The sequence below is a fragment of the Isoptericola halotolerans genome (assembly GCF_003003075.1).
Taxonomy (GTDB): domain Bacteria; phylum Actinomycetota; class Actinomycetes; order Actinomycetales; family Cellulomonadaceae; genus Isoptericola; species Isoptericola halotolerans_A.
Genome location: NZ_PVTX01000005.1, coordinates 1 through 228,796, shown reverse-complemented (window position 1 = coordinate 228,796; position 228,796 = coordinate 1). Strand labels below are relative to the sequence as shown.

Sequence of the window (228,796 nt, the reverse complement as noted above, 5' to 3'; positions counted from 1 at the left end):
CGCTGGTCTGGCACGGCGAGACCGCGCTCGGCGAGAAGTACGAGATCGAGGACATCCCGGCCGACCTCCAGGAGAAGGCCGAGGAGTACCGCAGCGAGCTCATCGAGGCCGTCGCGGAGACGGACGAGGAGCTGCTCGAGAAGTACCTCGGCGGTGAAGAGCTCACGATCGACGAGATCAAGGGCGGCATCCGCAAGCTCGTCGTCAACTCCGAGGCGTTCCCGGTCCTGTGCGGTTCGGCGTTCAAGAACAAGGGCGTGCAGCCCATGCTCGACGCCGTGATCGACTACCTGCCGTCGCCGCTGGACGTCCCCGCCGTCCAGGGCCACGACGCCAAGGACGAGGAGAAGATCATCGAGCGTCACTCCGACGCCTCGGAGCCCTTCTCGGCGCTGGCCTTCAAGGTCGCCTCGCACCCGTTCTTCGGCAAGCTCACCTACGTCCGGGTGTACTCGGGCAAGGTGGAGCAGGGCGCCCAGGTCTACAACACGACCAAGGGCAAGAAGGAGCGCATCGGGAAGCTCTTCCAGATGCACTCCAACAAGGAGAACCCGGTCCCCGAGGCCCAGGCCGGCCACATCTACGCGTTCATCGGGCTCAAGGACACCACCACCGGTGACACCCTGAGCGCGCCGGACTCCCAGGTCATCCTCGAGTCGATGACCTTCCCGGAGCCCGTGATCGACGTGGCCATCGAGCCGAAGACCAAGGCGGACCAGGAGAAGCTCTCCACGGCGATCCAGAAGCTCGCCGAGGAGGACCCGACGTTCCGCGTGAAGCTGGACGAGGAGACCGGCCAGACCGTCATCGGCGGTATGGGCGAGCTCCACCTCGACATCCTGGTCGACCGCATGAAGCGGGAGTTCAAGGTCGAGGCCAACGTCGGCAAGCCGCAGGTCGCGTACCGCGAGACGATCCGTCGCAAGGCGGAGAAGATCGACTACACGCACAAGAAGCAGACCGGTGGGTCGGGTCAGTTCGCGAAGGTCCAGGTGACCTTCGAGCCGCTGGAGACCACGGAGGGCGAGCTCTACGAGTTCGACAACGCGGTCACCGGTGGTCGGATCCCGCGCGAGTACATCCCGTCGGTGGACGCCGGTATCCAGGCGGCCATGCAGCAGGGTGTGCTGGCCGGCTTCCCGGTGGTCGGCGTCAAGGCCACGCTCATCGACGGGGCGTACCACGACGTCGACTCCTCGGAGATGGCGTTCAAGATCGCCGGCTCCATGGTGTTCAAGGAGGGTGTCCGCCGCGCCGACCCGGTGCTGCTGGAGCCCCTCATGGCCGTCGAGGTGCGCACGCCCGAGGAGTACATGGGCGACGTCATCGGCGACATCAACTCGCGTCGTGGACTGATCCAGTCCATGGAGGATGCCACGGGCGTCAAGGTCGTGCGCGCCCAGGTACCGTTGAGCGAGATGTTCGGGTACATCGGGGACCTGCGTTCCAAGACGCAGGGCCGCGCCGTGTACTCGATGCAGTTCGACAGCTACGGCGAGGTTCCCAAGGCCGTGGCTGAGGAGATCATCAAGAAGACCCGGGGCGAGTGAGTCCCCACAGGTCGAACACCTGCACAACCATCAACCTGTAGGAAACCGCAACGCCCCGAGGGTTAGGCTTGATCGGCCGACACTCGCAACGTTCGGAACATCTACCCAAGTCCCAGGAGGACCCCAGTGGCTAAGGCCAAGTTCGAGCGGACCAAGCCGCACGTCAACGTCGGCACCATCGGTCACGTCGACCACGGTAAGACGACGCTGACGGCCGCGATCTCGAAGACGCTCGCCGAGACGTACCCCGACCTCCCGTCGAACACCCTGAAGAACTTCGACGAGATCGACGCCGCGCCGGAGGAGAAGCAGCGCGGCATCACGATCAACATCGCCCACATCGAGTACGAGACGCCGAACCGTCACTACGCTCACGTGGACGCGCCGGGGCACGCCGACTACATCAAGAACATGATCACGGGTGCGGCGCAGATGGACGGCGCCATCCTCGTGGTCGCCGCGACGGACGGCCCGATGGCCCAGACGCGCGAGCACGTCCTCCTGGCCCGCCAGGTGGGCGTCCCCTACCTGCTCGTGGCGCTGAACAAGTCCGACATGGTCGAGGACGAGGAGCTCCTCGAGCTCGTCGAGATGGAGGTCCGCGAGCTGCTGTCGTCGCAGGAGTTCGACGGCGACAACGCTCCGGTCGTGCGCGTCTCCGGTCTGAAGGCCCTCGAGGGTGACCCCGAGTGGACCAAGAAGATCCTGGAGCTCATGGAGGCCGTGGACGAGAACGTCCCCGAGCCCGTCCGCGAGCTCGACAAGCCGTTCCTCATGCCGATCGAGGACGTCTTCACGATCACCGGCCGTGGCACGGTCGTCACCGGCAAGGTGGCGCGTGGCACGCTCGACATCAACTCCGAGGTCGAGATCGTCGGCATCCGCTCCCCGCAGAAGACGACGGTCACCGGTATCGAGACCTTCCACAAGCAGATGGACCAGGCGCAGGCCGGCGACAACACCGGTCTCCTCCTGCGTGGTCTCAAGCGTGAGGACGTCGAGCGCGGCCAGGTCGTCGTGAAGCCGGGTTCGATCACCCCGCACACGAACTTCGAGGCGCAGGTCTACATCCTGGGCAAGGACGAGGGTGGCCGTCACAACCCGTTCTACTCGAACTACCGTCCGCAGTTCTACTTCCGGACCACCGACGTCACCGGTGTCATCACGCTGCCCGAGGGCACCGAGATGGTCATGCCGGGCGACAACACCGACATGTCGGTCGAGCTGATCCAGCCGATCGCCATGGAGGAGGGCCTCGGCTTCGCCATCCGTGAGGGTGGCCGCACGGTCGGTTCCGGCCGTGTCACCAAGATCATCAAGTGATCTCCTGATCACTCGGTGACCTCGGGGAGCTGAGCTCCACCGGTCCGTCCGAGGCCCGGGCCCCCTTCGCGGGGCCCGGGCCTCGGGTGCGTCCGGCGTCACACCCCTGAGGACTTGGTCTCCCGGGTCCTCGTATGGCAAGATGGTCAAGTTGCCTGTCACGGGCGCGTTCTTTCTCGTGTCGAACAGTGTGTAGCACCGCGGTGCACGCCACGGCCTCCAGGCCGGTGGTGTCACCAGGAGCGGTCACCCTCCTCGGAGGGGGTCGTGGGGATGCCTGCTGTCGATACGCGGAACGCCCCACGCACACACGTGTTTCGACAGGCTGGACATACGTCGTGGTCCGCGCAGCGGTCCACAATCAACGGCCCCAACGCCGGACAGGCGTGCGCCCGAGCGTCTCGCACTATGCGACACGCCCGAGCGCGGGGGTCGGACATTAGCGGTTCGAGAGAGAGAGTCAGACGACGCCATGGCGGGACAGAAGATCCGCATCCGGCTCAAGTCCTACGACCACGAGGTCATCGACAGCTCGGCGCGCAAGATCGTCGACACGGTGACACGCGCTGGTGCGACGGTCGTGGGTCCGGTGCCGCTGCCGACGGAGAAGAACGTCTTCACCGTCATCCGGTCGCCTCACAAGTACAAGGACAGCCGTGAGCACTTCGAGATGCGCACGCACAAGCGCCTGATCGACATCATCGATCCCACGCCGAAGGCGGTCGACTCGCTGATGCGCATCGATCTGCCGGCTGACGTGAACATCGAGATCAAGCTCTGAGGCTGGAGATCATGACCAACCAGCAGAAGAACATGACCGCGGTGCTCGGCACCAAGCTCGGCATGACGCAGACGTGGGACGACGCGGGCAAGCTCGTGCCGGTCACCGTCGTCGCCGTCCCCACCAACGTGGTGACGCAGGTCCGCGACGCGGAGGCCGACGGCTACGCCGCCGTCCAGCTCGCTGCCGGGCAGATCGACCCCCGCAAGGTCACCAAGCCGCTCAAGGGCCACTTCGAGAAGGCCGGCGTCACGCCGCGCCGTCACGTCGTCGAGGTCCGTACCGACAACGCCGGTGAGTACACCACCGGCCAGGAGATCACCGCCGAGGCCTTCGAGGCCGGGGCCGTGGTCGACGTCGTCGGAACCACCAAGGGCAAGGGCACCGCCGGCGTCATGAAGCGTCACGGCTTCTCCGGCGTGGGCGCCTCGCACGGTGCGCACCGCAACCACCGCAAGCCGGGTTCGATCGGCGGCGCCTCCACGCCCTCGCGCGTGTTCAAGGGCATGCGGATGGCCGGTCGCATGGGCCACGCCCGCAAGACCGTCCAGAACCTGACCGTCCACGCGGTCGACGCGGAGAAGGGTCTGCTGCTCGTCAAGGGCGCGGTCCCGGGTCCGAAGGGCGGCATCGTCCTCGTCCGTACCGCCGCGAAGGGAGCCTGAGACAGATGGCTAACCTGAACGTCGACGTGCTCGACGCCACCGGCAAGAAGTCCGGCACCGCCGAGCTCCCCGCCGAGGTCTTCGACGTCGCCACGAACGTCCCGCTGATCCACCAGGTGGTCGTCGCCCAGCGCGCTGCGTCGCGTCAGGGCACGGCGTCCACCAAGACCCGCGGCGAGGTCCGCGGCGGTGGTCGCAAGCCGTACAAGCAGAAGGGCACCGGCCGCGCCCGTCAGGGTTCGACCCGCGCCCCGCAGTTCGCCGGCGGTGGCACCGTCCACGGCCCGCAGCCGCGCAAGTACGACCAGCGCACGCCGAAGAAGATGAAGGCGGCCGCCCTGCGCGGTGCCCTCTCGGACCGCGCTCGCGCGGGTCGCGTGCACGTGGTGTCGGGCTTCGGCATCGACGGTGTCCCGTCGACCAAGACCGCGCTCAGCACGATCGCGAAGCTGACGGACCGCAAGCACGTGCTGGTCGTCACGGAGCGCTCGGACGAGCTGACCATCAAGTCGCTCCGCAACGTCGAGCAGGTCCACCTGCTGACGGCGGACCAGCTGAACACCTACGACGTGCTCGTCTCCGACGACGTCGTCTTCACCCAGGGCGCGCTCGACGCGTTCGTGGCGGGCCCGACCACGGGCAAGTCGGTGAAGGCGGTCGCGACGGAGGCAGAGGCCGAGGTCGAGGCAGCATCCGAGAAGGAGGCCACCAAGTGACCGCCGTGACGAAGGACCCGCGCGACATCCTGATCGCGCCGGTCGTCTCCGAGAAGTCCTACAACCTCCTCGACGAGGGCAAGTACACCTTCGTCGTGGACCCGGACGCCAACAAGACCGAGATCAAGATCGCGGTCGAGCAGGTCTTCGGTGTCAAGGTCGCCTCGGTGAACACGATCAACCGCAAGGGCAAGACGCGTCGTACGCGTTACGGCCTGGGCAAGCGCAAGGACACGAAGCGTGCGATCGTCACCCTCCGCGAGGGTTCGATCGACATCTTCGGTGGTCCGGTCGGCTGAGCCGGACGAGAGCAGATCGAGGACAACTTCCATGGGAATCCGTAAGCACAAGCCGACGACGCCCGGCCGCCGCGGCTCGAGCGTTGCCGACTTCGTCGAGATCACGCGCTCTGAGCCGGAGAAGTCGCTGGTTCGTCCGCTGTCGAAGACCGGCGGTCGCAACAACTCCGGTCGGATCACGACCCGCCACAAGGGTGGTGGCCACAAGCGCGCCTACCGCGTGATCGACTTCCGTCGTCACGACAAGGACGGCGTGCCGGCCAAGGTCGCGCACATCGAGTACGACCCGAACCGCACGGCGCGCATCGCGCTGCTGCACTACGCGGACGGCACCAAGCGCTACATCGTGGCGCCGAACAAGCTGTCGCAGGGTGACACCGTCGAGGCCGGTCCCGGCGCCGACATCAAGCCCGGCAACAACCTGCCGCTGCGCAACATCCCGACGGGTACCGTCCTGCACGCCGTCGAGCTCCGCCCCGGTGGCGGCGCGAAGATCGCCCGCTCCGCGGGTGCCTCCGTGCAGCTCGTCGCGAAGGACGGCCCCTACGCCCAGCTGCGCATGCCGTCCGGCGAGATCCGCAACGTCGACCTGCGCTGCCGCGCGACGGTCGGCGAGGTCGGGAACGCCGAGCAGTCGAACATCAACTGGGGCAAGGCCGGCCGCAACCGCTGGAAGGGCATCCGCCCGACCGTCCGCGGTGTCGTCATGAACCCCGTCGACCACCCGCACGGTGGTGGTGAGGGCAAGACCTCCGGTGGTCGCCACCCGGTCAGCCCCTGGGGACAGCCCGAGGGCCGGACCCGCCGTCCGAACAAGTCGAGCGACAAGATGATCGTCCGCCGTCGCCGCACCGGCAAGAAGCGCTGATAGGAGCCTGACAGATGCCTCGTAGCCTGAAGAAGGGCCCCTTCGTCGACGACCACCTGCAGAAGAAGGTGGACGTCCAGAACGAGAAGGGGACCAAGAACGTCATCAAGACCTGGTCCCGTCGGTCGGTCATCACGCCCGACTTCCTCGGTCACACCTTCGCCGTGCACGACGGTCGTAAGCACACCCCGGTCTTCGTGACCGAGGCGATGGTCGGCCACAAGCTCGGCGAGTTCGCTCCCACGCGGACCTTCCGCGGCCACGTGAAGGACGACAAGAAGGGCCGCCGCCGCTGAGCGGGGCGACCCTGACGGTCTGAGAAAAGGAAGCAGGACAGCAATGGAAGCCAAGGCGCAGGCGCGGTTCGTCCGTGTCACGCCCCAGAAGGCCCGGCGCGTCGTGGACCTCATCCGTGGCAAGCAGGCCGTCGAGGCCGTCGCGGTGCTCAAGTTCGCGCCGCAGGCCGCGAGCGAGCCGGTCCGCAAGGTCGTCGAGTCCGCTGTGGCGAATGCCCGGGTCAAGGCCGACCGCGCGAGCGAGCGCTTCGACGAGACCGAGTACGTGGTCTCCGAGGTGTACGTGGACGAGGGCCCGACTCTCAAGCGGTTCCGACCGCGGGCCCAGGGGCGTGCGAGCCAGATCCTCAAGCGCACCAGCCACATCACCGTGGTCGTCGCACCGCGTGAGCAGAAGGAAGGGGCCCGATAGTGGGGCAGAAGATTCACCCGCACGGGTACCGCCTCGGCATCACCACCGACCACCGGTCGCGCTGGTTCGCCGACAGCACCAAGCCTGGGCAGCGGTACCGCGACTACGTCCGTGAGGACGTCGAGATCCGGAAGCTCATGAGCACCGGTCTCGAACGGGCCGGCATCTCCAAGGTCGAGATCGAGCGCACCCGCGACCGCGTCCGCGTGGACATCCACACGGCGCGTCCGGGCATCGTCATCGGCCGTCGTGGTGCTGAGGCCGACCGCATCCGCGGTGAGCTCGAGAAGCTCACCGGCAAGCAGGTGCAGCTGAACATCCTCGAGGTCAAGAACGCGGAGATCGACGCCCAGCTCGTCGCGCAGGGCATCGCCGAGCAGCTGGCGAGCCGTGTCTCGTTCCGCCGTGCCATGCGCAAGGGCATCCAGTCCGCGCAGCGTGCCGGCGCGAAGGGTATCCGCGTGCAGGTCGCCGGCCGTCTCGGCGGCGCCGAGATGAGCCGTTCGGAGTTCTACCGCGAGGGCCGCGTGCCCCTGCACACCCTCCGCGCGAACATCGACTACGGCTTCTTCGAGGCCCGCACGACCTTCGGCCGCATCGGCGTGAAGGTCTGGGTCTACAAGGGCGACATGACCGAGAAGGAGTTCGCCGCGCAGCAGGCCGCCGCCGGTCCCCGCCAGGGCCGTGGTGGCCGTGGTGGCCCCGAGCGTCGTGGTGGCCCGCGCCGCAACGACCGCAACGAGCGTCCGTCGCAGCCGAAGCAGCAGTCCGCTGCCGAGGGCACCGCAGCGTCCGACGCGCCGGCCCCGGCCGAGCAGGCCGCGGCCCCCGAGTCCGGAACGGAGGCCTGAGTCATGCTGATCCCGCGCAGGCTCAAGCACCGCAAGCAGCACCACCCGAAGCGCTCCGGCATGGCCAAGGGTGGCACCACGATCTCGTTCGGCGACTACGGCATCCAGGCTCTCGAGCCGGCCTACGTCACCAACCGTCAGATCGAGGCTGCTCGTATCGCGATGACCCGCCACATCAAGCGTGGCGGCAAGGTCTGGATCAACATCTACCCGGACCGGCCGCTCACCAAGAAGCCTGCCGAGACCCGCATGGGTTCCGGTAAGGGTTCGCCCGAGTGGTGGGTCGCCAACGTCAAGCCCGGCCGTATCGTCTTCGAGCTGGCCGGAGTCCCTGAGGAGCTTGCTCGTGAGGCCCTGCGCCGTGCGATGCACAAGCTCCCGATGAAGTGCCGTTTCGTGGTGCGCGAAGGTGGTGCGAACTGATGGCTATCGGTACCCAGGGGCTTGCCCCGGCCGACCTCGACGGCTTCGACGACGAGACCCTCGTCGCGAAGCTCAAGGAGCAGAAGCAGGAGCTCTTCAACCTGCGCTTTCAGGCCGCCACCGGCCAGCTCGAGTCGCACGGCCGCCTCAAGGCGGTCAAGCGTGACATCGCGCGGATCTACACGGTCCTGCGCGAGCGCGAGCTCGGCATCCGTACGGCCCCGAGCGTGAGTGAGTGAGGCACTGATGAGCGAGAACACCGAGACGGTGACCACCGAGGAGCGGGCAACCCGCAAGGTGCGTCGCGGATACGTCGTCAGCGACAAGATGGCCAAGACCATCGTCGTCGAGGTCGAGGACCGCGTGAAGCACCCGCTCTACGGCAAGGTCATGCGCCGTACCAACAAGGTCAAGGCGCACGACGAGCAGAACAGCGCCGGCATCGGCGACCTGGTCGTCATCATGGAGACCCGCCCGCTGTCCGCGACCAAGCGGTGGCGACTGGTGGAGATCCTCGAGAAGGCCAAGTAAGACTGTCCTTCCCGGTGGGGGCGCGGTGTGACACACGTATGCGTCGGGTCCCCACCACAGCAACTATCCGTTCGGCAAGGCTCGCCCGGGAAAGCCCGGGCCGAGAACCGGCTCGACGACAGGAGATCAATCGATGATCCAGCAGGAGTCGCGACTGCGGGTCGCCGACAACACGGGTGCCAAGGAGATTCTCTGCATCCGCGTTCTCGGTGGGTCCGGACGTCGCTACGCCGGTATCGGCGACACCATCGTCGCCACCGTCAAGGACGCGATCCCGGGCGGCAACGTGAAGAAGGGCGACGTGGTCAAGGCCGTCATCGTCCGGACCGTCAAGGAGCGCCGTCGTCCCGACGGTTCCTACATCAAGTTCGACGAGAACGCCGCCGTGATCCTCAAGACCGACGGCGAGCCGCGCGGTACGCGCATCTTCGGCCCCGTGGGTCGCGAGCTGCGCGACAAGCGGTTCATGAAGATCATCTCGTTGGCCCCGGAGGTGCTCTGACCATGGCGAAGATCAAGAAGGGCGACCAGGTCCAGGTGATCTCTGGTCGCGACAAGGGCCAGACGGGCCGTGTGCTCGAGGTGCTCACCGACAGCGACCGTGTCGTCGTCGAGGGCATCCAGCGCGTGACCAAGCACGTGAAGGCCGGCCAGACGTCGCGTGGCACCCGCACGGGTGGCATCGAGACCGTCGAGGCGCCGATCCACGTCTCCAACGTGATGCTGGTCGACCCCGAGACCAAGAAGCCGACCCGCGTCGGGTTCCGCCTCGAGGAGGTCGAGCAGGACGGTCGCACCCGTACCGTGCGCGTCCGCTACGCCAAGCGTTCCGGGAAGGACATCTGATGACCGAGACGACTGTCGAGGCCCCGGCCCTGCCGCGCCTCAAGCAGAAGTACCGCGAGGAGATCCTGTCCGCGCTCCAGGAGGAGTTCGGTCACTCGAACCTCCACCAGGTCGCCGGTCTGACGAAGATCGTCGTCAACATGGGTGTCGGTGACGCGGCCAAGGACTCGAAGCTCATTGAGGGCGCGATCCGCGACCTGACCGCGATCACCGGTCAGAAGCCGCAGATCAACCGCGCGAAGAAGTCCATCGCGCAGTTCAAGCTGCGTGAGGGCATGCCGATCGGCGCGCACGTCACGCTGCGCGGCGACCGCATGTGGGAGTTCCTCGACCGGCTGCTGTCGGTCGCGTTGCCGCGAATCCGCGACTTCCGCGGTCTGAGCCCGAAGCAGTTCGACGGGCACGGCAACTACACGTTCGGTCTCACGGAGCAGTCGATGTTCCACGAGATCGACCAGGACAAGATCGACCGGGTCCGTGGTATGGACATCACGGTCGTGACCACGGCGACGACCGACGACGAGGGCCGCTCCCTGCTGCGCCGTCTCGGTTTCCCCTTCAAGGAGAACTGACATGGCGAAGAAGGCCCTGATCAACAAGGCGAACGCCAAGCCGAAGTTCGCCGTGCGCGCCTACACCCGGTGCCAGCGGTGCGGTCGTCCGCACTCGGTCTACCGCAAGTTCGGCCTGTGCCGGATCTGCCTGCGGGAGATGGCCCACCGTGGTGAGCTCCCCGGCGTCACCAAGAGCAGCTGGTAAAACAACTACGCCGTAGGTCCGTGCGGTGCTCCTCCGAGCACCGCACGGATACCCCGGCGAGGAAGGGCTGGAGCCCGATATGACTATGACCGACCCGATCGCAGACATGCTGACGCGTCTGCGCAACGCGAACTCGGCGCACCACGACACGGTCACGATGCCGTTCTCGAAGCTGAAGTCGCGGATCGCGGAGATCCTGCAGGCCGAGGGTTACATCACCGGCTGGTCCGTCGAGGACGCGACGGTGGGGCAGAACCTCACCATCGACCTCAAGTACGGCCCGAGCCGCGAGCGCGCCCTCACCGGCGTGCGCCGTGTGTCCAAGCCTGGTCTGCGTGTCTACGCGAAGTCCACCAATCTGCCCAAGGTCCTCGGCGGCCTCGGCGTGGCCATCCTGTCCACCTCCTCCGGCCTTCTGACTGACCGTCAGGCGCAGGACAAGGGTGTGGGCGGCGAAGTCCTCGCCTACGTCTGGTAATCGGAAAGGAGAGACGCCAATGTCTCGAATCGGCAAGCTCCCCGTTCCGGTCCCGGCCGGCGTGGACGTCACCATCAGCGGCGCGCTCGTGACTGTGAAGGGCCCCAAGGGGTCCCTCGAGCACACGGTGCCCGCCCCCATCACGGTCGAGCAGGAGGACGGCACCCTCAGGGTCGCCCGTCCCGACGAAGAGCGTGAGTCCCGTGCCCTGCACGGCCTCACCCGCACCCTGCTGGCCAACATGATCACCGGCGTGACCAACGGCTACGAGAAGAAGCTCGAGATCGTCGGCACCGGTTACCGCGTGACCGCCAAGGGCAGCGACCTCGAGTTCGCCCTCGGCTTCTCGCACCCGGTGAAGGTCACCGCCCCCGATGGCATCACCTTCGCGGTGGAGAGCCCGACGAAGTTCTCGGTGTCCGGCATCGACAAGCAGCAGGTGGGCGAGGTCTCGGCGAACATCCGCAAGATCCGCAAGCCCGAGCCGTACAAGGGCAAGGGTGTGCGCTACGCCGACGAGGTCGTCCGTCGCAAGGTCGGAAAGGCTGGTAAGTGATGGCTCTCAAGGTTCTGGGCAAGGGCAAGAGCGTCGCTCGTCAGCGCCGTCACCTTCGCCTGCGCAAGAAGATCAAGGGCACCGCGGAGCGTCCCCGCCTCGTCGTGACCCGCTCCTCGCGCCACATGGTGGCGCAGGTCGTCGACGACACGCTCGGCAAGACCGTGGCGTCCGCCTCGACGCTCGAGGCCGACATGCGCGCCTCCGGCGACGACAAGACCGCCAAGGCCCGCAAGGTCGGCGAGCTCGTCGCCGAGCGCGCCAAGGCCGCCGGGATCGACGCCGTGGTCTTCGACCGCGGCGGCAACAAGTACCACGGTCGGGTGGCTGCGGTCGCCGACGGCGCCCGCGAAGGCGGTCTGGCGCTGTGATGACGACCACTTTCGCACGGAAGATGAGGATCCTCTGATGGCTGCAGGGCAGCGCAACACCGGCGCCCCCCAGGGCGCCAACGAGTCCAAGAACGACGGTCGCCGCTCCAAGCGCGACGACCGCCGCAACAACCCCCGCGACGACAAGAACGCCTTCGTCGAGCGCGTGGTCACGATCAACCGCGTCTCCAAGGTCGTCAAGGGTGGTCGTCGCTTCAGCTTCACCGCCCTGGTCGTCGTGGGTGACGCCGACGGGACCGTCGGCGTCGGCTACGGCAAGGCCAAGGAGGTGCCCTCGGCGATCGCCAAGGGTGTCGAGGAGGCGAAGAAGAACTTCTTCCGCGTCCCGCGCATCCAGGGCACCATCCCGCACCCCATCCAGGGTGAGGAGGCCGCCGGCGTCGTGTTCCTGCGTCCGGCCTCCCCGGGTACCGGTGTGATCGCCGGTGGTCCGGTGCGTGCCGTGCTGGAGTGCGCCGGTATCCACGACGTGCTGAGCAAGTCGCTCGGTTCGTCGAACGCGATCAACATCGTCCACGCCACCGTCGCGGCCCTCAAGGGCCTCGAGGAGCCGGCCGCCGTGGCCGCGCGTCGTGGTCTGCCGCTCGAGCACGTGGCCCCGGCCGCGCTCCTGCGGGCCCAGGCCGCCGGTCTCGCCGCCAAGAGCGAGAAGAAGGCCGACGAGAAGGTGGGTGCGTGATGGCTCGCCTCAAGGTCACCCAGGTCAAGTCCGCCATCGGCGGCAAGCAGAACCAGCGTGACACGCTGCGGACCCTCGGCCTCAAGCGGATCGGCGACACCGCCGTGAAGGAGGACCGCCCGGAGATCCGTGGCATGGTCACCACGGTGGCGCATCTCGTCACCGTCGAGGAGGTCGAGTGATCATGGCCGACAGCACCGACAAGAAGGCGGCCCAGCCGCTGAAGGTCCACCACCTGCGTCCGGCCGCCGGCGCCAAGAAGGCCAAGACCCGTGTGGGTCGTGGTGAGGCGTCGAAGGGTAAGACGGCGGGCCGCGGTACCAAGGGTACGAAGGCTCGTTACCAGGTCCCCGCGGGCTTCGAGGGCGGGCAGGTCCCCCTGCACATGCGCCTGCCGAAGCTCCGTGGCTTCAAGAACCCGTTCCGCGTCGAGTACCAGGTCGTGAACCTGGACAAGCTCGCCGCGCTGTACCCGGAGGGTGGCTCCGTCACCGTCGAGGGCCTCGTCGCCAAGGGCGCGGTCCGCTCCGGTCAGCCGGTGAAGGTGCTCGGCACGGGCGAGGTCACCGTGAAGCTGGAGATCGCGGTCGACGCGGTCTCGGCGTCCGCCAAGGAGAAGATCCTGGCGGCCGGTGGCTCCGTCTCGGAGGACTGAGAACTGACAGAGGGCCGGTGGCGCGCGTGCGCCGCCGGCCCTCCGTGCTGTCCCGGGACGGGTGACGACCGGCTCGGGACGGCCTCGGGGAACGACCGAGATCGGCCGATCTGCTACTTTCGTTCGACGCACGTGGCCCAGGTCACTTCCCGAGGCACGTAGAATCCGTCACGGTCCGATCTGTTCGCGACGTTCGCGACGCGAGCGGTGATCGTCGGGGATCCCGGCCGGACCACGACCGAGTCGGTGCGCCGACGCCGCGGCCACGGCCGCGACGGGGCGCACCACACCTCGCCGGACTCCGGCGACACGACACCCCGCCGCGGCGGGTCAGGAGGATAGGTGCTCAGCGCATTCGGCCGGGCTTTCCGGACACCGGACCTGCGGCGCAAGCTGCTGTTCACGATCGCCATCATGGCGTTGTTCCGCGTGGGGTCGTTCATCCCGACGCCGGGCGTCGACTACGCCAACGTCCAGCAGTGCGTGGCGACGATCGAGAGCGAGACCTCGCTGCTCGGCCTCGTCAACACCTTCAGTGGTGGCGCGCTCCTGCAGCTGTCCGTCTTCGCCCTCGGCATCATGCCGTACATCACGGCGAGCATCATCACGCAGCTCCTGCGCGTGGTCATCCCTCGCTTCGAGGCGCTCCACAAGGAGGGGCAGTCGGGCCAGGCGAAGCTGACGCAGTACACGCGCTACCTGACGATCGCCCTGGCGATCCTGCAGTCGACGACGATCATCACGACGGCGCGCACCGGCCTGCTCTTCCCGGGCTGCGGCCTCGACGTGGTCGTCGACGACCGCTTCGTGACGGCGGCGCTCATGGTCGTGACCATGACGGCAGGCACCGGCCTGGTCATGTGGATGGGCGAGCTCATCACCGAGAAGGGCATCGGCAACGGCATGTCGCTGCTGATCTTCACCTCGATCGTGGCGAGCTTCCCGACGGCCCTGTGGTCGATCGCCGGCGGCGCCAACGGCCCGCTGAACTTCATCATCATGATCCTGGTCATCATCCTGGTCATCGGCATGGTCGTGTTCGTCGAGCAGTCGCAGCGCCGGATCCCCGTGCAGTACGCCAAGCGCATGGTGGGGCGCCGCATGTACGGCGGGACGAGCACCTACATCCCGATCAAGATCAACATGGCCGGCGTCATCCCGGTGATCTTCGCCGCGTCGATCCTCGCCATCCCTGCTCTCCTCGCCCAGTTCGGCGACCAGACGGCGGACTGGGTCATCTGGATCTCGAACAACATCGCTCAGCAGAACCAGCCGCTGTACATCGCCCTGTACGTCCTGATGATCATCTTCTTCGCGTTCTTCTACACGTCGATCACGTTCAACCCGGACGAGGTCGCGGACAACATGAAGAAGTACGGGGGCTTCATCCCCGGTATCCGCGCCGGCCGGCCCACGGCCGAGTACCTCGACTTCGTGATCACCCGCATCACGTCGGCAGGCGCGCTCTATCTCGCCATCGTCGCGCTCATCCCGACGCTGGTGCTGGTCCTCCTCGGTATCACGACGAACATCCCGTTCGGTGGCACGTCGATCCTCATCATCGTCGGCGTCGGCCTCGAGTTCGTGAAGCAGGTCAACTCCCAGCTCCAGCAGCGACACTACGAAGGGTTCCTCCGTTGACCGAGACGAACACCCCGACCACCCGCCGCGAGCTCCACGGTGCCCCCAGCGCCGAGGGACGCGTCACGCGTCTGGTGATCATGGGCCCGCAGGGGGCCGGCAAGGGCACCCAGGCGGCCCGCCTCGCGGAGATCTTCGAGATCCCCGCGATCTCCACCGGAGACATCTTCCGTGCCAACATCGCGGGCGGCACGGAGCTGGGCAAGCTCGCGCAGGAGTACTCGGCCAAGGGTGAGCTGGTCCCCGACGAGGTCACCGACTCGATGGTCCGCGACCGGCTGGCGGAGGACGACGTCCACGCAGGTTTCCTGCTGGACGGCTATCCCCGCAACGCCCACCAGGTCGAGGCGCTCGACGCCATCCTCGGTGACCTCGGCTGGGAGCTCGACGGCGTCATCGAGCTGACGGCGGCGCGCGACGAGCTGCTCGAGCGCATCGCCAAGCGCGCGGAGGTCGAGGGCCGGGAGGACGACACCCCCGCGGCCATCGAGCGTCGGCTGGACATCTACGACGCGGAGACGGCACCGCTCACGGCGGCCTACGCCGAGCGTGGCATCCTCGCCCAGGTCGACGGCCTCGGCGAGATCTCCGAGGTCACGGACCGCATCGTCGCCGCGCTCGCTCAGCAGCTCGGCTGAGCCGGCGTGTTCCGTTCGCGCCCGCGGATCGAGCTCAAGAGCCTCGACCAGGTACGCCTCATGCGACGTGCCGGGCTGGTTGTGGCGGACGCGCTCGCCGCGGTGCGGGCAGCCGCTCGCCCGGGGATGACGACGGGCGACCTGGACGTCGTCGCCGCCGGTGCGATCGCCGAGGCCGGCGCGGAGCCGTCCTTCCTGGGCTACCACGGGTTCCCGGCGTCGATCTGCACGTCGGTGAACGAGGAGGTCGTCCACGGCATCCCGGGCCGGCGGGTGCTCGCCGCCGGCGACCTGGTCTCCGTCGACTGCGGTGCGGTCGTGGAGGGCTGGCACGGTGACTCCGCGCTCTCCTTCCTCCTGGGGGAGCACGGAGCGGTCGACGACGACGCGCCCGGCGTCGCGGACGCGGAGGGGCAGGGCCTCGTGCGGACCACCCGGACCGCGATGTGGGCCGGGATCGCCGCGCTCGCCGAGGGCCGGCGCGTCGGTGACGTCGGCGTGGCCGTCGAGGCCTCCGTCGAGCTGTCCGCCGAGCTCCTCGGGGCCGAGTACGGTCTGGTCGAGGAGTACACAGGCCACGGGATCGGAACGGCCATGCACCAGCCGCCCGACGTGCTCAACTTCGCCGCCACCGACCGCGGGCCGCGGTTGCGTCCGGGGATGTGCCTGGCCGTGGAGCCGATGGTCACGCTCGGCGGCCCGAGGACCGACGTGCTGCCGGACGGCTGGACCGTGGTCACCACCGACGGTTCGCGGGCCGCGCACTGGGAGCACACGGTGGCCGTCGTGGACGGCGGGGTGGCCGTGCTGACGGCGCACGACCTGGGCGCAGCAGGGCTCGAACCCTTCGGCGTCCGGCCGGTGCCCCTGTGACCGAGGTCAAGGTTGCCGTCCGCCCCGGATGGAGTAGGATGGCCTGTCGGGTGTAGTCCGTCGTGCGTGCCGACCCGAGCTCGCGGAGTCGACCGAGTCGTTCCGCCGGGCAGAGGATGTCGGCGTGTCGCGCGGAAGCACGCGATCCACGTTCCCGACGTCCTGTCCTGGTGCCGCCACGGCCGGCCGGAGGCGCGTGGCAGCAGTCCGTCGAGAGACACAGACGAGAGTTAGCGGAGGACATGGCAAAGAAGGACGGTGTCATCGAGATCGAGGGCAGCGTGGTCGAGGCCCTGCCGAACGCGATGTTCCGCGTGGAGCTGGCCAACGGGCACAAGGTTCTCGCGCACATCTCGGGCAAGATGCGGCAGCACTACATCCGGATCCTCCCCGAGGACCGGGTCGTCGTGGAGCTCAGCCCGTACGACCTGTCCCGTGGCCGGATCGTCTACCGCTACAAGTAGTCGTCATCCCCCCACCCGATCTACATCGCCGCCTGTGCGGCCCGGCCTCACGGCTCGGCCAGGGAGGCGGCGGAGGAACACTGATGAAGGTCAAGCCGAGCGTCAAGAAGATCTGCGACAAGTGCAAGGTGATTCGCCGGCACGGTCGCGTCATGGTGATCTGCGAGAACCAGCGCCACAAGCAGCGCCAGGGCTGATCGCAGCAGCATGACTTCGTGGCCGTCCTGATCCAGGACGCCACGCACAGCGCACCAGCACGAACCCGACCGCCCTCCGAGGCGGCGGGGGAACCTCCGGTCCAGGGGCCGGGGCCCGCGGTCCTCGCGGGATGCCGGTGCGGGAGACCTCTGGAGAGCAGTACAGGAGCCGAGAGGCACATGGCACGTCTTGTCGGCGTCGACCTCCCCCGCGAGAAGCGGATCGTGGTCGCGCTCACCTACATCTACGGCGTCGGTCGTACCCGCGCCGAGCAGACCGTCGCGGCGACGGGGATCTCCCCGGACGCGCGCGTGAAGGAGCTCGGCGACACCGAGCTCGTCGCGCTGCGCGACTACCTCGAGGGGAACTACCAGCTCGAGGGTGACCTCCGTCGCGAGGTCGCTGCCGACATCCGCCGCAAGGTGGAGATCGGTACCTACCAGGGTCTGCGTCACCGTCGCGGACTGCCGGTGCGCGGTCAGCGCACCAAGACCAACGCGCGTACCCGCAAGGGCAAGAAGCGCACCGTCGCGGGCAAGAAGAAGGCCCGCTGACGTCAGCAGTCCGTGGAGCGCGTCAGCCTGGCTGACGTCCGCCCCGGTCCGACGACCTCAGACCAGGAGTATTTGCAGATATGCCTCCCAAGACCCGCGCAGGCGCTGCGCGCAAGCCCCGCCGCAAGGACAAGAAGAACGTCCCGCTCGGCCAGGCGCACATCAAGAGCACCTTCAACAACACCATCGTGTCGATCACGGACCCGTCGGGTGCCGTCATCTCGTGGGCGTCCGCCGGCCACGTCGGCTTCAAGGGCTCCCGCAAGTCGACCCCGTACGCCGCGCAGCTCGCCGCGGAGTCGGCCGCCCGCCGCGCCCAGGAGCACGGCGTCAAGAAGGTCGACGTCTTCGTCAAGGGCCCGGGTTCCGGTCGTGAGACCGCCATCCGCTCCCTGCAGGCGACCGGCCTCGAGGTCGGCTCGATCCAGGACGTGACGCCCCAGGCGCACAACGGCTGCCGCCCCCCGAAGCGTCGCCGCGTCTGATCATCCGGACTGCCGGCCGGGCCTGCTGACACGCAGGCTCGGCCGGCACTCCGCCCGGACGGGTGGACCGAGTCCCGCCCGGGACCGCGCGAGACCGCGGATCCGTGATGCGTCATATAGCGGACGCACACTGAAAGGACCAACACAGTGCTCATCGCACAGCGCCCGACACTGACCGAAGAGGTCATCTCGGAGTACCGTTCGCGCTTCTCCATCGAGCCGCTCGAGCCTGGCTTCGGCTACACGCTCGGCAACTCCCTGCGCCGCACGCTGCTGTCGTCCATCCCGGGCGCGGCGGTCACCTCCATCCGCATCGACGGTGTGCTCCACGAGTTCACCACCGTGCCGGGTGCGAAGGAAGACGTCACCGAGATCATCCTCAACATCAAGAACCTCGTCGTCTCCTCGGAGAACGACGAGCCGGTCGTGATGTACCTGCGCAAGCAGGGCGCCGGTGCGGCGACCGCGGCGGACATCGTGCCGCCCGCGGGCGTCGAGGTGCACAACCCCGACCTGCACATCGCCACGCTCAACGACGAGGGCAAGCTCGAGATCGAGCTCACCGTCGAGCGTGGACGTGGCTACGTGTCCGCCGCGCAGAACAAGGCCATGGACGCCGAGATCGGTCGCATCCCCGTCGACTCGATCTACTCGCCCGTCCTCAAGGTCACCTACAAGGTCGAGGCGACCCGTGTCGAGCAGCGCACGGACTTCGACAAGCTGATCGTCGACGTCGAGACCAAGCAGGCCATCGCACCGCGTGACGCGCTCGCGTCGGCCGGCAAGACGCTCGTCGAGCTGTTCGGCCTCGCCCGGGAGCTCAACGTCGAGGCCGAGGGCATCGAGATCGGCCCGTCGCCGACGGACACCGCGCTGGCCGCGGACCTGGCGCTGCCGATCGAGGAGCTCAACCTCACCATCCGGTCGTACAACTGCCTCAAGCGTGAGGGCATCCACCAGGTCGGTGAGCTCGTCGCACGCAGCGAGGCCGACCTGCTGGACATCCGTAACTTCGGTGCGAAGTCGATCAACGAGGTCAAGGAGAAGCTGGCCGAGCTCGGCCTGGCCCTCAAGGACTCGCCCCTCGACTTCGACGGCTCCGGCGCGCAGTACTTCAGCGGCGGGGACGACGAGGCCTCGTACACCGACGAGCAGACGTACTGACGCACCGCGCCCGCAGCGGCCCCGCTCGACATGACGGGGCCGCGCGGCGCGGAACCACCCTCAAGGAGAACCAGAAATGCCTACCCCCACCAAGGGTCCGCGGCTCGGTGGCAGCCCGGCTCACGAGCGCCTGATCCTCGCGAACCTGGCGACGGCGCTCTTCGAGCACGGCCGCATCACCACGACCGAGACGAAGGCCAAGCGCCTGCGTCCGACCGCCGAGCGTCTCATCACGCTCGCCAAGCGCGGCGACCTGCACGCCCGCCGTCGGGTCCTGACCATCGTGCGTGACAAGTCCGTCGTGCACACGCTGTTCACCGAGATCGCCCCGGCCATGGCCGAGCGCAACGGTGGCTACACGCGCATCACGAAGGTCGGCAACCGTAAGGGCGACAACGCCCCCATGGCGGTCATCGAGCTCGTGACGGAGCCGGTCAGCCCGAAGCAGGCCGTCGTCGCCGAGGCCACGAAGGCCACCGAGAAGTCGGCGAAGGACGAGAAGCCGGCCAAGGACGAGAAGGCCGCCGAGACCCCGGTCGAGTCGACCGAGTCCGAGGCCCCGGCCGAGGAGAAGAAGGAGGACTGAGTCCTTCCTCCGCCTGATCCTCGAGGGCCCCGCACCACCTGAGGTGGTGCGGGGCCCTCGTCGTCCCTACCGTGGGGGCATGCTCCCGGTGGTGCTGCTGCACGGCTCTCGGACCTCGTGCACCATGTGGCGCCGTCAGGTCGGGGTGCTGCGGGACGCCGGCATCCCGACGACCGCGCCGGACCTTCCGGGCCATGGCACGCGACGCGGCGAACGGTTCCGCCTGGACGAGGCGGTGGGCACGGTGCACGACGCGGTGGCCGACGCCGGCGGCCGGGCACTGGTGGTCGGCCTGTCCCTCGGCGGATACATCGCGATCGAGCACCGTGCCCGGTTCCCCGAGCAGTCGGCAGGACTCGTGGCCGCGTCCTGCAGCACCAGCACGGACGTGCCCCTGCGCCGGGGCTGGCTGCGGCTCGCCCGCTGGATCGAGCGGTGGCCGGACTCCGGCGCGCGGCTCAACGAGGCCTTCGTCCGGGGGCTGCTGGACGCCGAGTCCGGTCAGGACCTGGCGGCGGGTGGCTTCGCGCTGGAGGTCATGGCGGACGTCCTGGCCGAGGTGGGCCGGATCGACACCCGCGCGGCGCTGCGAGCCGCGGACAGCCCGGTGCGGCTCGTCAACGGGCAGTGGGACCACTTCCGGGGCCAGGAGCGCTCACTGCTCGCCGCGGCCCGCGCCGGGGGAGCGCAGGCACGTCTCGTCGTGGTGCCGCACGCCCGCCACCTCGTGAGCCTCGATCAGCCGGTGGCGTTCAGCCGTGCGGTCCTCGAGGCGCACGCGGACATGGACGCCGAGGAGCGGACGCGCGACGCCGTCGGGCGGCAGGGCCTCAGTCCACGAGCAGGTCCCACGCCCGCGCACCGCCCACCAGCGCGGCCGAGTTCGGCACCACCACCACGTCGTCCCCGAGCCGTTCGAGGGCCGACGGCGTGATCCGGCGTGCGTTGCCGCCGCCCAGGTAGAGCCGGTCCCACCAGAACACCGGACGGAGCCCCTCGACGACGGCCACCACGCGGCGGGACCAGAGGCCGTCCCCGAGGCGACGCCGTTCCGGCTCCCCGACGTAGGCGTCGTACGTGGTGCTGCGGCGTACCGGTGCCCGGGACCACTCGAGGTGCGGGGCGAGCCGGCCGCCGTCGAACAGCGCGGAACCGAGACCGGTGCCGAGGGTGAGCACCAGCTCGACCCCCGACGACGAGATCACCCCGGCGCCGTGCACCTCGGCGTCGTTCAGCACCAGCGCGGGCAGACCCAGCCTGGCGCCCAGCGCGGCGCGCACGTCGAAGCTGCTCCAGGCCGTCACGAGCTCGGGCAGGACGCGGGAGCGGGGACCGGAGCGCGTGACGTAGTGCGGGGTGTGCACCACCACGCCGTGCCGGACCATGCCCGGCATGCCGAGGGTCAGCCGGTCGGCGCGCGGCAGGCCCGCGGCGATCTCCGCCACGGTGTCGACGAGCAGCGCGGGCGGGAGCGGGTACGGCGTCGGGACGCGGACGGGTGCGGCATGAGCGGTGCCGGCGGAGTCGAGCACGTTCGCCTTGATGCCGCCGCCGCCGCAGTCCACCGCGAGGGTCATGAGATCGGCCACCGCCCCATCATCCGGTCAGAATGGTCCGGTGAGCACCCCGACACCCGCCGACGCCTCCGGCCCCTCGACCCCCGCACCGGCTCCGGCGCCCGACGGCGGCACGGTCCGGGTGCGACTCGACCTCGCCTACGCGGGGACGCACTTCGCCGGCTGGGCGACCCAGCCGCGGCTGCGCACGGTGCAGGGCGTGCTCGAGGACGCCCTGGCGACCATCGTCCGCACCGAGCCGCTCGGACTGCCGCGCCCCCGCCTGACGGTCGCGGGCCGGACCGACGCGGGCGTGCACGCGCGCGGACAGGTGGCGCACGTCGACCTGCCCGTCGAACGGTGGGAGGCCATGCCCGGCCGGTCGGACCGGTCGCCGGGCCGTGCGCTGGTCGACCGCCTGGCCGGTGTGCTGCCACCCGACGTCGTCGTGCACCGGGCGGCCCCCGCCCCCGAGGGGTTCGACGCGCGGTTCTCGGCCACGGGGCGGACGTACCGGTACCGCATCGCCGACGACCACGGGCTGCGCGACCCGCTGACGCGCGAGTGGGTGCTGTGGCACCGGCGCGAGCTCGATGTCGCGGCCATGCACGCCGCCGCGCAGCCGCTCGTCGGCCTGCACGACTTCGCGGCCTACTGCAGGCCGCGGGAGGGCGCGACGACGATCCGCGAGCTGACCCGGTTCGACTGGTCACGTCCCCGGAGCGGTCCGGACGCCGGGCTCGTCGTCGCCGTGGTCGAGGCGGACGCCTTCTGCCACTCGATGGTGCGCGCCCTCGTGGGGATGTCGCTCGCCGTGGGCGAGGGTCGACGGCGCCCGGACGACCCGGCCCAGGTGCTGGCCGGCCGGAGCCGCTCGGCAGCGGCCGCGGTGGCACCGGCACGGGGGCTCACGCTCGAGCGCGTGGACTACCCGCCGGACGCCGAGCTGGGGGAGCGGGCGGCCCGCATCCGGGCCCGCCGGTCCGAGGACGAGCTGCGGTAGCCGGCGGGCGCCGGCCTCGTTCCTCGGCCGCCACCCTGCGCGACGCTCCGGCTCACGGCTCCTCGACCCAGTGGACGGCGGCCTCCTCGGCGGTCGCACCCGCGCCGTCGATCCCGGCGTCCGTCCCGTACACGTCGTTGTCGCGCGCGCCGTCGGCGTTGGGGTCGGCGTCGTCGTCCTCGACGAGGCGGCCGGCCCGGGCGGTGTCGGGCCGGTCCAGCGGGTCCCGTTCCCACACGTCGGGCTCCTCCTCGGCGAGGCGCTGGTCCAGGGGTTCACCGTGGGTCTCCTCCCAGGACGTCTCGCCCCAGTGGTTCCGGCGGGGACGCTCCGGCGGCGAGTAGCCCTCGTCGAGCGCGTCCTGGGTGCCACGGTCGAGGAGCGTGTCCTCCGTGGAGAGCTGGTTGCCGTCGCCCTCGGCCGCGAGCTCGGGGTCAGATCGTGTCCCTGGCGTGTCTTCGGTCATGACCCCACGGTGCACCTGGACGGCCCAGTCCGCAGCCCGGCGCCGGGGCTGCGGAGCTCCCGGAGGCCGTGACGCAGGTCGCTTTGACCGGCACGACGGCGTGCCGCTAGACTGACCAGTCGTTGTGCTATGCCCCGGCGTCCCGTGCCGTCGACGTTCCCACCGTTCGACGGCACAAGGCCAGGACGCCGACCTGGGGCCCCGCGCACAACATCTGACTCATCGGGCGCCGCTTCTCGCCCGACGACACCGACCACGAAAAAGGTTACGAACCGTGCGTACGTACACCCCGAAGCCCGGCGACATCCAGCGCGACTGGTACGTCGTCGACGCGACCGACGTCGTCCTGGGCCGCCTGGCCAGCCAGGTCGCCACGCTCCTGCGCGGGAAGCACAAGCCGACCTTCGCGCCGCACGTCGACGGCGGTGACTTCGTCATCGTGATCAACGCGGACAAGGTCGCCCTCTCCGGCAACAAGCGCGAGGACAAGCTCGCCTACCGCCACTCCGGTTACCCGGGCGGCCTCCGTTCCGTCAAGTACGGCGACCTCCTCGAGAACAACCCCGAGGAAGCCGTGGAGAAGGCCGTGCGCGGCATGCTCCCCAAGAACACGCTCGGGCGCGAGCAGCTCATGAAGCTGAAGGTCTACCGCGGTGCGGAGCACCCGCACGCGGCCCAGACGCCCCAGCCGTTCGAGATCACCCAGCTTTCGCAGCAGGCCTGAGCCGCTGCCCGATGCCGAGCGAAGGAAACACCGTGGCTGACACCACTGTCGACACCGAGCTGGACGAGAACACGCCCAGCAACTACACCACCGAGACCGCCGCCCCCGTGGCCAACGGCGGTCAGTCCATCACTGCCCCGGGCCAGGCCCTGGGTCGCCGCAAGGAGGCCGTGGCGCGCGTGCGCCTCGTCCCCGGCACCGGCCAGTGGAAGATCAACGGCCGTACCCTCGAGGACTACTTCCCGAACAAGGTGCACCAGCAGCTGGTCAACGACCCGCTGAAGCTGGTCGAGGTCGAGGGGCGTTTCGACGTCGTCGCCCGCATCACGGGTGGTGGCCCCTCCGGCCAGGCCGGCGCGCTGCGCCTGGGCATCTCGCGTGCGCTCAACGAGATCGACCGTGACGCGAACCGTGCCGCTCTGAAGAAGGCCGGCTTCCTCACCCGCGACCCGCGTGCCGTGGAGAGCAAGAAGGCTGGTCTCAAGAAGGCCCGCAAGGCCCCGCAGTACTCGAAGCGCTGATCTGTCGCTTCCGCGCACGGCCCCGTCGGTACACCGGCGGGGCCGTCCGCATGTCCGGACGCACTACGATCGTCCGAGCGCCCACCCGAGAGGACGACAACTGATGGCACGACTCTTCGGCACCGACGGTGTCCGTGGCCTCGCCAACCGCGACGTGACGGTCGAGCTCGCGCTCGACCTCGGCAGCGCCGCAGCCCACGTGCTGGGCTCCCGCTCCATGCCCGGCCACCGGCCGAAGGCGGTCGTCGGGCGTGACCCGCGCGCCTCGGGCGAGTTCCTGTCCGCCGCGGTCTCGGCGGGCCTGGCGGCCTCCGGCGTCGACGTCGTCGACCTCGGCGTGGTGCCGACGCCGGCGCTCGCCTACCTGGTCAGCGCGATGCACGCGGACCTCGGGGTGATGGTCTCCGCCTCGCACAACGCCATGCCGGACAACGGCATCAAGTTCTTCGCCCGCGGCGGCCTGAAGCTCGACGACAGCGTCGAGGACGAGATCGAGGCGGTGCTCGGCAACGGCTGGGAGCGCCCGATCGGTGCGGACGTCGGGCGGATGCGCGTCGACACCGGCATCGCGGCCGAGCAGTACGTCGAGCACCTGACGGCCAGCATCGGGACGACGCCGGACCACCGGCCGCTCGAGGGCCTGCGGATCGCGGTGGACGCCGCCAACGGCGCGGCGAGCCAGGTCGGGCCGGACGCGCTGCGCGCCGCGGGTGCCGACGTCGTCGTGATCAACGCCAGCCCGGACGGGCGCAACATCAACGAGAAGGCCGGCTCCACCCACCCCGAGCAGCTCCAGGCGGTCGTGGTGGCCGCCGAGGCCGACTTCGGCGTGGCCTTCGACGGGGACGCCGACCGCTGCCTCGCCGTGGACCACGGCGGTGTCCTCGTGGACGGCGACCAGATCCTCGGCATCCTCGCCAAGGCGCTGAAGGACGAGGGCCGGCTGCCGGGGGAGACGCTCGTCGTCACCGTCATGAGCAACCTGGGCCTGCTGCTGGCCATGCGGGACGCCGGGGTCCGGACCGTCCAGACCGGGGTGGGCGACCGCTACGTCCTGGAGGAGATGCGGGCGCACGGCTACGGCCTCGGCGGCGAGCAGTCGGGCCACATCATCCTGGCCGAGCACGCCACCACCGGCGACGGCGTCCTCACGGCGCTGCACCTCGCCGCCCGGATCAAGGCGACGGGCAAGCGGCTGGCGGACCTCGCCACCGAGATCCCGCGCCTGCCGCAGACGCTCGTCAACGTCAAGGGCGTCGACAAGGCGCGGACCGACTCGGACGAGGACCTCCGCATCGCGGTCGAGAACGCCGAGTCGCTGCTCGGGGAGACCGGCCGCGTGCTGCTGCGCCCGTCGGGGACCGAGCCCGTCGTGCGGGTCATGGTGGAGGCGGCGACCCAGACGCAGGCCGAGGGCGTCGCGGAGACGCTCGCCGCCGTCGTGCGGGAACGTCTCAGCCTGTGAGCCCGTGGTCGGGCGAGGTCGTGCCGGCGCTGGCGGACGCCGTCGCCGACGTGCTCGACGTCGCGTTCGGTCGGCCGGAGGCGCCCGGGGTGCTCCCGATCGTGCAGGCGGGCGACCCGGTGCTGCGCGCGTCCGCGGCGCCGTACACGGGCCAGCTCGGCGACGAGCTCCCGCGTCTCCTGGAGGCCATGCGGCGCACGATGCGGGCGGCGCCCGGCGTCGGCCTGGCGGCGCCCCAGGTCGGCATCGGCCTGGCCCTCGCGGTCTGCGAGGACGCGGGGATGCCGGGCGACGACCGGGAGCGGACGCCGCTGCCCTACCGCGTGCTCGTCAACCCGCGCTACGAGGCCGTGGCCGAGGACGGCACGCCGGGCGAGCGCGTCGCGTTCTACGAGGGGTGCCTGTCGGTGGACGGCTGGCAGGCCGTCGTCGCGCGGCCGCGCCAGGTGCGCCTCACCGGCCAGGACGAGACCGGGGCCGCGCTCGACGAGGTGCTCACCGGCTGGCCGGCGCGGATCGTGCAGCACGAGACGGACCACCTGCGCGGTGAGCTCTACCTCGACCGCGCCGAGTCCCGGTCGCTCACGTCGAACGCCAATCTCGCACGGTTCTGGTCCGCCTCGCCCGACCCGGCGCCGGCCGCCGCGGCCCTCGGTTTCACCCTGCCCTGACCCGCCGGCGGCGGACGCTGGACAGATGCTGTGAAACCCGCGTGAACGTTCCTGGCTCAGGGTCGGACGGGGGGCATCCCTGATGTCTCGGGCCGCGCGGGGGCCCTACGCTGGTGTCCGTCGCGCCGTACGGTGCCGATGCCGCCGCCGGCCGGGCCGGCTGACGAACGAGGGACCGCGTGCCGGGAATCACCATGATGCTGAGCCAGGTGGAGGCCTGGATCCTCGAGATCGCCGCCTCCGTCTGGATCTATCCCGCGATGTTCGCCTCGGCCTTCATCGACGGCTTCTTCCCGCCGGTCCCCAGCGAGTCCGTCCTCGTCACCCTCGTGATCTCCGCCCAGGCCACCGGGGTCCCGTGGCTGTGGCTCATCATCCCCGTCGCGGGCGCCGGGGCCTGGCTGGGCGACCAGGTCGCCTACGTCCTGGGCCGCCGGTACGGCACCGAACGGCTCACCGGGATGCGCAGCGCACGGGGTCGCAAGACGGTGGCCTGGGCGCGCCGGGCGCTGGCCCGACGCGGCGCCGTCTTCATCATCGCCGCCCGCTACATCCCCGTCGGCCGGGTGGCCGTGAACATGACCGCCGGGGCGCTCGCCTACCCGCAGCGGCGGTTCATGACGTTCTCCGGCGTCGCCGCGGTGCTCTGGGCGGCCTACTCGACGCTGATCGGCATCGCCGCCGCCGAGGTGCTGGGTCACGACCCGTTGCTGGCGATGGTGGTGGGCGTGGTGGGCGGCGGGCTGCTCGGTCTCGTCGTCGACCGGGTGGTGCAGGCGTTCACCCCGCGCGAGGAGGTCCTGGAGGAGATGCGCAACCAGGTCCCGGTCGCGGTGCCGGACGCCGACGAACCCTCAGAGCTTGCGTAGGCGCACCCGCTGGACCGAGTGGTCGGAGCCCTTGGTCATCACGAGCGTGGCCCGGCCCCGGGTGGGCAGGACGTTCTGCTCGAGGTTCGGGGCGTTGATCGACTCCCAGATGCTCAGCGCCCGCGCGGTGGCCTCGGCGTCGGACAGGTCGGCGTAGCGGCGGAAGTAGGACTCGGGCCGGCTGAACGCCGTCCGGCGCAGCTTGAGGAACCGGTCCACGTACCACTGGCGGATGTTGCGGGTGCGGGCGTCGACGTAGATGGAGAAGTCGAAGAAGTCGCTGACCGCCACCGTCGGCTCGGTGGCCGAGAGCGAGCGTGCCGGTTGCAGCACGTTGAGGCCCTCGACGATGAGGACGTCGGGCCGGTGCACCACCGCCTCCTCTCCCGGGACGATGTCGTAGACCACGTGCGAGTACACCGGGGCGTACACCTCCGGCTGGCCCGCCTTGACGCGTGACAGGAAGCGGATGAGCGCGCGGCGGTCGTACGACTCGGGGAAGCCCTTGCGTTCCAGCAGGCCGCGCCGCTCCAGCTCGGCGTTGGGGTAGAGGAAGCCGTCGGTGGTGATCAGCTCGACGTTCGGCGTCTCCGGCCAGCGGGCCATCATCTCGCGCAGCACGCGCGCCGTCGTCGACTTGCCGACCGCGACCGAACCGGCGACGCCGATGACGTACGGGGTGCGGGGCGGCTCCTCGCCGAGGAACGTCGACGTGGCACGGTGCAGGCCCGCGGTCGCCGTGACGTACAGGTTGAGCAGCCGCGACAGGGGCCGGTAGACGGCGTCGACCTCCGCGAGGTCGATGGGGTCGCCCAGGCCGCGCAGGCGGGCCACGTCCTCGTCGGTGAGGGGCAGCGGCGTCTGCTCCGACAGGCCGCTCCAGGCGGTCCGGTCGAAGTCGACGTAGGGGGAGGCCGGCGCCAGCCGGGGGAGGTGCTCCGACAAGGGAGGGAGCGACGTCGGATCACCGTTGCCGGGGACGGACGTCGCGGACGAGGAGGTCACCTGGTCGATTCTGCCCGAGGCACCCACCGGCGACGCAAACCGTGACCGGCTGCGCTCGGCGGACGACCGGCCCCGCGCGGGCCTGGGTAGACTCCCGCGCATGTGTGGCATCGTCGGATATGCGGGCCTGGGGCCGTCGGAGAATCGCGTCGAGCAGGCTTCGGCCGCCCGGGATGGGGCGTCGGACCGCCCGCTCGAGGTGGTGCTCGAGGGCTTGCGGCGCCTCGAGTACCGCGGGTACGACTCCGCGGGCGTCGCGCTCGTCGGGCCGGGCTCCGCCGAGGTGACCTCGGCCAAGAAGGCCGGCAAGCTGGCCAACCTGCTGGCGGAGCTCGCCGAGCGTCCGCTCCCGGCCGCCACCGCCGCCGTCGGGCACACGCGGTGGGCGACGCACGGCGGACCGACCGACGGCAACGCCCACCCGCACGTGGCTGACGACGGGAGGCTCGCCGTTATCCACAACGGAATCATCGAGAATTTCAGCGAGCTGCGCGAGATGCTCGCCGCCGAGGGCGCGACCTTCCTGTCCCAGACGGACACCGAGGTGGCTGCCCACCTGCTGGCCCGCGAGTACCGCGCCGCCGGCGACCTGACCGCCGCGATGGCGGCCACCGCGCGGCGCCTGCACGGCACGTTCACGCTGCTGGCCGTCCACGCCGACGCGCCGGACACCGTCGTCGGTGCCCGGCACGACTCGCCGCTGGTGGTCGGCCTCGGCGAGGGGGAGAACTTCCTCGGGTCCGACGTCGCGGCCTTCGTCGCGCAGACCAAGGAGGCGCTGGAGCTCGGCCAGGACCAGGTCGTGACCATCACGCCGACGACGGTCGAGGTGACCGACTTCGACGGCGCGCCCGCCGAGGGCAAGCGGTTCACCGTGGACTGGGACGCCGCCGCCGCCGAGAAGGGCGGCTTCGAGTCCTTCATGGACAAGGAGATCCACGACCAGCCGCACGCGGTGGCCGACACCCTGCTGGGGCGGACGGACGCCTCCGGGCGGATCGTGCTGGACGACCTGCGGATCGACGAGTCCCTGCTGCGGGCGGTCGACAAGATCATCGTCGTGGCCTGCGGGACGGCCGCCTACGCCGGGCACGTGGCGAAGTACGCCATCGAGCACTGGTGCCGGATCCCGGTGGAGGTCGAGCTGGCGCACGAGTTCCGCTACCGCGACCCGATCGTGGACGCCGGGACCCTCGTGGTCGCGATCTCGCAGTCGGGCGAGACGATGGACACCCTGATGGCCGTGCGCCACGCCCGCGAGCAGGGCGCCAAGGTGATCGCCGTCGTCAACACCAACGGGTCGACGATCCCGCGGGAGTCGGACGCGGTGCTGTACACGCACGCCGGACCGGAGATCGCCGTCGCCTCGACCAAGGCGTTCCTGGCGCAGATCACGGCGGCCTACGTGCTCGGCCTGTACCTGGCGCAGCTGCGCGGCAACAAGTTCCCCGACGAGATCGCGGCCACGTTCGACGAGCTGCGCGACATGTCCCGCAAGGTGCAGACCGTCATCGAGCGCGGCGAGTACGTGCGGGCCACGGCGCGGTCCATGGCCGACGCGGACAAGGTGCTGTTCCTCGGGCGGCACGTCGGCTACCCGGTGGCGATGGAGGGTGCGCTGAAGCTCAAGGAGCTCGCGTACATCCACGCCGAGGGGTTCGCGGCCGGAGAGCTCAAGCACGGCCCGATCGCGCTGATCGACGAGGGCCAGCCGGTGTTCGTCGTCGTTCCCTCGCCGCGCGGCCGCGACCAGCTGCACTCCAAGGTGGTCTCCAACATCCAGGAGATCCGGGCCCGTGGGGCGCGCACCCTCGTCATCGCCGAGGACGGGGACGACGAGGTGCGCAAGTACGCCGACGAGGTCTTCTGGATCCCGAAGGCCCCCACGCTCCTGCAGCCGCTGCTCGCCGTGGTGCCCCTGCAGATCTTCGCGATGGCGCTCGCGACGGCCAAGGGGCTTGACGTCGACCAGCCGCGCAACCTCGCCAAGTCCGTCACCGTCGAGTGACCCGGAGGCGTCGCGGAGGGTGGAGCCCGACGGAGGAGGGATCCGCCTGGAGCAGAGCGGCAGGGTCGCTCGACGACGAGAACGAGTGATCCGCAGGGCATGATCGACACCATGGATGACGCGCAGGACGGCCCCGCGGGCGGCCCGACCACGCTCGGGGCCCTGGCCGACGAGGTCGAGATCATCTCGCGCGTCTACGAGCGCCGGTTCGGCGTCCCCCGGTCCGACGACTGGCTCGTGCTCAAGCTGCACGAGGAGGTCGGCGAGCTGACGCAGGCCTACCTGGCGCGTTCGGGGCGCTCGCGGGACCGCGGCGCGGGAGCAGGTGCCGTGGACGCCGCGTTCCGGTCCGAGCTCGCCGACGTCCTCGCGCAGCTGCTGCTGGTCGCCCGCCGGTTCGACGTCGACCTGGAGGCCGAGCTCGAGCGCAAGTGGTTCCGGTTCCGCCATCTCGTGGAGCCGCAGGACGAGGACGGGGTGCGCCGGTGATCGTCGGGGTGGGGATCGACGTCGTCGACGTCGCACGGTTCATGGCCACGCTGGAGCGCACCCCACGGCTCCGGGAGAAGCTCTTCACCGAGGCGGAGCGGGACCTGCCGGCGTCGTCGTTGGCGGCGCGGTTCGCCGCGAAGGAGGCGATCGCCAAGGCGCTCGGGGCGCCGGGCACCCTGCACTGGCACGACGCCACGGTGCATCGCGTGGTGGGCGGGCCGCCGGAGGTGGAGCTGCGCGGCACGGTCCAGGCGCGTGCCGACGAGCTCGGGGTGCGGCACTGGCACCTGTCGATCTCGCACGACGCGGGGATCTCCTCGGCCATGGTGGTCGCCGAGGGGTGACCGGGTTGATGCCGACCATGCCGTGACGCCCGTCCGTGGAGACAGACGGGCCGCCACGGCAGGGTCGGCACCCGGCGTGGGTCAGCCCTGGAGCTCGGGGATGACCTTCCGCTGGAACAGCTCGATCTGCTCCCGGTCGCCCGCCGCGTTCGCGAAGTAGGTGATCGCGTAGGTCATGCCGAGGTTCTGGAGCTCCTGGAGCTTCTCGACGATCTGCTCCGGGGTGCCCACCATGAGGCCGTGGCGCCAGAGCGAGCTCTCCCGGTGGCCCTGGTCGCCCGGCGCGTACTGGGCGAAGTGGGCGTCGATCCACGCGAGCTTGTCGTCGATCTCGGCCTGGTTCTCGCCGATGACCATGTTGTAGTTCGCCGACCGGGTGATCTCGCCGAAGTCCCGGCCGATGTCGCGGCAGTGCTGCTCCAGCACCTGGGACTTGTGCTGGAACTCCTCGGGGCTGCCCGAGAAGTTCGTGTACTGGGCGTGCTCCGCGGCGATGCGCAGCGTCTTCTTCTCGCCGCCACCGGCGATCCACAGCGGGATGCTCGGGACCTGCGCGCCGCCGTCGCCGACCGGCAGCTGCTGGAGCGGCTGGGGGTAGGACAGTGCGCCGTCGACCTGGTAGAACTGGCCGTCGAACGTCCCGGACGAGCCGGTGCGCCACATGCGCTCCATGATCTGCACGCCCTCGTCCAGGGCCCGGAGCCGGTCGCCGGCGCTCGGGAACCCGTAGCCGTAGGCGCGCCACTCGTGCTCGTACCAGCCGGCGCCGATGCCCATCTCGGTGCGTCCGCCCGAGATCGCGTCCACGGTGGACGCGACCTTCGCCAGGTACGCGGGGTTGCGGTAGGCCATGCACGTGCACATCTGGCCGAGGCGCACGCGCTGGGACGCTGCGGCGAACGCGGCCATGAGGGCCCACGCCTCGTGCGTCGCCTCGGTGCTCGGCACGGGGACGGTGTGGAAGTGGTCGTACACCCACACCGACTCCCAGGCGAACTCGCCGCCCGGGACGGCCTCGCCGGCGGCCGCGTTGTCCGCGTAGTGAAGGAGGGACAGCATGGTCTCCCAGTGCTGCTCCGGGGGCACGTCGGTGAGCGACATGCGCCAGCCCTGCGGGATGAAGAGTCCGAATCGCATGGTCCTGAGCCTATGCGGTCCGGCCGCGCCGCGTATGTTCGGACCATGATCGAGGCATGGAACGCTGCCGACGTCCGCGCTGCCGAGGCGCCCCTGCTGGAGGCCGGCGAACCATTGATGGAACGGGCGTCGTTCGCGCTCGCGATGCAGGTCCTGGCGGACCTCCGGGCCCGACGCCGGCACCTGCGCGGCGCTCGCGTCGTGCTCCTGGTAGGAGCCGGCAACAACGGGGGCGATGCGCTGCACGCCGGTGGCGTGCTGGCGCGCCGGGGCCTGGCCGTCACGGCAGTGCTGGTCTCGGAGCGGGCGCACACCGGTGGGCTGGCCGCCCTGCGCTCGGCCGGCGGCCGCGTCGTCGAGCTGTTCGCCGACCCGGCCCGCACCGCGGCGGTGGCCGCCGACGCGGCGAGCGCCGACGTCGTGCTCGACGGGATGGTCGGGATCGGCGCCCGCGGGGCGCTGCGCGGACCGGCCGCCGACCTCGTCACCGCCCTCACCGACGCCAGGGGTGGGAGACGCGGCTCGGGCGCACGGGTGGTCGCCGTCGACCTCCCCTCGGGGATCGGGGCCGACGACGGCACGGTCGACGGCCCCGTCCTGCCCGCGGACCGCACGGTCACCTTCGGCGCGGCCAAGCCCGGACTGCTGCTGCCGCCCGCCGCCCACCTGGTCGGCGAGCTCACGGTGGTCGACATCGGGCTGTCGCTCGAGGGCGCACCGGCGCTCCGCCGGCTCGAGGCGGTCGACGTCGGCCGGGCCTGGCCCGTGCCCGGACCGACGGACCAGAAGTACAGCCGCGGCGTCGTCGGCCTGGTCGCCGGGACGTCGACGTACCCGGGGGCCGCCGTGCTCTCGGCGTCGGCGGCGGTGCGGGCGGGCGCCGGGATGGTGCGCTACCGCGGGCCGGGTGCTGTCGGGCACGCGGTGCTGGCCGCCCGCCCGGAGGTGGTCGCCGCGCCCGGCCGCGTGCAGTCGTGGGTGGTCGGTCCGGGGGTGCCGCCGTCGGACGAGGACGACGGGCAGCACGGCCGGGGCGGTGGCGGGCTCGCCGCGGCGCGGGGAGACCTCGGGGGGATGTCGCAGGGAGCCACGCCCGCCGTGGTCGACGCCGGCGGGCTGTCCCTGCTGGAGCCTCCGTGCCCGCCCTGGTTCGTCCTGACGCCGCACGCCGGCGAGCTGGAGACGTTGCTGCGGCGGCACGGCGAGGACGTGCACCGCCGCGACGTCGAGGCCGCACCCCTGCGGTGGGCGCGCCGGGCGCACGAGCTGACCGGTGCGACGGTGCTGCTCAAGGGTGGGGTGACGGTCGTCGTCGGGCCGTCGGGGGCGTACGCCCAGGCCGACGCGCCCGCCTGGCTGTCCACGGCTGGCGCTGGCGACGTGCTGGCGGGGCTGCTGGGCGCGATGCTCGCGGCTCGCTCGGCCGAGGTGGTCGAGCGGCCCGGGCTCGCGGCCGAGATCGCGGCGGCCGCGGCGCTGGTCCACGGGCGCGCGGCGGAGCGGGCGAACCCCGGTGGTCCGGTCGCCGCGCTCGACGTGGCCGACGCCCTGCCCGCGACCGTCGCGTCGCTGGTCGCGCAGGCGTAGCGCGACGGTCGCCACGTCATGGGAGCTTTCGCAGAGTTCGCACCGCACCGGCACGGCACGCCGGCCGCGGTGGCGGTCCGGGTCGCGACCGTGGACGACCTCCCGGCGGTCGAGCGGGTGCAGGACGCGGCGGGGCAGACGTTGCTCCTCGACGGCATCCGCGCGGCGATCCTCGACAGCGGGCGGCAGGTGCTGGTCGCCGAGACCGGTGCGGCCGGTGACGACGAGCGTGCCGCCGTCGTCGGCTGGGCCAAGACGCACCTGCACCCGCGGTCCGACGGCGTCGCCCCGGCCGGGCACTATCTCGGTGGGGTGACGGTGCACCCGGCGTGGCGGCGGTGCGGTGTCGCGACGGCGCTGACCGAGGCGCGGATGGGATGGATCGCAGGCCGTGCGGCCCGGGCGTTCTACGTGGTCAACGCCCGCAACACCGCCTCGATCGCGCTGCACGAGCGCTGGGGGTTCCGGGAGGTCGCGCGAGCCGCGTCGTTCCACGGCGTCACGTTCGCCGGCGGGGCAGGGCTGCTCCTGGCGGCCGACCTCAACGCGTCGTGAACGCGCCGCCGTCCACGTGCAGGGTCTGGCCGGTGAGGTGTCGCGCCCCGGGGGACGCGAGGAACGCGACGAGGGCGGCGACGTCGTCGGGGGTTCCGGCGCGCTTGTCGTGGGTGGCGGCGACGAGGCGCTCGCGGCGCTGGTCGGTGAGTCGACCGCGGAAGTAGTCGGTCCCCTCGATGTATCCCGGTGCGACGCAGTTCGCGGTGATGCCGCGCGGTCCCACCTGCGCCGAGAGCCCGGCGGTCCATGCCTGGACCGCGGCCTTCGCGACCCCGTACGAGCCACCGGCGTACTCGGCGCCGATCGATCCCACGGTGACGATCGTGCCGCCCGGGCCCATGGTGCGCAGGGCGGCCGTGACGGTCAGGACGGTGCTCACGAGGTTGGCGTCGAGGTTGGCGCGCCAGGCCGCAGCGACGTCGGCGAGCGTCGGGTCGGTCGAGGCGGCGTCGGACGGCCGGTCGAAGTCCGTGTTGCCGCCCGCCATGGCGACGACGATCTCGAGGGGCGCGTCGAGCCCGCTGACGAGGGCGTCGACGGCGGAGGGGTCGGCGGCGTCGCACACGACCGCCCGCGCACCGGTCTCCGCGGCGGCCGCGTCGAGCGGCCCGGGCCGGCGCCCGGTGATGACGACGTCGTCCCCGGCGTCGACGAAGTGGCGGGCGATCGCGCGGCCGATGCCGCCCGAGCCCCCGGTGATCAGTACCTGACGGCCCACGTGCTCCTCCTTCATCGGCTATGTTTAGATCTAAACATAGAGGAGGACGAGATGTCTGACTACCCCCTCGACGCGACGGCGGCCCTGCCGGCGGGCGAGATCGCCGCAGCGTGGGACCGCGAGCTGCCCGGGGTGCCGACGTCGTCGATCGGCGTCATCACGCCGCTGTGGCGAGCCGCCAAGCGCCTGGCCGACGAACGTCGTCGGACGCTGGCCCGGCTCGGCGTCGACGGCGCGACGCTCGACCTGCTCAGCACGCTGCGTCGTTCCGGTGAGCCCTGGACCCTCACCACGCGTGAGCTCACGACCCAGACCCTGGTCACCGCCGGGGCGGTCTCGCAGCGGGTCGCGCGCGCAGAGCGCGACGGGCTGGTCGCGCGGGCGCCGTCCGACGCCGGACGCCGGGCGGTCGCGGTGACGCTGACAGGGGAGGGGCACGCCGTCGTCGAACGGGTGGTGCGCGAGCTGCTCGAGCACGAGGAGCGGCTCCTCGGCGTCCTCGGAGCCGACGAGCGGGACGCGCTCGGGCGCCTCCTCGGAGCCCTGCTGGACTCGCTGCCGGGGCGCGACGGCGTGGGCTGACGTGCCCACTACCTCGGCCGGGCCGGTACTACCTCGGCAGGTGGGCCTCGATCGCCTCGATGATCTCGGGGGCGTCGGGGACCGTCTTGGGGGAGTAGCGGCGCACCTCGCCGCCGGGCAGCACGAGGAACTTCTCGAAGTTCCAGCGGATGCGCCCGTCGTGCCCGCCCGCGTCGGGGGTCTTGGTCAGCTCGGCGTACAGCGGGTGCGCGTTCCTGCCGTTGACCTTGACCTTCGACACCACCGGGAAGGTGACCCCGTAGGTGGTGGAGCAGAACTCCGCGATCTTCTCGTCGCTCGACAGCTCCTGCAGGAACTGGTTGCTCGGGAACCCGACGACGGTGAAGCCGCGGTCCGCGTACTTCTGCTGCAGCTGCTCGAGGGTGTCGTACTGGGGCGTCAGACCGCAGCGCGAGGCGACGTTGACCACCATGACCACGTCGTCACGGTGCTCGGCGAGCGTGGCGGACGTGCCGTCCATGCGGTCGAAGGGGATGTCGTAGAGGCTCATGCGTCCATCTTCGCCCGCCGACGGCGGTGCCACCACGCCCCGAGCCCCGTGGCGACGACCAGGGTCACCAGCAGCCCGACCCACCCGACGCCCTGAGCGGCCTCGGCGAGCCAGCGCTGGACCGACGCCGCGGCCTCGACGACCGGGTCCGCGCCGGCGCCGCCGGCCAGCACCCGCAGCTCCCAGAACCCGTACCAGGCCACGTAGAGGCCGGCGACCAGCAGGATCGCCCCGCCGATGCGGGCGAGCACGGGCCCGGCGCTACGGGCGCGTCCGACGACGCCGGCCCCGGCGGTCGCGACGACGACGGCGGCCGTCCCGACGAGCAGCGCCATCCCGGCGGCATAGGTGGCGAACAGGGCGACGCCCTGCGCGACGGACCCGGCGCGGAACGCGGTGACCACGACGGCGAGGAACGGCGCGATCGTGCACGTCAGCGAGGCCAGCGCGTACGAGGCGCCAAACCCGACGACCGACCACCAGCGGTCCGTCAGCGGCTTGCCGCTGCCGGTACGCAGCAGCCGCAGCCCGGGCAGCTCGCGACCGGCCATCACCCAGACGCCGGCGGCCGCGAGGACGACCCCCAGCACCAGCGTGAAGGCGGGCAGCCAGCGCTGCACCGAGCTCGCCACGGGGGCGACCACCAGGCCGAACACCCCGAAGACCGCCACGAAGCCGAGCGTCAGGGCCGCCGTCGAGCGCAGCGCGCGCCCGACGGCGGAGGCGCGGCCGTCGTCGGGGCGTACCAGCGTGGCCAGGTAGGCGGGCAGCAGGGCGAACCCGCAGGGGTTCACGGCCGCCACCAGGCCGGCACCCAGGGCGAGCGCGAACGCGCCGTCGTCGAGCACCGGCTCAGCCGGCGAGGTCGGCGACGGCGGACTCGAGCTCGGGCTCGGTGAGCACGCCCTCGGCGACGATCTCGCCGTCGGCGTCCAGGACCACGAACGTCGACTGCTGGGTCATGCCGAAGTGCTGCCAGACCTCCCCGGCGTCGTCGACGAGGTGGGTGATCCCGTCAATGTTCTCCTCGGCCATCTCGCTGATGGCCGAGGCGTCGTCGAGCCCGCCCACGCCGACGACCGCGACGTCGTCGCCGTACTCCTCGGCGAGGCCGGTGACGGCCGGGATCTGCATGATGCAGGTGGGGCACCACGGGGCCCAGAACCACAGCACGGCCGGGGAACCGGCGAGCGACGCCCCGTCGAACTCCTCGCCGTCGAGGGTGGTCGCGGCGAAGTCGTAGACCGCGGGCACCGCCTCGTCGGCCATGGTGTCCTGCTCCGACATGTCCTCGTCGGCCATGGTGTCCTGCTCCGACATGTCCTCGTCGGCCATGTCCTCGGTGTCGCTCGTCATCTCGTCCGCGGTCGCGGTGCCGGCTGCGGGCGCCGGGTCGTCGGCGGCGCACCCGGACAGGGCGAGCGCGGTGGCCAGGGCCAGGGCGGCGGGAAGAGGTCGGCGCGTCATGCACCCAGTCTTGCCCGGCAAGGTGCTCCGCGGGACCCCCGGACGTCTTACGGGATGGTGACGGCGCGGGAGAATGGCCGCATGCCCCGCGTGCCGCCACCCCCGGACTCGCCACCTCCCGGCTCGCTACCTCCCGGCTCGCCGCCCCCCGACCCGCCGCCGCGTCGCGGACCCCGCAAGCACGTCCCCCCGCTGCCGGTGCGGGACGGGCTCAACCCGACGCGTCTCGTCCTGCCGCACGACGCCGCCACGGTCGCGCGGCACCGCACGGCGTTCGACTACCTGCTCGCCAGGTTCCCCGACGACGCCGTCCGACTGCGCGAGAAGGTGGCGGCCGGCGAGGTCGTCACCGGCGGCGGCACGGTCGTCACCCCGAGCACGCCCTACGAGCCGCGCGGCTTCCTCTACCTGTACCGCGACCCGCCGTCGGGCGAACCGGAGGCGCCCGGTCTGGCCGAGATCGAGGTGCTGCACCGCGACGAGGACCTGCTCGTGGTCGACAAGCCGCACCTGGTGGCGACGATGCCCCGCGGACGCTGGGTCACCCGCACGGTGCTCACCCACCTGCGCCGCTCGCTCGACCTGCCCGACCTCGTCCCGGCGCACCGCCTCGACCGCCCCACGGCCGGCGTGCTCGTCCTCACCGTGCGTCCCGCGGTGCGCGGCCCCTACCAGCTCGTCTTCCAGGAACGCCGGGCGGAGAAGGTCTACGAGGCGGTCGCGCCGCTCCCGCCGGCCGACGGCGGCGCGCACGACGGCGGGCACGACGGCGAGCAGGGCTTCCCCCGCACGGTGCGGTCATGCATCGTCAAGCGCCGCGGGGTGGTCCGGGCCGAGGAGGTGCCCGGCGAGCCGAACGCCGAGTCGTGGATCGACCTGGTGGCCCGCGACGACGGGCGAGGCCTGGGGCTGTACCGGCTCCGGCCCCGCACCGGCAAGTCCCATCAGCTCCGGCTGCACATGGCCTCGCTCGGCCTGCCGCTGCTGCACGACCCGTTCTGGCCCGAGCTACGACCGGACGCCCCGGACGACCCGGAGCGCCCGCTGCAGCTCCTGGCACGGTCCCTGGCCTTCGACGACCCGCTCACCGGCGAGCCGCGGCTGTTCACGTCCCGGCGGGCGCTGTCCGAGTGGTGAGAGAATCGCCGTCGTGAACCTCCCGCCCCTCGACGACGGCACGCCGGCACAGGCGGTCGTCGACCTCGACGCGATCAGCGACAACCTGCGCGCCCTGCGGGGCCACGCGCCGTCGTCGGACGTCATGGCGGTCGTCAAGGCCGACGGGTACGGGCACGGGATGCTGCCCGCGGCGCGGGCGGCGCTCGCGGGCGGGGCCACCTGGCTCGGCGTCGCCACGGCCGCCGAGGCGTTGGCGCTGCGTGCCGGGCTCTCGGGTGCCGACGTGCGCGTCCTGGTGTGGCTGCTGACCCCGGGTGCGCCGTTCGCCGACCTGGTCCGCGCGGACGTCGACGTCACCGTGGCGGCGCCGTGGGCGCTCGACGAGGTGGCCGCCGGCGCCCGGGCGGCGGGCCGGGCGGCACGCGTGCACCTCAAGGTGGACACGGGGCTGTCCCGGGGCGGCGTGGCCGCCGGCGACCTGCCGGAGGTGGCGCGGCGCGCCGCGGCCCTGGAGGCCTCCGGCGAGCTGAGCGTCGTCGGGGTCTTCTCCCACCTGGCGTGCGCCGACGAGCCGGGACATCCCTCGATCGCGCGGCAGGCGACCGCCTTCGACGCGGCGCTGGCCGTGACGGGCGACGCGGGTCTGCGACCCGAGGTGCGCCACCTGGCGAACTCCGCCGCGACGCTCACCCTCCCCGAGCTTCACTACGACCTCGTGCGGCCCGGCATCGCGGTGTACGGGTTCGCACCCAGCCCTGCGCTCGGCGTGCCGGGCGACCACGGGCTCCGGCCCGCGATGACGTTCCGGTCCCGCCTGGCGAACGTCAAGCAGGTCGCGGCGGGGGAGGGCGTCTCCTACGGGCACCTGTACACCACGTCGCAGGACACCACCGTCGGGCTCGTGCCGGTCGGCTACGGCGACGGCGTGCCGCGCCATGCCTCGGGCGGCTCGGCCGGTCCGGGCGGACCTGTCGCCGTCGGGCAGGGGCCGGGCGCTCGCGTGCTCCGCGTGGCGGGCCGCGTGTGCATGGACCAGCTCGTCCTGGACCTCGGGCCGGACGCCGCGGAACGTGCCGGGGACGTGGTCACCCTGTTCGGCTCGTCCGACGGCGTCGCGCACGGCGCCGACGTCCCCAACGCCCAGGACTGGGCCGACGCCGCCGGCACCATCAGCTACGAGATCGTCACCCGCCTCGGTGCGCGCGTGCCGAGGGTCTACGTGTCAGAAGGAGATGTGCACCAGTGAGCGACGTCGTCGTGCAGACCGAGACCGACCTCCCGGACGCCGCGACCACGCGGGCGCTCGGCGCGGCGCTGGCCGGGGTGCTGCGGGCCGGGGACCTGGTGATCCTCACCGGTGACCTCGGTGCGGGCAAGACCACGCTGACCCAGGGGCTCGGTGCCGCGCTGGGGGTGCGGGGGCAGGTGGCCTCCCCGACGTTCATCGTGGCGCGCGAGCACCCGCCGCTGCCGGGGTCGACGGGCTCCGACGGAGCCCCGGGGCCTGCCCTGGTGCACGTGGACGCCTACCGGCTCGGCGACCTGTCGGAGCTCGACGCGCTCGATCTCGACTCGTCGCTCGACGAGTCGGTGACCGTGGTGGAGTGGGGCCGCGGGCTGGCGGAGGCGCTCACCGACGAGCGGCTCGAGATCGACCTCGAGCGCCCCCGGGGTGGTGTGGGCGACGACCTCGAGGTGGACGCGGAGGCCGGCACACGGCACGCGGTGCTGCGCGGGATCGGCGCGCGGTGGGAGGGCGTCGACCTCGCCGCGGTGGTGCGCTCCGCGCTGCTACCTCGGCCGTAGCGGTACTACCTCGGCCGTCAGTAGGCTGGGGGCGTGGCAGTTCTCGCTCTCGACACCTCCGCGGCCGTGGCCGTCGCACTCGTGGACGACGACGGCGCACGCCTCGCCGCGCGCACGTCCACCGAGCGCCGCCGGCACGCCGAGTCGCTCGCACCCCTGATCGCCGAGGTCCTGGCCGAGGCCGGCCTCGAACGCACGGACCTGACCGCCGTCGTCGGCGGGACCGGACCGGCTCCCTTCACCGGGCTGCGCGTCGGGCTGGTGACGGCCCGCACGCTGGCGCTCAGCCTCGGCATCGACGTCCTCGGCGTGCCCAGCATCGACGCCCTGGCGGTGCAGACGGTCGCGGACCTCGGCCTGCGGCCGGGGGACGAGGTCCTCGCCGCGACCGACGCCCGCCGCAAGGAGGTCTACTGGGCGCGCTACCGCGTCGTCGCGCACGAGGGACCGCACGGGGTGCCCGTCCTGGAGACGCTCCACGGACCGGAGGTGCAGAAGGCGGCCGAGGTGGCCGCGGCACAGCTCGACGTCCCTGCCGAAGCAGGCGCGCGGCTCGCCGTCGTCGGCGAGGGCGCAGCGCTCTACCCCGAGGACCTGCCGCCCGCCGACGACGCCCCGCTGGTCCCGGACGCGACGGTGCTGGCGCGGGTCGCGCTCGCCCGGCGCGCGGCCGGCGCGGACCTGCCGACCGAGCCGCTGTACCTGCGCCGCCCCGACGTGCAGGAGCCGGCCGGGGCCAAGCGGGTGCAGTCCGCCGCCGGAGGCGCGGCATGACCCAGAACGCGCTGGAGGTCCGGCTGCGACCCCTGGAGAGCGCCGACTTCGACCGCGTTCTCGAGCTGGAGCGCGAGCTCTTCGGGGCGGGCGCGTGGACGTACGGGATGCTCGCCGACGAGCTCGCGGGCCTCGGCCGGTGGTACGTCGTGGCCGAGCCCGCCGACGCCGCGGAGCGCTACGGACTCGGGCGGCGACCCGTGATCGGGTACGCGGGCCTGTGGTTCGACGGCGAGGTGGCGCAGGTGATGACCCTCGGCACCGCGCGGAGGTACCAGAGCCGCGGGGTGGGGCGGCTGCTGCTGCAGGCGCTGGTCGACCGGTCCCGCGAGCTGCGCGCCCGGGCGCTGTTCCTGGAGGTCGCGGTGGACAACGCCCACGCGATCGCCCTGTACGAGCAGTTCGGGTTCGAGCGCCTCGGGGTGCGCAAGCGCTACTACCAGCCCGAGGACAAGGACGCCTTCACGATGCGGATGAACCTGGCGCAGTCGCAGACGGGTTCGACGGCGCCCGGGGACGCCGCGTGAGCGGAGGGCCCGCGGCGCGCGAGCAGGTCCTGGTCGACGTCGCCACGCTGGCGGCGGACCTCCAGCTCGGAGGGCTGGAGGACCCGGCCGGAGGCGCGCCGGTGCTGCTCGACGTGCGCTGGGAGCTCGGCCGGAGCGACGGCCGCGAGCAGTACGAGGCCGGGCATCTGCCGGGTGCGGTGTTCGTCGACCTCGAGACCGGTCTGGCCGCGCCGCCGTCGCCGGCCGAGGGACGCCACCCGTTGCCGTCGGCGACCGCCTTCCAGGAGGCAGCACGGAGCTGGGGGATCGGGACGGGCTCGCGCGTCGTCGTGTACGACGCCGTCGGCGGCACGTCCGCCGCGCGAGCCTGGTGGCTCCTGCGCTGGTTCGGGCACCGGCAGGTGCAGATCCTCGACGGCGGGCTGGCCGCCTGGGTGCGGGCCGGCCACCCGCTCGAGGCGGGCTCCGTCGAGCGCGAGCGCGGCGACGTCGTCGTGCGCCCCGGCGGGATGCCCGTGCTGGACGTCGACGAGGCGGCGGAGCTCGCGAGGAACGGTGTCCTGCTCGACGCGCGGGCGGCCGAGCGGTACCGCGGCGAGGTCGAGCCGGTGGACCCCCGGGCGGGCCACGTCCCGGGTGCCGTCTCGGCCCCCACCGCCGGCAACCTGGCCGACGACGGGACGTTCCGCCCGGCGGCGGAGCTCACGGAACGGTTCGCCACGCTCGGCGCGACGGCGGACCGATCGGTGGGCGTCTACTGCGGGTCCGGCGTGACGGCGGCGCACGAGGTGGCCGCGCTGGCCTCCGTGGGTGTCACGGCCGCCCTGTACCCGGGGTCGTGGTCCCAGTGGTCGAACGACCCGGCCCGCCCGGTCGCCACCGCCTGACCCCCCGAGGGGCCAGGCGGGGGAGGGTCAGAGGACCTCGGCGACCTGGTCGAACGCGAGGCGCGGGTTGCGCGGGTACGGGGACCCCTCGCCCTCGGCGACGCCGACGTTCACGACCATGAAGGACTTCCAGCCGGTCCCGGCGAAGAACTCGCCGTCGACCCCGTCGAAGTCCATCCCGTCCATCGGCCCGGCAGCCAGACCGACCGCACGCAGCGCGACGACGAGGTAGCCGGCCTGCAGCAGCGCGTTCTTGCGGGCCATGCCCTCCCGCACCTCGGTCGCGGGCGCGAGCTGCTCGCGGATGCCGGGGTAGACCGGGAAGAGCTCGTCCAGGTGCTCGTGGAACGCCGGGTCCGCGGCGAGGACCAGGGAGACCGGAGCGGCCTCGACCTTGGGCCTGTTCCCCTCGGCCATGTGCGGCACCAGCCGCTGCCGGGCCTCGGCGGAGCGGACCACCAGCAGGCGCAGGGGCAGGGTGTTCATCGCCGTCGGGCCGAGCTTGGCGAGGTCCCAGGCAGCCTGGAGCTGGGCGTCGGTGACCTCGGCGTCGGTCCACTGCGAGGTGGTGCGGGCCTGGCGGAAGATGCGGTCGGCCGCGGTCTCGTCGATGGCGAGGGGAGCGGTCTCGAGAAGGGTGTCGGTCATGCCCCGAGCAACGTGTTCATGCTTGCGGATGATTCCTGCCGCAGCGGTGACGTGCGACACGGTCGGCGGGCCTCAGAGCTCGGTGAGCAGCTCGAAGTCGACCCCGTCGGCGCGTGCCAGGTAGAGGCGCTGGGCGGCGTGGTTGCCGCTGAACTGCATCGGTCCGCGAGGCCCCTCGTAGACGAGCCCGTCCACCGACCGGTCCGTGGCGGCGACGGCGGGGCTCCCGGCCCGCTGCACGATCGAGCGCAGGGCGAAGATCCCCTCGTAGCACGCCTCCGCCGCCGCTCCCACGGCCGGCGCGTGGAGCCCGTGGTGGGCCGTGTACCGCCCGATGAGGTCGAGGGCCTCGCCCGTGGCGAGGCTGCGGAACCAGCCGCCCGCCGAGTAGAGGTCCGTCGTGGCGCCGGCACCGCTGCCGAGCAGCATGTTCTCCTCCATGAGCGTGCTGAGCCGCAGCATCCGCTCGTGCAGGCCACGGCGGGCGAAGGCGCGGTTGAACCGCACTCCGTTCTGCCCGACCATCAGCAGCAGCACACCGTCCGCCCGGGCCGCCTCCACCGCGTCCAGGGTGGCCGCCAGGACGGGCGCGCTCGCGCCGGCCGCCGGCAGGAACCGCGCGCCGGCGAACTGCGCGTCGAGCCCGGCGATCTGGCGCGTGAGCACCCGGAACGTCCCGCGCGGCCAGGCGTAGTCGTCCCCCACCACGTACCAGCGCCGGACGCCGCGGGTGGCCCGGAGGCGCCGGATCGCCGGGAAGAGCTGCGCCGAGGGCACCTCGCCGGTCACGTACAGCCCGGACCTGCGTTCCGCGCCCTCGTAGGCGGCGGGGTAGACGTACGGCACCCGCTGCTGCACCACCGGCACGACGGCGTTGCGCACGGCGGACGTGTGCCAACCGGTCAGCGCGTCGAGGCGACCGGCGTCGAGGGCGGCGCCCAGCTCGCGCCGCAGGACCGGCGGCGGCTGACCGGCGTCGAACAGCTCGGCCCGCACCGGTCTGCCGAGGACACCACCGGTCGCGTTGATCTCCGCGACCGCGAGCTCGGTGACCGCCTGGCACGACGGGCCGTAGATCCCGCCGGGCCCCTGGAAGTGCAGCAGGACGCCGACGACGAAGTCAGACATGACGCCCCGTCCCCGCGGGGGACCCGCGGGCCCCGGCCTGTGTTGGCGGGTATTCTACGAGCACCGAGAAGGAGAGATCAGGATGCGGACACCACCTGGGACGGTCGGCCGGCGCCGCACCGACGTCGAGTCGGCCATGGCCGCCGCCGTCCTGCGCGAGTCGGTGCTGGGCGCCCGCCGGTCCTCGCGCCGCGCGGGCGACGTCCTGCGCACGGAGGGGTTCACCCTGGACGAGTGGCTCGTGCTCGGCACCCTGGAGGACGCGGACGGCCTGACGATGAGCGAGCTGCGCGAGGCCACCGTCACGGACAAGGCGACCCTCGGGCGCCGGGTCGACTCCCTGGTCACCCGTGCCCTGGTCTACCGCGAGGTCGACGGGCTCGACCGCCGGGTGATCCGGGTGTTCCTCTCCGCCCGCGGCCGTGACGTCCTGTCACGCCTCACGACGCTGCTGGCGCAGGACTAGCACCCCGGCGCCCCACGCCACGACCAGCACCACGGTCAGCGCGACGCCGTAGGGGGCGAGGTCGACGGACGCTCCCGGGACGGCCGCTGCGCTGGGAACGTGCTCGGCGAGGGTCTGGACCAGGGTGACCACCGCGATCCCCAGCGCGGCGGCCGCGGAGACCCCCGTGACCAGCACGTCGTAGCGCATCCGTCGGCGCCCCGTGGGCCGCGCGCCTGCCGTGACGTAGACCCGCCGGGCCACGGCACCCTGGGCCGAGTCGAGCAGGGACATCCCCGCGGCGAAGAGCAGCGCGAGCGGCAGGGCGGCGTACCAGCTGCTCTGGTCGAGGGTGGCGGCGCCGGCCACCGCCAGCAGGCCGATCGAGGTGGCGGTGTCGAAGCCGAGACCGAACAGCAGCCCCACGCCGTACATCCGGGCAGGTCGGTCGGTGGCCCACTCGAAGCGGCGCAGGAGCCAGGAGACGGGACCGCCGCCCACGCCGTCCGGGGCCGTGGTGGGGGAGCGCAGCGCGCGGCGCAGCAGGACGACGTTCACGGCGCCGATCACGAGCAGGAACGTGCTGGCGACCAGCGGCCCCCACACCCCGGTGACGCGGCGCAGCAGCGAGGAGTCGTCGTCCAGCATCGGCGCCAGCGCCTGCACGCCGAGGGTGAGGAGCGCGGCGGCCACGACCACGACGGTCGAGTGACCGAGGGAGAACCACAGGCCGACGCCGCGGGCGTCACGCTCGGTGCGGACGAGTCGTCGGGTGGTGTTGTCGATCGTGGCGATGTGGTCCGGGTCGAACGCGTGCCGCAGGCCGAGGCCGTACGCGGTGAGACCGAGGGTGAGCAGCACGGCGGTGCCGCCGTCCTGCAGGACCACGACGGCGGCGAGGCCGGCGAGGCCGACGACGTGCAGCGCCGCGACAACCGGCACCGTCAGGTGCCGGCGTGCGGTGCGGGCCGGCAGGCGGGTGGGCACGTGGGTGGGCACGTGGGTGGGCCGGTGGGTGGGCATCCTGGTCATCCGTCTTCTCCGGGTTTCGGTCGGTGGTGGGCGAGCGCGCGCTCGACCGGGCTGAGGTGCGTCGCCGCCCCCAGCCAGCGGGTGACGGTCCCGCCGCGGTCGAGCCGCAGGGTGGTCGCGCCGGGGACCGGCCCCGGCAGGTCCGACTCCTCCAGGGCCTCGAGCTCGTCGGTCGCGTGCACGTCGGTGAGGGTGTCGAGCACGCGGTACGGACCGAGCACGCCCGGGACGGGGGCCGTGCCGGAGGCGACGACCTCCTCGACGAGCACGGGCCCGACGTCGTCGGCCACGTCGCTGCGGACGACGACGCGGCCGCCGTGCTCGCCGTCGCGGCCCAGCACGACGGTCTCGCGCAGGACCAGGCGCGCGCCCGCGCCGAGGCGGACGGTGGTCGCCCGGACCACGTTGGCGCCGCCGGCGACGACGAGCGGCATCCCGGCCCAGTCCAGCCGGGCGCCGCGCCCCAGGCGGACCTCGACGTCCCAGCGGCAGGCCGCGCCCTCGCCGTCGTAGGCGACCGTCCCCCCGACGTCGGTGATCCGCAGCGCGCAGCCGTCGGCCACGTCGACCCGTACGACGACGTGGTCGCCGCCGAGCAGCACGGCGCCCGTGGCGACCAGCGCGACCTCCGCCCGGACCGCGCCGCGGGAGACGGTCCGCACGGCGAGCAGCCCGTCGGTCGCGTCCACCCGCACCGGCGAGCCGGGAACGGTGCCGCGGCTCAGGCGGACGGCGGTCGTCGCCCGGGTGTCAGCGAGCGACGACGTCGTGGTCATCGGCGTGCGAGTGCGCGTGATCGCCGTCGGCGTGGCTGTGGAGCACGCCGCCGTCCTCGTCGGCGTGGAAGTGCGGTGCCATCGGGCCGGGGTCCTGGGCCACGTGCGCCCCGGAACGGTAGGCGGCGAGCACGTCGAGCACCCACGCGCGCAGCGCCGCCACGGAGCTCTCGTCGGTGCGGGACAGGGCGATCACCGCGCGACCCTCCCGTGCCGCGGAGGCGTCGGCCACCATCCGTTCGACGTCGACGCCGACGTGCGGGGCCAGGTCGGTCTTGTTGACGACCAGCAGGTCCGCCCGGCCGATGCCGGGGCCGCCCTTGCGGGCGACGTCGCCGCCACCGGCGACGTCGAGGACGAAGATCTGCGCGTCGACCAGCGCCGGGGAGAAGGTGGCGGTGAGGTTGTCGCCGCCGGACTCGATGACGACGAGGTCGAGCGGTGCGAAGTCCGCCGCGAGGTCCTCGGCCGCGAGAAGGTTCGCGGTGACGTCGTCGCGGATCGCGGTGTGCGGGCAGGCGCCCGTCTCCACGGCGCGGATCCGCTCCGGTTCCAGCACGCCGGCGGACCGCAGGAACCGGGCGTCCTCGTCGGTGTAGATGTCGTTGGTGATGACACCGATCTCGAGCTCGGTGGCCAGGGCGCGGCACACGGTCGCGATGAGCGACGACTTGCCGACGCCCACGGGGCCGGCGACGCCGAGGCGCAGCGGCCGGGCCGTCGTGGTCGGTGCGGTCTCGGGGAGCGGGTTCTCAGGCACGGAACAACCTCTGCTGGGTCAGGGCGTGGGCCTCGGCCCAGCCTTCGGTCAGGGGAGCGCCGGACGACGGGATGTCGTCCGGGGTGGTGCACGCCGCGACCCGGGCCACGTGGGGCTCGGCGGCGGCGCAGGCGTCGAGGACCCATCGGGCCGGGACGAGCGGGTCCAGGGGCTCGAGCTTGAGCAGGGCCGACGCCGCCGTCTGGGCGTCGTCGTACACCGTCAGCCGGACGAGGTCGGCGGGACCGAGCCCGCAGGCGGCGGCGACCGCCCCGAGCACGACGGCGCGAGGCACGCTGCCGTGCCGGACGGCCAGCCCGGCGGCGGCAGCGACGGCGTGGTGGTCGGCCCACAGGGTCCGGGCCACGCGCAGGTAGCCCCGTCCCAGCAGGCGGGCGGCGTCGCGCAGCGCGCCCGAGGGCGTCCGGGCCGCCCACGCGCGGGCGACGGCGTCGAGCCCGTGCGCGCCGCCGGTCGTGAGGACATGGGCGGTGACGACGGCCGTGCCCGCCTCGACGAGGCTGACCGTCGTGGCGCGGCCGGCCATCCAGGCCGGGACGTCGTCGACGGGGAGTCCGCCGAGCAGGGCCGGCTCGAGGCTCGCGGAGTGCGCGTGACCGCCGCCCGGCAGGCGGGCGTCGGCCAGCAGCAGGGCGACCGTGCCCGGGGCCGGGGCAGTGCGCTCGGCGGATCGGGTGGTGGCGGGAGGAGGTGTCGGCACGGGTCAGAACATCGAGTAGAGCTGCGCCAGGGGCAGCTGGACGGCCGGTGCGGGCTCGACGCGGTCGCCGTCGATGCGGATCTCGAACGTGTCGGGTCGGATGTCGATGCGGGGCAGCGCGTCGTTGTTGCGCATGGCGGACTTGCCCACGCCGCGGGTCGAGGCGATCGGCGCGAGCCGGCGGCGCAGCCCGAGCCGGTCGGCCAACCCGTCGTCGATCGCGGCAGGTGCCACGAAGGCGAGCGAGGTGTCGGCCGCGAGCGCGTCGCCGAACGCGGGCCGCTGCAGCACGGGCTGCGGGGTGGGGATGGAGGCGTTCGGGTCGCCGAGCGCCGCCCAGGCGATGACGCCGCCCTTGATCACCAGCTCGGGCCGGAACCCGAAGAACCGCGGGTCCCACAGCACCAGGTCCGCGAGCTTGCCCGGCTCCACCGAGCCGATCTCGGAGTCGACGCCGTGGGCGATCGCCGGGTTGATCGTGTACTTGGCGACGTAGCGCCGGGCGCGCTCGTTGTCGGCCGGCTCGCTGCTGCCGAGCGGGCCGCGGCGATGCTTCATGACGTGCGCCACCTGCCAGGTCCGGCAGATCACCTCGCCGATGCGGCCCATGGCCTGGGCGTCGGAGGAGGTGATCGAGATCGCGCCCATGTCGTGCAGCACGTCCTCGGCGGCGATGGTGGTCGCCCGGATGCGCGACTCGGCGAACGCGAGGTCCTCGGGCACGGCGGGGTTGAGGTGGTGGCAGACCATGAGCATGTCGAGGTGCTCGGCCACCGTGTTGACGGTGTGGGGCAGCGTCGGGTTGGTCGAGCCGGGGATCACGTGCTCGAGCCCGGCGATCTCCAGGATGTCCGGGGCGTGCCCGCCGCCCGCGCCCTCCACGTGGTACGCGTGGATGCCGCGGCCCGCGATGGCGTCGATCGTGGACTGCACGTACCCGGTCTCGTTCAGCGAGTCCGAGTGCAGCGCGACCTGCAGGCCCCACTCGTCGGCGGCACGCAGCGCGGCGTCGATCGCGGCCGGGGTGGAGCCCCAGTCCTCGTGGACCTTGTAGCTGCCCGCCCCCGCGAGCGCCTGCTCGGCCAGGGCCGCCGCGCTGACGGTGTTGCCCTTGCCGAGCAGCAGGACGTTGAGAGGGATCGGGTCGAGGGCACGCAGCACCTGTCGCAGGTGCCAGGCGCCCGGGGTCACCGTGGTGGCCTTGGACCCCTCCGAGGGTCCGGTGCCGCCGCCGGCGACGGTCGTGAGGCCGGTGGCGAGCGCCTCGTGCAGCGCGGACGGCGAGAGCAGGTGCACGTGCGGGTCGAACCCGCCGGCCGTGAGGATCCGCCCCTCGCCGGAGATCACGTCCGTGGACGGCCCGATCACGAGGTCCGGATGCACGCCGTCGGCGACGTCGGGGTTGCCGGAGCGCCCGAGCGCGACGATCCGGCCGTCGCGCAGGCCCACGTCGGCGCGGACCACGCCCCACCAGTCGAGCACGACGGCGTTGGTGATCACCGTGTCCAGGGCACCCTCGGCCCGGGTCCGGGTGGACTGCGCCATCGACTCCCGGATCGTCTTGCCGCCGCCGAACACCGCCTCCTCGCCGCCGACCGTGCGGTCCTCGGTGACCTCGATCCACAGGTCGGTGTCCCCGAGGCGGACCTGGTCGCCCACGGTGGGGCCGTAGAGGGCGGCGTAGCGCTCGCGGTACACCCAGACCATCAGCGCACCGTCCCGGCGTCGGCCGTGGTGCTGCCGTGGGAGGCCACGGCAGTGGGGTCGACGGCGCCCAGGCGGCCGCCGTCGACCTTGTCCCGCTGCAGGCCGGGCACCCGGCGGGCACCGCGGACGGCGACGGCGTCGACCTCGCGGCTCACCCCGGGCTCGAACCGCTGCGAGGTGCCGGCGGGGACGTCGAGGCGGAAGCCGTGCGCGGCGGCGCGGTCGAGGCGCAGGGCCGGGTTGGCGTCCGGCAGGTGGACGTGCGAGCCGACCTGCACGGGACGGTCGCCGGTGTTGGTCACGACGAGCCGCAGACGCTCGGCGGGGGTGCGGTCGGCGTTGAGCTCGATCCGGCCCGGAACGACGCGGATCGCGCCGGGGCCGGTGGTGCTGTGGGCGCTCACGGTGCTCCTACGGGATCGGGTGGTGGAGGGTGACGAGCTTGCGGCCGTCGGGGAACGTGGCCTCGACCTGGACGTCGGTGAGCATCTCGGGCACACCGTCCATGACCTGGTCGCGCGCGAGCACGCTGCTGCCGTCACGCATGAGGGTGGCGACGTCGGCGCCCTCGCGGGCACGCTCCAGCACCCAGCAGGACAGCAGGGCGACCGCCTCGGGGTGGTTGAGCCGGACGCCGCGGCCCAGACGGTCGCGGGCGACCATGCCGGCGACGGCGAGCAGCAGCTTCTCGGTGTCGGCGGGGGTCAGGTGCACGGTGCCTCCGGCGTCCGACGGGCGGGGTGGCCGGTCACAGCGCCATCGCCTCCCGGGCGTCGTGCACCGCCGCGGCCCCGCCGGGCGCACGGTGCGTGATCCGGCCGGACGTCATGACGAGGTACTCCCCGGCGTGCTCCACCGCGTAGCCGATGTGCTGCTCGACGAGCAGCACGGACAGCTCGCCACCGCTCGACAGGTCGGTGATCGCGTCGTAGATCTCGCGCACCACGTTGGGCTGGATGCCCTCGGTCGGTTCGTCCAGGACGAGCAGCCGCGGCCCGGTCACCAGGGCGCGGGCGATGGCGAGCTGCTGGCGCTGCCCCCCCGAGAGGAGTCCCGCCTGCCGGCCGAGCAGCGGCCCCAGGGCGGGGAAGAGGTTCAGGGCCTCGTCGGTCCGACGGCGGCCCGCGGCGCCGTACGCGTCGGCCACCACCTGCAGGTTCTCCCGGGCGGTGAGCTGGCCGAACGACTGCTGGCCCTGCGGGACGTAGGCGATACCGCGACGCACGCGGCGGTGCGGCGGCCAGCCGGTCACGTCCGTGCCGGCGAGGCGGACCGTGCCGGCCCGGGCGGGCAGGAGCCCGAGGACCGCGCGCAGCAGGGTCGTCTTGCCGGCCCCGTTGTGGCCGAGGACGGCGGTCAGGCCGCCGTCCGGCACGGTGAGGTCGACGCCGTGCACCACCGTGGTGCGTCCGTAGCCGGTGCTCAGGCCGGTGAGCTCGAGCGTCATGCGTCCTCCTGGGTGGTCAGGGGTCCGGCGGCCTGGGTGGTCGGGGGCTCGGTCGAGACCGGGCTGCCGAGGTAGACCTCGACGACGGCGGGGTCGTTCTGCACCTCCGCGACCGTGCCCTCGGCGAGGACCTGGCCCTGGTGCATGACGGTGACCGAGTCGGCGAACGACCGCAGGAAGTCCATGTCGTGCTCGACGACGACCACCACGCGCTGGGACCCGATGCGCCGCAGCAGCTCGCCGGTGGCCTCCCGTTCCGCGTGGGTCATGCCCGCCACGGGCTCGTCGAGCAGCAGCAGGTGGGCGTCCTGGACCAGCAGCATCCCGATCTCGAGCCACTGCTTCTGGCCGTGGGCGAGCACGCCGGCGGCAGTGTCCCGCAGAGCCGTCAGCCCTACGAGCTCGAGCGCCTGCTCGACGGCCTCGGGTACCGCGCCGCGGCGGCGCAGCATGGTCAGCGGTCCACGGCGGGCGCCGGCCGCGATGTCCAGGTTCTGCAGCACGGTCAGCTCCTCGAAGACGCTGGCCGTCTGGAACGTGCGGCCGACGCCGTCCCGGGCGATCCGGTGCGTGCCCCGCCCGAGCAGCTCCTTGCCGCCGAACCGGGCCGAGCCCGTGGCGCTCGCCAGCCCGGTCACCGCGTCGATCAGCGTCGTCTTGCCGGCGCCGTTGGGTCCGATGAGGAACCGGAGGTCGCCCTGGGTCACCGTCAGGTCGACGTCGCGGACGGCGACGAAGCCACCGAAGGCGACACGCAGCCCGCGCACCTCCAGGTAGTCGTGCCGGAACCGTGTGGAGTCGGTCCCGAGCAGGGCCTCCGCGGCGGTGCCGGTGGGCTCGGCGCCGGCCGCGGTCTCGGCGGTGGGGACGTGGGTCATGGGGTGCTCCCCTCGGTCTGCGTGACAGGTGCGGGCGGGGCGCTCCGGGCGGCGCTCCTGCGCCGTCGGCGGCGCACGAGGGAGGCGAGGCCGCCCGGCAGGAACGCGACGACGCCGATGAACAGGGCGCCCTGGAAGTAGATCCAGCCGGAGGGGAACTGCTCCGAGATGGAGGTCTGCGCCCAGCTGACGGCGATCGAGCCCAGCACCGGGCCGAGCAGGGTGGCCCGACCGCCGATGGCGACGCCGACGAGGAACCCGATCGAGGGCACCACCCCGACGTCGGCGGGGGAGATGATGCCGACGACCGGCACGAAGAGCGCCCCGCCGACGGCCGCCATCACGGCGGCGACGACGTACGCCACCGTCTTGACCAGGGCCGGGTCGTACCCGAGGAACCGGACGCGGTCCTCGCCGTCGCGCACGGCGACGAGCAGCTCGCCGAACCGCGAGACCATGAGCTGGCGGGCGACCAGGACCATGGCCAGCAGCGCACCGGCCGCGACGAGGTAGAGCATCCGCTGGTTGACGGGGTCGGTGAGGTCGTAGCCGAAGAAGGCACGGAACCCGTTGAGCCCGTTGGTCCCGCCGGTGGTCTGCTGCTGGCCGATCAGCAGGATCGCGAACGCGGCAGCGAGCGCCTGGGAGAGGATCGCGAAGTAGGCGCCGCGGACCCGCCGGGTGAAGACGGCCCAGCCGAGCAGCCCGGCCAGCAGCGCGGGCACCAGCGCGATGAGCAGGATCGTGGCCACGGGCGACCGCAGGGGTTCCCACCACCACGGGACCTCTCCGGTGCCGTACAGGCTCATGAAGTCCGGCACCCCGCCGGGTCCGGCGTCGGCCAGCTTGAGGTGCATCGCCATGAGGTAGGCGCCGAGGCCGAAGTACACGCCCTGGCCGAGGGTCAGCAGGCCGCCACGTCCCCAGGCGAGACCGATGCCGACCGCGACCATCGCCAGGCACAGGAACTTGGCGAGCAGGCTGAGCCGGAACGGGCTGAGCAGCAGCGGTGCCACGGCGAAGAGGACGACGGCGGCGAGCGCGAAGCCGGCCAGGGCCCGGGAGCGGCCGGGGCGCAGCAGGGCGGCGAGCCGGTCGGTGGTGCGGTGCGTGGTGGTCATACCAGGCTCCTCGTCCGCACGGTGACCAGCCCCTGGGGCCGCACCTGCAGGAACGCGACGATCACGACGAAGACGAGCACCTTGGCCACCGAGGCCGTCGTGGAGTACTCGAAGAACGACTGCATCAGGCCGAGGGCCGTCGCCGCGATGACGGTGCCCTTGATCTGACCGATACCGCCGGCCACCACCACGAGGAAGGCGTCGACGATGTAGCTGGTCCCGAGGGTCGGGCCGATCGAGCCCAGCAGGGTGAGGGCGACGCCGGCGATCCCCGCCATCCCGGACCCGATGAAGAAGGTCAGCCGGTCGGTGCCCCGGGACGAGATGCCGGACGCCTCCGCCAGGTCGCGGTGCTGGACCACGGCGCGGATCCGTCGGCCGAGCGGGGTGGCCTGCAGGACGAGGGCGAGCGTGGCGACGCAGACGACGGCGACCGCGAGGATGAACAGGCGGGTCTTCGGCAGGGCGACACCGCCGACGGTGACCGCGCCGGAGAGCCACTCCGGCGCGGTCACGTCGACGTTGGGCGCACCGAACACGTCGCGCGCCACCTGCTGGAGGACCAGCGCGACGCCCCACGTGACGAGCAACGTGTCCAGCGGCCGGTGGTACATCCGGTGGATGAGGGTCGCCTCGAGCACCAGCCCCAGGACGCCACCGACCAGGAAGCCGAGGGGCAGCGCGACCAGCAGGCTCACACCGGCGCTCCCGACGACGCCCTGCACCACGAAGGCCGTGTAGGCGCCGGCCATCATGAACTCTCCGTGGGCCATGTTGATCACCCCCATCTGGCCGAACGTCAGCGCGAGGCCGAGCGCGGCGAGGAGGAGGACCGAGCCGAGGCTCAGGCCCGCGAAGAGCTGGTTCAGGATGTCCATGGTCGATGTCCCGTCGTCGTCGGCGTCCGGACCGGGTCAGGAGAGGCCGTCGGCCCAGTCGTAGCCCTCGAGGAACGGGTCGGGCTCGATGGGGCCGTCCGAGCTCCACTCGGTGTGGATCAGGCCGTCGGCGCCGATCCGGCCGATGAGCGCGGTCTTGGCGATGTGGTGGTTGTCGCCGTCGACGGTGACCGTGCCCTCCGGGGCGTCGAAGCTGACGCCGTCGGCCGCCTCCTGGACGTCCGCGACGGCGAACGACCCGGCCTTCTCGACCATGCCCTTCCAGAGGTGGAGGGAGTCGTAGGCGGCCTCCATCGGGTCCGAGGTGACGCGGTCCTCGCCGTACTCGGCCTTGAACGCCTCGACGAAGGCGGCGTTCTCCGGGGTGTCCACCGTCTGGTAGTAGTTCCAGGCGGTGAGCTGGCCCTCGACGTTCTCGACGCCGATGCCGCCGATCTCCTCCTCGGCGATCGACACCGACAGGACGGGCATCTCGTCGGCGGCGAGTCCCGCGTTGGAGTACTCCTTGAAGAACGCGACGTTGGAGTCGCCGTTGAGCGTGTTGAACACGGCGTCGGCGTCCGCCGACCGCACCTTGTTGACGATCGTGGAGAAGTCGGTGTGGCCCAGCGGCGCGTACTCCTCGCCGAGGACCTCGATGCCGTGCGCCTCGGCGTAGGCGTTGATGATCTTGTTCGCGGTGCGGGGGAAGACGTAGTCGGACCCGACGAGGAACAGCGACTCGACGCCCTGCTCGGCCAGGTAGTCCAGGGCCGGGACGATCTGCTGGTTCGTCGTGGCGCCGGTGTAGAAGATGTTGGGCGAGGCCTCCAGGCCCTCGTACTGCACCGGGTAGAACAGCAGCGAGTCGTTCGACTCGAAGACGGGGAGCATCGCCTTGCGCGAGGCCGACGTCCACCCGCCGAAGACCGCGGCGACGCAGTCGCTGGTGATGAGCTTGGTCGCCTTCTCGGCGAACACCGTGGGCTCGGACTGCCCGTCCTCGGTGACGACCTCGAGCTGCTTGCCCAGGACGCCGCCGTCGGCGTTGATCTCCGCCGCGGCGAGCTGGAGCGAGTCGTGCACCGTCTGCTCGGAGATGGCCATGGTGCCGGACAGCGAGTTGAGGAAGCCGATCCGCACGGTGTCGCCCGAGGTGTCGACGCAGCTGTCCGCGGTGCCGGCCGACGGGTCGGCGCCCGCGGCGTCGACCTGTGCCCCGCAGGCCGTCAGGGCCGTGACGGCCAGTGCTGCGATGGAGAGGACGCCGAGACTTCTCGTGCCGGCGTGTGTCCGTAGACGCATGACGTGCTCCGTTCGTGGCGGGGTTCCGGGTGGCTCCGGGACCGGGACTTAGGTTCAGATGAACCTAAGTACGCCGAGGTGTCCGGTCTGTCAGCCCCGCGTAACTTTCGTGTTTCCACCCACGGGCCGACCTGACCTGCCTCGACGTCGGGCCGCCCCGCGCGCGATGCGATCATGGGTGCCATGACTGACCAGACCGGTGGCGAGCCCCTGGTGCTCGGGATCGAGACCTCCTGCGACGAGACCGGCGTCGCGCTGGTGCGTGGCGACACGCTGCTCTTCGACGCCGTCGCGAGCTCCATGGACGAGCACGCCCGCTACGGCGGCATCATCCCGGAGGTGGCCAGCCGCGCCCACCTCGAGGCGATGGTCCCGACGATCCGGCGCGCGCTGGGCGAGGCCGACGTCGACCTGTCCGAGGTCGACGCGATCGCCGTGACCGCCGGGCCGGGGCTGGTCGGGCCGCTGACCATCGGTGCGAGCGCCGCCAAGGCGCTGTCGATCGGTCTCGGCAAGCCGCTCTACGGCGTCAACCACGTCATCGGGCACGCGGCGGTCAACCAGCTCGTCGACGGCCCCTTCACCGGGCGCTCGATGGCGCTGGTCGTCTCCGGCGGCCACAGCTCGCTGCTCCTGGTCGACGACATCGCGACCGACGTCACCGAGCTCGGGTCCACGCTCGACGACGCGGCGGGCGAGGCCTTCGACAAGGTGGGTCGCCTGCTCGGCCTGCCCTACCCGGGCGGTCCGCACATCGACCGGCTCGCCCGCGAGGGTGACCCCGAGGCGATCCGGTTCCCGCGCGGGCTCACGGCGCGCAAGGACCAGGAGAAGCACGCCTACGACTTCAGCTTCTCCGGGCTCAAGACGGCCGTGGCCCGGTGGGTCGAGTCGTGCCAGGACGCCGGCCGCGAGGTGCCGGTGGCCGACGTCGCGGCCTCCTTCGCCGCCGCGGTCGTCGACGTGCTGACGGCCAAGACGATCGCGGCGTGCCGGGCGCACGACGTGGACACCCTGGTGATCGGCGGCGGGTTCTCCGCGAACAGCCAGCTGCGCGACATGGCGGCCGAGCGCTGCGCCGAGGCGGGCATCGACCTGCGCATCCCGCCGATCCGCTACTGCACCGACAACGGGGCGATGATCGCGGCGCTGGGCTCCGCCGTCGTGCGGGCCGGGGTGGCGCCGTCGGACCTCGACATCGGGGTCGACTCCTCGATGCCGCTGACCGCGATCACGGTCTGACCGCGTGCGGGCGCTGTACGTCGAGGTGACGGTCCGCACCACGATGGACCGGATCTGGGAGCTCACCCAGGACCCCGAGCAGCACGCGCGCTGGGACCTGCGGTTCAGCCGGATCGTGCCCACCGGCACCACGGCCACGGGTGCCACCCGGTTCCGCTACGAGCGAGCGCTCGGACCGCACACGATCCGCGGCACCGGCACCTCTCTGGGGGAGCGCCACGGCCCCGACGGCACCCGTACCTCCGCGCTGCGCTTCGGCACCGACGACCGCACCTCGCCGTTGCGGGACGGGCGTGGGTACTGGAGGTACACCCCGGTCGAGGGCGGGGTCCGCTTCGTCACCGGGTACGACTACACCCCGGGGTTCGGCCGCGCGGCCGACCGTGTGCTGCGTCCGCTCGTGCTGTGGATGACGGCGTGGAGCTTCGACCGGCTGCGGATCTGGGCCGAGACGGGCGTCCCGCCCGAGCGGTGGCCGCTCGCCTCGGTGCTGGCCCTCTGGCGCCGGGACCGCCCGCGAGCGTCCCGCTGCGTCACCCGGCGCCCGGGGCGGGACCCGATGCGCGACGCCCCGCGCTCCCTCGACACCCTGGAGGCACCGTGACCGGGACACCGCACGAGACGCCGGCCGCGACCCCGGCCGAGGCCGGTGCGAGCATCTTCCGCCGGGCCCTGGGCGCGGACTTCGACCGGCTGCACCCCGAGCTCCGGCGACGCTTCGGGGTGTCGACCGACGGCGGGTACGCGTGCGTGGGGCGTGGCGTCATGCGCCGCATCCGCCGCGGCCCCTGGTGGACGGTGCCGTTCCTGCAGATCGGCCGGCTGCGCAACATCCTCGTCGCGGACGTCGGCGAGGACGTGCCCTTCACCGTGGAGAACTACCCGTACCAGGACCCGTACGGGCGCGAGACCGTCACGTTCGTCCGCGAGTACCGGGTCCCGGGGCGGCGGCGGCCGAGCCGCTTCGACGCGACGATGGTCCTCGACGCGGGCCGCGGCACGATCGTCGACTACCTCGGCACGCACCAGCACCTGGCGGTCGACCTGGACCTGCGGGTGGAGCCGGACGGGTCGCTGCTCCTGCGCTCGGGCGCCCAGCGCTTCTACGAGGGTGTGCTCGGGTTCCGCTTCCCGATGCTGTTCTCGGGCCGGGCGACGCTGCGCGAGCGCTTCGACGACGAGGCCGGCGTCTTCCGCATCGACCTGGAGGTCCACCACCGGCTGTTCGGCTTCCTCTTCGGCTACGACGGCACCTTCACCTGCGAGTACCCGGAGGCGTCGACGGCGCCCCAGCGGCTCCGGCCCGTCCGGCACGAGCGCCGGCTCTGACGCGGCTCCGCGCGACGCTGCGCGGCCCCGGCCAGGCCCGGTGGGCCCCGATGTGCGGGCATCGGCCGGCTGGCGTGTCCTGGACGCGAACGTGCCGCCAGCCCGGGGAGTGCCATGAAGGTCAAGGGTTCCGTCGCCGTCGTCACCGGTGCGTCGTCGGGCATCGGCCGCGCCACCGCGCTGCGGCTCGCGAGGTCCGGCGCCGACGTCGTCCTCGCCGCCCGCCGCCCGGGCGCGCTCGAGTCGGCGGCCGCGGAGTGCCGGCGCCACGGTGTCCGCGCGCTGGCCGTCCCCACCGACGTCTCGGACGCCGACGCGGTCGAGCGCCTGGCCCGGCATGCCGCGGCGCGGTTCGGCCGTATCGACGTCTGGGTGAACGACGCCGCCGTCAGCCTCTTCGGACGCGTCACCGACGTCCCGCTGGAGGACTTCCGCCGGCTGGTCGACGTCAACGTCATGGGGACCGTGCACGGGGTCCGTGCCGCGCTGGCCCACATGCGGCCCCAGGGGCGGGGCGTGATCGTCAACATCGCCTCGATCCTGGGCGAGGTCCCGCAGCCGTACACCGCGGCCTACTGCCTGTCGAAGGCCGCGGTCCGCTCGCTGTCGGTCTCCGTGCGCTCCGAGCTGGCGCTGGACGGGCTCACCGGCATCGAGGTCACCACCGTGCTGCCGCCCACGATCGACACGCCGCTGTTCGACCAGGTGGCCAACGACAGCGGCCGCGCGGTCAGAGCGATGCCGCCGGTGTACTCCCCGGAGCGGGTGGCCCGGGCCGTCGTCGGTGCCGTCCGGTCGCCCCGGCGGGAGGTGGTCGTGAGCACCGCCGGGCGGCTGATGGCGTGGCAGCACCGGCTCTCGCCGCGAGCGGTCGAGGCGACGATGGCCGCGCAGACGGACCTGCTGCAGCTGTCCCGCCGGCAGGCCGCCGAGGCCACCTCCGGCAACCTCTTCGAGCCCGGTCCCGAGTCCGCCGGGGCGGTCCACGGTGGCTGGGGCGGGCGGCGACGGACGGCACAGCGCCGGCTGCTCACGGTCGGTGTCGTCGTCGGCGGGGCGGTCCTGGCGCGAGGCGCGCAACGACGTCGGCGAGCGTGAGGTGCGCGCCCGGGACCGGCTGCGTGGCGGTCGTCAGCCCACGGGCAGGGGGCGTCCGGCCCGGAGCTCGGCCACCAGGGACCGCACGACGGCCTCGAGGCCGGGCTGCCCGCCGCCGTGCGCGGCGGCGACGGCGCGCTGGCGCTGGTAGGAGGCGCCGGCCCGCACGATCTCGTGGACCCCCTCCAGCTCGGCGGTGCACCCCAGCCGTGCGGCGACCGGCGCCAGCTCGTCCAGCAGGCGCGGCAGCGCGTCGGTGATCAGCTCCTCGTTGCCGTCGGCGTCGAGGATGATGATGGCGTCCATGCCGTAGCGGGCGGCGCGCCACTTGTTCTCGTGGACGAACCAGCGCGGCATGGCGGGCAGCTCCCGTCCCTCGTCGAGCAGGGTGGAGAAGTGCTCGACGAGGCAGTGCACGAGCGCACCGAGAGCAGCCAGCTCCAGCACGTTCGAGGTGCCGTCGCAGACCCGCACCTCCACCGTGCCGAAGTGGGGCGCCGGTCGCACGTCCCAGCGGACCTCGGTGAAGTCGTCGATGACGCCGGTCTTGAGCATGTCGTCCACGTACTGCTCGAGCTGCCCCCATTCGGCGAACTGGTACGGGAGCCCGGCCGTGGGCAGCTGCTGGAAGATCAGCGCACGCATGGAGGCGTAGCCGGTGTCGTCGGCGCCCCAGTAGGGCGACGACGCCGACAACGCCTGCAGGTGGGCGACGTAGACCAGCAGGGACCGTACGATCGGCAGCACCTTGGCGCGGTCCTCGATCCCGACGTGCACGTGCACGCCGTAGACGACCTGCTGGCGTCCCCACACCTGGGTGCGGTCCACGACCGTGGCGTACCGCTGCTTGTCGGTGACCTGCTGCTGCGACCAGTGCGCGAACGGATGGGTGCCGGCGCCCATGATCTCCGCCCGCATCGGCTCGATGACGTCCCGGATCGCCGCGATGCCGGCCTCCAGGTCGCGGACCGCGGACCCGACCGTGTCGCACACGTCCGAGACGACCTCGAGGGTGTTGCGCAGGAACTCCGGCTTCACGTACCGGGCCCGCTCGTCCGCGGCGAGCGCGTCCATCACGGCGGGCGCCACCTGCCGGAGGTTGCCGGAGTCGGCGTCGACGAGCGCGAGCTCCCACTCGAGGCCGACGCTCGAGCGAGGGGACGGCGCGAAGTCCAGCGGCATGGGGCCATGGTTCCACGCCGCGGGGGTGGCCGCTGCCTCCTAGCGGCCGCCGGCGAGCGGCTCGACGACGAGCACGTGCTGGCGGCCGGCCACCCGGGTGAGGACGAGGGTGGCCGCCGCGTCGCCCTTGAGGGCGAGCTGGGCGCGGAGCTGCTCCGGGGTCACGGCCGTGCCGCGCTTCTTGACCGTGAGCCGCCCGACGCCGCGCTCGCGCAGATAGGCCTTCAGCTTCTTCAGGTTGAACGGCATGACGTCCAGCACCCGGTACCCGGTCGCGATCGCCGCGGTGCCCGACGGCGGCGCGGGGGCAGGCGCGTCGGTGGTGACGTAGGCGATGGTGCGGTCCACGAGCCGGCCCCCGAGCTCGTCGGCCGCGTGCGCCACCAGCCCCGCCCGCACGACGGCGCCGTCCGGCTCGTACAGGTAGGCGCCGACCTGCCCGACGTCGGGCACCAGGTCGGCGTCCTGCGGTCCGGTGCGCAGGGTGCGGGTGATCGTGCCGGAGCTCTCGGCGCCGTCGTGTGCGCCGCCGTCGGCCGGTACGGCGACGGCGCGCAGGACGTGCGCGGAGCGGCCAGGGCCGTCGGGTGCGAGGGGACCGAACCAGAGCCCGGCCTCGACGACGTCGCCGTCGACGGAGACCCACTGGGTCTCGGCGTCCGCGGGCAGGCCGTGGTGCGGGATGCCGGGGCCGACCTTGATGCCGAGGGCCGGCACCTGATCGCGCAGCGCCCACACGGCGTCGAGCGGCGGCGCGTAGGCCGCCGGGTCGAAGATGCGCCGCCCGCCCCGGGTCCGGCGGGCCGGGTCGGCGTAGACGCCGTCGACGCCCTCCGCGACGAGGTCGAGACCGAGTCCGTCGGCGTGCCGGACCGACGCCTCGGGGAAGGCGCGCAGGTTGACCGTGGCCAGCGCGGCGGTGACCTCGTCGAGGTCGGTGGCCAGCACGTCGAGGCCGACGCCGGCGAAGGCGAGGGAGTCGGCGCCGATGCCGCAGGTGAGGTCGGCGACCCGGGTGACGCCCGCGGCGAGGTAGCGGCGGGCGTGCTGCGCGGCGACGACGAGGCGGGTGGCCTGCTCCAGGCCGTCGGGGGTGAGGAGCATCCCCTCGGCGAACGCTCCGAGCTTGCCACGGGCCTTGGCGCGCAACCGTGACTGGGTCAGGGCGGCGGCGGCGAGGTCAGGATCGACCCCCTCGGCACGGAGCCGCGTGGCCAGCACCATCGCCTGCTGGTCGTCGTACGGTGGCAGGGCGTTGAGCAGCGCCCAGCCCTCGGGGCTGAGCAGCTTGCTGAGGGAGGCCGCGTCCATGGCGACATCGTCTCAGGCGTGGCGGCAGGGGTGCGCCGATGACGCCCGCAGAGGAATCCTGGCACTCGACTTGTCAGAGTGCTAACGGCTGCCTAGATTTGGTCCCAGCGCTCACGCTGAGCCGGCACCCGCGACGACGGCCAGCGACAGGGTGCGTCCCAGTCCAGCTAGTCATCGCGAACAAGGAGGTCCGACGTGTCGGTCCCCATCAAGCCGCTCGAGGACCGGATCGTCGTCAAGGCCGTCGAGGCCGAGACCACGACCGCTTCCGGCCTGGTCATCCCGGACACCGCCAAGGAGAAGCCCCAGGAGGGCGAGGTCCTGGCGGTCGGCGACGGCCGTTTCGACGACCAGGGCAACCGTGTCCCGGTCGACGTCAAGGTCGGCGACAAGGTCATCTACAGCAAGTACGGCGGCACCGAGGTCAAGTACGCGGGCGAGGAGTACCTGGTGCTCTCCGCGCGCGACATCCTCGCCGTCGTCGTGAGCTGATCCCAGCTCTCGACGCTGACGCACGAGGCCCCGCATCATCCGTGATGCGGGGCCTCGTCATGTCTCCGGGGGACTCCCGGCTCAGCCGACCTTGCGGTCGCGACCGACGAGCGCGGCGCTGCGCTCGTCCTCGCTGAGCCCGCCCCAGACGCCGTACGGCTCGCGGACCCGCAGCGACTGCTCGCGGCACTGCATCATCACCGGGCACGAGTGGCAGATGGCCTTCGCGGCCTCGGCCCGTCGTCGTCGCGTGGACCCGCGCTCGCCCTCGGGGTGGAAGAACAGGGTGTCGTCCGCGTCGCGGCACGCGCCCTGGTACTGCCACTCCCACAGCTCCATGACCGGTCCGGGCAGTCTTGAGATCTCCGTCATGGCGAACAACCTACAAGTTGTGCAGAGGTTGTTCAAGGGGGTAGCGCAAGTTGGCCACCATGAGGAGCGGCGACAGGGTTGACCAGGTCATGAACCGGTTTCGTCGGACCGATGACCTGCTTTGAGACGGGATCCCGTCTCGGATCGTGACGCGCCGGGGGCCGCAGTGGCGGTCGGGCGCAGCCCTGGCAGAATCGAGGCATGACCTCCTCGCGACCGGCCCAGGACTCGGGCGGGTCACGCCCGTCGGGCCCCGGCCTGGCAGTCGCGGCGGTCGCACGCCGCCTCGGGGTGGCCCCGGCGACCCTGCGGACCTGGGACCGGCGGTACGGGCTCGGGCCCTCCGACCGCACGGCCGGCTCGCACCGGCGGTACACCCCCGACGACGTGGCCCGGCTGCTGGTCATGCGCCGTCTCACGCTCGAGGGCGTCGCGCCCGTCGACGCCGCGCAGGCGGCGCTGGACGCCGACGTCGACGAGCTCGAGGAGGCGCAGCGGTCCGGCCCGCCCGCGCCCCCGGAGGCGGCCGAGCCGGAGGCCGAGCCGGCTCCGGCCGGCGACGACGGCGGGGCGCGTCCCGGCCGTGCCCACCTGCGCGCGATCCCCGGCGGCGGGCAGGGTGCGCAGACCGCACCCGGCCACGGCGGGCCCGGGCAGAACGCCTCGGGCAAGGTGTCGGCGGTCGTCGACGCCGCCCTCGCCTACGACCAGGCCCGCTGCGACGACCTCCTGCGGATCCCCGCCCAGGGGGACCCTGCCGTCTGGTGGGCGCACCTCCTGGAGCCGGCCTGGAACCGCGTCGCCGAGCGCACCGTGCTCGCCGGGCCCGGGGCCGTCCCCGAGGTCGTGCTCGCCACCGCCGCGCTGCACGCGCTGCGCTCGTTCACGGAGGCCTTCGAGCAGGCGGTGGTGCAGAACGGCGGGCCGCCGGCCAACCACCCGAGCCGCATGCGCAACATCGTGCTGATCTTCGCCGCGCCCGACGAGGTCGTGCCGCTCTCCGCGCACGCGCTCGCCGCCGCCCTGACGGCGAAGGGCAAGACGGCGCGGATCGTCACCGGCCCGGCGAGCACACGCCGCTCCCTCGAGCTCGTGACGATGGTGCGCCCCGCAGCCCTCGTGCTGGCGACGACGCAGCGGCGGCCCGATCTCGACGTGGTGCACGCGGTGCACGAGGGCTTCCCCGACCTGCCGATCTTCGTCGGCCTGCGGCGTGACGACGCCGCGAGCGAGATCCCCCTGGCCGCCCAGGTGCAGCGCGTGCGCTCCTTCACGGGGCTGCTGCACGAGGTGCTCGCCGTCGTCTCCTCCTGAGCGGCGGACGGGGCGCCCGCCGTCCCGCGCGGGGGAGCGTCCGGCGTGACGGACGGCACCCCGGAGGCCTCGGCGCGCGCCGTAGACTCGGGACATGACGGAGACGACCTCGCCTGCGCACGACCCGTTCGGGTTCCTCGGCCTCACGTACGACGACGTCCTGCTGCTGCCGGGGTACTCGGACCTCGCCCCCACGGACATCGACACGACCTCTCGCCTGACGCGGGAGATCTCGCTGAAGGTCCCGCTCGTGTCAGCCGCGATGGACACCGTCACCGAGTCCCGGATGGCGATCGCCATGGCCCGCCAGGGCGGCCTCGGCGTGCTGCACCGGAACCTGTCGATCGCCGACCAGGCGTACCAGGTGGACCTCGTCAAGCGCACGCAGACGGGCATCATCTCCAACCCCGTGACGATCGGCCCCGACGCCACGCTCGAGCAGCTCGACGAGCGCGCGGGCCAGTACCGCGTCTCCGGCTTCCCCGTCCTCGACGCCGCCGGTCTGCTCGTCGGCATCGTGACCAACCGCGACCTGCGGTTCACCCCGGTGGCCGAGTGGGCCACCACCACCGTCTCGGAGGTCATGACGCCCCAGCCGTTGATCACCGGCCGCGCCGGGATCTCGCGGGAGGACGCCACCGCGCTGCTGCGCAAGCACAAGCTCGAGCGGCTCCCGCTCGTCGACGACGAGGGTCGCCTCGCCGGGCTCATCACCGTCAAGGACTTCGTCAAGTCGGAGCAGTTCCCGGACGCGTCGAAGGACGGACAGGGCCGCCTCATGGTCGGCGCCGCCATCGGCTACTTCGGCGACGCCTGGGAGCGGGCGACCACGCTCATCGACGCCGGCGTCGACGTGCTGGTCGCGGACACCGCGCACGGCAACGTGCGGATGCTCATCGACATGGTCCGCCGGCTCAAGTCGGACCCGGCCACCAAGGACGTCCAGGTCATCGGCGGCAACGTCGCGACCAAGGAGGGGGCGCAGTCGTTCGTCGACGCGGGCGCGGACGGCATCAAGGTCGGCGTGGGCCCGGGATCCATCTGCACCACCCGCGTCGTGACCGGCGTCGGCGTCCCGCAGATCACCGCCGTCTACGAGGCCTCGCTCGCGGCGCGCGCGGCCGGCGTGCCGGTCATCGCCGACGGCGGCATGCGGCACTCGGGCGAGATCGGCAAGGCCATCGTCGCCGGGGCCGAGGCCGTCATGCTCGGCTCCATGCTCGCCGGGACCGAAGAGGCGCCGGGCGACCAGATCCTCGTCAACGGCAAGCAGTTCAAGGCCTACCGCGGCATGGGCTCGATGGGCGCGATGTCCTCGCGCGGCAAGAAGTCCTACTCCAAGGACCGCTACTTCCAGGCCGAGGTCGCCAGCGACGACATGATCGTGCCCGAGGGCGTCGAGGGGCAGGTGCCCTACAAGGGGACGCTCGCCACGGTGGCGCACCAGCTCGTGGGCGGGCTGCACCAGACCATGTTCTACGTCGGCGCGCGCACCGTCCCCGAGCTGCAGGCCAACGGGCGGTTCGTGCGGATCACCTCGGCCTCCCTCAAGGAGTCCCACCCGCACGACATCATGATGACCGTCGAGGCACCCAACTACACCGTCTCCTGACGACACGGTGTCCTGACCGGGCTCAGCCCGCCACGGGCGGCTCGACCGGCCACGCCGTCGACGCCCCCGGCCCGTCGAGGCCCTTCGTGCGGCGCCACTCGTTGAAGCTCGTCGCCCAGCGGTGGTGGGCCTCCTGCTGGGCGGAGTGCAGGGCGTCCAGCGCGACGGCCCGCAGGTCCGGGTAGCGGTGGAGCTGCGCGTCGAGCACGTCGAGCGTCGCCAGGACGTCCACGTCGGCGCTGTGCAGCTCGCCCTCCCCGGTGATCCCGTACAGCTCGACCAGGTCACCCAGCCGCCGCTTGCCCCGGCGGTAGCGGTCCTGCCACCGGTCGATCACCAGCGGGTCGAGCACCGGCGACACGGGCCGCCCGAGGCGCTCCGGCAGCGTGGCGAGCCCGTGGCGGACCAGCTCGGCGTCGAGGAGAGTGAGGTCGAACGCCGCGTTGTACGCCACGACCGGTACCCCGGCGCGCGTGTGCTCGGCGAGGACCGCCGCGATCTCGGCCAGCGCCTGCCGCGGAGGGATGCCGTGGGCGCGGGCGTGCTCCGTCGTCACGCCGTGGATGGCCGCGGCCTCGGCGGGGATCTCCACGCCCGGGTCGACCAGCCAGGTGCGCACGTCCGTCGTGGTCGCCGTGCGCAGCACGACGGCCGCGGTGACGATGCGGTCGGTGTGCACGTCCACCCCGGTGGTCTCGGTGTCGAAACCGAGCAGCGGGCCACCCGCCCAGGCGGTGTCGTCCATGTCGGACTCCTTCCTCGTGTCCTCGCCCGTGACGATGCCACCAGCCACCGACAGCGCCCCTGCGGTCCCGGGTCCGGCCTGCCCGGTACGCTTGCGGGGTGAGCAACGAGATCGAGATCGGACGTGGCAAGCGCGGTCGCCGTGCGTACTCCTTCGACGACGTCGCGGTGGTGCCGTCGCGCCGCACCCGCGACCCGAAGGACGTCTCCACCGAGTGGCAGATCGACGCCTACCACTTCGACCTGCCGATCATGGCGGCGCCGATGGACTCGGTGATGAGCCCGGACACGGCGGTCGCGCTGGGCAACCACGGCGGTCTCGGCGTGCTGGACCTCGAGGGCCTGTGGACCCGCTACGAGTCCCCGGAGCCGCTGCTCGCCGAGATCCGCGAGCTGCCGGCCGACCAGGCGACGCGCCGCATGCAGGAGATCTACGCCGAGCCGATCAAGCCCGAGCTCATCACGCAACGCATCAAGGAGGTCCGCGCGGCCGGCGTCACGGTCGCCGGCGCGCTCACCCCGCAGCGGACCCAGGAGCACTACCAGACGGTCGTGGACGCCGGGGTGGACCTGTTCGTCATCCGCGGCACCACCGTCTCGGCGGAGCACGTCTCCGGGAACGCCGAGCCGCTGAACCTCAAGCGGTTCATCTACGAGCTCGACGTCCCCGTCGTCGTCGGCGGGGCCTCGACCTACACCGCGGCCCTGCACCTCATGCGCACCGGTGCCGCGGGCGTGCTCGTCGGCTTCGGCGGCGGGGCCGCCCACACCACCCGCGTCAGCCTCGGCATCCACGCCCCCATGGCGACCGCCGTCTCCGACGTCGCGGCCGCGCGCCGTGACTACCTCGACGAGTCCGGGGGCCGCTACGTGCACGTCATCGCCGACGGCGGCGTGGGCCACTCGGGCGACATCGTCAAGGCCGTGGCCTGCGGCGCCGACGCCGTCATGCTCGGCGCCGCGCTGGCCCGCGCCTCCGAGGCGCCCGGGCAGGGCTGGCACTGGGGGCCCGAGGCGCACCACTCGCAGCTCCCGCGCGGCGAGCGGGTCTCGGTGGGCACCGGCGGCACCCTCGAGGAGATCCTCTTCGGGCCGGGCCGCCAGGCGGACGGCACCACGAACCTGGTCGGTGCGCTGCGCCGGGCGATGGCCACGACCGGCTACTCCGACCTCAAGGAGTTCCAGCGGGTCGAGGTCGTCATGTCGCCCTACCAGCCGCGGTGACCCCGGAGCCCGCACCGCAGGTCCTGGCCGGCACGCTCCTGCGGGAGATCACGGACGGCGACGTCGAGCAGGTCGTCGCCCTGTGGCGCGAGTGCGACCTCACGCGTCCGTGGAACGACCCCCACCGCGACATCGCCGACGCGCGGCGCAACCCCACGTCCACGGTGCTCGTCGCGCTCGACGCGACCTCCGGCGTCGTCGGCTCGGTGATGGCCGGGTACGAGGGCCACCGCGGGTGGCTCTACTACGTGGCCGTGGCCCCCTCGCTCCAGAGGTCAGGGCTCGGGCGGCGGCTCGTCGAGGCCGCGGAGGACTGGTTGCGGGGCGCCGGGACCAGCAAGGTCATGCTCATGGTGCGCACGGCGAACGAGCACGTGCATGACTTCTACGGGAGTCTGGGTTACACCGCCCAAGATGTCGCCGTCCTCGGTCGATGGATGGACGAGTCCCGCTGAGAGCGAACGACACGGAGATCTGACGCCTCGTTCACCGGGCCGTCACCGGCGCCGCATAGAGTGTCGCCCATGGCAACCGCGCACGAGAGCGACGGCGCTCTGGGCGATCTCATCGATCCCGAGCTTCCCTCGTCCACCTACGTCCTCGAACCCGAGGTCGTGTCCCCGCTGGTCAAGAGGGTCGTGACTTCGCACGACGCCGGCACCCACCGCAGCACGTCGCCGTTCACCGGCGCACCGCTCGCCGCGGTGCCGCTCTCGAGCACCGACGACGTCGCCGACGCCGTGGAGCGCGCCCGGGTCGCCCAGCACGACTGGGCCGCGACACCTCTCGCCGAGCGCGCCCGGGTCCTCGACCGGCTGGGCACGCTGGTGCTCGACCGTCAGTCGGAGATCCTCGACCTCATCCAGATGGAGTCCGGCAAGTCGCGGCGCAGCGCGTTCGAGGAGGTCGCCGACATCGCCCAGGCCTGCCGCCACTACGTGGTGCGCGGGCCGCGCTACCTGGCGGACCGTCGCGTGCCGGGTGCCCTGTCGGTCCTGACCGGCGCCCGCGTCCACCGGCGCCCGGTCGGGGTGGTGGGCGTGATCTCCCCCTGGAACTACCCCCTCACGCTCGCGCTCTGCGAGGCGATCCCCGCGCTGCTGGCGGGCAACGCCGTCGTGCTCAAGCCCGACCCGCAGACCACGCTGTCCGCGCTGTGGGCCGCCGAGCTGCTCGCGGAGGCCGGGCTGCCCGACGACCTGTTCTCGGTCGTCGCCGGGGGCGGTGAGATCGGGGCGGCGCTGGTGGACCACGTCGACCACATCGCGTTCACCGGGTCCACGGCCGTGGGCCGCACGGTGGCGGCGCGCGCGGGCGAGCGGCTCATCGGCGCGACGCTCGAGCTGGGCGGCAAGAACCCGTTGTACGTCGCGGCCGACGCCGACCTCGACGCCGCCGTGCCGGGCGTGGTCCGCGCCTGCTTCTCCAACGCCGGGCAGCTCTGCATGTCGATCGAGCGTCTCGTGCTGCACGAGCGCATCGCCGACGCGTTCCTCGAGCGGTTCGTGCCCGCGGTGCGCGAGCTCGCGCTCGGCGCCGGGCTCGACTACACCGCGGACATCGGGTCGCTGGTCTCGGCCGACCAGCTCGAGAGGGTGGCCGCGCACGTCGACGACGCCCTGGCCAAGGGCGCGCGGGCCCTGACCGGCGGCGTGCACCGTGCCGACGTGGGTCCGTACTTCTACGCACCCACGGTGCTCGACGACCTCCCCGAGGACGCGGTCTGCCTGCGCGAGGAGACGTTCGGGCCCGTCGTGGCGGTCTCGCGCGTCGCGAGCGACGACGAGGCGGTCCGGGTCATGAACGACACCGAGTTCGGGCTCAACGCGTCCATCTGGTCGCGCGACGTCGTGCGCGCCCGCCAGGTCGCGGCGCGGGTCGAGGCCGGCACCGTGGTCATCAACGACGGCTACCTCCAGGCCTGGGGTTCCGCGAGCGCGCCGATGGGGGGCATGAAGGCCTCCGGCCTCGGACGGCGCCACGGCCGCGAGGCGATCGAGGCGGTCACGGAGGTGCAGAGCGTCGTCGCGCAGCGCGGGCTCAGCGCGGGACTGTCCCTGGACACGCTCTACGCGCTCGGCGGGGACGTGCCCAGCCGGGCGCTCACCCAGGCGTTGCGGGGGATGCGGCGGCTGCGCCTGCCCTGATCACCGCAGCGCGGCGAGCTCGGCGCGCAGGTTCCGCTCGGCCTGGTCGGCCCAGCGGTGCCGGGCGGCCGGCGTGCGGAACAGACCGGGACCGGTGTGCAGGGTGAGCAGCTGGTCGAGCACCGCGCCGCGCCCGGCCCGGAAGTCGGCGTCGGGCACCTGGCCGTACTCGGCGCGCACCTGGGCCACGTAGCGCGCGTAGCGGCCGGCGTCGCCGCCGAGGACGGCGAGGTCGGCGTCGCTGACCAGACATCCCGCCAGATCCTCGGGAGCCGGGTCGTGCCCGGCCGTCACGAGCACGAGACGTCCGATCTCCGCCACGTCCCCGGCCGAGAGCACCCGGCGTCGCTCGAGCGGTGCCAGAAGGACGCCGACCAGCGCGGCGGAGCGTTCCTCGTCGTCCGGGGTGGCGCCGTCGTGCACCGCGTCGTGGAACCACAGCGCCACCTCGGCGCGCCATGCCTCCCGGGCGGGTGCGCCGGTCTCGCGCGCGAGAGGGCCGATCGCGTCGAGGACGTCGGCCAGGTGGAGGCGGCCGTGGTAGACCCGGTGCGGCTCGCGCCACCGGTCGACGACGTCCTCGCCGACCGCGGTGATCCCGCCGGCGTCGTGCGCCGCCGGGTCAGCGCCCGCGGCCCAGAGCGCGGCCCATCGTGCCAGGAGGGCCGGGCGCTTCGCCCGTCGTCGTTCGTGGCCCGGGACCCGCAGGGGAGTGGCGGCGAGCCGCCGGGCCAGCTCACGGCCGTCCACCGGCGTCGCCCCGGCGGCGACGAGTTCGTCGTACCGCTCGTCCGGGACGTCGTAGTGGTCGAGGTCGAAGGCTCGGTCGGGGATGCCGGCCGCGCGCGCGAACGTCCGCAGCTCGTGCAGCGACGCGTCCGAGACGAGGTGCGACCAGAGGCGGTCGTGCGCCGGCCAGGCCGGCGGGTCGACGAGGACGGTCACGGCGTCTCCTCGGCGGGCGTCGCGGTGTCGAGGGCACGGCGGACCTCGCCGACCAGTGCGGCCATGGCGGCCTCGGCGGCCGGCGCGTCGCCGGCGGCCACCGCGTGCGCGACGGCCTCGTGCTGGTCGAGCGCCTCCGGCACGGGGGAGGCCGGCATCAGGCCGAGATGCGTGCGGCCGGCCAGCACCTCGGCGACCACGACGGCGAGCGCGCCGAACATCTCGTTGCCGCTCGCGCGCAGCAGGAGCTCGTGCATCCGGACGTCGAGCGCGAGGAAGTCGGTGAGGTCGCCGCGGGAACCCAGCACGCGCATGCGGGCGGCGAGGTCGACGAGCTCGGCGCGCTCGGCGGCGGAGGCGTGCCGGGCGGCGCCCGCGGCGGCCAGCGGCTCGACGGCGTGACGCAGCTCGGTGAGGGTGCGGAGCTGCTCGTCGCGGCCCGGGCCGGCGAGGCGCCACCGGATCACCCGCGGGTCGAGCACGTTCCACTCCTCCCGGGGCAGCACGACGAGACCGACCCGTCGGCGTGAGCGGACCAGCCCGAGGCCTTCGAGCATCCGCATGACCTCCCGGGCGACGGTGCGAGAAACGTGGTGCTGTGTTCCGATCGACTCGAGGGTCAGCGGGGTGCCGGGTGCCACGTCGCCGCTGGTGATGGCTCGCCCCACGGCGTCGAGGACGGCGTTGTGCAGGGCGGGGGGTGGCATGGGGGGAGCCTACCGAGACCGGCACGGGCCGCAATTGGTCACACCAATGGCTTGCCAAAGGTGCTACCAATCATGCATCCTCGTGGAACTGACCCGCCGACACGGAAGTCGAACCGATGGACACCGACGTCACACCTGCCGAACCCGGCCCCGCGCAGGACCTCCGCGACGAGGCGGCCGACGCCGTCACGCACGTCGTCGTCATGGGGGTCGCCGGCTCGGGCAAGACCACCGTCGCCCGGATGCTGGCCGACCGGATCGGCGTCGAGTACGCCGAGGCCGACCAGTTCCACTCCGAGGCGAACATCGCCAAGATGAGCGCGGGCACCCCGCTGACCGACGAGGACAGGGCGCCGTGGCTGGCCGCGATCCGCGACTGGCTCAGCACCGAGGCCGACGCCGGACGCACCGCCGTCGTGACCTGCTCCGCCCTCAAGCGTTCGTACCGCGACGTGCTGCGTGCAGCGCGGGGCCGCGTGTGGTTCCTGCACCTGCACGGGTCGCCCGAGCTGCTGGCCGAACGGATGACGGGGCGGTCCGGCCACTTCATGCCCACCTCGCTGCTCCCGTCGCAGCTCGCCACCCTCGAACCCCTCGACGACGACGAGGACGGGCTCACCGCCGACGTCGCCGCACCGCCCGAGGAGATCGTGGACGACGTCGTCGCCCGATGCTCCGCCCCGACCTCCGGGAGGACCACCCATGACGCCTGACGACTGGACCCAGACCCTCACCGCGGGGCCGCTGCTCGCCATCGCGGCGGCCGCCGTCGCCCTGCTGCTCGTCCTCATCATCAAGGTCCACCTGCACGCGTTCGTCGCCTTGATCCTCGTCAGCCTGCTGACCGCCGTGGCAGCCGGCCTGCCGAGCGGGAGCGTCGTCGACGTCCTGCTCGACGGCTTCGGGTCCACGCTGGCGGCGGTCGCGCTGCTCGTCGGGCTCGGCGCGATGCTCGGCCGGCTCGTCGAGACCAGCGGCGGGGCGAAGGTGCTCACCGACGTGCTCGTCGACCGGTTCGGCGAGCGTCGGGCCCCGCTCGCGCTGGGCGTCGCCTCGCTGCTGTTCGGGTTCCCGATCTTCTTCGACGCCGGCCTCGTGGTCATGCTGCCCATCGTGTTCGCCGTCGCGCGGCGGCTCGGCGGGTCCGTGCTGCTGTACGGCCTGCCCGTCGCCGGCGCGTTCTCCGTGATGCACATCTACGTGCCCCCGCACCCGGGGCCGGTGGCCGCCTCGGAGTTCCTCGGGGCGGACGTCGCGACCGTGCTGCTCGTCGGCCTCGTGGCCGCGCTGCCGACCTGGTACGTCACCGCCTACCTCTTCGGTCGATGGGCCGGCCGTCGCTTCGAGCTGCCCGTGCCGGAGATCCTCGGCCGCGCCGACGACGCACAGACCGCGAACCCGCCACGCTTCGGGACCGTCGTCGGCATCCTGCTGCTGCCGCTGGTGCTGATCTTCGCCAACACCGGGCTGGAGACGGCGGCATCGGCCGGCTGGGTCGACGGGGACTCGACGGTCGTGGCGGTCGCCGGCCTGGTCGGCGCGACCCCGGTCGCCCTGCTCGTCACGGTGCTGGTGGCCGCGTGGGTGCTCGGGCGTCGCCGGGGGATCGAGGGCACCGCGCTGGAGAAGACGCTGGACTCCGCGCTCGGCCCGGTCGCGTCGGTCATCCTCATCACCGGTGCCGGCGGCATGTTCGGCGGGGTGCTGCGGGCCACCGGCATCGGCGACGCCCTGGCGGAGGTCCTCGGCGACCTCGGCCTGCCCGTCATCGTGGCCGGCTTCCTCATCGCCGCGGTGCTACGCGTCGCCCAGGGCTCCGCGACGGTCGCGCTGACCACCGCGGCAGGGCTCATCGCCCCGGCCGTGGCCGCCGGCGGCTACGGAGCGGTCGAGCTGGCGGCGATCGTCGTCGCCGTCGCCGCCGGGTCCGTCGTGCTCAGCCACGTCAACGACTCCGGCTTCTGGCTCGTGGGCCGGTTCTTCGACATGGACGTGCGGACGACGCTGCGCACGTGGACCGTCATGGAGACGGGCATCGGTGTGATGGGCTTCGCGATCGCGGGCCTGGTCTTCGCGGTGGCCTGACGCGAGGCGTGGGGGCCCGGCGGTGCGTCGGGCCCCCGCACCGTCGCCTGCCCGGCGAGGGGATCAGCGCGCAAGCGTCACCCGGTGGTGACCGCCGCCGTCGGCTCCCGGCCGTCGACGGCCTCCACGCACTGGCGGGCGATCGCCAGCTCCTCCATGGTCGGGACCACCATGACGAGGGTCTTCGCCCAGTCCGGGGAGATGATGCGCTCGCCACCGCGCGCCGCGTTGCGGTCGGCGTCGACGGCGATCCCGAAGTTCTCCAGGCCCGCGCAGACGGCGGCGCGCACCGCCGCGTCGTTCTCCCCGACGCCCGCGGTGAAGGCGATGACGTCCACCCGCCCGAGCAGCGCCGCGTAGGCGCCGACGTACTTCGTGAGCCGGTGGACGTAGACGTCGAACGCGAGCGCCGCGTCATCGTCGCCGTCGTCGATGAGCTGGCGCAGCTCGCGGAAGTCGTTGACGCCCGAGAGCCCCAGCATGCCCGAGCGCTTGTTGAGCAGCGTGTCGAGCTCGTCGATGCTCATCCCGGCGTTGCGCGCGAGGTGGAACACGACGGCCGGGTCGATGTCGCCGGACCGCGTGCCCATGACCAGTCCCTCGAGCGGCGTCATGCCCATGGACGTGTCGACGGGGACGCCGCCGCGCACGGCCGACGCCGAGGCCCCGTTGCCGAGGTGCAGCACGATCGTGTTGAGGTCCTGCACGCGCCGGCCCAGGACGCGGGCCACCTTGCCCGCCACGTACTGGTGGCTGGTGCCGTGGAACCCGTAGCGGCGGACGTCGTGCTCGCGGGCGATCTCCCGGTCGATGGCGTAGGTGTAGGCCTCGGCGGGCAGCGCCTGGAAGAACGCCGTGTCGAACACGGCGACGTGCGGCACGTCACCGAGCAGCTCGCGAGCCACGCGGATGCCCTGGACGTTCGCCGGGTTGTGCAGCGGAGCGAGCGGCACGAGCGCCTCGATGCGGTCCACGACGTCGTCGTCCACCACCACCGGCCCGGAGAACTCCGCGCCGCCGTGCACCACGCGGTGCCCGACGGCGTAGATGCCGGCGTCGGCGAGGCGGGGCCCGATCTCGTCGAACATGCCGAGGGCCAGCCGCAACGCCTCGCCGTGGTCGGGCACCTCGAGCTCGCGCCGGGTGCGGTTGCCGGCGAAGGTGTGCGTCACGATGCCGGTCGAGCTGCCCGACTCGCCGATCCGTTCCACCGTGCCGGCGGCGATCGCCTCGCCCCCGACGGGGTTCACGAGCTGGTACTTCAACGATGACGAGCCCGAGTTGAGCACCAGCACCGAGCCGTGCGCCCCGTACGCGCTGTACGGGTTGGGCCGGTCGGACTCGGGGACGATGCTCATGCTCGGGCTCCGTTCGAGGGGGCGGACTGCGCCTGGATCGCGGTGATCGCCACGGTGTTGACGATGTCCGGCACCAGCGCGCCGCGGGACAGGTCGTTGACCGGCTTGTTGAGGCCCTGCAGCACCGGCCCGATCGCCACGGCGCCGGCCGACCGCTGCACCGCCTTGTAGGTGTTGTTACCCGTGTTGAGGTCCGGGAAGATGAACACGCTGGCCCGTCCGGCCACCGACGACTCGGGCAGCTTCGAGGCCGCGACCGAGACGTCCACGGCGGCGTCGTACTGGATCGGGCCCTCGACGCTCAGCTCCGGGTGCCGCTCGCGCACCAGGTCGGTCGCGGCGCGCACCTTGTCGACGTCGGCGCCCGTGCCGGAGGTGCCGGTCGAGTAGGACAGCATGGCGACCTGCGGCTGCACACCGAACTGGTCGGCCGTGGCCGCCGAGGACGCGGCGATGTCGGCGAGCTGCTCCGCCGTCGGGTCCGGGTTGACCGCGCAGTCGCCGTAGACGAGCACCCGGTCGGGCAGGCACATGAGGAACACCGACGACACCACGGACACGCCCGGCTTCGTCCTGATGATCTCGAAGGACGGCCGGATCGTGTGCGCGGTCGTGTGCGCGGCGCCGGAGACCATGCCGTCGGCCAGGCCGAGGTGGACCATCATCGTGCCGAAGTAGGACACGTCCGTGACGATCTCCCGCGCCCGCTCCACGGTCATGCCCTTGTGCGCGCGCAACCGGGTGTACTCGGCGGCGAACCGCTCGACGTGCTCCGCGTCGGTGGGCGCGATCACCTGGGCGGCGTCGATGTCGAGGCCGAGCTCGGTGGCCCGTCCCCGGATCGCCGTCTCGTCGCCGAGGATCACCAGGTCGGCGATGCCGCGGGCCAGCACCGTGGAGGCGGCGCGCAGGATGCGGTCGTCGTCGCCCTCGGGCAGCACCACACGACGGCGGTCACCGCGGGCGCGCTCGATCAGCTCGTGCTCGAACATGAGGGGCGTGACCACGGGGGTGCGCTCGACGGCGAGCCGGGCCAGCAGCTCGGCACCGTCCACCCGCTGCTCGAACATCGCCCGGGCGACGTCGTGCTTGCGCTGCGCCGTCGCCGTCATGGCGCCGCGGGTCCGTGCCGCGACCCCTGCGACCTCGTAGGTGTCCATGGTGGTGGCGATGATCGGCACGTGCGGTTCGAGCGCCGCGGCGAGCTGGCCCGACCGGCCCGACGGCCGGTACCCACCGGTGAGGATCAGGCCGGCGAGCGACGGGAAGCGTTGTGCGGCCTGCACCGACAGCAGCCCGAGCAGCACGTCCGTGCGGTCGCCGGGCGTGATGACCACGGTGCCGTCCGCGAGGTGGCCGAGCATGTGCTCGAACGTCATGGCGCCGACGATGACGTCGAGCGCCTCCCGCGCGAGGAGGTCGCGGTCACCGAGCAGCAGCGTGCCGTCGACCGCGTCGGCGAGCTGGGCCACCGTCGGTGCGCCGAGGAACGGCTCCTCCGGGATGACCCAGGTGGGCAGGTCCTCACCGGAGATGCCGGCCCGCACGGCCGCGGGCGCGTCCGTCACGGCCTCTTCGGCCCGGTTCACGACGACGGCGATCGGCTGGGCGTGGCTCGCGCGCAGCTCCGCCACGCTCAGCCGGGTCAGGGTCGAGACGTCCTCGAGCCCCCGGCCGCGCCCGGAGACCACGAGCAGCACGGGGGCGTCGAGGTTGGCCGCCACCCGTGCGTTGAACGCGAGCTCCGTCGCGCCCGACACGTCCGTGTAGTCCGTGCCGAGCACCACGACGGCGTCGGACCGGGCGGCGACCGCGTGGTACCGCGCGACGATCCGCGCGAGCGCCTCGTCCGGGTCGGCGTGGACGTCGTCGTACGTGACCCCGACGGCGTCCGCGTAGTCCAGGTCGACGCCGTCGTGCGCGAGCATCATCTCCAGGACGTGGTCCCGGACGCCCGTCCCGCCGTCGGCCGCGGGGCGTTCCGGGACCCGGGAGACCGCCCGGAAGACGCCCACCCGCTGGACCTGGCGGACCAGGAGGTCGAGCACGCCGAGCGCGACCGTCGACTTGCCGGTGTCCCCCTCGGGGGACGCGATGTAGATGCTGCGTGTGCTCACTGCCTGCCTGTTCGCTCGCGTCGGGCGGTGGTCACGTCCATTCCACCGCATGCACGACGGCGGCGCACCGGTACCGCGGCGTCGGCTTGGTCACTCCCGGCGGGTCACTCGTTGTCACCGCCGGTCGCCGTGGCGGCGTCGTACATCGGGCCGGCGTCGTCCGTGGCCGTCTGTCCGGCGTCGGGCCACACCCAGTCGCGCACCTCGGGGATGTCCTCGCCGTGCTCGCGGGTGTACTGCCGTGCCGCGAGGCGCGCGTCCACCATCCGCTGGCGCAGGCCGGCGACCTTCGAACCCAGCCCCGGCACCCGGTCGATGACGTCGAGGACCAGGTGGTACCGGTCGATGTCGTTCAGCATCGCCATGTCGAACGGCGTGGTGGTGGTGCCCTCCTCCTTGTAGCCGCGCACGTGGATGTTCGGGTGGTTGCGGCGGCGGTAGGTGAGCCGGTGGATGAGCCACGGGTAGCCGTGGTAGTTGAAGATGACCGGCCGGTCGGGGGTGAACAACCCGTCGAAGTCCTTGTCCGACAGGCCGTGCGGGTGCTCCCGCTCGTCCTGCAGGCGCATGAGGTCCACCACGTTGATGACCCGGACCTTCAGGTCCGGCAGCTCCTCGCGCAGGATGTGCGCGGCGGCCAGCGTCTCGAGGGTGGGAACGTCGCCCGCGCAGCCGAGCACGACGTCGGGGTCCTGCCCGGGAACCTCCGTGCCGGCCCACTCCCAGATGCCGAGCCCCCGCGTGCAGTGCGCGATCGCGTCGTCCATCGGCAGGAACTGCGGTGCGGGCTGCTTGCCGGCCACGACCACGTTCACGTACTGCCGGCTGCGCAGGCAGTGGTCGTACGTGCTGAGGAGGGTGTTGGCGTCCGGCGGCAGGTAGACCCGGACGATCTCCGCCTTCTTGTTGACCACGTGGTCGATGAACCCCGGGTCCTGGTGGGAGAACCCGTTGTGGTCCTGCCGCCACACGTGGCTGGACAGCAGGTAGTTGAGGGACGCGATCGGCCGGCGCCACGGGATGTGGTTCGTGACCTTGAGCCACTTGGCGTGCTGGTTGAACATCGAGTCGACGATGTGGATGAACGCCTCGTAGCTGGTGAACAGGCCGTGGCGTCCCGTCAGGAGGTAGCCCTCCAGCCAGCCCTGGCACTGGTGCTCGCTGAGCATCTCCATGACGCGACCGGCGCGGGCGAGGTGCTCGTCGACGTCGGGCCCGTGGAAGTCCGCGTTCCACTGCTTGTCCGTGACGTCGTAGACGGCCTGGAGGCGGTTCGAGGCGACCTCGTCCGGCCCGAAGATCCGGAAGGTGTCCGGGTTGCGGCGGATGACCTCCGTCAGCCAGGTGCCCAGAACCCGGGTGGACTCCGCCATGGCGCCGGCCGGCTGGGGGACGTCGACGGCGAAGTCGCGGAAGTCCGGCAGCCGCAGGTCCTGGAGCAGCAGCCCGCCGTTGGCGTGCGGGTTGGCCCCCATGCGCAGCTCGCCCTCCGGGGCCTGCGCGGCGATCTCGTCGCGCAGCCGGCCGGCGTCGTCGAACAGCTCGTGCGGCCGGTACGACTGCAGCCAGCCGCGCAGCACGTCCAGGTGCTCGGGGGTGTCGCGCGCGCTGGCGAGCGGGACCTGGTGGGCCCGCCAGGAGCCCTCCGTCCGGTGCCCGTCGATCTCCGGCGGGCAGGTCCAGCCCTTGGGGGTGCGGAAGACGATCATCGGCCAGGCGGGCCGCTCCTGCTCGTCCGCCGGCGAGTCCTGGGCCGCCGCCTTGATGCGGGCGATGTGGTCCATCACCTCGTCGAGCAGCTGCGCGAACCGGCGGTGGACCGCAGCGTGGTCCTCGCCGTCGAACCCGCCGGTGAAGAAGTAGGGCGTGTGCCCGTAGCCGACCATCAGGTCGCGCAGCTCGTCGTCGCTGATGCGGGCGAGCACCGTCGGGTTGGCGATCTTGTAGCCGTTCAGGTGCAGGATCGGCAGCACGACGCCGTCCGTGCGGGGGTTGACGAACTTGTTCGAGTGCCAGCTCGTGGCCAGCGGGCCGGTCTCGGCCTCGCCGTCGCCGACGACGGCCGCCACCAGCAGGTCGGGGTTGTCGAACGCGGCGCCGTAGGCGTGCGACAGCGCGTAGCCGAGCTCGCCGCCCTCGTGGATCGAGCCGGGGGTCTCCGGCGCCACGTGCGACGGGATGCCGCCGGGGAAGGAGAACTGCTTGAACAGCCGCTGCATCCCCTCGTCGTCCTGGGTCACGTCGGTGTAGATCTCGGAGTACGTGCCCTCGAGGTACGTGCTGGCCACCAGGCCGGGACCGCCGTGGCCCGGGCCGGCGACGTAGACCGTCGACTGCCGGCGCTCGCGGATGATGCGGTTGAGGTGCGTGTAGAGGAAGTTCAAGCCAGGGGTGGTGCCCCAGTGCCCGAGCAGGCGGGGCTTGACGTCCTCGCGCTCCAGCGTGCGCCGCAGCATCGGGTTGTCGAGCAGGTAGATCTGGCCGATCGACAGGTAGTTGGCGGCACGCCACCACTGGTCGAGGCGTTCGACGTCCGTGTCCGAGAGCTCCGCGACGCCCGTCGCGGGCCAGGTCGGGGAGTCGGCGGTCGAGGTGCTCATCTGACGCTCCTACGGGGAGAGGGACGATCGTGCTCGCTGCTCATTCCATCGCACGCCGCGTCCCGGCGCAGCATGACGCGCGGGACCGGCGGCGGCGACGGACGCGCGTGAGGTTCGCCACGGGATTCCTGGTCGGCCTCCGCGCGCGGATACCGTGGTGCCCGTGCCGAACCCGCCTGTGCGCCGATCCTTCGGGGCGGTCGCCCGCCAGCCGCGGATGATCGCGATCCTGCTGGTCTTCCTCGCCGCGGCGGCCGTGTGCGGGCGGCTGGGTGTGTGGCAGATCGACCGGGCCTACGAGCGGGCCAACCTCGCTGCGCAGCAGGAGGCGGCGGAGGCGGCCGCGGCGGCGCCCGTCGACCTCGGCGAGGTGCTCGCGCCGCAGTCGTCGTTCCCGGGAGATCTGGTCGGGCGCGAGGTGGCGGTGACGGGCTCGTACGAGCCGGAGGGGCAGATGCTCGTCGCCGGCCGTTCCCTGGACGGGGTCGACGGCTACCTGGTCCTCACCCCGCTGCGCGTGTCCGACGACGGCACCGACGGCGCGTCGTGGGCGTCGCTGTCCGGTCCGCCCGTGCTGCCGGTGGTGCGGGGCTGGGTCGACTCGGCGACGCCCGGGGACGCCGCCCTCGAGGTTCCGGCGGGCCAGGTGACGCTGGACGGCTGGCTGCAGGCCTCGGAGTCCACCGCTCGCACCGGCGTCGTGCCGGAGAACCCGGGCGGCCCGCCCCTGACGCAGGACATCGCCTCGAGCGCGCTGGCGAACACCTGGGAGGGCCCGATCTACACCGCCTACGTGGTGCTCACCGACTCCACCCCGGAGCAGACGCCCGCTGCCGCCGGTGGTCCGGCACCCCTGCCCCGACCGGTGCTCGAGGGCGGCGCGGACGTCAACCTGCAGAACTTCTTCTACGCCCTGCAGTGGTGGGTCTTCGGCCTGTTCGCCGTGGCCCTCTGGGTCCGGCTGGTGCGGGACGAGATGGCCGGCGGCGTGCGCGAGCGCCGGTCCCGTCGCGGCGGTCGCGGCCGGGGCGGCGATGCGGGCGACCCGGTGGGCACCGGCATCGCGGGCCTGCCCGCCGGGTAGGTGCCAGGCTGGGCCCCGTGGCGTCCATCGACCTGAAGAAGTCGTACCCCGACTACCGCGCGACGACGACGCCGTCCCGGGTGACCGTGCCGTCGCGTCCCTACCTGCTCGCCGACGGGGAGGGCGACCCGAACACCGCGGGCGTCTACCGTGCGTGCGTCCAGTCGCTGTACCCGCTGGCCTACGCGGTGCGGGCCGCGGTGAAGGAGGCCACGGGTGACGCGTACACCGTGATGCCGCTCGAGGGCCTCTGGTGGGCGGACGACATGAGCCGGTTCAGCGTCGAGGCCAAGGACGACTGGCGGTGGACGCTGATGATCTGCCTGCCCGACGCCGTCGCCTCCGTCGACGTCCCCGACGTCCTGGCCCGCACGACGGCGACGAAGGCGCTGCCCGCCGGCGACCGCGTCCGCTACGAGCACTTCGGCGACGGGGACACGGCGCAGGTACTGCACGTGGGGCCGTATGCCGCGGAGGCCCCGACCGTCGCCGGGCTGCACGAGTTCGTCGCGGCCGAGGGCCTCGTGCTGGCCGGCACCCACCACGAGATCTACCTGTCGGACCCGCGCCGGGCCGCGCCGGAGAGGATGCGGACGATCATCCGCCAGCCGGTCCAGCCCCCTCCGCCGCTGTGGGTGCACGACGCGCCGCTGGCCTGAATGATCCGACGGCGTGTCGTGCACCCACAGCGCTGGGGGGGAGGGGGCTGGGCCGCTAGCCGGCGAGGCGCTCGCGCAGCGCGCGGGCGGCCCGCTCCGGGTCCGGCGCCTCGGTGATCGCCCGGACGACGACGACGCGGCGCGCCCCGGCGTCGAGCACCGCGTCCAGCCGGGCCCCGTCGACGCCCCCGATCGCGAACCACGGGGTGGCCGGCTCCGACGCGGCGACCTGGCGCAGCAGGTCGAGCCCGACGGCGGTGCGCCCCGGCTTGGTGGGGGTGGCCCACAGCGGGCCCACGCAGAAGTAGTCGACGCCCGGGTCGGCGTCGGCGGCCGCGGCCTGCTCCGCGGAGTGCGTGGAGCGCCCGAGCACGGGGCCCGCCCCGAGCAGGCGCCGCACCCCGCCGGTCGGCAGGTCGCCCTGACCCATGTGGACCACCGGCGCCCCGGTCAGCGAGGCGACGTCCGCCCGGTCGTTGACGGCCCACAGGGCTCCGTGGCTCCCCGCGACGCGCGCCACCAGGTCCTGCAGCTCCAGCTCGCGCGCGACGTCCAGCGTCTTGTCCCGCAGCTGGACCACGTCGACGCCGCCGCGCAGGGCCGCGTGCAGGAAGTCCTCGAGGTCGGCGGCCGACGAGCGGGCGTCGGTGCACAGGTACAGGCGGGCGTCGGCGAGGCGGGCGCGGGGGTCGGCGGGCGCCGTGGCAGGTGTGGGCACGGCGGCCAGCGTAGCCACGCGGCAGTAGGGTGGGCGCAGCACGGGAGCCCTGAGCCAGGGCTGAGAGGGCGAGGTCCGCCGACCGTCGAACCTGATCTGGGTCATGCCAGCGAAGGGAGCACGCATGAGGACGTCGGGCACGTCGCCGGACGTGGTGGTCGTGGGCGCCGGCATCGTCGGCGCGGCCGTGGCCTGGCGCGCCGTCGGCGCCGGCCTGACCGTCACCCTGCTCGACCCGCGCCCCGGTGACGGGGCCACCCACGCCGCCGCCGGGATGCTGGCGCCGGTGAGCGAGTCCTGGTTCGGTGAGTCCGCGCTCGCCCGCCTCGGCATGGCCGGGCTCGCCGCGTGGCCACGGTTCGCGGCGGACCTCCGGCGCGCGACCGGCCTCGACACCGGCCTGCGCGAGGCGGGCACGCTGGTGGCCGCCTACGACGCCGACGACGTCGCGCACCTGCGGCGCTGGTTGGCGCTGCACGCCGAGCTCGGCCTGGAACCCACGGAGCTGACCGGCACCTCGGCGCGCCGCCGCGAACCCCTGCTCGGGCACCGGGTCGCCGGTGCCGCCTGGGTCCCGGGCGACCACGTCGCCGACCCCCGCGCGACCTGCGCCGCGCTCGACGTCGCCCTGCACGCGCACCCCGGGGCCGCCGTCGTGCGCCACGCCGCCGTCCGCCTCGAACGCGACCGGGGCACCGTCGTCGGTGTCCACGACGACGCGGGGACGCTGCACCGGGCCGGTGCCGTCGTGCTGGCCGCCGGGTGGCGGTCCGCCGGCCTCGCCGACGTCCCCGTCCGTCCGGTGCGGGGGCAGACCCTGCGGCTCGACGCCCCGCCCGGGACGGCTCCCGAGCACGTGGTGCGCGGCCGGGTGCAGGGCCGCCCGGTGTACGTGGTGCCGCGGCCCCTCGGGACGGGCAGCGGTCCGGGGACGACGCCGGAGCACCGGGAGGTCGTGATCGGTGCCACGAGCGAGGAGGGTCCGGACGACCGCCGTCCGTCGGCCGGGGGAGTGTTCGCGCTCCTGCGTGACGCCCGCGCCCTCGTGCCCGCCCTCGACGAGGCCGCGTTCGTCGAGGCGACGCTGCGCGCGCGGCCCGCGACCCCCGACAACCTCCCGCTCGTCGGGCCGTCGGCCACCCCGGGCCTGCACCTGGCGACGGGCCACCACCGCGGCGGCGTGCTGCTCGCGCCGCTGACGGCGGACGCCGTCGTCGCGGGCCTCACCGGTGCCGCCCTGCCGGCGGCGCTCGCCGACGCCGCCCCTGACCGATTCGCCCCGTCCTCGAAGGAGCCTGAGACATGGCCGAGACCCTGCCCGCCCCGCACGCCCTCGTGAACGGCGAGCCGTTCCCGCTGGACGCGCCGGTGCCCCTGACCGACCTCGTCGCCCGGCTGGTGCCGGGCTGCGTCGTCGACGGCGTGCCGCAGGGCGTCGCCGTCGCGCTCGACGACGCCGTGGTGCCGCGCGGTGCGTGGGGGGCCACCACCGTGGGCCCGGGCGCCCGCGTGGAGGTCGTCACCGCGGTGCAGGGCGGGTGAGGGGGATGCTGACGATCGCCGGCGTGGAGCTCGGCTCGCGCCTCGTGATGGGCACCGGCGGCGCGCCCAGCCTGCTCGCGCTGGAGAACGCGCTGGTGGCGTCCGGCACCGAGCTCACCACCGTCGCGATGCGGCGGGTGGCGCCGCCGGGGCCGGGCGCGGCGGCCGGGGACACCTCGATGTGGGGGCTGCTGGAGCGGCTGGGGATCCGCGCGCTGCCCAACACCGCGGGCTGCTTCTCGGTCCGCGAGGCGGTGCTCACCGCGCAGCTCGCCCGCGAGGCCTGCGGCACCGACTGGGTCAAGCTCGAGGTGATCGCCGACGACGTCACGCTCCTGCCGGAGCCGCTCGGCCTCGTGGAGGCCGCCGAGGAGCTGGTGCGCGACGGCTTCACGGTGCTGCCCTACTGCGGGGACGACCCGATCGTCGCCCGGCGCCTGGAGGACGTCGGTTGTGCCGCCGTCATGCCGCTGGGAGCGCCGATCGGGTCGGGGCTCGGCATCCTCAACCCGCGCAACATCGAGGCGATCGCGGCGGCGGCGTCCGTCCCGGTCATCCTCGACGCGGGGATCGGGACGGCCTCGGACGCCGCGCTCGCGATGGAGCTCGGCTGCGACGGGGTGCTGCTGGCCACCGCGGTCACGCGGGCGGCGGACCCGGAGCGGATGGCCCGGGCCATGCGGCTGGCGGTGGAGGCCGGGCACGCGGCGGCCGGGGCGGGCCGGATCCCGCGGCGGGAGCGTGCGCTGGCCTCGTCGTCGCCGGAGGGCCGGCTCGACCTGGCCCTCTGACGTCGCCCTGTTCGGCAGTTCCTGCTCGGTTCGGCACCTTGAACTGCCGAACAAGGCTGGAACTGCCGAACGAAGCCCCGGTCAGTACGCCGGCACGGACGGGTCGACGTCGCGCGACCACGCGAGGATGCCGCCCGCGATGACGCGGGCGGGCAGCCCCTCCTCCCGGAGCACGGCGGCCGCCTGCGCGGCGCGACCGCCCATCTTGCACAGGACGTGCACCGGGCGGCCCTGGGCACGCTCGGCCACCCGCAGGACGGCGCCGTCCCGGTCCGGGCCGAGGAGCTCGCCCAGCCCCACGAGGTCCGCGCCGGCGACGGCGGCGAGCTCCACCTCCCACGGTTCGCGCACGTCGAGGACGTACGGCTCGACGCCGTCACCCTCGGCAGCCGCCGCGCGCAGGGCGGCCACCGCCGCGGGGCTGACAGATTCGTCCTCCATGGTGGCGGGCCCGACCGGACCGAGCCCGCAGAACGTGGCGTACGCGGCGTCGTCGGGCAGGGCGGTCACCGGTTCCCGCGACGGGTCGGGCCGGACGTCGAGGTGGCGCCACGTGAGGTCGAGCGCGTCGTAGACGGCGAGCCGCCCGAGCAGGGTCCGGCCGGCACCCGTGATCAGCTTGATCGCCTCGGTCGCCATGACCGACCCGACGGTGCCGCACAGCGCACCGAGCACCCCACCGGTGGCGCAGTCGGGAGCCAGCGCGGCCGGCGGCGGCTCGGGGAACACGTCGCGGTACGTCACGCCCTGCGGTTCGCCGTCGGCCCCGGCCGGGGGCGCCGCCCAGAACGTCGCCACCTGCCCCTGGTACCGGTAGAGCCCGCCCCACACCACAGGGACGCCGGCGATCTCCGCCGCGTCGGAGACCAGGTACCGCGTCGCGAAGTTGTCCGCCCCGTCCAGCACGAGGTCGTAGCCGCGCAGCACCTCGAGCGCGTTGGCCGCGGTCAGACGCTCGCGGTGCTCGACGACGGTCACCGCCGGGGCGACGTCGGCCACGGCGTCGCGCGCGGAGGCGGTCTTGGCGCGCCCGACGTCGGCCGTGCCGTGCAGCACCTGGCGCTGCAGGTTCGAGGCGTCCACGACGTCGTCGTCCACGACGCCCAGCGTGCCGACGCCCGCCGCGGCGAGGTAGAGCAGCGCCGGGCTGCCGAGCCCGCCGGCGCCGACCACCAGCACCCGCGCCGCCGCGAGGCGCCGCTGGCCCTCGACGCCGATGCCGGGCAGGGACAGGTGCCGGGCGAACCGGCCGACCTGCTCGACGGTCAGCTCGGGACCCGGCGCGACCAGCGGCGGGAGGGACGGGGCGGTCGGGAGGGCGCTGCGCACACGCCGAGCCTACGAGGTGCCGCCGCCCTCGTGCTGCCAGCTGTGCCACAGCCGGGCGTAGTCGCCGCCCGCGGCCACCAGCTCCTCGTGCGGGCCGATCTCCGCGATCCGGCCGGCGTCGACGACGGCGACCCGGTCGGCGTCGTGCGCGGTGTGCAGCCGGTGCGCGATCGCGACGACGGTCCGGCCGGTGAGCACGGCGTTGAGCGAGCGCTCGAGGTGCCGGGCCGCGCGGGGGTCGAGCAACGAGGTGGCCTCGTCGAGCACCAGCGTGTGCGGGTCGAGCAGCACGAGCCGGGCCAGCGCGACCTGCTGCGCCTGGGCCGCGCTCAGCGGGTGCCCGCCGGACCCGACCTCGGTGGCGAGCCCCGCCGGCAGGTCGTCCGCCCAGGCGCGCGCGTCGACCGCCTCGAGGGCTTGCCGCAGCGCGTCGTCGGAGGCGGCCGGGTCCGCCAGCCGCAGGTTCTCCGCGAGCGTGCCCACGAACACGTGGTGCTCCTGGGTGACCAGGGCGACGTGGCCGCGCAGGTCCTCCAGCGGCAGGTCGACCAGAGGGACGTCCCCGACCGTGACGGAGCCGCCGGTGGGCGGGTGGATGCCGGCGAGCATCCGGCCGAGCGTCGACTTGCCCGCGCCGGACGGGCCGACGACGGCGAGCCGCTCGCCGGGCCGCAGGTCCACCGAGACCCCGTGGAGCACGTCGTGCCCCTCCCGGTAGGCGTACCGCACCTCGCGGGCGTGCACCTCCTCGGAGGTCGGGACGGCACCCGAGGTCACGCGGTCCGGCCCGACCAGGCCGACACCGACGACGCGGGCGAGCGCGACGGCGGCGACCTGGAGCTCGTCGAGCCAGAAGACGAGGTCGAAGACGGGTCCGCCCATCTGGTGCGCGTACAGCGCGATGGTCGCGACGGTGCCGACGCTCGCGAGGTCCTGCGAGGCGAGCCAGGCGCCCCAGAGCACGACGGCGATCGGCGCGATCGCCACGGCGGTGTCCAGCGACGGGATGAGGCGCAGCCGCAGCCCGAGCGTGTAGCTCTCGGCGGCGAACGCCTCGGACAGGTCACGGCGCAGCCGCCGGCGCACCCGTGACCCGAGCCAGAGCAGGTCCGTGGTGCGCGCACCCTCCACGGCCTCGGTGATGGTGCCGTTGAGCGTGGCGTAGGCGGCGGACTCGCGCAGGTAGCCGGGAGTGGCCCGCCGCAGGTACCACCGGGTGGCCGCCCAGATGATCGGCACGCCGACGAGCAGCCCGAGCGCCACCAGCGGGTCGGTCAGGAACGACGCGACGAGGGTGAGCCCGATGGTGACGACGCACACCAGCACCCGGGGCACGCCGAAGCGCACCGCGTGCTGCAGCTTGTTGACGTCGTTGGTGGTGCGGGCCACGAGGTCGCCCGTGCCGGCCTTCTCCACCGTGGACAGCGGCAGGCGGGTGACGGTGTCCATGAACTCCTCGCGGAGCTCGGCGAACACCCGCTCGCCGAAGACCATGGACAGGCGCTGCGCGAACCGGGTCACCACGGCCTGGACGACCACGGCGGCGACCAGGACCAGGGCGAGCGTGTCGACCCGCTCCGTCGTGGTGCCGCCCGCGACCTCGTCGATGAACCGGCCGAGCAGGAACGGCCCGGCGAGACCGGCGACCGCCGCGACGGTGTGCAGGACGGCGACGCCGCCGAGCTCCCCGCGGTGGCGACGGAAGAGACGCCCGACGGTGCGCCGGACCTCGCTGCTGTCGGCGATGGGCAGGCGGCGCGGGTCGGCCGCGGACGGCGGTGCGGTGGTGGCGCTCATCGCGCGGCTCCTTCCAGGGTGGGGTCACGGTCGTCGCCGGCGGCAGCCGCGGCGTCAGGGTCGGGCTCCTCGGCCATGCTGCGGCCGACGACGGACCGGTAGGCGGCGCCGTCCGCGTCCGGGCGGGCGAGCAGCTCGCCGTGGTGGCCGGAGGTGACGACGGTCCCCGCGGCGGACAGCAGCACGACCTCGTCGACGTGGTCGAGGACGAGGGGGCTCGCCGTGACGACGAGGGTGGTCCGTCCGCGCCGGGCCGCCGCCACCCGCTCGGCGATCCGCGCCTCGGTGTGCGCGTCCACGGCGCTGGTGGGTTCGACGAGCACCAGGATCTCGGGATCGGTGAGCAGGGCGCGGGCCAGGGCGACCCGTTGACGCTGGCCGCCCGACAGGGACCGGCCCTTCTCGGGCAGCTCGCCGGCCAGCGCGCCGGGCACGGAGTCGAGCACGTCGCGGGCGTCGGCGACCAGGACGGCCGCCATGAGCTCGGCCTCCGTCGCGCGCCCGCGCGCGTCGAGCTCCTCGCCCAGGATCCCGGAGAACAGGTGCGGCGTGGCCTCGGCGACGACGAGGCGCTGCCGCAGCGCCGCCTTGTCCAGCGCGGCGAGCCGCACCCCGCCGAGGGTCACGGGCGTGGCGGCCTCGGCGTCGTCGTCGACCCTCGCGAGCCGCGTCGCGAGCCGTGCCGAGACGTCGGGGTCGGCGCAGACCAGCCCGACGACGCGGCCGGGGCGCAGCACCAGTCCGCTGGTCTCGTCCACCAGCTCGCTGCCCGACGGCGGCGCCGGCGCCGGGGCGGCGGGCTGCGGCGTCGCCTCGGTCACCCGCAGGACGTCGAGGATCTTGCGGCCCGAGACCACCGCGTTGGTCGTCATCTGCAGCATCTGGGTGGCCATCTGCACCGGCCAGGCGAGGAACGCGGCGTAGCCGTAGAACGTGACGAGCTGACCGCTCGTGAGGTCACCGCGCACCACGGCGCGGGCCCCGAGCCACAGCACGAGCGCGACCAGCAGGCCGGGCAGCAGCACCTGCAGCCCGTCCAGCACGGACTGCACGGCGGCGACCCGCACGCCACGACGCCGGACCTCCTGCGACTGCCGGGCGTAGCGGCCGGCGAAGACCTCCTCGCCGCCGATACCGCGCAGGATCCGGAGCCCGGAGACGGTGTCGGCACCGAGCGCCGTGAGGCGCCCGGTGGACTCGCGGTGCACGCGCTGGCGTGCCTGCAGCGGACGGACCAGGAGGGCGAGGACCGCCGCGACGACGGGGATGCCGAGCGCGAGGACGAGCCCGAGCCCGAGGTCCTGGGACAGCATGTAGGCCGCCACCACCAGGTAGGTGACGACGCCGCCCGTGAAGCGTCCCGCCATCGCGAACATGTCGCCCACGCGCAGCGCGTCGTTGGCGACGGCGGCGACGACCTCGCCGGTGGGCAGGCGCCGGGTGATGGCGTGGCCGGCGCGGGAGGCCTTGTCCCCGACCAGGCCCGAGAACGAGAACGCGGCCCGCAGCCAGCTCTCCACGTCCGCGCTGTGGCTGAAGACGCCCGAGACGACGATGGCGGCGGCGGCGACGAGCATCCACCCGCACCACATCAACAGCTCGGGCCCGAACCCGGAGGCGAGACCCGAGTCGACGGCCTCGCCGAGCAGCAGCGGCGCGCTGCCGGCGGCGAGCATCGAGACGGTGCCCACGGCCATCGACCGGAGCAGGACGTCGCGCTGCCGCCACGCCTGCCAGGTGAGCAGCCGTGACGCGGACGTCAGGGGAGGGGTGCCCGGGTCGGGCAGGGGGAGGGGTCGCACAGTTCTCGAGCGTAGGTCGCGCGACCGACATCGGGCACCGCATTTTCCCGCCTACCATCGGGGGGTGACTGCCGCCCCCGAGCCCGCCGCCCCCACACCGACCTCCGAGCAGGCCGCCACCGCGATCCGCAAGGCCCGCGGATCCCTGGCGCGCTACCGCTGGCTGGCGCTGGTGACCGGCACGATGCTCCTGGTGCTCTGCGTCGAGCTGACCATCAAGTACGGCGTCGGCTCCTTCGTGGACGTCGACGGCGTCATGGCCTACCTCGAGTGGGTGCCGTTCGCGCACGGCTGGGTCTACGTCGTCTACCTCGTCACGGTGCTCGACCTGTGGGCCAAGATGCGCTGGGGCTACGGCCGCCTGGTCACGATGGTGATCGCCGGCGTCGTCCCGGTCATGTCGTTCGTCCTGGAGAAGAAGGTGCACGCCGAGGCCGAGACGAAGCTGGCGGCGCTCGCCGAGCGGTACGGCGTCCGCTGACCGCCGGGCCGCCGTCTCACGCACCGGGCGACCGCGTCGGACGCGGACGGGCGTGGCACGATCCCGACCACCTGCCCGACCGACCCGAGGAGCCCCATGACGTCCCGTGCCCGTCTCGCCGTACCGCTGTTCGCCGCCGTGGTCGCCCTCGCGGGGTGCACCGCGGACGACCCGACGTCCGCCGGCGCGACCGAGGGGTCGCAGGCGGCCGCCGACGGCGGCTCCGAGGCCGTGGTGACCGACCCCGGCACCGCGTCGGTCGCGGACCAGGTCATGGGCGAGCAGACCATCGCCACACCGCACGGCGGCGGGGACTCGTGGGGCGGTGAGGTCACGGTCACCCTGCGCTCCGTGGAGGTGGGCGGCGAGAACATGACCGTGCGCTGGGCGCTGCGGTGGGACGACGACGAGGCGCCCGCCGACGCCGGGGCCAGCTACTACGACATGGGTGTCGTCCCGACGACGACCGTGACCGACCGTGACGCCCTCAAGGCCTACAAGCCGTACTGCACCGAAGGTGCCTGGCAGGCGGACACGACGAGCGCCACCGACGCGAGCCTGGAGCGGTTGAGGTGTTCCGAGTCGATGCTCGTGTCGCCGCTCGAGAACATCGGCTTCAAGTTCCCCAACCACGGCACGATCGAGGCCTGGGCGGTCCTGCCCGCCCCGGAGGGCGAGCCCGCGACGCTCGACGTCGCGCCGGCGGAAGGGCTCCCGCTGTTCACCGACGCCACGGTGACCTACCTCGACGGCTCCCAGGAGTGACGGTGCGACGTCCCCGGAGCGCGGCGGTCGTGGCCGTCGCCCTGGTCGTCACCGGTCCCGCGGCGGCCGCGGCGGGTACGGGTACCGACCCGAGCTCGTCGCCGTCGCCCGGCGCGTCGACGCCGGACCCGGCGCTCGTCGAGGAGGCGGCCGAGCACCTCGCCGCGGACCGTGAGCGCATCGAGAGCACCGAGGTCACGGACGCGATGCGTGCCGCCGCCGTCGTCGACCTCGCCGCCGACGACGCGACGCACCTCCTGCGCGCTGACGACTCGACGTTCCCGCTGAGCCCGGACGACGCGACCACCACGCTGGAATCGACCGTCGAGGAGGAGGGCGACACCGTCACCACCCTCACCTCCGACCTGCTGTTCGCGTTCGGCTCGGCCGAGCTGACCGGTCCCGCCCGGGCCGCCGTCGCCGAGCTCGCGGCGCAGATCCCCGACGGTGCCGAGGTCGGCGTCGACGGGCACACCGACTCCATTGGCTCGGCGGCCGACAACGACGAGCTGTCCGAGCGGCGCGCGAAGGCGGTCGCCTCGGTGCTGCGCGACGAGCGGGACGACCTCTCGTTCACCGTGCGCGGCCACGGCGAGGACGACCCGGTCGCGGAGAACGAGGTCGACGGCGCCGACAACCCGGCGGGCCGCGCGTTGAACCGTCGCGTCGAGGTGACCTACCCGACGTCCTGACGCGCGGACGGGCGTCCGAGGCCCGGCGTCGGGCCACTATCCTGGTGCGGTGACGTCTCCCGCCGCCATCTCCGAGTCCACGCCCCGGCCCGTTCTCGTGGTCGACTTCGGCGCCCAGTACGCCCAGCTCATCGCGCGGCGCGTGCGCGAGGCGAAGGTCTACTCCGAGATCGTGCCGCACACGTTCACCACGGAGCAGATGCTCGCCAAGGATCCGGCCGCGATCATCCTGTCGGGCGGACCGTCGTCCGTCTACGCGACGGGAGCCCCGTTCGTGGACCCGGAGCTGTTCGAGGCGGGCGTGCCGGTGCTGGGCATCTGCTACGGCTTCCAGGCGATGGCGCAGGCGCTCGGCGGGAAGGTGGCGCAGACCGGTGCCCGGGAGTACGGCGGCACGGAGGTCGAGGTCTGCTCGGCCGGCGTGCTCCTGGCGGACACCCCGGAGCACCAGACGACCTGGATGAGCCACGGCGACTCCGTGCACGCGGCACCCGAGGGCTTCGAGGTGCTCGCGACGTCGTCCGGCTCGCCCGTGGCGGCCTTCGAGGACGCCGGCCGCCGGCTCTACGGCGTGCAGTGGCACCCGGAGGTCAAGCACTCGGCGCACGGGCAGACGGTGCTGGAGCACTTCCTCTACGACGGAGCCGGGCTCAAGCCCGACTGGACGCCGGACAACGTCATCGCCGACCAGGTCGCCGCGATCCGTGCGCAGGTGGGCGACGCCCGCGTCATCTGCGGGCTCTCCGGCGGCGTCGACTCCTCGGTGGCCGCCGCGCTGGTGCAGCAGGCGGTGGGCGACCAGCTCACCTGCGTGTTCGTGGACCACGGTCTGCTGCGCGAGGGCGAGGTCGAGCAGGTGGAGCGCGACTTCGTGGCGGCGACCGGCGTCAACCTCGTGGTGCGTGACGAGCGTCAGCGGTTCCTCGACGCCCTGGCCGGGCACAGCGACCCGGAGACCAAGCGCAAGATCATCGGTCGCGAGTTCATCCGCGTGTTCGAGGACGCCGCCCGCGACATCGTCGCCGAGAGCCACGAGCACGCCGTGCACGGTGCCGGGAGCGAGGTGAAGTTCCTCGTGCAGGGCACGCTCTACCCCGACGTCGTGGAGTCCGGCGGCGGCGAGGGCGCGGCCAACATCAAGAGCCACCACAACGTGGGCGGCCTGCCCGACGACCTGCAGTTCGACCTGGTGGAGCCGCTGCGCACCCTGTTCAAGGACGAGGTGCGTGCCGTCGGTCGCGAGCTCGGGGTGCCCGAGGAGATCGTCGCCCGCCAGCCGTTCCCGGGGCCCGGCCTCGGCATCCGCATCGTCGGCGAGATCACGGCGGACCGCTTGGAGACGCTGCGCAGGGCGGACGCCATCGCCCGCGAGGAGCTGACGAAGGCCGGCCTGGACGACGACATCTGGCAGTGCCCGGTCGTGCTGCTCGCGGACGTCCGCTCGGTGGGCGTGCAGGGTGACGGCCGCACCTACGGCCACCCCGTCGTGCTGCGCCCGGTCTCGTCCGAGGACGCCATGACGGCGGACTGGACACGCCTGCCGTACGACGTCCTCTCGGTGATCTCGACCCGCATCACGAACGAGGTGAGCGAGGTCAACCGGGTGGTGCTCGACGTGACGAGCAAGCCGCCGGGCACCATCGAGTGGGAGTGAGGACGGCGGGCTCCGGGTGTCCTGACCTGGTCCCCTGACCTGGGGCCCTGCCCGTGCCGGTCCGTGCCGGGAGCGCTATGTTGGCGGTGATCCGCATCACACCCACTGCGTGACCGACGGAAGGCACCGCCATGTCGAGCACTGTCACGGTCCGACCCGCCAAGGGAGTTCGCGGGATCGGCATGTTCTCCATCATCGCCGGCATCGTCCTCGTCCTGGCCGGCATCGCGGTCTGGATCGTCGTCTCGATGACGCTCTCCGACGAGCAGATCGTCGTCTCGGACGATGCGAACATGTTCGCGGGCCAGCAGGTCGCCGGCCCGTTCACGGCCTACGCCCAGGCGGAGGTCATCGACATGCACGCGCTGGAGATGGCCGACGGCCAGACCTACGCCGAGCTGGACCAGGACGACCCCGTTCGGGCGACGGTCATGAACGCGTCGTTCCTGCGGGCGTCGCTGTTCACGTCGGTCGTGGCGTTCGGCGTCTGCGCGCTGGTGATCGGCCTGGGGCTGCTGTTCATCCTCATCGGTGCCGCGCTGCGCAAGCTCGCCGGGGGACCGGCGGTCGCGGTGGAGACGCCGGGCAGCACGTCCCAGGGTGATCTCTCCGCCCCGCCCCGGCACGCCGAGTCGTCGGCCGGCACCGCCGCGCCGCCGGAGCGGCACACCACCCGGCCCGACGCCGCGCCGCCGTCGGGCCGGACGGACCCGCCGCGCACCTGAGGTCTCCGTAGCGCGGGACGCACGAGGCGCGGGGCCCCACCGGTCGGTGGGGCCCCGCGCCGTGTTCGGTGCAGCGGCCGGCTCAGGCCGCGGTCGTGCGCCGGCGGCGTCGGACGCCACCGGCCACCGAACCGACCACGAGCAGCAGGCCGGCCGCGCCCAGCAGCAGGATCGCCGCGAGCTCGACGTCGATCGTCGCACCGGCGCTGCGGGCCAGCAGGCCGACGCCGATCGCGACGACGACGAGCCCCCACACGATGGTGGTGGTCCGCGGTCCGGAGCGCACCAGCGGCGGCGAGCCGGCCGGCACGTCCGTGGCGGGTGCCGGGTCAGCGGAACGCGCCGGCTCGTCGAAGACGGCGAGCGGGTCCTCCGACGCGCGAGCCGAGGAGCGCGGGGACGCGGTCGTCGGCACCTCTCCGGACGGGAGCTGCTGCGTGGCGGGCACCTCTCCGGACGGGAGCTGCTGGGTGGCCGGCACCTCTCCGGACGGGAGCTGCTGCGTGGCGGGCACCTCGCCGTCGGTGATGCGCTCGTCGTGTTCGGGGCCGTCGGGTCGGGGCTGGGGGTCGGTGCTCATCGTTCCTCCTTGATGACGATCTCGCCGGCACGGGCGTCGATGTCGAGCTGCAGCACGGCGCCGCCGAGCTCGGCGACCTCGTCGGTCTGGTAGTCGGCGGGGCCGCCGGTGAAGCCGGACGTCACCGCGCGCTGGTCGTCCACGTCGATCACGAGGTTGCCGGCGTTGACGTCGGCGGAGATCTCGACGGCCGTGTCGGCGGGGATCTCCACCACGGTGCGGCCCGCGGTCATGTCGATGGGGACCTCGACCGGGTCGCCCGGGGTGACGCCGGACAGGTCGAGCTGCGTGAGGTCGATGTCCGCCTCGCCGAACTGCACGCGGATGCCGTCCTCGGCCGCGGCGACCGACCGTGGCGTGACGGTGCCCTGGCTGATCACGGTCCCGGACATCGTGGTGACCTGGGGCTCGTCCCAGGGCCACGGGTCGTCCTCGGACGCGAACGACCACGCGGTGGCCGCCGTGACGATGCCGAACCACGCCAGGACGGTCAGCCAACCGCCGCGCAGCCCACGCAGGCCGCCGATGACGATGCCCACGCCGACGACGACGACGGCGGTGCCGACCCAGACGGGCCACAGCGGCAGGGTGACGTCGAGGACGCGGTCCGCCACGAGCAGGGCGGCACCGGCCAGGAGCACGAGACCGACGACGGCGCCGACGGTGCCACCGCCGACCGTGCGGCGTGGCCGCGGGGCGGGTGGGGCCGGCGGCACGGAGGGTGCCGGCGGAGCGGGCGGTGCCGCGTACTGCGGGACGCCCGGCCGCACGGGCGGGGTCGGCGGAGCCGCGTACGCGGTCGAGGAGGTCGCGCCGACGCCACCGGCCGGCGGCGCGGCCGGCACGTAGGAGGCGCGGGGCGCGGGGGTGAAGGGCTCGGACGGGCTCATGCCGGTCTCCTGCGGGAAGGGTGCCGACGGCGGGGCGCCCGTCGGGTAGCCGGGTGCGGCGGACGACGGCACCGGGCGGGGGGACTGGCTGCGCGAACGCACCAGCTTGACGATCAGCCACACGACCGCGACCCAGAACGCGATCCACAGCAGCACGGAGACCCACTCGGCCGGTCCGCCCCACCACGGCCAGAAGCCGCCGCCCCAGATCAGGCCCAGCAGGGTGGTGATGCCCGCGCCGACCATGGCGACGTCGAACGTGCCGCGGATGGCCTCCTGGAGGTGGATCCGCCCGTCGGACCGCTCGGGCAGCAGCGCCCAGGCGACGCCGTACAGGACGAGTCCCGCACCCGCGACGAAGAAGCTGAGGATCAGCAGGCCGCGCACGAGGAGCGGGTCGAGGCGGAACCGGTCCGCGATGCCGGCGGCGACGCCACCGACCCAGCGGTCGTCGGAGCGGGTGACGCCGATGCGGCGCACGGAGTCGAAGAACCCGTCGCCGGCCGGTCGGGACGGCGGCGCAGGGGGTGGCGGCGCGGCGGCGCCGTCCGTGCCGCCGGGTCCGGCGGCACCGCCCGGGGTGTCCGGGCCGGGGGTGTCGTTCGTGGTCATGTCTCCATGCTGGCCCCCCGGTGCCCGCGGAACCATGGGGTGTACCCCTGAACCGACCCTGAGACCACCGCTACGAACCCCGGATCTCGCACCGCGGACGTCCCTGACGTGCCACGATCAGGGGGTGACGACGATCCCGACGCCCGTGCGGCTGCCGCTGCGCCGTCCCCGGCAGGGGCGGTGGATCGGTGGCGTGTGCGCCGGGGTCGCGGCGCACCTGGGCGTCTCCGTCCGGCTGGTCCGCCTGGTCATGGTGGTGCTGCTCCTGCTCGGTGGCATGGGCCTGGCGCTCTACGTGTTCTGGTGGCTCACCGTGCCCGCGGGCGACCCGCGCGACGTGGCGCAGGAGGCTCGGCCGGCAGCGCTGGCCCGGCTCGCACCGCGGCTGCGGCGCGGCGGACCGGTCGCCGGGCTCTCGCGGCGCGACGTCGGCATCGGGGTGGCGCTGCTCGTCGTGGCGGCGCTCCTGGTCGCCCTGCGTTCGGGCTGGGACCTGCCGACGATGTGGCTGCCGCTGCTCGTCGTCGCGGGTGGCGCGGGCCTGGCGTGGAGCCAGCTCGACGCCGTGCAGCGCTCCCGCGAGACGGGCGCGTCGCCGTCGCGCTCCAGCACGCTGCTGCGGCTGATCGGCGGACTGGTCCTCGTCACGGCGGGCGTGCTGCTGCTGTTCGTGCAGGGCACGCCCCCGGCCGAGCTGCTCACCGTGACGCTGGCGTCGCTGGCCGTGCTGGTCGGCGTCGCGCTGGTGCTGGCGCCCTGGTGGCTGCGCCTGGTGCGCGAGCTCGGCGACGAGCGCGCCGCACGCGAGCGGGAGGCCGAGCGCGCCGACATCGCCGCGCACCTGCACGACTCCGTGCTGCAGACCCTCGCCCTCATCCGGGCTCGCGCGCACGACGCGGACGAGGTCGCGCGCATGGCCCGCGCCCAGGAGCGCGAGCTGCGCGAGTGGCTCTACGACGACCGGCAGGCGCCGGGCACCTCGTTGGCGACGGACCTGCGCGACCTCGTCGCCGAGGTGGAGGACGGCCGGGCGGTCGAGATCGAGCTGGTCGCCGTCGGGGACTGCCCGCCGACCGCCACGACCCACGCGCTGCTGCAGGCCACGCGCGAGGCCCTCGTCAACGCCGTCGTGCACGGTGCCCCGCCGGTGACCGTCTACCTCGAGGTGACGGACGCGGCCGCGGACGTGTTCGTGCGCGACCGGGGCGACGGGTTCGACCTCGACGACATCGCCCCGGACCGGTTCGGGGTGCGCGAGTCCATCTGCGGGCGGGTGCGCCGTCGTGGCGGCACCGCCGAGGTGGTCAGCCGGCCCGGGTGGGGGACCGAGGTACGGCTGTCCGTGCCGCGGGACGCGGGCCGGGAGCACAGCGCCGGGACCCCGGACGCGCCGCCGGCTGCCGGCGCGGCGGACACCCACGACACCACAGCCGACGAAGGAGCCCACCCGTGAGCGAGAACCCTGTCCCCGTCGTCCTGGTGGACGACCACCACATGTTCCGCACGGGAGTGCGGGCGAGCCTCGACGGCCGGGTGCGCGTGGTGGGGGAGGCCGCCGACGTCGACGAGGCGGTCGCCGTCGTGCACGCGGAGAAGCCGCCCGTCGTCCTGCTCGACGTGCACCTCCCCGGGGGCAGCGGGGGCGGTGGTGCCGAGGTGGTGCGGCGGTGCGCCGACCTGCTGGCCGGGACCCGGTTCCTCGCGCTGTCGGTCTCCGACGCCGCGGAGGACGTCGTCTCCGTCATCCGCGCCGGCGCGCGCGGCTACGTCACGAAGAACATCTCGGCGTCGGACCTGTCCGGCGCGGTCGTGCGGGTGGCCGCGGGGGACGCGGTGTTCTCGCCACGGCTCGCCGGGTTCGTGCTGGACGCGTTCGGCACCGCCGCGGGGGACGTCGCGGTGGCCGACGACGAGCTCGACCGCCTCTCCAAGCGCGAGCAGGAGGTGATGCGGCTCATCGCCCGCGGGTACACCTACCGGGAGGTGGCGGGCGACCTGTTCATCTCGGTCAAGACGGTCGAGACCCACGTCTCGGCGGTGCTGCGCAAGCTCCAGCTGTCGAACCGCAACGAGCTGACGCGGTGGGCCGCGGCGCGCCGCCTGCTCTGAGCCGCTAGGCCGGGCGGGTCGCGCGGTAGCGCTCGATCACGATGTCGACCATCTCCTCGGGCGCCTCGCCGTCGGCCGGCAGCAGCGGGTCGGTGGTGACGTCCCCACCGGCCTTCTCGGCCAGCGTCTGGAAGTACCCCGGCGCCATGAGGTAGCTCGCCGTGACCACGCGTGCGCCGGGGTGCTCCGCCCGCACCGACGCGACGACGTCCGGCACACGGGGGGTGGCGTTGGCGATGTAGCCCACGCTCACCGGGTGCCCGGTGCGGTCGGCGAGCAGCTCTCCCGTGCGCTCGCAGTCGGTCACGGCCCGGGCGTCCGAGGAGCCGGCGGCGGCGAGCACGACGACGTCGCCGGCGGCCAGGCCGGCCTCGGTCAGCCGGCGTTCGAGCAGGTCGATCAGCCGGCGGTCCGGGCCGAGGGCACCGGCGAGGCGCACGTCGATGCCGGCACCGACGGCGTCGTCGATCTCGTGGCGCAGGTCGACGTGCACGTGGAAGCCCGCGGAGAGCAGCAGCGGCACGATCACGGTGCTCTCCTGGCGCAGCCCGTCGAGGCAGGTCGCCACGTCGGGCTGCTGGACGTCGACGAACCCGGCGTGCACGGGCGCCTCGTCGGCCAGCCGTGCGGCGACGGCGTCGACGAGGGTGGCCACGGCGCCGGCGCCGACGGGCGACGAGGTGCCGTGGGAGATGGCGAGGAGTGTCGGTGCGGCCATGCCCGCCACGCTACGCGCCGGATCGAACACCGGGGTGACGTCCGCGTGACCGTGTGTCACGAGGTGCTCACGGACCGGTCGTCGGCGGTGTGAGCGGCCCAGCCCGGCGCGAGGCGCACGACGTCGCCCACCACGGTGACGGCCGGCGGCTGCACCCCGGCGTCCGCGGCGCGCCCGGCGATGTCCGCCAGGGTCCCGAAGGTGGCCCGCTGGCGGGGGCCGTAGCCGTCCTCCACGACGGCTACCGGGGTGGACGCCGGCCGTCCGGCGGCGACGAGCGCCTCCGCCGTCCGGGCCAGGCGGGTGACACCCATGAGGAGCACGAGCGTGTGGTCGGCCCCTCCGGGGACGTGGGCCACCGCCTCGTGCGCCGTGAGCACGCTGAACCCGCCGGCGACGCCGCGGTGCGTCACCGGGATGCCGACGGCGGCGGGCACCGAGACGGCCGACGTCACCCCGGGCACCACCTCGACGTCGATCCCCGCCGCGCGGCAGACGGCCAGCTCCTCGCCGCCGCGCCCGAACACGTAGGGGTCGCCGCCCTTGAGGCGCACGACGTCGCGCCCGGCCAGCGCGTGCTCCACGAGGAGCTCGTTGATGCGCTCCTGCGGCACGGGGTGGTTGCCCGCGGTCTTGCCCACGTCGATCACCTCGACGTCGTCGGAGAGCGTCCCGAGCAGCGACCGCGGCCCGAGCCGGTCCACGACGACGACGTCGGCACTCGCCAGGAGGCGGCGCCCGCGGCCGGTGACCAGCCCCGGCGCGCCGGGCCCGCCGCCCACGAGGGCCACCCGCCCGGGGTGAGCCGGCGTGGCGCCGGGTCCGTCCGCACCGCGCGGACGGACCCGGCGCAGCGGCAGCTCGCCCGCCTCGAGCGCGGCCGCGATCCCGTCGCGGAGCCGCACGGCGCGGCGAGGGTCGCGGCCGGCGTGCACCGCGACGACGACCTGCTCCTCGGCCAGCGTGGCGGACGCCGGGATCCAGGCGGAGGCGGCCGCGGCGTCGGCGGCGACGACGCAGAACGTGCGGAGGCCCTCGGCGTCGTCGGCCACGGCGGCGTCCACGGCCGGGACGCCGGTCGCGGTGTGGACGAGCCACGCGCCGTCGAGGTCGCCGGGGGCGTACTCGCGTGCGCGGTGCTCGACGGCGTCGGCCGCCGCGAGCTCGGCGAGGTCACCGGCGAGCGCGGGCGCGACGACGCGCACCCGGGCACCGACGTCGAGGAGGCCGCGCACCCGGCGCGCGGCGACCGGCCCGCCGCCGACGACGACGACGAGCCGGCCGCGCACGCGCAGGCCGAGGGGGTAGAGGTCGCTCACAGCGCTGATCCTCGCAGCCTCAGATGTGCAGGCCGCACTCGGACTTGTCCACGCCGGACCAGCGGCCGGCGCGGACGTCCTCGCCCGGGGCGACCCGGCGGGTGCAGGGCTCGCAGCCGATCGACGGGTACCCGTCGTTCAGGAGCGGGTTGACGGTGAGCCCGTTGGCCAGCGCGTAGCCGACCAGCTCGTCGTCCGACCAGGCGGCGATCGGGTTGATCTTCACCAGGTTGTTCGACGCGTCCCAGGAGACGAGCTCGGCCGAGGCGCGCGAGCCGGAGTCCGCGCGGCGGACGCCGGTGGCCCAGGCCTCGTAGCCCGTGAGGATGTCCCGCATGGGCTCGACCTTGCGGATGCGGCAGCACGCCTCGGGGTCGCGGGCGAACAGGTCGGGACCGTAGGCCTCGGCCTGCTCCGCGACGCTGAGGCGCGGGCGCACGTCCACGACCGTCACGTCGAGCTGGTGCGCGACCGCGTCGCGGGTGCCCAGCGTCTCGGCGAAGTGGTAGCCCGTGTCGCCGAACAGGACGTCGACCCACGGCAGCTGCTCGCTGACCAGCGCGGCCAGGACCGAGTCGGTCATGGAGGACGCGACGGCGAGGGAGTCGCCGAACTGCTCGACGGCCCACGCGATGACCTCGTGCGCCGAGGCCTCGTCCGCCGAGCCGATCCCCGAGCCGCCGAGCTCGCGGCGTCCTCGGGCGGCGATCTGGCTCAGCTCGGAGTCCGAGCGGCGGCGACGCTCGCGCCCGTCGACGCGTGCGCGGCGTCGGGCGCGGGACTGCTCCCGCTCCGCGGCACGGCGCTTGGCCGCCGCGGCGGCACCGGCCAGCGAGGAGCTGGCCGGCGCGGGTGCGCCGCTGGCGTTCGGGCCGACCCCGAGGGCGACGGAGACGGCGGTCACTGCAGGGCCTCCTCGTCCGCCCGGTGCGCCCACTGGGCGAACGTCTCGGTGCCGTCCCGGTCGGACTCGTAGCGGCGCACGACGCGCTCGACGTAGTCGGCGACCTCCGTGGCCGGGACCTTGAGCCCGCGCACGGTGCGGCCGAGCTCGCCCGCCTCGCGGCCCTCGTCGACGAGCCCGCCGCCCAGGTGCACCTGGAAGCCGGGCACCTGCTCGCCGTCGACGGTGATGATCTGGCCCTTGAGGCCGACGTCCGCCGTCTGGATCCGGGCGCAGGAGTTGGGGCAGCCGTTGACGTTCAGCTCGATGGGCTTGCCGAGGCGGTCCTCGATGTCGCCGAGCCGCTCCTCCAGCTCACCGATCACGCGCGTGGCGGTGTCCTTGGTGTCGACGATGGCCAGCTTGCAGTACTCGATGCCGGTGCAGGCGATGGTCGAGCGGCGGAACAGGCTGGGCCGCGCCGTCAGGCCGAGGGGCTCCAGGCCGGCGACCAGGTCGTCCACCCGGTCGGCGGGCACCCCGAGGATCACGACCTTCTGGTGCGCGGTGAGCCGGGCGGACTCCGCGCCCACGGACTCGATGAGGTCGGCGAGACCGGTGAGCGTGCCGCCCCCGACCCGTCCCACGACGGGCGCCGCGCCCACGTAGAACCGACCGTCCTTCTGCTCGTGGACGCCCACGTGGTCGCCGGGCCGCGTGGCCGGTGCGGGCGGGGGACCGTCGGGGAGCGCGTAGCCGAGGTACTCGTCCTCCAGGACCTGGCGGAACTTCTGGGTGCCCCAGTCCTTGAGCAGGAACTTCAGACGAGCCTTGTTGCGCAGACGGCGGTAGCCGTAGTCCCGGAAGATCCGGATGACGCCGTGCCAGACGTCGGGCGCCTGCTCGGCCGTGACGAACACGCCGAGCCGCTCGCCGAGCCGCGGGTTGGTGGACAACCCGCCGCCGACCCACAGGTCGTAGCCCGCGCCGAGCTCGGGGTGGCGCACCCCGACGAGCGAGATGTCGTTGATCTCGTGGACCACGTCGAGGCTCGGGTGCCCGGTGATCGCCGTCTTGAACTTGCGCGGCAGGTTCGCCAGCTCCGGGTCGCCGATGTAGCGCTTCTTGATCTCGAGGATCACCGGGGTGGGGTCGATGATCTCGTCCGCCGCGACGCCCGCGACCGGGCTCCCGAGGAACGCGCGGGGCGAGTCGCCGCAGGCGGTCGTCGTCTCCAGGCCCACGGTGTCGAGGCGGCGCCAGATGTCCGGCATGCTCTCGACCTCGATCCAGTGGTACTGGATGTTCTGCCGGTCGGTGATGTCGGCGCTGCCGCGGCCGTAGTCGGCCGAGATGCCGCCGAGCACGCGCAGCGCGGCCGGGTCGAGTGCCTGGCCGTCGGTGCGCACGCGGAGCATGAAGTAGCGGTCCTCGAGCTCGTGCGGCTCGAGCGTCGCGGTCCGGCCGCCGTCGATGCCGGGCTTGCGCTGGGTGTACAGGCCCCACCAGCGGAAACGACCGTGCAGGTCGTCGTCGGCGATGGAGTCGAAGCCCTCGTGGGCGTAGATGTTCTCGATCCGCTCGCGCACGGCGAGGGAGTCGGACTCCTGCTTGAACTCCTCGTTGTGGTTCAGCGGGGTCGTGCCGTCGATCTTCCACTGGCCGTTCGGCCGCGCGGCGCGGGCCGGACGAGCGGGGCGCGCGGGTGCGTCGGCGGGGTCCTGCGTGGCGGGGGTGGTCTGCGTCGTCATCTCTGGGGGTTCCTCGGGTCCTCGGGGGCGGGACGCGCGACGACGAAGGCTCAGCAGGGGTGGGCCGAGACCGACGGCGCGCGCCGGTGCTCAGGTCCGCGGGTGCGGGTGGGGCTGAGGTGGGGCGCGATCAGCGACAGCAGCACTGACAGCTGCACATGCGCATGCGCAGGCAGGGGCGCGCCGACATCCCACGACGGGTGGTCGTGAGGGAGCGGGGCGCGGCCGTGGTCATGCCGAGGAATCTAACCCGGGATGCCCACCTCGCGAAACCCCGGGTCCGCATGCTGGGACGAACGCCACAGGGTGAGACGAGCCGGGCCTCGGCGCCCGGCGCCGGCGTCCCCTGACGACGGACGGGGCGGTCTCGGCACGGACCACCCCGCGGATAGGCTGTCGCCCATGGAATTCCTCTACAACGTCTTCACCGTGCTGCACTTCGTCGGGTGGGCGATCGTCCTCGGCGGCTACCTCGCCTCGATGCGCAGCCCCGGGCTCTACCGCGGGGTCTTCCACGGTGCGGCGACGGCGCTGGTCGCGGGCATCCTCATGGTCGGCACCGCGGAGATGAGCGGGATGTGGGACGACGGCGGTCCCTCGATGGCGAAGATCGGCGTCAAGCTGACCGTCGCCCTGATCATCACGGTCCTGGCGTTCGTCGCCAAGCGGCAGGGGAGCAAGGCGGACAACGGGACGGGCGCCGTCAGCCCCGCCCTCAAGCACACGATCGGTGCCCTGACGCTCGTCAACATCGTCGTCGCCGTCTTCTGGTGACCGGCCCCGGCACGACGCCGGCCCCCGCCCCGGGCGGACGCGCCCGATGAGCATGCTCGGAGAGGTCCTCGTCGGCCTGGCGATCGCCGTCGGGCTGGTCGGCATCGTCGTCCAGGTCCTGCCGGGCAACGCCCTGGTGCTCGGCGCGGTGCTGGTGTGGGCCTGGGCCACCGGCGGTACCGCAGCCTGGGTCTGCTTCGCCGTCGCGGCGCTGCTGATCGTCGTCGCGGAGGCCGCCCAGTGGCTGCTGGCGGGACGCCACATGCGCCGCGCCGAGGTGCCGTGGTCGACCCTCGCGGTCGGGGGCCTGGCCGGCATCGTCGGGTTCTTCGTCGTCCCCGTGGTGGGGCTGTTCCTGTTCTTCACGCTCGCGGTGCTGGTGATGGAGTACCTGCGTCGCCGGGACGCCCGGGCCGCCTGGCGCGCCACCGTCGCCGCGCTGCAGGCCACCGCCATCACCATCGGCGTGCAGCTGCTCGGCGGGCTGCTGGCGACCGGGGTATGGGTCGTCGGCCTCGTCGTCACCTGACCAGGGCACCCGGCGCGCGTGTGATCATGGCGCCGTGCACACCCTGACCCAGGCCTTCGAGGCGCTCGACCCCCGCACCGCCTACGGCGTCTGGCGGCTGCGCCAGGACGTGTTCGTCGTCGAGCAGGACTGCCCCTACCCGGACCTCGACGGCCGGGACCTCGAGGCCGACACCCGGCACGTGGTCCTGCTGGACGACGACCGGGTGGTCGGCACCGCCCGGGTCCTCGACGACGGCGAGGTCCAGCGCATCGGCCGCGTCGTGTGCCACCCGGACGTGCGGGGGACCGGCGCGTCGGGCGAGCTGATGCGCGCGGCGCTCGCCGCGGCGTCGGCCGCCGCCCCCGAGGCGGACGTGGTGCTGGGCGCGCAGGCCCCGCTGGCCGGCTGGTACGGGACGTTCGGGTTCGCCGTCGACGGCCCGGAGTACCTGGAGGACGACATCCCGCACGTCCCCATGCGCCTGCGGCGGCGAGCGGCGTGAGCGGTGCCGGCCGCCCGGTTCAGCCGGACGCCGGCAGGCGCTGCGTCACCACGGGGGTGACGGCGACCTCGACGGCGTAGCTGCCGTCCAGCGCGTCGTCGAGGGCCGACTGCAGCTCCTCGAGCGGCGGCAGGTCGTCCGCGGACCCCGCCAGCCCGACCGTCACGGTGGCGTCGGTGACGGCCACGTCGGTCGTGCTGAGCGCGGGGTCGTCGCCGAGCCAGTCGCTCACGGCGGTCTGCGCCGCCCGCTCGTCCGCCGACGTGGAGAGCAGGCCGTCGGTGGTCAGCAGCAGCGGGAAGAGGATCAGCAGGGCCGCCGCGACGAACGGCGTGAGGGTGAGCAGCACCCGCCGGGCGTCACGGCGCAGGCGGTGGGCGTTCGTCAGGCCCGCGAGGACGAACACCACCGAGGCGGACAGCACGATCGACACGAAGTTGGTCGAGAACAGCAGCAGGGCGCCGGCGGCGTCCCCCGGCCGTCCCGCGCTCAGCGCGACCCCCACCACGGACAGCGGTGGCACCAGGGCGACGGCGATCGCGACCCCCGCGATCGACGGCGCGACGCGGCGGTCGACGGTGGCGAACGCCCCGGCCGCACCGGCCGCCACCGCCACGAGCATGTCGAGGAGCGTCGGGTCCACGCGCGAGCTGATCTGGCTGTTCGTGTCGAACGGCACCACGGCCGGCACCCACGACGCGATGACGAACGCGATGACCACGGCGACCGTCGCGCCCGCCACGATGAGCACCAGGGAGCCGATCGCCCGGCGTGGCCAGCCGCTGACCACGGCAGCGGCGAGCCCGAGGATCGGCGTCATCAGCGGTGCGACGAGCATCGCGCCGATGACGACGGCGGTGGAGTCCTGGAGCACGGCGAGGGTGGCGATGCACACGCTCAGCACGAGCATGGTCCACCACGCCACCTGCTTCGCCGCCCGTTCAGGCCGCTCGAGGTAGAGCTGCTCGGCCAGCAGGGTGCGCCGCTGGGTCCCGACGTCGACGTGCTCCACCCAGGACCACAGGATCTCGGTGAGCGACGGGTACATGCCCTCGGGCGCGGGCACGAGGCCGGCCGCGACGCGGTACCCGTAGGCGAGCGTCACGGCTCCGCCGCACAGTGCCGTCAGGCCCAGCGTGACGGTGAACCAGTCCACGATGACTTCCGGCGCGGCGATCACGAGCGCACCGAGCACCAGCCCGATCCCGCCGCTCGCGTACCGCGGCGCGCGGCGGTCCCGGTCCCGGCTGAAGAGGGCCAGCAGGAGCGTGACGAGACTGCGGAACAGCAGGTAGGCGCCGCCGAGCAGCAGGGTCGCGGTGAGCGCGTCGCGTCCGGAGAGCAGGAAGACCCCGGCCAGCACCAGCGACGCGAGGCCACGCAGCAGAGCGGCGGCGCGGGCCGTCGCACGGGCCTGACGGCGCCGCCCGACGTTCCACCAGTCGTTCACCCCCGCGACGAGCAGGCCGAGGCCCACGACGGTCTCGGTCAGCCCGACGGAGATGGCCGGGACCAGCACGAGCACGAGGCCGACGGCGACGGCGACCGCGCCACCGACCGTGGCCGGGTTGACCAGGTGCGAGGGGCTCCGCAGCAGGTCGGGGCCGCGGACCACGGGATCCATGGCGCGACAGTAGCGGAGGGCGGCTCCGTCGTCCTGCGCAGGTCCCGCGATGTCGGCGCCGGCACCTACGCTTGGTCCACGATGACCTCTCTCTTCGACAGCCTCTCGCTGCCCGGCTTCGACGCTCCGCCGTCCGACGACACCGCCCGCCTGCCCCGGACCGCGCCGCGGTGGGACGACGACGGCGCCCCGGACTGGGCGCAGCCGGTCGGGTCGGAGCGGCAGGGCCGGCGCGAGACGGCGGAGAACGCGGCGGCGGACGCCCTGCTGGAGGGCCTCAACCCGAACCAGCGTGCCGCCGTCGTGCACGCGGGTTCGCCGCTGCTCATCGTGGCGGGGGCCGGGTCCGGCAAGACACGGGTGCTGACCCACCGCATCGCCCACCTGCTCGCCACGCGACGCGCCCACCCGGGCCAGATCCTGGCGATCACGTTCACCAACAAGGCCGCGGCGGAGATGCGCGAGCGCGTGGCGCAGCTCGTCGGCCCGGCGGCGAGCCGCATGTGGGTCTCGACGTTCCACTCCGCGTGCGTGCGGATCCTGCGCCGCGAGGCCACGACCCTCGGGCTGCGGTCGAGCTTCTCGATCTACGACGCCGCGGACTCCCAGCGGCTCATCACGCTCGTGTGCCGCGAGCTGGACCTGGACACCAAGAAGTACCCGGCCCGCTCGCTCGCGCACCGGATCAGCGACCTGAAGAACGAGCTGATCGATCCCGACACCTACGCCCAGCAGGCGGGCGGCGACGTCACGCCCGACGGCTGGCGGGAGCGCGCGCTGGCCGGCGGTGGCCTCGCCGACGCCGGGGCGGTCGAGTTCGACGCGGTGCTCGCCGACGTCTACCGTCGCTACCAGGCGCGGCTGGCGCAGGCGAACGCGCTGGACTTCGACGACATCATCGCCACGACGGTCCACCTGCTGCAGGCCTTCCCCGCCGTGGCGGAGCACTACCGCCGCCGGTTCCGGCACGTCATGGTGGACGAGTACCAGGACACGAACCACGCGCAGTACGTGCTGGTGCGGGAGCTCACCGGCGTCCCCGCGAGGAGCGAGCCGGGGAGCGCCGCGGGCGGGGCGCCCGACGGCACCGGTGGTCCGGACGACGTGGCCGGGCTGGACCCGGCCGAGCTCACCGTCGTGGGTGACGCGGACCAGTCGATCTACGCCTTCCGCGGCGCCACGATCCGCAACATCGTGGAGTTCGAGGAGGACTACCCGGACGCCACGACGATCCTGCTCGAGCAGAACTACCGGTCCACGCAGAACATCCTGTCGGCGGCCAACGAGGTCATCTCGCGCAACCCGGGCCGCAAGCCGAAGCGGCTGTGGACGGACGCGGGGGCCGGGGCGAAGGTCGTCGGCTACGTGGCCGACGACGAGCACCACGAGGCGCGGTTCGTCGCCGAGGAGATCGACCGTCTCGGCGACAGCCACGGTGTGCGGCCCGGCGACGTCGCCATCTTCTACCGGACCAACGCCCAGTCCCGGGCGCTGGAGGAGGTGCTGATCCGTGTCGGCCTGCCCTACAAGGTGGTCGGCGGGACGCGCTTCTACGAACGCCGGGAGGTCAAGGACGCCGTCGCCTACCTGCGGGCGCTGGCCAACCCGGACGACGACGTCAACCTGCGTCGGGTCCTCAACGTGCCGAAGCGGGGCCTGGGCGACCGCGCCGAGTCGCTCGTGGCGGGCTTCGCGGACGCCGAGCGGATCTCGTTCGGGGCGGCTCTCGAGCGCGTCGACGAGATCCCCGGGATGACGACCCGCTCGCTCAAGCCGCTGCGCGTCTTCGCCGCGATGATGGGCGAGCTGCGGGCGCTCGTGGACGACGGCGGCGCCCCGGCGGAGATCCTCGGTGCGGTCCTGGACCGCACCGGCTACCTCGCCGAGCTCCGGGCGAGCGACGACCCGCAGGACGCGTCGCGCGTGGAGAACCTGGCCGAGCTGCACGCCGTCGCGGCGGAGTTCACCGAGATGGACCCCGAGGGGGACCTGGCCGACTTCCTGGAGCGGGTCTCCCTGGTGGCCGACGCCGACCAGATCCCCGACGAGGACGTCGCGGACGGCGGCGCCGAGCACGAGCACGACGAGGAGCCGCAGGAGGACCCGGGCGTCATCACGCTCATGACGCTGCACACGGCGAAGGGCCTGGAGTTCCCCGTGGTGTTCCTCACGGGGATGGAGGACGGCACGTTCCCGCACATGCGGTCCCTGCACGACGACGCCGAGCTCGCCGAGGAGCGGCGTCTCGCCTACGTGGGGATCACCCGCGCCCGGGAGCGGCTGTACATCTCCCGGGCGGGCACACGCTCCGCGTGGGGCATGGCGAACGAGTTCCCGCCCAGCCGGTTCCTCGACGAGATCCCGGACGAGCTGTGGGACTGGCGGCGGGCCGAGTCCGCCACGCAGTCGCTGCGACGCGGCGCGTCCGCCTGGGGCGGCGGGTACGGCGGCCCGCGGGCCGGCCGCGTGACCACGACGTCGTCGGGCGAGCGCCGCGCGTCCGCGACCCGGTCTGCCCGGGCGGGCGCTCCGTCGTCGGGCGGCGCGAGCTTCGGGTCGGCGACGCCCCGCGACGACTCGGACATCCCCTCGCTGGACGTCGGCGACCGCGTGACCCACGACGCCTACGGGCTCGGCACGGTCGTGTCCCTCGAGGGTGCCGGCCGCAACGCCGTGGCGAAGATCGACTTCGGTGCCGACGGGACGAAGCGCCTGCTGCTGCGCTTCACCCCGGTCACCAAGCTCTGACCCGACCGTCCGCGCCGCCGCGGGCACCCGGGCCGCCCGTCTCGGGCCGCCGCGGGCACCCGGGCCGCCCGTCTCGGGCCGCCGGTGTCAAGCCGCCGGTGTCAGGCCGCCCGGCGGCGCTGCTCGACGGTGGCGCGCAGGGCGGCCACGTCGGTGCCCGCGCCGTGCAGCGCCCGCTCCAGCGCGCGCCCGCCGGAGCAGTCGGCGCGCAGGATCCCGAGCAGCAGGTGGCTGCCGTCGATGCCCTTGTCACCGAGCCGGACCGTCTCTCGCAGGGCGAGCTCGAGCGCCTTCTTCGCCTCCGGCGCGAAGGGCACGTGGCCCGTGCGGGCTCGGCGGCCGGCACGGGCGAGCGCACCCCGGCCGAACGTCGCGTCGGTCTCCCGGCGCACGCTGTCGAGGTCGATGCCGATCGAGGAGAGCGCCTCGGCGTCGAGCGCGCCGGCCTCGACGTCGTCGCGCACCGTCCGGGCGACGGCGGCGGGTTCCAGGCCGGCGTCGTGCAGCCCCGCCGCGGCCGCGCCGGGGGAGCCGGCGAGCGCGACGAGGACGTGCCGGGTGTCGACGGCCGGCGAGCAGGCCTCGCGCGCCACCGTCTGGGCCGCGACGACGACGGCGCGCGCTTCCTTGCTGAACCTCTCGAACATCACTGCCTCCCGTGCTTCTTGTGGACCGCCTGCTTGCTGACGCCGAGCTGGTCGGCGATCTCCTGCCACGACCAGCCGAGCTCGCGGGCGCGGCGGACCTGCAGCGTCTCGAGCCGGTCGGCGAGCTCTCGGAGCGACCGCACGGCTCGCAGTCCCTGCGTGGGATCGCCACCGGACGCCGCGGCGAGCGTCTGTTCCGTCATGCGTCAACCTTCGTTGACGCTCGCACCGTTTGTCAACCGAGGTTGACGGACTCGGCCACCGTCGGCGGGCTGTGGAATCGGTCACGGTCCCGTCGGGATTTCCCCCGGGGCGTACCGCCGCCGAGCGGGGGAGGGCTACTCTGGACAAGATGTCTTGACGTCGAGACATCGCTCAGGCCGGCCTCTGCCGACCCAGGGGCTCACACCGATGGAAGGACGCAGCAGGGTGGACCTGTTCGAATACCAGGCTCGCGACATCTTCGAGAAGCACGGCGTGCCCGTGCTCGGGGGCGTCGTCGCGACGACCCCGGAAGAGGCTCGCGCAGGTGCAGAGAAGCTCGGCGGCGGCACCGTCGTCGTCAAGGCCCAGGTCAAGACCGGCGGCCGCGGCAAGGCCGGCGGCGTGAAGCTGGCGCACTCGCCCGAGGAGGCGGCGCAGAAGGCCGAGGAGATCCTCGGCATGGACATCAAGGGCCACACCGTCCACCGGGTGATGGTGGCGGCCGGCGCCAAGATCGCCGAGGAGTTCTACTTCTCGGTGCTCCTGGACCGTTCGAACCGCAACTACCTGGCGATGTGCTCGGTCGAGGGCGGCATGGAGATCGAGCAGCTCGCCGTCGAGCGCCCCGAGGCGCTCGCCAAGGTCGCGGTCGACCCGATCGTCGGCATCGACGAGGCCAAGGCTGCCGAGATCGTCGACGCCGCCGGCTTCGCCGACGAGCTCAAGGCCCCCGTCGCCGACGCGATCCGAAAGCTGTGGACCGTCTTCACGGCCGAGGACGCCACCCTGGTCGAGGTGAACCCGCTGGTCCGCACCGAGGACGGCGAGATCATCGCGCTCGACGGCAAGGTGACCCTCGACGAGAACGCCTCCGAGGTCCGGCACCCGGACCACGCGGAGCTCGAGGACAAGGCGTCGGCCGACCCGCTCGAGGCCAAGGCCAAGGCCAACGGCCTCAACTACGTCAAGCTCGACGGTGAGGTCGGCATCATCGGCAACGGCGCGGGTCTCGTCATGAGCACCCTCGACGTCGTCGCCTACGCCGGCGAGGAGCACGGCGGCGTCAAGCCCGCCAACTTCCTGGACATCGGCGGCGGCGCGAACGCCCAGGTGATGGCCAACGGTCTGGACGTCATCCTCCACGACCCGCAGGTCAAGTCGGTGTTCGTCAACGTGTTCGGCGGCATCACCGCCTGCGACGAGGTCGCCAAGGGCATCGTCGGTGCGCTGGAGATCCTCGGCGACGAGGCCACCAAGCCGCTCGTCGTCCGCCTGGACGGCAACAACGTCGCGCTCGGCCGCCAGATCCTGGCCGACGCCGCCCACCCGCTGGTGACCCTGGCCGAGACCATGGACGGTGGCGCGGACGCGGCCGCCGCCAAGGCCGCCGCGGCCTGATCGCCCCCGAGACGACGTCGAAAGCAGAGACACAACAGCCATGTCGATCTACCTCAACTCCGACTCGAAGATCATCGTCCAGGGCATCACCGGCGGGATGGGTGCCAAGCACACCGCCCTGATGCTCGACTCGGGCGCGCAGATCGTGGGCGGCGTCAACGCCCGCAAGGCCGGCACCACGGTCGAGCACAAGGACCACGACGGGAACCCCGTCACGCTGCCCGTCTTCGGCACCGTCAAGGAGGCGATGGCCGAGACCGGGGCGAACGTCTCCGTGCTGTTCGTGCCGCCCGCCTTCACCAAGGACGCGGCGATCGAGGCCGTGGACGCGGAGATGCCGCTCATCGTGGTCATCACCGAGGGCGTCCCGGTGCAGGACACGGCCGAGGTGTGGGCCTACCTGCAGGGCAAGAAGACCCGCATGATCGGCCCGAACTGCCCGGGCATCATCACGCCGGGCGAGTCGCTCGCCGGGATCACCCCGCACACGATCACCGGCAAGGGCCCCGTGGGCCTGGTGTCGAAGTCGGGCACGCTGACGTACCAGATGATGTACGAGCTGAAGGACTTCGGGTTCTCCACGGCCATCGGCATCGGCGGCGACCCGATCGTCGGCACCACGCACATCGACGCGCTGGAGGCCTTCGAGAACGACCCGGAGACCAAGGCGATCGTCATGATCGGTGAGATCGGCGGCGACGCCGAGGAGCGTGCCGCGGCCTACATCAAGGACCACGTCACCAAGCCGGTCGTGGGCTACGTCGCGGGCTTCACCGCCCCCGAGGGCAAGACGATGGGCCACGCCGGCGCGATCGTGTCCGGCTCGGCCGGCACCGCGCAGGCCAAGAAGGAGGCCCTCGAGGCCGTCGGCGTCAAGGTCGGCAAGACGCCGTCCGAGACGGCCGAGCTCATGCGGGAGATCCTGCAGAACGCCTGAGCACCGCGCCGCACGACCGACGCCCGCCCCGTCCGGAACCCCGGACCGGGCGGGCGTCGTCGTCGCCGGAGCGTCCCGGCAGGGCGGGGCCCGGCGTGGGACGACGACGTCGCCCCGGCCGCGGGGGACGATGAGCGCGTGAGTGCAGCGCCCCGGACCGGAACCGCCCCCGTCGTCGAGCAGCCCGCGCCGGGTCGGCTGCGGGAACGGTTCGCGCTCGGCTCGAGCGGGGTCTGGGCGGCGGTGCAGGCGATCGGTCTGTCGTACGCCGTCGTGGGCCTGCTCGCCGTGGTCGCCGTCCTCGACGCACCCTCGGCCTCCGGGGTCGACGGCGGGCTCGGCGCCGGCGTCGCCGTCGCGACGGGTCTGTGGCTGCTCGGCCACGGGGTGCCGTTGTCAGCGGCCGGGGCGACGGTGACCGTGGTTCCCCTCGGCATCACCGCGCTGGCCCTGTTCTCCCTGCACGTGGCGGCCAAGCGGTCCGCGGTGCCGACGCTCGCGGCGTGGGTCGCGGGCACGCTGACCTACACGGCGGTGACCACGACCCTCGCGATCGCCCTGGACGTGGCGGGCGGGACGGCTGCCGCCAGCGGGGCGCTGGACGTCGTCGTCCAGGTGGGCGCCGCCGTCGTCGGCGGGCTGGTCGTCGGCGGGGGCGGGCTCGCGCTGGGCATGTTCTCGGCGCCCGACGGCCCGCTGCTCGCCGGTCTCGCGCCGCGGATGAATCCCTACCTGCCCGACACCCTCCGCCTGGGGATGCGGGCCGCCGTCGTCGGCGTGGCGCTGCTCGTGGGGCTCGGCGGCCTCCTCGTCGCCGCGTGGGTGGTGCTGGGGCGCGAGACGACGTCGCTGGTGGCCGCCGGCCTCGGGGCAAGCGGCCTCGGCGCGGTGCTCCTCGGTCTCGGGCAGGCGGCGCTGGTGCCCAACCTCGTGGTGTGGGCGACGGCGTGGATCGCCGGGCCGGGGTTCGTGGTGGGAGAGGGCAGCACCTTCTCCACGGCGACGACCGAGGCGGCCGCGCTGCCGGCCGTGCCCCTGCTGGGCGTCCTGCCCGGCGAGTCCTGGTCGACGCCGGCCGCGGCCTGGGCGCCGGTGCTGGTCGTGGCGTGCGGAGCCGTCGGTGGCTGGTTCGCGTGGCAGCGCCTCGAACCGGGCCTGGTCCGGCCCCGCGACATCGCCTGGATCGCCGGGGGTGCGACGCTCGCCGCGGGGGCGCTGACCCTCGGGCTGCAGTGGGCGGCCGGCGGCTCCGTCGGCGGGGACGCTCTCGCCGTCGTGGGTGCCGACGCGTGGGTCACGGGCGGCCTCGTCGCCGCGGAGATCGGTGGAGGCGCCACCGTCGTGCTCGTGGGGTGCCACCTGCGGGAACGGTGGCGGCGCGGGGACGGCGGCGGCCCCGCGACGTAGGGTGGGGGCCGTGCAGACCCCTTCCGGACACCCTGTCGACCCTGCGCCCGGTGCGCGTCTCGTCGTGCTGGCCTCGGGCGGAGGCTCCAACCTCGCGGCGCTGCTCGCCGCCCACGACGATGCCGCCTACGGGGCGCGCGTCGTCGGCGTCGTCTCCGACAAGCCCGGGGCCGGGGTGCTCGAGCTGGCTCGCCGGGCCGGCGTGCCGTCCGTCGTGGTGGCCCCGGGAGACTTCGCGGACCGCGCCGCGTGGAACCGCGGGCTCGGCGAGGCCGTGGCGGTGTTCCAGCCCGACCACGTGGTCCTCGCCGGGTTCATGCGCATCCTCGCCCCGACGTTCCTCGAGCAGTTCCCCGGCCGGGTCGTGAACACCCACCCGGCGCTGCTGCCGGCGTTCCCGGGGGCGCACGGCGTCCGGGACGCCCTCGCCTACGGGGTCAGGGTCACCGGCTGCACGGTCCACGTGGTCGACGACGGCGTCGACACCGGGCCGATCATCGCCCAGACGGCGGTGCCCGTGCTGGACGGCGACGACGAGGAGACCCTGCACGAGCGCATCAAGGTCGCCGAGCGGTCGCTGCTCGTGGAGACCGTGGGGCGCATCGCGCGCGAGGGGCTGCGTGTCGAGGGGCGACAGGCCGTCGTCGGCCCCTGACGCGACGTTGTGGGCGCGAAATCTGGCCCGAAATGCACCGTAGGGGCGGATTTTCACCCCAGATTTCGCGCCCACAACACCCGGGGGTCAGGCGGCGGACCACCCGCCGTCGGAGGCGACGACCTGACCGTTGACGTTCGTGGAGTCGGCTGACAGCAGGAACGTGATCGACGCCGCGAGCTGCTCCGGCATCGCGATGTCCGCCATGATCCCCATCGCCGACCGGACCCGGCCCATGCCGAACTCGTCGACGTCCCGCGGCTGCATCCCGGTGGCCACCCCGCCCGGGGCGACGGCGTTCACCCGCACCCCCGTGCCGGTGTACATGAAGGCCGCGTTCCTGGTCAGGCCCACCACCGCGTGCTTGGACGCCGTGTAGGCCGCGCCGGACGCCGACCCGCGCAGGCCCGCCTCCGAGGCGACGTTGACGATCCGGCCCTCGGCGGCCGCGAGCATGCCGGGGACGACCGCGCGCATGAGCTTCATCGTGCCGGTGACGTTGACCGCGAACACCTTCTCCCACGTCGCGTCGTCGACGGTGTGCACCGCCGCGAACCGGTCCATGATCCCGGCGACGTTCGCCAGGGCGTGGACCCGGTCGCCGGCGGCCTCGACGATGCGGGCGACGCCGGCGTCGTCAGTGATGTCCGCGACGACGGTGACGATCGTCGCCCCCGCCGGGAGCTCGGTCTCCGCCACGAGCTCGTCCAGCCCGGCCCGGGTCATGTCGACGGCGACGACGCGGCCACCCTCGCGTGCCACGCGAGAGGCTGTGGCGCGGCCGATGCCGGAGGCTGCTCCCGTCACGACGACGGTCTGGCCCGTGAAGCGTCCGGCAGAGATGTGCTCGACCCACTCGGCGGGCTCGGGGCTGCCGGTGCTCCCGGCCGCCGCTGCGGTCACGTCCGCACCGTCGCCGTCGCCGTCGGCCTCGGCCGTCGCGGGCGCGTCGGCTCCGGCCGCCCGCAGCTCCGCGGCGCGGGCGACGAGGGCCTCGGCAGCCTGGACGGAGAACTTGCCGCGTGACAGCTTCACGAGCTTGGCGAGGCTGAGCCGACGGGCCGGTGCGAGCGAGCCGACGCTCGCGCCGGCCTCCGTCAGCATCTCGGTGAGCGCCTGCTCCCCGACGGGGTCGGCGAGCCACTGCGCGACGGTGTTCTTCAGGGTCAGGTCGGACATGGTGACGCACTTCCTCCGGATCGCACCGGACACGCCTGTCCGGTTCTTTCCACCTAAAGTAGCACCGTGAGCACACAGGCGGGCGAGGCCTCGCGGAGGGCGAACGCGGGCCCCCGGGCGGCCGCGCGCAACCGGGCGGCGCTCCTCGCGGCGGCGCGGGAGATCTTCGCCGAGCACGGGGCCCATGCGCCGCTCAACGCCGTCGCCCGCCGGGCCGGTGTGGGGCAGGGGAGCCTCTACCGCCACTTCCCCGACCGGATCGCGCTGGTGCTCGCCCTCTTCGAGGAGCAGGTCAGCACCGTCGAGGAGATCGCGAACGACCCCGAGGTGACCCTCGCGGACCTCCTGGGCCTGGTCACCCGGCACGCCATCGAGTCCGTGGTCAGCATCGACCTCGCGACGGCATCGCCCGAGTCGCGCCCCGACCCCCGGCTCGTCGACCTGCGGGACCGCACCGCCGACGTCCTCGGCTCCCGGCTCGACCGGGCGCTCGCCGACGGCGACGTCCGGCCGGGGACCACCGTCGAGGACGTCCTCCTCGGCGTCGAGATGGTCGCCGCCGCGCTCACCCGCCGACCCGCGGCCGACCGGGAGCGCTACGCGCAGCGTGCCTGGCAGCTCCTCGGGATGAAGGTGACGGCCCCCGGCCGGTAGGATCGGCCCCGGTCGTGACTGGCGAAGGTGGACAACCACCGGGGAGCGGCCGATCCGACCGGCGTGCACGGCGTCGGGACGGACCACCGTGCGCGCCGCCCGCCTGGGTGCCAGGGTTTCCGCGAAGGCCACACCCGAGGAGACCACCACGATGTCCGGTGCCCCCACGTCCCCCGACGTCCAGCTCGCCGACGACGCCCGGCGACCCGTCCGCCGCGCGCTGCTCAGCGTCTACGACAAGTCCGGGCTCACCGAGCTCGCCACCGCCCTGCACGCCGCGGGCGTCGAGCTCGTGTCGACCGGGTCCACGGCGGCACGCATCGCCGACGCGGGCGTCCCCGTGACGCGCGTCGAGGAGCTGACCGGGTTCCCCGAGTGCCTCGAGGGCCGCGTCAAGACGCTGCACCCCCGCGTGCACGCCGGCATCCTCGCGGACACCCGCAAGGAGGACCACCTGCGCCAGCTCGCCGAGCTGGAGATCGACACCTTCGAGCTCGTCGTGGTGAACCTCTACCCGTTCGCCGAGACGGTCGCCTCGGGTGCCGCGCCGGACGACGTCGTCGAGCAGATCGACATCGGCGGCCCCTCCATGGTCCGGGCCGCCGCGAAGAACCACCCGAGCGTCGCCGTCGTCGTCGACCCCGCGCGGTACGACGACGTCGCCGCGGCCGTCCGGGACGGCGGCTTCACCTTCGCCCAGCGCAAGCGGCTCGCAGCGGCGGCGTTCGCGCACACCGCGGCGTACGACGTCGCCGTCTCGTCGTGGTTCGCCTCGGTGTACGCACCGGACGAGGCCGCCGTCGAGTCGGGGCTGCCCGACGTCACCGGCGCCACCTGGGAACGCAGCGACGTGCTGCGCTACGGCGAGAACCCGCACCAGCGGGCAGCGCTGTACGGCCGGACCGACGGCACGGTCGGCCTGGCGCAGGCCACCCAGCTCCACGGCAAGGCGATGAGCTACAACAACTACGTCGACGCCGACGCCGCCTGGCGGGCAGCGCACGACCACGCCGAGCCGGCGGTGGCCATCATCAAGCACGCCAACCCGTGCGGCATCGCCGTCGGCGCCGACGTCGCCCAGGCGCACGCGCGCGCCCACGCGACCGACCCGGTCTCCGCCTACGGCGGCGTCGTCGCGGCCAACCGCGTGGTCACGAGGGCCGCGGCCGAGCAGATCGCCCCGGTGTTCACCGAGGTCGTCGTGGCCCCCGGGTTCGAGCCCGCGGCCCTCGAGGTGCTGCAGGCCAAGAAGAACGTGCGCCTGCTGACGATCGACGCTGGGGCCACCCCCGCCGCCGTCGAGATGCGTCCCGTCTCGGGCGGTCTGCTCGTCCAGGAGGTCGACCGGTTCCAGGCCGACGGCGACGACCCGGCGTCCTGGACGCTCGCCGCCGGTGAGGCGGCCGACGACGCCACGCTCGCGGACCTGGTGTTCGCCTGGCGCGCGGTCCGGGCGGCCAAGTCCAACGCGATCCTGCTCGCCCACGACGGCGCGGCCGTCGGCATCGGCATGGGGCAGGTCAACCGCGTGGACTCCTGCCGCCTGTCCGTCGAGCGCGCCAACACCCTCGCGGACGGCGCCGAGCGGGCCCGCGGCGCGGTCGCGGCCTCCGACGCGTTCTTCCCGTTCGCCGACGGCCTGCAGGTGCTGCTCGACGCCGGGGTGCGCGCCGTCGTCCAGCCCGGCGGATCGATCCGCGACGAGGAGGTCGTCGCGGCCGCACAGGCGGCCGGCGTGACCATGTACCTCACGGGGACCCGCCACTTCGCGCACTGACTACAGGGGCAGGTCACGCCAGCGCACGGCCGGGTCCGCGGCGCGGTCGAGGTCCACCTCGACCGCGCCCGCCCCGCCCAGCAGGCGGCGCAGACCGCCGACGTCGCGCGGCGAGTCGGCGACCACGGCCGCGCGGAGCACCCGTCGCGGCCCGGCCCCCGGGGCGAGGTACAGCGCGGCCCAGCCCGCCCCCAGCGGCCGGACCACGACGTCCTCGTCACCGTGCCGCACGCCGAAGAACGCGAGGTCGTGCCCGAGCTGCTGCGAGAACACGTACGGCGCCGGCGGGTGCGGGACGGCGGGCAGTGCCAGGAGCTCGCGCACGGTGGCGTCGGGATCGGTCAGCGCGCTGCTCCAGTGCCCGCCGGGGACCGTGCCGAACACCGGGTGCGGGCGGGCGGCGCAGTCGCCGACCGCCCACACGCGCTGCCGGAGCTCCGGCGCGGCGTCGGAGCGCCACCGGCCTGCACCGTCCACCGGGACCCGTCCGTCCGCCGTCAGGGCGAGGTCGGGCCAGGAGGCCTCGAGCCACGCGGTCGCCGGGCGGGCACCGACGGCGGCCAGGACGACGTCGGCGCCGAGGCGCCCCGTGGCCGTCCGGACCCCGCCGGCGTCCACGTCCAGGACCGGGGTCGCGAGCCGGAGGCCCACCCCCGCCTCGGCGTACCACGGCACCGTCCGCGCCCCGACGTCGCCGAGCTGGCGCTCCAGCGGGGCGGCCGCCGCCTCGACGACCGTCACGTCGACGCCCCGGGCGGCGGCGACCCCGGCGACCTCTGCCCCGACCCAGCCGGCACCGACCACGACGAGCCGGCTGCCGGGCCGGAGCCTGTCGCGCAGCCGGTCCGCGTCCGCGGCGGAGTGGAGCGTCAGGGCGTCGGCCCAGGGGGAGACCGCGCGGGAGCCGACGGCGAGCACCACCGCGTCCGCCGTCACGTCCCCGTCGTCGGTGCTGACCCGCACGCCGTCGTCCCGGACGTCCAGGGCGGTCGCACGCGCGGCCAGCCGGGCGTCGGCGAGCTCGGTCACGTCGGTGTCGAGCTCCCCGGAGAGCCAGGCCGGCTCGGGGCGCGCGAAGAGCTCCTTGGACAGCGGGGGACGGTCGTACGGGGGGACGCCCTCGTCGCCCAGCAGGGTGACCGGTCCGTCGAACCCGTGGTCGCGCAGCGCGCCGACCGTCCGGGCACCGGCGAGACCGGCGCCGACCACGACGACGGAACGAGGGGTGGGGGAGGCGTCAGGCAGCACGGACCCACGCTAGCGCGGGCCGGCGAGCGTCCCGTGGCAGGTAGGCTCGAAGCCGTGGTCCCTGATGCCGACGCCCGCGCGCAGCCGCACTGGCACGCCGTCGACGCCGCCCCGCACGCCGGGGCACGTCCGGTGCGCAGCCCCGTGCCGGCGATCCTCGTCGTCCTGGCCGGCATCGTCCTGGCCGTGCTGCTCGGTATGACGGTCGGCGCGCGGCTCGGCTCGCTGACGATCGCCGCGACCCTCGCCGTGGCCGGAGTCTGGCGGGCCGTGTCGCCCTCCGGCCCCGTGGGCCTGGCCATCCGCAGCCGCGGGTTCGACGTCTTCCTGTGCTTGTCCGTGGCCAGCGTGATGGGCGTGCTGGCGCTGACCGCTCCCGGGGTCTGACCGGCTCGGTGCCCCGTCAGCCCTCGCGGCGACGCTCGGAGCGCCGCCGCGAGGGACGAGCAGGGACCGGGTCAGGGCCGGGTCGGGGGCTTCGGCTCGTCGCCGGTCTCCGACGCGTCGACGGGGGTCGTCGAGTCGGTGGTCTCGGTGCCGGCGGTCGCGGGGTCGGAGGTCTCGGCGACGGTGGTCTCCGCGGCGACCGGCTGCCCGGTCTCGTCGGCGACTACCTCCGTCTCCTCGACGACCTCCGTCTCGGCCACCGTCGTCACGGCGGCGTCGTCGGCCACCGCCTTGGCGGCGGCCACCTCGGCGACCTCCTCCAGCGTGCCCTCGGGCGGGTAGGTCGCCGTGCCCGGCTGCTCCTCCCAGCCGTCCGCCGGCGTGAGGGCCGGCATCGGGGCGAACGCCCGGGCGAAGAGCGCGGCCAGGGCCGCACCGGCCAGCGGCGCGACGAAGAACAGCCAGAGCTGCGGGCCGACGCCGCCGTCGCCCCAGGCGTCGGGGGAGATGACGGAGGCGAGCGAGCGGGCCGGGTTGAACGACGTGTTCGTGACGGGCCACGAGACGATGTGCAGCGCCGCGAGGGTCAGGCCGATCACCACGGGGGCGTAGGCCACCTTGGCGCGGGCGTTCGTCACCGCGAGGATGACGCCCACGAACACCACGGCGATGAGGACCTCGACGATCGCGGCGGTCGCGAGGTCGAACGTCGACTGCCCCTGGGTGAGCGTGAACAGCGGCGAGTGGTCGCCGTACCCGTTGGCGGTGGCGGCCAGGACCTCGCCCTTCGACGTGGAGCCGACCAACGCCGGGAAGGAGCCCGGGATGATGAGCAGGAGCAGCGCACCGCAGGCGGCGGCGCCGACGAGCTGCGCCAGCCAGTAGGGGGCGAGGTCGGCCCAGCTCGACCGGCCGGCGAGCGTGAGGCCGAACGTCACCGCGGGGTTGAAGTGGCCGCCCGAGATGTGGCCGAGGCCGGCGATCACCGCGATGAGGGCGATGCCACCGGCGAGCGCCACCGGGATGATCTGGCCACCGTTGAGGGCGTTGAACGTCGCCGTGCCGACGATGCCGAGCACGAGGACGAAGGTGCCGAACGCCTCGACGCACATCCGGGTGAAGAGTCGTGGCACCGGGGCGGCCTCGAGGTCGGTCTGTGTCGCGGTTGCCTGGGACATGGAGGTCCTTTGCTGGTCGTCGGGTGAAGGTCTCGTCGCGCCCTGCGGGCGCGGCGGCGATGCTGGCACCGGTTCCTGTGAGCCCCCTGAGCCTTCCGACTCCCCGAGTCCCAGGTCACAGCGCGGTCCCTCGGGGGCACGCTACCGGCTCGCGCCCTCGGCGGCAGCCCATCGCGCCGACGGGGACCGGACGAGCCAGGGGGTGACGGCACGGGCCAGGTGCGCCAGAGTAGGGGCCATGACGACACCTGTGAACGTGACCGTGACCGGTGCCGCCGGCCAGATCGGGTACGCGCTGCTCTTCCGGATCGCGTCGGGCGCGATGCTCGGCCCGGACACCCCGGTGCGGCTCCGGCTCCTGGAGATCCCGCAGGCCGTGCGGGCCGCCGAGGGCACGGCGATGGAGCTCGACGACTGCGCGTTCCCGCTGCTGGCGGGCATCGACATCCACGACGACCCGGCGCAGGGGCTCGCCGGGACGAACATCGCCCTGCTCGTGGGTGCGCGTCCCCGCGGGCCGGGCATGGAGCGCGCCGACCTGCTGGAGGCCAACGGCGGCATCTTCGGCCCGCAGGGCAAGGCCATCAACGACGGCGCGGCCGACGACGTCCGCGTCCTCGTCGTCGGCAACCCGGCGAACACCAACGCGCTCATCGCCGCGGCGCACGCTCCCGACGTGCCGGCCGAGCGGTTCACCGCGATGACGCGGCTGGACCACAACCGTGCGCTCTCCCAGGTCGCCGCCCGTGCCGGTGTGCCGGTCGCCGACGTCCGGCGCCTCACGATCTGGGGCAACCACTCCGCGACGCAGTACCCGGACCTGTTCCACGCCGACGTCGCCGGCACGCCCGGCGGGACCCTGACGGCCGACACGGCGTGGCTCACGGACGAGTTCATCCCGACGGTGGCCAAGCGCGGCGCGGCGATCATCGACGCCCGCGGCGCGTCGTCGGCGGCCTCGGCCGCCAACGCCGCGATCGAGCACACGCGCGACTGGGTCCTGGGCACCCCCGAGGGCGACTGGACCAGCGCCGGCGTGGTGTCGACGGGCGAGTACGGCGTGCCGGAGGGGCTCGTGTGCTCGTTCCCCGTGACGTCGTCGGGCGGCGACTGGCAGGTGGTGGAAGGTCTCGAGATCGACGCGTTCTCCCGCGAGCGCATCGACGCCAGCGTGGCGGAGCTGACGGCGGAGCGGGACGCCGTGCGGAGCCTCGGCCTGGTCTGACCCGCCGGACGGCGGCCCGGGCGCGGAAAAGGCGTCGAGATCCGTCGGCCCGGCGACCTAGTCTCGGGAGGTGATCGACGCGACCACCTCAGCACCGCCGATACCGGACGTCCCGGTCCCGGCCGACGACCCGTCACGCCGGCTGGACTGGCGGCGGCTGCGCAGCCCGGTCTCCACGGCGGCCGTCGTCGCCCTGACGCTGGGTGCGGTCGGTACCGCCGTCGGGACGGTGGTGGCCGGCGAGCTCGCCGCGTCGCCGGGGACCACCGGCGTCGTGCTGCTCGCCCTCTGCCTGGTGGGCGGCGCGCTGCTCGACGCCGCGGGTCAGGTCGCCTGGGCCGGTGTCGTGGACCGGGCCGAGGGTCGCCTGCGCGGCGACCTGCTCAGCGCCGCGCTGCACCAGCCGATCGAGGTCCTCGGCGAGCAGGCGGTGGGCGAGGTGCTGGACCGGGTCGACGACGACACGCACGCCGTCGGCGCGCTCGCCCGCCGCCAGCTGTGGAGCATGGGCCGGACCGTGGTCGGGGTGGTGCCGATCTGGGTGGTGGCCGGGGTCACGTGGTGGCCCGCCTTCTTCCTGTTCCCGGTGCTCGGGGTGGGCACGTGGTGGACGGTGCGGTCGCTCCTGGGGGAGATCGCGCGCCGCAAGGTGGTCGAGGAGCGGGCCTGGACGGACGACGCCGCCGTCCTGGAGGAGGGCGTCGCAGCGCGCGACGACCTGCGGACCGCGGGTGGTCAGGCCTTCGCGCTGCGCCGGCTGGCCGAGATGTCCGCCGTCGTGCACGGGGCGCTGCTGAACGTGGTGCGGGTGGAGACACGGATGATGGCCCGGGTCGGTGTGCTGCTGCACGCGCTGCTCGCCGGTGTCGTGGTGTCGGGCGTGGCGCTCGCCGTCGCGGGCGACATGTCCGTCGAGCGGCTCGTCACCCTGTTCCTCGTCACCTCGCTGTTCGTCGGGCAGATCGACCGGCTGGCGCAGCACCTGCCCGACCTCCAGGAGGGGCTCGGCGCGGTGGTGCGCATCCGCCAGCTCCTGGACACGGAGCCGGAGCCGGTGGGCGGGCTCCCGCTGCCGGAGCGGCCGCTCGAGATCGAGGTGCGGGACCTGGACTTCGCCTACACCGAGGGCACGTTCGCGCTGCGAGGCGTCTCGCTGTCGGTGCCGGCGGGGCAGACGGTGGCCTTCGTGGGGCGCACCGGGTCGGGCAAGACGACGCTCGCGTCGCTGCTGTCCCGTGCCGTCGAACCGCCCCGGGGCGCGGTGCTCCTCGGTGGCGTGGACGTCCGTGACGCCGACCTGCAGCAGCTGCGAGCCGGGATCGGGGTGGTCACGCAGCGCACCGAGATCGTCGCCGGGACGCTCGCGGAGAACATCGCCCTGTTCGCCGACCTGCCGCGTCGCGACGTCGAGGAGGCCGTGGTCGAGCTCGGCCTGACCGAGTGGGTGGCCGGTCTGTCCGACGGCCTCGACACCCTCCTGGGTCCGGGCGGGACGTCGCTGTCCGCGGGCGAGGAGCAGCTCGTGGCGTTCGCGCGGCTCCTGGTCCGGGACGTCCGCGTCGTCGTGCTGGACGAGGCCACGGCACGGATGGACCCGCACACCGAGGCGCGCGTGGTCGCGGCGGCCGACCGCCTCCTGACCGGGCGGACCGGCGTCGTCGTCGCGCACCGGCTCGGCACCGTGGAGCGCGCGGACCGTGTGGTGGTGCTGGACCACGGCCGCGTCGTGCAGCAGGGCCCGCGGGCGGAGCTCGCCGGGCAGGAAGGCGCGTTCCGGGACCTGCTGCTGGCGAGCCGCACCGGCGGGGACGACGTCCTCGACGGTCCCGCACCGCGCGCGGCGCACGACGTCGACGACGGCGACACGACCGCCGCGCGCCCCGGGGGGATCGGCGCCCGCCGGCGGACGGGGGAGCCGCCCGTGCTCGACGAGCCGGGCCACGGTCCGAGCCTGACCCGGAGCGTCCTGCACGCGCTGGTGACCAAGCCTCGCTGGGGCGCCGGCGGCGCCGTGCTGTTCCTGCTGGCGAGCTTGTTCGCCGCGCAGGGGGCGCTCGCCGGGTTCCTGTGGGGCCGCTCCGTCGAGTCGTTGGCGGAGGGCGGTGAACCGTGGCTCCTGACCGGGCTGCTCGCGGTGATGCTGATCGTGGCGCCGCTGTGCCTGGCGCTGGCGGTGCGGCTGTACCCGTCGTGGTGGATCGAGCTGCTCCTGCGGGTGCGGGTGGCGGTGCTCGAGGGCCAGACGCGTCAGCGTCGGCTGCGGCGGACGCCGCCCGGCGAGGTGGTCGCCCGGGCCCTCGACGCCGACCGGTTCGTCCTCTACGTCGACCGGTGGGTCGACCTGCTCAACGGGTTCGTCGTCGTGCTGGTCACCTGGCTCGTGAGCGGCGAGGCGCTGGCCGGCGTGGTGCTGCTGGCGGTCATGGGGGTGACGGCGGTCAGTGCGCTGGCCGGCCGGCCGATCGCCGGGCGGACCGCCACGCGGTCGGCAGAGGCCCGGGCCGGCTTCGGGCGAGCCCTGGTCTCGGCGCTGGACGCCGCGCGCACCGTGAAGCTCGCCGCCCGCACCCCGGACGTGCACCGGCACCTGCGGCAGGTGGACGCGGGCCGCGTGGGGGCCGCGATCCGGGAGCACCGGGTGCAGGCGGTGCTGGACGGCATCCCGACGGTCATGGTGCAGGCCGGCGTGGTCGCGGCGTGGGCGCTGCTGCTCGCCGGGACCTGGGACCTGGCGACGACGCTGCTCGTCACCGCCGCCGTGGGCGGGTTCGCCTACTTCGGCGTCGTCGCGGGCGCGGTCATCACCGAGGCGCCGGGCACGCGGAGCTGGTTGCGCGCGACGTCGTCGTTCGCGGCGGGCGCCGACCTCACCCGGCTGCCGGCCGGCGTCGACCTGACGGCAGGGACGGCGCCGGCGCCGGCACGGGTGCCGACGGGCACGGCGGTCGGTGCCGACCGGTTCGAGCGGCTCGCGCTGCGCGGGCTGGAGGCCGTGCACGACGACGGCACGATCGGTGTCACCGGCGTCGAGCTGGAGGTGCGGCGCGGCGAGCTGGTGCTGCTGCTCGGGCAGGTCGGGTCGGGCAAGTCCAGCCTGCTGTCCGCCCTGGCGGGCCTGATGGCGCACCGGGGCACGATCGCCTGGAACGGGACGGCGGTGACCGATCCCGAGGTGTTCCTGCGGCCGGGCCGGGTGGCCCACGTCGCCCAGGTGCCCCGGGTGCTGTCCGGGACGTTCACCGAGAACGTGCGCCTGGACCACGACCGGCAGGTGGCCGGACCGCTCGAGGCGGCGCGCATTGGCGCCGACGTCGCGGACGCGGGAGGCCCGGACGCGCTGGTGGGGCACCGGGGCGTGCGGCTCTCGGGTGGTCAGGTGCAGCGGCTGGCTCTGGCGCGGGCTCTGGCGACGGACGCCGAGGTGCTCCTCGCGGACGACGTGTCGAGCGCCCTGGACGCCGCCACGGAGATCGAGCTGTGGGTGTCGCTGCGCGAGCGGGGCACCACGGTGATCGGCTCCACCTCGAAGCGGGCGGCGCTGGCCCGGGCCGATCGCGTCGTCGTGCTGACCGAGGGCCGGGTGGCCGCCGTGGGGCCCTGGCGCGAGCTGGCGGCGAGGTGGTCGCACCTGGCCGGGTGACGCTGAGGCCTTGCTGCAAGCGTTCTGCAAGGTTACAGTCAGGGCGGCCAGTCGACGAAGGAGTCCCTCATGCGCCCACCCCTGCGCCGCGGTGTCGCGGCGCTCGCCGCCACCGCCCTGCTCGCCACCACCGCCGCCGGAGTCGCCGTGGCGACCACGGCGGCCGCCGACGAGGAGCGCACCGCGACGCTCGTCGGCGACCTCCAGACGGCGCTCGGGTGCGCCGAGGACTGGGACCCGACCTGCGCGGCGACCACGCTGGAGCCCGCGGGCGACGGCACCTACACCGCCGAGTACGACCTGCCGGCCGGCAGCTACGAGTACAAGGTCGCCCTCGACGGCGCCTGGGACGAGGCCTACGGACGCGACGGCACCGACGCCGACGCCCCGCTCGTCCTCGGCGGTGACGCCCGCGTCCGGGTCACCTACGACGACGCGACGCACCGCACCGCCCTCACCCCGCTCGGTCTCGCCGGGGAGTACGACGACGCCGCGGACGGCGGGCTCGTGGTGCCGCCCGTGCGCCAGGCCGGGTCCGACGAGCGGTTCTACTTCGTCATGACCGACCGGTTCGCCAACGGCGACCCGTCGAACGACACCGGCGGGCTCGAGGGCGACCGGCTCGACCACGGGTTCGACCCGACGGACAAGGGCTTCTACCAGGGCGGCGACCTGGCCGGTCTGCACGAGAACCTCGACTACATCGAGGGGCTGGGCACGACGGCGATCTGGCTGACGCCGTCCTTCCTCAACCGCCCCGTGCAGGGCACGGGCGACGACGCCAGCGCCGGCTACCACGGGTACTGGATCACCGACTTCACGCAGATCGACCCGCACCTGGGCACCAACGCCGAGCTCGAGGCCCTCATCGCCGACGCCCACGAGCGCGGCATCAAGGTCTACTTCGACATCATCACCAACCACACGGCCGACGTGGTCGACTACGCCGAGGGCGAGTACTCCTACGTCGACCAGGCCACCTCGCCGTACACGGACGCCGACGGCCAGGTGTTCGACCCGGCCGACGTCGCGGGCACCGCCGACTTCCCCGCGCTCGACGCCGCGACGTCGTTCCCGTACACGCCCGTCGTCGCCCCGGAGGACGCGGACGTCAAGGTCCCGGCCTGGCTCAACGACCCGACGCTGTACCACAACCGCGGCAACTCGACCTGGAGCGGGGAGTCGGTCACCTACGGCGACTTCGACGGGCTCGACGACCTGATGACCGAGCACCCGACGGTCGTGAACGGGTTCGTCGAGGTGTACCAGGGTTGGATCGACCTCGGCATCGACGGCTTCCGCATCGACACGGTCAAGCACGTGAACCCGGAGTTCTGGGAGACCTGGTCCGCCGAGGTCATGGACTACGCCCGCGCGCAGGGCAACGACGAGTTCTTCATGTTCGGCGAGGTGTACGACGCCGACGCGCGCCTGCTCTCGCCGTACGTGCGTGACACGGAGATGAGCTCGGTGCTGGACTTCGCCTTCCAGGCGTCGGCCACCAGCTTCGCGAGCGGCAACAGCGCCAAGGGCCTGGCGAGCCTCTTCGCGAGCGACGACCGGTACACCACCCCGGACACCTCGGCCGCGGCGCTGCCCACCTTCCTGGGCAACCACGACATGGGCCGCGTGGGCTTCATGCTCGCCAACACCGACGACCCGCTCGCCCGCGACGAGCTCGCCCACGAGCTGATGTACCTCACCCGTGGCCAGCCGGTCGTCTACTACGGCGACGAGCAGGGCTTCGCGGGCTCCGGCGGCGACAAGGACGCCCGCCAGACGCTCTTCGCCACGCAGGTGGACTCGTACGCGGACCAGCCGCTCGTCACCGGCGAGACCGCCGGCAGCCAGGACCGCTACGGGACCGACGCCCCGCTGTACGCGCACATCGCCGAGCTCGCCGCGCTGCGTGACGCGCACCCGGCGCTGGCAACCGGCGCGCAGGTCGAGCGGCACGTCGCCGACGGCGCGGGGGTCTACGCCTTCAGCCGCATCGACCGCGAGGAGAAGATCGAGCACCTCGTCGCGCTGAACAACGCGGCGGAGGCGCGTGCGGCGACGTTCACGACCCTCACGCCGGGCGCCTCGTACGACGTGCTGCACGGCGACGCCGAGCCCGTCACCGCGGACGCCGAGGGCACCGTGACGCTGGACGTCCCGGCGACCTCCGCCGTCGTCCTGGTCGCCGACCGCGCCGTGGGTGCCGACGCCGACGGCAGCATCGCCGTCGAGGTGCCGGCCGCCGGCGCCGCCGTGACCGGCACCGCGCCGGTCGCGGCGACCGTCGACGACGCGTGGGCCGAGACGTCCTTCGCCTGGCGCGAGGTCGGCACGGCCGAGTGGCAGCACCTCGGCACCGCCGAGGACACCACGCCGCGGGTCTTCCACGACGTCGACGGCCTGCCCGAGGGCACCCTCGTGGAGTACCGCGCGGTGACCGTCGACGCCGACGGTGACCGGTCGGCCGCCTCGACGTTCGCCTCCGTCGGGGTCGACGTCTCGGGTGCCGTCGGCGACGTCGAGCCCGAGCCCGAGATCGACATGGTCACGGTGCCCGGCAGCCACAACAGCGAGATGGGCTGTGCGGGCGACTGGACGCCGGACTGCGAGGGAGCCCGGCTGACCGAGCGGGCCGACGGCGTCTGGTCCGGCACCTTCGACGTGCCGGCCGGGGAGTACGAGTACAAGGTCGCCCTCAACGGCTCGTGGGACGTGAACTACGGCGCAGGCGGTGTACAGGGCGGAGCCAACGCGACGTACACCCATGACGGCGGCGAGATCACCTTCTTCTGGGACCCGGCGAGCAAGGACTTCTCCTCGACGGCCCAGGGGCCGATCGTCACCCTCCCTGGTTCGTACCAGGACCAGGTGGGCTGCCCCGCGGCGTGGGCGCCGGACTGCCTCGCCACCTGGCTCAAGGACCCCGACGGCGACGGCACGTACACCTGGTCGACCGACGCGCTCGACGGCGGCGCCTACGAGACGAAGGTCGCGCACGGCCTGAGCTGGGCCGAGAACTACGGCGTCGGCGGAGCGCCGGACGGCGCCAACTACTCCTTCAGCGTCGGCGACGGTGAGACGGTCGAGTTCTCCTACGACCTCGCCACGCACGAGCTGACGATCGAGGTGGCGAACCCACCGCTCGCCGGCACGGGGCAGCAGGCGGCGCACTGGGTGCGCGGTGGCCTGCTGCTCGCGCCCGCCGACCTGGGCACGGGCGACGGGTGGACGCTGTGGACGGCCCCGTCCGGTGGCCTCGAGGTGACCGACGGCGCGGTGACCGGCCCGGACGGCGGCGACCTGCCGGACGGCGCGGCCTCGTACGCCCTGGAGGCGGGCGGTGACGTGCCCGACGACGTCGCCGCCGACTTCCCGGCGCTGGCGGGCCACGCGACGCTCGTGCCGACGTCGGACGGCGAACCGCTGGACCGCGAGACCGTCGAGGCGCTGATGACGGGCCAGCTGCTGCTGACCCGTTCCGACGGTGACACGCTCACGGCCGCCACCGGCGTGCAGCTCCCCGGCGTGCTGGACGACCTGTACGCCGAAGCCGCAGCGAACCGTACATGGGGCACCGTCGTGCACCCGAACCGCAAGTGGGCGTCCTTCGCGCTCTGGGCACCCACGGCCCAGGACGTCGACCTGCTCGTCTGGCCGGAGGGCCGGGACCTGGACGCCGACCCCGACCGGTTCGACACCGCACGCCAGAGCGACGGGGCCTGGACCCTCGACGGCAAGCGGGAGGACAAGAAGTACCCCTGGGTCGGCGCCCGATACCGGTTCGCCGTCGAGGTGTACGTCCCCGGCACCGGTCAGGTGGAGACGAACGTCGTCACGGACCCGTACTCCGTCGCCCTGACGCGGGACTCGACCCACTCGGTGGTGGTCTCGTTGGACGACAAGCGCTGGCAGCCGAAGGTGTGGCGGACCACGCCGCAGCCGGTCGTGGAACGCCCCGTCGACCAGACGATCTACGAGCTGCACGTGCGGGACTTCTCGATCGCGGACACGACCGTGCCCGCCGAGCGGCGCGGCACGTACCTGGCCTTCGCCGAGGACGGCTCGGACGGCATGACGCACCTGCGCGAGCTGGCCGCGGCCGGCATGACGACGGTGCACCTGCTGCCGACGTTCGACATCGCCACGATCCCCGAGGACCCGGCCGACCAGGAGACCACCGGCGACTTGAGCGGCTACGCGCCGGACTCCGAGGAGCAGCAGGCCGCGGTGGCCGAGGTGCAGGCCACCGACGCCTTCAACTGGGGCTACGACCCGTACCACTTCACGACGCCGGAGGGGTCGTACGCGGTCCGGGCCGACGGCGGGGCCCGGGTGGCGGAGTTCCGCACCATGGTGGGCTCGCTCCACGACTCCGGCCTCCAGGTGGTGCTCGACCAGGTGTTCAACCACACGGCGGCCAGCGGGCAGGACGCGAAGAGCGTGCTCGACCAGGTCGTGCCGGGCTACTACCACCGGCAGGACCCCACCACGGGGGCCGTGGAGACCAGCACGTGCTGCCAGAACGTCGCCACGGAGCACGCGATGGCCGAGCAGCTGATGGTGGACTCCGTGGTGACGTGGGCCCGCGACTACAAGGTCGACGGGTTCCGGTTCGACCTCATGGGCCACCACAGCCGGGAGAACATGCTCGCGGTGCGCGAGGCGCTGGACGAGCTGACCCCGGCGGAGGACGGCGTGGACGGCTCCGCGGTCTACCTCTACGGCGAGGGCTGGAACTTCGGGGAGGTCGCCGACGGTGCCCTGTTCGAGCAGGCCACGCAGGGCAACCTGGGTGGCACCGGGATCGGCACGTTCAGCGACCGGCTGCGCGACGCCGTGCACGGCGGCTCGCCGGTCGACGGGTCCTCGACGTTCACGCAGGGCTTCGGCACCGGGCTGTTCACCGACCCGAACGGGCGGGAGGCGCGCACGGGTGAGCCCGGCACGGTGAACGACGGCGGGGACGACGAGGCGGCCGACCTCGGCCACCAGACCGACCTGGTGCGCCTCGGGCTGGCCGGCAACCTCCGGGACTTCTCGTTCGTGGCCTCCGACGGCGAGCCCACCCGGGGCGAGGACCTCGACTACCGCGGGTCGCCGGCGGGGTACGCCGACTCCCCGGAGGAGGTGGTCACCTACGTCGACGCGCACGACAACGAGACGCTCTTCGACCTGCTGGCGCTCAAGCTGCCGACCGAGACGTCGATGGCCGACCGGGTGCGCATGAACACCGTGTCCCTGGCCACCACGGCGCTGGCCCAGACGCCCTCGTTCTGGCACGCGGGCACGGACCTGCTGCGGTCGAAGTCCCTCGACCGGAACTCCTACGACTCGGGCGACTGGTTCAACGCCATCGACTGGTCGGGCCAGGACAACGGGTTCGCCCGCGGGCTGCCGATGGCCGCGGACAACGCCGAGAAGTGGCCCCTCATGGCGCCGCTGCTGGCCGACCCGGCGCTGAAGCCGGCACCGGCGGACATCGAGGAGGCGTCCGCGCAGGCGCGCGAGCTGCTGGCGCTGCGTGGGTCCACGGACCTGTTCCGGCTCGGGTCGGCAGAGCTCATCGAGCAGAAGGTGTCGTTCCCCGCGTCCGGTCCGGACGCCCTGCCGGGCGTGATCGCGATGTCGGTCGACGACACGGCCGGCAGCACCGACGTCGACCCGGCGCTGGACGGGCTGCTCACCGTGTTCAACGCCTCGCCGGAACCTGTGACGGTGACGCTGGACGAGCTCGCCGGTCGCGACTTCGCGCTGTCGCCGGTCCAGCGTGACGGGGCAGACGCCGTCGTGCGGGAGGCCACCTGGGACGCGGCGACCGGGCAGGTCACGGTGCCGGCCCGGACGGTGGCGGTGCTGGAGGACCCGCAGGGCTGAACAGCACGAGCTCGCTCGGAAAGCCCGCACCTTGACTTCGCGCAACGAAGTCAAGGTGCGGGCTTTTGCCGGTGAATGCCCGAAGTGTCGCGTCGTAGGTCGTGACCAGATCGTGATGCCCGCGCGTTGACTTCGAGACTCGAAGACAGGAAAGTTGTCCCCGGCCTCCTTCCGGAGGCTTCGGTCCGGCCCAACGGGCACTGGTGGTGAAGGTCGCCGCCGGAGGACCCTCGACGACGAGAAGGAGCGCGAGGATGCGACTCGGCAAGAAGATGGGCGTGGTCGCCGCGGGTGCGGCGCTGGCGCTCACCCTGACTGCGTGCGCGGGCGAAGGCGCGGGCAGCGACAGCGGCAGCGAGGACAACACCGAGGCTGCGGCCGACGGCGACCTCTCCGTGGGTGTGGCGATGCCCACCGAGACCTCGGAGCGGTGGATCGCCGACGGCGACGCCGTCAAGTCCGGCCTCGAGGAGGCCGGCTACTCCGTCGACCTGCAGTTCGCGGGCGACGACATCCCCACCCAGACCCAGCAGATCGACGCGATGATCACCGGTGGCGCCGACGCGCTCATCATCGCCGCGATCGACGGCACGGCCCTCACGAGCCAGCTCGAGGCCGCTGCCGCCGCGGACATCCCGGTCATCTCCTACGACCGCCTGATCCGTGACAGCGAGAACGTGGACTTCTACGTCTCGTTCGACAACTACAAGGTCGGCGTCGCCCAGGCGACCGCCCTGCTGTCCGGGCTCGGCCTGACGGACGAGGCCGGCGAGCCCACCGGTGAGGAGGGCCCGTTCAACGTCGAGCTCTTCGCCGGCTCGCTGGACGACAACAACGCGCACTTCTTCTGGGACGGCGCGATGGACACCCTCAAGCCGTTCATGGACGACGGTTCGCTCGTGGTCCCCTCGGGCCAGACGGACATCGACCAGGCCGCCACCCTGCGCTGGCAGCAGGAGACCGCCCAGAAGCGCATGGAGGACCTGCTCACCTCCACGTACAACGACGGCACCGAGCTGCACGGCGTGCTCTCGCCGTACGACGGCCTCTCCCGCGGCATCATCACGGCGCTCCAGGGCGTCGGCATGGGCCCGACGATGGAGGAGGGCCTGCCGGTCGTCACCGGTCAGGACGCCGAGATCGCCTCGGTCAAGCTGATCCAGGACGACGTGCAGCAGTCCACGATCTTCAAGGACACGCGCAAGCTCGCCGACCAGGCCGTCGTCGCCACCGAGGCCTACCTCGCGGGCGAGGAGCCCGAGGCGAACGACACCGAGACCTACGACAACGGCGTGAAGGTCGTGCCGTCGTACCTGCTCGAGGTCGACACCGTCTACGCGGACAACATCACGGAGCTGCTGGTCGACAGCGGTTACTGGACCCAGGAAGAGATCGACGCCGGTCAGGCCGAGTGATCCGATCCTGACCACCGGGCCCGCCGCCGGCACCCACCGGGTGCCGGCGGCGGGCCCGGCCAGGGCTCTGCCGTCGGCGTGGTCGCCGGCGGCAGGCACACCCCAGAAGGAGGGACGAGGGCGCACATGAGCACCATCCTGGAGATGCGCTCCATCACGAAGGAGTTCCCGGGCGTCAAGGCGCTGGCCGGGGTCGACCTCGATGTCACCGAACGCGAGATCCACGCGATCTGCGGCGAGAACGGCGCGGGCAAGTCCACGCTGATGAAGGTGCTGTCGGGCGTCTACCCGCACGGGACCTACACCGGCGACATCGTGTTCGAGGGCGACACCATGCGGTTCGGGTCGATCAACGACTCCGAGGACCGCGGGATCGTCATCATCCACCAGGAGCTCGCCCTGGTGCCGTACCTGTCCGTCGCGGAGAACATCTTCCTCGGCAACGAGACGCGCAACCGGTTCGGGCTGATCGACTGGAACGACGCCAACCAGCGCGCCGCCGAGCTGCTCGCACGGGTGGGGCTCCACGAGAACCCCACGACGCCGGTCTCCCAGCTCGGCGTGGGCAAGCAGCAGCTCATCGAGATCGCCAAGGCGCTGTCGAAGAAGGTCAAGCTGCTCATCCTCGACGAGCCGACGGCCGCGCTGAACGACACGGACTCGGCGCACCTGCTCGACCTGCTGCGCACGCTGCGCGCAGAGGGCATCACCTGCATCATCATCTCGCACAAGCTCAACGAGATCGCCGACATCGCCGATCGCACCACGATCATCCGTGACGGGCAGACGATCGAGACGATCGACATGGCGGACCCCGCCTCGACCCAGGACCGCATCATCCGCGGCATGGTCGGGCGCGACATCGAGAACCGCTACCCGCACCGCACGCCGGACATCGGCGACGAGGTGCTGCGCGTCGAGGACTGGAACGTCGACCACCCCACGCAGGCGGGCCGCCAGATCATCACCGACGCCTCGTTCCACGTGCGCGCCGGAGAGGTCGTCGGCATCGCGGGCCTCATGGGCGCCGGTCGCACCGAGCTGGCGATGAGCATCTTCGGGCGTTCCTACGGCCGCAACATCCGCGGCAAGATCTTCAAGGACGGCAAGCAGATCCAGGTGCGGGACGTGGCCGAGGCGATCAGCCACCACATCGCCTACGCCACCGAGGACCGCAAGCAGTACGGCCTCAACCTCCTGGACGACATCCGCCACAACGTCTCCTCCGCCGGGCTCGGCAAGCTGTCCCCGAACGGCTGGGTCAACGGCAACGAGGAGCTGAAGGTCGCGGAGGAGTACCGCGAGTCGCTCAACATCAAGACGCCCCACGTGCTGGTCAACGTCGGCAAGCTCTCCGGCGGCAACCAGCAGAAGGTCGTGCTGTCCAAGTGGCTGTACACCGACCCGGACGTGCTGATCCTCGACGAGCCGACGCGTGGCATCGACGTCGGCGCCAAGTACGAGATCTACACGATCATCAACAAGATGGTCGCGGCGGGGAAGGCGGTCATCGTCATCTCCTCCGAGCTGCCCGAGCTGCTGGGCATCTCCGACCGTGTCTACACGCTGGCCTTCGGCCGCATCACCGGTGAGGTCCCGGTCGCCGACGCGACGCAGGAGCGCCTCATGGAGCTCATGACGATCGAGCGTGACCAGCCCCTGCCCACGAAGGAACTGAAATCATGAACGTCATCGCCGGAGCCCGGGACCTCATGACCCGGCACCTGCGCGAGAGCGGGATCTTCGTCGCGTTCGCGGCGCTCGTGATCCTTTTCGCCGCGCTGAACCCGAACTTCCTCAGCGCCAACAACCTGACCAACATCATCCTGCAGTACTCCTACATCCTGATCCTCGCGATCGGCATGGTGATGGTGATCGTGGCGGGCCAGATCGACCTGTCCGTCGGGTCGGTGGTCGCGTTGACGGGCGCGGTCTCGGCCGTGGTCGTCATCCGGATGGGCATGCCGTGGTACGTCGGCGTGATCGCGGCCCTCGTGGTCGGGCTGCTCGTCGGGATGTGGCAAGGGTTCTGGGTCGCGTACGTCGGCATCCCCGGCTTCATCGTCTCGCTCGCCGGCATGCTGCTCTTCCGCGGCCTGACGTACCTGGTGCTGGACAACGTCTCGCTCTCGCCGTTCGGCGGCACGTACTACGAGATCGCCAACGGGTTCTTCAACGGGCTCCTCGGCGGCATGGGCTTCGACGTCTTCACGCTCGTCATCTTCGGCATCGCCGTGGCGGGCTACGCGGTGTCCCAGTGGCGCTCGCGCCAGGGCAAGATCGCCTACCAGCAGTCGGTCGAGTCGATGCCCACGTTCATCGTGAAGATCGTCGCCGTCGCCGCCGTCGTCATGTGGTTCGGCTACCAGCTGTCCACGTATCGCGGCCTGCCGCTGGTGCTGGTCATCCTGGCCGTGCTGATCATCGTGTACGCGCTGGTGACGCAGAAGTCGGTGTTCGGCCGGCACATCTACGCGGTCGGCGGCAACCGGCACGCGGCCGAGCTGAGCGGTGTGAAGGTCCGCCGGATCAACTTCTGGGTCTTCGTCAACATGGGTGTCCTCGCCTCGGTCGCGGGCGTCGTGTACTCCTCCCGCATGAACGCCGCGCAGCCCGCTGCGGGCAACATGTTCGAGCTGGACGCGATCGCCGCCTGCTTCATCGGTGGCGCCTCGACCACGGGTGGTGTGGGCCGCGTCGGCGGCGCCATGATCGGTGGTCTGATCATGGCGGTCATGTCGAACGGCATGCAGCTCATGGGTGTCCCGCAGTCGATCCAGCAGGTGGTCAAGGGCCTCGTGCTCCTGCTCGCCGTCGCGTTCGACATCTGGAACAAGCGCCGCGCCGCGGCCGCGCGCTGATCCACCCGACGACGGCGGGCGGGCGGTTCGACCGCCCGCCCGCCGCCGTCGTCTCCTACACTCCGGGGCGTGAAGGGACGGCACCCGATGGCGGGATCCCAGTCGTCGCTGCGCGAGGCCAACCGAGCCCGCGTCGTGGACGCGGTCAAGAGGCACGGCGGCCTGACGCAGGTCGAGCTGGCCGGTGCCACCGGGCTGTCCGCCGCGACCGTCTCGGCGATCGTCAAGGAGCTCGTCGCCGCCGAGATCGCCGAGGTCCGCAGCACCGTCCGTTCCGGGCGCCGGGCACAGCTGGTGACGCTGTCGCACCGCGTCGGGCTCGTGGCGGGCGTGGTCGTCGGCTACCGGCACCTGTGGGTGGCGATCGCGGACGTCTCGCACGAGGTCCTCGCGGAGCAGGTGCTGCCGTTGCCGGCCGACCACCGCTCGGACACCAGCCTCGACCGGGTCGCCCTGCTCGTGGTGGACCTGGTGGAACGGGTCGGCTCCGACCTCGGCGAGCTGCTCGGCATCGGCGTAGGGCTGCCCGCCCCCGTCAACCCCGCGACGGGCATGATCGGCCTGCGCGGCGTGCTGCGCGGGTGGGACTCCGTCCAGATCTCCCAGGTGCTGGAGAAGCGCCTGGCCCGCCCCGTCTTCGTGGACAACGACGCCAACCTCGGGGCGCTGGCCGAGTCGACGCTCGGCGCCGGCCGTGAGCTGCGCGACATCCTCTACGTCAACGCCTCCCAGGGCGTGGGCGCCGGCCTCGTCGTCAACGGCCGCGTCCATCGTGGCGCGGACGGGACCGCGGGCGAGATCGGGCACGTGCAGGTCGACCCCGCGGGGCGGATCTGCGCCTGCGGCAGCCGCGGCTGCCTCGAGACGGTCGTCGGCGGCGCGGCGCTCCTGGAACCGCTGTACGCCAGCTACGGCCACCTCACGCTGCGGGACGTGGTGCGCCTGGCCAAGGACGACGACCCGGGCTGCCGGGAGATCGTGGCCGACGCCGGGGCGACCGTCGGCGGGGTCGTCGCGGCGCTCGCCACGGGCCTGGGACCTCAGCGCGTCGTCGTCGGCGGGGAGCTCGCCGAGACCGGCGAGGCGTTCCTCGCCCCGCTGCGCGAGGCCCTGCGGCGTCGCACGGTGCTGAGCCGGTCCGGTGGTCCCGACGTGGTGCCGGCCGCGCTAGGGTTGCGTGCCGAGCTCCTGGGTGCGATCGCGCTCGCCCTGGCGAGCACCGACCTGTTCGAGCGACCCGACAGCACCGACGACGAGGGAGCGGGACGATGACGCTGCCCACCGACGGCACGCGCCGGCGCTCGCCCCTGCTCGCGCTGCGTGAGGTGAGCAAGAACTTCGGTGCCGTCGAGGCGCTCGTCGGCGTCGACCTCGAGGTCCGCTCGCACGAGGTGGTCGCCCTGGTCGGGGACAACGGCGCCGGCAAGTCGACGCTCGCCAAGATCGTGGCGGGCGTGCTCACGCCGGACGCCGGCCAGGTGGAGATCGCCGGGAAGCCGGTGACGATCCACTCGCCGTCGGCCGCCAACGCCCTGGGCGTGGCCAGCGTGTTCCAGGACCTCGCCGTCTGCGAGAACCTGGACGTCACGGCCAACGTGTTCCTCGGCCAGGAGATCCGTGGCCGGGCCGGCATGCTCCGTGACGGGCAGATGGAGGTCGACACGCGCCGTCTGCTCGAACACCTGACGGTGCGGATCCCGTCGGTGCGCACACCGCTGCGGAGCCTCTCCGCGGGCCAGCGGCAGGCGGTGGCCATCGCGCGGACGTTGATCGGAGAGCCGCGCATCGTCGTGCTCGACGAGCCGACGGCGGCCCTCTCGGTGGCGCAGACGGCGGAGGTGCTCACCCACATCGAACGGCTGCGAGAGCTGGGCCTGGGCGTCATCCTCATCAGCCACAACCTCAACGACGTCCGGGCCGTCTCCGACCGGATCGAGGTGTTGCGGCACGGGCGCAACAACGGGTCCTTCCCGGCCTCGGCCAGCCACGAGTCGATCCTGGCCGCGATCACCGGGGCCGCCTGACCGATCGATGTGATCAGCGCACGCCGCTCGGCGTGCGATCGAGACACGGAGTCCGCCCCAGGTGCGGCGGACTGAAACGGAGGAACGCGATGAATCGACGACTGGCAGCAGGTGCTGCCGTCGTGGGGACGGCCGCTGCGCTCGTCCTGTCGGGTTGCGGGGCCGACGAGGAGGAGGCCACCGGAGCGGGCACGATCGGTGTGGCGATGCCGACCGAGACGTCCGAGCGCTGGATCTCGGACGGCGAGACCCTCGCGGCCGGTCTCGAGGAGGCGGGCTACGCCGTCGACCTGCGGTACGCGGGGGACGACACCGCCGGCTTCAAGCAGGCCGACCAGGTGCAGGCGATGATCGACGGCGGCGCCGAGCTCCTGATCATCGCGGCCGTCGACGGCGCGGGGCTCACCGACCAGCTGGAGGCCGCCGCAGCCCGGGACATCCCGGTCATCGCCTACGACCGCCTGCTGCTCGAGAGCGAGGGCGTGGACCACTACGTGACCTTCGACAACTACGAGGTCGGGGTCGCCCAGGCCACCTCGTTGCTGCAGGGCCTCGGCGTTGTCGACGCCGACGGCGAACCCACCGGCGACGAGGGCCCGTACAACATCGAGCTGTTCGCCGGCTCCCTGGACGACAACAACGCGCACATCTTCTGGCAGGGCGCGATGGACACGCTCCAGCCGTACCTCGACGACGGCGTCGTCACGGTGCCGTCGGGGCAGGTCGACATCGTCGAGGCCGAGACCTGGCGCTGGTCCAAGGACCTGGCCCAGGACCGGATGACGAGCCTCCTGGCGCAGTACTACGCGGACGGCACCGAGCTGCACGGCGTCCTCTCGCCGTACGACGGCGTCTCGCGCGGTGCCATCACCGCCCTCGCCCTCGAGGGCCACGGCCCGAAGATCGCGGACGGGATGCCCGTGGTGACCGGCCAGGACGCCGAGGCCGCGTCGGTCAAGCTCATCCGCGAGAAGATGCAGTACTCCACGGTGTTCAAGGACACGCGCGCGCTGGCCGAGGAGGCCGTCAAGGCGGCGCTGGCCTACCTGGACGGCGAGGAGCCCGAGGTCAACGACACCACGACGTACGACAACGGGGTGAAGGTCGTGCCGACGTACCTGCTCGGCGTGTCGACGGTGAACCGCGGCGACATCGACGAGGTCCTGGTGGACAGCGGGTACTACACGGACGACGAGATCACCGTCGGCTGACCCGGGGGCCGCGCCGCGTCGGTCGGCCTCAGTGGAAGACGACCGTGCGGTGGCCGTCGAGCAGCACGCGGTGCTCGGCGTGCCACCGCACGGCACGGGCGAGGGTGCGCCGCTCGACGTCCTCGCCGAGGGCGACGAGGTCGGCCACGGCCCGCGAGTGGTCCACCCGCTCGACGTCCTGCTCGATGATCGGCCCCTCGTCGAGGTCCCCGGTCACGTAGTGGGACGTGGCACCGATGAGCTTGACGCCGCGTTCGTGCGCCTGGGCGTAGGGGCGGGCGCCCTTGAAGGACGGCAGGAACGAGTGGTGGATGTTGATGACCTGCCCGGACAGGTCGCGGCACAGCTCGTCCGACAGGATCTGCATGTAACGGGCCAGCACGACGAGCTCCACGTCGAGCTCGTCGACGAGCCGCCGCAGACGGTCCTCGGCCGCGGCCTTCGTGTCCTTCGTGACCGGCACGTGGTGGAACGGCTTGCCGTAGAACTCGGCGATGTCCTCCAGGTCGCGGTGGTTGCCGACCACCCCGACGACGTCGATCGGCATGCCCTGGTCCCGCTCGCGGTAGAGCAGGTCGACCAGGCAGTGGGCGGCGCGGGAGACCATGACGAGGGTGCGCACGGGGCGACCCACGACGTCCAGGGTCCACGTCATCTCGAAGCTCGCCGCGACGTCGGACATCGCGGCCTCCAGCTCCTCGCGCGAGGCGTGCGACTCGACCTGGACCCGCATGAAGAAGGTGCCCGAGCCGGGGTTGCCGAACTGCTGGGACTCCGTGATGTTGCCGTCGTGCGCGGCGAGCATCCCGCTCACGGCGTGCACGATGCCGGGGCGGTCCGGGCACGACATGGTCAGGACCCACTCGGTGGGGCGCCCGGCGGGTGCCGGCGTGCTCGAGGGCGGGGAGGCAGGAGCGGGCGGTGTGGTCACGCACGCCATTGTCGCCCACGGTCTGCCACGATGGGGCCATGAGCGACACGACCGCCGTCCCGGACGGCGCCGCGGGCGGCGCCTCGGCGCCCGACAAGTCCACCCGGATCGCCCTGGTCACCGACGACCAGGCCGGCGAGCTGCTGACGCTGCGGCGTGCGGCGTTCGTCTCCGAGGCGCAGCTGTACGACGACCCGCACATCCCGCCGCTGACCCAGACGCTGGCGGAGCTGCGCGAGGACATGGCACGCGACGACATCGTCACGATCGGCGCGTGGGAGGGTCACCGGCTGGTGGGGTCGATCCGCGTCGAGGTCGAGGGCCCGAAGGCGACGCTGGGCCGTCTCGCCGTCGCGCCCGACCAGCAGGGCAAGGGCCTGGGCACCACGCTGATGTTCGCGATCCTCAACTACCTGCCCGAGCACGTCACCGAGATCTGGGCGTTCACCGGCAAGGACTCCAAGCACAACCTCGCGCTGTACACGAAGCACGGCTACGAGGCGCAGTACGACGAGGCCGCCGGCCAGCTGACGATGACCTACCTGCGCCGGGTGCTGCACGCGGTCGACGCGCAGCCGGTGGACGACTCCGCCGCGGGTTCCTCCGCCGACCGGCCGTGAGCGGCCACGGGACCGACCGGGTCCGGCGGCCGTCGATGGCCGACGTCGCGGCCGTCGCCGGGGTCTCGCACCAGACCGTCTCACGCGTGCTCAACGAGCACGCGAGCGTCCGCGGGGAGACCCGCGAACGGGTGCAGGCCGCGATCCAGGAGCTCGGCTACCGGCGCAACAGCGCGGCACGGGCCCTGGCGACGTCCCGTTCGGGCACGTTGGGCGTGGTGACCACGGGGTCGGCGCTCTTCGGCCCGACGAGCACCCTCATCGCGGTGGAGGAGGCAGCCCGCGACAAGGGCTACTTCGTGTCCGTCGCGACGCTGCGCACCTACGACACGAGGTCGATGCACGAGGCGCTCGAGCACTTCATGGCACAGGGCGTGGACGGCATCGTCGTCATCGCCCCGCACGACGACGTGGCCGCGGCGGTCGAGTCGTTCCGCGCACCGGTCCCGGTGGTGGTCGTGGCGGCTCTGGGAGAGGCCACGGCGGAGACCAGGGCGGGCAGCGCGGCCGCGGAGCCGGCGTCGGCCACGATGTCCGTCGCCGTGGACCAGCGGGCGGGGGCACGGGCGGCGACCGAGCACCTGCTCGGCCTGGGCCACGCCGACGTGGTGCACGTCGCGGGGCCGCAGGACTGGTTCGACGCGCGCGAGCGCGCCGCGGGCTGGCGGGAGGCGCTGGCGGCGCACGGCATCGAGCCGACCCGGCCGCGGACCTGCAGCTGGTCGGCCGAGGACGGCTACCACGCGGGGCAGGACCTGGCGGAGGCCGTGGTGGCGGGGGAGGGGCCGACGGCGGTGCTCGCCGGGAACGACCAGCTCGCGCTGGGGATCCTGCGGGCGCTGTGGGAGCGCGGCCTGCGGGTGCCCGACGACGTCTCGGTGGTCGGGTTCGACGACGTGGCGGGCGCGGCCTACTTCGTACCGCCGCTGACGACGGTCCGGCAGCCCTTCGCGGCGCTCGGCGCGCAGTGCGTCGCGATGGTGCTCGCGTCGCTGGCGGGCGAGACCGTGGCGGTGGAGCGGATCGAGCCGCGCCTGGTCGTGCGCTCGTCGACGGCGCCGCCGCGCTGACGGCGTGCCCGGCGGGACGGCGTCCGGTGCCGCGACCAGCGCCGTCGGGGCCGGGTTGGAACCGACACCATGTGAGCGCTAACATCATCACGACCCGATTCAAGGAGTGAACACGGCGATGACGCTGCAGGACCAGGCGACCGTGCGGGACGCCATCACGGCCGGGCGGACGACGCTCGGCATCGAGCTCGGCTCGACCAACATCAAGGCCTGTCTCGTCGGCCCGGACCACACGCCGATCGCCGGTGGGTCCCACGCCTGGGAGAACGAGCTCGTCGACGGGGTGTGGACGTACTCCCTCGAGGCGGTGCACGCCGGGATCCAGGGCGCCTACGCGGCGCTCGTGGCCGACGTCGAGGAGCGCTACGGTGTCCGGCCCACCACGTACGCGGGGTTGGGCGTCTCCGCGATGATGCACGGCTATCTGCCGTTCGACGCCGCCGGTGAGCTGCTCGTGCCGTTCCGCACGTGGCGCAACACGAGCACCGGGCCCGCCGCCGCCGAGCTCTCCGAGCTGTTCGGGTACAACATCCCGCTGCGCTGGTCGATCGCGCACCTCTACCAGGCGATCCTCGACGACGAGCCGCACGTGCCGCAGATCGCCTCGTTCACCACGCTGGCCGGCTACGTGCACCGGGCCCTCACCGGCCGCCACGTGCTGGGGGTCGGCGACGCCTCGGGCATGTTCCCGATCGACCCCGCGACGCGCGACTACGACCAGCGGATGCTGGGCCAGTTCCGCCACCTGGTCGCCGCCGAGCGGCCCGGCCTGCAGGTCGAGGGCCTCCTGCCCGAGGTGCTGACGGCCGGCACGGAGGCCGGGCGGCTCACCCCCGCCGGCGCCGCGCTGCTCGACCCGACCGGCACCCTCGAGCCCGGGGTCCTGCTCTGCCCGCCCGAGGGCGACGCGGGCACCGGCATGGTCGCCACCCACGCGGTGGCGCCCCGCACCGGCAACATCAGCGCGGGCACCTCCGTCTTCGCCATGGTCGTCCTCGAGCAGCCGCTCACCAGCGTCCACCACGAGCTCGACCTGGTCACCACCCCGGCCGGCGACCTCGTCGCGATGGTGCACTGCAACAACGGCGCGAGCGAGCTCGACGCATGGGCCGGGATGTTCGGCGAGCTCGCCACCGCGCTGGGGCACGACGGCGGCGCGGACGAGGTGTTCGGCGCGCTCTTCCGCGCGGCCCTCGAGGGAGAGCCCGACGGCGGTGGCCTGCTCGCCTACAACTACCTCGCCGGCGAGCCCATCACCGGTCTCGACGAGGGCCGGCCCCTCGTCGTGCGCACGCCCGGCAGCCGGCTCACGCTGGCCAACTTCATGCGCGCGCAGATCTACGGCGCCTTCGGCACGCTGGCCCTCGGCATGCGCGTGCTCCACGGCGAGGGTGTCGCCATCGACTCGTTGTTCGCGCACGGCGGGGTGTTCCGGACCGCCGGCGTGGCCCAGCGGCTCCTCGCCGCCGCGGTGGGCGCGCCCGTCTCCGTCGGGCAGACCGCGGGGGAGGGCGGCGCCTGGGGCATCGCCGTGCTGGCCGCGCACGCCGCCGCGGCCACCGCAGCCGGTGCCGACGCGGAGTCCCTCGCCGACTACCTCGACGAGCGCGTGTTCGCCGACGCCGTCCTCGAGGTCGCCGAGCCCGACGCCGACGACGTGGCCGGCTTCGCCACCTACCTGGAGCGGTACACCGCCGGCCTCGCGGTCGAGCGGGCCGCCACCGCGGCGCTGTAGCGCCGTCCCGACCGAGGAACGGAGAACCACCCCGATGCCGATCAACGGGCCCATCACCGAGGTACCCGCCCACCTGCGGGCCGCCGTCGACGCCGCCAAGGAGAAGGTCGCGGCGCTCCATGCCGAGCTGCCCCGCTGGGAGCTCGTGGTGTGGACCGCGGGCAACGTCTCCGAGCGCGTGGCCGACGACCAGGCGCCCGGCACCGACGGCGACCTGCTCGTCATCAAGCCCTCGGGGCTGTCCTACGACGACATCACGGCGGACGCCATGGTGGTGTGCGACCTGGACGGGAACCTCGTCGAGGGCGACCGGGCGCCGTCGTCGGACACCGCCGCGCACGCCTACGTCTACGCGCACATGCCCGAGGTGGGCGGCGTGGTGCACACGCACTCCACCTACGCCACGGCGTGGGCCGCCCGCGGGGAGGAGATCCCCTGCGTGCTGACGATGATGGCGGACGAGTTCGGCGGACCGGTCCCCGTGGGCCCGTTCGCGATCATCGGCGACGACTCGATCGGCCGCGGGATCGTCGAGACGCTGCAGGGCTCCCGCTCGAAGGCCGTGCTCATGCAGAACCACGGCCCGTTCACCATCGGCTCCGACGCCAAGGCGGCCGTCAAGGCCGCCGTCCTGTGCGAGGAGGTCGCCCGCGCGGTGCACGTCTCGCGCCAGCTCGGCGAGCCGCTCCCCATCGCGCAGGAGCACGTCGACTCGCTGTACGACCGCTACCAGAACGTGTACGGCCAGCGCTGACCCCGGCCGGCGTCGGCCCCGAACGTCCCTCTCGAAAGGAAGCACATGAGCAAGCCCTACGGCGACCGCGAGGTCTGGTTCCTCACCGGCAGCCAGGACCTGTACGGACCCGAGACCCTGGAGCAGGTCGCGCAGCAGTCGCGCGAGGTCGCCGAGGCCCTGCACGCCGCCGGCGAGGTCCCCGCGAACATCGTGTGGAAGCCGGTCCTCAAGGACTCCGGCTCGATCCGCCGCGCGATGCTCGACGCGAACAGCGACGACAACGTGCTCGGCGTCATCACCTGGATGCACACCTTCAGCCCTGCGAAGATGTGGATCGCCGGGCTCGACGCCCTGCGCAAGCCGCTGCTGCACCTGCACACACAGGCGAACGTCGAGCTGCCCTGGTCCGAGATCGACATGGACTTCATGAACCTCAACCAGGCCGCGCACGGCGACCGCGAGTACGGGTACATGCTGTCCCGCCTCGGCGTCGCGCGGACCACGGTGGTGGGCCACGTCTCGAACCCGGCCGTGCAGCGCCGGGTCGGCACCTGGGTCCGGGGCGCCGCCGGCTGGGCCGCCACGCACGAGCTCACCCTCGTCCGGTTCGGCGACAACATGCGCAACGTGGCCGTCACCGAGGGCGACAAGACCGAGGCCGAGCTGCAGTTCGGCGTCTCGGTCAACACCTGGGGGGTCAACGAGCTCGTCGCCGCCGTCGCGGAGGTCTCGGACGACGCCGTCGACGCGCTGGTGGCGGAGTACGAGGAGCTCTACGACGTGGCGCCGGAGCTGCGCGCGGGCGGGGAGCGCCACGACTCGCTGCGGTACGCCGCGCGCCAGGAGATCGCCATGGAGGCGTTCCTCGTCGAGCGCGGGGCGAAGGCCTTCACCACGAACTTCGAGGACCTCGGCGACCTGCGCCAGCTCCCCGGCATCGCGGTGCAGCGGCTCATGAGCAAGGGCTACGGCTTCGGCGCCGAGGGCGACTGGAAGACGGCAGTGCTGGTCCGCGCCGCCAAGGTCATGGGCGAGGGCCTGCCGGGCGGTGCCTCCCTCATGGAGGACTACACCTACGACCTGACGCCCGGCAACGAGCTGATCCTCGGCGCGCACATGCTGGAGATCTGCCCCTCCCTGACGACGTCGAAGCCCCGGGTGGAGATCCACCCGCTCGGCATCGGTGGCAAGGAGGACCCGGTGCGCATGGTGTTCGACGCGGACCCCACCGAGGGCGCCGTCGTCGTCTCGCTGGCCGACATGCGCGACCGGTTCCGCCTCACGGCGAACGTGGTGGACGTCGTGCCGCCCACCGAGGAGCTGCCGAACCTGCCCGTGGCCCGGGCCGTGTGGCGGCCGCGACCGGACTTCGCGACGTCGGCCGAGGCCTGGCTGACCGCCGGCGGCGCGCACCACACGGTGATGTCGACCGCCGCCGGGATCGAGGCCTTCGAGGTCTTCGCCCAGATCGCGGGCACCGAGCTGCTGGTGATCGACGAGTCGACGACCCGGCGCGGCTTCACCGACCAGGTGCGCTGGAACCAGGTGTACTACCGGATGGCCCGGGGGCTGTGACCACCCACCCCTGACGCCCGCCCCACCCCACTCCACCCCACCCCGCCCTCCGCTGTGGGTGCACGACACGCCGCCGAACCTTCGGGTTCGGCGGCGTGTCGTGCACCCACAACCGGGGGGTGGGCGTGGGGTCGTTCGCTGCCGGCGGTATCCTGTGGTCGCCGCGCCGCCCGTCGGCCGTCCGGCGGAATCCGATGGAGGCCTCATGGCGAGTCCCGGTGTCGACAAGCCGAACATCCGGCAGGTCGCGCAGCTCGCCGGCGTGTCCCACATGACCGTGTCGCGGGTGCTCAACGACCACCCCAACATCCGGGAGGCCACCCGGCGTCGCGTCGAGGAGGCCATCGAGGAGCTCGGCTACCGCCCCAGCATGACGGCGCGAGCCCTCGCCACCCAGCGCAGCCGCCGCATCGGCGTCCTGGTGGAGAGCGCGATGACGTTCGGCCCGACCAGCACGCTGTACGCCGTCGAGTCCGCCGCCCGTGCCTCGGGCTACGAGGTCAGCTCGGTCCTCCTGCGCGCCGGTGAGGAGATCAGCCCGCAGGAGGCCGTCGACCACCTCATCGCGCTGGGCATCGAGGCGCTGTGCGTCGTCGCGCCGCGGTCGTCGTCGATCGCGGCGCTGCGGCGCATCGCCGTCGGTGTCCCCGTGCTCGTCGTCAAGCCCGACAAGGACCCGACGTTCCTCACGGTGACGGTGGACCAGCAGGCCGGGACGGCGCTCGCCGTCGACCACCTGGTCTCGCTGGGGCACCGCGACATCCTGCACCTGGCCGGTCCGCTCGACTGGCTCGACGCCAGGACGCGCGAACGGGCCTTCCGGGCCCGGGCGAAGTCGTGGGGCCTGCGCGAGCGCCCGATCGTCGTCGGCGACTGGACGGCCGACTTCGCCTACGACTTCGCGCGCGGGATCCGCGAGCTCCCCGAGTACACGGCGGTCTTCGTCGCGAACGACGACATGGCCGTGGGGCTCGTCCACGGCCTGCACGAGCGGGGGTTCTCGGTGCCCGACGACGTCAGTGTCGTCGGGTTCGACGACATCCCGCTGGCGCGACACGTCATCCCTCCGCTGACGACCGTGCGACAGAACTTCGACGCGCTCGGTGTCTCGGTGGTCGACGTCCTGCGGGCCGCCATCGAGGAGCGTGAGATCCCGGAGCTGACCCGCATCCCGGCCGAGATCGTCGAGCGCGCGTCGAGCGCGCCGCCGCGGAAGGGCGACTGATGGCGGCGCGGACGGCACCGATGGAGCAGCCGGCGGCGCCGGTGGTCGAGATGCACGGGATCACGGTGGAGTACGCGGGTGTCCGGGTGCTCGACTCGGCAGACCTGGTCCTGCGGCCGGGCGAGGTGCACGCGCTCATGGGGGAGAACGGCGCCGGGAAGTCCACCCTCATCGGTGCGCTGACGGGGACGGTGCCGATCGTGGCCGGTCGGATCCTCGTCGACGGCGTGCCCCTGACGCCCACGGGCGTCGCGCGCAGCCGGGCGGAGGGCATCGCGACCGTCTTCCAGGAGTCGCACCTGAGCCCGCACCTGTCCGTGGCGGAGAACATCATGATCGGTCACGAGGTGCGTGGGCGCTTCGGCATCAGGTGGGCGAGGTGCCGGGAGCGCGCCGCGGCCGCGCTGGCCACGCTGGGCATCGAGGACGTCGACCTGCGGACTCCCCTGGAGGCGTTGTCGCCGGCGACCAAGCAGCTCGTGGCTGTCGCACGGGCGATCGTCCTGGAGCCGCGGGTCCTCGTGCTCGACGAGCCCACGTCGAGCCTCGACGAGGCGGAGGCCGCCCAGCTGCTCGGCGTGGTCCGCCGCCTGCGCGACCAGGGAGTGGCGATCCTGTTCGTCTCGCACTTCCTCGAGCAGGTCTTCGAGGTGAGCAACCGGATGACGGTCCTGCGGGACGGCCGGGTCGTGGCCGAGTACTGCACGGCGGAGGTCGAGCGGGCCGAGCTGATCTCGAAGATGATCGGCGAGGACATCGACGCGCTGCAGGCGCTGCACTCCCAGCGGTTGTCGCACCACTACGCGGGCTCGAGCCAGGTGGCGTTGCGGGCGACGTCGATCGGACGCCACGGGACGCTCGAGCCCACCGACGTCGACCTCGTCCGGGGGGAGGTCGTCGGGTTCGCCGGTCTGCGCGGCTCGGGACGCACCGAGCTGGCCCGCCTGATGAGCGGGGTGGAGCGCGCCGACCGGGGCGAGCTCTGGCTCGACGGCTCCCGCGTGCAGCTGCGCGGCCCGGCGGCCGCGCTGCGGCACCGGATCGCGGTGTCGAGCGAGAACCTCCGCAACGAGGGCATCGTCGCCGGGCTGACGGTGCGCGAGAACATCGTCCTGGCGCTGCAGGCGCTCCGGGGCTGGACCCGGCCCCTGTCCCGCGCCGAGCAGGAGGCGGTGGTGGACACGTACCTCGACGCCCTGCGCCTGTCGCACGAGGACCTGGACCGACCGGCCGGCGAGCTGTCGGGCGGGACGCAGCAGAAGGTCATGCTGGCTCGCCTGCTGGCCACGCGGCCGCACGTCCTGATCCTCGACGAGCCGACCCGCGGCATCGACATCGCCGCCAAGCTGGACATCCAGCGCCGTGTCGCCAAGCTGGCCGGCGAGGGGGTCGCCGTCGTCTTCATCTCCTCCCAGCTCGACGAGGTGGTCCGGCTGAGCGACCGCATCGTGGTGCTCAAGGACAGGGAGAAGATCGGCGAGCTGAGCAACGGGCCCGGTGTCACCGTCGACACCATCGTCGAGATGATCGCGGCCGAGCTGGACGGGCCGGCCGCCGGCGACGCGGACTGACCTGTCGCTGTTACGGGATCGTGATGTGTTGTGCGCTCAGGCCTCTTTGTGACCGGTCACATCTGCGCTATGTTAGCGGTCACAAGCCAAGGGTCGGAGCTGACCCGCGGACCGGGAGCACCGGTGGCCTGGCGTCTCGAGGAGGAGAACACACATGACACGGAAGATGTGGATGCGCGGCACGGTGGCGGCCGTGTCGGCGGCGGCGATGCTGACCCTGGCCGCCTGCAGCAGCGAGCAGGCCCCGTCCGGCTCGAGCGAGGAGACCGCGAGCGGCGAGGAGGAGATGGCCGAGGGCGACGACGTCATCTCGATCGGCTTCTCGCAGGTCGGCGCGGAGTCCGGCTGGCGCGCGGCGAACACCAAGTCCATCCAAGACACCCTGACGGCGGAGAACGGGTTCGACCTCAGCTTCTCCGACGCACAGCAGAAGCAGGAGAACCAGATCCAGGCGATCCGGTCCTACATCGCGCAGGGCGTGGACGTCATCGCGTTCTCCCCGGTGGTCGAGAGCGGCTGGGACCCGGTCCTCCAGGAGGCGCAGGCCGCGGACATCCCCGTGATCCTCACCGACCGTGCCGTCGACTCCCAGGACGACACCCTCTACGAGTCGTTCATCGGTTCCGACTTCGTCCTCGAGGGCGAGATGGCCGGTGAGTGGGCCGTCGAGCAGTACGACGGCGAGGGCTACAAGATGGTCGAGCTGCAGGGTACGACGGGCTCCGCGCCGGCGATCGACCGCAAGGAGGGCTTCGCCGCCGCGATCGAGGGCAGCGACATCGAGGTCATCGACTCGCAGACGGGCAACTTCACCCGCACCGAGGGCAAGCAGGTGATGGAGGGCTTCCTGCAGAAGTACGACGACATCGACCTGGTCTTCGCCCACAACGACGACATGGGCCTGGGCGCGATCGAGGCGATCGAGGCCGCGGGGATGGTCCCGGGCGAGGACATCAAGATCATCACGATCGACGCGGTCAAGGACGGCATGCAGGCGCTCGCCGACGGCAAGATCAACTACATCGTCGAGTGCAACCCGCTGCTCGGCCCGGACCTCGCGGAGATCGCCCAGAAGGTCGTCGCGGGCGAAGAGGTCGAGAAGCGCATCGTGGTCGAGGACCTGGCCTTCGACCAGGAGGCGGCGGCCGAGGCCCTGCCCGACCGCCAGTACTGACAGGCACCCCCGCGGAACGGGTCCGGCCCGTCCCGCCGGGGTCACCCCTCGAACCCGCGGCGGGGTGCGGACGCACCCCGCCGCGATCCACGGAAGGTCAACGATGACGAGCTCCGAGACCGCGGAGCGGCCTGTCGTCGAGATGACGGGGATCTCGATCGAGTTCCCCGGCGTCAAGGCGCTCGACCAGGTCGATCTCCGCCTGTTCCCGGGTGAGGTCCACGCCCTGATGGGCGAGAACGGTGCCGGGAAGTCGACCCTCATCAAGGCGCTCACCGGCGTCTACGGCATCGACGCCGGCGAGATCCTCGTCGACGGCAGGTCCCACCGCTTCTCCGGTCCGGGCGAGTCCCAGGACGCGGGCATCGCGACGGTCTACCAGGAGGTCAACCTCTGCGAGAACCTGACCGTCGCGGAGAACATCATGCTGGGCAACGAGCCCCGGCGGCTGGGCGCCATCGACTGGCGTGCCACCCGGCGCGAGGCCGCCCGGCACCTGGCCACGATGGGCCTCGACATCGACCCGGCGTCCTCCCTCGGAGCGCACTCGATCGCCCTGCAGCAGCTCGTGGCGATCAGCCGGGCGATGGTCGTCGAGGCGAAGGTCCTCATCCTCGACGAGCCCACCTCGAGCCTCGACGCCGGGGAGGTGGCGCAGCTCTTCGCCGTCATGCGGCGCCTGCGCGACGAGGGGGTGGCCATCCTGTTCGTGTCGCACTTCATCGAGCAGGTCTACGAGATCTCGGACCGGATGACGGTGCTGCGCAACGGCCGGCTCGTCGGCGAGTACGCGACCGCGACGACCGACCGCGTCGAGCTCGTCTCGACGATGATCGGGCGGTCGATGGAGGTCCTGGAGGACCTGCACGTGAGCACGGACCGCACCGTGGAGATCGAGCGGGGCTCGACGCCGTACCTCCAGGCCGTCGGCCTGGGCCGCAAGGGCAGCGTGCAGCCGTTCGACCTCGACGTCTACTCGGGCGAGGTGGTGGGCCTCGCCGGCCTCCTCGGGTCCGGGCGCACCGAGGTGGCGCGCCTGCTCGCGGGAGCCGACCGGGCCGACAGCGGCACGACGCGCATCAAGGACGCCCCGGCACCGCTCCGCAACCCGCGGGCGGCGATCTCCCGCGGCATCGCGTTCTCCTCGGAGGACCGCAAGGCCGAGGGCGTCGTGGGCGACCTGACCGTGCGCGAGAACATCGTCCTCGGCCTGCAGGCGGGTCGCGGCTGGATGCGGCGCCTGCCGGGCCGGCAGGTCGACGAGATCGTCGACAAGTACGTCGCGGCGCTCAACATCCGCCCCGCCGACCCGGACGCCCTGCTGCGCAACCTGTCCGGGGGCAACCAGCAGAAGGTGCTGCTGGCTCGTTGGCTCGCCACGGCCCCGGAGCTGCTGATCCTGGACGAGCCGACGCGCGGTATCGACGTCGGCGCCAAGGCCGAGATCCAGAAGCTGGTCGCCGAGCTGGCGGGGGAGGGCATGGCCGTGGTCTTCATCTCCGCCGAGCTGGAGGAGGTCCTGCGGCTGAGCCACCGGATCGCCGTCATGCGCGACCGGGCGAAGGTGGCCGAGATCGTCAATGGTGAGGACGTGGGGGTCGACGAGGTCGTCGGTCTCATCGCGAGCGGAGGAGACCACTGATGCGTGAGATCACGCGGCACGCCCTGTTCTGGCCCGTCGCGGCGCTGATCGCCCTGCTGGTCGCCAACACGGTCTACCGGCCGGACTTCCTCGCGGTGACGGTGCTGGACGGACACCTCTTCGGCGCACCGATCGACATCCTGCGCAACGCCGCACCCCTGATGCTCGTGGCGCTCGGCATGACGCTGGTGATCGCGACGCGCGGCATCGACCTGTCGGTGGGCGCCGTGGTCGCCATCTCCGGGGCGCTCTCGCTGAGCTTCATCGCGACGTCGCCGGACCCGGGGTCCGTGTCCACGGTGCTCCTCGCGATCGCCATCGCGCTCGGGGTCTCGCTGGTGCTCGGCGTGTGGAACGGGTTCCTCGTCTCGGTGGTGGGCATCCAACCGATCATCGCGACGCTCATCCTCATGACGGCGGGCCGGGGCATCGCCATGCTCATCACGGAGGGGCAGATCACCACCGTCACGAGCGCGCCGTTCAAGACCCTCGGCTCGGGCTTCTGGCTCGGGCTGCCGGTCGCCACGCTGGTGGCCGGCGGGGTGTTCCTCCTGGTCGCGCTGCTCACCCGGCGCACCGCGCTGGGCATGCTGGTCGAGTCCGTGGGCATCAACCCGGCGGCGAGCCGGCTCGCGGGCGTCAAGGCACGCACGATCGTGTGGACGGTCTTCGCGCTCTCGGGCCTCTTCTCCGGCCTGGCGGGACTCATCCTCGCGTCCAACGTGATGGCGGCCGACGCCAACAACGCGGGGCTCTTCATCGAGCTCGACGCGATCCTCGCCGTCGTCATCGGCGGCACCTCGCTGCAGGGCGGCAAGTTCTCGCTCTCCGGCACCCTGGTCGGCGTCCTGATCATCACCACGCTGACCCTGACCGTCACGATCGTCGGCATCTCGCCGTTGGTGACGCCGCTGTTCAAGGCTCTCGTCGTGATCGCGGTGACGCTCCTGCAGTCGCCCCGCATCCGCGAGACGTTCGCCGCCCGCGCCCGGCAACGGGCCGCCCGTCCCGAGGAGGTGGCTGCCTGATGGCCGCCGTCGCCCCTGAACAGTCCACGACCGGCTCGCCCGGGCCGTCCCGACCACGCCCGCAGGAGTCGCGGCTGCGAGCGATCGCCCGCCGGCTGCGGATCGACCGGCGCTACATGCCCGTCGTCGGGACGTTCGTGGTGCTCGCCCTGATCCTCGTGATCGGTGGTGCCCGCTACGAGAACTTCCTGTCCGCCGGCGTCCTGGCGAACCTGTTCATCAACAACTCGTTCCTCATCGTGCTCGCGGTCGGCATGACGTTCGTCATCCTGACCGGCGGCATCGACCTGTCCGTCGGCGCGGTCCTGGCGCTGTCCGCGGTCAGCGCCGCGTACCTGCTCGACGCCGGGGTCCCAGCGGCCGTGGTCCTGCCGGCGGTGGTGCTGATCGGGTCGGTCATCGGGCTCCTCATCGGCCTGATGGTCCACGTCTTCGACGTCCAGCCCTTCATCGCGACGCTGGCGGGCATGTTCTTCGCCCGCGGGCTCTGCTTCGTCATCGCCCCCGAGTCGATCCCGATCACCGACGAGACCTTCGTGGCCATCGCCGGCTGGGACACCTGGGTGGGCGGGCAGTGGCGCATGACCTCCAGCGTGGTGGTCTCCCTGGTCGTCGTGGCGCTCGCGTTCTTCCTGCTGCACTACACGCAGTTCGGACGCACGGTCTACGCGATCGGCGGCGGCGAGCAGTCGGCCCGGCTGATGGGCCTGCCGGTCGCGCGGACCAAGGTGCTCGTCTACGTCGTCTCGGGCACCTGCGCCGGGCTGGGCGGGTTGCTGTTCGCGATGTACTCGCGGTCGGGCTACTCGCTGACCGGTGTGGCGATGGAGCTCGACGCGATCGCCGCCGTCGTGATCGGCGGCACGTTGCTCACGGGCGGCACCGGGTTCGTGCTGGGCTCCGTGCTCGGCGTCCTGGTGCTCGGGCTGATCCAGACCATCATCACGTTCGAGGGCACCCTGTCGTCGTGGTGGACCAAGATCGTCATCGGCGCGCTCCTGCTGGTGTTCGTGGTCCTCCAGCGGGTGCTCACGCTGCGGCGCACATAGCGTTCGTCCGGTCCGGACCGCCGACTGCCGGTGGTCCGGACCTGCCTCATCCGCCCGCTTTGATCGGAGGTGGACCTCGCTCACTGATGTGAGCGCTAACATCGCACGAAGTGGACGGGGCGACGACGCCCCGTCGGTCTGCCCGGCATCGCCCGGGACGCACCGAGACACGCTCAGCGAGGAGTAGTCACGATGTACAGAGCAGTACGACGATCGACGCCCGTGGCGTTGGCCCTGGCCCTGGCGATACCTGCCACCCTGGCCGGTCCATCCGCGGCCGGGCCCGCGACCACCGCACGGTCCACCCTCCCCACCGCCGTCGACGTGGACGACGCCGACTACGACGCCTACGTCTTCCCGTACTTCGCCGGTGAGGGCGAGGACGGCGAGAAGATCTACCTGGCCGTCAGCGAGTCCGACGACCCGACGACGTGGCACACGCTCAACGACGGCGAGCCGATCCTCGAGTCCACCCTGGGCGCCGAGGGCCTGCGCGACCCGTTCCTCGTCCGGCACCCGGAGACGGGGGTCTACTACCTCATCGCCACCGACCTGCAGATCTACGGTGGCGGCAACTTCGGCGACGCCCAGGAGACCGGCAGCCGGTCGATGATGGTGTGGGAGTCGCCGGACCTCGTCAACTGGTCCGAGCAGCGCGAGATCGAGCTCGCACCTGAGAACGCCGGCAACCTGTGGGCGCCCGAGGCGCACTGGGACCCCACGGCGAACGACGGTGCCGGCGCCTTCGTCGTGTACTGGGCCTCCGCCCTGTACCCGGAGGACGTCGCCCCCGCCGACCGCGACATCAACACCTCCTACCAGCGGATGATGTCCGCGACCACGCCCGACTTCACCGAGGGCAGCTTCTCGGAGCCCGAGCTCTGGATCGACATGAAGCGCGGCACGGGCCGCGGCATGATCGACTCGACGATCGCCGAGCTGCCCGGGGACGGTGGCAGCACCTACTACCGGCTCACCAAGGACGAGGCGGACATGACCGTCCGTCAGGAGGTCTCGGACGACCTGCGGCTCACGCAGGGCGTCACCGAGGGTGACGGCTGGGAGCTCATCGGCGAGCAGATCGGCGTCGGGGAGCCCAACCCGTGGGGCGGGACCTTCACGTCCGGCGAGGGTCCGACCATGTTCCCCTCGCTCACCGACGACTCCTGGTACCTGATGATCGACCAGCCGTCGTACCACGGCGGCGAGGGCTACCTGCTGTTCCAGACCCAGGACCTGTCGTCCGGGGACTGGACCTCGCGGCCTGAGGTGGAGCTGCCCAGCAACCCGCGGCACGGCACGGTCCTGCCGATCACCGCCGAGGAGCAGACCGCGATCATCGAGGCCTACCAGCCGGACCTCCTCGCCGAGGGCGTCGCGCTGGACCGGTCCGAGCTCGCGCTCGAGCCGGGCGACACCGCCGACCTCGACGCCACGGTCACCCCGATCACCGCCGAGGACAGGGCGGTGACGTGGTCCTCCGACGACGAGGCGGTCGCCACGGTCGACGCCGACGGCGTGGTCACGGCGGTGGCCGAGGGGTCCGCCACGATCACCGCGACGTCGAACGGCGGCCACGGCGCGGCGTCCGCGACCGTCACCGTCGCGGCGGCCGCACCCGCCCCGCTGCCGGAGGGCGCCTGGGTCGACCAGTTCGACGGGACCGAGCTCGACGCCCGGTGGACGATCGACCGCGAGGAGGCTTCGGCCTGGTCACTCGGTGACGGTGCGCTCACGCTGCAGTCGCAGCCCGGCGACACCTACCAGGGTGACAACAACTACGAGAACATGTTCCTCGTCGACGTCCCCGCCGGGGACTTCGTCGCGCAGACGTCGCTGGAGGCCACGCCGACGGCGGACTTCCAGGGCGCCGGCATCATGGCGTGGCAGGACGCCGACAACTACGTGCGTGCCGGCCTGACCCACGCGTCCGTGTTCGAGACCGGCCCGGTCGGCATCGAGACCGGCACAGAGACCGCCGCGACCTATGCGGCGACGTTCCTGGCCCGCGAAGGCTCCACCGGTGAGACGCTCCGGATGGAGCGGACGGGTGACGACTTCACCGTCTCGGTCTGGGACGGCGCGGGGTGGACCGAGGCCGCGACCACCACGCTGGCACCCGGCACCACGCAGATCGGCCTGTACGCGCTGGCCGCGGGCAGCGCCCCGAGCCACGAGGTGGTCTTCGACTACTTCGCGCTCGTCGAGCCCGAGGGCGCGGACGTCGTGCCGGACGGCGAGTTCACCCTCGCCGGGTCGGACGGCCGCTACCTCGTCGACGACGGCGGCCTGACGCTGGTCGACCAGCGTCCGGCGTCCGCCACGAGCTTCGTGGCCACGCCGGTCGAGGGTGACGGTTCGCCGCTCACCCTGGCCACGCCGACCGGGCTCCCGCTGGTGGTCGACGGCGACCGGCTGACCGTGGGCGCCGAGGCTGACGACGCGGCCGTCGTCCGGCTCTCCGACGTGGGCGGTGGCAAGCTCGCCGTGCTGGTCGGGGACCGGGCGCTCGCCGAGGGCACCGACGGTGCGCTCGTGCTGGGCGACCCGGCGGACGCCGCTCGTCTGGTGCTCGTCCCCGTCTCGGTCAGCGAGCACACGCTCACCGTCGACGCGGACGCCGAGCGCACCGAGATGAGCGACGACCTCTACGGCGCGTTCTACGAGGACATCAACTATGCGGCCGACGGCGGCATCTACGCCGAGCTCGTCCGCAACAGGTCCTTCGAGTTCAACAGCGCGGACAACGCCGCGTTCACCGGCCTCACCGCCTGGGAGCAGGTCGGCGGCGGCGACATCGCCGTCGAGTCCGACGAGGCCGAGTGGCTCAACGAGTCCAACCGCTACTACCTCACGGTGGACTCGGACGGCAGCACGGGCGTGTCGAACTCCTCCTACAACGAGGGTGTCGCCGTCGCGGACGGCGAGTCGTACGACGCGTCGGTCTGGGCCCGCACCCCCGTGGCCCAGGACCTGACGGTGCAGGTGGTCTCCGGCGACGGCGGGACCACGTACGCCACCGGCACGATCGCCGTCGACGGCTCGGACGAGTGGAAGCAGTACGAGACCACGCTGACCGTGTCCGGTGACGCGAACGACGCACGCTTCCAGGTCGTCTCCGGCGCCGAGGGCACGCTGCGTCTCGACATGGTGTCCCTGTTCCCGCAGGACACCTGGGTCGGGCCGGTCAACGGCCGGAGCGTGCTGCGCAAGGACCTCGCCGAGATGGTGGAGGAGCTGAACCCCCAGTTCCTGCGCTTCCCCGGCGGCTGCGTCACGAACGTCGGCACCTTCGACACCTACGTCGGGTCCGACGGGCAGGACCGCACCCGGACGTACCAGTGGAAGGAGACGATCGGGCCGGTCGAGGAACGACCGACCAACTGGAACTTCTGGGGCTACAACCAGTCGTACGGGCTCGGGTACCTCGAGTACATGGAGTGGGCCGAGGACCTCGGCGCCACGCCGCTGCCCGTGGTCTCCGTGGGCGCCAACGGCTGCGGGTCGACGATCCCCGAGATGCACGGCGGGGACGAGAACTTCGACCGTTGGGTCCAGGACACGGTGGATCTCATCGAGTTCGCCAAGGGTGACGTCGACACCGAGTGGGGCGCCGTGCGCGCCGAGCTCGGTCACCCCGAGCCGTTCGACCTGCGGTACATCGGGCTCGGCAACGAGGAGAACACCGACACCTTCCAGGAGAACTTCCCGGCCTTCCGCGACGCCGTCGCCGAGGCCTGGCCCGACGTCACCATCATCTCGAACTCGGGTCCGGACGACGCGGGTGCCCGGTTCGACGAGCTGTGGGAGTTCAACCGGGAGCAGGGCGTCGACATGGTCGACGAGCACTACTACAACGACCCGGCGTGGTTCCTGCAGAACACCGAGCGCTACGACGCGTACGACCGCGAGGGTCCGCACGTGTTCCTCGGCGAGTACGCCTCGCGCGGCAACACGTGGGGCAACGCGCTCGCGGAGGCGGCGTACATGACGGGGCTGGAGCGCAACTCCGACCTCGTCGAGCTGGCGTCCTACGCCCCCATGTTCGCCAACGAGGACTACGTGCAGTGGTCGCCGGACATGATGTGGTTCGACAACGACGAGTCCTGGGCCTCGGTCAACTACTGGAACCAGCACCTGTTCATGAACAACGTCGGTGACCAGGTGGTGCCCAGCACCCACACCGGTGCGACCGACGCCGCGCCCCTCGACGGCGGCGTCTTCCTGTCGACGTGGGCCACGCAGGCGGCCTACGACGACGTCGTGGTGACGGACAACGAGACCGGCGAGGTGCTGTTCTCGGACGACTTCGCCGACGCCTCGCAGTGGTCGCCCGTGGGCGGCCGGTGGGCCGTCCAGGACGGCGAGTACGTCCAGTCCGGGACGGCCGAGGACGCGCGCACCGTGCCGAGCGGTGCCTACGACGTCGACTGGTCGGACTACACCCTCGAGCTCGACGCCCGGAAGACTGGCGGGAACGAGGGGTTCCTCGTGGGCTTCGCCGCCGGCGGGCCGAACGACTACTACTGGTGGAACCTCGGCGGGTGGAACAACACCCGCTCGGTGCTCCAGCGGGCCTCCGGCGGTGACGCCGGTGAGGTCGCCGCGATCGAAGGATCGTCGGTCACCACGGGCCAGGACTACCGCGTCAAGGTCGTCGTGGAGGGGCGCACCATCGAGCTGTACCTCGACGGCGAGCTGCAGATGACCTACACGACACCGGTGGAGAAGTCGCTGTACCAGGTGGTCACCCACGACGACGACACCGGCGAGATGATCGTCAAGGTCGTCAACCCCGGCGCCGCGACCGCACGGACCGACGTGGCGGTCACCGGCGCGTTCGAGGTCGCCTCCGACGTCGCCGTCACCGAGCTGGTGGCCGACCCCTCGGCCACCAACACCAAGGCGGACAAGACCGCCGTGGTCCCCGTCGACCGCACCTGGGACGGGGGAGCGAACGAGTTCTCGTACGACTTCCCGGCCCACTCGGTGACGTTCCTCCGCCTCGCGCAGGCCGAGGAGGAGCTCGTCGAGGTGACGCCGGAACGTCCGACGTGGACGGACGAGTGCGGTCCGGCGAACATCACGGGGGCACCGCTGCCCGTGGTGGAGGGCGTCGAGTACGTCGAGACCCGCAAGAACGACGGCGGGGTGAAGGTGGTGGCCACGCCGCTGGCGGGCTACGTCCTGACCGACAAGCCGTCATCGACGAAGAACCCGGAGTCGTGGACGTGGACGAAGGGCGACTCGGACGAAAAGTGCCCGCCGGAGCACCCGGCGTGGGACGCCTCGACGGTGTACACCGCGGGGGACCGGGTGACGCACGACGGCGCGGTGTTCGAGGCCACGTGGTGGACGCGGAACCAGGAGCCGGGGTCGTCGCCGTGGGGGTCGTGGCAGGAGATCGCCGCGACCTCGGACGGTACGGCCCTCTGGACGGAGTCGCGGATCTTCGTCGCGGGTGACGTCGTCGAGCACGACGGCGCCAGGTACACGGCGAGGTGGTGGACGCGGAACCAGGAACCGGGTGGTTCGCCGTGGGGCCCCTGGGAGCTGATCACCGGCTGACCGTCTGACCCACCGGCCGGATCGCCCCCGTGCGGCGGTGGGGAGGGAATCTCCGAGGATCTCGCACCGAGATCCGGAGATCTCCTCCCCCCCAGCGGCACGGGGGCGCGGTTGTCTCCCCGGACGTGTGATCGGTTCTGATCATCACGCGGAGCCGCGCCTCCGGTCCTGTTAGCGTTAACAACAGCGTCCGACGGCGGACGCGACCCGCACCGGCGACGAGGCCGGGCACGATCACGAGGAGTCATCGATGACCTCACGTCCACCCTCTCCACGCGCCCGGACCGGTCGCGGACGTCGGACAGCGGCCGGCCTGCTCGGGTTGGCCCTGGCGTCCCCGGTGGTCGCCACGGCACCCACGGCCCACGCCGCCGAGCCCAGCGAGGACGGCCTCGTCGCCTGGTATCCCCTGGACGGCGACGCGACGGACGCCTCCGGCCACGGCGCCGACGGCACGGTGGACGGCACCGCCGACTGGAGCGGCCTCGGCCTCGGGTTCGACGGCGACACCTTCGTCGACCTGCCGGACGACCTGGTCGCCGGGGTCACCGACGTGACCGTCGCCGCCGACGTCTGGATCGAGCCGGAGCTGACCGGCAGCTACTTCCTCTACACGTTCGGCAACCCCGCCGTCGGCAGTCCGCAGTCCGGCGACGGCTACCTGTTCAGCACGGGAGACGCCAGCTATCGCGCCACGATCTCCGACGCCGCGTGGGGCGCCGAGCAGAACACCTCGGCCGACGAGGCCCTGCCCCGAGGTGCCTGGGTGCACGTGGCCTACACGGTGAGCGAGGGGACGGGCACGCTGTACCGGGACGGTGAGGTCGTCGCGAGCAACGACACGGTCACCCTGACCCCGTCGGACATCGGTGGCGGGTCGACCGTCTCGAACTTCCTCGGGCGGTCCGCGTACGACGCCGACGGCCTCTTCGAGGGCCGGATGAAAGACGTCCGGCTCTACGACCGCGCGCTCGACGGCACCGAGGTCACCGACCTGGTGGTCGCGAACGCGGCACCGGTGCTCGCTGCGGACGCGACGGCCCTCGACCTCGGGGACACGACGGCGGTGCGTGGCGACCTCGACCTGCCGACCACCGCGCCGGGCGGCTCGACGGTGACGTGGGCCAGCTCCGACGAGTCGGTGCTCGCAGCCGACGGCACCTACGGGGCACCCTCCGAGGCCTCGGACGTCACGCTCACGGCGACCCTCGACAGCCGAGGTGCGACCGCGACGGCGGACTTCGCCGTGACCGTGCTGCCGGCCGCGGGAGACGCCGAGAAGGCGCAGGCGGCGGCCGACGCCCTCCAGGTGACGAACCTCGACGACGTCCGGGGCAACCTGACGCTGCCCACCACGGGGGACGACGGCGCGAGCGTCACCTGGGCACCGTCGTCGGACACCATCGCCCCCACGGGTGAGGTGACCCGGCCGGCTCACGGGGAGCCGGCGCAGGACGTGGAGCTCACGGCCACGGTGACCGTGGGGGAGGCGACGGCGGAGCGCACGTTCACCGCGCACGTCCCGGCGCTGCCCGCCGAGGAGGACTACGCGGGCTACCTGTTCTCGTACTTCCTCGGGGAGGGCTCCGCGGACGGCGAGCAGGTCTACTTCGGCCTCTCCCGGGGTGACGACCCGTTGAACTACCAGGACCTCAAAGACAACGAGCCGGTCCTGACGTCCGAGCTGGGGGAGGAGGGGCTGCGCGACCCGTTCATCATCCGCTCCCCGGAGGGCGACAAGTTCTACCAGATCGCCACCGACCTGCGGATCTACGACGGCGACGGGTGGGACGCGGCGCAGCGTCAGGGCTCGAAGTCGATCATGGTCTGGGAGTCCACGGACCTCGTGAACTGGACCGACCAGCGGCTCGTGCAGGTCTCGCCGGACACCGCGGGCAACACCTGGGCCCCTGAGGCGTACTACGACGAGAGCATCGGCGCCTACGTGGTGTTCTGGGCCTCGAAGCTCTACGCGGAGGACGACCCGGAACACACCGGCAGCTCCTACAACCGGATGATGTACGCCACGACGCGCGACTTCGTGACCTTCACCGAGCCCCAGGTGTGGATCGACCCCGGCTACTCCGTCATCGACTCCACCGTGACGCTGCACGACGGCGAGTACTACCGCTTCACCAAGGACGAGCGGAACAACACCTCGTCCACACCGTGCTCGAAGTTCATCACCGCGGAGAAGTCGACCGAGCTGCGTTCGACCGACTACGAGCACATCACCGAGTGCATCGGCAAGGAGAACTCGATCTCGGACGGGATCAACCAGGGCGAGGGCCCGACCATCTTCAAGTCGAACACCGAGGAGAAGTGGTACCTGTTCATCGACGAGTTCGGCGGTCGCGGCTACGTGCCGTTCGAGACCACCGACCTCGACGCCGAGGAGTGGACCATGTCCGCCGACTACGAGATGCCCTCGCGCCCGCGTCACGGCACCGTGCTGCCCGTGACGCAGGCCGAGCACGACCGGTTGCTGCGCACCTACCAGCCCGACGCGTTCGTCGAGTCGGTCGACGACGTGGCGGTGACGGTGCAGGTGGGCGACACCCCGGTGCTACCGGACGAGGTGCCGGTCGCGTACGCCGACGGATCCGCCGGCACGGCTGCGGTGACGTGGGACGACGTCGATCCGGCGGCCGTGGCGCAGCCCGGGACGTTCGAGGTCGCCGGCACGCTCGGCGTCGGGACGTCGCTGCCGGCGCGGGCCGTCGTGACGGTCACGGCGGAGCCGGTCCCGGTCGCCGACCTGTCCGTGCGGCCGGAGAGCCTCGAGCTCGCGGTCGGCGGCGAGCGGTCGCTCACGGCGACCGTGACGCCCGCCAACGCGAGCGCACGCGGGATCACCTGGTCGGTCGCCGACGAAGCCATCGCCTCCGTCACCGCGGACGGTGTCGTGACGGGCGTGGCCGAGGGCACCACGACGGTGACGGCGACGACGGCGGACGGTGGGTTCGCCGTCGACGTCCCCGTCGACGTCACCACGCAGATCCCGGGGCTGGTGGTCCGCTATCCGCTCGACGAGACGACCGGGACGACGGCGGCCAACACCGCACCGGACAGCACGTTCGGCGCCGCGACGCTCGCGGGCGGCGCGTCGTTCACCGGTGACGGCGTGGCGCTGGACGGCACCGACGACTTCGTGGACCTGCCGGACGACCTGCTCGCCGGCGTGCACGACGTCACCGTGGCGCTGGACGTGCGCATCGACGACTCGCAGCCGACGCCCTACTTCGTCTACGGGCTGGGCAACTCCAGCGGGTCGGCCGGCGACGGCTACCTGTTCACCACGGGCAACGCCTACCGGACCTCGATCGCGACGGGGAACTGGAGCACCGAGCAGACGGTCTCGACGGGGTCGAACCTCGCCCGCGGTGTGTGGAAGCACCTGACCTACACCCTCGAGGGGGACACCGCGACGCTCTACGAGGACGGCATGGAGGTCGCCCGGCAGACCGGCGTCACGATCGACCCGGCCGACATCGGCGACGGGCAGACCGCCGCCAACTACCTCGGGCGGTCGCTGTACTCCGGCGACCGGTACCTGGCCGGCGACGTCGCGGACTTCCGCCTCTACGACCGGGCGCTGACGCCGGACGAGGTCGCGGCGATCGGCGTCGACCACACCGGCGTCACGGGCGCCGCGCTCGACGAGCTGAAGGTGGACGCGATCGTCGACGACGCCGGCAGCACCGTCACGCTCCCCGTCGAGCCCGGTACGGACCTCACCGCACTCGCGCCGACGCTCGCGGTCTCCGGCGCGACCGAGGTGACTCCGTCGAACGGGTCTGTCCAGGACTTCACCGCGCCGGTGGAGTACACGCTGACCGGCCCCGAGGGGGCGGAGCGCACGTGGACCGTGCGGGCCGTCGAGATGGGCAGCCCCGTGCTGCCGGGTCAGTTCGCCGACCCGAACATCGCCCAGTTCGGCGACACGTTCTACCTCTACGCGACCTCGGACGGCTTCGCGGGCTGGGGCGGCAAGGAGTTCTACGTCTGGAGGTCCACCGACCTGGTGGACTGGGAGCGGTCGGACGCACCGATCCTCACGCTGGACGGCGCGGACGGGGACGTCCCGTGGGCCACGGGCAACGCCTGGGCGCCGACCGTCACCGAGCGGGACGGGAAGTACTACTTCTACTTCTCCGGCCACAACCCGACCTACGACCGCAAGACCATCGGGGTGGCCGTCGCGGATCACCCGGAAGGTCCGTTCACGGCCGAGCCCGAGGCGATGATCACGAACACCGAGGCCGTGACGTCGGGGCAGGCCATCGACCCGGCGACGTTCCGGGACCCGCAGACCGGCAAGCACTGGTTGCTCTGGGGCAACGGCGGTCCCGGCGACGGTCCGGTCATGGCCGAGCTGAACGACGACATGGTCTCGGTCGACGAGGCCACGCTGCAGCGGATCGAGGGGCTCGACGGCTTCCGTGAGGGGCTGTTCGTCAACCACCGTGAGGGCGTCTACCACCTGACGTACTCGATCGACGACACGGGGTCGGAGAACTACCGGGTCGGGTACGCCACGGCCGCGAGCATGGCAGGCCCGTGGACCTACCAGGGCGTCATCCTGTCGAAGGACGTCTCGCAGGGCATCCTCGGGACCGGCCACAGCTCGATCCTCGAGGTGGCCGGCACGGACGACTGGTACATCGCCTACCACCGGTTCGCGATCCCGGGCGGCGACGGTACCCACCGGGAGACCACGATCGACCGGCTGACGTTCGGCGAGGACGGGCTCATCGAACAGGTGGTGCCGACGCTGACGAGCGTCGACCCCGTCGTGGTGCACCCGGCGTGGGACGCCTCGGCCGTGTACACCGCCGGGGACCGGGTGTCGTTCGACGGGCGGACCTTCGAGGCGACATGGTGGACGCGTGCTCAGGAGCCGGGTGCGTCGCCGTGGGGTGCGTGGCAGGAGATCGCCGAGGCCTCCGACGGGACCGCGGTCTGGACGCCGTCGCGGATCTTCATCGCGGGCGACGTCGTCGTGCACGGCGATCTCCGCTACGAGGCCCGGTGGTGGACCCGGAACTCCGAGCCCGGCGCCTCGCCGTGGGGTCCGTGGGCGCTGACCGAAAGCTGACGGGTGGGCGGGTCAGGAGCGGCGGGTGACGCGGAGCCCGCCGCTCCACCCGGGGCCGACACCGACCCGGTCGGCGGACAGGCGTCCGGTCTTGGCGAACTCGACCCACGCGGCGCGCAGGGCGCGACCGGCCTCGACGAGGTGCGTGGCGCCGTCGGGCCCGATCACCGGGGCCTCGGCCCACCGCTCCGCGTTCGGGAAGAGCAGCCCGAGCTCGACGGCGTGGGTGGCCCCGAGCGGGTTGCCGTCGGGGCGCGTCGACAGCTCGGCGGCGACGACGGCGGCACCGGCGGCAGCCATGTTCTTCGCGAACGCCCGGGCCCCCCGGCGGAACAGGGTGTCGGTGACGCGGCGTGCCACGAGCCGGAACAGCAACGGGCCGACGACCGGCCTCGCCCGCAGGGCGCGACCCCTCGGGTCGAGCTGGACGAACGCGCTGCCGTCCTGCCTCGTCCAGGTCACCAGGAGCTCCAGCCCGGGTGCCCGACGGCGCCACGTGGCCAGGAACTCGTCCTCCGGCGGCAGGGGAGCGCGGCCGTACTCGGGGGCGAACGGCATCCCGGCACGGTCGTTCATCCCCGCCACGGCGGCGGCCGCACGGACCTGCGCGGCCACGACGTCGGTGACCGGGGAGCCGGCGGTGAGGTCGCCCGCCGCGCCGACCAGGGCGTCGTGGATCTCCGCGCGGCCGCCGCGGACGCCGAGCGGCGGACTCTGCAGGATGGCGCGCCGCAGCAGCCCCTCGGTGCCGTCGGCACCCAGGACGTGTGCGAGCAGGTCCGCCCCGGCGGACTGACCGAACGCCGTCACCTGGCCGGGGTCGCCCCCGAAGGCCTCGATGTGCTCCCGGACCCAGCGCAGCGCCTCGATGACGTCGAGGAGGCCGAGGTTGGCCGGCCGGGATGGCCGTCCGTCCGCTCCGCCGTCGTCCCCGAAGAACCCGAGGGCGCCGAGCCGGTAGGTGACGTTCACGACGACGACCCCGTGCTCGCGGACCAGGGCGACCGGGTCGTAGCCGGGGAGGTCGCCGGCGCCGGAGACGTAGGCGCCACCGTGGACCCACACGAGCACCGGGAGCAGTGTGTCGTCGGCCGGGCTGCGGACGGGACGGGTGACGCTCAGCCGCAGGCAGTCCTCGGTGAACGTCATGCCCGCGAGCTGGGGTCCGTACACCTCGTCGGCGGCGCTGGGTGGTTGAGGGCACGCGTAGCGGTCGAGCTGGCGCGCCGCGGACTCCTCGGGTTCCGGGGGGACCGGAGTCGGCGGTTCGAACCGCCCTGCGCGGGCGTAGCGGATGTTGCGGACCTGCTCGACGTCGTGGCTGTGACGCAGTGCGGCGAACGTGCCGAGCGGGGTCTCGATCCGGGTCTGGTCGCCGGCCGTGCCGGCATCGTGCGGGGCGGTGGACCGTTCGGTCATGGCGTCCTCCTCGACGGCGTGGGGCCACCGTAGCGAACCGACCGGGCGGTATGTCCAGTGCGGCTGCGGGCGAAAACGGGGTCTGTGTGGCCCGCGGGTCACGATCGGCTCCCGATCGCGGCACGAGCGTTGACTTCCCGAGCGACGACCTGTTGATATATGGAGTCATCACCATATTTCGGAGGAATACGTGACTCAGCAGGACGTGTCGGCGACCACGGCGGGCGACGCCACCTCGAGACCCCGCTATCGCGGCCGGCACCTGCCGATGGTGGCCGTGGTCATCGCCGCCTTCATCGCGACGGCGCTGGCCTACAGCGGCATGGTGCTGTTCGGCCTCGAGGTCGCCCACATGGAACCGCTCGAGGCCTATGCGCTCGCGGGATTCCTGGAGGTCAGCCTCGTCGCCGTCGCCCTCATGGCGCGCAACGCCGCGCTCGAGGGGCGGCCGTACGGGGTCCTGCTGACCCTGACGTGGGTCCTGTCCGGCACCTCCGGCGTCTTCGCGGCGCTCCACGAGGTGGCGGTGCCGACCGCCAGCACGCCCTACATGGTGGTCTTCCGCTTCGTGCCGCCGCTGGTCGCGGCGCTGATGTGGCACCTGGCGCTGGTCGGCGAGCGGCACCTCGTCACGGGGCACACCCTGGACGAGCGCCGTCGCGAGCACCGCGTGCACCAGTACGTCACGGCCCTGGAGATGTGGCGCGACGCGCGGCTCGACAGCTCGGGCAGCCGTCGTGCCACGAAGAAGATCCGCGCGTCGCACGAGCGCCAGCGTGCCGCGCGCGACCGCGCGCTGAAGCTGCTGACCGTGGAGGACTTCGAACGGCGGATGCAGGTCTGGGTCGAGCGGCTGGAGGCTGCCGAGCGTCACGGCAGCCGGCTCGACACCATCGGCGCGAGCTCGGTCAAGCGCGGTATGGCCCGCGGAACCGTCCTGGCCGAGGACCCGGCACCGGCCGATGCGCGGCCGGCAGGCTCCGCGTCGACCGTGGCCGCCACCGAGCCCGTCGCCGCTGAGCCCGTCGCCGCTGAGCCCGTCGCCGCTGAGCCCGTCGCCGCTGAGCCCGTCGCCGCTGAGCCCGTCGCCGCTGAGCCTGTCGAGGCCGAGCCGGTCGTCGAGCCGGTCACGACGGCGGCCGTCGCGTCGCGCGACGAGGACGACGGCGAGCGGACCGCCGAGCCGGAGCCGTTCGCCGAGGACTTCGGCGCCGCACTGGGCGGTGAGCCCACGGGTACGCACGGCACGGGTCCGCGCGAGACCGAGGACGAGCCGGAGACCGTCGCGCGCGAGCACGGCCCGGCGGAGGCGCACAGCGAGGCGCCGCAGCCGTCCGAGCCGCTGCCGGAGACCGGGCACACCCGCCGGGTCGAGGTGTTCGACCTGGTCGGCCGTTCCGACACCGCGACGGGCGCGATCCCCCGGGTGCCCACCTGGTCCAACCTGCACGGCACCTCCGAGCTGCCGACGGACGCGCCGAGCGCAGCCCCCGAGGACGCCGAGAGCGCCGAGAAGCCGTCGGAGGACGACGAGAGCACGGCGGTGACCGACGGCGCGGGCGAGGGGAGCGAGGAACCGTCCGGCCGCGACCGCCGCATCCTGATGCTCGCCCGCGCCGGCCTGAACCAGCGCGAGATCGCCGACGAGGTCAAGGCGTCCCGGTCGACCGTCAGCCGGGTGCTGCGCCGGTTCGAGGACCAGAAGCCCGGCTCCGAGCAGCCTGACGACGAGCTGGCGCTCGCCCCGGCCTGACCTGCCCGCCGCGAGAGCGACCCGCGTCCCGGGATCCACCGACCGCGCCGGTCGGTGCCGGTCGGTCCCGGGACGCGGGTCGCTCTCGCGGGTGCTCAGGCGCGCGCGAACGTCCCCGCGAACGCCGTCCACGACTCCGGCGCCAGACGGACCGTCGTGGTCCCGTCCGCGGAGCCGACGAGGGCGCCGGCCACGTCGACGGCCGACCAGGACGCCTCCGCGACCTTGGCGGCGTGCTCCGGGCCGTGCACGGCCGTCTCGTGGTCCGCGAGCATCTGGTGCCCCTCGGTCAGGGAGAGCGTCGCCCCGACGTGTGCGAGGTCCACCTCGACGACCTGGTCCGACCGGTTGGTGAGGAACAGGCCCAGGCTGCCGTCGTCGTCGACCGTCGCCGCCGCGGTGACCACGGGGGCCTCGCCGTGCCGCTCGGTCCGGAGGCTGGGCGCGTCCACCCGCACGTCGAGTGCCGTGCCGCGGGCCAGGCGCGCCGTCGTCGCGAACGGGTAGAAGGTGGGCTGCCGCCAGGCCTCGCCGCCGGGCTCGGTCATGATCGGTGCGATGACGTTGACGAGCTGGGCGAGGGCCGCGACGGGGACCCGGTCGGCGTGGTTGAGCAGCGTGACCAGGAGGTCGCCGACGACGACGGCGTCGAGGGCCGAGTAGACGTCCTCGATGATGCGCGGGGCATCCCGCTGGATCGGCAGGTTGGCCTCACCCGGGAAGCGGGTCTCGAGGTACCAGACGTTCCACTCGTCGAACGAGATGGTGATCTTCTTGTCGCTGCGGCGCTCGGCACCCACGGCGTCGGCGGAGGCCACCACGCGGTCGATGAAGCGGTCCATCGCGGTGCCGGAGGCCAGGAAGGACGCGCGGTCGCCGTCGTGCTCCTCGTAGTAGGCGTGCATGGAGATGTGGTCGACCAGGTCGTAGGTGTACGACAGGACGGTGCGCTCCCACTCGCCGAACGTCGGCATCTGCATGGAGCTGGAGCCGCACACGACCAGGGAGATCGACGGGTCGACGAGCTTCATGGCCTTGCCGGCCTCGGCGGCGAGCTTGCCGTACTCGTGGGCGTCCTTGTGGCCGATCTGCCACGGGCCGTCCATCTCGTTGCCCAGGCACCACAGCGTGACGCCGTAGGGCTCGGTGCGCCCGTTGGCGATCCGCAGGTCGGCCCACCGGGTGCCGGCCTCGCCGTTGCAGTACTCGACCAGGGCCGCGGCGGCCGCGACCCCGCGCGTGCCGAGGTTGACGGCCATCATCGGCTCGATGCCCTCGCGCTCGGCCCACTGCAGGAACTCGTCGGTGCCGACGAGGTTCGGCTCGACGGTGCGCCACGCGAGGTCGAGGAACGGCTTGCGCTCGGCGACGGGGCCGACGGCGTCCTCCCAGACGTAGTTCGAGACGAAGTTGCCGCCGGGGTAGCGCACCATCGACACACCCAGCTCGTGGGTGAGGTCGGCGACGTCGCGGCGGAAGCCGTGCTCGTCGGCCGCGGGGTGGTCGGGCTCGAAGATGCCGGTGTAGACCGCACGGCCCAGGTGCTCGACGAACGAGCCGAACAGGCGGCGGTCGACGACCCCGCGGCGGAAGTCGGGGTGCAGGGTGATGCGGGCGTCAGCCATGGTTCTCGGTGTTCCTCTGCGAACGGAGCGGGATGTGCCGCCGATGGTTACAACGATGTAGAGTGAACCACGACACAGGTGTCCGGCACCAGTCGGCCGCCCGTGTCCTACGCTGGGCGCGTCGATCAGGAGGAGAGTCACGTGGCAGTGACCATGCATGACGTGGCGCGCAGGGCCGGCGTCTCGATCAAGACGGTCTCGAACGTCGTCAACGCCTACCCGCACATCCGGCCCGAGACGCGCCGACGGGTCCAGGAGGCGATCGACGATCTCGGCTACCGGCTGAACACGACGGCGCGGAACCTGCGCCAGGGGCGCACCGGCATGATCGGCCTCGCGCTGCCCGAGCTCTCGCTGCCGTACTTCGCCGAGCTGGCCGACTCCGTGATGCGCGCGGCCGAGGCGCGCGGCGTGGTGGTGCTCATCGAGCAGACGGGCGCCCAGCGCGAACGGGAGCTCCAGGCGCTCGACTCCGCGCAGCGTCGGCTCACGGACGGCCTGCTGTTCTCGCCCCTCGCGCTGGAGCCCGAGGAGACCGAGAAGCTCGAGGTCGACTACCCGATGGTGCTGCTCGGCGAGCGGATGTTCGGTCCCGTCGACCACGTCACGATGGCCAACGTCGAGGCGTCGCGGGCGGCGACGCTGCACCTCATCGAACGGGGGTGCCGACGGATCGCGGCCATCGGCGCCCACCCGGGCGAGACGATGGGCTCGGCGCGGCTCCGGTACGACGGCTACCGCAAGGCGCTGGCCGAGGCGGGCGTCCCCTTCGACCCCCGGCTGGTGGTCGAGGCGGGCCTGTGGCACCGCGCGACCGGCGCGGAGGCGATGTCCACGCTGCTCGACTCCGGCGTGCCCTTCGACGGGGTGTTCGGCATGAACGACGCGCTGGCGCTCGGTGCGCTGCACGTCCTCCATGCGCGGGGGGTCTCGGTGCCCCACGACGTCGCGGTCATGGGCTTCGACGACGTCGACGACGCCCGCTACTCGGAGCCGTTGCTCAGCACGATCGACCCCGGCCGGGAACAGATCGCGCAGACGGCGGTGGACCTGCTCCTGGACCGCATCGGCGGGTCCACCGTCGAGCCGCGCCGTGTCGTCGCGGAGTTCCAGGTCGTGGCGCGCGAGTCCAGCATGCTGGGCCGCCTGGTGCCGCAGGGCGGCTGACGGTGCGTCAGGTTGCGCGACGGTAACGGTTGTCGGCCGCTGCTTGCATCCGTCTCTACAACGGTGTAAAAAAGTGCCATCCCGTTGTTGTACAACGATGGAGAGAGTGCCATCGGCGGCACCCTCACTGAGGGCCAAGGTGGCCCCGGCGCACTCATTCAAGGAGGACATCGAATGCGCATCTCACAGCGCCGTGGTGCAGCAGCAGCTGTTGCCACACTGACGGTCGGAACGCTCCTGGCGGCCTGCTCGTCCGGGGGGTCCGCCGACGGCGGGGCCACCGCGGAGGGCGGCGGCGACGCCGCCGCCTGCACCAACGAGATCAAGAAGCCGGACGCCACCGAGGTGAGCGTGTGGGCCTGGTACCCCGCGTTCGAGTCGGTCGTGGACCACTTCAACGAGACTCATGACGACGTCCAGGTCTGCTGGACCAACGCCGGCCAGGGCGCCGACGAGTACAACAAGTTCTCCACGACGATCGAAGCGGGCTCCGGTGCTCCGGACGTCATCATGCTCGAGTCGGAGATCCTGCCCACGTACACGATCCTGAACTCGCTCGCCGACCTGTCCGAGTTCGGTGCCAACGAGCTGGAGAGCCAGTTCACCACCGGTGCCTGGTCCGACGTCACCAGCGGTGACTCCGTCTACGCGATCCCGGTCGACGGCGGCCCGATGGGCATGCTGTACCGGGCCGACATCTTCGAGGAGTACGGCGTGGAGGCGCCGACCACCTGGGAGGAGTTCGCCCAGGCCGGCCAGGAGCTGCGCGACGCCGGCTACGAGGGGTACATCACCAACTACCCGACCAACGGCAACGCCCTGAACTACGCGCTCTTCGCGCAGAACGGGTGGAGCCCGTTCGAGTACGACGCCGCGAACCCGCAGGAGATCGGCATCGACGTCGCCACCCCCGAGGCGGAGCAGGTCCTGTCGTACTGGAAGGACCTCATCGACCAGGGCCTCGTCTCCACCGACGACGCCTTCACCTCGGACTACAACACGAGCCTCGTCGACGGCACCTACGCCGTCTACCTGGCGGCCGCGTGGGGCCCCGGCTACCTCCAGGGCCTGTCCGACGCCGACAGCGAGGCCGAGTGGAAGGCCGCGCCGCTGCCCCAGTGGGACGCGGACGACCCCACCCAGGTCAACTGGGGCGGTTCCACGTTCGCCGTGACGGAGCAGGCCGACGACAAGGCGGCCGCGTACACCGTGGCCAGCGAGCTGTTCGGCGACATGGACGCCTGGGAGCTCGGCATCGACGAGGCGGCGCTGTTCCCGCAGTGGAACGAGGCGCTGGAGTCCGACTACTTCGTCAACAAGGAGTACGAGTTCTTCGGCGGCCAGCAGATCAACAAGGACGTCTTCATCGAGGCGGCCAACGGCTACGAGGGCTTCTCCTTCAGCCCGTTCCAGGTCTACGCGTACGACCAGCAGACGCAGGCACTGTTCGACATGGTGGAATCCGGCGGTGACGCCACCACCACGCTGCAGACCATCCAGGACGCTCTCGTGTCCTACGCCCAGCAGCAGGGCTTCACCGTCAAGTGATCGAACGGCCGCCGGCCCGGTCAGCCGGGCCGGCGGCCCTTCTTCCACGCAGGATCGCGCAGGGAGTACACCATGACATCGTCGACGGCCGTCGACCGGCCCACCGGGCCCGCCCCGTCCGGCGCCCGCGGCACGAAGCCTCGCCGCAGCACCTCGACCAGCACCATCGACAGCAAGCGCCAGTGGTGGGGATGGCTGTTCGTCGCCCCGTTCACCGTCGTCTTCGTGCTGTTCCTCATCATCCCGCTCTCCTACGCGTTCTGGATGAGCCTGCACAACAAGGGCCTGGCGACCGGCGGCGAGTCCGTGTTCGTCGGTGCCGACAACTACGTGCGGGCGTTCACCGACCCGGTGTTCCTCGAGGGTCTGCTCCGGGTGGCCAAGTTCGTGGCGGTGATGGTGCCCGTCCAGATCGGCCTGGCACTGGTCTGCGCCCTCGTGCTCGACACGCTCGCTACCCGGTTGTCCAAGGCCTCCCGGCTGCTGATCTTCGTGCCGTACGCCGTGCCCGCCGTCATCGGTGCGCTGATGTGGGGCTTCCTCTACAGCCCGCGGTTCGGCCCTGCCACCGACGTCTTCGGCCTGTTCGGCCTGACGGCCCCGGACTTCCTCAGCTCGTCGATGATCTTCGCCTCGCTGGTCAACATCGTGACCTGGCAGTGGGTCGGCTACTACATGATCATCATCTACGCGGCGCTGCGGACGATCGACCCCTCGGTCTACGAGGCCGCCCGGATCGACGGTGCGAACGGCCTGCAGACGGCGCTGCGCATCAAGGTGCCCATGGTGTCGTCGTCCATGGTCATGGTCGTCGTCTTCTCGTTGATCGGCACGCTGCAGTTCTTCACCGAACCGACGGTGCTGAGGTCCGTGGCGCAGGGGGCGATCCCGTCGGACTACACGCCGAACATGTACGCCTACTCGCTGGCGTTCTCCTACAGCCAGTTCAACTACGCGTCCACGATCGCGTTCGCACTCGGCATCTTCGTGTTCATCGGGTCGTACATCTTCCTGTACGTCACCCGCAAGCAGAGTGGACTCAAGTGATGACTACGGACACCCAGACCAGCCCGACCGCGACGAGGCGCCCCAGCCGCTCCGGGACAGGCGCGAACGGCGGTCGCCGCATCGGTTCGCACGCGTTCCTGGTGCTGATGGCGCTGTACTTCGTCGTCCCCCTGTGGTTCCTCGTGGTGGGCTCGACCAAGTCGAACAGCGGCCTGTTCGTCGGCTCCGGCGGGGCGTTGTGGTTCAACGACGAGTTCTCGCTCGTCGACAACATCCGGGGGCTCTTCGAGCACCAGGGCGGCATCTACTGGATCTGGCTGCGCAACTCGTTCATCTACGCGTTCGCGGGCGGTGTCGGCGCGACGGTGCTCGCCGTCCTCGCGGGGTACGGGCTGGCGAAGTACCACTTCCGGGGACGCACGGCCTACTTCACCGTGCTGCTCGGTTCGGTCATGGTGCCGCTCACGGCCCTGACGATCCCGACGTTCGTGCTGCTGAGCGACATCGGCCTCATCAACACGATGTGGGCCGTCATCCTGCCGTCGCTCCTGAGCCCGATCGGCGTCTACCTCATCCGCGTCTACTCCCAGGACGCGATCCCGAGCGAGATGCTCGACGCCGGCCGCGTCGACGGCGCCGGCGAGCTGCGCCTCTTCTTCCAGGTCGCCCTCCCGCTGCTGCGGCCGGCGATCGTGACGGTCCTGCTGCTGGCCACGGTGTTCAGCTGGAACAACTTCTTCCTGCCGCTGGCGGTGCTGCGCGACACGGACCTGCTGCCGGTCACGGTCGGCCTCAACCAGTGGCAGGCCCTGTCGAACGCCGGTGCGGGCGGCGAGCAGGTCTGGAACCTCATCGTCACCGGCGCCATGGTCTCGATCATCCCGCTCATCGCCGCGTTCCTCGGCCTGCAGAAGTACTGGCAGGGCGGGCTCTCCCTCGGCTCGGTCAAGTAGACCGTTCCCTCCCAGCTCCCGGTGGGCACCGGCACGGTGCCCACCGGGCTCCATCGTCGACCGCCATCACCCCTCACACGGGAGGTCTCATGCTGCCCGCCACCGTCACCGTCGATCCGGCCTTCGTGGTCGGGCCCGTGCGTCGTCGTACCTTCGGCTCGTTCGTCGAGCACCTGGGCCGGTGCGTGTACACCGGCATCCACGACCCCGAGCACCCCTCCGCGGACGCCGACGGGTTCCGCGGCGACGTGGTCGAGCTCACCCGGGAGCTCGGGGTGTCGACCGTGCGCTACCCGGGCGGGAACTTCGTCTCCGGCTACCGGTGGGAGGACGGCATCGGGCCGGTCGAGGAGCGGCCGCGGCGCCTGGACCTGGCGTGGCACTCCACCGAGCCGAACCTGGTGGGGGTCGACGAGTTCATGCGCTGGGCCGCCAAGGCCGGCGTGGAGCCGATGATGGCGGTCAACCTCGGCACGCGCGGCGTCCAGGAGGCCCTCGACCTGCTCGAGTACTGCAACGTGCCCGGCGGGACCGCGTGGTCCGACCTTCGGCGGGCCAACGGTGCGCAGGACCCGTACCGGGTCACGATGTGGTGCCTGGGCAACGAGATGGACGGCCCGTGGCAGATCGGGGCGAAGACCGCCGCCGAGTACGGCCGCCTCGCCGCCGAGACGGCACGCGCGATGCGGATGATCGACCCGGACCTCGAGCTCGTGGTGTGCGGATCGTCCAACTCCGCCATGCCGACGTTCGGGGCGTGGGAGCACACCGTCCTGACCGAGGCGTACGAGCACGTCGACCACGTCTCGGCGCACGCCTACTACTACGAGACCGACGGCGACCTGGCCTCGTTCCTCGCCTCCGCGGTCGACATGGACCACTTCATCGACTCGGTCGCCGCCACCGCGGACGCGGTGCGCGCCGCGGGCAAGCACAGCAAGCGCACCAACATCTCGTTCGACGAGTGGAACGTCTGGTACCAGCAGCGCGCCGAGTCCCGTCCGCCGTCGGGCGACGACTGGCCCATCGCGCCCGTGCTGCTCGAGGACCGCTACAACGTGGCCGACGCCGTGGTGGTCGGCAACCTGCTCATCAGCCTGCTGCGGCACACCGACCGGGTGCACGCCGCCTCCCAGGCCCAGCTCGTCAACGTCATCGCCCCGATCATGACCGAACCGGGCGGGCGCAGCTGGAAGCAGACCATCTTCCACCCGTTCGCCCTGACCTCGCGGCACGCCACGGGCGACGTGCTGCGCCTGGCGATCGACTCACCCGTGACCGAGACCGCCCGCTTCGGCGAGGTGCCCGTGCTCGACGCCGTGGCCACCCACGACCCGGACACCGGCGAGGTCGTGCTGCTCGCCACCAACCGCTCGGTGACCGACGCCGTCACTCTCGACGTCGACCTGCGCGGCTTCGGCGCGCTGCGCCTGCTCGAGGCGCTCACGCTGTCCAACCCCGACCACACCTGGACCGCGACCGCCGACGACGACACCTCGGTGGCGCCCCGGACGAACACCAGCGCCAAGACCGCCGACGACCGGGCGTACGCCGAGCTGCCACCCGTGTCCTGGACCATCATCCGGCTCGGGCGGGCGTGAGCCGCGCCGGGCGTCGCCGTCGGCCCGTGGTCGTCGCCCTCGCCGTGCTCTGCGTCGCCGCGGTCGCCGGTGGCATCGCGCTCGGCGTCCTGCGCCCCTGGGCGGAGCCGGCGACCGAGCCACGACCGATCGCGCTCGACGGCGACCTCGCCACCCACGACCCGGCGCTCGTCGTCGGTGCAGCGGGGGAGCCCTGGTTCGTCTACTCCACCGGGGTGCCCAACAAGGCGCTGGGCGCCCCCGTCGTGAACCGGTCCGACGACGGCGGGGCCACCTGGGAGCAGGTCGGCCCGGCCTGGGGGAGCGACGAGGACCCGCAGTGGGTGCGCGAGTCGATCGAGGGCGTCGAGCACTACTGGGCGCCGGAGCTGGTCGAGCACGACGGCACCTGGTACCTGTACTTCTCCGCCTCCACCTTCGGCTCCAACACGTCCGCGATCGGGCTGGCCACGGGCTCCACGCTCGACCCCGCCGACCCGGACTACGGCTGGACCCACCGGGGTGCCGTCTGGCGCTCACAGGCCGGCGACACCTACAACGCCATCGATCCCGGCGTCGTGGAGGACGCCGACGGGAACCCGTGGCTGTTCTTCGGGTCCTTCTGGGACGGCATCCACGCCGTGCCCCTCGAGTGGCCCTCCGGGATGCCGGCGGACGGCGCCGAGCCGGTGCTGGTCGCGAGCCGCGGCGACGGGGAGAACCAGATCGAGGCGCCGTACGTCGTCGAGCGCGACGGCTGGTACTACCTCTTCGTCTCGTGGGGCAAGTGCTGCTCCGGGGTGAGCTCGACGTACTCGATCCAGGTCGGGCGCTCGCGCGACGTCACGGGCCCGTACCTCGATGCCGAGGGGCGGGACATGGCCGACGGCGGCGGCACCGAGGTGCTCGCCAGCGACGGCTCCATGATCGGTCCGGGCGGGCAGTCGGTCTCGCAGGGACACCTCGGGTACCACTTCTACGACGGCGACGCCGCGGGCGCGTTCCGCCTGGCGGTCCAGGAGCTCGGCTGGTCGGACGGCTGGCCCGTCGCGACCCCGGAGGTCCCCGTCCCACCGGGGTAGGCACCTCTGCCCCGCCGACCGGCCATCGGCTACTATCGGACCGTCGCGACTGGCGTACAGGTGGATCACCACCGGGGAGCGACGCGCTGTGCTGACGACGGGTCGGTCGCCTGGGCCCGGTCGGTATCGACAACCCGTGCACCCGCCGACACAGCAGGAGACGCCATGAGCACTCCCGACCCCATGAACGCGCCGCTCGCCGAGCTCGACCCGGAGATCGCCGCCGTCCTCGACGGCGAGCTGGCCCGGCAGCGCGACACCCTCGAGATGATCGCGTCGGAGAACTTCGTCCCGCGCGCCGTGCTGCAGGCCCAGGGCTCGGTCCTGACCAACAAGTACGCCGAGGGCTACCCCGGCCGCCGGTACTACGGCGGCTGCGAACAGGTCGACATCGCCGAGAACCTGGCGATCGCCCGCGCCAAGGAGCTCTTCGGCGCCGAGTACGCGAACGTCCAGCCGCACTCCGGCGCCCAGGCCAACGCGGCCGTGCTGCACGGGCTGATCAACGCCGGGGACAAGATCCTGGGCCTCGAGCTGGCCCACGGCGGCCACCTCACGCACGGGATGAAGATCAACTTCTCCGGCAAGCTGTACGACGTCGGCGCCTACGGCGTGGACCCGACGACGCACCGCATCGAGATGGACGAGGTCCGCAAGCGCGCCCTCGAGCACCGCCCGGACGTCATCATCGCGGGGTGGTCCGCCTACCCGCGCCACCTCGACTTCGCGGCGTTCCGCGAGGTCGCGGACGAGGTCGGCGCCAAGCTCTGGGTGGACATGGCGCACTTCGCCGGCCTCGTGGCCGCCGGGCTGCACCCGTCCCCGGTGCCGCACGCCGACGTCGTCTCCTCCACGGTGCACAAGACCATCGGCGGCCCGCGCTCCGGCTTCATCCTGGCCAAGGAGGAGTACGCGAAGAAGCTGAACTCCGCCGTCTTCCCGGGCCAGCAGGGTGGTCCGCTCATGCACGTCATCGCGGGCAAGGCGGTGGCGTTCAAGGTCGCGGGCACCGACGAGTTCCGGGCCCGTCAGGAGCGCACCGTGCGCGGCGCGCAGATCATCGCCGAGCGGCTGCTCCAGGCCGACGTCGCCGACACCGGCGTCTCCGTCCTGACGGGCGGCACCGACGTGCACCTGGTGCTCGTCGACCTGCGCCACTCCGCGATGGACGGCCAGCAGGCCGAGGACCTCCTGCACGACGCCGGGATCACCGTCAACCGCAACGCCGTCCCGTTCGACCCGCGCCCGCCGCGCGTCACCTCGGGGCTGCGCATCGGCACGCCGGCGCTCGCCACCCGCGGGTTCGGCGACGCCGAGTTCACCGAGGTCGCCGACATCATCGCCACCGCGCTGAAGGACGGTGCGGCGGCCGACGTCGACGCCCTCCGGGCCCGCGTCACGAAGCTCACCGCCGCGTTCCCGCTCTACCCGGAGCTGCAGCAGTGAGCGCACAGAAGCTGGACGGCAAGGCGACCGCGGCGGCCATCAAGGACGACCTGCGCGAGCGGGTCGCGGTGCTGCGCTCCCGAGGTGTGGTCCCCGGCCTGGGGACCCTCCTCGTCGGGGACGACCCGGGCTCGCAGTGGTACGTCGCGGGCAAGCACCGCGACTGTGCCGAGGTGGGCATCGAGTCCATCCGCGAGGACCTGCCGGGCGACGCCACGCAGGAGGACGTCGAGGCCGCCGTGGCGCGCCTGAACGAGGACCCGGCCTGCACCGGCTACATCGTGCAGCTGCCGCTGCCCGCCGGGATCGACACGCACCGTGTGCTCGAGCTCGTGGACCCCGCCAAGGACGCCGACGGCCTGCACCCGACGAACCTCGGCCGGCTCGTGCTGCGGGTGGACGGGGAGCTCGACTCGCCGCTGCCCTGCACCCCGCGCGGGATCGTCGAGCTCGTCGAGCGGCACGGCGTCGACTGGGCGGGCAAGGAGGTCGTCGTGCTGGGCCGCGGTGTCACCGTCGGCCGGCCGATCGGGCTCCTGCTCACCCGCAAGGCCGTGAACGCCACGGTCACGCTGACGCACACCGGCACCCGGGACCTGCCGGCGCTCGTCCGGCGTGCCGACGTCGTCGTGGCCGCGGCGGGCGTCGAAGGGCTCGTGACGGCCGACATGGTCAAGCCCGGTGCGGTGCTCGTCGACGTGGGCGTGTCGCGCCGGACGGACCCCGAGACCGGGAAGTCGCGGGTGGTCGGCGACATCGCACCCGACGCCCGCGAGGTCGCGGCGTGGTACTCGCCGAACCCGGGCGGCGTCGGACCGATGACCCGCGCGATGCTGCTGGCGAACGTCGTCGAGTCGGCGGAGCGTTCCGCGGGGTCATGAGCCTGCGGCCCGGCCCGGCCCCGTGAGGGAGCCGGGCCGGGCCCCCGGTCAGCTGCAGCCGAGCTCCGCGGTGGCGTCCTGGCCGGCGGTCTGCACGGCATCGGCCTGCTCCGAGACCTGCGAGGCGGCGTCCGCCAGGGAGGCGTCGTCGTCGACGTCGTCGATCGCGTCCTGCAGCGACTCCCACGCGTCGTCGAGCGCCTCGGTGCGGTCGTCGGCGACGGACCCCAGGGAGTCTTCCAGATCGGCGTAGGCGTCCCCGACCGCTTCCCGTGCCGTCTGGACCTCGCCCACGGTCGGTTCCGACGTCAGGGTGGTCCGCAGGTCCCCGAGCGCGGTCCTGAAGGCCTCCCAGTCCGCGCACGCGGTCGCGGTGTTCTCCTCCGGAGAGTCGCTGCAGGCCGCCAGGGTCGGGACGACCAGTGCCGCCGCGGACGCCGCGGTCCACAGAGTGTTCTTGCGCATCGTGTCTTCTCCTGTCGTCGCTGGTGAGATGGTCGGGAGGTACGGTCGTGCGCCTGCCGGACCGATAGTGCGTCACGGAGGACCGCCGCGCACGTGGAACGCCCGACCGATGAGTCCCGGACCCCCGGGGCGTCGTACCTCTCGAGACCCCCGGACCGCGGGGGCGACGGAGGGAGTCGACATGGTCACCGTGCGACCGCACCTGTGGTTCGCCGACAACAACGCCCACGAGGCAGCGGTCTTCTACGCCGAGCACGTGCCCGGCTCCCGGGTCGGGTCCGTGCTCACCGCGTCCGAGGGCATCCCGGGCGTCACGGCCGGCGAACCGTTCATCGTCGAGTTCACGGTCTGCGGGCTCGACGTCGTCGGCCTGAACGCCGGCCCGGACCTCCGGCTCGACGAGGCGTTCAGCTTCTACCTCCTGTGCGACGGGCAGCAGGAGGTCGACCACTACTGGGACCTGTTCACGGCCGACGGCGGCAAGCCCGGACCGTGCGGCTGGTGCACCGACAAGTTCGGGGTCAGCTGGCAGGTCGTCCCGAAGCAGCTCGAGGAGCTCAGCGGCGACTACTCCACCGCGGCGAACCAGCGGACGGTCCAGGCGATGCTGAAGATGTCCAAGATCGACGTCGCCGCCCTGGAGGCCGCCCACGCGGGCACCTGACGGGGGTGCGGGCGACCGGTGCGTGAGATCCGCCGCTGCGGCCGTCGGCGGCTGGCCGCCTGTCGGCGGCGTGTGGTGGTATTGCCCGCGTGCTGACCATCGCGACCGCCAACGTCAACGGGATCCGTGCCGCCTTCCGCCGGGGCATGCACGACTGGATCTCCCACCGCTCGCCCGACGTCCTGCTGCTGCAGGAGGTCCGCGCCCCGGACGCGCTCGTGCGCGACTACCTCGAGGGCTGGCACGTCGCGCACCTGCCGTCCGAGCTCAAGGGCCGGGCCGGCGTCGCCGTCGCGTCGCGCCTCCCGATCGCCGCGGTGCGCGGCGGGCTCGCCCGGCCCGACGGCGGCACCGAGCCCGACGTCGACACCGGGCGGTGGGTGGAGGCCGACCTGACGCTGCCCGACGGCGGGCCGCTCACCGTGGTCTCGGCGTACCTGCACTCGGCGTCGTCCAGCCCGGGCCAGGAGCACACCCTGGTGGCCAAGTACGCCCACCTCGAGAAGGTGACCGCGCGGCTGGCGGAGCTCGCGTCCGGTGGCGTGCCGGCCCTCGTCGCGGGGGACCTGAACATCGCGCACCGTGAGGTCGACATCGCGAACTTCAAGGGCAACCGCAAGAGCGCCGGGTTCCTGCCGGAGGAACGTGCCTACGTCGACCGCTGGCTCGACGCCGGGTGGACCGACCTCGGGCGCGCTCACGGGGGTGACGGTCCGGGTCCGTACACGTGGTGGACCTGGCGGGGGCAGGCGTTCACCAACGACCGGGGGTGGCGCATCGACTACCAGCTCGCGAACGAGGCGCTCGCGGGCCGGGCGGTGAAGGTCGAGGTCGACCGGGCGCCGTCGTACGAGGAGCGGTGGAGCGACCACGCGGCGGTGGTCGCGACGTACTCGCTGCCGCTGTGACCAGGGCGAGGTGAACGTGTGATGCACGAAACTGCGCCTGTTCATCTGCTGTTCACCTGGCATCCGTGATGGCGTCATCCGGCCCTGGTTCTCTCGGAGAGCAATGACGAGTAGTGGTCGCCGCCGGGGTGACCACCTCACCTCGACGGGAGACTCCATGACCGACGTCCTGCCGCAGGCGTCCGTTGCCTCCGCCGCACCGGCCGAGGTCGCACAGCGCGACACGCGGCTGGTCAGCCCGTTCGAGCGCCTGGGCCTGTCGGGCCGTGCGCTCCGCACCGCCAACTGGCTCGGTGTCGTCGTGGGCGTCTATGTCCTCATCACCGCCGTCGAGCTGATCGGCTCCGGTTTCAAGGTGGCGACGGGCGGCACCGCCGAGTCGCTGTTCGCCTTCGCGTCGAACCCGTTCGTCGCGCTGATGGTCGGCGTGCTGTTCACGGCGGCCACGCAGTCGAGCTCGACGACGACGTCGGTCACGGTCGGCCTGGTCGCCGGCGGTCTGCCCATCAGCATCGCGATCCCGATGCTCATGGGCGCCAACATCGGCACCACGCTGACCAACACCCTGGTCAGCCTCGGCATGGTCCGGGACAAGGAGAGCTTCCGCCGCGCGTTCTCCGCCGCGACGGTCCACGACTTCTTCAACCTCATCGCGGTGGCCATCTTCCTGCCGCTCGAGCTCGCGACCGGCTTCCTCGAGAAGTCGTCGGCCTGGCTCGCGGACGCGACGTCCGGGTCCGACGGCGGCGTGGTCGCCACGGTGTTCGGCGCGCTCGGGACCGTGGTCGACACCGTCACCGAGCCGCTCGCGGACCTGCTCGGGTGGACGACCTCGTTCCTCCCCGGTGCGTGGCACGGCGTCGCGATGATCGTGCTCGGGGTCGGCCTGATCCTGGCGGTCATCAACTGGCTCGGCAGGCTGCTCAAGGTCCTCATGGTGGGCCGGGCGGCGGAGGTCCTGCACGCCTCGGTGGGTCGCGGGCCGCTCAGCGGCATCGCGAGCGGGGCCGCGATGACCATGATGGTCCAGTCCTCCTCGACCACGACCAGCCTGATGATCCCGCTCGCCGGGTCGGGCACCTTCTCGCTCAAGCAGGTCTACCCGTTCACGGTCGGTGCCAACATCGGGACCACGATCACCGCGCTGATCGCGGCCTTCGCCTTCACCGGGGCGGAGGGCACCCTCGCCCTCCAGGCGGCCTTCGTGCACGTGCTCTTCAACGTGTTCGCCGCGCTGGTCGTGTTCGGTCTGCCCGGCCTGCACCAGCTCCCGCTGCGTGGTGCGACCTGGCTCGGTAACGTCGCCGCCACCAACAAGGTGTGGGCCGCGGCCTGGGTGCTGGGCGTGTTCGTCGGGATCCCGCTGGCGCTCATCGGCATCACGACCGTGCTGTGAGCCCGCACGGACGGGCAGGTGACCCCATGACGGCCGGGAAGCCGGAGGACGCCGTCGCCGTCGAGCGCGAGCTCGAGCGGATCGTGGCCGAGGCGGAGGCCAAGCTGGCCGAGGTGCGCCGCGAGCTGGCCGAGCGCCGCCGCCAGGACGCGCAGCACGCCGAGATCGACCGTCTCGAGGAACACCTCGCCAACGCCACCGTCCGGTGGGAAGAGGTGCGCTCGTTCTTCGACGACGTGCTCGCCCAGCTCCGCCGGGGCGAGGGTCGCGACGACCCGCCCGCATGATCTCCTGAGGCGCGGCGGGCGGGGACGGCAGCCCGGTGCCGACGTGCGCTCAGTGCGCGGGGTCGGACGGCGGCGCGAGCAGGAACCCCGGCGCCGTGAGCCCGGCGTCGTCGAACGCCGCCTGCACGGCCGCGGTGACGCCGTCGACGTCCCCGGCGCGGACCAGCGCGATGGCCGAACCGCCGAACCCACCACCCGTCATGCGGGCGCCGAGCGCTCCGGCGCCGAGCGCCGCGTCGACCACGAGGTCGAGCTCGCGCGCGGAGACCTCGTAGTCGTCCCGCAGCGAGGCGTGGGAGGCGTTCATGAGCGGGCCGACCTCGGTCACCCGGCCGGCCCGAACCAGCTCGGCGAACTCCGCCGTGCGCGCGATCTCGGTGACCACGTGCCGGACCCGGCGACGCAGCACGTCGGCCTCGGCGTCGCCGCCGAGCTTGTCGAGGGCGACGTCCAGCTCCTCCGGCGCGATCTCGCGCAGCGAGGCGATGCCGAGGATCTCCGCCGCCTGCTCGCAGGCGGCGCGGCGCTGCGCGTACTGGCCGTCGACCAGCGCGTGCTCGGCACGGGTGTCCACGACGAGCAGCGTCAGGCCGGCCGCGGCCAGGTCGAAGGGCACCCGGTCGGCGGACTCGAGCGGGGTGAGCCCGGGTCGGCAGTCGAGGAGCAGGGCGTGCCCGGCCGAGCAGCGCAGCGAGGCCGCCTGGTCCATGCCGCCGGTCGGGGCGCCGGCGATCTCGTTCTCCGCCCGCACGCAGGCCGTCACGAGGTCCGCCCGTCCGGCGTCGTCGGCCGCCAGGCCCAGCGAGTGCACGGAGTCCAGGGCGACGGCGACCGCGCACTCGAGCGCGGCCGAGGAGGACAGGCCGGCGCCGAACGGCACGCAGGAGTCGACGACGGCGTCGAACCCGGAGACCTGGTGGCCCGCCTCGTGCAGCGCCCACGCGACGCCGGCCACGTAGGCGCCCCAGCCGCTGGTGACGCCGGGGGCGACCTCGTCGAGGGTCGTCTCCCACCGCTCGTCCGGCGCCTGGGCGGAGGCGAGGCGGACCCGCCCGTCGGTCCGAGACCGGAGCGCCACGTAGGTGCGGTGGGGGAGCGCCACGGGCAGGGCCAGCCCGGCGTTGTAGTCGGTGTGCTCGCCGATGAGGTTCACGCGGCCCGGGGCGGACCACACGCCGTCCGGGGCGCCGTCGTCCCCGAAGACCTGGTCGAACAGGGTGCGGACGCGCGCGGCGCCGTCGTCGGCGGTCCAGGAATCGAGCCACTGGGGAGACGTCATGGCGCCCAGTATCGCTGATCCGCCGGTCCCTCCGGGACGGCATCTCGGCCGAGCGGTCGGCAGGCCCGCCGGTCTGCCGGGCCCGCGGCTCAGCCGACGGGTGTGACGCCGAGCTGCCTGCCCGCCAGGCCGCGTGCCCGACCGGCCAGCCGGCGCGCCACGTCGCGCAGCACCTGTGCGCCGGGGGAGTCGGGTGCGGTGAGCACCACGGGCGTGCCCTCGTCGCCGCCCTCGCGGACGGACACGTCCAGCGGGATCTGGCCGAGGAGCGGGACCTCGGTGCCGACCGTCTCGGTGAGGCGCTCCGCGACCCGCGACCCGCCGCCGGAACCGAAGATCTCCAGCCGGGTCCCGTCCGGCTGGGCCAGCCACGACATGTTCTCCACGACGCCGACCACGCCCTGCGACGTCTGGGTGGCGATCGACCCGGCGCGCTCGGCCACCTCCGCGGCGGCCACCTGGGGCGTCGTCACCACGACGATCTCGCTGCCCGGCAGGAGCTGCGCCACGGAGATGGCGATGTCGCCGGTGCCGGGCGGCAGGTCCAGCAGCAGCACGTCGAGGTCGCCCCAGAACACGTCGGCCAGGAACTGCTCGAGCGCCCGGTGCAGCATCGGGCCCCGCCACACGACGGGCTGGCCGGCGGGCACGAACATGCCGATCGAGACGACCTTCACGCCGTGCGCGATCGGCGGCAGGAGCATCGAGTCCACCCTGGTGGGCTGCCGGTCGACGCCCAGCATCCGGGGGATCGAGAAGCCGTAGATGTCGGCGTCCAGCACGCCGACGTTCAGGCCGTCGGCGGCCATCGCCGCCGCGAGGTTCGCGGTCACGGACGACTTCCCGACGCCGCCCTTGCCCGACGCGACGGCGAAGACCTTGGTGAGGGAGCCCGCCTGCGCGAAGGGGATCACCGGGTCGCCGGCACCGCCGCGGAGCTGGGACCGCAGGGACTTGCGCTGCTCGGGGGTCATGACGCCGAGCTCGACGTCGACCGTGCCGACGCCCTCGACCCGCGCGGTCGCCGCCGTCACGTCGCGCACCAGCGTCGACTTCATGGGGCACCCGGCGATGGTCAGGTCCACGCCCACCGTGACGTGCGCGCCGGACGTCTCGCCGCCGTCGGCCGCCGTCCCGGTGGTGCTCGCTGCGTCCACCGTGACCGAGCGGATCATGTTCAGCTCGGTCAGGGGGCGGCGGATCTCGGGGTCGACGACGGCGGACAGTGCGTCCCGGACGCGCGCCTCGAGGTCGGGGGTGGGTGAAGCCATGCCCCGATCCTACGGACCGTGACCGGGCGCGAGGGTCGGTGCAGGGGCGCCGTGCGCGCAAATCTAGTCCAGTGGTCTTGATCTGATCCCCGTTCTGTGACTCAATGGCCCGGTGACCAAGTACCACGCCGTGCGTGACCAGATCCTCGACCGCCTCGACACGATGGCGGCCGGGGAGCAGCTCCCGCCCGAGCGCGACCTGGCGCAGAGCCTCGGCGTCTCGCGCATGACGCTGCGGCGCGCCATCGACGAGCTCGTGGTGCGCGGAGCCGTCCGCCGCCGGCACGGCGCCGGGGTCTTCGCCCTCGGGCCCAAGCTGTCGCAAGGCCTCATGGCCAGCTCGTTCTCCGAGGACATGCGGGCCCGCGGGCTCCGACCCGGGGCGCGCACGCTCACCTTCGAGGTCGGCCCGGTCGGTGCTCGCACCGGTCGGCGGCTGAAGGTCGCGGCGTCGGACGACGTCGTGCAGATCACCCGGCTGCGCCTCGCCGACGACGAGCCGATGGCGGTCGAGGAGCTGCACGTCCCGGCCGCTCTGGTGCCCGGCCTGGTGGCGGCCGACCTCGAGGACCGGTCGTTCTACGAGCTGCTGGGCGAGCGCTACGGCATCGTCCTCGCGCGCGCCGTGCAGACCGCCGAGCCGACGGTCGTCGACGCGCAGGAGGCGCGCGACCTCGACGTCCCGGTGCACACGCCCGCCCTGCAGTTCGAGCGGACGTCGTGGGGACGGCACGGCGAGGTGATCGAGTTCGTCCGGTCCGTGTACCGGGGCGACCGCTACAAGATCCGTACGGAGCTGTCGGTCCCCGGCAGCCAGGAGGAGGACCGATGATCGTCGCCGGACTCATGGCCGGGACCTCGGCCGACGCCCTCGACGTCGCCCTGGTCGAGCTCACGCTCGACGAGTCCGACGACACCGCGCCCGGCGGCGAGCTGGCGATGGACGTGCTCGACTTCCGCGAGGTGGAGTTCGACGAGGAGCTCGGGCTCGACATCCTGCGGCTCCTCGAGCCGCGGGACGTGCCGCTCGCGCTGGTGAGCAGCGTCGACACACGGTTCGGGCAGGCGTGCGCGGACGCCGTCGCGGACGCCTGCGCCCGCGCCGGCGTGACGGCGGACCTCGTGGTGATGCACGGCCAGACGGTGCGCCACGACGTCCACGACGGAGCCGTCACGGGGACGTGGCAGATCGGGCAGCCCGCCTGGGTCGCGGAGCGCACCGGCAGCCCCGTGCTGTCCGACGTCCGGTCGCGCGACGTCGCCGCCGGCGGCCAGGGCGCGCCGCTGGCGGGGATGCTCGACCACCTGCTCCTCGCCGGCGCCGACGTGCCGACGGCGGCCCTGAACCTCGGCGGGATCGCCAACGTGACCGTCGTGGCGCCGTCCCGCGACACGGTCGCGTTCGACACCGGACCGGCCAACGCGCTCATCGACGTCATGGCCCGCCGGATGAGCGGCGACCCGCGCGGTGTCGACACCGGCGGCGCCCTCGCGGCGCGCGGCGTCGTCGTGCCGGCGCTGCTCGATGACCTCCTCGCCGAGCCGTACTACGCGCTGCCCGCGCCGAAGTCGACCGGCAAGGAGCTGTTCCACGCCGCGTACCTCGACCGCTTCCTCGCCGCGCACGGCGGCCTGGACGACCACGACGTCATCGCGACGCTCACCACGCTCACCGCACGGACCGTCGCGGACGCGTGCCACCGGTACGGCGTGCGGTCCGTGGTCGCCTCCGGCGGCGGCACCCGGAACCCGACGCTCATGGCGGCCCTGCGTCGCGAGCTGGGCTCCGGCGTGGCCGTCGGCACCACGCACGACGCTCTCGGTCTGCCCGAGGCGGCCAAGGAGGCCTGCCTCATGGCGCTCGTCGGCTGGCTGTCCTGGCACGGCCTGCCGGCCACGCTGCCCAGCGTCACCGGGGCCTCGCACGGCACCGTCGCCGGGAGGTTCACCCCCGGCTCCGCGCCGCTGCGGCTCCCCGAGCCGCGCGACGACGGCCCCCGGCGCCTGCGCCTCGCGCGCTGACCCGAGCACCCTCACCGCTACCCCCCATCGACGCATCCTGACGAAGGAGACACGGCATGCTGCAGACACTCGACCTGCTGGTGATCATCGCCTACCTCGGTGCCACGGCCTGGTTGGGCCTCCGGCTGAGCGGCAAGCAGAAAGGGCTCCAGGACTACTTCCTGGGTGGGCGCAACCTGCCGTGGTGGGCCGTCTGCCTCTCGGTCGTCGCGACCGAGACCAGTGCCCTGACGGTCGTCGGCATCCCCGTGATGAGCTTCTTGGGCGACATCTCCTACCTGCAGGTGGCGCTCGGCTACATCATCGGGCGCGTGATCGTGGCGTTCTTCATGCTGCCGCGCTACTACGACGGTGAGATGGTCACGGCCTACGCCTACCTCGGCAAGCGGTTCGGCCGGAGCACGCAGACGACGGCGGGCGTGACGTTCCTCGTCACCCGCCTCCTGGCCGACGGCGTCCGCGTCCTGGCCGCCGCGATCCCCCTGAAGCTCATCCTCGACGGGATGGGTATCCAGGCGAACTACTTCACGATCATCGTGGTGCTCGCCGTCGTGACGATCCTGTACACGTTCATCGGCGGCATCCGGGCCGTGGTGTGGGTCGACGTCGCGCAGATGTTCCTCTACGTGCTGGGCGGGGTGCTGACGATCATCGTCGTGTCCGTGACGACCGGCGGGGGCTGGTTCGCCGACGCGGCCGACGCGGGCAAGCTCACCATGTTCGTCTTCTCCGGCAACCCGATCTCCGACGCGTCGTCGTTCGTCCCGTCGCTGATCGGTGGCGCCGTGTTCGCGATGGCCTCCCACGGGGCGGACCAGCTCGTGGTGCAGCGCCTGCTGACGTGCCGGTCCAAGGTGGAGGCGCAGAAGGCGCTGATCTGGTCCGGCGTCATCGTGTTCTTCCAGTTCGCGGTGTTCCTGCTCGTGGGCCTCGCCCTCTGGGGCTACTACCAGGGCATGAGCCCCGACCAGCTCGGCCTGACCCGCGACGACGAGGTGTTCCCGAAGTTCATCGTCGAGGGGCTGCCGCAGGGCGTCTCGGGCCTGCTGCTCGCCGGCATCCTCGCCGCCGCGATGTCGACGCTGTCCTCGTCGCTGTCGGCGCTGTCCTCCTCGACGGTCACCGACGTGTACGGACGCTTCAAGAAGACACCCGTCACGGACGCCCAGGGCCTGCGGGTGGGGCGCTGGGCCACGATCGGCTGGGGCCTCGCGTTCATCGCGCCCGCCGCGTTCTTCCGCTCCGACGAGGGCAACATCGTCATCCTCGCCCTCGGCATCGCGGGCATCACCTACGGTGGTCTGCTCGGTGCGTTCGTGTTCGGCATCCTCAACAAGCGGGCGGACGCCCTGGACGCGAACGTCGCGTTCGTCGCCGCCGTCGCCGTCAACGCGTTCTTCTTCGTCATGGAGAAGTTCGTGACCGGCGAGGTGTGGGTGGCCTGGCAGTGGTACCCGTTGCTGGGCGTGATCGTCACGTTCGTGGTCGGCGGGCTGCTGTCGCTGCGCCACCGCACACCGGCCGCCGAGGCGGCCGAGCCCGCACTGACGCGGTGAGCCCCGGCCACCCCGAGACGAGAGAACAGGACGACATGGACACCGACAACCCCGACGCGCTGCCCCCGACGGAGGGGCGCAACCCCGCCACCGAGGACCTCGACGCGCTCGGCACGCTGGAGGTCCTGCGCCTGCTCAACAGCGAGGACCACGTGGCCGTCGGCGCGGTCGCCGCGGTCCTGCCCGAGCTCGCCCGCGTCGTCGACCTCGCGGCCGAGCGGTTCCGGCGCGGCGGGAGCGTCCACTACTTCGGTGCCGGGACCTCCGGACGCCTCGGGGTGCTCGACGCCAGCGAGCTCCTGCCCACGTTCAACCTCGAGCCGGGACGCGTCGTCGGGCACGTCGCGGGCGGGGCTGAGGCGCTGGTGAGCGCCGTCGAGAACGCGGAGGACTCGGTCGAGGACGGGCGCCGCGCCGGAGCCGCCCTCGGGCCCGACGACCTGGCGATCGGTCTGGCCGCGAGCGGGTCCACGCCCTACGTCGGCGGGGCGCTGGAGGCCGCCCGGGCGGGCGGCGCGTACACGGTGCTCGTCTCCAGCAACCCGCGTGCGCCGCTGGCACGGTTCGCGGACACCGACATCGCGCTGGCCACCGGGCCCGAGGCCATCACCGGCTCCACCCGTCTCAAGGCCGGCACCGCCCAGAAGCTCGTGCTCAACGGGTTCTCGACGGCGCTCATGATCGCCGTCGGCCGCACGTGGAGCAACCTCATGGTCTCCGTGGTCGCGACCAACGCCAAGCTGCGCGAGCGGACGGTGCGGATCCTGTGCGAGGCCACGGGGCTGGACAACGCCGCGGCGCACGAGCTGCTCGGCCGGACCGACGGCGACCTGAAGGTCGCCATCGTCGTGGCCCTCGGCGACGTCGACGTCGAGCGGGCGCGCGAGCTGCTGGGGCGGCACGCCGGGGCCGTGCGCGAGGCGTTGCGGGCCGTGCACGCACCGGCGGGAGAGCCGTGACGGTCCTGACGGTCCTGGGCCTCGACGTCGGCGGGTCGGGCAGCCGGGTCGCCCTGCGCCGGTCCGACGGCGCCACCCGCGACGAGCTCACGGGCGGCCCCGTCGAGATCGGGGTGCAGGGCAGCAGCGTGACCCGGGTGGTGCGAGGGCTGCTCCGGGAGGCCGCCGCACGGTGGCCGCGGGAGACGGCGGCGCTGGACGGCGTCGGCGTCGGGGCGACGGGCCTGGCCTCCCTGGTCGAGCACCCCGAGGACCTCGTGGCCGCCGTCGCGCAGGAGGTGTCGGCTCCGGCCGCCGTCGCGGTCGACGCGGTGACGGCGCACCTCGGCGCCCTCGGCGGCGCCGGCGGTGCCGTCGTCGCCCTCGGCACCGGGGCGATCGCCGTCGGGCACGGCGGTCCGGGCAGCGGGACCCGGTGGCGTCGCGTGGACGGCTGGGGCCACCTGCTCGGTGACCGGGGCAGCGGTGCGTGGGTCGGGCGCCAGGGCCTCGAGGCCGCGTTGCGCACGGCCGACGGCATCGACATGGCCGGCGCCGCGCTCCTGGAGGCGGGACGCCGGCGCTTCGGCGAGCCGTCGACCTGGCCGGGCCAGCTCTACCCCCGGCCGGACCGGGCGGGGGTGCTGGCGGCCTTCGCCGCCGACGTCGCGGGACTGGCCACGGCCGGCGACGCGACCGCGCGCGCCGTGCTGGCGGCGGCCGGCGACGCGGCAGCCGTCAGCGTGCTCGCCGCGCTCGGCGACGACCTGCCCCCGCTCGTCGCGCTCACCGGGGGGATGGCGCAGGCCGGGGGAGCGCTCACCGCGGCGTTCGCGGACGGCGTGGCCGCGCGGCGCCCCGACGTCGAGGTCCGTGCCGCGCAGGGCGACCCGCTCGACGGCGCGCTGCGCCTCGCCCGGCTGGCCGCCCAGGGCACCGTCGTCACGCAGGAGGACTTCGTATGGACCTGATCGACGACCTGCGGGCGGCGCTCGGTGGCGACCGGGTGCACGCCCGGGCGATCGACCGGCACGCCCGCGCCCGGGACGCCTCCCACTACCTGCTCGTGCCGCAGGTGGCGGCGGTGGCCGAGGACGCCGGAGCGGTCGCCCGGGCCCTCGGCGTCGCGTCCCGGCACGGCACGCCGGTGACGTTCCGGTCCGGAGGCACGAGCCTGTCCGGGCAGGCCTCCGGCAGCGGGCTCCTGCTCGACACCCGGCGCGGGTTCCGGCGCGTCGAGGTGCTCGACGCCGGCGCGCGCGTGCGGGTGCAGCCCGGCGCGACGGTGCGGGCCGTCAACGCGCGACTGGCGCCGTTCGGCCGGGCGCTCGGCCCCGACCCCGCGAGCGAGGCGGCCTGCACGATCGGGGGAGTCATCGCCAACAACTCCTCGGGCATGGCGGCGGGCGTCGAGCACAACAGCTACCGGACGCTGGAGTCGCTGACGGTGGTGCTCGCGTCGGGCACGGTCGTGGACACGGCAGCGCCCGGCGCGCGGGACCGGCTGCGCTCCGCGGAGCCCGGCCTGGTGGCGGCGCTCGAACGCCTGCGGGACCGGGTGCGCGCGGATCCCGCTTCGGTCGCCGAGATCCGCGAGCGGTTCGCCATGAAGAACACGATGGGCTACTCGCTCGACGCGTTCTGCGACTTCACCGACCCGCTGGACCTGCTTGTCCACCTGCTCGTCGGTTCCGAGGGCACGCTCGGGTTCGTCGCCGAGGCCGTCTTCCGGACGGTCTCCGTGCAGCCCTGCGCCGCGACCGGCCTGCTCGTGCTCGACTCGGTGGAGCGGGCGGCAGCCGCGCTGCCGGCCCTCGTCGGGACCGGTGCCGCGGCGCTCGAGCTGATGGACGCCACGTCGTTGCGCGTGGCCCGCCGTGACCCCGGCGCCCCCGCGGCCGTCCGCGGGTTCGACATCGACCAGCACGCCGCGATCCTGCTCGAGTACCGGGCCGACGACGAGTCGTCCCTGGCCGACCGTGTCGCCGCGGCGGGCGTGGTGCTCGACGCGCTGCCCGCCGTCGTCCCCGTCGAGCTGACCCGCGTCCCGGCCGAGCGTGCCGCGCTGTGGAGCGTGCGCAAGGGGCTCTACGCGGCGGTCGCCGGTGCGCGTCCTCCGGGCACGACCGCCCTGCTCGAGGACGTGGTCGTGCCGGTCGAGAGGCTGGCCGACACCTGCCGGGAGCTGGCTGCGCTGCTGTCCGCGCACGGGTACGTCGACCCGGTGATCTTCGGGCACGCCAAGGACGGCAACCTGCACTTCATGGTGACCGAGGAGATCGGCGACGCCACCGACCCCGCCGCGCTCGACCGGCTGGCGGCGTTCACCGAGGACCTCGTGACCCTGGTGCTGCGTCAGGGCGGCAACCTCAAGGCGGAGCACGGCACCGGGCGCGCGATGGCACCGTTCGTCGAGCGACAGTACTCGGCCGGTCTCGTCGCCGTGCTGCGCGAGGTCAAGCGCGCCTTCGACCCCGCGGGCATCCTCAACCCCGGCGTCGTGCTCACGGACGACCCGCGGGCGCACCTGGCCGACCTCAAGCCGGTCGACCACGTGGACGCCGAGGTCGACCGGTGCGTGGAGTGCGGCTACTGCGAGCCCGTCTGCCCGAGCCGCGACCTCACGCTCACGCCGCGCCAGCGCATCGTGGTGCGACGGGCGCAGGCCAGGGCCGCGGCCGAGGGGGACGAGGCCCTGGCGGCCGAGCTCGCCGAGCAGTTCCGCTACGACGGCGTCGACACCTGCGCCGCCGACGGGATGTGCGCGACGGCCTGTCCCGTCCGTATCGACACCGGCGCCCTGGTCAAGCGGCTGCGCGCCGAGGACCGTGGCGGCGTCGGGCGACGGGCGTGGCGGACCGCCGCCGCGCACTGGGACACGGTGACCGCGGCCGCAGGCACGGGGCTCGACGCGGCGGCCCGGGTCCCCGCACCGGCTGTCCAGGCGCCGAACCGGGCCGCCCGGAGCCTGCTCGGCGACGACGTCGTGCCGCTGTGGTCACCGGACCTGCCGGGCGGCGGGCGAGGGCGCAGCGGCACCCGCGGTGGGACAGGGGTGCCCGGCGACGTCGCCGGGGTGTTCCTGCCGAGCTGCCAGGGGGCGATGTTCGCACCGGGCGAGCCCGGCGGCGACGGCGTGCAGGCGGCGACCGCCGCGCTGTGCGAGGCAGCCGGCGTCGGACTGGTCGTGCCCGCCGGGCTGGACGGTCTGTGCTGCGGCACGCCGTGGTCCTCCAAGGGGTATGCCGACGGCCACGCGGTGATGGCCGAACGCGTGCTGGCCGCGGTCGACGCCGCCCGTGCGGCCGCCCGCGAGCGCACCGGGGCCGACGTCCCCGTGGTGGTCGACGCGTCGTCGTGCAGCGAGGGCGTCGCGGCGATCATGGCCGCCGCGCGCGCGGCCGGGGACCCTCGGGCGGCGGACGTGGTCGACGCGCTCTCGTTCGTGGTGCGCCAGGTGCTGCCGCGCCTGACGGTCGACGACGGGCGCCGGGTCGCGTCGGTCACGCTGCACCCGACGTGCTCGTCGGTCAAGGCGGGGACCGACGGCGACCTGCACACCCTCGCGCGCGCCGTGGCCCGGACGGTCCACGTGCCGGTGGACTGGGCGTGCTGCGGGTTCGCGGGGGACCGCGGGATGCTGCACCCCGAGCTCACCGCGGCGGCCACGGCCGCCGAGGCCGCCGAGGTCGTACAGCTCGCGGCCGCCGAGCACGCCTCCTCCAACCGGGCCTGCGAGATCGCGATGACCCGGGCCACGGGCCGCACGTACCGGCACCTGCTCGAGGTCGCGGCGCAGGTCGTGGGGCCCCGGGCGCGCAGGTGAGCGTGCCCGAGCGGTCGACCCGCGCCGCCACGACGGGCAGTCACCACGTGTAGCCGTCCCGTGGTCCCGTGCGGGATACTGGGCAGATGAGCATGAGTCGTCAGTCCGTCGTGCCCCGCGTGCCGACCCTGCCCAAGGGGGAGGAGATCGCCGCCTACGACTCCTACCTCGAGGCGCAGAAGGCGGTCGACTACCTCTCGGACGAGAAGTTCGCCGTCCAGCACGTCACGATCGTGGGCACCGACCTGCGCATGGTCGAGCGCGTCACCGGTCGGCTCACGTACGGGCGCGTGGCGCTCGCCGGCGCCCTGTCCGGCGCCTGGTTCGGGTTCTTCGTCGGCCTGCTGCTCACCCTGTTCGCGGGCGGGGCGACGAGCGTGCTGCTGGTCGCGCTCGGCCTCGGTGCCGGGTTCGGCCTGATGTTCTCCGTGCTGTCCTACGCGTTCACCGGCGGGCGCCGGGACTTCACCTCCCAGTCGCAGATCGTCGCCTCGACGTACGCGATCCTCTGCGCCCCCGAGCAGGCCGGCGAGGCGCGGCGGATGCTCGCGGGCTCGCCCAGCGGACTCGGCAAGCAGCGCACGCCCGAGCGCCCCGTGGCGCCGGCCGCGCCGGCGGCTCCGGACCCGCGGTGGACCATGCCTGACGGCGCCCCGCGCTACGGGGCGATGCGCCCGGGCGGCACGCAGGCTCCCGGACGGTCCGACGAGGGGAGCGCGCCTGACGCGGGCTCGCGTGACGCGGGGCCGGGTGAGGCGGGCACGAGCGGCTCCTCGACCACCTCGGTGGCCGGCGGCGAGGGGCCGTCGCACCCGCAGCCGCCCGCCACCGGTCCCGACCTGCCCGAGGACCCGTCCCGCACCGGCCCGCAGCCGCCCGCCACCGGTCCCACCGCGGCGCCGGGCCCCTCCGCGGATCCGGACGACCCGTACGCGCCCCCGCGCGACCGGTGACGACCACCGCGCATCGGATCGGCAGGAAGTGACCTGTTCGGCAGGCTTCTCTGCCGAACAGGCGACTTCCTGCCGACGTGAACGGCACGGTGCCGCCGCCGGAACCTGACCACAGGTCCGGAGTGTCCACCGACCGCCAGAGGTCCGTGGTGCGGGCGGGCGAGGTTCGTCAGTCTGCCGGCATGATCCAGCCGGGACAGCTCGTCATCGCGCGTGAGGCGCATCGTCAGCAGCTCGTGCGCGCGGTCCGCCGCGGCACCGCCGAACGGATTCGCGTCGGCGCCTACGTCGGCACCGAGGAGGCGCCCGAGTCGTCGTTCACCGCCGCGCGCCGCCGTGCCGTCCGGCTGGCGGAGGCTGTGCACCGTCAGCTGCGCGCGACCCACTTCTTCAGTCACCAGACCGCGGCCCTGCTGTGGGGGTGCGCTCTTTGGGACACGCCGGAGCAGACCCACCTGTGGCAGGCCTATCGCCCGTCGGGCAGGGCGGCCGCCGATCTTCGCCGTCACACCGGTGTCATCGCACCCGGACAGCAGGCCCGGGCCGCCGGCCTGCCCGTGACGTCGCTCGAGCGCACGGTCGTCGACTGCGCTCTGGCCATGCATCCCCTGGAGGCGCTCGTCGTCGCCGACTCCGCGCTCCGTCTCGTCCCGGCACTCGACGTGGACGCGGCACGCTCGATCCTGGCCACCGTCACCAGGCGCAACGGGACCCGCCGTGCCCGATGGGTGCTCGACCACGCGGACGCCGGCGCCGAGTCACCGTGGGAGACCTGGATCCGCTACGTCTGCCTCCGGGTGTCCATGCCGCGGCCCGTCACGCAGGTTCCCGTGCAGACCCGCCGGAGGATGTACCACTGCGACCTCGGCTGGCCCGACCACGGTGTCTACGTGGAGTTCGACGGGCGGGTGAAGTACGTCGACGACGGAGTGCGTCGCGGCCACGACGCCCGCCGGGAGATCGAGCAGGAGAAGCGGCGGGCCGATGCGCTCCACGAGGCCGGCATCCATCCGATCCGCTTCATGGCTGCGGACGCAGCGCCACGGCGAGGGGAGGAGTCGGTGGTGCAGCGCATCGCCCGACAGTTCCCGGCCGGGATGGTCAGGGGCTTCCGGACGGTTCCGTTCCTGCCGCCTCCGCCCGCGACTCGGTTCGGCACGAGGTGACCTGTTCGGCACCCATGAGTGCCGAACAGGTCACCTCGTGCCGAACGGAGTCGGCTGCCCGGACGGTCAGCCGCGCAGCCGGGCCATCCAGGCCTCGACGTCCTCGGGACGTCGGGGGAGCGCCGCCGACAGGTTCTCGTTGCCGTCCGCGGTCACGAGCACGTCGTCCTCGATCCGCACGCCGATCCCGCGGTACTCCTCCGGCACGGCGAGGTCGTCGGCCTTGAAGTACAGGCCCGGCTCGATGGTGAAGACCATGCCCGGCTCCAGCACCCCGTCGAGGTACATCTCGCGGCGGGCCTGCGCGCAGTCGTGCACGTCCAGCCCGAGGTGGTGCGAGGTGCCGTGCACCATCCAGCGGCGGTGCTGCTGCCCCTCCGGGGTCAGCGCCTCCTCGGCCGTGACGGGCAGCAGGCCCCACTCCTCGAGCCGCGCCGCGATGACCTCCATGGCGGCCGCGTGGACGTCGCGGAACTTCGCCCCGGGCTTCGCGACGGCGAACGCGGCGTCCGCGGCGTCCAGCACGGCGGTGTAGATGCGGCGCTGGACGTCGGTGAACTCCCCGTCCACCGGCAGGGTGCGGGTGACGTCGGCGGTGTACAGCTCGTCGACCTCGACCCCGCCGTCGAGCAGGACCATGTCGCCGGAGCGGACCACGCCGTCGTTGGTGATCCAGTGCAGGGTCGTGGCGTGCTCGCCGGCGGCCGCGATGGTCTCGTACCCCACGGCGTTGCCCTCGAGGCGCGCGTGGGCGTCGAACGTGGTCTCGACGACCCGCTCGCCGCGGCGGTGCCCGACGGCGCGCGGCAGCGCGAGCACCACGGCCTCGAAGCCGTCGATCGTGTGCCCGACGGCGGCGCGCATGAGCTCGATCTCGAGCTCGTCCTTGACCAGGCGCAGCTCGGAGGCGGCCTCGGCGAGCGCCTCGTCGGACGCGTCCTGCTGGGTGCCGGCCTCGGTGCGGATCGCCTCGACGAGCGCCGCGATCTCCTCGTCCGCCTCGGTGATCACCAGCAGCTGCACGCCGTCCTCGCCGACGTCCTTGGCGAGCGCCTCGCGCAGCTCGTCCACGTGCCGCGCCTCGATGCCCGTCAGCGTGGTGACGTCGTCCAGGCTCGGACGGGCGCCGACCCAGAACTCGCCGTAGCGGGCGTCGGCGTAGAACTCCTCGGTGTCACGCGGGGCCAGCGGCCGCACGTACAGCACGGCGTGGTGGTGCGACCCGCTGCCGTCCGCGCCGGGGTCGCCCTCGCCCTCCGCCACCGGGTGCAGCACCAGCACGGCGTCGGGCTCCTGGTCGGTGCCCAGCCCGGTGAGGTGGGCGAACGCCGAGTGGGGACGGAACCGGTAGTCGGTGTCGTTGGAGCGCTGCTTGAGCGGTCCCGCCGGGAGCACCAGACGGGTGCCGGCGAAGCGGGCGGACAACCTGGCGCGCCGCTCGGCGGTGAAGGGTGCCGCGCGGCCCGGCGTGACGCCGAGATCGGGGCGCGGACCCCACTGCGAGGTGATGAAGTCCTTGAACGCCTGCGAGTCGGGGCGGTGGGAACGGTTGCTCCCGCGGTCCTCGACGGCGTCGTCACGGGTCTGGTCGACCGGGGTGGTGTCGCTCATGGGTCCAGTCTCCCACCTGCCGCACGGCAGGTCGAAGGCCGGGTCACCTGCGGGCGAACTCGTGCAGGGCCCGGGTCAGGGTGTGGTTGAACGCTGCGGGCGCCTCGGTGTTGACGTCGTGCCCGGCCTCGGGGACGACGACGAGCGCGCCGCGGGCGGCCGCGGCCAGGTGGCGCGACTCCTCGAGCCGCATGCGGTCGCGGGCGCCGTTGACGAGCCAGACCGGCGCCCGGATGGCACGCAGGCTCGCCACCGACGACCGGCCGGCGAGCCCGGTGAGGGCGTCCGTCACGACGTCCCAGCCGGGCCGGTACGCCGGGTCCGGCACCTCGGTCCCGCCAGGTCGGCCTCGCCCCGCGCCCACCGGTCCGCGCCAGGTCCGGAGCGCGACCCGCCGTGCCGCCGTCGTCCCCGAGACGGCCAGCCGTGCGGCGTCGCGGAACAGGGCCACCGGCTTGCCGCGCGGGTCGGCGGTGCACCCGGCGGCCACCAGGCCGGCGAGCTCGGGTCCGTTGTCGGCGGCCCCTTCCTGGCTGCGGTGGGCGGCCCAGGCCAGCGAGGTGTAGCCGCCCAGGGACAGGCCCACGACGACGACGGGGGTGCCGGGGCGGAAGGAGCGCGCCGCGTGGTCGATCACCTCGAACGCGCGGGGCATGGAGAAGCGTTCGGTGCGTCGTGCTCCGTGGGCGGGCAGGTCGACGGCGACCGCCTCGTGGCCGGCGTGCCGGACGTGGTCGACCTGCGCGTGCCAGATCGCGGACGACGTCCGCATGCCGTGCACGAACACGACCCCCGGTGGCGGCGTCGTGGGCCGCGCGACCGGCGGGTGGGCGTCGCGCTGCATCAGAGCGGTGTGCTGGTCCATACCTTTCGATGGTCGCGCGCGCCTCGGCACCGCTGGCGGACGCGAACGGCGGGGGCCGTGGAGAGGTTGTGCGCATCGCCGTCCGTACACTTGCCGAGTGATCGACCTCCACACGCACTCGCGGGCGTCCGACGGCACGGACACGCCCGGTCAGGTCCTGGAGGCCGCCGCCGCCGCCGGCCTGGCCGTCGTGGCGCTCACCGACCACGACACCACGAGCGGCTGGGCCGACGCCGCCGCCACGGTCGCGCGGACGGGGGTCGCGCTGGTCCGCGGCACCGAGATCTCCACCCGGATCGCGACGCCCGACGGCGGCATCAGCGTCCACCTGCTCGCCTACCTGCACGATCCGGCCCATCCGGCTCTCGTGGCCGAGCTGGCCCGCACCCGCGACGACCGGTTGACCCGGGCCCGCCGGATGACCGACCGGCTGGCGGAGGACTTCCCGCTGACGTGGCAGGACGTCCTCGCCCAGACGCACGACGGCGCCACGGTGGGGCGCCCGCACCTCGCGGACGCGCTGGTCGTGGCAGGTGTCGTCGCCCACCGGGACGAGGCGTTCGCGACGATGCTGCACCCGGGCGCCCCCTACTACGTGCCGCACTACGCCCCGGACACCGCGGACGCGGTCCGGACGGTGCTGGCCGCCGGCGGGGTGCCGGTCATGGCCCACCCGCGGGCCGGGAAACGGGGCCGCGTCGTCGACGAGGAGACGCTGGCGGCGCTCGCGGACGCGGGCCTCGCCGGACTCGAGGTCGACCACCGCGACCACGACGCGGCGGACCGGGCACGGTTGCGGGAGGTCGCCGCCGAGCTGGGTCTGCTGACCACCGGCTCCAGCGACTACCACGGCGCCGGCAAGCGCAACCTGATCGGCGAGAACACCACGGATCCCGCCGTGCTGGCCGAGATCGAGCGGCGGGGGAAGCTGGAGGTGCTGCGGCCGTGAGCCAGGTGATCGACCTGACCCTGTTCACGCAGGCGTTCGTGACGCTCTGGGTGATCATGGATCCCCCGGGCACCATCCCGGTGTTCCTGGCGCTCACGTCCACGATGGGTTCCAAGCAGCGCAGCCGGGCGGCGCTCCAGGCCGTCACGGTCGCGTTCGCCGTGATCGTGGTGTTCGCGCTGTTCGGCCAGCAGCTGCTGCAGTACATGGGCATCTCGCTCGCGGCGCTCCAGGCCTCGGGGGGCCTGCTGCTCCTCATCGTCGCGATGCAGCTCCTCACCGGGAAGTTCGACTCGGGCGAGGCGACGGCAGCGACCCCGGGCGCCAACGTGGCGCTGGTGCCGCTCGGCACGCCGCTCCTGGCCGGGCCCGGTGCCATCGTCGCCACCATGGTGTTCGTCCAGCAGGCCCGCTCGGAGGACGAGGGCGTGCCGGGGATCGTGGCGATCTCGGTCGCCATCGTGCTGGTGCACGTCAGCCTCTACCTGGCGATGCGCTTCGCCGACGTGCTGCACCGCGTCCTGAAGGACTCCGGGGTCACGCTCATCACGCGGATCGCCGGCATCCTGCTCGCAGCGATCGCCGTGCAGCAGATCGCCGACGCCATCATCGAGTTCGTGCAGACGGCATAGCGCTGCGTCAGGCGTCGCGGGGCGCGAGGGTGACGTGGACCGGGGCGTCGGCCACGAGGTTCTCGGCCTGCCGCACCGACTTCTTCATCGGCAGCACGTAGCCGTTCTGCTCCCGGGATGGGAACACCGACGTGCTCCAGGTGGTGGCGCCCACCGTGACGCGTACCCGGATCGAGCCGAAGCCCCGCGGCGGCAGCGGCAGGTCGGCCAGGACGTCCGACGCGTCGGGCGGCACGGTGACGAACCACCACGCGTCGTCCTGCCGGGCGTCCCATCGCCACAACGGCGCGGTGAACATGAGCTCCACGGGTGCGAGGTTACGCCTCGCCGCCGACACCGGCCGGGAGCCTCAGAGGATCCCGAGCGAGGTCCCGGTCGCCTCGATCTGCTCCATGCGGTGGTGGGCGTCCGGGCCGCGCGCGGTGAGCACCCCCGACACGACCGCCTCGACCACGGCCATCGCGGGAGCCATCGTGTCGTAGGGCGAGGACGACCCCGTGTCGCTGGGCAGGACCGCGTCGGCCAGCGACGCGACCGGTGAGAGCCAGGCGTCCGTGAAGAGGACGATCGAGGCCTTCCGGTCGGCGGCGAACTGGGCGAGCGTGAGCGACTCCTGCTCGTACCGCCGGTAGTCGAAGACCACCAGCACGTCGCGGTGGTGGAGGTCGGTGAAGGCGTTGGCCCGCCACTCGGGCCGGTCGGACACGAACTCGACGTCGGGCCGCATCTGCTGCAGGTGCTGCACCAGGTAGAGGCCGAGGAGCCGGCTGAACCGCCCGCCGACCACCAGCACGCGGCGGCCCTCGTGGGCGAGGAGCTCGACGGTGCGTGCGACGTCGCTCGGCGGCAGCCGGTCGAAGGTGTGCTGGACCGCCCGGACGGCAGCCGGCGCGTACCGCGCCAGCGCGTCCTCCGTCCCGGAGGTCGCCGCGACGTCGCGCGTCTCGTACAGCGCCAGCGGCGAGGCGCTGCGGTCGTCGAGGTCTGCGCGCAGCGCCGCCTGGAAGTCGGGGAACCCGGTGAACCCGAGCCGGGCGACGAACCGGACGACGGTCGGTCCGCTCACGCCGGCCCGCGCCGCGAGCACGGCGACCGTCTCGAACCCGGCGGACGGGTACGCCGAGAGGAGCACCCGGCCGACCTTGCGCTCGGCGGGGGTGCAGTCGCCGAGGCCGCGCCGGATCCGGTCCGCCAACCCGGACCGCGGGTGGCTGGTGGTCTCCACCGAGGACTCCTGTCTGTGCGGGTGCCGGGCAGCGTAGCAAGGGGTCGCGGACCCGTCGCCACGCCACCCGGCACCGTCCCGGGATCGGTCAGCGGGTCGCGCGGACCGACACCCGGAGGGACTCGTAGGACGACGCCTGCGACCCGTCGGTGGTGTAGGCGCGGAACCCCGGTCCCTCCACGAGCCCGACCTGGAAGCGCGGGTCCGTCTCGAACGTGGTGCCGGTCGTCCTGCGGTCCTTCGACGAGGCCAGCGCGCGCGCCAGGTCGGACAGCACGAACTCGGTGCCGTCACCGGCGAGCGAGGAGAACACGTCCGTGCGCTGCGCGTCCGTGCCGCGCACCGTCGGGCGCAGCTCCCGGGCAGCCGCCGACGGCGTGACGTCCCGTCGTGCGGCGTCGTACCGGTCGCCGTCGGCCAGCCAGGACCACCGCACGCCGCGGATGCTCCACTCGCCCCGGGAGATGCGGGGACGGGCGTCCCGCAGGTCCAGCAGGTTGACACCGTTCTCGCCGAGGACGGAGAGCTGCTCGTGGTCGGTCCCGGCGTGGTCGACCACCAGCGCCGTGTTCGGGTCGACGCCGAACACCCGCTCCTCGTCGGTGTCGCTCGCCAGGCGGATCGCACGCCCCTGGCGGCCCCACGCGCCGAAGTGCGTGTCGAGCAGCCCCGAGGCGAAGAACCCGAAGCCGCCGCGAGGGAGGTAGCCGAGCTCGGTGGGGTCGTCGAAGTAGCCGGGCGCGCTGCCGTTCGCGAGCGCCTCCCAGCTCTCGCCGCCCGTGACCATGTTCGCCCCGGCCATGATCTGCATGCCGGCGGAGGTCCCCGCGACGACGGCGCCGTCCTCGAAGCGGTCCCGGACGGCGGCGAGCAGCGGGGTGTCCTCCTGCTCGGGGCCCTGCGTCATCAGGGTCACGTAGCGGTACTGGTCGCCCCCGCCGAAGAAGAAGCCGGTGAGCTCGCCGACCTGCTCCACGACGGCCGGGTCGTGCGCGACCTCCGGGTGGTCGAGGTCGAGCGGGATCCAGGTCGTCTCCCCGGCACCGAAGCCCTCGAGGAGGTCGGCGTAGTAGGTGCCGTTGTCGACCGAGTTGTTGCCGTCCTCGGTGCCCGCGTCAGGGTCCTGGGACGCCGGGACGGCCGCGGCGGTGATGATCCCGATCCGGGCGTCGGCACCACCGGCGCGTTCGACGATCTCGCCGTAGACCTCCGCGTTGTCGTCCGCGAGGCTGCCGCCGACGAGGACCAGCTGGCCGCCGTCGCCCGCCTCGGGCTGGGTGGCCCCGGCGGGGCCGGCGAGAAGGAGGGGCACGGCCACGGCCGTGCCCGCGAGGAGGGCGGCCAGACGGGCACCACGTGGTGACGTCGTCATGGGTGTTCCTTTCGTGAGGGCGTTTCCTGCGGGGCGAGGAGCCGGCCGGCGTCGAGGACGAGGCCGGCCAGGAGGGCGATCCGTGCGGGTGCTGTCGCGACGTCGAGCCACTCGGCGGCGCTGTGGTCGCCGCCGCCCACGGGCCCGAGGCCGTCGAGGGTCGGCGTGCCGGTCGCCGCCGCGAAGTTCGCGTCGGACACCCCTCCGGTCAGGGCGCCGTCCACGGCGAGGCCGGTCCGGCGGCCACGGCGCACGGCGAGGTCGAGGAGGCGGCGGGACGCCGGCGTCGGCTCCAGCGGAGGGCACGACCCGCTGCGCTCCGTGGTCCCGGAGACGCCGCCGACGGCCACCGCGTCCACCAGGTCGTCCACCGCCAGCAGGGCCTCGTCGAGGGCGGCGGCCGACGGCGCCCGCACCTCGATCTCGAGGCGCGCGCGGTCGGCGACGACGTTGGGCCGGGTGCCGGCGCGCAGCACACCGACGTTGATCGTCACGCCGGGCCGTGCGGCGGCGGCGTCGCGCACCGACAGCACGAGCGCGGCGGCTGCGGCGGCGGCGTCGATCCCGCGCTCGGGCTCGATGCCGGCGTGCGCAGCCCGCCCCCTGAGCTCCACCGTGACGTCGCACGCCCCCTTGCGACCGAGGACGAGGTCGCCGTTCTCCCGGGCGCACTCCAGCCCGAGGACGACGTCGGCCTCCCGGGCCAGCGCTGTCAGCAGGCTCACCGTCTGGGGCGACCCCACCTCCTCGTCGGGGCTGAGCAGCAGGACGACCTCGCCGTCGTGCGGGCCGGGCAGGTCGGCCAGCAGACGCATGGCGTGGATGCCGGCGAGCACGCCGCCCTTGTCGTCGCTCACGCCGGGGCCATTCAGCCGGTCCCCGTCGCGGACGGCCGGCCGGGCGGCGGCGGTGCCGTCGGGGTAGACGGTGTCCGTGTGGCCGACGAGCAGGACCGTCCCGGGGCCGGGCACGGGGAGCCGCGCGACGAGGGCCGGGCCCACCGGCGGGCCCGTGCGGTGGACCTCGACGATCTCCGTGCGGGCCCCGAACGACCGGAGGCGGTCGGCGCACCACGTGGCCGCACGGCGCGTGCCGGCCGGGTTCCACGTCCCGGAGTCGAACGACGTGAGCTCGACGAGGTCCGCGACGAAGCCTTCCGCGGCCTCCCGGGCGCGTCCGAGCAGGTCCGTGGCGTCGTCCGTGCCGAGGACGCCGGCAGGGCCGGGCGCCGTCACAGCACCCTCGCCAGGAAGGACTGCGTGCGCTCGTGCTGCGGGTCGTCGAGGACCTGGCGGGGCGGGCCGGTCTCGACGATGACGCCGTCGGCCATGAAGGCGGCCACGTCGGCGACCTCGCGGGCGAACCCGACCTCGTGCGTCACGACCAGCATCGTCATGCCGTCCCGGGCGAGGTCGCGCATGACGTCCAGGACCTCCCCGACGAGCTCGGGGTCCAGGGCCGAGGTCGGCTCGTCGAACAGCAGCAGCCGCGGTTCCATGGCGAGCGCGCGGGCGATGGCCACCCGCTGCTGCTGACCGCCGGACAGCTGCGACGGGTAGGCGGAGGCGCGGTCGGCGAGTCCCACCCGGTCGAGGAGCTCGCGCCCTCGCTCGAGCACCTGGGCGCGGGAGCGCCGACGGACCACGACGGGCCCCTCGACGACGTTCTCCAGAGCCGTCCGGTGCGGGAACAGGTTGAACCGCTGGAAGACCATGCCGATCTCGGCGCGCCGACGGGCGATCCTGCGCTCGGTCAGCTCGTAGAGCTTGCCGTGGCGCAGCTCGTAGCCGACGTCCTGGCCGTCCACGAGCAGGCGGCCGCCGTCGATGCGCTCCAGGTGGTTGACGCAGCGCAGGAACGTCGACTTCCCGGAGCCCGACGGTCCGAGCAGGCAGACGACCTGGCCCGGGTGGACCTCGAGGTCGATGCCCCGCAGCACGGTGTTGGTGCCGAAGGACTTGGTGACGCCACGGGCGTCGATGACCGGGGCGGGGGGTGCGGAGCTCATCGGCGGGCCTTCCAGGTCTCGAGGGCACGGGCGAAGGGTCGCCGGGCCACCGCGCTGCCTGCGACGCCACGACCGAACCGCTGCTCGAGCCGGCGCTGGGGGATGGTGAACAGGGTCGTCAGGACGAGGAACCAGATGCTCGCCACGATCAGCAGGGGGATCACCTTGAAGTTCTGGGCGTAGACGGCCTGCAGGTTGGACAGCAGGTCCTGCCCCGCGATCACCGACACGAGCGCGGTGGTCTTGAGCATGGTGAGGGTCTCGTTGCCCATGGGCGGGACGATGACCCGCATGGCCTGCGGCAGGACGACCCTGCGCAGGGTCTGCGCGGGGGTCATGCCGAGCGACTTCGCCGCCTCGGTCTGGCCGTGGTCGACCGCCTGGATGCCGGCCCGGACGATCTCGGAGCCGTAGGCGATCTCGTTGAGCCCGAGCGCCAGCAGCGCCGCGACGGTGGCCGGGATCAGGGTCGAGGTCTGTGCCGAGTACAGCACGACGTCGGTGAACGGGATGCCGAGGGTGATCGTGGGGACGAACGCACCGAGGAAGCCCCAGAAGATGATCTGGATGAGGATCGGCGTGCCCCGGAAGACCCACACGTAGAGCCCGGCGACGGTGCGCAGCACCGGGTTGGCGGACAGCCGCATGACGGCGACGACGACGCCGCCGACGATCCCGATCGCCATGCCGGCGAAGGTGAGCCAGAGGGTCACGACGAGCCCGCGGAACGTCAGGGGTGCGAACAGGTACTCGCCGACGGTCGGCCAGTCCAGGTTCGGGTTGCCGGCGACGTTCACGAGGAACGAGGCGGTCAGGACGAGCACGATCAGCCCGGCGACGAAGCGCCCGCGGTGCCGCAGGGGGACGACGGGCAGGGCCGGGTCGGCCGGGTCGGCCGTGACGCCGGGAGCAGGGGTCATGGTCGAGCTCATGTCAGGACTCGGCGCCGTTGATGGTGGCCTCGTCGACGGCGATGCCGGTGAGGCCGTACTTGTCGAGGATCACCTCGTAGGTGCCGTCGTCGATGAGGGACTGCAGCGCGACCTGGATCGCCTCGGCCAGCTCGGGCGTCGTGTTGGACACCCCGATGCCGTTGGGGGTGGCGCCGTAGCCGTTGGGTGCCGCCGGGTCGTCGATGCTGTCGAACGTGGCGCCGTCGCCGGCGGTCTTGGCGACGTAGCCCGCGGCCGGCTTCGTGAGGAGCGACGCCACGACGGCGCCGCTGCTGATGGCGAGCTGGGCGTCGGAGTCCTTGGGGTACTGCTTGAGGTCGACGGGCTCCGCACCCAGGTCCTCGCACTCGGCCGCCCAGCTCTCGACGAGGTCGACCTGCTGGGTCCCGCTCTGGACCCCGACGGGCAGCCCGCACAGGTCGGTGTAGGTCTCGATGCCCTCCGGGTTGCCGTCCGCGACGAGCATCCCGGTGCCGGACGCGGAGTAGTCGACGAACGTCAGCGCACCCTGGCGCTCGACCGTGTCCGTCATCGCCGAGATGGTGATGTCGTACTTGCCGGCCTGGATCGCCGGGATGATGCCGTCGAACTTCTGCGCCTCGAAGGCGAACTCCAGGCCCAGCACGGCGCCGATCGCCTGGCCGAGGTCGTAGTCGAGACCGGTGATCACGTCGGAGCCCTCGTCCTCGTACATCTCGAACGGCGGGTACGGCACGTCGGTCGCGACCCGGACGGTTCCGCTGTCGAGGAAGGTCTCGGGCACCAGTGCCCGGGCCTCCGGGTCGACGGCGATCTCGACGCCGACCACCTCGCGGGCCTCGGGGGTGGTGGTCCCTGCCGCGGGTTCCGCCGTCGTGGCGGCGGTCGAGCAGCCGGCGGTCAGGGCGGTGAGGGCCACCGCTACGGCGGCGATCGTGCGGCGGGCGGGGGGAGTGCTGTGCATGGTGGCTGCTCCTCGTCGAGTGGACCTGGTGTAACGCAAGTTACATAGGCTGGCCATGCACGTCTAGATGTAACACGTATAAGTAACATGTTCGTGACGTCGCGGTCATCAGGTCCCCGCACGACGAAGGGCCCGGACCAGTCGGTCCGGGCCCTTCGGCCACCTGGGCGTCAGGCGGGTGCGCGGCACGCCGCGTCGCCGGTGCGGAGACTACGCGCCGTCAGCCGACGTGGAGCCGTTGCTGGTGCGGCGGCGCCGCCGACGACGGCGCTGTCCCTCGCCGGAGCCCTCGCCGGCCGCAGGCTTGTCGTCCGGCCGTGCCGCGCCGTCGGACCGCTGGCCGTCCGAGCGCTGGCCCTCCGACCGGCGAGCCTCACCGGAACGGCCGCCACGTCCCTGCGATCCACGGCCCTGACCGCCGCGTCCGCCGTCGCGCCCGCCCTGGCCACCGCGGCCCTGACCGCCGCGTCCGCCGTCGCGCCCGCCCGCCGTGCGCTTGCCGGTCTCCCCGAGGTCCTCGAGCTCCTCCGCGTCGAGTCCGCCGAGCTTCTGGGCGCCCTTCGGCAGCCGGCCCTTGGTCCCCTCGGGGATGCCGAGGTCGCTGAACAGGTGCGGCGAGGACGAGTAGGTCTCCACCGGCTCGGGGTGGCCGAGGTCCAGCGTGCGGTCGATCATCTGCCACCGCGGGACGTCGTCCCAGTCGACGAAGGTGATCGCGGTGCCCTTGTTGCCCGCGCGACCGGTGCGGCCGATGCGGTGCAGGTAGGTGCGCTCGTCCTCGGGGCACTGGTAGTTGACCACGTGCGTCACGTCCGTGACGTCGATGCCGCGGGCCGCGACGTCGGTCGCGACGAGCACGTCGATGTTGCCGTGCCGCAGCGCCCGCAGGGCCTGCTCACGGGCGCCCTGGCCGAGGTCGCCGTGGATCGCGCCGGCGGCGAACCCGCGGGTGCGCAGCTCGTCGGACACCTTGGCCGCGGTGCGCTTGGTGCGGGCGAACACGATGGTGCGGCCGCGACCCTCCGCCTGGAGGATGCGGGCCAGCACCTCGACCTTGTCCAGGGCGTGCGCGCGGTAGACCACCTGGCGCGTGTTCTTGACCGTCGCGCCCTCGTCGTCCGGGTCGGCCGCACGGATGTGCGTCGGCTGGGACATGTAGCGACGGGCCATGGAGACGACGGGACCGGGCATGGTCGCGGAGAAGAGCATGGTGTGGCGCACGGCGGGCGTGCGGGACAGGATCTTCTCGACGTCGGGCAGGAACCCGAGGTCGAGCATCTCGTCCGCCTCGTCGAGCACCACGGTCGCGGCGCGGGTGAGGTTGAGGTGTCCCTGGTTGAGCAGGTCGACCATGCGGCCGGGCGTGCCCACCACGACCTCGACGCCGGTGTTCAGGGTCTCGATCTGCGGCTCGTACGCGCGGCCGCCGTAGATCTGCACGATCCGCACGTTGCGGTGCTTCGACGCGGTCTCCAGGTCGCGGGCCACCTGCGAGGCGAGCTCGCGGGTCGGCGCGACGACGAGGGCCTGCGGCTTGCCCGGCGCGGGGAGCTCGTCGAACCCGGGCTCGCCCGGCGCGACCACGCGGTGCAGGAGCGGCACGCCGAACCCGAGGGTCTTGCCCGTACCGGTCTTGGCCTGGCCGATGATGTCGTGGCCCTGGAGCGCGACCGGGAGGGTCATGGCCTGGATGGGGAACGGGTGCGTGATGCCGGAGTCGCTGAGCGCGCGGACGATCTCCTCGCGCACGCCGAAGTCGGCGAAGCTGACGTCCTGGGCCTGGATGGCCGAGGCCGACGAGTAGTCGACGTCGGCGGGCGGCTGGTCGCCGGCCGGGGCCCCTGCGGCGCCGTCCGGGGTGATGTCTGTGGTGGTCACGTGATGCCTTCGCTTGTCGTCGGCGCGACGGACCGCGAGGGCTGCCCAGAGGGCCTGCCGCGGGTCGCACGCTGCGCCGAGGTGGTCGGCAGCCGATCGCGGAAGTACATCGCGCGGTGAGCGCGGCGGGTCAGCATCGAGACGACCGGGCAACCGAAGTACCACACCATCGTATCGGAACGCACACCGACCGGCGGGAGGCGTCGGTCACGTCGCCGCCTATCCTGGTTCGGTGATGAGCCCCCGCACCGCCGCCGGCGTCGACCCCACCGTCCCCGCACCGGTCGTCGAGCTCGTGGGGCTCGCCGCCTACACCGAGCTCGCGGAGTTCGGCCTGCTGGCGGCGCGCTCCGTGGACGCGCCGGACCTCGCGACCCGGCAGGCGCTGGCCGACGGCGCCGACCGGGCGCTCGCACGGCAGCGCGCGCTGTTCGCGCTCGTGAGCGCCGACGACGGCGTCGTGCCCGGCGTGGTGGGCGCCACCGTCATGGCGCCCTTCGAGGACGCGCTCGCCGACTTCGACGCGCGGACGGACACGGACGACTGGGCCGAGGGTCTCCTCAAGGGGGTCGTCGGCCACGGCGTCGCGCAGGACTTCTGCCGCATCCTGGCGGGCGGCCTCGACGGTTCGAGCGGCCGGGCGGTGCGCAAGGTCCTCGAGCGGCCCGCGCCGGGTCCGGAGGCGGGGGCCGACGCCGGGGCGGACGCCGAGGCGATCTGGCTGCTGGCCCGCATGGCGGCGGCTGACGAGGTGCTCGCCTCGCGGCTCGCGCTGTGGGGCCGGCGCGTCGTCGGCGAGGCGCTCGGCGTCGTGACCGCGCTGCTCGGCCGGCGACCGCAGCTGGTCGTGCTGGCCGCGGAGGCGGCCACCCGGCTGGGTGCGGAGCTGCCGGCAGGCCGGGACACCGCGAGCTCGGACACGGAGGTCGCGGTGCGGTCCTGGCTGGTCGCGCGGCTCACGGGGGAGCACACGCGCCGGATGGACCGCATGCGGCTCGCCGCGTAGCGCGACGACCCCGACGACGGCGGCCCGGCGGTCGCCGGGCCGCCAGGACCAGGGACCGCCGGGCCGCCGTCGTGCTGCGCCGGTCGGGGCTCGACGCCTCAGAGGCTCCCGAAGCCGACCGGGCGCTGCTCGCCGCTGCCGATCTCGACGTATCCGATGGTGGCCGACGGCACGATGATCAGCCGGCCCTTGGCGTCCTTGAGCTCGAGCGCGGGAGCCCCGTCGAGTGCCTTGCGGACCGCCTTGGCGACGTCCTCGGCGGTCTGGTCGGTCTCGACGACCAGCTCGCGGCTCAGGTTCTGCACACCGATCGTGATCTCCACGTTGACTCCTTCGCGCGTGGCGCCGCGGCCTGCGGCACCGGATGGACGGGCTGCCACGATCCTATGCACGGCCGCGGCTCCGGGTGGCATCGTCCGCGCAGGGTGAACGCACAGGTGACGGAGCATGTCGGTGGCTCGTGGTCGAATCGCACCCGTGACAGCCACCGCGACCGTCCGCCTCGTGCCGCCGGCCCCTGCGCAGACCGCCGGGGCCGCCGTCGTGCTGGACGAGTCGCAGGAGACGGCGGTGGCGACGGCGCTCCGCGGACCGGCGACGCTGGTGGTGGGTGCTCCGGGGTCCGGCAAGACGACGGTGGCCCGGGAGGTCGCCGTGCGGGCGATCGCGTCCGGCACCGACCCGTCGCGCGTCCTCGTCCTCGCTGCCACGCGCCGGTCGGCCGCTCGGCTCCGTGACGAGGTCGCCGCCGGTGCCGGGCGGACGATCGGCGCACCGATGGTGCGCACGGCCGCCTCGGCGGCGTTCTCGGTGCTGCGCACGCGCGCGGCTGCCCTCGGCGAGCCGCCACCCACGCTGGTCTCCGGCCCCGAGCAGGACCTCGTGCTCGCGGAGCTCCTGGCGGGTCACCTGGCCGGTGAGGGGACGCCGCTTCCGCTGCCGGACGGGTTGCCCGAGGAGTCGCTCGGTCTGCGCGGGCTGCGCCAGGAGCTGCGTGACCTGCTGATGCGCGCCGCCGAGCGTGGCCTGGCCCCCGTCGACCTGGACGAGCTCGGCCGCCGCCACGAGCGCCCCGAGTGGCGCCTGGCCGCTCGCCTCTACGAGGAGTACCTCGACGTCACCGCGCTGCGGCTGGGCACGCCCGACGCGGGGGCACGCTACGACCCGGCCGTCGTGGTCGACGAAGCCGCCCACGCGCTGGCCACGTGGGACGTGCCCGGCGCTGCCGCACCGACGTGGGACCTGGTGGTCGTGGACGACCACCAGGAGTCGACGGTCGCGACGGCGCGGCTGCTCGGGGCGATGCACGACGCCGGGGCGCGGCTGGTGCTCCTCGCCGACCCCGACGCGGCGGTGCAGGGATTCCGTGGTGCGGCCCCGGCGCTGGTCGGCCGCGCCGCCGCCCGCCCCGGCGAGACCGGCGCGTTCGACGCCCGCACCGTCGTGCTGCAGACGGCCTGGCGCCAGCCGGAGCGGCTGCGCGAGGTCACGCGGGCGATCACGTCGCGCGTCGCCACGGTGTCGGGAGCGTTGCACCGCGGCGCAGCACCCCGGCCGGACGGCGACCCGTCCGCCGTCGAGGCCCGTGGGGCCCGGGCCGAGGTCGCCGTCCTCGCGGGCACCGCCCAGGAGGCGGCCTACATCGCCCGTGAGCTGCGAGCCGAGCACCTGCTGCACGGCACGCCCTGGGAACGCATGGCGGTGCTCGCACGCAGCGGCGACCGGCTCGCCGCGCTGCGCCGTGACCTCGTCGCCGCCTCGGTCCCGGTGGCCCTCCTCGGCTCGGACGTGCCGCTGCGCGACGAGCCCGCCGTCGTCCCCCTGCTCGCGGCCCTGCGGGTCTGCGCAGCCCCGAGCGGGCTCGACCGGATGCTGGCCGAGCTGCCGGACGGCGACCGCCCGGCGGCGGAACCGATGCCGGGCCTGGACGCCGAGACCGCGGCGCTGCTGCTCACGTCGCCGATCGGTGGTCTCGACGCGGTGTCCCTGCGCCGGTTGCGCCGTGCCCTGCGCGCCGAGGAGCTGTCCGGCGGCGGTGGGCGGTCCTCGGACGCGCTGCTCGTCGAGGTCCTGGCCGACCCGGCACGGGCGGCGACGCTGCCGTCCACCGTCCGCCGCGGCCCGGTCGCGGTCGCGCGGGTGCTGGCCGCGGGTCGCGAGGCGGCGGACGTCGCCGGCGCGACGGCGCAGACGGTGCTCTGGTCCGTCTGGGAAGCGACCGGCCTGGCCGAACGGTGGCGTGACCTGGCGCTGGCCGGCGGGCCGGCAGGCGTGCGGGCGGACCGCGACCTCGACGCCGTGCTCGCGCTCTTCCGCGCGGCCGAGACGTACGTCGAGCGTATGCCGGGCGCGTCGGTGGCGGCCTTCGTGGACTACCTCGCCTCGCAAGACCTCCCCGCCGACTCCCTCGCCGCCGCGGCCAGCGGCGCTCGCGCCGTCGAGGCGCTCACGCCGGCCGGCGCCGCCGGGCGCGAGTGGGAGGTGGTGGTGGTGGCCGGTGTCCAGGACGGCGTCTGGCCCGACCTGCGGCTGCGCGACTCGCTGCTCGGGTCGCAGGCCCTGGTCGAGCTGCTCGCAGGCCGCGCGCAGGACGCTCACGGCGTCGGCAAGGAGGCCCGGGCCCAGGTGCTCGCGGACGAGCTGCGGGCGTTCGCCGTCGCCGTGTCCCGGCCGAGCCGCCGGCTGCTCGTCACGGCCGTCGAGGACGCCGAGGACAGCCCGTCGGTCTTCTGCGACCTCGTCTCGCCCCGCGACGACGACGCCGCCGAGGGGCCAGACCCGCGACGGGTCCCGGTCGGGCCTCCGCTCGACCTCCGCGGCGTCGTGGCCGCCGCGCGCGCGGAGCTGGTGCGGTCCGCGACGGCGCTCCTCGCCGGCCCGCGAGGAGCGTCGGTCGGCGTGCCGCCGCGATCGGACGATCGAACGGCCGACGGCGGGACGGACGCGCGCTCCGGGACCGCCGCCGCGCTGCTGGCGCGGCTCGCCGAGGCCGGCGTGCCGGAGGCCGATCCCCGCACCTGGTACGGCGTGGCGGAAACCTCCAGCGAGGCGCCGCTGTGGGGACCGCAGGACGAGGTCGTCGTCTCGCCGTCCAAGGTCGACACGGTCACCACCTGTGCGCTGCGGTGGGCCTTCGAGTCGGCCGGCGGGACGGCGCCCGACGCCACCCACCAGACGCTCGGGACGCTCGTGCACAGCATCGCGGAGGAGCACCCGGAGGGCTCGCTGAGCGTGCTGCGGGCCGAGCTCGACCGCCGGTGGCCCGAGCTCGCCCTGCCGGAGGGCTGGCCCAGCCGTCAGCTGCGCCGTCGCGCCGAGGAGATGGTCGCTCGCCTGGCCGACTACTACCAGGACGCCGGGGAGCCGGTGCTCGTGGAGCCGGCCTTCGACCTGACGCTCGGCCGGGCCCGGCTGCGCGGCAAGATCGACCGGGTCGAGGCCGACGGCGAGGACGCGGTGACCGTCGCGGACCTCAAGACCGGCCGGACCGCGCCGTCGAAGGACAAGGCGGCGGAGAACCCGCAGCTCGGCGCCTATCAGCTCGCGGTGGAGGGCGGAGCGCTCGACCTGCCGGAGGGCACGCGCAGCGCCGGCGCACGACTCGTGTTCGTCGGCACCCCGACCAAGGGTCCGTCGGTGCGCGGGCAGGGCGCCCTGGAGCCCGGAGCGGACGGTTCGAGCTGGGCACGGTCGCTCGTCGAGCAGGCCGCGGACAGGATGGCGGCCTCGGCCTTCGTCGCGCGGGAGAACGACCTGTGCGGCATGTGCCCCGTGCGGCGCAGCTGCCCCGTGCAGGCTGAAGGACGGAGCGTGATCTCGTGACCACCCCGCAGGCGCCGGAACCGGCGCGCGGCACCGGGGACCCGGGCGACGTCGAGCACGGCGCGGACCTGCTCGGCGGCGTCGACTGGGCGGCGCTCGGGAACGAGGCGCGCAGCCTCCGGCTCGGGTTCCCGGAGCTCGACGAGCCGGGCACCGACCGTGGCACGGCGGGTGACGCCGTCGCGGGCGCGGCGCGGCCACGGCTCTCGGCGCGCGACATCGCGGACCTGCTCGGCCGGCCGGCCCCCACGGACGAGCAGGTCGCGGTCATCGAGGCTCCGCTCGAGCCGGTGCTCGTCGTCGCCGGCGCCGGGTCGGGCAAGACGGAGACGATGGCGGCACGCGTCGTCTGGCTCATCGCCAACGAGCTGGTGGAGCCCGAGGAGGTCCTCGGGCTGACGTTCACCCGCAAGGCCGCCGGGGAGCTCTCCTCGCGCGTGCAGTCGAGGCTCGGGCAGCTCGCGCGCGCCCAGGGCCGGTCGGCGGGCGACCTGGACCTGCTGTCCCGCCCCACCGTGGCGACCTACAACGCGTACGCGGCCTCGCTGGTCGCGGACCACGGGCTGCGCCTCGGCGTCGAACCCGGTTCCCGGCTGCTGGGCGAGGCCAACCAGTGGCAGCTCGCGGCAGAGGTCGTGGAGTCGTGGGACGGCGACCTCGGCACCGACAAGGCCGTGAGCACCGTCGTCGGTGCGGTGCTGTCCCTGTCCGGAGCCCTCGGCGAGCACCTGCTGGACGTCGACGCGGCCCGTGCGGCGCTGGACGACGTCGTCGAACGCCTCGACGAGCTGCCGCTCGGACCGAAGCAGCGCGCCCGCACCAAGGACGTCGACCAGCTCGTCGGCTCGGTGGCCGAACGGTCGAGGCTGCTCGGGCTCGTCGCCGAGTACCGGCGCCGGAAGCGGCACAGCGACTCCCTCGACTTCGGCGACCAGGTGTCGCTCGCCGCCGAGCTGGCCCGCACCGTCCCCGCCGTCGGTGCCGCGGAACGCGCCCGGTACCGCGTGGTGCTGCTCGACGAGTACCAGGACACGTCGTTCGCCCAGGTCGAGCTGCTCGCCGGGCTGTTCAGCGCGGGCCACGCCGTGACCGCCGTCGGGGACCCGCACCAGTCGATCTACGGCTGGCGTGGTGCCTCGGCGTCGGGGTTGTCCCGGTTCCCCGAGCGGTTCCGCCACGCCGACGGCGCGGCTGCGGCCGTGCGCTACCTCAGCACGTCGTGGCGCAACGACGCCGCGGTGCTGGCCGCGGCCAACATCGCCTCGGCACCGCTGCGCGAGGTGGCGGGCGCGACGACGGCGGTCCAGGTGCCGCCGCTCGACCTGCGTCCGGGCGCGGGGAGCGGGTCGGTGACGGCGCACGTGGCCACCACGCTGGAGGAGGAGGCGGAGGCCGTCGCGGACTTCGTGGCGGCCCGGTGGCGGCGTGCCACCCGGCCCGACGCCGCGGACCGGGTCACCGCCGCGGTGCTGTGCCGCGCCCGCTCCCAGTTCGCCGCCCTGGAGACGGCGCTGCGCCGGCGCGGGCTGCCGGTGGAGGTCGTCGGCCTCGGCGGGCTCCTCACGACGCCCGAGGTGGTGGACGTCGTCGCGCTGCTCGAGGCGGTGCACGACCCCTCCCGCGGCGACTCGCTGCTGAGGCTGCTCACCGGCCCGCGGGTCAACCTCGGTGCCGCCGACCTCCACGCCCTCGGCTCGTGGGCGGCCGACCTCGCACGGCGCGACGCACCCCGCCCTCGGTCTGCCGCCGACACCGCAGCCCCCGCGGACGAGCCGGACCTCGACGAGGAGCAGGCGCCGGTGGTCGAGGGCGACGTCGTCGACCACCGGTCGATCGTCGACGCGCTCGACGACCTGCCCCAGCCGGGCCGTCCCGCCCGGGACGGCCGGGTCCTCACACCCGACGGGCGCACCCGGCTGACGGCGCTCGCCCGGCTGCTCCGCGAGCTGCGGTCGCTGACGTACCTCTCGCTGCCTGAGCTGGTGGTCGCCGCCGAGCGTGCGCTGGGCCTGGACGTCGAGGTGACGACCGCCGAGATCCTGGCCGGCGCCGTCGCCACCGGACCGGGCGGGGCGCCCGCCGCCGAGGGGATCAGCCGTCGGGGGCGCGAGCACCTCGACGCCTTCCGTGACGTCGCCGCGAGCTTCGCCCAGTCCGCCGACGTCGCGACGCTCGGCGCGTTCCTCGCCTGGCTGGGCGTCGCCGACGACCAGGAGCGCGGGCTCGACATGCCCGTCCGCGAGCCCGACCCCGACGCGGTCCAGGTCATCACGGCGCACGCCGCCAAGGGCCTGGAGTGGGACGTGGTCGCCGTGCCAGGACTGGTCGACGGGGTCTTCCCCACGCAGGCGGAGACGTCGAAGGGCCGCACGAGCAGCGGCTGGCTCACCGGCCTCGGCGAGCTGCCGTACCACCTGCGCGGGGACGCCCACGACCTGCCGGTCTTCCGGTTCGACGCCGCCACCGACACCAAGGACCTGGTCGCCCGACGCGACGAGTTCCGGCTCGACTGCGGAGCGCACCAGCTCGCGGAGGAGCGCCGCCTGGCCTACGTGGCGTTCACGCGTGCGCGCCGCGAGCTCCTCTGCACCGCGCACTGGTGGGGCACGGGCTCCCGGCCGCGGCGCGTCTCTCCGTTCCTCACGGAGCTCGCGGAGGCCGGGCTCGTCGACCCCGCCGGCTGGGTGCCGGCACCCGACGCCGAGACCTCCAACCCGCGCGACGACCACGACCGGACGGACGTCTGGCCCGCACAGCAACCGGACCCGGCGAGCGCCGAGAGTGGCGCCGCGGGTGCCGCGCCGAGCCCGCGTGACATCCTGCGCGAGACCGCTGCCCGGGTGCACGAGGCGGTCCGTGCGGGCACGGTCCCGCCCGACGGTGTCCTGCTCGACGGCGCCGAGCACGACCTCGTCGAGCTGGCCGCGATCCTGCTGGCCGAGCGCGGTGAGCGCGACGAGCCGACGGTCGAGATGCCCGCGCACGTCTCGGCGTCCGGGCTGGTCCGGCTCGCTCGGGACCGCGAGGCGTTCGCCCGGCAGCTACGCCGCCCGGTCCCGAGCGAGCCGACCGTGCACGCGCGTCGCGGCACCCTGTTCCACGCCTGGGTCGAGCAGTTCTACTCGTCGGCCTCGCTCATGGACGTCGAGGACCTGCCGGGTGCGGACGAGCTCGACGTCGCGACCGACCTGGCGCTGTCGGACCTGCGCGCCCGGTTCGAGCAGACCCCGTGGGCCGGCCTGACGCCGGTGGCGATCGAGCAGGACGTCGAGACGCCCATCGGTGGCGTGATGGTGCGCTCCCGCATGGATGCCGTCTTCGTCGATCCCGACGTGCCGCCGCCCGCACCCGGCGAGCCGCTCGCCGTCGTCGTCGTCGACTGGAAGACGGGCCGCGAGCCGCGCGACCCGGACGACCGCGCCCAGCGCGAGGTGCAGCTCGCCGCGTACCGGCTCGCCTGGGCCCGCTGGACGGGCCTGCCCGTGGAGAAGGTGAGCGCTGCGTTCGTGTACGTGGCCTCCGGGACGACGGTGCGGCCCGCCGAGCTGCTCGACGAGGCGGGGCTGGAGGCGCTCGTCAGGGGCGCATAGGCCGCGGCGCGCCCTGACCCAGACGGTGCACTCACGCCTGAGGCTGCGGTTCAGGCGGGGGTGTCCTCGCGGGTCGCTTCGTCCAGGTCCGCCAGCATCGACTCGGCGTCGGCGACGACCTCGGGGAGCCGACGCCGCACGCCGTGCATGAGCCATCGCGCGAGCGCCAGCTCGCTCACCAGCAGCGCGCGGTCCACGAGGCGTGGGTCGGTGAGCTCGGTCCGCCGGAGCTGATAGGCCTCCATGATCGCGTCCACGCACTCCGGCGGGGCGGCGGCGAGCAGCCAGGCGAGGTCGTCCGCGGGGTCCGCGACCCGGGCGTCGGACCAGCCGCTGATGCTGGTCACCCGGTTGCCCGAGACGAGCACCTGGTCCGGGGCGAGATCGCCGTGCACCACCACGGGCTGGAACCGCCACAGGCTCACGTCCTCCAGCGCCGTCTCCCAGCGGCGCAGCAGGTCGCGGGGGACGCGCCGGGTCGCGGCGGCCTCGTCGAGCTCCACGAGCCGGCGCTCGCGGTACTCGGCGGAGGTGTAGGACGGCAGGCCGCACGCCTCGACGACGGCGGCGGGCAGCTCGTGGACCGCCGCGAGGGTCCGCCCGAGGTCGGCCGCCAGACCGGGCCCGGGCCGCAGCGCCGAGATGTCCAGGGGTGCACCGCCCAGCCGTTCGTGGACGACGGCACGCCCACCCTCGGGCAGCAGGGCCGAGCCGGCGAGCCGCGGGACGGTGAACGGCAGCACACCGGCGTCGACGTAGAGGTGGAGCGACTCCAGCAGCTCGATCTCGGCCTCGAGAGCGGCACCGGCCAGCGCGGTGGTCGGCGCCCGCACCATCCACTCCTCGCCGGAACCCGTCGTGACGACCGCGACGTCGTAGTCACCGGGCACGTCCTCGCGCCGCACGGTCCGGGCGTCGAGGCCGGGGACGGCGGCCGTCGACAACGCGGCGAGGGCGAGCTGGCTGCGGGGCACGTGCCCACCGTAGTGCGGCCGCGGGCCCCTGCCGCGCTGCGTCGCCGGGCGTGTCCGGCGGCCCGCCCGCACTCGACGGACCGGCGCCGCCGGAGAAGAGGTGACGTAGCGTCGTGCCGTGCACCCTCTCGACCTGCCCTTCTCCCGTGCCGCCCACGACCGCGCCGCGCACCGCCGCGCCGAGCCGGACCTGGTGGCGGCACTGCGGGACGACCCGACCACCGGTGTGCTGGTGGTCCATCGCGGGCGGCTCGCCGTCGTCGGGCACGAGGCTCCGCGTGCCGCGCTGCTCCCGGCCGCCGGGTTGCCCGACGGACTGTGGTTGTTCCTGGGGGAGTCCGACGGCGCGGCGCACCTCGCGCTCGTCCTGCCGGAGACCGACGACCCGCCGCCGCCGGCCGGTGCGCAGAGCTGGGCGGGTCTGCGTGACGTCGCCCAGGGGCAGGTCGACGCGCTCGCGGCCGGCGACCTCGCTGCCCGGCTGGTCCACGGGCTGGCGGTGGAGGCGGTCGCGCTCGCAGGCTGGCACGCGACGCACCGCCGCTGCGGGCGCTGCGGCGAGCCGACCGCCGTCGTCCAGGCGGGCTGGGCGCGCCACTGCCCGGTCGACGCGCGCGAGACGTACCCGCGTACCGACCCGGCCGTCATCATGGCCGTCGTCGACGACGCGGACCGGCTGCTGCTGGGGCACGCGGCGACGTGGCCCGAGGGGCGGTTCTCCACGCTCGCGGGATTCGTGGAGGCCGGCGAGGGTCTCGAGGACACGGTGCGCCGCGAGGTGGCGGAGGAGACGGGGGTGGTGGTCGGCACCGCACCCGGCGACGTCGTCTACCGCGGCAGCCAGGCGTGGCCGTTCCCTGCCTCCCTGATGCTCGGCTTCCGGGCGCGCGCCGTGGGGACGGCCGTCCAGACCGACGACGAGGAGGTCACGGAGGCGCGGTGGTTCACCCGGGCGGAGCTGGCCGCCGCGGCGTCCGCCGGCGAGGTCAGCCTGCCGGGACGGCACTCGATCGCCCGTGCGCTCATCGAGGAGTGGTACGGCGAAGGGCTGCCGGGCTCCTGGTAACCCGGCCGGCGCTCAGCGGTCCAGGGCCGCCTTGACGTCCGCCAGGGAGGGGTTGGTCGCCGCCGAGCCGTCCGGGAAGACGACCGTCGGCACCGTCCGGTTGCCACCGTTGACCTGCTCGACGTACTCCGCCGTCTCCGGCTGCTCCTCGATGTCGATCACCGTGTAGCCGATGCCCGCGGAGTCCAGCTGGGTGCGGAGCCGGCGGCAGTAGCCGCACCAGGCGGTCGAGTACATGGTGACGGTGCCGAGGTCCGGCAGGGCGGGACGGGCGGTCATGCGAGCCTCCTGTGGATGGTGCTGCGTGCGTGTCGGGGACGCCTGCGACAATCGCAGACGATGCCAGTACTGACCAACTCCCCGGGCGCCCCGCTTCATCCCGACGCGATCCTCGACGCGCTGGACCCCGAGCAGCGCGAGGTCGCGCTGGCCCTGGCCGGTCCCGTGTGCGTGCTCGCGGGCGCAGGGACCGGCAAGACCCGGGCCATCACGCACCGCATCGCGTACGGCGTGCGGACGGGCGCGTACCCCCCGACGTCGGTCCTCGCCGTGACGTTCACCGCGCGGGCCGCGGGCGAGATGCGCACCCGGCTGCGCGAGCTCGGCGTCGCCGGGGTGCAGGCGCGCACCTTCCACGCGGCGGCGCTGCGGCAGCTCGGCTACTTCTGGCCGCGCGTGGTCGGCGGCGCGCCGCCGCAGATCCTCGAGCACAAGGCGCCCGCGGTGGCCGAGGCGGCACGCCGCATCGGTGCCAGCGTCGACCGGGTGGCCGTGCGCGACCTCTCGAGCGAGGTCGAGTGGGCCAAGGTCTCCCTCGTGACGGCGGAGGACTACGTCAAGGCGGCCGCCGCGGACGACCGGCCGGCGCCGTCGGGGTTCGACCACCAGACGGTGGCGCGGCTCGTCGCCGCCTACGAGGACGTCAAGACCGAGCGCGGCGTCATCGACTTCGAGGACGTGCTCCTCATGCTGGCCGACATGCTCGGCTCGCACCCGCACATCGGCGACCAGGTGCGCTCGCAGTACCGGCACTTCGTGGTGGACGAGTTCCAGGACGTCTCGCCGTTGCAGCACTTCCTCCTCGACCAGTGGCTCGGCGGGCGCCAGGAGCTCTGCGTCGTGGGCGACCCCTCGCAGACCATCTACTCCTTCACCGGGGCGACCCCGCACTACCTGCTGGACTTCACGCGCACGTACCGCGACGCCCAGGTCGTGCGGCTCGTCCGGGACTACCGCTCGACGCCACAGGTGGTGCACCTCGCCAACGACGTCCTGCGGCGCGGCCGCGTCACCGGTGCGCTCGAGCTGGTGGCGCAGCGTCCGGCCGGCCCGCCGGTGTCCTTCACGACCTACGACGACGACGAGGCCGAGGCCGCGGGGATCGCCGCCCGGGCGGCGCGGCTCGTCGCCGACGGGGTGCGGCCCAGCGAGATCGCGGTGCTGTACCGCACCAACGCCCAGTCGGCGGCGTTCGAGTCCGCCCTGTCGGACGCCGGCGTGAGCTACCAAGTCCGCGGCGGCGCCCGGTTCTTCCAGCGCCGGGACGTGCGGGACGCCGTCGTGCTGCTGCGGGGCGCCGCCAGGTCGTCCGACCCGGACCAGCCGATGCCCGAGCAGGTCCGCGACGTCCTGCTCTCGGCGGGGTGGGCGGAGAAGCCGCCGGCGGCCCGGGGTGCGACCCGTGAGCGCTGGGAGGCGATGCAGGCCCTGGTGGGCCTCGCCGACGACCTGGCGGCCGCTGCCTCCGAGGACGCTCCCGCCACCCTGCAGGGTCTGGTCGACGAGCTCGCCGAGCGGGCGTCCGCCCAGCACGCGCCGACGGTCGACGGCGTGACCCTCGCGTCCCTGCACGCGGCGAAGGGGCTCGAGTGGGACGCCGTCTTCCTCGCCGGCATGAACGAGGGGCTCATGCCGATCTCTCTCGCCGAGACGGACGAGGGCGTCGCCGAGGAGCGCCGCCTGCTCTACGTCGGCATCACGCGGGCGCGCGAGCACCTCGACATCTCCTACGCGCGCTCGCGCAACCCCGGCGGTCGCGCGACGCGCAAGCGCACCCGGTTCCTCGACGGCATCTGGCCCGACGACGGCAGGGGGCGCGGGCGCACCGGCACGGGACGCGCGCAGCGCGGCCAGGCGCGGGCCCAGCTGACCGGGCACGCGGACGTCGAGCTCTTCGACGCGCTGCGCGAGTGGCGCCTGTCGGTGGCGCGGGAGACCGACAAGCCCGCCTACACGGTGCTCGGTGACGCGACGCTCGCTGCCATCGCCGAGCTGCGCCCCACCTCGACGGCCCAGCTGGCGCGGATCAACGGCATCGGTCCGGCCAAGATCGACCGGTACGGACCGACCCTCATCACCCTCGTCGAGAGCGCTGCGGAGAGGGACTGAGAGCCCCGGAGGAAGTTCTCCGAAAAAGTTGGGAAAAAGATGTGGCGAGCGCGGCCGAGCCGTCTATGCTCGTCATGACCGAGTTGGAGCGGCACCTGCCGAGAGGCAGAGGCCCGAGATGACGAAGGAGGTGGGCACGACGATGAACATCATCACCACGCAGCTGACAGGCGGCACCGGGATCGCGACGGGGAAGAACTCTGTCCCGACCACGCTCGTGCCGGCCTTCCGCGTTCGTACGCGTCCCGGCGCTGGGGCAGCCCTCGTCGATCTCGCACCCGACTCCGCACCCTGGAGACATCCGGTCCACTGACCGGTCCAGGCCGCGGAGTCCACCAGGACCCGCGGCCTTCGTCTTTTCCCCACCGGGAATCGGCCCTCATCGGCCGGACGATCCGTCCCTCTGACACCAGAGGGCCGTCCGCAGGTCCTGAACACCGACGTTCACACCACACCCAGGACCTGACGGAGGAACATCGTGCGTCTCGCACAGCTGTTGGACGAGCGGCTGCTCGACGCTGCCCCCGCCGGTGGCACCAGTCGCTGGACCCCCCACCAACCGGTGGCACAGACCCCCGAGGAGGCGGCCGAGCTCGAGCGACAGTTCGCGGCCCTCCTGCCCTGCCGCACCAACGACCCCGAGCTCTGGTTCGCCGAGCACACCGACCAGGTGGAGCGTGCCAAGGCGCTCTGCCGTGCCTGCCCGCTGCAGTCCGGCTGCCTGGCCGGTGCTCTCGAGCGCTCGGAGCCCTGGGGCGTCTGGGGCGGCGAGGTCTTCGTCGACGGCGTCGTCGTCGCCCGCAAGCGGGGTCGTGGCCGTCCCCGCAAGACCGACCAGGCCGCGGCCTGACCATCGATCGATGCCCCACGAGGTGCTACCTCGTGGGGCATCGTGCTACCTCGGCGGGACGGTGCAGGGGCAGGCCGGGTGCGCCTCGACCGGCCGGGTGCGTGCGACCGCCTCGGGCAGCGTCACCTCCAGCACGGCGCCGGCGGTCGCCGGCCGGGTGCCGTCGAGGTGGGCCAGCACCTGACCTGCCGCGAGGGCGGCCGCCGTGACGGACAGCACCGTCTCCTGGCCGGGGGCCGCGGGGAGGTCCGCGAGCTGGTCGACCAGCTCCGGCCAGCGCTCGTCGGCGTCGGTGGCGTGCCGGTGCCAGCAGGCCGTGCACGCGGTGCTCCCCGGCAGGACGAAGGGGCCCAGCGTGACGTCGGCCTCCCCGACGACGACCGGCAGGTGGGGGATGCCGGCGCTCATGAGGAGCGTGAACGTCTCGGGGCGGACGACGCGGTCGCACACCGCCACGACGACGTCGGGCAGGGCGTCCGCGTGCCAGGTCCGGGCCCACGCCGTGCGCGGGTACCTGGCCCCCAGCGCCGCCTCGAGCCGTGCAGCGCGCCGGTGGCCGACGTCGGTCTGGCGGTAGGTGCCGGTCCCGAGATCGGTCACCTGGACGGGCGAGTCGTCGTCGAGCACGAGCGTGCCGACGCCTGCGGTGGCCAGATGGGCGGCGAGCATCGCGCCGATCCGGCCCAGCCCGCTCACACCCACCCTCCGCACGGCTCGCCGGGCGAGCGTGACCATGCCTCCGCCGTCGGGCAGCAGGGCGCCGAGGACCGGGGCGTCCGCGGCGCCCCCGGCCGTGGCGAGCACGTCGGGCGTGCGTCGCGGCGACGGCACGAGGAACCCGCAGTCGGCGAGGAGCGTCCCGATCTCGCGACGGCGCTCGTCGTCGACGCGGTGCCGCGCCGCGGTGCGTTCGAGGGAGGCGTGCTGCGTCGTGGCCGACGCCGTGAGCCAGCGCGTCTCGGCGTCGGCGAGGCCGGACAGCACCAGCGACCAGCGGCTGTCGGTACCGAGCTGGACCTCGCCCGGGCCGCGGCCGAGCACCGGCGCGCCGGGGCGCAGCCGGAGAGCAGCCGGTTCGGGGGACGTGCTCGAGGACGCCATGGCGGCACGATGACACGGCCGCACCTGGCCGCGCCGACGCCGTCCACAGGGCTGTGGAAAGGCCTGCGAACTGGGCCGTCGGAGTGTCCCGACATGCCCTTGACGCAATCCCGGTATGGTCATGGTGTGGCCCACGACACCATGCCGACCGTCGAGGTCCGGCGGAGCCGTCGTCGGACCGCGACGGTCAGCGCGTACCGCGACGGTGACCGCACCGTCGTGGCCATCCCCGCGCGCTTCTCGCGTGCCCAGGAGCGCGAGTGGGTCGAGAAGATGGTGGCGCGCCTCGAGGACAAGGAACGTCGCCGCCGCCCGTCGGACGAGGAGCTCGTGGACCGGGCGCGCGAGCTGTCCGACAAGTACCTCGACGGCCGCGCGCACGCGACGAGCGTGCGGTGGGTCACCAACCAGGAGCGTCGCTGGGGCTCGTGCACGCTGGTGGACGGCTCGATCCGGCTCTCCACCCGCTTGCAGGGCATGCCCGAGTGGGTCATCGACTACGTGCTGCTGCACGAGCTCGCGCACCTGCTGCACGCCGGCCACGGGCCTGACTTCTGGCGGCTGCTCGAGGCCTACCCGCGCACCGACCGGGCGCGCGGGTTCCTCGAGGGCGTGGCGTTCACCACCGACGGCTCGCGGGACGACGACGCCGACTCCGGTTCGTCCGCCACCTGACGGACCCGGCTACCTCCCGTCGCCGGGCGCACCCTCGTCCGTCCCGGGCTCCTCGCCCGGCGAGGCGTCCCCGGGCTCTTCGCTCTCGGTCGACTCCGAGAAGATCTGGGCGAGCGCGGCGTCCACGTCCGCCTGCTCGTCCGCCTGGGCGGCCCGGCGCGCGGCGTAGCCCGGCGGGTCGTCCAGGTCCTCGGTGCCGGGCAGCAGGTCCGGGTGGTCCCAGACCGCGTCGCGCGCCTCCGGGCCGCCGGTCGCGAGCAGGTGGGCGAACAGCGCCGCGGCGTCGCGCGAGCGACGGGGCCGCAGCTCGAGGCCCACGAGCGACTTGAACGTCTGCTCGGCGGGGCCTCCGGCGGCCCGGCGCCGGCGGATCATCTCGCGCAGCGGCACCGAGTGCGGCAGGTGCGGCAGGGACGCGGTGGCGGCGACCTCGGAGACCCAGCCCTCGACGAGCGCCAGGGCCGTCTCCAGGCGCAGCAGCGTCGCCTGCTGCTCGGCGGTGTTGTGCAGGCCGAAGACGTCCCCCGACAGGGCGCCGCGCAGCGACTCCGGGTCGGCCATGTCGATGTCGCGGACCTGCGCCTCGAGGGCGTCGAGGTCGATCGTGATGCCACGGGCGTACTGCTCGACGAGAGCGTGCAGGTGTGCCCGCAGCCACGGCACGTGCACGAACAGCCGGGCGTGGGCGGCCTCGCGCACCGCCATGTACAGCTGGACCTCGTCGAACGGCGAGTCGAGGCCGTCGGCGAAGGCACGCACGTTCGTCGGGACCAGCACGGTGGCGGGCTCCGAGAGCAGCGGCACGCCCACGTCCGTCGCGCCGAAGACCTCGCGGGACAGGGTGCCCGCGGCCTGGCCGACCTGCATGCCGTAGACCGCCGACCCGAGGCTGCGCATCATGGTCGCCGGGTCCAGGTCGCCCAGGCTCCCGCCGGGGAACACCGGCATCCCGGGCAGATCGAGGCCGGACATGTCGCCGTCGCCGACCTGGTCACCGAGCACGGTGGCGAGGGCGTCGGCCGCCGAGGCCGCCACGGGTGCGACGAGCTGCTGCCAAGCCGGCAGCGTCGCCTCGACCCACTCGCTGCGGCTCCAGGCGCGGGCCGGCCCGCCCGACGGCGGAAGGTCGGTCGCGGCGTCGAGCCACAGCTCCGCCACGCTGAGGGCCTCCTGCGCCGACCGGCCCTGGGCACCGGTCAGCGACGGGTCTCCCTCGGCCACCGCGACCTGGCGGGCCAGGTCGTGCGCCACCTGGGTGTTCACCGGTCCCTCGCCGGAGGTGAACAGGCGCTGGAGCTGGTCCATGAGGTGCTGCATGGTGGCGGGGTCGGGGGCGACCCCGCCCATCAGCGCGGCCGGGTCGAGGCCCTGGGAGCGCATCTGGCCGAGCACCTCGTCGGTCCGCTCGCCGAAGATGCCGTGCAGGGCGTCACGCAGCGCGCGCTCGCGCTCGTCGGGGTCGTCGGGCAGGTCGCTCATCGCAGTCCTCGGCTCCTTCCGGTGCGGCATCCACCGCACGCTCACGGTATCCATGACCGACGACGACGCGCGGTGCCGAGTTCCGTCGTTCGCTCACGGCGCACCGGTCGCCCGTGGATCGGCGATGATGGGCCGGTGAGCTTCGATCGCAGCCATCATCCGGCCGAGCTGTACGGGCACGCCCAGGCGCACCCGCTGCCCGAGGACCGCGCCGTGGCGGGCACGGACGACGCGGACGGCCACGACCCCCGGATCCGGCACCGCCCGACGTCCCGCCGCTCGGTGACGCTGGTCGTGTCGTTGCTGGTGACCGCCGTCGTCGCCGCGGTGCTCCTCGTGCTGCCGACGCCCTACGCGGTCCGCACCCCGGGGCCGACGGAGGACACCCTGGGCGTGCAGGAGCAGGGCGCCGGGCAGAGCGCGACGGAGATGCCGTTGATCGAGATCTCCGGTGCCGAGACGTACCCGGCCTCGGGCGAGCTGCGCCTCACCACGGTCTCGGTGTACGGCGGGCCCGGTGGCGACGTGCTGATGGGCGACGTCCTGTGGGGCTGGTCGTCGGTCGAGCGCTCGGTGCAGCCGGTGGAGCTCATCTTCCCCGAGCCGGTCACGCCCGAGGAGCAGCAGGAGCAGGGCCAGGCCCAGATGATCAGCTCGCAGGAGTCCGCGACCGTGGCCGCCCTCACGGAGCTCGGGTACGAGGTGCCGACCACCATGACGGTCGTGGCCGCCGCGGAGGGCACGGGCGCGGAGGGCGTGGTCGAGCCCGACGACGTCATCGTGTCGATGGACGGTGAGCCCCTGGAGAGCTATCCGGAGCTGCTCGCCGTGCTCGACGACGTCACCCCGGGCGACGACGTCGTCCTCGGCGTGGAGCGGGCGGGCGAGCCGGTCGACCTGACGGTCACGACGGGGGAGGGCGACGGCCGTGCGCTCCTCGGCGTGCTCATCGACCCGGTCTACGACTTCCCGGTGGACGTCACGATCCAGATCGAGGACATCGGCGGGCCGAGCGCGGGCACCATGTTCGCCCTGGGCATCGTGGACCTCATGACGCCGGAGGACGAGCTGGCCGGGGCGGTCGTCGCCGGGACGGGCACCATGGACGTCGACGGGCGGGTGGGCCCCATCGGCGGCATCGGCCAGAAGATGTACGGCGCGCAGCGCGACGGCGCCGAGTGGTTCCTCGCCCCGGCGGACAACTGTCCCGAGGTGGTCGGCCAGGAGCCCGAGGGTCTCGAGGTGGTGTCGGTCAGCACGCTCGCCGAGGCGCGGGCGGCGATGGAGGCGATCGGCGCCGGCGAGGGGCAGGACCTGCCGCGCTGCTCCTGACGCGGGATCGTGACCGGTTCGTGAGGGCTCGGGTGCCCCCGTGTGTCGGAATCGTGGGAACCTGGGCAGACGTTCGAACGTTGTCCTGACGTCCCTGCGTGCCTGCACGTGTCCCGTCCCGAGCACGAATGAGGTGCCCGCACCGTGTCCTTCGCCCCACCCCGACGACCGGACGGACCGCCAGCAGCGAGGCGTCGGAGCCCGCTGCTGATCACGGTCGTGATCCTGGCGGTCCTCGTCGCCGCCCTCATCTTCCTGGCGACCTTCTGGACCGAGGTCCTGTGGTTCACGCAGGTCGGCTACGCCAACGTGGTGTGGACGCAGTGGATCGCCCGGGTCGTGCTGTTCCTGGTCGCCTTCCTGCTCATGGGCGCGGCCGTCTACAGCTCGTTCACGATCGGCTACCGGTCGCGACCGGTCTACGCGCCGTCGACACCGGAGCAGGCCACGCTCGACCAGTACCGCGAGGCCGTGGAGCCGCTGCGCAAGCTCGTCACGTACGCCGCGCCGGTGGTGATCGGCTTCTTCGCGGGCGTCGCGGCGTCGTCGCAGTGGCGCACCGTGATGCTCGCCCTGAACGGCCAGTCCTTCGGTGAGACCGACCCCGAGTTCGGCATCGACATCGGGTTCTACGTCTTCACGCTCCCGGTGGTGCGTTTCGCCGTCAGCTTCCTCATGGCGGTCGTGGTCATCTCGGCCATCGCCGCGGTGGTGACCCACTACCTCTACGGCGGCCTGCGGATCGGTTCGCTGCCGGCCGGGACGCCCCGGACCACGACGGCGGCCCGCATCCATTTGGCGGTGCTCGGCGCCGTGCTGATGCTGCTCATCGGCGCGAACTACTGGCTCGACCGTTACAGCATCCTGACCAACTCCAACGAGCGCTACGACGGCGCCTCGTACACCGACGTGCACGCCGTGATCCCCTCCAAGGAGATCCTGATGGGCGTGGCCGTGCTGGTCGCCGCCCTCTTCGTGGTGGCGGCGTTCCGCGACACGTGGCGCCTGCCCGCGATCGGTGTCGGCCTGATGGTCGTCTCGGCGATCGCGATCGGCGGCATCTACCCGTCGATCGTCCAGCGCTTCCAGGTGGACCCGAACGCCCAGTCCCTCGAGGCCCCCTACATCCAGCGCAACATCGACGCCACGCTCGACGCGTTCGCGATCGACGACGTCCAGTCCGAGCAGTACGACGCGACCACGGAGGCGGCCGAGGGCCAGCTCCGGGACGACGCCGAGACGACGGCGTCGGTGCGCCTGCTGGACCCGCAGGTCGTCAGCCCGTCGTTCCGCCAGCTCCAGCAGAACAAGCAGTTCTACAACTTCACGGAGAACCTGTCCGTGGACCGGTACGACATCGACGGCGAGTCCCGCGACACCGTGATCGCGGTGCGCGAGCTGAACCTGGACGGGCTCGCCGACCGCAACTGGATCAACGACCACACGGTGTACACGCACGGCTTCGGCGTGGTCGCGGCCTACGGCAACCAGCCCGGCCCGGACGGCCAGCCCGCCTTCTTCGAGGGCGGGATCCCCACCGAGGGCGCGCTGACCGAGATGTTCTCGGACGGCTACGAGCCGCGGATCTACTTCAGCCCGGAGGCGCCGGAGTACTCCATCGTGGGGGCCCCGGAGAACACCGACGGCTGGGAGCTGGACTACCAGGCGGACGACGAGGGCGGCCGCCAGGTGCTCTACGAGTTCCCGACCGACGAGACCTCGGCCGGCCCGGAGATCGGGACGTTCCTGGAGAAGCTGCTCTACGCCCTGAAGTTCGGCGACGAGCAGATCTTCTTCTCCGACCGTGTCACCGAGGAGTCGCAGATCCTCTACGACCGCGACCCGCAGGAGCGCGTGGCCAAGGTCGCGCCGTGGCTCACCCTGGACAACAAGGTCTACCCCGCGGTCGTCGACGGTCGAGTGAAGTGGATCGTGGACGCCTACACGACCACGGACGCCTACCCCTACTCGACGTCCGCGCCGATGCAGGAGGCGACCACGGACTCCCTCACCCTGGCCGCCCAGGGCGTTCCCGTGGACCTGCCTCCCGAGGTCAACTACATCCGCAACTCGGTCAAGGCGACGGTCGACGCGTACGACGGCACGGTCACGCTCTACGCCTGGGACGCCGAGGACCCGCTGCTCAAGGCGTGGAGCCAGGTGTTCCCGGACTCGCTGCGGCCGATGGAGGAGATCTCGGGCGACCTGATGTCGCACGTGCGCTACCCGGAGGACTTCTTCAAGGTCCAGCGCACCCTCCTCGAGCGCTACCACGTCACCGACGCGGTCCAGCTGTTCTCCGGCTCGGACGAGTGGGTGACCCCGGACGACCCGGTCGCGTCGTCCGAGGCGGCGGCGTCGAAGCAGCCCCCGTACTACCTGACGCTGAAGATGCCGGAGCAGGAGGAGTCGTCGTTCTCCCTGACGAGCACCTTCATCCCCGGCGGGATCACCGACCGGGAGATCCTCACGGGCTACCTGGCCGCCGACGCCGATGCGGGGTCGACGGCGGGCGAGGTCGCCGAGGGGTACGGCACGCTGAGGCTCCTCGAGCTGCCACGGGACTCGACGGTCCCGGGGCCGGGTCAGGTGCAGAACAACTTCAACTCCAACCCGACGATCTCCGAGCAGCTCAACATCCTGGGCCGCGGCGACTCCGAGGTGGTGCGCGGCAACCAGCTGACGCTGCCCGTGGGTGGCGGCCTGCTGTACGTGCAGCCGGTCTACATCCAGTCGGCGGAGGGGACGCAGTTCCCGCTGCTGCGGCGAGTGCTGGTGGCGTTCGGTGACCAGACGGGCTACGCCGAGACGCTGGACGAGGCCCTGGACCAGGTGTTCGGCGGTGACTCCGGTGCACAGGCCGGTGACGCCGACGAGGCCGAGACCGACGTGCCGACGGACGTCCCGACGGACGAGGTCACGGATCCTGCGGCGGAGCCCACGGCCGAGCCGGAGCCGACCGAGACCACCGAGCCGGCCGAGCCGACGGAGGAGCCCGCCGCGCCGGCGGGCGACGCGCAGGCTCGCCTGAACGCCGCGCTGGCGGACGCCAACCAGGCGCTCACGGACAGCCAGGAGGCGCTGCAGAGCGGCGACTGGACTGCGTACGGCGAGGCGCAGGAGCGGCTCCAGACGGCGCTCGAGCAGGCGCTCGCGGCCGAGGAGGAGCTCGAGGGCTGATGCCTCGCGCCGGGCGGATGGGACGCAGTTGTGACCTGCGTCCCATCCGCCCGGATCGGTTGGACTTCGACCGAATCCATGACGTAATGTTGCAGACATCGACGCGGGGTGGAGCAGCTCGGTAGCTCGCTGGGCTCATAACCCAGAGGTCGCAGGTTCAAATCCTGCCCCCGCTACCACTGTGATGTCTCAGGACATCGGCAAGGCCCGGACCCACGAATGTGGGTTCGGGCCTTTGTCTTGTGTCGGTGGTGGTGGTGCCGCGTGGCTGGTAGTCGCGGGTGAGTTCGATGGTGAGCTCGCGCAGGATCTCGCCGGTGGCGGCGTTGATGATGCGCACGTCGTGGTCGTGGACGAGCAGCAGGACGTGGGTTCCTGCGTGGGGTCGTCCGATGCCGATGTGTCGGAGTTTGCCGGCGATGCGCAGGGTGACGCATCCGGTCTTGTCGATCTTGTCGCGGCGGAGCCGGTCGTGGCTGTCGGTTCGGTTGGTGGGGTCGGGGGCGGCTTTCGG

Annotated in this window: 209 protein-coding genes, 1 tRNA gene, 1 pseudogene and 2 riboswitches (1 of these 213 cut by a window edge); of the genes and pseudogenes, 142 read left to right on the top strand and 69 right to left on the bottom strand. The window is 73.0% G+C overall.

Annotation, left to right across the window (positions count from 1 at the left end; translation table 11 throughout):
• The 33 genes from fusA to BCL65_RS09145 all read left to right on the top strand — a co-directional run.
• Positions 1–1,550 carry the 3' portion of an elongation factor G gene (gene fusA, locus BCL65_RS09305; RefSeq protein WP_106267321.1) on the top strand. Its footprint begins 553 nt before the window's first position, so 1,550 of the gene's 2,103 nt are visible here — the last part of the coding sequence; its start codon lies off the left edge, out of view; the stop codon is at positions 1,548–1,550.
• Positions 1,551–1,676: 126 nt separating this feature from the next.
• The gene (gene tuf / locus BCL65_RS09300) at positions 1,677–2,873 is read left to right on the top strand and encodes an elongation factor Tu (protein ID WP_106267319.1); all 1,197 of its coding nucleotides are present in this window, start codon (positions 1,677–1,679) and stop codon (positions 2,871–2,873) included.
• 472 nt (positions 2,874–3,345) lie between these two features.
• Positions 3,346–3,654: a 30S ribosomal protein S10 gene (rpsJ, locus tag BCL65_RS09295; protein WP_013837837.1), complete on the top strand. Its 309-nt coding sequence runs from the start codon at positions 3,346–3,348 to the stop codon at positions 3,652–3,654.
• Positions 3,655–3,665: 11 nt separating this feature from the next.
• A complete protein-coding gene (rplC, locus tag BCL65_RS09290; RefSeq protein WP_106267317.1) occupies positions 3,666–4,319 on the top strand; it encodes a 50S ribosomal protein L3 in 654 nt (217 codons plus the stop codon).
• 5 nt (positions 4,320–4,324) lie between these two features.
• Positions 4,325–5,035 (top strand): 50S ribosomal protein L4, encoded by a 711-nt coding sequence (rplD, locus tag BCL65_RS09285; protein WP_106267316.1) that lies wholly within the window; start codon positions 4,325–4,327, stop codon positions 5,033–5,035.
• A complete protein-coding gene (rplW, locus tag BCL65_RS09280) occupies positions 5,032–5,334 on the top strand; it encodes a 50S ribosomal protein L23 (protein ID WP_106267314.1) in 303 nt (100 codons plus the stop codon). Before rplD ends, rplW begins: the two co-directional genes overlap by 4 nt.
• Before the next feature lie 31 nt (positions 5,335–5,365).
• Positions 5,366–6,202, top strand: a complete 837-nt coding sequence (gene rplB / locus BCL65_RS09275) for a 50S ribosomal protein L2 (protein WP_106267312.1) — start codon at positions 5,366–5,368, stop codon at positions 6,200–6,202.
• A gap of 14 nt (positions 6,203–6,216) precedes the next feature.
• Positions 6,217–6,498 carry a 30S ribosomal protein S19 gene (gene rpsS, locus BCL65_RS09270; protein WP_036953289.1) on the top strand — a complete coding sequence of 94 codons (282 nt, stop codon included), beginning with the start codon at positions 6,217–6,219 and terminating at the stop codon, positions 6,496–6,498.
• Positions 6,499–6,541: 43 nt separating this feature from the next.
• Entirely contained in the window at positions 6,542–6,910 is a 369-nt protein-coding gene (gene rplV / locus BCL65_RS09265; protein WP_106267310.1) for a 50S ribosomal protein L22, read from the top strand.
• Positions 6,910–7,761: a 30S ribosomal protein S3 gene (rpsC, locus tag BCL65_RS09260; RefSeq protein ID WP_106267309.1), complete on the top strand. Its 852-nt coding sequence runs from the start codon at positions 6,910–6,912 to the stop codon at positions 7,759–7,761. Before rplV ends, rpsC begins: the two co-directional genes overlap by 1 nt.
• Before the next feature lie 3 nt (positions 7,762–7,764).
• A complete protein-coding gene (gene rplP, locus BCL65_RS09255; protein ID WP_106267307.1) occupies positions 7,765–8,184 on the top strand; it encodes a 50S ribosomal protein L16 in 420 nt (139 codons plus the stop codon).
• Positions 8,184–8,423, top strand: coding sequence for a 50S ribosomal protein L29 (gene rpmC, locus BCL65_RS09250; RefSeq protein ID WP_106267305.1), 240 nt, complete (start codon positions 8,184–8,186; stop codon positions 8,421–8,423). The genes rplP and rpmC overlap by 1 nt, the downstream gene beginning before the upstream one ends.
• Positions 8,424–8,430: 7 nt before the next feature.
• Entirely contained in the window at positions 8,431–8,715 is a 285-nt protein-coding gene (gene rpsQ, locus BCL65_RS09245) for a 30S ribosomal protein S17 (RefSeq protein ID WP_106267304.1), read from the top strand.
• Between the two features lie 133 nt (positions 8,716–8,848).
• Positions 8,849–9,217 carry a 50S ribosomal protein L14 gene (rplN, locus tag BCL65_RS09240; protein WP_106267302.1) on the top strand — a complete coding sequence of 123 codons (369 nt, stop codon included), beginning with the start codon at positions 8,849–8,851 and terminating at the stop codon, positions 9,215–9,217.
• 2 nt (positions 9,218–9,219) lie between these two features.
• The gene (gene rplX, locus BCL65_RS09235) at positions 9,220–9,561 is read left to right on the top strand and encodes a 50S ribosomal protein L24 (protein WP_106267300.1); all 342 of its coding nucleotides are present in this window, start codon (positions 9,220–9,222) and stop codon (positions 9,559–9,561) included.
• Positions 9,561–10,133, top strand: coding sequence for a 50S ribosomal protein L5 (gene rplE, locus BCL65_RS09230; RefSeq protein ID WP_106267298.1), 573 nt, complete (start codon positions 9,561–9,563; stop codon positions 10,131–10,133). The genes rplX and rplE overlap by 1 nt, the downstream gene beginning before the upstream one ends.
• A gap of 1 nt (position 10,134) precedes the next feature.
• Complete coding sequence (locus tag BCL65_RS09225; protein WP_013837851.1) at positions 10,135–10,320, top strand: type Z 30S ribosomal protein S14; 186 nt, start codon at positions 10,135–10,137, stop codon at positions 10,318–10,320.
• Between the two features lie 79 nt (positions 10,321–10,399).
• A complete protein-coding gene (rpsH, locus tag BCL65_RS09220) occupies positions 10,400–10,798 on the top strand; it encodes a 30S ribosomal protein S8 (protein WP_106267296.1) in 399 nt (132 codons plus the stop codon).
• 19 nt (positions 10,799–10,817) lie between these two features.
• Positions 10,818–11,354, top strand: coding sequence for a 50S ribosomal protein L6 (rplF, locus tag BCL65_RS09215; RefSeq protein WP_106267294.1), 537 nt, complete (start codon positions 10,818–10,820; stop codon positions 11,352–11,354).
• On the top strand, positions 11,354–11,725 hold the full coding sequence (gene rplR / locus BCL65_RS09210) for a 50S ribosomal protein L18 (RefSeq protein WP_106267292.1): 372 nt from the start codon (positions 11,354–11,356) through the stop codon (positions 11,723–11,725). The genes rplF and rplR overlap by 1 nt, the downstream gene beginning before the upstream one ends.
• Positions 11,726–11,762: 37 nt before the next feature.
• Positions 11,763–12,425, top strand: a complete 663-nt coding sequence (rpsE, locus tag BCL65_RS09205) for a 30S ribosomal protein S5 (protein ID WP_106267290.1) — start codon at positions 11,763–11,765, stop codon at positions 12,423–12,425.
• The gene (gene rpmD, locus BCL65_RS09200) at positions 12,425–12,607 is read left to right on the top strand and encodes a 50S ribosomal protein L30 (RefSeq protein ID WP_106267288.1); all 183 of its coding nucleotides are present in this window, start codon (positions 12,425–12,427) and stop codon (positions 12,605–12,607) included. Before rpsE ends, rpmD begins: the two co-directional genes overlap by 1 nt.
• 2 nt (positions 12,608–12,609) lie before the next feature.
• Positions 12,610–13,080, top strand: coding sequence for a 50S ribosomal protein L15 (gene rplO, locus BCL65_RS09195; RefSeq protein WP_106267433.1), 471 nt, complete (start codon positions 12,610–12,612; stop codon positions 13,078–13,080).
• 342 nt (positions 13,081–13,422) lie between these two features.
• Positions 13,423–14,721, top strand: a complete 1,299-nt coding sequence (secY, locus tag BCL65_RS09190; RefSeq protein WP_106267286.1) for a preprotein translocase subunit SecY — start codon at positions 13,423–13,425, stop codon at positions 14,719–14,721.
• Positions 14,722–14,801: 80 nt separating this feature from the next.
• Positions 14,802–15,359 (top strand): adenylate kinase, encoded by a 558-nt coding sequence (locus BCL65_RS09185; protein WP_165799982.1) that lies wholly within the window; start codon positions 14,802–14,804, stop codon positions 15,357–15,359.
• A gap of 6 nt (positions 15,360–15,365) precedes the next feature.
• Complete coding sequence (gene map / locus BCL65_RS09180) at positions 15,366–16,232, top strand: type I methionyl aminopeptidase (protein WP_106267282.1); 867 nt, start codon at positions 15,366–15,368, stop codon at positions 16,230–16,232.
• Between the two features lie 242 nt (positions 16,233–16,474).
• Positions 16,475–16,696 carry a translation initiation factor IF-1 gene (gene infA / locus BCL65_RS09175; RefSeq protein WP_012867920.1) on the top strand — a complete coding sequence of 74 codons (222 nt, stop codon included), beginning with the start codon at positions 16,475–16,477 and terminating at the stop codon, positions 16,694–16,696.
• 83 nt (positions 16,697–16,779) lie between these two features.
• Positions 16,780–16,893, top strand: coding sequence for a 50S ribosomal protein L36 (rpmJ, locus tag BCL65_RS09170; RefSeq protein ID WP_088289657.1), 114 nt, complete (start codon positions 16,780–16,782; stop codon positions 16,891–16,893).
• Between the two features lie 180 nt (positions 16,894–17,073).
• The gene (gene rpsM, locus BCL65_RS09165) at positions 17,074–17,448 is read left to right on the top strand and encodes a 30S ribosomal protein S13 (protein WP_106267280.1); all 375 of its coding nucleotides are present in this window, start codon (positions 17,074–17,076) and stop codon (positions 17,446–17,448) included.
• 80 nt (positions 17,449–17,528) lie between these two features.
• On the top strand, positions 17,529–17,933 hold the full coding sequence (gene rpsK, locus BCL65_RS09160) for a 30S ribosomal protein S11 (RefSeq protein ID WP_106267278.1): 405 nt from the start codon (positions 17,529–17,531) through the stop codon (positions 17,931–17,933).
• A 147-nt stretch (positions 17,934–18,080) separates the two neighbouring features.
• Positions 18,081–19,097, top strand: coding sequence for a DNA-directed RNA polymerase subunit alpha (locus tag BCL65_RS09155; protein WP_106267276.1), 1,017 nt, complete (start codon positions 18,081–18,083; stop codon positions 19,095–19,097).
• A gap of 76 nt (positions 19,098–19,173) precedes the next feature.
• Positions 19,174–19,683: a 50S ribosomal protein L17 gene (gene rplQ, locus BCL65_RS09150; RefSeq protein WP_106267274.1), complete on the top strand. Its 510-nt coding sequence runs from the start codon at positions 19,174–19,176 to the stop codon at positions 19,681–19,683.
• Between the two features lie 79 nt (positions 19,684–19,762).
• Positions 19,763–20,617: an alpha/beta fold hydrolase gene (locus BCL65_RS09145; RefSeq protein ID WP_106267272.1), complete on the top strand. Its 855-nt coding sequence runs from the start codon at positions 19,763–19,765 to the stop codon at positions 20,615–20,617.
• Here the strand turns inward: BCL65_RS09145 and BCL65_RS09140 are convergent.
• Positions 20,514–21,260, bottom strand: coding sequence for an ROK family protein (locus BCL65_RS09140; RefSeq protein WP_106267270.1), 747 nt, complete (start codon positions 21,258–21,260; stop codon positions 20,514–20,516). The genes BCL65_RS09145 and BCL65_RS09140 overlap by 104 nt on opposite strands.
• 40 nt (positions 21,261–21,300) lie before the next feature.
• Between BCL65_RS09140 and truA the strand changes: the two genes are divergently transcribed.
• Positions 21,301–22,242 carry a tRNA pseudouridine(38-40) synthase TruA gene (gene truA, locus BCL65_RS09135; protein ID WP_374956677.1) on the top strand — a complete coding sequence of 314 codons (942 nt, stop codon included), beginning with the start codon at positions 21,301–21,303 and terminating at the stop codon, positions 22,240–22,242.
• A gap of 52 nt (positions 22,243–22,294) precedes the next feature.
• Here truA and BCL65_RS09130 read toward each other — a convergent pair whose 3' ends face one another.
• Complete coding sequence (locus tag BCL65_RS09130) at positions 22,295–22,708, bottom strand: DUF5709 domain-containing protein (protein ID WP_106267268.1); 414 nt, start codon at positions 22,706–22,708, stop codon at positions 22,295–22,297.
• A 274-nt stretch (positions 22,709–22,982) separates the two neighbouring features.
• Between BCL65_RS09130 and rplM the strand changes: the two genes are divergently transcribed.
• From rplM to BCL65_RS09105, 5 genes are all read left to right on the top strand, one after another.
• Positions 22,983–23,432, top strand: coding sequence for a 50S ribosomal protein L13 (rplM, locus tag BCL65_RS09125; protein ID WP_106267266.1), 450 nt, complete (start codon positions 22,983–22,985; stop codon positions 23,430–23,432).
• A 32-nt stretch (positions 23,433–23,464) separates the two neighbouring features.
• The gene (gene rpsI, locus BCL65_RS09120) at positions 23,465–23,953 is read left to right on the top strand and encodes a 30S ribosomal protein S9 (protein ID WP_106267264.1); all 489 of its coding nucleotides are present in this window, start codon (positions 23,465–23,467) and stop codon (positions 23,951–23,953) included.
• Between the two features lie 103 nt (positions 23,954–24,056).
• Complete coding sequence (glmM, locus tag BCL65_RS09115; protein ID WP_106267262.1) at positions 24,057–25,418, top strand: phosphoglucosamine mutase; 1,362 nt, start codon at positions 24,057–24,059, stop codon at positions 25,416–25,418.
• Positions 25,415–26,089, top strand: coding sequence for a peptide deformylase (locus BCL65_RS09110; protein WP_374956676.1), 675 nt, complete (start codon positions 25,415–25,417; stop codon positions 26,087–26,089). The genes glmM and BCL65_RS09110 overlap by 4 nt, the downstream gene beginning before the upstream one ends.
• A 179-nt stretch (positions 26,090–26,268) precedes the next feature.
• On the top strand, positions 26,269–26,958 hold the full coding sequence (locus tag BCL65_RS09105; protein WP_243400921.1) for a DedA family protein: 690 nt from the start codon (positions 26,269–26,271) through the stop codon (positions 26,956–26,958).
• On the opposite strand, the gene coaA is transcribed toward BCL65_RS09105, so the two are convergent.
• A complete protein-coding gene (coaA, locus tag BCL65_RS09100) occupies positions 26,944–27,903 on the bottom strand; it encodes a type I pantothenate kinase (protein ID WP_106267427.1) in 960 nt (319 codons plus the stop codon). The genes BCL65_RS09105 and coaA overlap by 15 nt on opposite strands.
• 160 nt (positions 27,904–28,063) lie before the next feature.
• Between coaA and glmS the strand changes: the two genes are divergently transcribed.
• The 3 genes from glmS to BCL65_RS09085 all read left to right on the top strand — a co-directional run bounded on the left by glmS (position 28,064) and on the right by BCL65_RS09085 (position 30,807).
• Positions 28,064–29,971, top strand: a complete 1,908-nt coding sequence (glmS, locus tag BCL65_RS09095) for a glutamine--fructose-6-phosphate transaminase (isomerizing) (RefSeq protein WP_106267258.1) — start codon at positions 28,064–28,066, stop codon at positions 29,969–29,971.
• Positions 29,972–30,082: 111 nt separating this feature from the next.
• Entirely contained in the window at positions 30,083–30,460 is a 378-nt protein-coding gene (locus BCL65_RS09090) for a pyrophosphatase (protein ID WP_106267425.1), read from the top strand.
• On the top strand, positions 30,457–30,807 hold the full coding sequence (locus BCL65_RS09085) for a holo-ACP synthase (RefSeq protein ID WP_106267256.1): 351 nt from the start codon (positions 30,457–30,459) through the stop codon (positions 30,805–30,807). Before BCL65_RS09090 ends, BCL65_RS09085 begins: the two co-directional genes overlap by 4 nt.
• Positions 30,808–30,888: 81 nt before the next feature.
• Here BCL65_RS09085 and BCL65_RS09080 read toward each other — a convergent pair whose 3' ends face one another.
• Entirely contained in the window at positions 30,889–31,944 is a 1,056-nt protein-coding gene (locus BCL65_RS09080) for a TIGR03560 family F420-dependent LLM class oxidoreductase (RefSeq protein WP_106267254.1), read from the bottom strand.
• 45 nt (positions 31,945–31,989) lie between these two features.
• Between BCL65_RS09080 and BCL65_RS09075 the strand changes: the two genes are divergently transcribed.
• Both BCL65_RS09075 and BCL65_RS09070 read left to right on the top strand, forming a co-directional pair.
• Entirely contained in the window at positions 31,990–33,531 is a 1,542-nt protein-coding gene (locus BCL65_RS09075; RefSeq protein ID WP_106267252.1) for an NAD(P)H-hydrate epimerase, read from the top strand.
• Between the two features lie 18 nt (positions 33,532–33,549).
• Positions 33,550–34,086 carry a GNAT family N-acetyltransferase gene (locus BCL65_RS09070; protein WP_106267250.1) on the top strand — a complete coding sequence of 179 codons (537 nt, stop codon included), beginning with the start codon at positions 33,550–33,552 and terminating at the stop codon, positions 34,084–34,086.
• On the opposite strand, the gene BCL65_RS09065 is transcribed toward BCL65_RS09070, so the two are convergent.
• Positions 34,073–34,807 (bottom strand): SDR family NAD(P)-dependent oxidoreductase, encoded by a 735-nt coding sequence (locus tag BCL65_RS09065; RefSeq protein ID WP_106267248.1) that lies wholly within the window; start codon positions 34,805–34,807, stop codon positions 34,073–34,075. The genes BCL65_RS09070 and BCL65_RS09065 overlap by 14 nt on opposite strands.
• A 51-nt stretch (positions 34,808–34,858) precedes the next feature.
• Between BCL65_RS09065 and BCL65_RS09060 the strand changes: the two genes are divergently transcribed.
• Positions 34,859–35,389 carry a MarR family winged helix-turn-helix transcriptional regulator gene (locus BCL65_RS09060; RefSeq protein WP_106267246.1) on the top strand — a complete coding sequence of 177 codons (531 nt, stop codon included), beginning with the start codon at positions 34,859–34,861 and terminating at the stop codon, positions 35,387–35,389.
• A 28-nt stretch (positions 35,390–35,417) separates the two neighbouring features.
• Here BCL65_RS09060 and BCL65_RS09055 read toward each other — a convergent pair whose 3' ends face one another.
• Genes BCL65_RS09055 through BCL65_RS09045 form a run of 3 tightly spaced genes read right to left on the bottom strand, consistent with a single transcriptional unit; the run spans position 35,418 to position 37,367 of the window.
• Complete coding sequence (locus BCL65_RS09055; RefSeq protein WP_106267244.1) at positions 35,418–35,900, bottom strand: glutathione peroxidase; 483 nt, start codon at positions 35,898–35,900, stop codon at positions 35,418–35,420.
• Positions 35,897–36,748 (bottom strand): cytochrome c biogenesis CcdA family protein, encoded by an 852-nt coding sequence (locus BCL65_RS09050; RefSeq protein ID WP_106267242.1) that lies wholly within the window; start codon positions 36,746–36,748, stop codon positions 35,897–35,899. The genes BCL65_RS09055 and BCL65_RS09050 overlap by 4 nt, the downstream gene beginning before the upstream one ends.
• Before the next feature lie 4 nt (positions 36,749–36,752).
• Positions 36,753–37,367 (bottom strand): TlpA family protein disulfide reductase, encoded by a 615-nt coding sequence (locus BCL65_RS09045; protein WP_106267240.1) that lies wholly within the window; start codon positions 37,365–37,367, stop codon positions 36,753–36,755.
• A gap of 81 nt (positions 37,368–37,448) precedes the next feature.
• Here BCL65_RS09045 and BCL65_RS09040 point away from each other — a divergent pair, with 81 nt between their 5' ends.
• Genes BCL65_RS09040 through BCL65_RS09015 form a run of 6 tightly spaced genes read left to right on the top strand, consistent with a single transcriptional unit; the run spans position 37,449 to position 42,462 of the window.
• Positions 37,449–38,504, top strand: coding sequence for a pseudouridine synthase (locus BCL65_RS09040; protein WP_106267239.1), 1,056 nt, complete (start codon positions 37,449–37,451; stop codon positions 38,502–38,504).
• Positions 38,505–38,517: 13 nt separating this feature from the next.
• Positions 38,518–39,732 carry an alanine racemase gene (alr, locus tag BCL65_RS09035; protein ID WP_106267237.1) on the top strand — a complete coding sequence of 405 codons (1,215 nt, stop codon included), beginning with the start codon at positions 38,518–38,520 and terminating at the stop codon, positions 39,730–39,732.
• The gene (gene tsaE, locus BCL65_RS09030) at positions 39,729–40,292 is read left to right on the top strand and encodes a tRNA (adenosine(37)-N6)-threonylcarbamoyltransferase complex ATPase subunit type 1 TsaE (protein WP_106267235.1); all 564 of its coding nucleotides are present in this window, start codon (positions 39,729–39,731) and stop codon (positions 40,290–40,292) included. Before alr ends, tsaE begins: the two co-directional genes overlap by 4 nt.
• A 33-nt stretch (positions 40,293–40,325) precedes the next feature.
• Positions 40,326–41,066 (top strand): tRNA (adenosine(37)-N6)-threonylcarbamoyltransferase complex dimerization subunit type 1 TsaB, encoded by a 741-nt coding sequence (gene tsaB, locus BCL65_RS09025; RefSeq protein ID WP_106267233.1) that lies wholly within the window; start codon positions 40,326–40,328, stop codon positions 41,064–41,066.
• Positions 41,063–41,593: a ribosomal protein S18-alanine N-acetyltransferase gene (gene rimI, locus BCL65_RS09020; protein WP_106267231.1), complete on the top strand. Its 531-nt coding sequence runs from the start codon at positions 41,063–41,065 to the stop codon at positions 41,591–41,593. Before tsaB ends, rimI begins: the two co-directional genes overlap by 4 nt.
• Complete coding sequence (locus BCL65_RS09015) at positions 41,590–42,462, top strand: sulfurtransferase (protein WP_106267229.1); 873 nt, start codon at positions 41,590–41,592, stop codon at positions 42,460–42,462. Before rimI ends, BCL65_RS09015 begins: the two co-directional genes overlap by 4 nt.
• Before the next feature lie 27 nt (positions 42,463–42,489).
• Here the strand turns inward: BCL65_RS09015 and BCL65_RS09010 are convergent, their stop codons facing one another.
• Positions 42,490–43,110, bottom strand: coding sequence for a malonic semialdehyde reductase (locus tag BCL65_RS09010; protein ID WP_106267227.1), 621 nt, complete (start codon positions 43,108–43,110; stop codon positions 42,490–42,492).
• Between the two features lie 72 nt (positions 43,111–43,182).
• A complete protein-coding gene (locus BCL65_RS09005) occupies positions 43,183–44,238 on the bottom strand; it encodes a substrate-binding domain-containing protein (RefSeq protein ID WP_106267225.1) in 1,056 nt (351 codons plus the stop codon).
• 82 nt (positions 44,239–44,320) lie between these two features.
• On the opposite strand from BCL65_RS09005, the gene BCL65_RS09000 reads away from it, so the two are divergent.
• On the top strand, positions 44,321–44,704 hold the full coding sequence (locus tag BCL65_RS09000) for a MarR family winged helix-turn-helix transcriptional regulator (protein ID WP_165799976.1): 384 nt from the start codon (positions 44,321–44,323) through the stop codon (positions 44,702–44,704).
• Here BCL65_RS09000 and BCL65_RS08995 read toward each other — a convergent pair.
• From BCL65_RS08995 to urtA, 12 genes are read right to left on the bottom strand one after another with little or no spacing between them, the layout of a single operon-like run.
• Complete coding sequence (locus BCL65_RS08995; protein ID WP_106267221.1) at positions 44,672–45,715, bottom strand: HoxN/HupN/NixA family nickel/cobalt transporter; 1,044 nt, start codon at positions 45,713–45,715, stop codon at positions 44,672–44,674. The genes BCL65_RS09000 and BCL65_RS08995 overlap by 33 nt on opposite strands.
• On the bottom strand, positions 45,712–46,491 hold the full coding sequence (locus BCL65_RS08990) for an urease accessory protein UreD (RefSeq protein ID WP_106267219.1): 780 nt from the start codon (positions 46,489–46,491) through the stop codon (positions 45,712–45,714). Before BCL65_RS08990 ends, BCL65_RS08995 begins: the two co-directional genes overlap by 4 nt.
• Complete coding sequence (gene ureG, locus BCL65_RS08985; RefSeq protein WP_106267217.1) at positions 46,466–47,251, bottom strand: urease accessory protein UreG; 786 nt, start codon at positions 47,249–47,251, stop codon at positions 46,466–46,468. The genes BCL65_RS08990 and ureG overlap by 26 nt, the downstream gene beginning before the upstream one ends.
• Complete coding sequence (locus tag BCL65_RS08980) at positions 47,244–47,972, bottom strand: urease accessory protein UreF (protein WP_106267216.1); 729 nt, start codon at positions 47,970–47,972, stop codon at positions 47,244–47,246. The genes ureG and BCL65_RS08980 overlap by 8 nt, the downstream gene beginning before the upstream one ends.
• Positions 47,973–47,975: 3 nt before the next feature.
• Positions 47,976–49,679 carry an urease subunit alpha gene (locus BCL65_RS08975; protein WP_106267214.1) on the bottom strand — a complete coding sequence of 568 codons (1,704 nt, stop codon included), beginning with the start codon at positions 49,677–49,679 and terminating at the stop codon, positions 47,976–47,978.
• Entirely contained in the window at positions 49,679–50,083 is a 405-nt protein-coding gene (gene ureB / locus BCL65_RS08970; RefSeq protein ID WP_106267212.1) for an urease subunit beta, read from the bottom strand. Before ureB ends, BCL65_RS08975 begins: the two co-directional genes overlap by 1 nt.
• Before the next feature lie 7 nt (positions 50,084–50,090).
• Entirely contained in the window at positions 50,091–50,393 is a 303-nt protein-coding gene (locus BCL65_RS08965) for an urease subunit gamma (RefSeq protein ID WP_106267210.1), read from the bottom strand.
• A gap of 34 nt (positions 50,394–50,427) precedes the next feature.
• Positions 50,428–51,126: an ATP-binding cassette domain-containing protein gene (locus BCL65_RS08960; protein ID WP_106267208.1), complete on the bottom strand. Its 699-nt coding sequence runs from the start codon at positions 51,124–51,126 to the stop codon at positions 50,428–50,430.
• Positions 51,123–52,004: an urea ABC transporter ATP-binding protein UrtD gene (gene urtD, locus BCL65_RS08955; RefSeq protein WP_106267206.1), complete on the bottom strand. Its 882-nt coding sequence runs from the start codon at positions 52,002–52,004 to the stop codon at positions 51,123–51,125. Before urtD ends, BCL65_RS08960 begins: the two co-directional genes overlap by 4 nt.
• On the bottom strand, positions 52,001–53,125 hold the full coding sequence (gene urtC / locus BCL65_RS08950) for an urea ABC transporter permease subunit UrtC (RefSeq protein WP_106267204.1): 1,125 nt from the start codon (positions 53,123–53,125) through the stop codon (positions 52,001–52,003). Before urtC ends, urtD begins: the two co-directional genes overlap by 4 nt.
• Complete coding sequence (gene urtB / locus BCL65_RS08945; protein ID WP_106267203.1) at positions 53,122–54,003, bottom strand: urea ABC transporter permease subunit UrtB; 882 nt, start codon at positions 54,001–54,003, stop codon at positions 53,122–53,124. Before urtB ends, urtC begins: the two co-directional genes overlap by 4 nt.
• Before the next feature lie 36 nt (positions 54,004–54,039).
• Complete coding sequence (gene urtA / locus BCL65_RS08940; RefSeq protein ID WP_106267201.1) at positions 54,040–55,308, bottom strand: urea ABC transporter substrate-binding protein; 1,269 nt, start codon at positions 55,306–55,308, stop codon at positions 54,040–54,042.
• A 183-nt stretch (positions 55,309–55,491) separates the two neighbouring features.
• Between urtA and tsaD the strand changes: the two genes are divergently transcribed.
• From tsaD to BCL65_RS08920, 4 genes are all read left to right on the top strand, one after another.
• Complete coding sequence (tsaD, locus tag BCL65_RS08935; protein WP_106267423.1) at positions 55,492–56,550, top strand: tRNA (adenosine(37)-N6)-threonylcarbamoyltransferase complex transferase subunit TsaD; 1,059 nt, start codon at positions 55,492–55,494, stop codon at positions 56,548–56,550.
• 4 nt (positions 56,551–56,554) lie between these two features.
• Positions 56,555–57,154: an SRPBCC family protein gene (locus BCL65_RS08930; RefSeq protein ID WP_243400927.1), complete on the top strand. Its 600-nt coding sequence runs from the start codon at positions 56,555–56,557 to the stop codon at positions 57,152–57,154.
• Positions 57,151–57,879, top strand: coding sequence for a DUF4166 domain-containing protein (locus BCL65_RS08925; protein ID WP_106267200.1), 729 nt, complete (start codon positions 57,151–57,153; stop codon positions 57,877–57,879). The genes BCL65_RS08930 and BCL65_RS08925 overlap by 4 nt, the downstream gene beginning before the upstream one ends.
• A gap of 114 nt (positions 57,880–57,993) precedes the next feature.
• Positions 57,994–58,977 (top strand): SDR family oxidoreductase, encoded by a 984-nt coding sequence (locus BCL65_RS08920; RefSeq protein ID WP_106267198.1) that lies wholly within the window; start codon positions 57,994–57,996, stop codon positions 58,975–58,977.
• Between the two features lie 33 nt (positions 58,978–59,010).
• Here BCL65_RS08920 and BCL65_RS08915 read toward each other — a convergent pair whose 3' ends face one another.
• Together BCL65_RS08915 and BCL65_RS08910 are read right to left on the bottom strand one after the other, a co-directional pair.
• A complete protein-coding gene (locus tag BCL65_RS08915) occupies positions 59,011–60,159 on the bottom strand; it encodes a glutamate--cysteine ligase (RefSeq protein WP_106267197.1) in 1,149 nt (382 codons plus the stop codon).
• Between the two features lie 39 nt (positions 60,160–60,198).
• On the bottom strand, positions 60,199–61,470 hold the full coding sequence (locus tag BCL65_RS08910) for a class I SAM-dependent methyltransferase (RefSeq protein WP_106267195.1): 1,272 nt from the start codon (positions 61,468–61,470) through the stop codon (positions 60,199–60,201).
• 195 nt (positions 61,471–61,665) lie between these two features.
• On the opposite strand from BCL65_RS08910, the gene groES reads away from it, so the two are divergent.
• A complete protein-coding gene (gene groES / locus BCL65_RS08905) occupies positions 61,666–61,962 on the top strand; it encodes a co-chaperone GroES (protein WP_106267193.1) in 297 nt (98 codons plus the stop codon).
• 81 nt (positions 61,963–62,043) lie between these two features.
• On the opposite strand, the gene BCL65_RS08900 is transcribed toward groES, so the two are convergent.
• A complete protein-coding gene (locus BCL65_RS08900) occupies positions 62,044–62,334 on the bottom strand; it encodes a WhiB family transcriptional regulator (RefSeq protein WP_106267192.1) in 291 nt (96 codons plus the stop codon).
• Between the two features lie 201 nt (positions 62,335–62,535).
• Between BCL65_RS08900 and BCL65_RS08895 the strand changes: the two genes are divergently transcribed.
• Both BCL65_RS08895 and guaB read left to right on the top strand, forming a co-directional pair.
• A complete protein-coding gene (locus tag BCL65_RS08895) occupies positions 62,536–63,648 on the top strand; it encodes a MerR family transcriptional regulator (protein ID WP_106267190.1) in 1,113 nt (370 codons plus the stop codon).
• Between the two features lie 94 nt (positions 63,649–63,742).
• A complete protein-coding gene (gene guaB, locus BCL65_RS08890) occupies positions 63,743–65,260 on the top strand; it encodes an IMP dehydrogenase (protein ID WP_106267188.1) in 1,518 nt (505 codons plus the stop codon).
• Between the two features lie 22 nt (positions 65,261–65,282).
• On the opposite strand, the gene BCL65_RS08885 is transcribed toward guaB, so the two are convergent.
• Positions 65,283–66,005, bottom strand: a complete 723-nt coding sequence (locus tag BCL65_RS08885; RefSeq protein WP_106267186.1) for an exonuclease domain-containing protein — start codon at positions 66,003–66,005, stop codon at positions 65,283–65,285.
• Positions 66,006–66,103: 98 nt separating this feature from the next.
• Here BCL65_RS08885 and BCL65_RS08880 point away from each other — a divergent pair, with 98 nt between their 5' ends.
• From BCL65_RS08880 to BCL65_RS08870, 3 genes are all read left to right on the top strand, one after another.
• Positions 66,104–67,228, top strand: coding sequence for a GuaB3 family IMP dehydrogenase-related protein (locus BCL65_RS08880; protein ID WP_106267184.1), 1,125 nt, complete (start codon positions 66,104–66,106; stop codon positions 67,226–67,228).
• On the top strand, positions 67,225–67,683 hold the full coding sequence (locus BCL65_RS08875; RefSeq protein WP_243400931.1) for a GNAT family acetyltransferase: 459 nt from the start codon (positions 67,225–67,227) through the stop codon (positions 67,681–67,683). The genes BCL65_RS08880 and BCL65_RS08875 overlap by 4 nt, the downstream gene beginning before the upstream one ends.
• 69 nt (positions 67,684–67,752) lie before the next feature.
• Positions 67,753–69,375, top strand: coding sequence for a succinic semialdehyde dehydrogenase (locus tag BCL65_RS08870; RefSeq protein ID WP_106267182.1), 1,623 nt, complete (start codon positions 67,753–67,755; stop codon positions 69,373–69,375).
• Here BCL65_RS08870 and BCL65_RS08865 read toward each other — a convergent pair whose 3' ends face one another.
• Entirely contained in the window at positions 69,376–70,320 is a 945-nt protein-coding gene (locus BCL65_RS08865; RefSeq protein WP_106267180.1) for a DUF4031 domain-containing protein, read from the bottom strand.
• Entirely contained in the window at positions 70,317–71,027 is a 711-nt protein-coding gene (locus tag BCL65_RS08860; protein ID WP_106267178.1) for a FadR/GntR family transcriptional regulator, read from the bottom strand. The genes BCL65_RS08865 and BCL65_RS08860 overlap by 4 nt, the downstream gene beginning before the upstream one ends.
• Positions 71,028–71,143: 116 nt before the next feature.
• On the opposite strand from BCL65_RS08860, the gene BCL65_RS08855 reads away from it, so the two are divergent.
• Together BCL65_RS08855 and BCL65_RS08850 are read left to right on the top strand one after the other, a co-directional pair.
• Positions 71,144–71,740 (top strand): gluconokinase, encoded by a 597-nt coding sequence (locus tag BCL65_RS08855; RefSeq protein ID WP_106267176.1) that lies wholly within the window; start codon positions 71,144–71,146, stop codon positions 71,738–71,740.
• Positions 71,730–73,112: a GntP family permease gene (locus tag BCL65_RS08850; RefSeq protein WP_106267174.1), complete on the top strand. Its 1,383-nt coding sequence runs from the start codon at positions 71,730–71,732 to the stop codon at positions 73,110–73,112. Before BCL65_RS08855 ends, BCL65_RS08850 begins: the two co-directional genes overlap by 11 nt.
• A 77-nt stretch (positions 73,113–73,189) precedes the next feature.
• On the opposite strand, the gene BCL65_RS08845 is transcribed toward BCL65_RS08850, so the two are convergent.
• The 3 genes from BCL65_RS08845 to BCL65_RS08835 all read right to left on the bottom strand — a co-directional run bounded on the left by BCL65_RS08845 (position 73,190) and on the right by BCL65_RS08835 (position 79,187).
• A complete protein-coding gene (locus BCL65_RS08845; protein ID WP_106267172.1) occupies positions 73,190–74,470 on the bottom strand; it encodes an acetate/propionate family kinase in 1,281 nt (426 codons plus the stop codon).
• Entirely contained in the window at positions 74,467–76,587 is a 2,121-nt protein-coding gene (pta, locus tag BCL65_RS08840) for a phosphate acetyltransferase (protein WP_374108551.1), read from the bottom strand. Before pta ends, BCL65_RS08845 begins: the two co-directional genes overlap by 4 nt.
• Before the next feature lie 104 nt (positions 76,588–76,691).
• Positions 76,692–79,187 (bottom strand): phosphoketolase family protein, encoded by a 2,496-nt coding sequence (locus tag BCL65_RS08835; protein WP_106267169.1) that lies wholly within the window; start codon positions 79,185–79,187, stop codon positions 76,692–76,694.
• Positions 79,188–79,350: 163 nt separating this feature from the next.
• On the opposite strand from BCL65_RS08835, the gene BCL65_RS08830 reads away from it, so the two are divergent.
• Both BCL65_RS08830 and BCL65_RS08825 read left to right on the top strand, forming a co-directional pair.
• Complete coding sequence (locus tag BCL65_RS08830; protein ID WP_243400932.1) at positions 79,351–80,271, top strand: SURF1 family protein; 921 nt, start codon at positions 79,351–79,353, stop codon at positions 80,269–80,271.
• A gap of 17 nt (positions 80,272–80,288) precedes the next feature.
• Positions 80,289–80,930, top strand: a complete 642-nt coding sequence (locus tag BCL65_RS08825) for a GyrI-like domain-containing protein (protein ID WP_106267167.1) — start codon at positions 80,289–80,291, stop codon at positions 80,928–80,930.
• A 55-nt stretch (positions 80,931–80,985) separates the two neighbouring features.
• Here the strand turns inward: BCL65_RS08825 and thiE are convergent, their stop codons facing one another.
• The gene (gene thiE / locus BCL65_RS08820) at positions 80,986–81,648 is read right to left on the bottom strand and encodes a thiamine phosphate synthase (protein ID WP_106267415.1); all 663 of its coding nucleotides are present in this window, start codon (positions 81,646–81,648) and stop codon (positions 80,986–80,988) included.
• A gap of 30 nt (positions 81,649–81,678) precedes the next feature.
• Positions 81,679–81,784, top strand: a riboswitch (TPP riboswitch).
• On the opposite strand from thiE, the gene thiO reads away from it, so the two are divergent.
• The 3 genes from thiO to BCL65_RS08805 all read left to right on the top strand — a co-directional run bounded on the left by thiO (position 81,773) and on the right by BCL65_RS08805 (position 83,981).
• Entirely contained in the window at positions 81,773–82,987 is a 1,215-nt protein-coding gene (thiO, locus tag BCL65_RS08815) for a glycine oxidase ThiO (protein WP_165799977.1), read from the top strand. (Overlaps the previous riboswitch by 12 nt.)
• Positions 82,951–83,190 carry a sulfur carrier protein ThiS gene (gene thiS, locus BCL65_RS08810; RefSeq protein WP_106267165.1) on the top strand — a complete coding sequence of 80 codons (240 nt, stop codon included), beginning with the start codon at positions 82,951–82,953 and terminating at the stop codon, positions 83,188–83,190. Before thiO ends, thiS begins: the two co-directional genes overlap by 37 nt.
• 5 nt (positions 83,191–83,195) lie before the next feature.
• Positions 83,196–83,981, top strand: coding sequence for a thiazole synthase (locus BCL65_RS08805; protein ID WP_106267163.1), 786 nt, complete (start codon positions 83,196–83,198; stop codon positions 83,979–83,981).
• 81 nt (positions 83,982–84,062) lie between these two features.
• On the opposite strand, the gene BCL65_RS08800 is transcribed toward BCL65_RS08805, so the two are convergent.
• Genes BCL65_RS08800 through BCL65_RS08790 form a run of 3 tightly spaced genes read right to left on the bottom strand, consistent with a single transcriptional unit; the run spans position 84,063 to position 88,909 of the window.
• Positions 84,063–85,310, bottom strand: coding sequence for a ThiF family adenylyltransferase (locus BCL65_RS08800; protein WP_106267161.1), 1,248 nt, complete (start codon positions 85,308–85,310; stop codon positions 84,063–84,065).
• A 9-nt stretch (positions 85,311–85,319) separates the two neighbouring features.
• Positions 85,320–87,107, bottom strand: coding sequence for an ABC transporter ATP-binding protein (locus tag BCL65_RS08795; RefSeq protein WP_106267159.1), 1,788 nt, complete (start codon positions 87,105–87,107; stop codon positions 85,320–85,322).
• Positions 87,104–88,909, bottom strand: coding sequence for an ABC transporter transmembrane domain-containing protein (locus BCL65_RS08790; protein ID WP_106267157.1), 1,806 nt, complete (start codon positions 88,907–88,909; stop codon positions 87,104–87,106). Before BCL65_RS08790 ends, BCL65_RS08795 begins: the two co-directional genes overlap by 4 nt.
• A 64-nt stretch (positions 88,910–88,973) precedes the next feature.
• Here BCL65_RS08790 and BCL65_RS08785 point away from each other — a divergent pair, with 64 nt between their 5' ends.
• The 5 genes from BCL65_RS08785 (at position 88,974) to BCL65_RS08765 (ending at position 93,226) form a co-directional block, all read left to right on the top strand.
• A complete protein-coding gene (locus tag BCL65_RS08785) occupies positions 88,974–89,390 on the top strand; it encodes a DUF3817 domain-containing protein (RefSeq protein ID WP_106267155.1) in 417 nt (138 codons plus the stop codon).
• 96 nt (positions 89,391–89,486) lie between these two features.
• Complete coding sequence (locus BCL65_RS08780; RefSeq protein ID WP_165799978.1) at positions 89,487–90,155, top strand: hypothetical protein; 669 nt, start codon at positions 89,487–89,489, stop codon at positions 90,153–90,155.
• Between the two features lie 2 nt (positions 90,156–90,157).
• Positions 90,158–90,847 carry an OmpA family protein gene (locus BCL65_RS08775; protein ID WP_106267151.1) on the top strand — a complete coding sequence of 230 codons (690 nt, stop codon included), beginning with the start codon at positions 90,158–90,160 and terminating at the stop codon, positions 90,845–90,847.
• A 49-nt stretch (positions 90,848–90,896) separates the two neighbouring features.
• Complete coding sequence (guaA, locus tag BCL65_RS08770) at positions 90,897–92,501, top strand: glutamine-hydrolyzing GMP synthase (protein WP_106267149.1); 1,605 nt, start codon at positions 90,897–90,899, stop codon at positions 92,499–92,501.
• Positions 92,502–92,683: 182 nt separating this feature from the next.
• Complete coding sequence (locus BCL65_RS08765; RefSeq protein WP_308701010.1) at positions 92,684–93,226, top strand: aromatic ring-opening dioxygenase LigA; 543 nt, start codon at positions 92,684–92,686, stop codon at positions 93,224–93,226.
• Positions 93,227–93,308: 82 nt separating this feature from the next.
• On the opposite strand, the gene BCL65_RS08760 is transcribed toward BCL65_RS08765, so the two are convergent.
• Together BCL65_RS08760 and BCL65_RS08755 are read right to left on the bottom strand one after the other, a co-directional pair.
• Positions 93,309–93,806, bottom strand: a complete 498-nt coding sequence (locus tag BCL65_RS08760) for a hypothetical protein (protein ID WP_106267147.1) — start codon at positions 93,804–93,806, stop codon at positions 93,309–93,311.
• On the bottom strand, positions 93,803–95,308 hold the full coding sequence (locus BCL65_RS08755) for a PspC domain-containing protein (protein ID WP_165799979.1): 1,506 nt from the start codon (positions 95,306–95,308) through the stop codon (positions 93,803–93,805). Before BCL65_RS08755 ends, BCL65_RS08760 begins: the two co-directional genes overlap by 4 nt.
• A 124-nt stretch (positions 95,309–95,432) precedes the next feature.
• Between BCL65_RS08755 and BCL65_RS08750 the strand changes: the two genes are divergently transcribed.
• Together BCL65_RS08750 and BCL65_RS08745 are read left to right on the top strand one after the other, a co-directional pair.
• Positions 95,433–96,761 carry an ATP-binding protein gene (locus BCL65_RS08750; protein WP_243400936.1) on the top strand — a complete coding sequence of 443 codons (1,329 nt, stop codon included), beginning with the start codon at positions 95,433–95,435 and terminating at the stop codon, positions 96,759–96,761.
• Entirely contained in the window at positions 96,758–97,417 is a 660-nt protein-coding gene (locus BCL65_RS08745) for a LuxR C-terminal-related transcriptional regulator (protein ID WP_106267141.1), read from the top strand. Before BCL65_RS08750 ends, BCL65_RS08745 begins: the two co-directional genes overlap by 4 nt.
• Before the next feature lie 4 nt (positions 97,418–97,421).
• Here BCL65_RS08745 and BCL65_RS08740 read toward each other — a convergent pair whose 3' ends face one another.
• From BCL65_RS08740 to BCL65_RS08725, 4 genes are read right to left on the bottom strand one after another with little or no spacing between them, the layout of a single operon-like run.
• On the bottom strand, positions 97,422–98,135 hold the full coding sequence (locus BCL65_RS08740) for a sirohydrochlorin chelatase (protein ID WP_106267411.1): 714 nt from the start codon (positions 98,133–98,135) through the stop codon (positions 97,422–97,424).
• A 56-nt stretch (positions 98,136–98,191) separates the two neighbouring features.
• Positions 98,192–99,463 (bottom strand): uroporphyrinogen-III C-methyltransferase, encoded by a 1,272-nt coding sequence (gene cobA / locus BCL65_RS08735; protein WP_106267139.1) that lies wholly within the window; start codon positions 99,461–99,463, stop codon positions 98,192–98,194.
• A 10-nt stretch (positions 99,464–99,473) separates the two neighbouring features.
• On the bottom strand, positions 99,474–100,358 hold the full coding sequence (locus BCL65_RS08730; RefSeq protein ID WP_106267137.1) for a phosphoadenylyl-sulfate reductase: 885 nt from the start codon (positions 100,356–100,358) through the stop codon (positions 99,474–99,476).
• The gene (locus BCL65_RS08725) at positions 100,355–102,088 is read right to left on the bottom strand and encodes a nitrite/sulfite reductase (RefSeq protein WP_106267135.1); all 1,734 of its coding nucleotides are present in this window, start codon (positions 102,086–102,088) and stop codon (positions 100,355–100,357) included. Before BCL65_RS08725 ends, BCL65_RS08730 begins: the two co-directional genes overlap by 4 nt.
• A 402-nt stretch (positions 102,089–102,490) precedes the next feature.
• Between BCL65_RS08725 and BCL65_RS08720 the strand changes: the two genes are divergently transcribed.
• From BCL65_RS08720 to BCL65_RS08710, 3 genes are read left to right on the top strand one after another with little or no spacing between them, the layout of a single operon-like run.
• Positions 102,491–102,862, top strand: a complete 372-nt coding sequence (locus tag BCL65_RS08720; RefSeq protein WP_106267134.1) for a hypothetical protein — start codon at positions 102,491–102,493, stop codon at positions 102,860–102,862.
• 46 nt (positions 102,863–102,908) lie between these two features.
• Positions 102,909–103,391: a DUF456 domain-containing protein gene (locus tag BCL65_RS08715; RefSeq protein ID WP_106267132.1), complete on the top strand. Its 483-nt coding sequence runs from the start codon at positions 102,909–102,911 to the stop codon at positions 103,389–103,391.
• Between the two features lie 34 nt (positions 103,392–103,425).
• Positions 103,426–103,875, top strand: coding sequence for a GNAT family N-acetyltransferase (locus BCL65_RS08710; RefSeq protein ID WP_106267130.1), 450 nt, complete (start codon positions 103,426–103,428; stop codon positions 103,873–103,875).
• A 19-nt stretch (positions 103,876–103,894) separates the two neighbouring features.
• Here BCL65_RS08710 and BCL65_RS08705 read toward each other — a convergent pair whose 3' ends face one another.
• Positions 103,895–105,499 (bottom strand): DUF389 domain-containing protein, encoded by a 1,605-nt coding sequence (locus BCL65_RS08705; RefSeq protein WP_106267128.1) that lies wholly within the window; start codon positions 105,497–105,499, stop codon positions 103,895–103,897.
• A gap of 81 nt (positions 105,500–105,580) precedes the next feature.
• Here BCL65_RS08705 and BCL65_RS08700 point away from each other — a divergent pair, with 81 nt between their 5' ends.
• Positions 105,581–108,247, top strand: a complete 2,667-nt coding sequence (locus BCL65_RS08700; protein WP_106267126.1) for a UvrD-helicase domain-containing protein — start codon at positions 105,581–105,583, stop codon at positions 108,245–108,247.
• A gap of 101 nt (positions 108,248–108,348) precedes the next feature.
• Here the strand turns inward: BCL65_RS08700 and BCL65_RS08695 are convergent, their stop codons facing one another.
• Both BCL65_RS08695 and BCL65_RS08690 read right to left on the bottom strand, forming a co-directional pair.
• Positions 108,349–108,894 (bottom strand): Clp protease N-terminal domain-containing protein, encoded by a 546-nt coding sequence (locus BCL65_RS08695; RefSeq protein WP_106267124.1) that lies wholly within the window; start codon positions 108,892–108,894, stop codon positions 108,349–108,351.
• Positions 108,894–109,097, bottom strand: coding sequence for a helix-turn-helix domain-containing protein (locus BCL65_RS08690; RefSeq protein WP_106267122.1), 204 nt, complete (start codon positions 109,095–109,097; stop codon positions 108,894–108,896). The genes BCL65_RS08695 and BCL65_RS08690 overlap by 1 nt, the downstream gene beginning before the upstream one ends.
• A gap of 226 nt (positions 109,098–109,323) precedes the next feature.
• On the opposite strand from BCL65_RS08690, the gene sucC reads away from it, so the two are divergent.
• The 4 genes from sucC (at position 109,324) to purN (ending at position 113,495) form a co-directional block, all read left to right on the top strand.
• Positions 109,324–110,496, top strand: coding sequence for an ADP-forming succinate--CoA ligase subunit beta (sucC, locus tag BCL65_RS08685; protein WP_106267120.1), 1,173 nt, complete (start codon positions 109,324–109,326; stop codon positions 110,494–110,496).
• Positions 110,497–110,536: 40 nt separating this feature from the next.
• Entirely contained in the window at positions 110,537–111,433 is an 897-nt protein-coding gene (gene sucD, locus BCL65_RS08680) for a succinate--CoA ligase subunit alpha (protein ID WP_106267118.1), read from the top strand.
• 138 nt (positions 111,434–111,571) lie between these two features.
• Positions 111,572–112,840 (top strand): cell division protein PerM, encoded by a 1,269-nt coding sequence (locus BCL65_RS08675; protein ID WP_106267116.1) that lies wholly within the window; start codon positions 111,572–111,574, stop codon positions 112,838–112,840.
• A gap of 10 nt (positions 112,841–112,850) precedes the next feature.
• Positions 112,851–113,495: a phosphoribosylglycinamide formyltransferase gene (purN, locus tag BCL65_RS08670; protein ID WP_106267409.1), complete on the top strand. Its 645-nt coding sequence runs from the start codon at positions 112,851–112,853 to the stop codon at positions 113,493–113,495.
• Positions 113,496–113,582: 87 nt separating this feature from the next.
• On the opposite strand, the gene BCL65_RS08665 is transcribed toward purN, so the two are convergent.
• The gene (locus BCL65_RS08665; RefSeq protein WP_106267114.1) at positions 113,583–114,674 is read right to left on the bottom strand and encodes an SDR family NAD(P)-dependent oxidoreductase; all 1,092 of its coding nucleotides are present in this window, start codon (positions 114,672–114,674) and stop codon (positions 113,583–113,585) included.
• Between the two features lie 66 nt (positions 114,675–114,740).
• Here BCL65_RS08665 and BCL65_RS08660 point away from each other — a divergent pair, with 66 nt between their 5' ends.
• Complete coding sequence (locus tag BCL65_RS08660) at positions 114,741–115,328, top strand: TetR/AcrR family transcriptional regulator (RefSeq protein WP_106267112.1); 588 nt, start codon at positions 114,741–114,743, stop codon at positions 115,326–115,328.
• Positions 115,329–115,479: 151 nt separating this feature from the next.
• Complete coding sequence (gene purH / locus BCL65_RS08655; protein WP_106267111.1) at positions 115,480–117,105, top strand: bifunctional phosphoribosylaminoimidazolecarboxamide formyltransferase/IMP cyclohydrolase; 1,626 nt, start codon at positions 115,480–115,482, stop codon at positions 117,103–117,105.
• Here the strand turns inward: purH and BCL65_RS08650 are convergent, their stop codons facing one another.
• The gene (locus BCL65_RS08650; protein ID WP_106267109.1) at positions 117,106–118,353 is read right to left on the bottom strand and encodes an NAD(P)/FAD-dependent oxidoreductase; all 1,248 of its coding nucleotides are present in this window, start codon (positions 118,351–118,353) and stop codon (positions 117,106–117,108) included. It abuts the gene before it with no gap.
• A gap of 54 nt (positions 118,354–118,407) precedes the next feature.
• Here BCL65_RS08650 and BCL65_RS08645 point away from each other — a divergent pair, with 54 nt between their 5' ends.
• A complete protein-coding gene (locus tag BCL65_RS08645; protein ID WP_106267108.1) occupies positions 118,408–118,740 on the top strand; it encodes a DUF3017 domain-containing protein in 333 nt (110 codons plus the stop codon).
• Positions 118,741–118,811: 71 nt separating this feature from the next.
• On the opposite strand, the gene BCL65_RS08640 is transcribed toward BCL65_RS08645, so the two are convergent.
• Positions 118,812–119,918 (bottom strand): aquaporin, encoded by a 1,107-nt coding sequence (locus tag BCL65_RS08640; RefSeq protein WP_106267106.1) that lies wholly within the window; start codon positions 119,916–119,918, stop codon positions 118,812–118,814.
• A 238-nt stretch (positions 119,919–120,156) separates the two neighbouring features.
• On the opposite strand from BCL65_RS08640, the gene BCL65_RS08635 reads away from it, so the two are divergent.
• The 9 genes from BCL65_RS08635 (at position 120,157) to BCL65_RS08595 (ending at position 138,168) form a co-directional block, all read left to right on the top strand.
• On the top strand, positions 120,157–121,143 hold the full coding sequence (locus tag BCL65_RS08635) for a malate dehydrogenase (RefSeq protein WP_106267104.1): 987 nt from the start codon (positions 120,157–120,159) through the stop codon (positions 121,141–121,143).
• A gap of 70 nt (positions 121,144–121,213) precedes the next feature.
• A complete protein-coding gene (locus BCL65_RS08630) occupies positions 121,214–124,783 on the top strand; it encodes an ABC transporter ATP-binding protein (RefSeq protein WP_207767693.1) in 3,570 nt (1,189 codons plus the stop codon).
• Positions 124,784–124,852: 69 nt separating this feature from the next.
• Positions 124,853–130,657: a pullulanase-type alpha-1,6-glucosidase gene (gene pulA / locus BCL65_RS08625; protein WP_106267102.1), complete on the top strand. Its 5,805-nt coding sequence runs from the start codon at positions 124,853–124,855 to the stop codon at positions 130,655–130,657.
• Between the two features lie 254 nt (positions 130,658–130,911).
• Positions 130,912–132,072, top strand: coding sequence for a multiple monosaccharide ABC transporter substrate-binding protein (gene chvE / locus BCL65_RS08620; RefSeq protein ID WP_106267100.1), 1,161 nt, complete (start codon positions 130,912–130,914; stop codon positions 132,070–132,072).
• Positions 132,073–132,198: 126 nt separating this feature from the next.
• Complete coding sequence (mmsA, locus tag BCL65_RS08615; RefSeq protein ID WP_106267098.1) at positions 132,199–133,758, top strand: multiple monosaccharide ABC transporter ATP-binding protein; 1,560 nt, start codon at positions 132,199–132,201, stop codon at positions 133,756–133,758.
• The gene (gene mmsB, locus BCL65_RS08610) at positions 133,755–134,933 is read left to right on the top strand and encodes a multiple monosaccharide ABC transporter permease (RefSeq protein WP_106267097.1); all 1,179 of its coding nucleotides are present in this window, start codon (positions 133,755–133,757) and stop codon (positions 134,931–134,933) included. Before mmsA ends, mmsB begins: the two co-directional genes overlap by 4 nt.
• Positions 134,934–135,002: 69 nt before the next feature.
• Positions 135,003–136,205: an ROK family transcriptional regulator gene (locus BCL65_RS08605; protein WP_374108588.1), complete on the top strand. Its 1,203-nt coding sequence runs from the start codon at positions 135,003–135,005 to the stop codon at positions 136,203–136,205.
• Positions 136,202–136,957: an ATP-binding cassette domain-containing protein gene (locus BCL65_RS08600; protein ID WP_106267093.1), complete on the top strand. Its 756-nt coding sequence runs from the start codon at positions 136,202–136,204 to the stop codon at positions 136,955–136,957. The genes BCL65_RS08605 and BCL65_RS08600 overlap by 4 nt, the downstream gene beginning before the upstream one ends.
• An 89-nt stretch (positions 136,958–137,046) precedes the next feature.
• The gene (locus BCL65_RS08595; protein WP_106267091.1) at positions 137,047–138,168 is read left to right on the top strand and encodes a substrate-binding domain-containing protein; all 1,122 of its coding nucleotides are present in this window, start codon (positions 137,047–137,049) and stop codon (positions 138,166–138,168) included.
• A 28-nt stretch (positions 138,169–138,196) separates the two neighbouring features.
• On the opposite strand, the gene purU is transcribed toward BCL65_RS08595, so the two are convergent.
• Positions 138,197–139,108: a formyltetrahydrofolate deformylase gene (purU, locus tag BCL65_RS08590; RefSeq protein ID WP_106267089.1), complete on the bottom strand. Its 912-nt coding sequence runs from the start codon at positions 139,106–139,108 to the stop codon at positions 138,197–138,199.
• A 29-nt stretch (positions 139,109–139,137) separates the two neighbouring features.
• Between purU and BCL65_RS08585 the strand changes: the two genes are divergently transcribed.
• The 13 genes from BCL65_RS08585 (at position 139,138) to BCL65_RS18310 (ending at position 163,190) form a co-directional block, all read left to right on the top strand.
• Entirely contained in the window at positions 139,138–139,719 is a 582-nt protein-coding gene (locus BCL65_RS08585) for a GNAT family N-acetyltransferase (RefSeq protein WP_106267087.1), read from the top strand.
• A 35-nt stretch (positions 139,720–139,754) separates the two neighbouring features.
• The gene (locus BCL65_RS08580) at positions 139,755–140,789 is read left to right on the top strand and encodes a LacI family DNA-binding transcriptional regulator (protein WP_106267405.1); all 1,035 of its coding nucleotides are present in this window, start codon (positions 139,755–139,757) and stop codon (positions 140,787–140,789) included.
• A gap of 118 nt (positions 140,790–140,907) precedes the next feature.
• Positions 140,908–142,524, top strand: coding sequence for a xylulokinase (locus BCL65_RS08575; protein WP_106267085.1), 1,617 nt, complete (start codon positions 140,908–140,910; stop codon positions 142,522–142,524).
• A 34-nt stretch (positions 142,525–142,558) separates the two neighbouring features.
• Positions 142,559–143,278, top strand: coding sequence for an L-ribulose-5-phosphate 4-epimerase (locus tag BCL65_RS08570; RefSeq protein ID WP_165799980.1), 720 nt, complete (start codon positions 142,559–142,561; stop codon positions 143,276–143,278).
• Positions 143,279–143,323: 45 nt separating this feature from the next.
• Complete coding sequence (gene araA, locus BCL65_RS08565; protein ID WP_106267083.1) at positions 143,324–144,835, top strand: L-arabinose isomerase; 1,512 nt, start codon at positions 143,324–143,326, stop codon at positions 144,833–144,835.
• A 205-nt stretch (positions 144,836–145,040) separates the two neighbouring features.
• Positions 145,041–146,060 (top strand): LacI family DNA-binding transcriptional regulator, encoded by a 1,020-nt coding sequence (locus tag BCL65_RS08560; RefSeq protein WP_106267081.1) that lies wholly within the window; start codon positions 145,041–145,043, stop codon positions 146,058–146,060.
• Positions 146,060–147,631, top strand: coding sequence for a sugar ABC transporter ATP-binding protein (locus tag BCL65_RS08555; RefSeq protein WP_243400944.1), 1,572 nt, complete (start codon positions 146,060–146,062; stop codon positions 147,629–147,631). The genes BCL65_RS08560 and BCL65_RS08555 overlap by 1 nt, the downstream gene beginning before the upstream one ends.
• A 154-nt stretch (positions 147,632–147,785) precedes the next feature.
• Positions 147,786–148,805: an ABC transporter substrate-binding protein gene (locus tag BCL65_RS08550; RefSeq protein WP_181340728.1), complete on the top strand. Its 1,020-nt coding sequence runs from the start codon at positions 147,786–147,788 to the stop codon at positions 148,803–148,805.
• Between the two features lie 103 nt (positions 148,806–148,908).
• A complete protein-coding gene (locus tag BCL65_RS08545) occupies positions 148,909–150,447 on the top strand; it encodes a sugar ABC transporter ATP-binding protein (protein WP_106267079.1) in 1,539 nt (512 codons plus the stop codon).
• Positions 150,447–151,475 (top strand): ABC transporter permease, encoded by a 1,029-nt coding sequence (locus tag BCL65_RS08540; protein ID WP_106267077.1) that lies wholly within the window; start codon positions 150,447–150,449, stop codon positions 151,473–151,475. Before BCL65_RS08545 ends, BCL65_RS08540 begins: the two co-directional genes overlap by 1 nt.
• Positions 151,475–152,524 carry a galactofuranose ABC transporter, permease protein YjfF gene (yjfF, locus tag BCL65_RS08535; RefSeq protein WP_106267075.1) on the top strand — a complete coding sequence of 350 codons (1,050 nt, stop codon included), beginning with the start codon at positions 151,475–151,477 and terminating at the stop codon, positions 152,522–152,524. Before BCL65_RS08540 ends, yjfF begins: the two co-directional genes overlap by 1 nt.
• Before the next feature lie 222 nt (positions 152,525–152,746).
• On the top strand, positions 152,747–158,092 hold the full coding sequence (locus BCL65_RS08530; protein ID WP_106267073.1) for an alpha-L-arabinofuranosidase C-terminal domain-containing protein: 5,346 nt from the start codon (positions 152,747–152,749) through the stop codon (positions 158,090–158,092).
• A 250-nt stretch (positions 158,093–158,342) separates the two neighbouring features.
• Complete coding sequence (locus BCL65_RS18310) at positions 158,343–163,190, top strand: family 43 glycosylhydrolase (RefSeq protein ID WP_165799981.1); 4,848 nt, start codon at positions 158,343–158,345, stop codon at positions 163,188–163,190.
• 12 nt (positions 163,191–163,202) lie between these two features.
• Here the strand turns inward: BCL65_RS18310 and BCL65_RS08510 are convergent, their stop codons facing one another.
• The gene (locus BCL65_RS08510; RefSeq protein ID WP_106267071.1) at positions 163,203–164,609 is read right to left on the bottom strand and encodes a carboxylesterase family protein; all 1,407 of its coding nucleotides are present in this window, start codon (positions 164,607–164,609) and stop codon (positions 163,203–163,205) included.
• 190 nt (positions 164,610–164,799) lie between these two features.
• Here BCL65_RS08510 and BCL65_RS08505 point away from each other — a divergent pair, with 190 nt between their 5' ends.
• Positions 164,800–166,362 carry a helix-turn-helix domain-containing protein gene (locus tag BCL65_RS08505; RefSeq protein WP_106267069.1) on the top strand — a complete coding sequence of 521 codons (1,563 nt, stop codon included), beginning with the start codon at positions 164,800–164,802 and terminating at the stop codon, positions 166,360–166,362.
• Positions 166,363–166,457: 95 nt separating this feature from the next.
• Here the strand turns inward: BCL65_RS08505 and arfA (BCL65_RS08500) are convergent, their stop codons facing one another.
• Positions 166,458–167,987: an arabinosylfuranosidase ArfA gene (gene arfA, locus BCL65_RS08500; protein WP_106267067.1), complete on the bottom strand. Its 1,530-nt coding sequence runs from the start codon at positions 167,985–167,987 to the stop codon at positions 166,458–166,460.
• A gap of 141 nt (positions 167,988–168,128) precedes the next feature.
• On the opposite strand from arfA (BCL65_RS08500), the gene BCL65_RS08495 reads away from it, so the two are divergent.
• The 8 genes from BCL65_RS08495 (at position 168,129) to BCL65_RS08460 (ending at position 177,652) form a co-directional block, all read left to right on the top strand.
• Positions 168,129–169,154 carry a LacI family DNA-binding transcriptional regulator gene (locus BCL65_RS08495; protein WP_243400945.1) on the top strand — a complete coding sequence of 342 codons (1,026 nt, stop codon included), beginning with the start codon at positions 168,129–168,131 and terminating at the stop codon, positions 169,152–169,154.
• Between the two features lie 174 nt (positions 169,155–169,328).
• Positions 169,329–170,702 (top strand): ABC transporter substrate-binding protein, encoded by a 1,374-nt coding sequence (locus BCL65_RS08490; RefSeq protein ID WP_106267064.1) that lies wholly within the window; start codon positions 169,329–169,331, stop codon positions 170,700–170,702.
• Positions 170,703–170,774: 72 nt separating this feature from the next.
• Positions 170,775–171,749, top strand: a complete 975-nt coding sequence (locus BCL65_RS08485; RefSeq protein ID WP_106267062.1) for a carbohydrate ABC transporter permease — start codon at positions 170,775–170,777, stop codon at positions 171,747–171,749.
• Entirely contained in the window at positions 171,749–172,663 is a 915-nt protein-coding gene (locus tag BCL65_RS08480) for a carbohydrate ABC transporter permease (RefSeq protein ID WP_106267060.1), read from the top strand. The genes BCL65_RS08485 and BCL65_RS08480 overlap by 1 nt, the downstream gene beginning before the upstream one ends.
• An 89-nt stretch (positions 172,664–172,752) precedes the next feature.
• Positions 172,753–174,264 carry an arabinosylfuranosidase ArfA gene (arfA, locus tag BCL65_RS08475; RefSeq protein ID WP_106267058.1) on the top strand — a complete coding sequence of 504 codons (1,512 nt, stop codon included), beginning with the start codon at positions 172,753–172,755 and terminating at the stop codon, positions 174,262–174,264.
• Entirely contained in the window at positions 174,261–175,325 is a 1,065-nt protein-coding gene (locus tag BCL65_RS08470) for an arabinan endo-1,5-alpha-L-arabinosidase (RefSeq protein WP_106267056.1), read from the top strand. The genes arfA (BCL65_RS08475) and BCL65_RS08470 overlap by 4 nt, the downstream gene beginning before the upstream one ends.
• A gap of 35 nt (positions 175,326–175,360) precedes the next feature.
• A riboswitch (ZMP/ZTP riboswitch) is annotated at positions 175,361–175,448 on the top strand.
• 42 nt (positions 175,449–175,490) lie between these two features.
• Positions 175,491–176,771: a serine hydroxymethyltransferase gene (glyA, locus tag BCL65_RS08465; protein WP_106267054.1), complete on the top strand. Its 1,281-nt coding sequence runs from the start codon at positions 175,491–175,493 to the stop codon at positions 176,769–176,771.
• Positions 176,768–177,652 (top strand): bifunctional methylenetetrahydrofolate dehydrogenase/methenyltetrahydrofolate cyclohydrolase, encoded by an 885-nt coding sequence (locus tag BCL65_RS08460; RefSeq protein WP_106267052.1) that lies wholly within the window; start codon positions 176,768–176,770, stop codon positions 177,650–177,652. Before glyA ends, BCL65_RS08460 begins: the two co-directional genes overlap by 4 nt.
• 48 nt (positions 177,653–177,700) lie before the next feature.
• On the opposite strand, the gene BCL65_RS08455 is transcribed toward BCL65_RS08460, so the two are convergent.
• Positions 177,701–178,117: a hypothetical protein gene (locus tag BCL65_RS08455; protein WP_106267050.1), complete on the bottom strand. Its 417-nt coding sequence runs from the start codon at positions 178,115–178,117 to the stop codon at positions 177,701–177,703.
• Between the two features lie 181 nt (positions 178,118–178,298).
• Between BCL65_RS08455 and BCL65_RS08450 the strand changes: the two genes are divergently transcribed.
• From BCL65_RS08450 to BCL65_RS08435, 4 genes are all read left to right on the top strand, one after another.
• On the top strand, positions 178,299–178,781 hold the full coding sequence (locus BCL65_RS08450; protein ID WP_106267048.1) for a VOC family protein: 483 nt from the start codon (positions 178,299–178,301) through the stop codon (positions 178,779–178,781).
• Positions 178,782–178,870: 89 nt separating this feature from the next.
• On the top strand, positions 178,871–179,689 hold the full coding sequence (locus tag BCL65_RS08445; RefSeq protein ID WP_106267046.1) for an exodeoxyribonuclease III: 819 nt from the start codon (positions 178,871–178,873) through the stop codon (positions 179,687–179,689).
• A 157-nt stretch (positions 179,690–179,846) separates the two neighbouring features.
• Entirely contained in the window at positions 179,847–181,085 is a 1,239-nt protein-coding gene (locus BCL65_RS08440) for a Na/Pi symporter (protein ID WP_106267044.1), read from the top strand.
• 26 nt (positions 181,086–181,111) lie between these two features.
• The gene (locus BCL65_RS08435) at positions 181,112–181,372 is read left to right on the top strand and encodes a hypothetical protein (RefSeq protein ID WP_106267042.1); all 261 of its coding nucleotides are present in this window, start codon (positions 181,112–181,114) and stop codon (positions 181,370–181,372) included.
• Between the two features lie 49 nt (positions 181,373–181,421).
• Here BCL65_RS08435 and galK read toward each other — a convergent pair whose 3' ends face one another.
• Complete coding sequence (gene galK / locus BCL65_RS08430) at positions 181,422–182,651, bottom strand: galactokinase (RefSeq protein WP_106267040.1); 1,230 nt, start codon at positions 182,649–182,651, stop codon at positions 181,422–181,424.
• A gap of 89 nt (positions 182,652–182,740) precedes the next feature.
• Positions 182,741–183,922 (bottom strand): Mrp/NBP35 family ATP-binding protein, encoded by a 1,182-nt coding sequence (locus BCL65_RS08425; RefSeq protein WP_106267038.1) that lies wholly within the window; start codon positions 183,920–183,922, stop codon positions 182,741–182,743.
• Positions 183,923–184,034: 112 nt separating this feature from the next.
• Between BCL65_RS08425 and BCL65_RS08420 the strand changes: the two genes are divergently transcribed.
• The 8 genes from BCL65_RS08420 to BCL65_RS08385 all read left to right on the top strand — a co-directional run bounded on the left by BCL65_RS08420 (position 184,035) and on the right by BCL65_RS08385 (position 194,383).
• A complete protein-coding gene (locus BCL65_RS08420; protein ID WP_106267036.1) occupies positions 184,035–184,754 on the top strand; it encodes a GntR family transcriptional regulator in 720 nt (239 codons plus the stop codon).
• Positions 184,751–185,944 carry an anhydro-N-acetylmuramic acid kinase gene (locus BCL65_RS08415; protein WP_106267034.1) on the top strand — a complete coding sequence of 398 codons (1,194 nt, stop codon included), beginning with the start codon at positions 184,751–184,753 and terminating at the stop codon, positions 185,942–185,944. The genes BCL65_RS08420 and BCL65_RS08415 overlap by 4 nt, the downstream gene beginning before the upstream one ends.
• A 56-nt stretch (positions 185,945–186,000) precedes the next feature.
• On the top strand, positions 186,001–187,500 hold the full coding sequence (locus BCL65_RS08410; RefSeq protein WP_243400947.1) for a sodium:solute symporter: 1,500 nt from the start codon (positions 186,001–186,003) through the stop codon (positions 187,498–187,500).
• A 35-nt stretch (positions 187,501–187,535) separates the two neighbouring features.
• Positions 187,536–188,459, top strand: a complete 924-nt coding sequence (gene murQ, locus BCL65_RS08405) for an N-acetylmuramic acid 6-phosphate etherase (protein WP_106267032.1) — start codon at positions 187,536–187,538, stop codon at positions 188,457–188,459.
• Positions 188,456–189,409 (top strand): BadF/BadG/BcrA/BcrD ATPase family protein, encoded by a 954-nt coding sequence (locus BCL65_RS08400; RefSeq protein ID WP_106267030.1) that lies wholly within the window; start codon positions 188,456–188,458, stop codon positions 189,407–189,409. The genes murQ and BCL65_RS08400 overlap by 4 nt, the downstream gene beginning before the upstream one ends.
• Positions 189,400–192,264, top strand: a complete 2,865-nt coding sequence (locus BCL65_RS08395) for an FAD-binding and (Fe-S)-binding domain-containing protein (protein WP_106267028.1) — start codon at positions 189,400–189,402, stop codon at positions 192,262–192,264. The genes BCL65_RS08400 and BCL65_RS08395 overlap by 10 nt, the downstream gene beginning before the upstream one ends.
• 86 nt (positions 192,265–192,350) lie before the next feature.
• The gene (locus BCL65_RS08390; RefSeq protein ID WP_106267026.1) at positions 192,351–193,217 is read left to right on the top strand and encodes a general stress protein; all 867 of its coding nucleotides are present in this window, start codon (positions 192,351–192,353) and stop codon (positions 193,215–193,217) included.
• 182 nt (positions 193,218–193,399) lie between these two features.
• Entirely contained in the window at positions 193,400–194,383 is a 984-nt protein-coding gene (locus BCL65_RS08385) for a hypothetical protein (protein ID WP_106267024.1), read from the top strand.
• A 66-nt stretch (positions 194,384–194,449) separates the two neighbouring features.
• Here the strand turns inward: BCL65_RS08385 and BCL65_RS08380 are convergent, their stop codons facing one another.
• Together BCL65_RS08380 and BCL65_RS08375 are read right to left on the bottom strand one after the other, a co-directional pair.
• On the bottom strand, positions 194,450–195,994 hold the full coding sequence (locus BCL65_RS08380) for an aminopeptidase P family protein (RefSeq protein WP_106267022.1): 1,545 nt from the start codon (positions 195,992–195,994) through the stop codon (positions 194,450–194,452).
• 43 nt (positions 195,995–196,037) lie between these two features.
• Positions 196,038–196,859 (bottom strand): alpha/beta fold hydrolase, encoded by an 822-nt coding sequence (locus tag BCL65_RS08375; protein ID WP_243400948.1) that lies wholly within the window; start codon positions 196,857–196,859, stop codon positions 196,038–196,040.
• 97 nt (positions 196,860–196,956) lie between these two features.
• Here BCL65_RS08375 and BCL65_RS08370 point away from each other — a divergent pair, with 97 nt between their 5' ends.
• Positions 196,957–197,808: a PHP domain-containing protein gene (locus BCL65_RS08370; protein WP_106267020.1), complete on the top strand. Its 852-nt coding sequence runs from the start codon at positions 196,957–196,959 to the stop codon at positions 197,806–197,808.
• On the top strand, positions 197,805–198,440 hold the full coding sequence (locus BCL65_RS08365) for a MarC family protein (protein ID WP_106267018.1): 636 nt from the start codon (positions 197,805–197,807) through the stop codon (positions 198,438–198,440). Before BCL65_RS08370 ends, BCL65_RS08365 begins: the two co-directional genes overlap by 4 nt.
• A gap of 7 nt (positions 198,441–198,447) precedes the next feature.
• On the opposite strand, the gene BCL65_RS08360 is transcribed toward BCL65_RS08365, so the two are convergent.
• The 8 genes from BCL65_RS08360 to BCL65_RS08325 all read right to left on the bottom strand — a co-directional run bounded on the left by BCL65_RS08360 (position 198,448) and on the right by BCL65_RS08325 (position 206,819).
• Positions 198,448–198,738: a DUF1905 domain-containing protein gene (locus BCL65_RS08360; protein WP_374956678.1), complete on the bottom strand. Its 291-nt coding sequence runs from the start codon at positions 198,736–198,738 to the stop codon at positions 198,448–198,450.
• A 51-nt stretch (positions 198,739–198,789) separates the two neighbouring features.
• Positions 198,790–199,665: a MurR/RpiR family transcriptional regulator gene (locus BCL65_RS08355; RefSeq protein WP_181340727.1), complete on the bottom strand. Its 876-nt coding sequence runs from the start codon at positions 199,663–199,665 to the stop codon at positions 198,790–198,792.
• Between the two features lie 88 nt (positions 199,666–199,753).
• Complete coding sequence (locus BCL65_RS17795; RefSeq protein WP_125206516.1) at positions 199,754–201,037, bottom strand: cyanophycinase; 1,284 nt, start codon at positions 201,035–201,037, stop codon at positions 199,754–199,756.
• Positions 201,034–202,272, bottom strand: coding sequence for a M20/M25/M40 family metallo-hydrolase (locus tag BCL65_RS08345; protein ID WP_106267014.1), 1,239 nt, complete (start codon positions 202,270–202,272; stop codon positions 201,034–201,036). Before BCL65_RS08345 ends, BCL65_RS17795 begins: the two co-directional genes overlap by 4 nt.
• Positions 202,269–203,045 carry an amino acid ABC transporter ATP-binding protein gene (locus tag BCL65_RS08340; RefSeq protein ID WP_106267012.1) on the bottom strand — a complete coding sequence of 259 codons (777 nt, stop codon included), beginning with the start codon at positions 203,043–203,045 and terminating at the stop codon, positions 202,269–202,271. Before BCL65_RS08340 ends, BCL65_RS08345 begins: the two co-directional genes overlap by 4 nt.
• Positions 203,042–203,977 carry an amino acid ABC transporter permease gene (locus BCL65_RS08335; protein WP_106267010.1) on the bottom strand — a complete coding sequence of 312 codons (936 nt, stop codon included), beginning with the start codon at positions 203,975–203,977 and terminating at the stop codon, positions 203,042–203,044. The genes BCL65_RS08340 and BCL65_RS08335 overlap by 4 nt, the downstream gene beginning before the upstream one ends.
• Before the next feature lies 1 nt (position 203,978).
• Positions 203,979–204,941, bottom strand: a complete 963-nt coding sequence (locus BCL65_RS08330) for an ABC transporter substrate-binding protein (protein WP_106267008.1) — start codon at positions 204,939–204,941, stop codon at positions 203,979–203,981.
• A 210-nt stretch (positions 204,942–205,151) separates the two neighbouring features.
• Positions 205,152–206,819, bottom strand: coding sequence for a DEAD/DEAH box helicase (locus BCL65_RS08325; protein ID WP_106267006.1), 1,668 nt, complete (start codon positions 206,817–206,819; stop codon positions 205,152–205,154).
• Between the two features lie 235 nt (positions 206,820–207,054).
• On the opposite strand from BCL65_RS08325, the gene BCL65_RS08315 reads away from it, so the two are divergent.
• A complete protein-coding gene (locus tag BCL65_RS08315; RefSeq protein WP_106267002.1) occupies positions 207,055–207,825 on the top strand; it encodes a ferritin-like fold-containing protein in 771 nt (256 codons plus the stop codon).
• A gap of 98 nt (positions 207,826–207,923) precedes the next feature.
• Here the strand turns inward: BCL65_RS08315 and BCL65_RS08310 are convergent, their stop codons facing one another.
• Positions 207,924–208,148, bottom strand: coding sequence for a DUF3107 domain-containing protein (locus BCL65_RS08310; RefSeq protein WP_106267000.1), 225 nt, complete (start codon positions 208,146–208,148; stop codon positions 207,924–207,926).
• Between the two features lie 154 nt (positions 208,149–208,302).
• Here BCL65_RS08310 and BCL65_RS08305 point away from each other — a divergent pair, with 154 nt between their 5' ends.
• Positions 208,303–211,647 carry an ATP-dependent helicase gene (locus BCL65_RS08305; RefSeq protein ID WP_258176907.1) on the top strand — a complete coding sequence of 1,115 codons (3,345 nt, stop codon included), beginning with the start codon at positions 208,303–208,305 and terminating at the stop codon, positions 211,645–211,647.
• Positions 211,644–215,237: an ATP-dependent DNA helicase gene (locus BCL65_RS08300; protein ID WP_374956675.1), complete on the top strand. Its 3,594-nt coding sequence runs from the start codon at positions 211,644–211,646 to the stop codon at positions 215,235–215,237. Before BCL65_RS08305 ends, BCL65_RS08300 begins: the two co-directional genes overlap by 4 nt.
• Before the next feature lie 50 nt (positions 215,238–215,287).
• Here the strand turns inward: BCL65_RS08300 and BCL65_RS08295 are convergent, their stop codons facing one another.
• Entirely contained in the window at positions 215,288–216,211 is a 924-nt protein-coding gene (locus tag BCL65_RS08295; RefSeq protein ID WP_106266997.1) for a phosphotransferase, read from the bottom strand.
• Positions 216,212–216,329: 118 nt separating this feature from the next.
• On the opposite strand from BCL65_RS08295, the gene nudC reads away from it, so the two are divergent.
• Positions 216,330–217,277 carry an NAD(+) diphosphatase gene (gene nudC, locus BCL65_RS08290; RefSeq protein WP_106266996.1) on the top strand — a complete coding sequence of 316 codons (948 nt, stop codon included), beginning with the start codon at positions 216,330–216,332 and terminating at the stop codon, positions 217,275–217,277.
• 12 nt (positions 217,278–217,289) lie between these two features.
• Here nudC and BCL65_RS08285 read toward each other — a convergent pair whose 3' ends face one another.
• Positions 217,290–217,556, bottom strand: coding sequence for a mycoredoxin (locus BCL65_RS08285; RefSeq protein WP_106266994.1), 267 nt, complete (start codon positions 217,554–217,556; stop codon positions 217,290–217,292).
• A 60-nt stretch (positions 217,557–217,616) separates the two neighbouring features.
• Between BCL65_RS08285 and BCL65_RS08280 the strand changes: the two genes are divergently transcribed.
• Together BCL65_RS08280 and BCL65_RS08275 are read left to right on the top strand one after the other, a co-directional pair.
• Positions 217,617–219,665 (top strand): ATP-dependent DNA helicase UvrD2, encoded by a 2,049-nt coding sequence (locus BCL65_RS08280; protein ID WP_106266992.1) that lies wholly within the window; start codon positions 217,617–217,619, stop codon positions 219,663–219,665.
• A 478-nt stretch (positions 219,666–220,143) separates the two neighbouring features.
• On the top strand, positions 220,144–220,515 hold the full coding sequence (locus tag BCL65_RS08275) for a WhiB family transcriptional regulator (RefSeq protein WP_106266990.1): 372 nt from the start codon (positions 220,144–220,146) through the stop codon (positions 220,513–220,515).
• A 45-nt stretch (positions 220,516–220,560) separates the two neighbouring features.
• On the opposite strand, the gene BCL65_RS08270 is transcribed toward BCL65_RS08275, so the two are convergent.
• On the bottom strand, positions 220,561–221,616 hold the full coding sequence (locus BCL65_RS08270; protein ID WP_106266988.1) for a ThiF family adenylyltransferase: 1,056 nt from the start codon (positions 221,614–221,616) through the stop codon (positions 220,561–220,563).
• Between the two features lie 93 nt (positions 221,617–221,709).
• On the opposite strand from BCL65_RS08270, the gene BCL65_RS08265 reads away from it, so the two are divergent.
• Complete coding sequence (locus BCL65_RS08265; RefSeq protein ID WP_106266987.1) at positions 221,710–222,291, top strand: M48 metallopeptidase family protein; 582 nt, start codon at positions 221,710–221,712, stop codon at positions 222,289–222,291.
• A 9-nt stretch (positions 222,292–222,300) separates the two neighbouring features.
• Here the strand turns inward: BCL65_RS08265 and BCL65_RS08260 are convergent, their stop codons facing one another.
• A complete protein-coding gene (locus BCL65_RS08260) occupies positions 222,301–223,770 on the bottom strand; it encodes a zinc-dependent metalloprotease (RefSeq protein WP_106266985.1) in 1,470 nt (489 codons plus the stop codon).
• A gap of 135 nt (positions 223,771–223,905) precedes the next feature.
• On the opposite strand from BCL65_RS08260, the gene BCL65_RS08255 reads away from it, so the two are divergent.
• From BCL65_RS08255 to BCL65_RS08245, 3 genes are all read left to right on the top strand, one after another.
• Positions 223,906–225,102 carry a YlbL family protein gene (locus tag BCL65_RS08255; RefSeq protein WP_243400953.1) on the top strand — a complete coding sequence of 399 codons (1,197 nt, stop codon included), beginning with the start codon at positions 223,906–223,908 and terminating at the stop codon, positions 225,100–225,102.
• Positions 225,103–225,246: 144 nt separating this feature from the next.
• On the top strand, positions 225,247–228,282 hold the full coding sequence (locus tag BCL65_RS08250) for a UPF0182 family membrane protein (RefSeq protein ID WP_106266983.1): 3,036 nt from the start codon (positions 225,247–225,249) through the stop codon (positions 228,280–228,282).
• 102 nt (positions 228,283–228,384) lie between these two features.
• A tRNA-Met gene (locus tag BCL65_RS08245) sits at positions 228,385–228,461 on the top strand.
• Here BCL65_RS08245 and BCL65_RS08240 read toward each other — a convergent pair.
• Positions 228,440–228,796 (bottom strand): annotated as a pseudogene (locus BCL65_RS08240) (hypothetical protein); the annotation flags it as partial. The gene BCL65_RS08245 and the pseudogene BCL65_RS08240 sit on opposite strands and share 22 nt — an antisense overlap.

Excerpts from the sequence above, each read along its gene's own strand:
- BCL65_RS08570 (WP_165799980.1), top strand. The coding sequence starts at position 142,559 with ATGCCGATCAACGGGCCCATCACCGAGGTACCCGCCCACCTGCGGGCC.
- pulA (WP_106267102.1), top strand. The coding sequence starts at position 124,853 with ATGCGCCCACCCCTGCGCCGCGGTGTCGCGGCGCTCGCCGCCACCGCC.
- BCL65_RS08270 (WP_106266988.1), bottom strand. The coding sequence starts at position 221,616 with ATGGCGTCCTCGAGCACGTCCCCCGAACCGGCTGCTCTCCGGCTGCGC.
- BCL65_RS09045 (WP_106267240.1), bottom strand. The coding sequence starts at position 37,367 with ATGACGCGCCGACCTCTTCCCGCCGCCCTGGCCCTGGCCACCGCGCTC.
- thiS (WP_106267165.1), top strand. The coding sequence starts at position 82,951 with ATGGCCGAGACCCTGCCCGCCCCGCACGCCCTCGTGAACGGCGAGCCG.
- BCL65_RS08795 (WP_106267159.1), bottom strand. The coding sequence starts at position 87,107 with ATGAGCGCCACCACCGCACCGCCGTCCGCGGCCGACCCGCGCCGCCTG.
- BCL65_RS09040 (WP_106267239.1), top strand. The coding sequence starts at position 37,449 with ATGCCCCGCGTGCCGCCACCCCCGGACTCGCCACCTCCCGGCTCGCTA.
- mmsB (WP_106267097.1), top strand. The coding sequence starts at position 133,755 with ATGAACGTCATCGCCGGAGCCCGGGACCTCATGACCCGGCACCTGCGC.
- BCL65_RS08265 (WP_106266987.1), top strand. The coding sequence starts at position 221,710 with ATGCCCTTGACGCAATCCCGGTATGGTCATGGTGTGGCCCACGACACC.
- urtB (WP_106267203.1), bottom strand. The coding sequence starts at position 54,003 with ATGGACATCCTGAACCAGCTCTTCGCGGGCCTGAGCCTCGGCTCGGTC.
- BCL65_RS08915 (WP_106267197.1), bottom strand. The coding sequence starts at position 60,159 with ATGCCGCTGGACTTCGCGCCGTCCCCTCGCTCGAGCGTCGGCCTCGAG.
- BCL65_RS08690 (WP_106267122.1), bottom strand. The coding sequence starts at position 109,097 with ATGACGGAACAGACGCTCGCCGCGGCGTCCGGTGGCGATCCCACGCAG.
- rplO (WP_106267433.1), top strand. The coding sequence starts at position 12,610 with ATGGCCGACAGCACCGACAAGAAGGCGGCCCAGCCGCTGAAGGTCCAC.
- BCL65_RS08545 (WP_106267079.1), top strand. The coding sequence starts at position 148,909 with ATGACGAGCTCCGAGACCGCGGAGCGGCCTGTCGTCGAGATGACGGGG.
- BCL65_RS08845 (WP_106267172.1), bottom strand. The coding sequence starts at position 74,470 with ATGAGCATCGTCCCCGAGTCCGACCGGCCCAACCCGTACAGCGCGTAC.
- galK (WP_106267040.1), bottom strand. The coding sequence starts at position 182,651 with ATGACGTCTCCCCAGTGGCTCGATTCCTGGACCGCCGACGACGGCGCC.
- BCL65_RS08555 (WP_243400944.1), top strand. The coding sequence starts at position 146,060 with ATGGCGGCGCGGACGGCACCGATGGAGCAGCCGGCGGCGCCGGTGGTC.
- BCL65_RS08415 (WP_106267034.1), top strand. The coding sequence starts at position 184,751 with ATGATCGTCGCCGGACTCATGGCCGGGACCTCGGCCGACGCCCTCGAC.
- BCL65_RS08540 (WP_106267077.1), top strand. The coding sequence starts at position 150,447 with ATGCGTGAGATCACGCGGCACGCCCTGTTCTGGCCCGTCGCGGCGCTG.
- BCL65_RS08575 (WP_106267085.1), top strand. The coding sequence starts at position 140,908 with ATGACGCTGCAGGACCAGGCGACCGTGCGGGACGCCATCACGGCCGGG.
- rplX (WP_106267300.1), top strand. The coding sequence starts at position 9,220 with ATGGCGAAGATCAAGAAGGGCGACCAGGTCCAGGTGATCTCTGGTCGC.
- rpsK (WP_106267278.1), top strand. The coding sequence starts at position 17,529 with ATGCCTCCCAAGACCCGCGCAGGCGCTGCGCGCAAGCCCCGCCGCAAG.
- rpsH (WP_106267296.1), top strand. The coding sequence starts at position 10,400 with ATGACTATGACCGACCCGATCGCAGACATGCTGACGCGTCTGCGCAAC.
- BCL65_RS08385 (WP_106267024.1), top strand. The coding sequence starts at position 193,400 with ATGATCCAGCCGGGACAGCTCGTCATCGCGCGTGAGGCGCATCGTCAG.
- BCL65_RS08330 (WP_106267008.1), bottom strand. The coding sequence starts at position 204,941 with ATGCACAGCACTCCCCCCGCCCGCCGCACGATCGCCGCCGTAGCGGTG.
- BCL65_RS09225 (WP_013837851.1), top strand. The coding sequence starts at position 10,135 with ATGGCGAAGAAGGCCCTGATCAACAAGGCGAACGCCAAGCCGAAGTTC.
- rplN (WP_106267302.1), top strand. The coding sequence starts at position 8,849 with ATGATCCAGCAGGAGTCGCGACTGCGGGTCGCCGACAACACGGGTGCC.
- BCL65_RS08360 (WP_374956678.1), bottom strand. The coding sequence starts at position 198,738 with ATGTTCACCGCGCCGTTGTGGCGATGGGACGCCCGGCAGGACGACGCG.
- BCL65_RS08410 (WP_243400947.1), top strand. The coding sequence starts at position 186,001 with ATGCTGCAGACACTCGACCTGCTGGTGATCATCGCCTACCTCGGTGCC.
- BCL65_RS08695 (WP_106267124.1), bottom strand. The coding sequence starts at position 108,894 with ATGTTCGAGAGGTTCAGCAAGGAAGCGCGCGCCGTCGTCGTCGCGGCC.
- thiO (WP_165799977.1), top strand. The coding sequence starts at position 81,773 with ATGAGGACGTCGGGCACGTCGCCGGACGTGGTGGTCGTGGGCGCCGGC.
- BCL65_RS08550 (WP_181340728.1), top strand. The coding sequence starts at position 147,786 with ATGACACGGAAGATGTGGATGCGCGGCACGGTGGCGGCCGTGTCGGCG.
- BCL65_RS08720 (WP_106267134.1), top strand. The coding sequence starts at position 102,491 with ATGGAATTCCTCTACAACGTCTTCACCGTGCTGCACTTCGTCGGGTGG.
- BCL65_RS08870 (WP_106267182.1), top strand. The coding sequence starts at position 67,753 with ATGGCAACCGCGCACGAGAGCGACGGCGCTCTGGGCGATCTCATCGAT.
- BCL65_RS09090 (WP_106267425.1), top strand. The coding sequence starts at position 30,083 with ATGGATGACGCGCAGGACGGCCCCGCGGGCGGCCCGACCACGCTCGGG.
- BCL65_RS08335 (WP_106267010.1), bottom strand. The coding sequence starts at position 203,977 with ATGAGCTCGACCATGACCCCTGCTCCCGGCGTCACGGCCGACCCGGCC.
- BCL65_RS08260 (WP_106266985.1), bottom strand. The coding sequence starts at position 223,770 with ATGAGCGACCTGCCCGACGACCCCGACGAGCGCGAGCGCGCGCTGCGT.
- BCL65_RS08395 (WP_106267028.1), top strand. The coding sequence starts at position 189,400 with ATGGACCTGATCGACGACCTGCGGGCGGCGCTCGGTGGCGACCGGGTG.
- BCL65_RS18310 (WP_165799981.1), top strand. The coding sequence starts at position 158,343 with ATGACCTCACGTCCACCCTCTCCACGCGCCCGGACCGGTCGCGGACGT.
- BCL65_RS09010 (WP_106267227.1), bottom strand. The coding sequence starts at position 43,110 with ATGACCGACACCCTTCTCGAGACCGCTCCCCTCGCCATCGACGAGACC.
- BCL65_RS08435 (WP_106267042.1), top strand. The coding sequence starts at position 181,112 with ATGACGGCCGGGAAGCCGGAGGACGCCGTCGCCGTCGAGCGCGAGCTC.
- BCL65_RS17795 (WP_125206516.1), bottom strand. The coding sequence starts at position 201,037 with ATGACGACGTCACCACGTGGTGCCCGTCTGGCCGCCCTCCTCGCGGGC.
- BCL65_RS08895 (WP_106267190.1), top strand. The coding sequence starts at position 62,536 with ATGACCTCCTCGCGACCGGCCCAGGACTCGGGCGGGTCACGCCCGTCG.
- BCL65_RS08580 (WP_106267405.1), top strand. The coding sequence starts at position 139,755 with ATGGCCGACGTCGCGGCCGTCGCCGGGGTCTCGCACCAGACCGTCTCA.
- BCL65_RS08585 (WP_106267087.1), top strand. The coding sequence starts at position 139,138 with ATGAGCGACACGACCGCCGTCCCGGACGGCGCCGCGGGCGGCGCCTCG.
- rplC (WP_106267317.1), top strand. The coding sequence starts at position 3,666 with ATGACCAACCAGCAGAAGAACATGACCGCGGTGCTCGGCACCAAGCTC.
- BCL65_RS08805 (WP_106267163.1), top strand. The coding sequence starts at position 83,196 with ATGCTGACGATCGCCGGCGTGGAGCTCGGCTCGCGCCTCGTGATGGGC.
- BCL65_RS08375 (WP_243400948.1), bottom strand. The coding sequence starts at position 196,859 with ATGGACCAGCACACCGCTCTGATGCAGCGCGACGCCCACCCGCCGGTC.
- BCL65_RS09055 (WP_106267244.1), bottom strand. The coding sequence starts at position 35,900 with ATGAGCCTCTACGACATCCCCTTCGACCGCATGGACGGCACGTCCGCC.
- BCL65_RS08740 (WP_106267411.1), bottom strand. The coding sequence starts at position 98,135 with ATGGCCGCACCGACACTCCTCGCCATCTCCCACGGCACCTCGTCGCCC.
- tsaD (WP_106267423.1), top strand. The coding sequence starts at position 55,492 with ATGACTGACCAGACCGGTGGCGAGCCCCTGGTGCTCGGGATCGAGACC.
- BCL65_RS09145 (WP_106267272.1), top strand. The coding sequence starts at position 19,763 with ATGCTCCCGGTGGTGCTGCTGCACGGCTCTCGGACCTCGTGCACCATG.
- glmM (WP_106267262.1), top strand. The coding sequence starts at position 24,057 with ATGGCACGACTCTTCGGCACCGACGGTGTCCGTGGCCTCGCCAACCGC.
- BCL65_RS08665 (WP_106267114.1), bottom strand. The coding sequence starts at position 114,674 with ATGTCCGACCTGACCCTGAAGAACACCGTCGCGCAGTGGCTCGCCGAC.
- BCL65_RS08855 (WP_106267176.1), top strand. The coding sequence starts at position 71,144 with ATGGACACCGACGTCACACCTGCCGAACCCGGCCCCGCGCAGGACCTC.
- BCL65_RS08715 (WP_106267132.1), top strand. The coding sequence starts at position 102,909 with ATGAGCATGCTCGGAGAGGTCCTCGTCGGCCTGGCGATCGCCGTCGGG.
- arfA (WP_106267067.1), bottom strand. The coding sequence starts at position 167,987 with ATGGCTGACGCCCGCATCACCCTGCACCCCGACTTCCGCCGCGGGGTC.
- BCL65_RS08975 (WP_106267214.1), bottom strand. The coding sequence starts at position 49,679 with ATGGTCTGGGTGTACCGCGAGCGCTACGCCGCCCTCTACGGCCCCACC.
- BCL65_RS08835 (WP_106267169.1), bottom strand. The coding sequence starts at position 79,187 with ATGAGCACCTCGACCGCCGACTCCCCGACCTGGCCCGCGACGGGCGTC.
- BCL65_RS09075 (WP_106267252.1), top strand. The coding sequence starts at position 31,990 with ATGATCGAGGCATGGAACGCTGCCGACGTCCGCGCTGCCGAGGCGCCC.
- BCL65_RS08425 (WP_106267038.1), bottom strand. The coding sequence starts at position 183,922 with ATGGCTTCACCCACCCCCGACCTCGAGGCGCGCGTCCGGGACGCACTG.
- BCL65_RS08635 (WP_106267104.1), top strand. The coding sequence starts at position 120,157 with ATGACGACACCTGTGAACGTGACCGTGACCGGTGCCGCCGGCCAGATC.
- BCL65_RS08900 (WP_106267192.1), bottom strand. The coding sequence starts at position 62,334 with ATGACGGAGATCTCAAGACTGCCCGGACCGGTCATGGAGCTGTGGGAG.
- BCL65_RS08285 (WP_106266994.1), bottom strand. The coding sequence starts at position 217,556 with ATGACCGCCCGTCCCGCCCTGCCGGACCTCGGCACCGTCACCATGTAC.
- BCL65_RS08490 (WP_106267064.1), top strand. The coding sequence starts at position 169,329 with ATGCGCATCTCACAGCGCCGTGGTGCAGCAGCAGCTGTTGCCACACTG.
- arfA (WP_106267058.1), top strand. The coding sequence starts at position 172,753 with ATGCTGCCCGCCACCGTCACCGTCGATCCGGCCTTCGTGGTCGGGCCC.
- BCL65_RS08380 (WP_106267022.1), bottom strand. The coding sequence starts at position 195,994 with ATGAGCGACACCACCCCGGTCGACCAGACCCGTGACGACGCCGTCGAG.
- guaB (WP_106267188.1), top strand. The coding sequence starts at position 63,743 with ATGACGGAGACGACCTCGCCTGCGCACGACCCGTTCGGGTTCCTCGGC.
- purU (WP_106267089.1), bottom strand. The coding sequence starts at position 139,108 with ATGGCGTGCGTGACCACACCGCCCGCTCCTGCCTCCCCGCCCTCGAGC.
- BCL65_RS08390 (WP_106267026.1), top strand. The coding sequence starts at position 192,351 with ATGAGCATGAGTCGTCAGTCCGTCGTGCCCCGCGTGCCGACCCTGCCC.
- rpsQ (WP_106267304.1), top strand. The coding sequence starts at position 8,431 with ATGAGCGAGAACACCGAGACGGTGACCACCGAGGAGCGGGCAACCCGC.
- urtA (WP_106267201.1), bottom strand. The coding sequence starts at position 55,308 with ATGCGTCTACGGACACACGCCGGCACGAGAAGTCTCGGCGTCCTCTCC.
- rplP (WP_106267307.1), top strand. The coding sequence starts at position 7,765 with ATGCTGATCCCGCGCAGGCTCAAGCACCGCAAGCAGCACCACCCGAAG.
- murQ (WP_106267032.1), top strand. The coding sequence starts at position 187,536 with ATGGACACCGACAACCCCGACGCGCTGCCCCCGACGGAGGGGCGCAAC.
- BCL65_RS08705 (WP_106267128.1), bottom strand. The coding sequence starts at position 105,499 with ATGGATCCCGTGGTCCGCGGCCCCGACCTGCTGCGGAGCCCCTCGCAC.
- BCL65_RS08765 (WP_308701010.1), top strand. The coding sequence starts at position 92,684 with ATGTTCTCCATCATCGCCGGCATCGTCCTCGTCCTGGCCGGCATCGCG.
- urtD (WP_106267206.1), bottom strand. The coding sequence starts at position 52,004 with ATGACCCACGTCCCCACCGCCGAGACCGCGGCCGGCGCCGAGCCCACC.
- BCL65_RS09185 (WP_165799982.1), top strand. The coding sequence starts at position 14,802 with ATGGGCCCGCAGGGGGCCGGCAAGGGCACCCAGGCGGCCCGCCTCGCG.
- rpsS (WP_036953289.1), top strand. The coding sequence starts at position 6,217 with ATGCCTCGTAGCCTGAAGAAGGGCCCCTTCGTCGACGACCACCTGCAG.
- rpsJ (WP_013837837.1), top strand. The coding sequence starts at position 3,346 with ATGGCGGGACAGAAGATCCGCATCCGGCTCAAGTCCTACGACCACGAG.
- BCL65_RS08560 (WP_106267081.1), top strand. The coding sequence starts at position 145,041 with ATGGCGAGTCCCGGTGTCGACAAGCCGAACATCCGGCAGGTCGCGCAG.
- BCL65_RS09130 (WP_106267268.1), bottom strand. The coding sequence starts at position 22,708 with ATGACCGAAGACACGCCAGGGACACGATCTGACCCCGAGCTCGCGGCC.
- rplQ (WP_106267274.1), top strand. The coding sequence starts at position 19,174 with ATGCCTACCCCCACCAAGGGTCCGCGGCTCGGTGGCAGCCCGGCTCAC.
- BCL65_RS08850 (WP_106267174.1), top strand. The coding sequence starts at position 71,730 with ATGACGCCTGACGACTGGACCCAGACCCTCACCGCGGGGCCGCTGCTC.
- infA (WP_012867920.1), top strand. The coding sequence starts at position 16,475 with ATGGCAAAGAAGGACGGTGTCATCGAGATCGAGGGCAGCGTGGTCGAG.
- araA (WP_106267083.1), top strand. The coding sequence starts at position 143,324 with ATGAGCAAGCCCTACGGCGACCGCGAGGTCTGGTTCCTCACCGGCAGC.
- BCL65_RS08995 (WP_106267221.1), bottom strand. The coding sequence starts at position 45,715 with ATGACCAGGATGCCCACCCACCGGCCCACCCACGTGCCCACCCACGTG.
- yjfF (WP_106267075.1), top strand. The coding sequence starts at position 151,475 with ATGGCCGCCGTCGCCCCTGAACAGTCCACGACCGGCTCGCCCGGGCCG.
- chvE (WP_106267100.1), top strand. The coding sequence starts at position 130,912 with ATGCGACTCGGCAAGAAGATGGGCGTGGTCGCCGCGGGTGCGGCGCTG.
- BCL65_RS09080 (WP_106267254.1), bottom strand. The coding sequence starts at position 31,944 with ATGCGATTCGGACTCTTCATCCCGCAGGGCTGGCGCATGTCGCTCACC.
- BCL65_RS08510 (WP_106267071.1), bottom strand. The coding sequence starts at position 164,609 with ATGACCGAACGGTCCACCGCCCCGCACGATGCCGGCACGGCCGGCGAC.
- BCL65_RS09060 (WP_106267246.1), top strand. The coding sequence starts at position 34,859 with ATGTCTGACTACCCCCTCGACGCGACGGCGGCCCTGCCGGCGGGCGAG.
- rplE (WP_106267298.1), top strand. The coding sequence starts at position 9,561 with ATGACCGAGACGACTGTCGAGGCCCCGGCCCTGCCGCGCCTCAAGCAG.
- BCL65_RS08885 (WP_106267186.1), bottom strand. The coding sequence starts at position 66,005 with ATGGACGACACCGCCTGGGCGGGTGGCCCGCTGCTCGGTTTCGACACC.
- BCL65_RS08340 (WP_106267012.1), bottom strand. The coding sequence starts at position 203,045 with ATGAGCTCCGCACCCCCCGCCCCGGTCATCGACGCCCGTGGCGTCACC.
- rpmJ (WP_088289657.1), top strand. The coding sequence starts at position 16,780 with ATGAAGGTCAAGCCGAGCGTCAAGAAGATCTGCGACAAGTGCAAGGTG.
- mmsA (WP_106267098.1), top strand. The coding sequence starts at position 132,199 with ATGAGCACCATCCTGGAGATGCGCTCCATCACGAAGGAGTTCCCGGGC.
- sucD (WP_106267118.1), top strand. The coding sequence starts at position 110,537 with ATGTCGATCTACCTCAACTCCGACTCGAAGATCATCGTCCAGGGCATC.
- rplF (WP_106267294.1), top strand. The coding sequence starts at position 10,818 with ATGTCTCGAATCGGCAAGCTCCCCGTTCCGGTCCCGGCCGGCGTGGAC.
- glyA (WP_106267054.1), top strand. The coding sequence starts at position 175,491 with ATGAGCACTCCCGACCCCATGAACGCGCCGCTCGCCGAGCTCGACCCG.
- BCL65_RS08920 (WP_106267198.1), top strand. The coding sequence starts at position 57,994 with ATGAAGGTCAAGGGTTCCGTCGCCGTCGTCACCGGTGCGTCGTCGGGC.
- BCL65_RS08990 (WP_106267219.1), bottom strand. The coding sequence starts at position 46,491 with ATGACCACGACGTCGTCGCTCGCTGACACCCGGGCGACGACCGCCGTC.
- BCL65_RS08440 (WP_106267044.1), top strand. The coding sequence starts at position 179,847 with ATGACCGACGTCCTGCCGCAGGCGTCCGTTGCCTCCGCCGCACCGGCC.
- rplR (WP_106267292.1), top strand. The coding sequence starts at position 11,354 with ATGGCTCTCAAGGTTCTGGGCAAGGGCAAGAGCGTCGCTCGTCAGCGC.
- rplD (WP_106267316.1), top strand. The coding sequence starts at position 4,325 with ATGGCTAACCTGAACGTCGACGTGCTCGACGCCACCGGCAAGAAGTCC.
- rplB (WP_106267312.1), top strand. The coding sequence starts at position 5,366 with ATGGGAATCCGTAAGCACAAGCCGACGACGCCCGGCCGCCGCGGCTCG.
- purH (WP_106267111.1), top strand. The coding sequence starts at position 115,480 with ATGTCCGGTGCCCCCACGTCCCCCGACGTCCAGCTCGCCGACGACGCC.
- BCL65_RS08725 (WP_106267135.1), bottom strand. The coding sequence starts at position 102,088 with ATGACGACGCAGACCACCCCCGCCACGCAGGACCCCGCCGACGCACCC.
- BCL65_RS08480 (WP_106267060.1), top strand. The coding sequence starts at position 171,749 with ATGACTACGGACACCCAGACCAGCCCGACCGCGACGAGGCGCCCCAGC.
- rpsM (WP_106267280.1), top strand. The coding sequence starts at position 17,074 with ATGGCACGTCTTGTCGGCGTCGACCTCCCCCGCGAGAAGCGGATCGTG.
- BCL65_RS08315 (WP_106267002.1), top strand. The coding sequence starts at position 207,055 with ATGAGCCCCCGCACCGCCGCCGGCGTCGACCCCACCGTCCCCGCACCG.
- BCL65_RS08780 (WP_165799978.1), top strand. The coding sequence starts at position 89,487 with ATGACGTCCCGTGCCCGTCTCGCCGTACCGCTGTTCGCCGCCGTGGTC.
- BCL65_RS09140 (WP_106267270.1), bottom strand. The coding sequence starts at position 21,260 with ATGACCCTCGCGGTGGACTGCGGCGGCGGCGGCATCAAGGCGAACGTG.
- BCL65_RS08960 (WP_106267208.1), bottom strand. The coding sequence starts at position 51,126 with ATGACGCTCGAGCTCACCGGCCTGAGCACCGGCTACGGACGCACCACG.
- rimI (WP_106267231.1), top strand. The coding sequence starts at position 41,063 with ATGACCCAGAACGCGCTGGAGGTCCGGCTGCGACCCCTGGAGAGCGCC.
- BCL65_RS08450 (WP_106267048.1), top strand. The coding sequence starts at position 178,299 with ATGGTCACCGTGCGACCGCACCTGTGGTTCGCCGACAACAACGCCCAC.
- BCL65_RS08700 (WP_106267126.1), top strand. The coding sequence starts at position 105,581 with ATGACCTCTCTCTTCGACAGCCTCTCGCTGCCCGGCTTCGACGCTCCG.
- BCL65_RS08760 (WP_106267147.1), bottom strand. The coding sequence starts at position 93,806 with ATGAGCACCGACCCCCAGCCCCGACCCGACGGCCCCGAACACGACGAG.
- rpmD (WP_106267288.1), top strand. The coding sequence starts at position 12,425 with ATGGCTCGCCTCAAGGTCACCCAGGTCAAGTCCGCCATCGGCGGCAAG.
- BCL65_RS08280 (WP_106266992.1), top strand. The coding sequence starts at position 217,617 with ATGCCAGTACTGACCAACTCCCCGGGCGCCCCGCTTCATCCCGACGCG.
- BCL65_RS08485 (WP_106267062.1), top strand. The coding sequence starts at position 170,775 with ATGACATCGTCGACGGCCGTCGACCGGCCCACCGGGCCCGCCCCGTCC.
- BCL65_RS08860 (WP_106267178.1), bottom strand. The coding sequence starts at position 71,027 with ATGCCACCCCCCGCCCTGCACAACGCCGTCCTCGACGCCGTGGGGCGA.
- BCL65_RS09000 (WP_165799976.1), top strand. The coding sequence starts at position 44,321 with ATGCGGACACCACCTGGGACGGTCGGCCGGCGCCGCACCGACGTCGAG.
- rpsE (WP_106267290.1), top strand. The coding sequence starts at position 11,763 with ATGGCTGCAGGGCAGCGCAACACCGGCGCCCCCCAGGGCGCCAACGAG.
- BCL65_RS08755 (WP_165799979.1), bottom strand. The coding sequence starts at position 95,308 with ATGACCACGAACGACACCCCCGGCCCGGACACCCCGGGCGGTGCCGCC.
- BCL65_RS08455 (WP_106267050.1), bottom strand. The coding sequence starts at position 178,117 with ATGCGCAAGAACACTCTGTGGACCGCGGCGTCCGCGGCGGCACTGGTC.
- rplV (WP_106267310.1), top strand. The coding sequence starts at position 6,542 with ATGGAAGCCAAGGCGCAGGCGCGGTTCGTCCGTGTCACGCCCCAGAAG.
- glmS (WP_106267258.1), top strand. The coding sequence starts at position 28,064 with ATGTGTGGCATCGTCGGATATGCGGGCCTGGGGCCGTCGGAGAATCGC.
- BCL65_RS09005 (WP_106267225.1), bottom strand. The coding sequence starts at position 44,238 with ATGTCTGACTTCGTCGTCGGCGTCCTGCTGCACTTCCAGGGGCCCGGC.
- rpmC (WP_106267305.1), top strand. The coding sequence starts at position 8,184 with ATGGCTATCGGTACCCAGGGGCTTGCCCCGGCCGACCTCGACGGCTTC.
- BCL65_RS09070 (WP_106267250.1), top strand. The coding sequence starts at position 33,550 with ATGGGAGCTTTCGCAGAGTTCGCACCGCACCGGCACGGCACGCCGGCC.
- BCL65_RS08595 (WP_106267091.1), top strand. The coding sequence starts at position 137,047 with ATGAATCGACGACTGGCAGCAGGTGCTGCCGTCGTGGGGACGGCCGCT.
- BCL65_RS08910 (WP_106267195.1), bottom strand. The coding sequence starts at position 61,470 with ATGGACGCGGCCTCCCTCAGCAAGCTGCTCAGCCCCGAGGGCTGGGCG.
- BCL65_RS08600 (WP_106267093.1), top strand. The coding sequence starts at position 136,202 with ATGACGCTGCCCACCGACGGCACGCGCCGGCGCTCGCCCCTGCTCGCG.
- urtC (WP_106267204.1), bottom strand. The coding sequence starts at position 53,125 with ATGACCACCACGCACCGCACCACCGACCGGCTCGCCGCCCTGCTGCGC.
- BCL65_RS08640 (WP_106267106.1), bottom strand. The coding sequence starts at position 119,918 with ATGTCCCAGGCAACCGCGACACAGACCGACCTCGAGGCCGCCCCGGTG.